The sequence below is a fragment of the Legionella gresilensis genome (assembly GCF_900639865.1).
In the GTDB taxonomy this organism is placed as follows: Bacteria; Pseudomonadota; Gammaproteobacteria; order Legionellales; family Legionellaceae; genus Legionella_C; species Legionella_C gresilensis.
Genome location: NZ_CAAAHX010000005.1, coordinates 1 through 230,686, shown reverse-complemented (window position 1 = coordinate 230,686; position 230,686 = coordinate 1). Strand labels below are relative to the sequence as shown.

Here is a 230,686-nt window from a genome sequence, read left to right as displayed (position 1 = left end):
AAATGCTTAATGGCTTTACATAATAATTCCGTTTTACCTTCTTCGCTTATATAGGTACGCAAGGTCAGTCCGGCATCTTGCATAAGAAAACAATGTAAATCAGAATGGTTGGCAATAATAGTAGGCACGCTTGCTTTACATCGATGAGCCAGACACTTAATAATGTTAGCTTCATTAGCTAGTAATGGCGCTGGTTGTTTTAAATATACATCACCATGCGAGGTAGGTAAGCGAATAACATTAGACCAAGGCGTTTCTTGAATTATTTCAGGTTGCGCTACCAAAAAATAACCGTTAGAAGTTAAATAATCAGTTGCCCAATTGATAATATCTAAATGATTTGTCATTTCAACATAAACACTAATTAATAGTATTAATCATATATAGAGAATAGGCTATTCATCAATATTATGAGATTATTGAACATTGAAAGCTGTAATTTTTAGACATAATCAAGTAATACGAAAGTGTAGCCCGGGTGCAACGAAGTGAAACCTACGTGATGGTCCTACAGACTTTCATCGAGACTACGCTTGTTTAGGAATTAATTTAATGAAACAAGAACGATTGATATCTCATATTATTTCTCCTATGACAATTAAAAGCACTACTCAAAAAATTAAAGAGAGAATTAAGAAGCAAGGAGATAAACCTTATATAAGCGTTCTCGCTCAAATTGAGATCCTTGACCAGTTAAATCAATTTGATTTTGGACAGTATTTATTACAAAACCAAGGTATTAATGGTTACTGGACACATTATATGTTAACTCATCCATGGTGGGGACGAAAAACAGGAAAAAATAACCGTGGCGAACCTCTAACAAAACTAGAAGATTTCTTGCTAAATCGTGCACCAACAATACTTGCGACACAACAACGCTTCGAAATCTTTTTAAGAGAAAATCAAAAAAGAGTAAAAAACCATGCGAAATTAGCCTGTATTCCTTCTGGGATGATGGGAGAACTTCTTTATCTAGATTATAAGAGTATAGATGACATCCTTTTAACAGGCGTTGATTATGATTCAAATACTTTAAATGATGCGAAAGTCCTTGCAGAGAAACAAGGGCTAGCCAATTTTATCCAATTGGTTCAACAAGATGCTTGGAATCTTAGTTTTCAAGGTGAGTTCGATTTGATTTCAAGTAATGGATTAAATATTTATGAACCTGACGATGAAAAAGTAACTGAGTTATATCGCCAATTTTACAAAGCTTTAAAACCTGATGGTCAACTAGTAGCAAGTTTCTTAACGTATCCACCAACTTTAACAAAAAACTGTGAATGGGATTTATCTAAAGTTAATCAAAGTGATTTACTAACTCAAAAAATTATTTTTGCTGATATTATCGAAGCAAAATTTCAATGCTATCGATCATCAGAGCAAACGAAAGAGCAGTTAATTACTGCAGGCTTTAAAAATGCAGAGTTTATATATGATGAGGCAAAAATGTTTCCAACGGTTGTTGCATATAAATAATAAAATAAAAAATTTATACAAAAGACAAAGTGAATATTGTATTGCTTCTAAGCCTATTATAAAGTCACCAAAGCTTTATAAATGACAATTAAAGGAGTTAGGAATGCGAGCTAATAAAGAAAGTGGTTTCTTTGCTGCTGTTACAGAAGGGTTTGCCGCACTTTCTGAAAAAAATGCAATTAAAGCATTTTGCAATAATTCAAAAACGTTTAAAACCATGCAAAAAGATTCATTATCAAGCGGAGATTCTAGACGTAACCAAGCGTTTATTAAAGCAATAAGAGAGGCCGACACGTTTTCTGATATGCTTCCACTTATTGATAACTTTCATCCAAGTATTGAAAAAGAATCTATGGCTATGCAAGCAGTCATCAAAACAGTCATGTTTTTTGGTGGTTATGTTAATAGTGATATCGATTTTATGTATCACTTATCGACTTTGAGAAAGGAAATTATTAATTATGCAGTTGAGAATGGTTATGCTATAAATTACCATCAAGATAGCTCTTGTACGGTTTAACTTAAGTTATAAGTCTCTAAATCAGAATAATAATCAAAATTCGTCACATAATAATCTTCATGCGATGAGATAATCACCTCATCGTATAATTAGTAATGGTTATAAGGTAAAAATAAGCCATCGTAGCCCTGATGCAGCGTAGCGCAATCAAGACTTCATTCTCCAATATAACATACAGAACTCAGACTATGTTTACTGAATATATGTTTTTTCTCTAATGCATGTCCATTAAAAATTTAATCTTTATTGTTAAAAGTTAGATTGATTTTTCAAAACTTTTTGCTTGTTAGCAGTATGGCGTAATAGAGCATTCCTATTGATGCTATTAAATCATTCGATTTTTAATCACCGTCTTTCTTTGTTATCGTCGATTAATGTTTTTACTTTTGGCACAAAACTTGATGAAAAATCAAGTTTAATAATATTGTTAATTTTTTCATTAAGCACCGTTAATAACGCCAAAATTAGCTCTGTAAAGAATAAAAAAGAAGGGATTCGTTTATTTAAATATTAAACAGGGGTAAAAATTAAATGAGGACAACAATTAAATCTGTTTTAGAAGGAGTTGGATCCGGCAACGGAGCTTGGCCTATATTCGGTATTTTAAGTGCTGTCTTTAATTTAGCGATTGGTGGAACAACAGCGTTTATATTAGGTAGTATTTGTGGTAGTGCATTTTTACTTATCAGTATTCCAATAGCGTATAAAAGCTATCAAAACATGAAAATGCAGCAGCAAGAGTTAGAAAGAAAAAGAGAAAGGTATGAAAACCTACTATTAGATAATTTAACTGCGCTTCTAATTACAATGCAGCAATCTAAAATGTTAAATACAGAAACTGCTTTTACTAATTTACTAGAAGAGAAGGCAATTGAACTAGAACACTTAGATAGGGATAAATTATTTACACGTTTCTTGCAATCTCTAAGTTCTACCACGATCTGTAACACATCTAATCAATTAGATCCTAGATTATTTAATCAGTTATTACGAAAATATATTAATCAATTTTTAATTAATGAGATAAATATAAAATCTTATTCTTCTCAAGAAATAAAAAAAATAAATGAAGCTGCATTTCAAAGTTTTATCGGTACATTTGGCACCTTAGTTGGAGGGTCTGCAGGTGTGGTGGGAATGTTAGTAGGTTTAGGATTAATGGCAGGCCTTAGTGTTATGCCTTGGGTTGGAATTACAGTTCTAATTATCGCAACAGTAGCTGCTGTTTATATGGCTGATGTAGCAGCACGAAATACGGAATTAAATATTTCTAAAGCAGATTGGTGCAAACAGATAAAAAACTTAAGTAATACAACATATAGATTGAATTGCGAGTTGCGAAAGCGAAGTAAGCCTAGTCAGATGACAGTTCATGAACTCCAAACGGCTAAAGATTTAATGCCTAATACAACTATGATTAATGAAAACAAGCAAAAAATATATACACAAGCTATTTTAACTAAAAAACTAACTACTTTAAATCAAAGTACTACTAAAGCAAGTAGGTATTCTACCTATCCACAGACCATTTTTAGTGGTAATAGTGCTCTTAAAGAAGAGGATTTCGAAATAGAACTTCTTTCCCAAAAGACCTTTTTGCATTAGAGTAAATTGTCGCATTGAGGTATTCAATGAGTCATTTTTCATTTAATCTTAATTAGTCGAAACAGTATTAAAAGTAGAATAACAATTAATTTACTTGGACGTTGATGGCAAGACCAACTAGTTTTATATATTACGTAATTATAGGATTTTTATTCTTATCTAAACCATTGCATGCTTCTTTTATTGAGCAAACACTTGGAACAGCTGTCGTTAAAGATGCCACAGCTGTCTATTTTAACCCAGCTGCATTAACTATTATACCTAAGCCACAATTTATTGCTCTAGGCACATTGGCAAGGGCGCAGTTTCATTTTACAGGAAGCGCGCAGAAACTACCTACCGGGATTAGCGAAAACGGGGAAACCACAACAAAGTCCAATTTTTACTTACCCGCTATTTACGTTAGCATCCCTATAAGTAAAAAATTTGCTACCGGTGTTGCTATTGTTGCTAATGATTTTAATCGTGACTTAGATGGTCATTCTATTCTTCGCTATTTTCAAGCTCGTAATCAAACGAATAATTTAGATTTAGTTCCAGCAATGGGCATTAAAATAAATGAATACCTCGCTATAGGAGGCAACCTTAATTTCTCTTATGCACATTTTATTCAAGAGCCTCTTTCATCAGGTTTAACCCGCTTAAATATTCCTGAAAGCCGTAGTCTAAACGATAGTACAGGACGAAGTGTAGGTGGTGATTTCGGGATTTTAATTAAGCCTGACAAAAAAACAGCCTTGGGATTTAATTATCGTAGCGCTATTACTTATCATTTACATGGGATGAGTACAATTACGGGTTTACCTAGTATTTCTTCGAATAATTATCATTTTAAGTACTGGACACCCGCTAGAAATGTATTGTCACTTAGTCATTTTCTAAACGAAAAATTGGGTTTCATAGGGACTGTTCAATATCTGCAGTGGGATATTTTTAAAAAGGCTTATATTTACAATTTTGCCACCCAGTCAGAGTCGCGAATCTTTATCAATCCGCAAGCCCGTATCAATTATAACTTTCATAATAGTTGGCTTTTGACTTTAGGAACTATTTATAATATTTCAACTAAATGGATAGTTAGGGTGGCGACTACCTATAATCAATCACCTTCTAATGGAAAGTATCAAATAAGCACAGGTGATAGTTTAGTTGTCGGTTCTTCTATTGGGTATCAGCTAATGAAAAATCTTGCATTAGATGGTAGTTATGGTCATGCCTTTTTCAAGAAGCAGAATATTGATATCAAGACAACGCAAAATATTTTAACCGGTATAAATAAAGGCACACATGATGCTTTTTCACTTAAATTAACTTTAACAGCTTAAGAGATAGTAAGCATCTTATTTGATTTTCAACTTAAGTTAATTAAGTAGGTCTTGCTAAAAGTTAGTCCTATCCAATTAAATATCTAGTTACCAAGCGATCACATCGCCCTCATAAGTAAGTAGTTTTTCTGCGTGACTATGAGCAAATTCTTTTTCTGCTTGTTTAAGAATTTTTGCCACACTAGTTTTTACATCAATTGGCGCATCTGGCCCACCCATTGCTGTTCTTACCCACCCTGGATGAATTAGCATGACATGAATGCCTTTATTTTGAACATCTATAGCAAAACTACGCATGACACAATTTAGAGCTGCTTTACTGGCACGATAAGCATAAGATTTACCGCGCTCATTTTCAGCAATACTTCCCATAGCTGAACTAATCACTAAAATATTTTTTTCGTCACTCATCTCTATATTTGTTAACAAGGCATCACTTAATTTCACAACGCCGATACAATTTACATTGATAACTTCAAGAAAGTTTTTTCTATCAATATTGCCTATAGTTACGCCTTGCTCACCACTTGTACCGGCATTATTTACAAGCAAATCAATAGGTCTGTTATTTAAAGTCTTTTTTAAAGAGGCTATATCTTTGTCGCTGGTTACATCTAATTGAATCAATTCATCAGCCAACGTCTCTAGTTCACTTGCCTTTGATGGGTTACGGCAACATCCTATAATATAATACTCTTTTTCTTTAAGCTGACGAGCAAATTCCAAACCCAGTCCTTTATTGGCACCAGTAATAAGTGCAGTTTTCATATAAATCTCCTTAAAATTTGCTTAAGACTAAAAAACTAAATTTTATAATGCTTTTGATGTTAAATATAATAGTATATGGCTTTGTCTTATGAAACTTTTCTATCATTTATACAATAGGAGTCTCTTATAAAGACTATGGTTGAGCAAAAAATCAAAGCAGTTTCAGCGGGATGGGAAGTACTCAAACAGTGGGGCGAAGATGTAGTTCGTATCGAACCACTTTCTGGTGGAGTCGCCAATGATGTATGGAGTGTGCGACTTCATGGGCGCCTCGCAGTCGCTCGTCTCGGCACTCGAAGCGATGCTGATCTTAAGTGGGAAACGGAGCTTCTTCAATACCTTAACCGTAAGGGTATGGCTGTGCCAGAGCCAATTCCAACGACTGATGGACGATTGTTCGCAAACGGTCTGGTCGTAATGACATATATGGAGGGTGAAGTGCCTAAGACAGAATTTGACTGGCGTTGCGTGGCCGATACACTTAGCCAATTGCATCGGTTGACACAAGGATGGCCACAACGTCCGGGTTGGCGCTCATCGACTGACTTCCTATACTCTAATACCGGAACAAGAATCGATCTTGGTGCGATGCCGCCTGAAGGCGTTGCGCGCTGCCGAGCAGCGTGGGCGCGACTCGTCGGACGGGAGACTTGTGTTGTCCACGGCGACCCCAATCCAAGCAATATCCGCATGACCGCAAATCGAGTTGCCCTAATTGATTGGGATGAGTCCCATGTCGATGTTCCTGATCTAGACTTAGTGTTACCCTATAACGCTGCTGATCTTGACGACAATAGATACGATATTGCCGCGCAGGCATCAGCTGCATGGGAAGCTGCGGTCTGCTGGGACGACGAATTCGCAGTCAAACGACTTAGCCAAGTTCGAGCAGTTTGAATAATATCTACATGAAAATAGTTTAAAAGAAAAAGAATAATATGAAAAACGGCAAAGTTAAAACTACAAGTAATAGTGGAGCAAGTATAAGTTCTCTATCAGTAATATCAAATATATACCATATGAGCCAATTAATGAGTTTATTCGGCTCATATGCATACTGAAGTAGCGATAAGATATAGGGAGGTTTGTTTACATCCACACCATAATTAAATAGCAATTAAGCTTAATTGGATATATTAATATGGTATGAAAAATTTATAGAGTATGAAAAGTTTATAGACAAGTTAAACGACTTTCTTAAATTTGATACTTAATCTAATTAGACAGCAAAAGCTCCATCAGAATAAACTGACAGAGCTTTGAATATTTGGTAATTAATCTTACTTGTTAGCTGCAGCTTTCTTTTCTTTCTCTTTAGCAATGACTGCTTCAGCTACATTGGCTGGGCATGGAGCATAATGGGAGAATTCCATTGAGAATTGACCACGGCCAGAGGTAAGGGTACGCAATGTACTGATGTAACCAAACATTTCTGAAAGAGGGACATCAGCTTTAATACGGACACCAGCTGCACTAGGCTCTTGAGCAGAGATCATGCCGCGACGACGGTTTAGATCACCAATCACGTTACCTACATCTTCTTCTGTACTGTATACATCAACTTTCATGATGGGTTCAAGTAATTGTGGAGCAGCTTTTGGTATAGATTGACGAAAAGCGCCTTTTGCAGCAATTTCAAAGGCAATTGCCGAAGAGTCAACAGGGTGGTAACCACCATCAGTGAGGTTAATTGCCACATCTAATACAGGGAAACCTGCCAAAGTTCCACTATCCATCATCGAACGAAAACCTTTTTCGATTGCTGGGAAGAATTCTTTAGGAACGTTACCACCAACAACAGTTGATGTGAAAGTAAATCCACTGTTTGGCTCACCAGGTGAAATCGTATAGTCAATTTTACCGTATTGACCAGAACCACCCGATTGTTTCTTATGCGTATAACTGTCTTGAACTTCTCTAGTTATAGTTTCTCGATAAGCTACCTGTGGTTGACCAACTATTAATTCAACATCATAAGTACGCTTTAAAATATCTACTTTAATATCAAGATGTAATTCACCCATACCACGAAGAATTGTTTCACCTGAGTCTGGATCTGTTTCAACTCTAAACGTTGGATCTTCTGCGACCATTTTACCAATGGCGATACCCATTTTTTCAGTTGAGCTTTTATCTTTAGGTGCAACAGCAATAGAGATAACTGGTTCAGGGAAAATCATCGCCTCAAGTGTACATTCATGATCAGGATCACAAAGCGTGTGACCAGTTCTTACGTTTTTCATACCTACGATAGCGATAATGTCGCCTGCTTCAGCACTTTGCAATTCATTACGCTCGTTCGCTTGCATCTCAACCATACGACCGACGCGTTCAGTTTTACCAGTAAAAGAATTAAGAATGGTGTCACCCTTATTTAATTTTCCTGAGTAGATACGTACGAATGTTAGAGCACCGAAACGGTCATCCATAATTTTAAAGGCCAAAGCACGGAATGGTTCATCGCGAGACACAATAGCAAATTGACCGTTTGGCTCACCTTCAGCATTTGTCAAAGGTTGTGGATTCACTTCATGAGGGGCAGGTAAGTAGTCAACTACTGCATCTAGTAATAGTTGCATTCCTTTATTTTTAAAGGCAGAACCACAATATGTGGGGAAGAAGGCTAATTCAAGTGTACCTTTGCGAATGCAACGCTTAATGTCTTCGATAGAAGGTTCTTCGCCCTCTAAGTAAGCCATTAGTAGCTCATCATCCATTTCAAGTGCTGTTTCAATAAGTTGACTACGATACATTTCAACGTCATCAACCATATCGGCTGGCACATCTTTAATAACATAATTTTCAGGCTGGCCAGTTTCATCCCAAACGTAAGCTTTACGGCTTAATAAGTCGACAACACCGACAAAGTCATCTTCGATACCAATAGGCAACGTCATAATTAATGGATTTGCGCCTAATATTTTTTTGATTTGTTCAGTAACTCTCAAAAAGTCTGCACCAACACGGTCAAGTTTATTTACAAAAATTAAACGAGAGACTTTTGAATTGTTTGCATAGCGCCAGTTAGTTTCTGATTGAGGCTCAACACCGCCAGAACCACAAAATACACCGATGCCGCCATCGAGTACTTTTAGTGAACGGTAAACCTCTACAGTGAAGTCGACGTGTCCCGGGGTGTCAATAACGTTGAAACGAGTACCTTTCCAGAAACAGCTTACTGCCGCTGACTGAATAGTAATACCACGTTCTGCTTCTTGCTCCATGAAATCGGTTGTTGATTCACCTTCGTGAACTTCACCCATCTTATGAATTTTGCCCGTAAGTTTAAGAATACGTTCCGTTGTGGTAGTTTTGCCTGCATCTACGTGAGCGAAAATACCAATGTTTCTATAAAGGTTTAAGTCAGCCATAGCACTCTTATAATGTTAAATAAAATAGATTAAAAAAATAGTCACATATTATACAGGATCTTATTTAAGTTTGCAGCAAATCTTTGCTTTAAACGCGAATTTTGGATAGAGATAGCTTAAAAACCTTTGCTATAGCTACAAATTCACGCCAAATTCATTGTTATAGAATTAAAAGCAGATTGCGATAATCAAAACTAACAAGCCAAGTGCGCGGCGAAAATAATTTACTCCGCTCGTTATCTCTAGCCATGCCCAAGTAAAGATAAAACCAAAACTGAGCATGTGTAAAAGATAATGAATCCTTGGTTGATTATTGCTCCAAATAAAATCGAGTATCGCGAATATAAACCAAAGGATCAGCGGCCAGTTAGGTGTCTGGAATAATACGATTCGGTTTTGCTTGTCTTTAAAAAAATCAAGGAATTTATACATGTCTAACTTTCTTATTAAATAAAATATGTGAGCTGGTCAACTTTGAATGTTTTAAATAGGGTCTGTGAAACTGTTTTTCCTCATATTAATATAAATTATTCTCTTACTACAGAGATGGCAAAGGCAATTTCTGCTTGTACGAGATCAGAACTTGACTCAACAAAAATGAATAGTATTAAGTGATTAACTATTAGACCTCTTGCATAACCTGTTTATTTGGTGTGAGTGCAGACGCAAGGGTTTCGAGGAGCGGCGTTTAAAGGGTGTAGGAGCACCGCAGAAACGTTTACAACGCTGCAATAAAGTAAAAGACGCAGGTTATGCAAGAACTCTAATATTTCTTTGCGGATTCAACCCGCTAATGCAACCGCGCTTTCTTCATCGTTTGTCTGCGCCAAAAATAACATAGTTAGTGTTTGAAAGCTTAATGTACATTTAATGTACATAATGTATAATTTTTTTTGATGTTATTTATTTCAGGATATATTGTGCTTACTTCGCAAGAATATTGTACTTTATCACTAAAATTAAACTGCTTGGAACAGGTAATTTTAAAGCTTGATGCAGCTATTCAAGCTGAGGCTCAGGAGACTTTAATTACTGCAAGGTCAGAATTAGATCGGTTATCGCAGGCCTTAAGTCAAAATGATGGGAAAAAAGCCGAGTTATTAGCCAAAAAGGTAGAAAGCGAATTAAGGAAGCTATTTGCTATTATGCAAAAGGGAGATAATGCTATTCTTTTAGAGCTTTTACTCACAGAGATTCATGCCCAATTACATTGCCTTATTGCAAAGGGTGATGTAGAAGGTTTTACCAATTTATTGGAAATGGGCAAAAAGTTGCTCCATGTACTTTTTAATTTGGATAGAGAGGATCCGCAATATAAAACCCTCTTATGCCATGCGATTGAGAGGGGTCAGTTGGAGATAGCAACATTATTATTAGAAAATAAGGCTTCACTTGGAAATAAATCGCCTCTAATAATACCTATCAAAAGTCAGAAAATTGAGTTTATTGACCTATTAATGCGTTCTGGTGCCAATGTAAACGGCACTTCTTGGGATGAGGATCTCTTAAAACAAGCTATTAAGTCTGAGAGATCCGATGTGGTTAAATTTTTATGTGATTATGGCGCAGAAGTAGATATTTATGAAATGGTCCTTGCCTTTAAAAGCAAGAATTCTGCTATTATTCAAACATTATTTAATGTGATAAAAAGGAATGCCAATTTATTTCAAGTGTTAATAGACGATCTCCTAAGATGTAGCTCTTTGGAGTTTTTCCAGATCTTTTTAGAAATAAGTCACTCACGATTGAACAAAAGTTCATGATTCCTATCATGGTATCCCAATCGGGTATAGGAGATCAGGATAAGACTAAGGAAAATAGTGTAGCTATTTTATTAAATTCTTTGCTGCGAAAGGTAGAATACCCCCAAAAGCGATTAGAGTTAATTAAACAAGTAGTCCAGCAACTTATGAACCTTGACTATGCCGCACCGATAGTAGAAAAAGAACCCTGTTACGCTGAAAAAGCCTTATTTGAAAAGCTCGCTGAAGATCCTATTGCAAGCCCTATAAAAGACTTAGTTAGCTGTTTAATAGAATCAATAAACTTATACTCCGAGCAAGGGCGTGTTGCAGTAGGTAAACGGCTTCTCTTAGAAATATGTCCCTTTGCAGTAAAAAAACCGATTCATATTTTTACTAAAGGTATCGATTTCATACGTGATGTTATTATGGAGATAAATAAATTTTATAATGAACATAAAGGCTGGCCTGATGAACAAACGGTTAATAGTTTAATTGAAGCGTCTTTCCAAGCAGCTAATAATAGCAGTGAAGAAAAAGGCCCCTCCTCTAATAGCGAAGAAGCGCACCGATTTAGAGCTATGGCAGGTAGCGCTATTTTTGCTAATTTAAATGCTGGCCTGTCTTTTGGAGGCTACGCAAAAGATGCTGCTCATTGGTACTTAGAAACATTATTTATTGCTTTTGATAGTCTACAACAAATAGGTATGCTGGACGACTATTGGGATAAGACCGCTTTGCAACGACTTTTAGAAGAAGTTAGTGAGTATCAGCCCAATGTTGCCAAGCGTATTAGTGCACTTAATGATAAAAATAGCCGATTTATTGGTTTTAGGATTGATATGCCGAGACATTTTATTCTGAGCCTTTTATATAAGAGAGGTGAAGAATGGATCTATCTCGTAATGTGTCGCGCATTTTTGCAGACTTTTAGTCAGCAAAATTATCAGGGAGCAGTTGAGTTTATAATTCCAGAAGAACATATTGCTAAACTTGAGCCAATCTTAGCTAATGCTACTAAAGAAAAGAGATTTATAAAAACATCCGACGCTTCTGGATGTCGCGAAATAAAATATAGGCTATTAAATCACTTTTTAGCTATTGAAAAATTGACCGGTGTAGCTGCTACCTACTCTTCAATTGCATCCCAAAGTAGTTATAAGGGGCCTACTTGTTTTGCTAGTAATATTAAGCTGCTTCTACCAATCTTACTTAGGAGTATGATAAAGCCTACTGCAACGCTACAGCAGTGGAAAGAGTTTAATGATGACCTTACAAATCGTATTCTTGCAGAAATGATAAAAGCACACGTTGCAACTGATGAGTTTAAGGAAGAAATGCAAGCTCTTCCCAAACAAAATAGCCAACCGGAACAAATAGCTTACAAACTTATAACGACGCTAATACGTTGGCGAGAAATCAATCAATTTAAGCCAGTAACTGACAGTGAAGTCGCAGGAAAGGAAGCAACTATTGCACATGTGCTAACACATACTAAGCAAAGATTCATGTTAGCAAACGGCTTTTTCAAAAGTATGTCAGAACTAGAAGAAGGCAGCTATCAGGGTAAGTTACAGTCCGAGGTAAAAAGGTAAGCTATATTTAGAGAGGAGAAAACACCCGAAATTTCAAAGATCATAGGCCTTTAATTTATTAATATAGCAAGATAAAGCCTTAACAAAAATAATATAGTTGGTGTTTGAAAACTTAATGCTTGCTTAGTTTGTCATTGAGTTTATCCCTAATAATTTTTAGTATTCTTCCATTTTGGATTCAAAGCTTACGCCTTTTTTAAATATTGGTATACCAGTTCATTAGTATTTTCAACGAGTCCACATTTCCAGAATGAGTAAGGATAAGCAAAGAAACCCCCGGTTTTTAATTGCTCGGCTATTTTTTCATGTTTGGCAAATTTGCTACCAACTATTTTATTGAAGATTTAAGACGCAAGTTTGTCTAAGCAAACCATGATGCAATCTGGGCATTTATGTGAAAGTAAATTAAAGATGTAAAGATAATCTTAAATGCATAAAAATGAATAAATAATAGATAATTTCATTTTAATATTAGAAACAAATATTATCATACGGGTATAATAAAATTTATTTATCCGACTAATAGAGTCAGTTTACAACTAAAATCGTATTAATCTTGCTTCAATTAGTGAGCCTAATATTTTGTCTTTATTAAGATCTAACTTAATTAATTTCACATCACCATTAGGTTGTTCTTGCTTAATGAAGTGCTCGGATTTTTCGATAAACAAACGATTTAATATTATTTTATTGTGTTTAAAGGAATTGACAATAATGAACTCTCGGTCCTTTGGCTGTTGTATAAAATCAAATATTAAAATAGAACCTTCTGGGAAGAAGGGATCAGTGATTGCATTTTTCATAACTAAAGCAAAGGAGTATTCGCTCATGTCTCTAGTAAGTACTACTTCGCCTAGCTGGCCTGCTTCTTTATAATTATTAGGCCACTCTTTTAACATATCCCAATTTATAATAGGCACGGTTTTAATTTTAAAGCTTTTCTTTATTTCTTCTGAAATAGGCTCGTATAAAGGCTCTTCTCCCATAAGCTGAGCAATTGAAATATTAAAATAACTAGCTAAGCTCTCCAAAACTTTTTTTCTGGGTTTTTTAGTAATGCCATTTAATAGGTGATGCAAAGTCGGTTGAGGAATCTTGGTTTGTCTTGCTAACTCACTTAAGGACAGCTCGCTATGTAATTTCATTAGCTTGCGTAAATTTTCACAAATAGAGTAATTATTCATAAGCCTCCATAAAAAAAAGAATAAATTATTCATTATTGCTTGACTAAACAGCAATAGTACGTTTTAATGAATAAAAACGAATAAATATTAATAGTTTTCAAAAAAATGAATAAATTATAATAACATGGTAAAGGCGTTAAATTAAAGAAGAATATTTATAAATAAAAGATTAAATGTTCTTCTCTAATTTGATGGAACACATAACAAAACCAACCTTGCATTAGGAGAAAATATGGAAAGTAGTAAAGAAAGAGCCTTAGCTTATCAATTAGCAAAGGAAATCGATCATAATGATTTAGAGCAGGTTTCAGGAGGCAGCGGTTATAAAATGACCTCAAGAGCAACATGCAGTCCAACAGGGAGTACTGGGCAATGGGATACTGTTATAGATGTCTCAGTAGATTGGTAATCATATAAAAATTTAAAATAAATGATGTTAAGTATGCTTCTGTCTCGTAGTTTTAAGCTAAGCGAAATGCAAATATAAGGAATAAAGAGCATTAAAATCACTAAGCTAAAGTAGTCAGAAGCAACTTTATGAAGTTAATAGGATAAAATCGGATTTTACAATGAAGTATTTAATTTTAACTGAACCCGATGATACACACGCTGTATTAGTTAAATTAGCTCTAGAGTCAATAGGACATTATGTAAGATTATTATTTACAGCAGATCATCCAACAAAACAAAAGAACTCTGTTTTAATTGATAAAGATTTTTATCTGTGGAAAAGTTCAGATAAATCTAAATCCTATACGAGTCAAGAATATGACGTAGTTTGGTGGCGCAGAGTGCGAAAGCCTTTTTTACCTGAGCAGGCTGTTCACCCAGATGATTTTTCCTTCATAAAAAGAGAAAATATTGTATTTTACGAGTCTCTAACCCAAAATATTGCGCCCAATGCTTGGTGGATAAATCCTAAAGAGGCTGCTATAAGAGCAAATTGGAAACTGTTGCAATTAAGATTAGCAGATCAATGTGGATTTATTATTCCAAAAACTTTGTGCTCAAATGATCCTCAAGAAGTACGTAATTTTCTAGCAGAATATGAAAAAGATGGTGTTATTTATAAGCCTTTATACTCTAGTTTCTGGTTTGAAGAGAAACATGTTAAAGTTTCCTACACAGCTAAGTTAAATTCAGCAAACCTCCCGTCAAATCAAGTATTACAGTTAACACCAGGAATTTTTCAGAAACATATTAAAAAGAAATATGAGTTACGAATAACATGTTTTGGTGACTATATTGTTGCTGCAAAATTAGATTCGCAAAGACATAATGAAGGTAGCGTCGATTGGCGAGCTATCTATCCTGATAAAATGGGTATTGAGCCCTACCGTTTACCTATTTCTATTGAACAGCGTCTAAGAAAATTCATGCGTAAGCTTGGAATTATTTTTGGTGCATTTGATTTTATTGTTACACCTAATGATGAATATATTTTTCTTGAAGTAAATGAGCAAGGTCAATTTTTATGGATAGAAGAATATAATCCAAATTTTAAAATGCTTGATATTTTCGTTAATTTTCTTATTGAGCGTACAGTAAACTTTCAGTGGAATGAAAAAAGTGTAACTCATTCTATTGATAAATATCGCAACAGAATGCAAAGCTTAATTAGCAAAAATTTAATAAATCATGTGAATCTAAATAAATTTAAAACTATCAATAGGGGAGAGGCATGTTAAAAAGCGCTTTATTTACTTCGTGTTTATTTCTTTCAGGACAGATAAGTGCTGATACATTTATAGATTTATATGGTGATAATTCTAATCATGCTAATCAGGTATTAAAAAAATATTCATCCGAGGTAAAAAAATTAATTAATAACACTAATGAAATTATTTTGATGAATGATGCTAAAAAACAAGAAAGAGAATTACTTAATCTAGCAATGAAAAAAAAATATTTAGTCGAAAGAATTAAAAAAAATGAACATTACGCCTTTGTAGATTTTCAAACAATCTATTATCCAGCAGAAAGAAATTATTATACAACTATTGAAGTAGTGCGCCATGATGAAAAGCATAGATTACATTATATTCAACAAAAAATTAATGTAAGTACAAATAAAACCAATCAAAATGATTTAATTGAGCAACGGATTAAGTTTGATAAATTAGAAATGCATTTATTAAATGAAAATAAACTTGGCCCAACTGATGCTATTTGTCCGGTCTATCATTGTGTTTCAGGTTTTAATAATCCTGCTTTACAACCTTATCTAAAGGTATTTAATGAAGGTGCAATTAAACAAAAAAAGCTAATTAAAAAAACCTTAAGCGATGATCCTAATCCAGAAAGACGGGCTGCTGCTGCATTTTTAGTTGGCCATTTTAAAGATCCTAAAGAAATTATTGCAACTTTGACTTCTAGTATTAATGATAGGAGTGAAGCAGTACGTAATAATGTAATGCGAGTAATGGGGCAGACGATAGAAAAGTCACATCTTTTTGATATTGATGCTAATAAGGTTCTCCCCTTAATAGATTCTCCTTATACTACGGATAGAAATAAAGCATTATTTATACTTTCTTCAGCTGTTAAATCTGAGAAAAATAAAAAAATTATTTTAGAAAAAGGTAAGAAAAGAATAGTTGATATTTTACGATTAAAACAGCCCAATAATCATGAGTTTGCTTATTTAATTCTAAAGGAAATTAGTGGAAAAAATTACAGTGATACAGATATACAGTCTTGGCAAAATTGGTTAAATACTGTGAAAGTTTAAAATAAAATTGCATTATAAAAAACTTGTTTTTTCTGCTTCAGGAAGATTACAGAAGTCCAACCCACTTATTTAATAAAATGGAAGGTATTAAATAAGTATTTATAGGAATAAAAAATGGAAATTAATTCAACTGATAATCGCGTTTTAGCATATAGCCTAGCCACAGAGATTAGTAAGGCCGAGCTAGAAAAGGTAGCAGGGGGCTCAGCAAAAGTTACCTATCAGACTACAGATTATTATACGAACAGACATGGTGTGTCCGATACAGATTTAGACATGGATTGGGATTAATAAATATAGCGTCTTCCACTAAGCTTGATACTGTGTTGCAAGTTCGTTCGGCGAAGTACAGTACTTGTTTGTACACTCCTTCGCCTCAATCCCTTGCGCCTTTTTGAAACTTACTGGGAAAAGCCATAACTTATTTTCAAAGGGTTTTGGTAAGTAATAACACTGCAAACTAAAACCCTATGATTTGAAAATAGAAAATTAAGGAAAATGTAGTGAATATTTTAATCTCAACAGAGCCAGATGATGTACATGCTATTATAGTAAAATTAGCTTTAGAGAGTAAATCTCATCAATGTTTGTTATGGTTTACTGCAGATATGCCTACTAAGCAAACCAATAGCATCTATTTCTCTAATGAACAACAATGGTGGCTTTTAGAAAATGAATCGCAACATCCAGTTACGAATTATACAGAAATTGATGTGGTTTGGTGGCGTCGAGCTAGACGTCCTTTTATTGGTGAAAACTTTGTTAAATCTGACCTCGACTTTATTAAAAAAGAAAACACATTATTTCATAATGGTATTCCTTTTATACTTGCTAAAGATGCTTTTTGGATCAATCCATATGAGTCCATTAATCAGGCTAATTCTAAATTATTACAATTAAAGCTTGCATTACAATGTGGATTTAAAATTCCGCCAACCTTAATAACGAATTCACCAATAAAAATAAAAGAATTTTTGCAAGCTTATAAAAATGATAAGGTTATTTATAAACCTTTATCATCGCATTACTGGTATGAAAAAGGAGTTTTAAAGTTATTTTATACAAAGACAATCTATAATGAACAATTACCTCCCGATCATATACTGCAATTAACACCTGGTATTTTTCAAAAATATATTAAGAAAAAGTACGAACTTCGGGTGACTTGCTTTGGCGAATATATCGTAGCTGCTAAGATTTTTTCTCAAGAACATTCTAAAGGACTCACAGATTGGCGATCAATTCCACCAATGGAATTAAGAATTGAGCCTTATTGCCTGCCTTACAATATAGAAAAGAAAATACGCAATTTTATGGAGGCTTTAGGTATCGTATTTGGCTGCTTTGATTTTATTGTAACACCTGATAATGAATATTTTTTTCTGGAGGTTAATCAGCAAGGTCAATTTCTTTGGATTGAAGATCGTTGCCCAACAATAAAAATGTTAGATAAATTTGTTAAATTTATTTTAAATAAAAATACTCATTACAAATGGAGTGAGAAAAACAGTATTAGCTTAGCAGACTTTGAAAAACAAGCATCTCTCATGTTAAAAGAAAATCTACAAAAGCACATTATGCGCAATGCTTTAAAATCAGAGCAAGCAGCATAATTTTTTCAATCTGACTTTGTAGATTATAACTATTAATCTACAGAGTTAATATTTAATTTTTATGAAAAAAGAACTATTTAGACAAGAAGTATTTAATCAAAAAAAAATAAGTCATTTAGGTGTGATATCAATTAATACGCCTTTGTCATTTAAATTTTTTACTTATAGTAGCGTAGTTATTTTATTGATAATTATTTTATTTATAATATTTGGTGAATTTTCAGATAAATTTTTAGTAATTGGTTATTTAAATGATTCAAAAGGAGTGGTCAGTCTATATCCAAGTAAAAACGGCGTAATTATTAAAAATTATAAAAAGCAGGGTGAATTAGTTAAGCGAGGAGAGGCTATCCTATTAATTAATTCTTTAGTAGATAACCAGCTTCTTAATAGAAATAATATTTTAGAAAATTTAATAAAAAGAAAGCAATCAATTAATAATGATATTTCTAATAAATCTATTCAACTGAAAAAGTTGAAAATGCTACTTACCAAAAAATATATTTCTTTAGATCTTTATAATGCCAAAAAACAAGAATTAGTTGAGCTTAATCGTATTCTTAATACTGTAGAGTTAGATATTATTAAATATAAACAAGAACAATTTTACAGTATTTATTCTCCTATCGATGGTGTTATTGCAGCTGATATTTTTAAAGAAGGGCAGTATGTAAATTTAGCTAAGCCTTTAGTAAAAATTTTACCTATAAAATCTGAGCTAATTGCTAATTTATTTATTCCTACTAATCAAATTGGATTTATCAATAAAGCAAGTAAAATTACTATCCGTTATGACGCTTTTCCCTATAAGCGATTTGGCAGTTATTCAGCGGTTATTGATACAATAGATGAAACAATTTTAACAGATAATGAAGACGAAAAACCCATCCAAATAGGATATCCATATTATAAAGTTCATGCTAGGTTAAAAAGCCAGTATGTCATGGTATATGGACAGCCAAAAAGATTACAACAAGGATTAACTATAACTGCAATTATTAATGGTCCAAAGCGAAAAATATGGCAATGGGTATTAGATCCTATCTTTAGTATGTATGGAGAGCTTAAATTATGAAAAGTACATTAAATTTTAGTCTAAAGAAAGGTCAGCAGTTACCTATTATATTTCAAAATGAAATTGCAGAATGCGGCCACGCTTGCATCGTTATGATTAGTAATTATTGGGGGCATGATCTTAGCTTATCGTCGGTCAGAACTATAAGTAAGCCTTCTTTAAAAGGTATTAGTATGCTTGACCTCACCCATGTATTGCAAAGTTTAAATTTTAAAACTAGAGCAATACGTGTTGATTTAAAAGATCTTAAATTTATTCGTTGTCCTGCCATTTTACATTGGAATATGAATCATTTCGTTGTTTTAAAAAAGGTAAAAAAAAATCATGTTATTATTCATGATCCAGCTATAGGAATTAGACATTGTACGCTTGCAGAAGTATCTAAATTTTTTACGGGTATCGTTTTAGAAGCTGAAAAAGAAGAAAATTTTCAAAAAATTATTGCGAATAATAAATTAACCCTTCTTCATTTTATGAGGATGATTGCTGGAATTAATAAATTTATTATTTTTTTAATTCTTTTATCACTCACGATTGAAGTATTAGCTTTAATAAATCCATTACTTCTTCAATACGTAATGGATGATGTTATTAATACTAATAATTTAAATAATCTTTATTTAATTATTGGGACTTTTATAATTTTTGTATTATTACAGAGTATTATAGAATATAGTCGAAGTTATTCTGTCACCTATTTAACGACTTATCTTACCGAACGATTTTCAGCAAATCTAATTAAACATCTTTTAAAACTACCATTGGATTTTTTCTTTCATCGCTATAAAGGAGATATTCAGGCAAAATTTCAAACGATTGATCAAGTGCAAAGAAAAATAAGTACAGAGTTTATTAATACTATACTTGATGGTTTAATGATTGTGATTAACTTAGTAGTGATGGCCATATATAGCTTAAAGTTAACATTCATTATCTGCTGCAGTCTTTTGATGTATTTAATAATTCGTTATTTATCTTATCAAAGTCTAAAAAATCAAACAGAAAATTCAGTAGTTCAACATGCAAAAGCAGCGTCAATATTTTTAGAGACATTACAAGGTATTATGCCGATTAAAACGTTTGCTAAAGAACATGTACGTTTTAATATTTGGTACAATAGCTATATTCAAGCTTTAAATGCTGATATTACTATCTCTAGGTTAAATAATTTTTACAATATAATTAATCAATTATTATTTCAAATTGATCATATCGTTATCCTTTGTGTTGGTATAATGCTAATTCTGGAAAATCGATTTTCTATGGGGATGTTAATTGCTTTTCTCGCTTATCGTCTTCTTCTAATTAACAAAGCTTCTTCTTTTATTCGCTATGCTTTCGATTATAAACTCATTTCTATTCAATTAAATCGCTTAGGTGATTTAATTTTTCAGCAACCTGAAGTAGTTTCAGAGGGGCTTGGAAGATATGAAATGATGCAAGGAAAATTAGAAATTCGAAATATAAGTTTTCGCTATCATACAAGCGATCCCTGTATTTTAAAAAAAATTAATTTAACGGTTGGTGCTGGCGAAAAAATAGCAATTATAGGACCTTCTGGTTGTGGTAAATCAACTCTGCTGAAGGTCATGATGGGTTTGCTAGCGCCTGAATTAGGTGAAATATATCTTGATGATATTAACCTTAATCAATTTGGCTTAAAAAATTATCGGCAGTTAACTGCCTCAGTCATGCAGGAAGACTGTCTCCTAACCGGCTCCATACTAGAAAACATTACTTTTTTTAATGACGAAATTGATATTAATTACGTTTATGAAGTAGCAAAGCTTGCTTGTATTCATGAGACTATTTTAAAGCTTCCTATGCAATACGAAACGCAAGTAGGGGAGATGGGTTCTATATTTTCAGGGGGTCAAAAGCAGCGGATTTTATTAGCACGGGCACTTTATAAAAGGCCGAAAATATTATTCTTAGATGAAGCAACCAGTCATTTGGATGTGCCAAATGAATTGGCAATTAATCAATCTCTCAAAGCATTAGAAATAACCCAAATTATTATTGCTCATCGCCAAGAAACGATTGCCATGGCAGATAGAGTCGTTGATTTGAGTGAATTAAATAAAGAATAGCGTGTATAGGCTAGTCTAAGCATCGTGCAGCCGGGAATCCGTTTTATATTAACCTCGGTGTTATTTGATAGATAAATCTCCGCCTGCACGGAATGACGGTAGCTATTTATCAGATAACATTTTGATCTTTATTAACTATATTTCCATTTGTTATTTCTATTTAGTGTTTAGCGTAATGATTCGTACTTAATCTTTTGAAATTAATAGCTAAATTATTTTAACTTGAATCATTTGTTTTTGATTGAAAATTGAAAATTTATAAACAAAACTGTAGTAGTTTTTAATATTTAACTATCTGAATAATACACTAAAAAATTTTGCATGCTTATGAGCAAAGAGCTAATAAGAATAACTCTAATAGTAATAACGTGGATGAAATTATTAGTGTAGGTCATAAAATTTTGATAAGTAAAACTGAGAAACTAGATGCTAGCAAGAGTACAATTTTTCAGACTAATAATACTAGTAAAAGAAAGAAATCAGACTTAAATGAAGATAATGATGATTCTAATGACAAAAATGAGTCGGTTAAAAAAATAAATACATCAAGTTCTACATCTAGTTAAAGCATACAAGATCAATATTTATTTAGAAAATAAATTCTAAATAATGTTCATCCCCAATATCTATTGTCGCTGGGTGGCCAAATAAAAGAGGATTATTAATTGCGCCATGCCCAATATTACTTATCTGCAGTACCGGCAACGCACATTGAGTTGCAAATTCCTGAATGACTTCTTTAACAAGAAAGCGGCCATCAGGTTCGCCTTTATCAATCATATCGCCAAACAAGATTGCTTTCGCATTCTTAAATATACCTGCTTGCTCCAAATGGGCTAATATTCTATCGATACGGTAAGCTCGCTCATTAAACTCTTCAATAAATAATATTTTGTCAGTTGCATCAATTTGCCAGAATGTACCAAGGCTTGCCTGAATTAAATGTAAATTGCCCCCAATAATTGGCGCTGTTATTGTTTGTTGTTTATTAGCTAACTGGTTTAAAGTCGTAATATCATAGATAAGAGACTGCGCTTTTCCAAAGAGGATAGTTTGTAATAGTTCAACAGATGTTTTAGCAACTCGACTTAACGACACTTGATAACCGGAAGGACCACCTAAGGTAGTCCAACCCCATTGGCCCTGCAAGAAAATATGTAATGCTGTAATATCACTAAATCCAATGAGTAATTTAGGATGAGATGGTGGTTTAATTTGCTTTAACTTAGGTATCAATTTAGTTGAACCATATCCACCTAGTAAACACCAAACGGCTTTAGAATCAGGATTTAAAAGTGCATTTTGTAAGTGAATAAAGCGTTTCTCATCACTATTTGCATAAAGCAGATTATCACCAAATAAATCACTTGGAATATGACAATGAAGGCCCCAAGAGTGAATTACCTCTCTAAATTTTTCTACTACACTTGGATGACACTTAGATGAAGGCGCTATTATATCAATTGTGTCTCCAGGTTCTAAATAAGATAACTTTGTTTGTGGCAATAACACGATGGGTTACTCACTTTAGAGAGATTTACTTAAATTAACTTAATTTAAAAGTGCCAAATAGTATTTAGCAGAGCAATTAAAGTCAATTTTATAATTTACTATATAAATTTACTTATTAAATTAGCTATTTATTTAGAATCAATTACAAATCTTTGTATAATAACCGCTCTATATGATTTTTTAATTTATATAAAAAATTTCAAATTATTTCTCAAAAAAGGGATAGAATGTTTAAAAGCCAGGTAAATACACTTTTTAAAACCGAAGACGAATATTTTCAAGATTTTCTAAAAAAAGTAGAAAAAAAAGCTTATTCTCGTTTTGATTTAACCTCATTTTTTTTAACCAAAGAAAAAGAGATTTATGTTAGAGGTCATAATAAATGGGGTGAATTAGGTTTGAGTGACAATAAATCACGTCGCTATGTAGATGGCTATAAAATGCCGACAAAAATTCCAGGTCTCCCGCCTATTAAGGATTTCGCTATTGGCCACGGTATTTCTTTTCTGATTGATGATCATAATCAAATTTATGCATTTGGCCACAATGATTATGGTCAACTTGGCTTAGGGCACTGCCAGGATGTTTCTTCACCAACGGTCATAAAGAGTTTAAAATATAAGCGAATTACCAAAATAGCATGCTGGACTAATACTTATTTTCTTAGTGAACAAGGGGATGTTTATTTTAGTGGTAAGTATGATTTCCAAAAGACGTGTACGAGCTCGCCGCAAAAAATGCACAGCTTACCGCCTATTTGTAAAATAGTCACCGGCCATAACTATGATCTTTTTCTAAGTACTGCAGGCGAAGTCTATCGTCGGGGTAATAACCTAACAACGGGAACTATCTATCCTACTACGGATCTTACTAAATTACCTTATACTGGCGTTAAGGATATTCATCGGACTTGGAATAAGGGGCCTGCCATATTAACTGAGTATGGCGAGATTTATCTTGGGGAATCTACGAAACCTTTAGATATGCCGCCTGTTGAGCGAGTGATATATGGTTATGGGCATGGTGATTATGATATTTTTGAATTAAAAAATGGCGACATTATAGTAGAAAAAAGTCGTTTAGGTAGCAGTATTGGTGTCCAAAATGAGCGGTATGGCATAGATGCGTCCAATTTATATTTTGAAAATAGACCTTATGAGGCTCAAACTGAAACTGCTAAACAATGTAAGCAAATATTAGATCTGTATGTTCAAGAAGAAGGTCCTATTTATATTGAAGAGAAAGTTGATTTTTTTCCTAAATATATTGGAATAATGTAAGTTAGTTAATTAAATATTAAAGCTGAAGCAAATTATCGATTGTTCTAATTACGATCTTTAATGAAATTATTAAGATTGTTTGAAACTAATTAGTCAGTAAATTTTTTCTTTAAATTAAGCAGATAAAATCATCGATGTATGAGCTAAATAATAAAAATTTAACTAAAATTATTATAATAAAGGGAATGTAGTCAAAGTTAAGAAGATTATAAACACTGCTAGATTAAACATGGAATTAGCATGCATAATGAAAAGGTTGATTTTGATTTAACAGGCGTACCTCAAACACTCTTACTGCCCTTAATTGCTCGGGCTAAGTTTAGCCAATTACCAAATCCGCCTTTATACGATGCGCAAGCTATTAAATTTATTCAAGAAATTAATTACGATTTTGATAAACTATTTGCACATATTGGTTATTCCACCGCAGTCTGGATGCTTGCCCGCGCTTATCAATTTGATGAGGCAATTAATATTTATTTACGAAATGATCCTAAGGCTACTATCGTAAATTTAGGTGCAGGTTTAGATACAACATTTTATCGAGTTGATAATAACCAACTAACATGGGTTGATATCGATTTGCCAACTGTTATTAAACTTCGTGAACAATTATTGCCCCCACCGAATCAACGCGTTCATTACCTTGCTGCCTCAGTTCTTGATTTAGATTGGATAAATAGAGTTAAGGAAATAAGTGAGCCTGTATTTTTCCTTGCTGGTGGATTATTTATGTATTTTCAAAAAGAACAGGTACAAACGCTTCTAAACAACATGGCTATAGAGTTTCCTGATAGTGAACTAATTTTTGACGCTATTCCCAAAATAAGTCTTAATCATGTTAATGAAATTTTGAACGAAGCCGATATGCGAGATGCTAAGTTACAGTGGGGGCTTGATTATGGCCAGGAGCTTGAGTATTGGTCAAGTAATATAAAGCTGATTTCACAAAAGACTTATTTTCAACCAATAAAATTTAAATCCTCCTTTCCATTTTATATTCGTTTAAGAATGCTATTTTTTGATTTATTTAAGCGCGGCGGTATTATTCATATTAAATTTTTAAAATAAAGTAACTTTAAATTAACTCAACTGCTGTATCTTCTTGAAAAATAATCTTAATTTGTTTACGTAACTCATCTCCTAATAATTTTAAAGTAGAGGCATCATAGGAGGTGCTCTCAGTTGCCTGCCATACTGAGTGAGGCCACAATTTATCACCTTTTTTACGACCGATGATATGAATATGTAATTGCGAAACAATATTGCCTAAAGAGCCAATATTAACTTTATCTACTTTAAAATAAGTACGTACTAACTGAGAAAGATGGCAAATTTCATCAATTAATAAATATCTTAATTTAGTAGGTAATTGATCAATTTCCTCAATATTCTCTACTTTGGGAACAAGAATTAGCCAAGGATAATCCGCATTATTTTTAAGTAAAATCTTAGAAACAGGTCCATCACCTAATGCAAAGCAAGTTAAACGAATTTGATCATTTATAATAAAAGACATGTTTGCAATCCAAAAATTTTTAATTATTTATCTATAAGGTTAACTCATTTTGAGCTGGTTCTGCTCAAAAATCCCAAGTTTAAGGCATAAGATTAATCTAGCATTATAAAAACAACTTAGTCTTTTTTGGCAAATTCACGCTAGTAACTGTCTATAATAAATTAAAGGTGAATGAAACTAAGTAAATTAAACGATGCAGTCGACTATGCAGAAAATTATTAATTTAGTCAATTAAGTATATTGAGAATTACTTGCAAGGTTATAGAAAATTTACCTCCTTTTTCTTCTTAAGTGAGACGCATATGAGAGAAAGACTACAACCTATACAGATTTTGTTGATAGAAGATAGTATTGGAGATATTCGGTTAACTGAGGAAGTATTTAAAGAAAGCAGCTTAAAAATCAATTTAAGTGTTGTAATGGACGGTATAGAGGCAATGGGTTTTTTAAAGCAAGAAGGACAGTATATTAAAGCGATAAGACCTGATTTTATTCTACTTGATCTAAATTTGCCTAAAAAAGATGGAAGACAAGTATTAAAAGAAATTAAAGAGGATCCTAACCTTGCTACAATTCCCATAGCTGTTTTATCTCTTTTGAGCGCTGAAGAAGATATTTTGGAAGCTTATAAGATGTATGCAAATTGTTACATCACGAAGCCACTAGATATAGAGCAATATATTGAGGTCATCAAAACCATAGAAAATTTTTGGTTTAAAATTGTGACATTGCCACCTAGAGTTGAGTAATTAATGAGTAAATAAATGACTATTGTTAAGAAAACTAAATTATTAATTATTGAAACTAAGAAAGGGAGCTCAATTTTAATCCAAGGTTTCTTATCGTCACTTGAAAAGTTCGAATACGATGTAATTATTCTTTCTAAGCTTAATAAAATGATAAAAAATTTCGATGAATTTGATGTCATTATTATTGATTTAGGTCGTAATAATAAGGCTACTTTTAATGCTTTTAAAAAGTTGATACCCTTAGCAGCAGACATCCCCATTATTATTATTAGTGATTTAGAAAATGAGGAACTCGCCTTAAGTGCTGTTAAGGAAGGGGTACAGGATTACCTTCTTAAAGCTGAAGTTACCTCTAATTCTTTAGCTCGTGCTATTCATTATGCTATTGAGCGTGAAAAAGTTAAACAGTCTACCTGCGAATTGGCAGCTATTGTTGAGAACGCTTTTGATGCCATTTTAAGCGTTACTAAACAAGGTATTATTCTTAGCTGGAATAATGCTGCAGAGAAGATATACCATTACTCTGCTGAAGAAATAATAGGCCAATCATTTCAATTACTTTTTCCCGAAGACCACCATATTGAATTTAAAAAAATAATTCAACAAATTGAGTCAGGCGCAAAAATTACCCATTATGAAACTATTTTAAAAAGTAAAAAGGGTAATTTATTAAATGTGACGCTTACTATTTCACCCTTAGAAGTAAAATTTAATAAGGTGATAAGTGCAGCGATTATCATTCACAATATTACTAAAGCCAAATTACATGAAAAGCAATTAGCTATTCAATATCGGATAACCTCTGCTTTAGCTGAAGCACCTAATTTAGATTATGCTGCGCATAATATTTTAAAAACTATTTGTGAGATATTTGATTGGCAAGTGGGGGAGTTATGGGTACGTGATCCACAAAAAGAAGCGCTTTACTCTGTTTCATTTTGGTATGCAAAAGAGACTTATCGTGAATTAGGTAAAATAAGTCATGGTAAACAATGTAGTATTGGTGAAAACTTACCAGGGCTTATTTGGCAACTGAACAAGCCGCATTGGACGATTGACTTAGAAACTCATGAGGTTAAGAATGAAGTTAAGCCTTTTATTGCGAAAGGTTTGAGAAGTTTTTTTGGCTTACCAATTACATACAACCGCGAAGTCATCGGGGTTATTATTTTCTTTAGCAAATTCTTAAGTGTCCCTAATATTAATCTACTTTCTATTTTCACTAATATTGGTAGTCATGTAGGCATGTTTATAAAGAGAAAGCGCGCAGAAAATGAGCTTCTTTATTTGGCTAAGCATGATGTATTAACAGGCTTAAGAAATCGTGCTTCATTAGAAAATGATTTAAATCGAGCTATTTTAAATTCGAAAGTTCAACAGACAATGTTAGGGCTATGTTATTTAGATTTAGATAATTTTAAGAAGATAAATGATTCAATGGGTCATGACTATGGCGATATGTTATTACAAGAAGTTGCTAATCGAATCCGGCATAATGTTCGTAGCTTAGATTTTATTTTCCGCTTTGGGGGTGATGAATTTATCATTATTTTGCCAGAAATAAAAAAGAGAGAGGATATTGCCTTTGTAGCCCAAAATCTCTTAAATGTGCTAGCAAAACCTTTTAATTTACGTAAGAAAAAATTTTATATCACGGCAAGTATAGGAATTGCCATTTATCCTGATGATGGAGAGGGTTATAATACGCTTATTAAAAATGCAGACATGGCCATGTATTATGCAAAAATACATGGTCGTAGTCGTTATCAATTTTATTTACCCGCAATTGAAGCATTTACCCAGCACAAATTAACCCTGGAAAGTAATTTACATAAAGCTTTAGAAAAACAAGAATTTATTCTTTATTATCAGCCTCAAGTTGAAGTTAAAACTGGCCAAATAAGTGGTTTAGAGGCCTTGATTCGCTGGAACAGTGGTCCTAATAAAGTGCTTTATCCTAAGCAATTTATTTCACTAGCTGAAGAGAGCAGCCTCATGATCCCAATAGGTGAGTGGGTTTTACGCACTGCATGCTATCAAATTAAGGCTTGGCAAAATGAGGGATTGGGTAGAGATATCAATATTGCTGTTAATATTTCTGTTCAACAACTTAATTTTCGCTTTATTGAACGTTTAAGCGCTATTCTTGAGTCAACACAAATTGAGCCTTCACATTTAGAAATAGAAATTACTGAAACAGCACTCGTAGGGCTTAAAGATTCGCATATAGTTATCCTTAAAAAATTAAAAGAAATAGGTGTTAAGCTTTCAATTGATGATTTTGGTATAGGTTATTCTTCATTTATTCATATAAAAGATTTTATGGTTGATGTAATTAAAATTGATCAATATTTTATTGCCCAATTAACCACCGATAAAAATTGTCAAACAATCGTTAAGGCGATTATTGCTATGGCTAATTCATTAAATGTAAAAGCGATAGCAGAGGGGGTTGAAACCAAAGAACAATTAAAACTTTTGAAAAAATTTGGCTGTAATTATTATCAGGGTTATTTATTCAGTAAGCCTATGCCATTTGATGAAGTTTATGAAATGTTAAATAAAGAATGCAAGTAAAGTTGAGCATAAATTTTTCACTATACTTAAAAGTAAGCACATGAATAGTATTTCTAGGGATAATCAGTGGCAACTAGGAAGCTAAATAAGCCCTTTAATCTTTGCGGTGAAACCATTGCACCTGGAAAAATGCATACAATTCTTTGTGATTTCTCAAATTTTTATACCAGCCGGCGTATTAAAGTACCTATTCATGTTTTCCATTTAAGGAAAATCCACTACTTGCTGAGCTAATCGATCCTTTTGATTTAGATTCAGCTCAGCAAGTAAATGCGCCGTGTGCGGGTACTATTATTGCTAAATCAACCGCGTCTTTGGTTAATGAGGGCGATCCATTATTTCATTTTGCGCCAGACAGTAAAAAACCTAGCTAACTACTTAAAAAACGGGTAGGGGTATCGATCCTATATTATTAGAACTAGGTACATGGTCAATTTGATGAGGTCCTTTACAGTTAGTAAGCTTTATCTGCACTGGCAACGAATATTTTTCATGAAGCCGACTAGAAGCAGCTTGTGTTCTATTGAAAAACAAAGATTTATTGTTTGCCATAGAGTTAGTATGAACAGGCCTTGCGAAATGAGCATGTACATCGTTTATCATCGTGAAAAGATTAGTCAGTGATTGCATAATATCTTTGTAATTTGCACAGTGAATCTGAAATTTGGTTATTTTTCTTAAAATTTCTTTTAGATAATTATCCAATTTATTATCAAAAATATCACAGTCACTTTTTTGTAATTTAGTTAGTTTTAATTTAATTTTTTGGCTTAAATCGTTTAATTTAGTAGCTTCCTTAGGTTTACCTTGTAAATTCAAATTTTGACCATATAAATCTAATTGCTCAAGATTTACTATAATTTTGGCAAGTTGTCCTTTAGCTGAGTTAACCTTTGCTTCTAATTTAAGCCGTGCTGGTTCGGGGGGTAGAAGATATTTATTATATATAGGTGTAAATAGATTAAGAGCTGCTGTAATTGAAATACGGTTATGACTTTGTGCTTCCAGCATATATTTTAACATATCATGAATAATGATTTGACTACTTCTATCTAAGCCATGAATACCCTGATACAAACTACTAAGGTCAGCATGTTTCGATTGTTCATATATTTCATACATATCGGCTACGGGTGACTCAGTAAAAAGACCTGTATTTGCATGCCAAAGCAAAGCAATCACTTGACCCATAGAGAAAATATCAAGCGCTGGCGTTTGTTCCCCACGCTCAAAGATTTCTGGTGGTATATAACCTGGTGTACCTACAAGCTTATGATCATTGTAATTAGTGAATGTGCTTAAACCGTAATCAAAAATAGTGACTTTAATCGGTCGATTAAGATCAACAAAAATATTTTCGGGTTTAATATCTCGATGGATAATATTTTTATCAGTAACCTGTGATTTGAGAGCCTTTAAAAGCGCATAAGTTAATTCAACCCGCTCATTTAATGCTAATATACGTCTTCTTTTTAAATCATCATCAATAACATCAAAAAGCTCACAACCTTTAAGTTTTTCCATAATCGTATAACTTGTGTTTGTATCATCAAAAACGGGTTCTTTCATGGCTAGATGATTAGCTTGCTTGGTCAATCGGTATTCTTTTATAGCTGAGAGAGGCGGATTTTTGTCATTGTGATGCTGTATTTTAACAACGCGACTTTTACCATTGTAATCGTATTGTTTAAAATGGATTTTATCCTTTTTAATAGCTAGCGTAGCTTGAACATCAAATACGCTACCCATACTGCCTGAATTAAGGAGTTGAGGACTAATAAATTCATAGCGTACATCTTGTCCATTTTTACATTTGCGACGAACTACATCATAGTTAAATAAAATAGAAGTATGATCAGCAAGTGTATAAATCTGGTTTTTTTTCCAAACATTAGTTTGTGTTTGACTAGCAAAAAAGTTGATTAAATTTTTTGTTTGTAATTTTGATAAATTTTTCATTTTTTCACCTCGCTAGTCTTTTTATGCTCTTAATGATTAACCTTACCAATAAAAGCATTAAATAGAGAAGCAAAAATTTTAAAAATTTATAGAAAAACTAAAAATTTATATAAATTAAAGAAGAGAGGAAAATATTACGTATTGCTTGGCTGATAAATTAGTTAATCAGCCGGACCTAAAGAAGAGATTAGAAGTGTATTATTAGCCTTCAGGAGGAAAAGTATCATGACCGTGACTATCTTTTAATTCAATTTTTCCATCTTTATCATGAATGAAAAGCTCTGTGTTTTGATTACGACTGATTTCTCTGGCTGCTTTGACTGCTTCACTTTTGGTTGCAAAACGACGAAATGCTCGTTTTGAACTTGACCTTTTAACAAGCCAGCCACCATCTTTACTAGGTACGACATGGTGAGAACCGTTATAATTTCCCATGGTTTATCCTTATAATGATGTTTTCCTATCGCTAAGTGTAGTACATAAATAACTGTTGTCCTCAATTTGTAAGTTGGGCTAAACGAAGTGCAGCCTAATAAATGATGGAGATGCTACACACTTCATGTCTTAAATTGTTGGGCTGCGCAATCCTTAGCCCAACCAACTTAGCAAAGATAACCTTTCTTTCGTGTCGAATGAACGTTACTTGTTGATTTTGATTTTCTATTTCATACTGGAGGTCCGGTAGTTAGCTATTGATAGCAAAGATAACAACTAAGGAGTTGAACAAATGATAAGTTATAAGAAAACACTGATAGGATTAGCCTTGCTGTCGATTGGGCAATCAGCAGCTGCAGCAGATCCAGAAGAGGTTGTGAGAATAATTATTAAGTATAAAAATACAGATTCAGTGCGCCTCGCGACAAAAGAATCAGCTAGTAAACTTCTTAATATGCCTATCAATTCGCTAACTCCTATTGCTGGTGGTGCCTATACACTCACAATAAAACGTAATGCTATAGCGTCGTTAACAACTGGTGACTCTATTGATGATTTTATTATGACACTGCGGCGTAATCCTGCTGTTTTATATGCAGTTAAAGATCGCATTGGTTATTTTAAACCGCTACCGGTTATGAACAAATCTGCAGGCAGTGACAGTTTATCGCATGAACTACAATGGGACGAATTTAAAGCACCAGGTGGTATCATGCTAGAGTCAGCTGCAGGACTTCGAGATGGTGCATGGTCTTTGACTACTGGTAAAGCATCTTCACCTATTGTTGTTGCTGTTTTAGATACCGGAATAGCTCTTAATCCGCACCTTAGTAAGAGTTTAATTAAGGATAAAAAAGGAAAAGTTTGGGGTTGGAATTTCGCGGGCAATAATCAAAATTTAGTAGATGAAACTAAATCCTATCATGGCACGCATGTAGCAGGAACAATTGCTGGGTCGGGAAATGTCATGTTAGGGGTTGGCGAGCACCTTAAAATATTACCTGTAAAAATTCCTGATGGTTCTGGGATGTTTTATGAAAGTCAGGTGATTAATGCGATTTATTGGGCAGTAGGTGGTGAGGTACCTGGCGCACCTAATAATCCTTATCCAGCCAAAGTTTTGAACATGAGTTTTGGCGTTGATGAAAGGCCTGGTAAAGAAATTGATCATTGTGATGAAGCGTTACAAGAAGCTTTAACTTTTGCGCGAAAAAAAGGAGCGGTGCTTACAGTAGCAGCAGGCAACGATAATCAATGGGAGCATTATAACGCTCCGGCGGTATGTAATAGCGCTATCAAAGTAGCCTCTGTTGGTCCCGAAGGATTAAGAGCTTACTATTCAAATTATGGTCCAGGTATTAGTTTCGCAGCCCCAGGTGGTGATGTACGTTATGGAAAAATGAATGGTGGTATTTTATCCACAGTAAACCCTGGTGGTGGTTACTACGGTTCTGGTTTTGACTTTTATCAAGGGACAAGTATGGCCGCCCCACATGCTGCAGGTGTGGCAGGATTAATTTATGCTGTTAATAATAATATTACGCCTGAAAAGTTAGAAACGATCCTTTATGCCACAACGCATGGTTTTGGCCAATCAAGTGATGCTAATAAGTCGTGTGTAGATACTAAACCATGTGGTCATGGAATATTAGATGCGTTTAATGCAGTAAAGGCAGCTATGGCTAATTATGATTTTATTTTTACAGCGCCTTCGAGTAAAGAGTTATCTTTAAAGACTTGTCAAAATGGGTATCAATTTACTAATACAATATTGCAGTCGTCCCTGGCTCATTGGCAATTAACTAAAGCAGCTTGTCAGGATAAAGATAAATATCTACAAGTTAATTTGGAGAAGAAGGACACTGAAATTGTTGCTCATTATGGTCATGCTGAATTAAGTTTAGATACTTCGAACTTTAGACAGTGCGATATTATTGGCGCTGCTGGTATTGGTTGCTATCAATAACTTAGATGTAAGATAAAAGCAAGGTAGGTTGGGCTAAACGAAGTGCAGCCCAACAAATTTCGAATATTTACATACTTTATAACTTAAACTGTTGGGCTGCGCTATGCTTAGCCCAACCTACATTTAATTCTCCACCTGATTTACTGCAAATACATCGATTTTTCTTGAGCCATTTTTTTTATAACCTTCGCTTTAAAAGGCTGTTCTTTTCTAGAGGTGCGTTTAGATAATTTTAAATAGGCATAAGGGACGACATAAAGTGAAAATAGGGTGCCAATTAACATACCGCCTAAAATAACAATGCCTAATTGTTTTCTACTTTCAGCGCCAGCACCCGTTGCTAAAGCTAAAGGAAGGGCGCCTAAAAGCATAGCTAAAGTTGTCATTAAAATTGGGCGTAAACGAATACGTGCACTGTTTAGCAGTGCTGTTGTTTTATCGATACCTTGTGTTATCTGCTGATTGGCAAACTCGGTAATCATAATACCATGCTTAGTCACTAAACCAATTAAGGTAATAATGCCAATGTGACTGTAAAGAGAAAGACTTTGTTTTGTTAAGTAAAGTGCAAAAAGGGCGCCAACTAAACATAAGGGTACGCTAAGTAAAACAATTAAAGGATCAGTAAAGCTTTCAAATTGCGCTGCCAAAACAAGGTAAATAAATAATAAGGCTAACAAGAAAGCATATAAGCTATCATTAGTTGATTCGAGATAATCTCTAACTTTTCCCGTAAAGCGAAATTGAATATCTTCAGGTAATTTTTCTTGAAGTATTTTTTGAGTTGCATTAATAACCTTTTGCAAATGAGCATTGGGTGATAATTCCGCGCTAATAGTTGATGCACGGAAACGATTTAAATGGGGAAGGCTATCGGGGCCAATTGTATTTTTTATTTTTACTAAACTAGACAGTGGAATCATCTTACCGCGCCCGCTCTGAACATAAAGTTTGTTAATAATAGAAATATCACTTAAGGCCGCTTGCTTTAACTGTAAAATAACCTGATGTGTTTGCCCATCATAATTAAAATTAGCTGCGTTATTGCCGCCTAACATCGTTGATAGTAATTCAGCAATATCAGCAAGGTTTACATCCAGATCAGCAGCCAATTGACGATCAATCTCAATATTAATTTGCTCGCTATCTAAGGCTAAGCTATTTTTAATTTGTCTTAATTCTGGTAATTCAGTTAATAATTTAACAATATCATTACTGACTTCATTTAAGCGTAAGTAAGTAGTATTGCTAAGGAGAGTAACGTTAAATTGACTATTGTTACCGCTATGGTTTCCAAAAGGATTAGGACTAATAGGAAAAACATTTACACCGGTAATTTGTTGCATCTTCTCCTGAAGCTCTTCGGTGATGTCTTTTTGCGAGCGCTTACGTTTATCCCAGGGTGTTAACTGTAATAGATTAAAAGCAGAAGCAGGCTTAATGGATGATAAGTAAACAGTTCCTTCCGGTATTGATTCATAAATTGCTTCTAATTCACGCGTGTAGTGATCAGTATAAGCTGTGCTTGCATTAGTTGGAGAAGCCAGTGGGGCAATAATATAAGATTGATCCTCTGTAGGTGCCAATTCGGTTGGTAGGTAATGATAGCAAAATACCCCAAGTAGACTACTTAAAAAAACACTGATAAGTAAGAAGCGCGGTCTATTAATTATGTTCTCAAGACTTGAAATATAGCGTTTACTTACGGTTGTAAAAAAGGTATTTAGCCACTGGCTATAAGCATTTTCCTGATGCTGCATTAACTGTGAACACATCATAGGAGACAAAGTTAAGGCAATGAGACCTGATAAAATAACACATATAGCTAATGTCGCGCCGAATTGAAAAAATAGTTTTCCGGTAAATCCTGTAACAAAGCCACTAGGCGCATAAACAGCGGCTAACGTGATAGTCATAGCAATAATAGCAAAGACAATTTCTTTGCTGCCTATAATAGCAGCGCTAAAAGGGGATAAACCTGACTTTAAATGACGATGACAATTTTCTACAACAACAATTGCATCATCAACGACTAAGCCAATGGCTAATACCATCGCTAATAAGGTTAGCGTATTTATTTCGAAACCTAACCATGCCATAGGCCAAAAGGCGCTTATTAAACAAATTGGTATGGTGATAATTGGAATCAAAGCAGCCCTGACATTACCAAGAAATAAGAAAACTACTAAGCCGACAAACAAAGCTGCTTCAAAAAATGTACGATACACTTTGTGAATGGATTGCTGAATAAATTGTGTGGTATCAAATACAATATTAGCCTTTAAGGTAGGCGGAAAAGAAATTTCAAGTTCCTTTAATGATCTTTTTAATGCCTGAGCAACTTCTAAGGGATTTGCCGTTGATTGGGATAAAATAGCAAGCCCTACAGCTGGCTTACTATTAATGCGTAGTAAATTATCATCGTTTTGACTACCAACAGAGATTTTAGCAATATCTGAAAGACGAATTAAATTATGCTCTCGTTCAGCAATAACTAATTCACCAAAATTTTGAGCAGTTTTTAATTTGGCATGGGTAACAACTGTATAATAGCGGTTTTTGCTTTTAATTTGTCCACTTGGTATATCAATATTTTGCTGATTAAGTGCCTTTTTTATTTGGGCAACAGTGATATATCGTGCAGCCATCTTCACCGGATCAAGTTCTATTTTTACTGCGTAATTTCTACCACCATGAAAAATAACTTCACCAACGCCTTGAATTTCTTGTAGGGCAGGTTTTACATGACGATCTAAATAATCAGTGATCTCTAGTGCATTTTTTTCTTTATCATGAAAGCCAATAATCATGAGCGGTGTTGCATCTGCATCATTTTTGGTGACAGTTGGTGCTTGACTACCTAGTGGTAACTTATTTTGCAGGGCAGACATTTTGTTACGAATATCATTGATTGCTTCGTTGATATCTACCCCTAACTGAAACTCAATGTTGATACGACTGCGACTTAGCAAACTCACAGAGCGAATACTATCAACGCCCGGGATGCTTGCTAAAGTATTCTCAATAGGAATGGTAATTTCTTTTTCTATTAAGTCAGGACTGGCGCCGTCAAAATTAGTTGTAATAGTTATAGTGAGTTTATCAATATTAGGCAGGTGGCGTATGGGTAACTTATGGAAATAAATGAGGCCTGTAATAATTAACATGGTTAATAAAACAATCGTAAAAACTGGCCGCCTTATACAAAATTCTGACAAATTCACTCAAGTTTCCCTTCGTTTTTAGCAAGGACAGCAACACCTTCTTTTAACTTATGTTGTCCTCGTATAATGACAATATCAGTTGGTTTTAGACCACGACGTACTTCGATCATAGCGCCGTAGTGAGCGCCAACTTTAACTTGTTTAGCAATAGCTCTGCCATTATCTAAAATAAAAACTTTTTGGCCACTAATGGTTGGGATAACACTTTCTTCTGGGATTAAAAACCGTTTTTTAGGCTCGCCCATTTGATGTTTAACACGTACAAAGAGGCCAGCTGATAATAAATTTTGCTTATTATTAATTAAAGCTTCAACAGCAATGGTTCGTGTTTCTTTATCAACGTTAGGGGCAATATAATCGACCACGCCTTGATAAACTTGCCTTGGAAAGGCATCAGAAATAACTTGGACTTTTTGATCTTTTTTAACATGAGAAATTAAATGTTCAGGTAAGGTATATTCAACTTTGAGTTTTTGATTAGCAATTAAACTAACTAAAGGTTGACCCACTTTAACATATTGTCCAACGCTAACTTTTCTTGAACCTAAAGTGCCTGTGAAAGGGGCTCGTAGACTTAGCTTAAGTAACTGTGCTTCTTTAACTTTAACAATATTTTGTTTTTCTTTTAAATCTGCAAAGGCTGTCTCTAGCGCTTGTTCGGAAGCAAGCTTTCGCTTGGCAAGTTCTTGGTTACGTTGGTAAATTGATTCACTTAATAACAGATTAGCTTTCGCACTCGCTAATTCACTTTTTAAAACAGTATCATCTAATTGAATTAATAAAGTTCCCTTGTGCACTACCGTGCCTGGTTTAAAATGAATAAACGCGATCTGTCCAGCTAACTCCGAACTAATTTGAATATTATCTAAACTACTTAAGCTGCCGATAGTTTCAAATTCATTAGCGAATACTGCTTCTTTTAGTGGAGCGGTTTCAACAAAAATGGGTTGAATATTATGACTTACTTGCTTGGTTTTATGATTAGGAAATAAATAATAAGCCAATGCTATTAATAAACTTAAAAAGAATATTAAGCTAATCACGCGACCTTTCAATTAAGCGCCTCCTTTGGTGAAGACAAGATTATAACTTTAAATTGCTAAGCAAAATAAGGGGAAAGCTAATATATTTTGGCTAAAAAATTAAACTTTAAAAGTTGAAAAGTGTTACATAATTCATGATCGCATAACCAAGCAAAAATAAAAAAGATTAATTAGGTTGTTTATATAATGACCTTCCTGCATAATCGGTAACATTTTTTAAAAAGTAGTAAAATGAATATCAAAGCCTATATTTTTTCCGTATCTTGCGTGTTTTCTGCTTTTACTTTTGCAGCAGAGCCTAGTAAAGAGACTACCGCTGATGATAAGACAGTTTTAGAACAAGAAATTCAAGCTCAAAATAGGGCTGAGAAATATCCTAATCTTATCAATTTATATAGACCTACTTACATATTGCCTTTTTATCAAACCAATCACCCTTATCAAGACATTTATTTAAATGAAACACCCGATAGCCAAAGAGTAAAAAATGAAGAGTTAAAAGCTTATTTTAGTGTTTTAATTCCTGTTGTTCGTCATCTCTATCGAGATAAACCAGTTGCCTTGAACTTTGCCTATAGTCAACTTATGTACTGGCAAGTATATGCAAAATCTCCTTATTTTAGGGAAACAAATTATGAGCCTGAATTGTTTATTGAAAACTATTTTTCACGTTATATGTCAGGGCAGATAGGGGTAAATCATCAATCCAATGGTCGAGGCGGCTATTTAGAACGTAGCTGGAACCGGGCTTATGCGCAAGTAAAGTTTAGTGGTCAGAATTGGTTAGTACAATTACGAGGTTGGAGCTTGCTCGCGGAAAGTGAGTCAAGCGATTTACATAATCCTGATATTGCCCATTACCTAGGTTATGAGAATATCTTATTTTCTTATTCCTGGAATAACTTAAAAGCCAGTATTGAAGCACAAAATATTGAAAGTGGCTTTAAAAGAGGGTATGTCTTGGCTAGTCTTTCTTACCCTATTTTAAAATCCATCTCACTCTATGGCCAGTTTTTTAATGGATATGGACAAAGCTTGATTGAATATAATCATAAAAATACAGGGTTTGGAATTGGTATTGCAGTTAATGATTGGATCAATTAAAAAAAGACTAAATGCCATCAGCCATCAAATTACCAGGCTAGCTAGAGTGAGTAACTCAAAACCTAAAGAACTTACTAAGATGAATACTAAGTAAAGTAGTATTCATCTTTTATGTTTGAACGGATACTATAGTTTTTAGGTAAGCGAAATAAAACAAACTAGGGGTATGCTTAACGATATTAATTTTTTTATCTTAATTATTTTCTTCTTGCTTAAGCCAGTTACTTAAAATCTCAATTATCTTACGTGCTTGCTCATCACTAGAAATATTAAATTTAGATTTCATCCAATATTGATTATTGCGTTTTTGGTAACGCCTAATTGAATATTTTACAGGGCCATAACTTTGCTTTACCTTTTCCCATTCTTGATAGCGAAATAAAATAGTGGTCCAAGCGCCTTTGGATAAAACATATTTATCTAATTCACGAACTGTTTCAATGCCATCTTCGGAAAAAGAAATAGTTAAATCATCTATTGTTTCGCTCATGAATATCCTTAATTAGAATTAATCGATGGATTGTAGTTTGCCATCAACAAATGTCAAGCTCATAGGTTTTTGATATTGATCAGCCTGATAAACCCAGATTTCAGGTTTTGATGAGCTAGGCACTGCTTGGTTTATATAGGTATGGTTAACTAAAGAGGGGGTGCCGCAAGCATTATAAACTATACTGACTGGATCACCCACTTCAACACTTCTACCACCACAAATACTAAATGCATTTGTGCTTGAGCCATTCATAGTTATAGAGCTAACTTTATTATTCATAATATTAACTTGTAATTGGGCACCGCCACCACTATTACCACCAAAAGGTTGTGCACCACCGTAATTCGTATTACCAATAGGCAGAGCCCAAACACCATAAAAAGCAGTTCGGTCGCCTTCATTATTGTATATAAGTTGCTGTACAGGGACTTTTTGCGTAAAAGGTTGATTGGATTGCTGCTTACTTAGAGGTTGACCACAGGCAGCCATAACTTGTATTTGGGACATCCCAATATTAATAAACCCATGATTTTGTGGGCAATATACCGATTGTTGTTGACTAAATGCTACCAGTGGAAATAGAAAACCGATTAAAATCCCATGTCGTCTGTACATAGCATTGCCCTCACTTTAGACCTCTTTCCAAACTCGAGAGTTTAGAAAGAGGTTTATTATCATTTTCCTTCAATTATAGTGCGTTTATCACTTTTTAACCTGAAATTAAAGGTGAATAGGTAAGGATGCGCTAATAAAAAGAGTAATTATTTTAATAATTACCATCACGATAAAAGGTGCAAAATCAAACCCTGAAATGTTAGGTATAATTTTGTGGCCAATTTTAATTAGTGGATCAGTAATTAAATTAAGAATCATGGCAGCAGGATGCATTTGCCATTGAGGATTAATCCAACTCATAATGACCCTTAATAAAAGTGCATAAAATAGCAAATCACCTAATTGAATGATTAAATCTGCAGCCACCAACAAGAATAAATAGGTAATAGGTAATAGTCTTTGATAAGCAATTAAACTTAGTAGCATAAATTTAACTATTTCAAGTACAATAATACAAGCAAAGCTAATGGCATCAAAACGTTGCGGATGTTTTTTATTACGAAAAACGATTGATTCTAAGGGAAGCGCGATACGATCAGTTAAGCGATAAATTAGCTGACCCATAGGATGCAAGGGACTAACACGATAGTAGCGCAATAAAATGCGTAACCAAAAAATAAAAATAATTAAATTAAAAAATATACTAATTAAAAAATAACTTACCGCAATAAGTCCAGCCATAACATTCTCACTTTATAATGATGAGTTAATAAAGAATTTCCTGGTCGTTAGGCTAAAGGAATTTCTCTTTTCTGACAAATTCTCTCTACCCAGAAATCTTACATCCCGCCGAATCCTCTGTCTTCTCCGCGTAGGTGGTGGATCCATTCAGTCAATTAGCACAGAGATAAATTCCCCATAGATTCCCGCCTACATGAGAATGACATAAGTTCCTGCGAAAGCAAGTGTAGGTTGGGCTAAACGAAGTGCAGCCCAACAATTTCAGTTATAAGGCGAGTAGCATATTCATAATTTGTTGGGCTGCGTTATGCTTAGCCCAACCTATACTTACTTTGCTTACGTTCCGCGGCTTGTCCGTGGAATCTAGATAAATACTTCTATTGCATTTCCTCTATCTCTTTCGCCCTATTATAAGCAGCTTTTAATGCTTGAAAAATGACTTCTGAAAAATCACCTTTCTCTAAAACTGCAAGTGCTGCTGCAGTCGTGCCTCCTTTAGAGGTTACATCTTGACGTAATTGTTGCAAAGGCAAGGTGCTATTTTCTATTAAACTTAACGCCCCTATAGCAGTTTGTTTGGCAAACGACTGGGCTATTGAACTTGATAAGCCTAATTTTTCACCTGCATTAATGAGTGCTTCTAGAAATAAAAATATATAAGCAGGCCCGCTGCCTGATAGCGCTGTAATTGCGTTTATTTCATCCTCTTTATTAAGCCATGCGGTGATACTTAGTGACTTAAATAAACTCTCAACAAGTATTTTTTGTTTATCCTGAACGTAATTGTTAGCAATAAAGGCACTAGCGCCTTTGCCAACTGCAATGGGTGTATTGGGCATACAGCGAACGATAGCTTGTTTAGGTTTGCAAAAGGAAGCCAACTTATCTAAGTTTATTCCTGCAGCAAGCGAAATAAGAAGACTATTTTGCGGAAGGTGCTTACCGATTTCTGTTAAAACAGAGGTAATTTGTGCTGGTTTAACTGCAAGTATAATGACATCAGCAAAGTCGATAAAGGCAGTATTAGAGGAATGCGTTTTAACGCCAACTTCATTAACTCTAATTGGCAAGGAAGGAGATGTTGCAAACAATTCTAAATTTTTATTTTGGCTTAAGCCTGCAATTAATGCTTTTGCCAAATTACCATACCCTATAAAACAGATTTTCATACTTTATTACGCTCGCCAAAAATAGCTCTACCAATACGAACAAAGGTGCTCCCTGCGCGTATAGCTGCTTTTAAATCATCACTCATACCCATAGATAAGGTATCCATTTTTAAATTTAACTGTTGGTTTGTTTGGTCTAGTAAGTTTGTTAGGCGTTGTAAACTAGCATATTGTTCTTCTGCCGTTAAGCGAGGCTTTGGAATTGCCATAAGTCCACGTAAACGCAGTTTAGGTAGCTGATTAATATATTTAATTAATAGTGGCAATTCATCAGGAAGCCGGCCTGCTTTAGTCGATTCATGATCTAAATTAATTTGAATACATATATTTAATGCTGGTAAATAATCAGGCCGATGTTGTGAAAGGCGTTTCGCAATTTTTTCTCGATCAACACTATGTACCCAATTAAAATTTTCTGCAATTTCTTTGGCTTTATTACTTTGAATAGCACCAATGAAATGCCAATTAATAGGTAATTGCTTTAATTGTAAAATTTTATTATGAGCTTCTTGCCAATAATTTTCGCCAAAATCCTGTAGACCTGCTTCATACACTTCTTTTATTGCTGCAACCGGTTGGCCTTTACTAACCGCAAGAATACTCACGCTATTTTGAGGCTTATGAGTATCATTTAGTGTGGTCTTAATAATTTGTTTGATCGATTGTATATTTTCTGCAATGCTCATAACTTAATTTTAGTGTCTTATCTATAAGCTTAAAGCTTACAGAAATATGCTGTTTAAAAAGTTTTCTTCTATTTTAGTAAGCGATGTTTCTATTTTTGATAATAAATTTTAAAACAGATAAACAACTTCTAAAGTTAAGGAATTGTATCATATACTTATTTATAACTTAGCTAAATTTGAAATGGATTTCTATGAATATTACTGAGTTATTAGCCTTTTCAGTAAAAAATAAATCATCAGACCTACATCTATCTGCAGGACTTCCTCCTTTAATTCGCGTGGATGGTGACTTACGCCGTATTAATATACCGCCTTTAGAACATAAAGAGGTGATTAGAATTATTTACGATATTATGAATGATAAACAGCGTAAGGATTATGAGGAGCATTGGGAAACTGATTTTTCTTTTGAAATCCCTAACCTTGCTCGTTTTAGGGTTAACGCATTTAATCAAGTGCGTGGTGCTGGCGCAGTGTTTAGAACCATTCCAAGTACTGTTCTTGGTATTGAGGAATTAGGTTTACCTGACATTTTTAAAGCGATTGCTTCCTATCCGCAAGGTTTGGTTTTAATTACAGGTCCAACAGGATCGGGAAAAAGTACTACGTTGGCTGCTTTAATTGATTATATCAATTCAAATCGCTATGAGCATATTTTAACGATTGAAGACCCAGTTGAGTTTTTACATGAAAGCAAGAAATGCCTGGTTAATCAACGGGAAGTGCATCGTAATACAGAAAGCTTTAGCGCGGCTCTTCGTTCAGCACTTCGGGAAGATCCAGATATTATTTTAGTAGGTGAGCTACGGGATTTAGAAACGATTCGGCTTGCTTTAACAGCAGCAGAAACAGGACACTTAGTGTTTGGTACGCTGCATACCAATTCTGCGACAAAAACGATAAACCGGATTATAGACGTATTTCCAGGTGAAGAAAAAGCGATGGTACGTTCAATGCTTTCTGAATCTTTGCAAGCTGTGGTTGCACAGGGATTACTTAAACGATATGGCGGTGGCCGCGTAGCAGCGTTAGAAATTATGATTTGTAACTCAGCCATTCGTAATTTAATACGCGAAGATAAAATTGCCTAAATGTATTCAACCATTCAAACAGGTCAATCGCAAGGGATGCAAACTTTAGATCAGCATTTAACGCAACTTGTGGAAAATAAAATAATTGCTAAAAGTACGGCGCAAGAGGTGGCATTGAATAAAAGTGTATTTAATTAAATCTTTTAATGTAATAGCGTTGATTTTTAACTTAAGTTTTTGGTTTAATTATATTTTCAATATCCTCAATCTCTTTAGTGGATGTCGTTTTTTTATCAAAAAAACTAAAACGTTGTAGTTGTAATAATTCTTTTAAAGGAACGAAATTGGTACGAGATTTATCTTCTTGATAATATAAACCTTCTTCAAACTGCTCCTCTAATAAAGAGGTGTTCTGGTTAAGGGAGTTTTCCTGTTCTTTTAATCGGTCTCGAAGGGCGGTTAAGGCAGAAATTTTTCTAGATGTTAATTCAGCTCGACCTGTTAAAACTGCAAATGCTTTTTCAAAAATATTAGTTCTTTCGAGGCGATCAATCATATCTTCTAAGCGTCTAATAACAGCACTGGCATTTCCTATTGGGCTATTGCTCATTCTAGCGGCTGCTGAATCATTTTCCATTTTACTTTGAAAATCGAGGAGTCCAACTTTTATTTCTTCTATTCTACCGCCTTTCGTTAAAATATCGGGAAGATCGTGTTTGAAAAAATTTTCATATGCTTTATTTGATCCATAGTTGGATATAAGTTGCTGAACTTCAGCAAAAGTATTTTCTTGAACTACAGTTTGTAAAATCTGAATTTTCTTATTTAGACTAACTAGGCTAAGTAAAATAGAGTTTGAAGGCTGTTTTTTTAGCATATCTTGAATATAGCCATGTATAAAATGCTCGATTACTCTACAAGAAGTATGTAGATTTCTTAAAGACTGCTGATCAGCTGCTTGTAAAAATATAATTAACTGCCTAGCAAATTCCGTATTACTAACCTTAGAAGCAGAACCCCATAAGAAAGCATTTACCATATCAATGGACATTCCCTTCTTCCCAATTGGCTTAAAGAAGGCATTAAATATATTTTCTTTAGGCATAAACAAACCAGTTAATAGATATAAATGTATAAAATATTGTCTAATATTATATTAGATACAACATTAAGTATAACATTTTATCATTAAGTTAATATTATTAACAAACTAGCCTGGGCTTTGGCTCGATAAGAGTTGTTTATTATTTCTCAAGAATAATTACTAATTGATACTAGCAGCTTAAGTGTTTACTCCGGTCCTAAAAATTAGAACCGGTTCAGAATTAATTTGAGCATCCAAGGCATTTATAAAATCAGTTACTGTCTGGACTTCTTTATTAACTAATACATCTGCCTGACCGCTTTTAACAAATTTTTTTAGCTCTTTACCTAAATTGCTGTCGCCTAAAGTTGATAAATGTTTTTTAAGATCAATGGGATTTCCTGCGAGTGCTTCTTTTAGTGCTTCAATTGCCTCTACTTTTTGTAGATAGCTCTTTTGAAAAAAAGGAAGGTAGGTATTTTTATAATCTTTGACTTTATTATTCTGAATAAGTTTTTTTCTATCTATTAGGTAACTATCTAAAATACCTACAAGTATCTGGGTTTTTTTATAAATATCATTAAGTAAGGTCTGATTTTCTATAGTGGCTTTTTTTATCCGTTCTAATTGAATTATTAAATTCTGTTTGTCGCTAAATTCTTGTTCTGTATCCTTTGTGCTTAATAAGAGATTAACTAATTCAATAGGAGTCTTTGCTTGGTTATCTTCATCTTTAAGCCATTCTAAAGTAGCTTGTTTAATTAGTGCTAAATTAACGTAATTACCCTGAGATGAGGTTTTCCGTCCTTGCTCAGTGATAATAGCTATAAGCTCGCTCGTAAGCCTTTCTAGAGTAATATTTGTTTGATGCGAAGCATTAATTAGTTCGATACAAAGATCAAATAAGAGGTTATCACCATCAATTTGAGGGTAGGTTATGATAATTTTCCTTATCTGATTACGATAAGGCTTATGAATTAATCCTATATTCATTAGCTTTTCTATTAAGTGACTGTATGATCTGTTTTAGAGGAATAATAAATTTTTGCTTGTTAGCTAGTCCTTGTTATGTGTTTTCTTGTTTGGATGTTTTATCTTTATGTCATTCTAAAGGAATAATAGATTTCTGCGAAGTACTTATTAGTTTAATAAGCAAAGATGAAATTAGGTGTGTTTTAAGATTTTGTTGGGCCGGGCGGCCCAACCTACGTTAAATTGGAAAGTAGTCTATGTTGCTTTTTGTATTTCCATTAGTTCGCTAATTCCTTTTTCTGCTAAATCGAGTAATGTATTTAATTGGTTACGGCTAAAGCTTTGGTCTTCTGCTGTACCTTGCAATTCAATAAATTCACCAGCTTCATTCATGACTACGTTCATGTCTGTTTCAGCTAAAACATCTTCAGCATAATCTAGATCAAGAACCGGTTGGCCTCGATAAATTCCGACAGAAACAGCAGCCACATAATTAAAAGTAGGTGCTTTACGTAATTTTTCTCGTTGAACCATCCAGTTAAGTGCGTCTTTCATAGCTACACAAGCACCGGTAATAGCTGCAGTGCGAGTGCCGCCATCGGCTTGAATAACATCGCAATCTATCATAATCGTGTTTTCACCGATGGTTTTTAAATCAATACAAGCACGAATTGATCGACCAATTAAACGTTGAATTTCTAAGGTTCTACCACCTTGCTTTCCTTTACTTGCTTCACGATCACAGCGACTGTGAGTTGCACGCGGCAACATACCATATTCTGCAGTAATCCAGCCTTGATTTTTGCCTTTTAAAAATCGAGGCACACCTTCAATAACAGACGCGTTACATAAAACACGAGTCTCGCCAAACTCGACTAAGACCGAACCTTCGGCATGATTAGTGTATTGACGAGTTATCTTAATTGCACGAAGTTGATTTGGTTCACGATTGCTGGGACGCATGGTTATTCCTCACAGAAAAAGAGAAGGGAAATTATAACGTCTAAATTTCAAACGTGCACCATGTATAAAATTTAAACTTTAACTTGCATTTGCAGCAATTTCGGTTATAGTCACCCAACCTTAAACAAACGACTATCAATTATGACTCATAGCATGACGGCATTTGCCAGAACCCAGACTCAGCTTGATGAGATAGGATTTTGTTGGGAAATAAAGTCCGTTAATCATCGTTATCTTGATGTTTCATTTCGTCTTCCCGAAGCTTGGCGCTTTTTAGAAGCAGATCTGAGAACCATTATTCGAGATTACGTAAGCCGCGGTAAGTTAGAGTGTCAATTAAAAATGAGCAATTCAGCTTTGGCAGAACCTGCTTTAGTGGTGAATGAAAACCTATTAACTAAGCTAATTAATATTACGCAAAATTTAGAAGCAGCTAAATTATTGCCTAATGATCTTACCCTATCAACCTTTTTAACTTGGCCTGGGGTTATCCAAGCATCAGAACTTAATATTGAGCAATTTAAAGAGATAGTACTACAATTATTTCATGATAGTTTAACTAAACTGCAGCAACAAAGAGCGCAAGAAGGGGCAACACTCAATCGACATATACAAGACCGCTTAACGCGTTTACAAGAAGAAATCAAAAAAGCAAAAGTGTATGCTAAAGAAAATACCCAGCAAGCTCGCGATAAATTATTAACCAGGCTTCATTCATTGCAATTAGAGGTTGAAAGCTCACGAATTGAACAAGAACTAGCTATTATTTTAACGAAGCTAGATGTCAGTGAAGAGCTCGACAGGTTAGCATTACATTGTCAAGAAGTAGGCAGTGTTTTAAATAAAAATGAAGCATTAGGACGTCGTTTAGATTTTTTAATGCAAGAGTTAAATCGTGAAGCTAATACTTTAAGTGCGAAATCGGATACCATTAATTTGACAAAAAGTGCTGTAGAAATGAAAGTATTAATTGAGCAGATGCGCGAACAAATTCAAAATATCGAGTAAAACATGATTGACTCATTTACCGGAAATGTGTTTATTGTGGCAGCTCCATCCGGAGGGTGGAAAGACAAGTTTAGTCAAACATTTAATAACGCATCTACCCAATATTGTTGTGTCTATTTCTCATACTACACGTAAGCCAAGGCCACGTGAGCAAGAAGGTGTTGATTATTTTTTTATTAATGACACCGAGTTTCTTGATATGATTAATCGGAATGCTTTTATTGAATATGCAGAAGTCTTTAATCATCATTATGGAACTTCTGTCGAACAAATCGCAGTACGGCTTAAAGAAGGCATTGATGTTGTGCTCGATATTGATTGGCAAGGCGCACAGCAAATTAAAAAATTATTTCCCGAAGCGATTAGTGTATTTATTATTCCACCTTCTCTAGAGGTTTTAGAGCAACGGCTAAAAGCCAGACAGCAAGATAATAAGGAAGTTATTCAAACTCGAATGCAACAAGCTAGAGAGGAAATGAGTCACTATAAAGAATTTGATTATCTCATTGTTAATGATGATTTTGAGCAGGCGGCACTTGAATTGCAAGCAATTGTCGTTGCTAATCGGGTAAGCTTTACTCGACAAGCAGAAAAAATCAGAAAATTGCTATCATTATTAATGTTAGAGCAGTAAAATAATAGGATTTCGATAAAAAGAGAAAAAGTCTTTTTTTGGCGCTAAACGAATGTTAAATATATAGCATGATAGTAAATGCCAGTCATTCTAGCGCCGGCGGTAATCTATGGCGAATTTAGCTTTGTGCTAATTGATTGAATGGATCCCCGCCTACGCGGGGATGACAGATATACAAGTATGATAGAGAATTCGTGAGAGTTTACCTGTCATTCCCGCGCAAGCGGGAATCCATGGGGAATTTACCTCAGTACTAATTGATTGAATGAATCCTGCTTACGTGAGGGTGACATTTTATTGAATTACTGAAATGTTATTATGTTGAATGTGGATTGGGTGAAACAAGATTTTATCCAAGCCACTGTTAATTAGGCATTTTCTTTTAAAATAGCCTATAAGAAAATAGTGGAGGTTAAATTTATGGCACGTGTGACGGTAGAAGATTGTTTAGAGCACGTTAAAAATCGTTTTGAACTAGTTATGGTTGCAACGAAACGTGCACGTGAGATTGCTGTACGCGGTGAACAACCCTTGGTTGAGTGGGAAAATGACAAACCAACGGTAGTTGCTCTGCGTGAAATTGCTGAAGGATTAGTTAAAGCAGATATTTTAGATAAAGATTAATAGTGCAAATAATCCGAAAGCCACGTTAAACATATTTTAAGGTGGCACCGAGTGCGGTTGGATTAACTCTTATAAGGATGTAACATTGCCAGATTTTTACTGAAATAATGGCTTAAGAATGCCTCCGCCACGATAAAAGCTATTTAAAAGTTAATTATTTAAATAGTTGGCATTATGAGGTTTAACATGGGTTTGTTATTAGAGATTTATCTAAAAGGGACTCCTAAATGCTTATTGAACCAAGCTTATGGAGTATTGCATGAGTCATTTTGATGATTTGCACACAGAGCTTAAAAGCTATCTTGAACAGTCTCAAGTTGAAAAATGCTATCAGGCTTATTTAGTCGCTGAGCGAGCACATCAAGGCCAAATGCGTCGATCAGGTGAGGATTATATTACTCATCCGGTTGCTGCTGCCCTCATTTTAGCTAAAATGCGCCTTGATTACCAAACTATCATGGCAACTCTACTCCATGATGTCGTTGAAGATACCTCCATTAGTAAAGAAGATTTAACCCAGCAATTTGGTGAAGATGTTACCGCCTTAGTTGATGGGGTCACTAAATTAACCAAAATTAAATTTGAATCGCGCGCAGAAGCGCAAGCAGAAAATTTTCGTAAAATGGTTTTAGCCATGGTGAAAGACATTCGAGTCATCATTGTTAAACTGGCTGACCGTTTTCATAATATGCATACTCTTGGCGCTATGCCATCAGCCAAAAGACGTCGCATCGCTATTGAAACATTAGAAATATATGCGCCTATTGCTAATAGGCTAGGTATGCACGCTATCTATACAGGTCTTGAAGATTTAGGATTTAAAGCGCTCTATCCTATGCGTTATCGCGCCATACGCTCTGCTGTAGAAAAATCACGAGGTAATCGCCGCGAATTAACGCAAAAAATTGAACATGATTTAGAAAATGCCCTACAGCAACTTAACATCCCTTATGAGCATGTTTTTGGTAGGCAAAAGCATTTATACAGCATTTATCGTAAAATGAAGCATAAAAAAGCCTCTTTTACTGAAATTACTGATGTTTTTGCGTTTCGTGTTATTACTGAAGATATTGATTCGTGTTATCGTGTTTTAGGCGCACTTCATCGAACTTATAAACCCGTGCCTCAACGCTTTAAAGATTATATTGGCATTCCTAAGGCCAACGGTTATCAATCACTACATACGACTCTTTTTGGGCCTTATGGTGTACCTCTTGAAGTTCAAATTCGCACACGTGAAATGGACAAAGTTGCAGACAATGGGGTGGCAGCTCATTGGATTTATAAATCCAGTGGATTAGAGGTTAATGAAGCGCAGTTACGTGCTCGTGAATGGGTGCAAGGGCTTCTTGAAATGCAGCGTAGTACAGGTAGCTCACTTGAATTTATTGAAAATGTAAAAATTGATCTATTTCCTGATGAAGTTTATGTTTTTACGCCGAAAGGTCATATTATGGAGCTGCCCAAAGGGGCAACACCAGTTGATTTTGCGTATACCGTTCACTCAGATGTAGGGAATAGTTGTGTTGCTGCTAAGGTTAACCGCCGTTTAGTACCCTTAAGTATCCCCTTAACTAATGGCCAAACAGTCGAAATTATCACAGCCCCAGGCGCACGCCCTAATCCTGCTTGGCTTAATTTTGTAGTAACAGGTAAAGCACGTAGTAATATTCGCCATTTCTTAAAAAGCCAACAGCATATTGAATCGATTAATTTAGGTAAACGTCTATTAGAACAGGCATTAGCAAGCTTAGCCAGCGACTATGCTAAGGTGCCACCAGAGTCACTTCAAGCTTTATTACACGATTTAAATTATAAGTCAGCCGATGAATTACTGTACGCTATTGGTGTAGGTCATCAAATGCCTATGGTAATTGCTAAGCGCTTGGTTGTTAGCCAAGAAAGTGTAGAGCTTGATAAGACTGCAAAAAGCGGCCCTTTAGCGATTAAAGGGACTGAAGGAATGGTTGTTAATTTTGCTGATTGTTGTCAGCCTATTCCAGGTGATAAAATTGTTGGCCGCTTTGAGCAAGGTCGCGGCATATTGGTGCACGCCAGTGATTGTATCCAAATAAAACATGTACGAAGTCCTGAGCAATTCATCGCCTTGCGCTGGGATGAACAAGTGCAAGGAGAATTTTGGGTTGATATTACCGTAGATGTAGCTAATCAACGCGGTGTATTAGCGGCACTTGCAACAGCTATTTCCGAAGCTGAAGCAAATATTGGTAACATTACTGTTGATCCACGTGACGGGCGGCATAATGCGGTGACTTTTTCTATTAGTGTTCGTAATAGAAATCACTTAGCTCGAGTTATGCGCCGTTTACGTGCTAATAAAGTTGTTTTACGTCTTTACCGTAAAAGGCAGGGAGAATAATAAGATGCAACCTATTCATACAACATTAGCACCTGCTGCCATTGGCACTTATAGTCAAGCAGTTAGTTGTGGTAATACTGTTTATTTATCAGGCCAAATTCCATTAGATCCAGAAACGATGGAATTATGCAGTGATGATATACGCGCCCAGATTAAACAGGTTTTTGACAATTTATCGGCTGTTTGCCAAGCCGCTGGTGGTAGTCTTGCAGATCTTGTCAAGGTTAATGTGTACTTAACGGATTTAAGTCATTTTTCTTTAGTCAATGAAGCAATGACGCAGTATTTTAGTAAACCTTTTCCAGCGCGAGCAGCAATTGGGGTTGCAGCACTGCCCAGAGGTGCACAAGTTGAAGTCGATGGTATACTTATTTTAGAGCATCGAAAATAAGGATACTTAGTGGATAATAATCAATACGCCCAAAGTGGGCGTATCATGTTTATTATAACGTGGATTTTTTTCTTCTTTTTACTTTTTGTTTTTTTCCATTATTCTGATTCATCAACTAAAAGCACCTATCAGATTCAAAATGGTATTTTAACAATTAAAGCAGATAGCAGCGGCCATTACCGTATAAAAGGAAGCATTAATAATGAGAACGTTGAATTTATCATAGATACTGGTGCAACATTAGTCGCCATTCCTAAATCTCTTGCAAATCGTCTTGGTTTAAAGAGCGGTTATCCGATTCTTTTACAAACAGCAAATGGTGATATTTCAGGCTCATTGACGCGTATTAAACAACTCACCTTTGCTAATTTTAAGTTATATGACGTAAAGGCCGTGATTATGCCTGGAAGTAACGATAATATGATCCTACTGGGTATGAATGTGCTATCTAAATTTAATCTATCTCAGCAAAATAATCGACTAATTATCAAAAAGTAAATTGTAGGTTGGGCTAAACGAAGTACAGCCCAACGAGTTATGAAGAGAATTCACCATATTACTGAAGCTGTTGGGCTGTTCTACCCTTAGCCCAACTTACAATTACTTAATCTGTAACGCGTACTTACCTCTTTTTTTAAAGAAATGATTTTGTCATCTCTACCTAAAAAATGACATAATGTTAATTAATCACCTTGTAAAATTGATTATAATCAAAAAACTAAAATAGGCTGTTTGGCAATGAGTCTTATCACTTTAAATCAAGTTACATTAAATGTTGCTGGTAATAAATTACTAGATGCAGTGGATTGGCAAATTCAACCCAAAGAACGTATTGCCTTAGTAGGCCGTAATGGCGCTGGTAAATCGTCTTTATTAAAACTATTACAAGGCGAGCTTACACCTGATTCAGGACAGCTACATCGTTTAAGCGGAATTAAAGTTGCTGGCTTAACGCAAGAAGTACCACATGCGGACGAAGAAACTGTTTATCATTTTTTAGTTAAAAGTTTAGGGGCAATAGGTGAGGTATTAGATGAATTTAGACGCTTGTCTTCAGCCAATGATCCCACCAAATTAGCAGCCTGCCAATTAGAAATGGACCGCCTCCATGCTTGGGATAGTTTGCCACGCGTGGATATGATGGCAACTCGACTTAGCTTAGATCCTAATGCCCGTATGAGTGACTTATCAGGTGGTATGAAACGCCGTGCACTTCTAGCAGCAGCTTTAATTGCAGCACCTGATTTATTACTATTAGATGAGCCAACTAACCATTTAGATATTAATTCCATTGAATGGCTAGAATCTTACTTAAAAACCTATAACGGTAGCTTATTAGTTGTCACCCACGATAGAGAGTTTTTAAGTCAAGTTGCCAATCAAATTGTTGAAATTGACAGGGGCAAGATTTATACGCATCAGTGTGATTATGAAACTTATCTTAACAGACGTGAAGCGATGCGCGTTACTGAAGCACGCCATAATGACTTATTTGATAAACGTTTGCAGGAAGAAGAAGCCTGGATTAGAACAGGAATTAAAGCACGACGCACTCGCAATGAAGGACGGGTACGGGCTTTAAAAGCCATGCGTGAAGAATACAAAGCACGCCGTGAACAATTAGGCAAAGTTAAATCAATGGCTTTAGAAGTGTCACGCTCAGGCAATCTAGTTATCGAAGCAGAGCATGTCAATTATGCTATTGACGATAAACCCTTAGTAAACGATTTTTCACTCTTATTAACCCGCGGGGACAAATTAGGTATTTTAGGCCCTAATGGTTGCGGTAAAACAACCTTAGTGCGGCTATTATTAGGTGAACTTACTCCCCAGTCAGGTAAAATTTGTCGCGGTACTAATTTAGAAATTGCCTATTTTGATCAGCTTCGAGCGCAATTAGACGAAAATCAGACAGTCATGGCTAATGTAAGTGATGGATCAGATTATGTCACTATTAATGGTAAACAAAAGCATGTAGCTACTTATCTTCGGGAGTTTTTATTTCCCTCAGAACGCTTTAATCAAGTAGTTCATACACTCTCAGGTGGTGAACGAAACCGTTTGCTTCTAGCTAAACTTTTTGCCAAACCCGTTAACTTACTAGTTTTAGACGAACCTACTAATGATTTAGATATTGAAACGCTAGAATTGCTAGAGCAACTTCTTATTGATTACAAAGGGACATTAATTCTAATAAGCCACGATAGAGAATTTATTAATCAAGTTGTAACCAGTGTATTAGTCTATGAAGGCAATGGACAATTTAATGAATACATAGGTGGTTATGAGGATTATCGCCGTGTGCAGAAAAAACCTCAACGCCCACCACAGCCTGCTGCGCCTAAACCAGAAGTAAAAGAAACCCTTAAAGCTAAAAAACTAAGTTTTAATGAGCAGCGAGAACTAGCGCAATTACCGCAACAAATTGAAAAATTAGAAGCAAAAATTGCGGCTTTACAAGAACAAATGGCCTCGCCTGATTTCTATCAGCAAGACACCCAAACCATAACCGACCATAGTCAGCAACTAAAAACGGATGAAGACCTATTAAAACAATTTTATGAACGTTGGGAAAGCTTAGAGAGTCGAGGATAGCGACATGGATTTATTAATAGTAACGGTCATTATTCTTGGATCCGCTATCCTTGTGTTTTTCTCAGCTGAATTTGGCAACATGATAAAAAAAATCATGGCCATTCCCGGCGTTAAACTTCTTTTACCTTTAACATTGGTATCTTGGTTTATTATTAGCTCTGAAGCTTGGATATTATGGGGTTTATTATTTGTAAAAATAGGCTTACATACCGCAGTATCATGGCTGGCAAAAATAATGCCTTTTCCAGGATGGAAAGAACGCCTAGCGACATTTTTTGTTATTTATTTGATTACCTTAATTCCTCTAAGCATCATCTACTGGCGTAAAAAAAAGAGACCTTTTTTTTATAAATCTAGTTATTGGATTATTACCGCGCTAATTTGGGTATTTTTATTAATTACGTTAACTGTGGGATTTTATTAGCCCCCTTTCCAAACTCTACTGCAAAGGCCAATTGCCGGGCTTCGGCAGTGCTCGAATCCTCATTTACTCTGGGTACATTGCGGTTCGGCGTGCTGACGCAACCCGACACTTGCCTCTCTGCAGCGAGTTTGCAGAGGTCTATTAAAAAAAGCTCGCAAATTGAACAATTTAAACTATAGTTATAGAATAAATTGAGCAAATTGATAAACAATAAGTTAGAATGACTTCTTGATAGTTAACGAGTTAATTTAGTAATAAAAATATCGATAGCTGTACTATCAATACGATTAGTCAAAATAAATATTAAATTAGCTATTAAAACAATGGCTTAATGTTATTTAGTCAGAATAAATAGCAAATAACAGCAGAATAACTAGGGAGCCAAGCTCTTACCGTTAAGGACAACTTAAGGTTTTAGGTTTAAAATATATATAATTAGTTGGTGGAGTATGAGTTATGCCTGTACAAAATACGGCAATTAAAAGATTACTTAGGGAAGAAAGTTTTTTAAGTAATCCCGATAGTAAAGCAGCTTTAGATGCTCTTCTTCGAACAGATCTAAGTGTGAGGGAATTAAGAAAAGCTTTTGCTGCAAATAAAGCTTTTTGGTTGAAAGCTATAAATGATCTAAGTGTAACAGATATACCTGATGATCCTAACGATGTCACTTTTTTTGATTCGACTGATCTACCTCAAATCTTGCAAAGAATTGGGCGCGCTCGTACTTTAATGAGTTTACGTTCACAGGCAGTAGGTGGACATGAAGACCTCTTGAAAGAAATTATTTTGGCTCCAGATGAGAATAAACTTAGAGACATAATTGCTGCTGGAAGGGGTGCTATAAATCTATTTGACGTACCTTTAACTAGTAAAGTAAGTGCAAATCGAAATACAGAAATGATAATTGCAGATAGGCACAAATCAGAAATTCAAACGGAAGCTCAATATCAACTTCTTATTCCAAAGATTAGAGCTGCTATTGCACCTGCTCCAGGCCGTGATCAAACAGCTGTTCTGACGAATTTAACTAATCTATTAAATGAAATAAAAACCCCTACAAACGATGTTAATTTTAGAAGTTTGGTAAGCGCTTTAATTGCTCCAGCAACCTTAGAACGGCGTATTTTGGATCAAATGACCTCAGCTGACGTAGGGGCTCGTATTAGAAATGAAATTGCCTTAGAAATTTTTAAGAGAAATATTAAGACAGTTTATACAAGTTTAGGAGTAGGTAAACGTACGCTTCTAGAATCTGGCACAACTAATTTTCAGAATAATTTACCGGTTCTTTATCAAGGCTTAAATTTAAATGATGAAGAAGCAAATAAATTTAAAGCAGTTTTAGGTGAGTATCATTTAAAAAACAACCATATTCCTAATGTATCAACAAATACTTTATTAGCCATTGCTAATGAAACAAGCCTTAATCAAATTAAACCTCTTCTGTATAAAACGCCTCCTACTAAAGATACTTACTTAGACCATGCTGTTACACAAAATAATATGCAGGATTACCGTGAAACAGCGGCGATTGAATTTTTAAATCGCCGTATTAGTCAAATTACCGATGAAGCTACTTTAAAAGCGCTTGCAGAAACACGAAGTTTGTCTGGTTTAAAAGCAATCTTAGAAAATCAGAAGCTTTTAGGAATGGATGGAACAAATAATGCTGCTGCTCGAGAAGCTTTACATTCACCTGAGGCATTAACAGATTTAATAACTGCTGCCCATGTGCGTTTAGCTCTGACAAGTAAATCCCAAGATTTTGATAATCTAAAAGCTCTGGCAATTGCTCCGGCAGATAATACATTTGCACAAAATTTTTTGACTAGTTTTCCTTTTCAAGGCCCTGTACTCAATAGGAATATAGATAAATTAGATCTTTTAACCAAGCATTTTAGTAGAGGAAATAACCTTTTAGAAGCAAAAAAACAAGCACTACTTAGTGCTGCCCAAATGCAATTTGATAAACTTTCAGAGAGGGAGCTTTTGCAGTTTAAAGCGTCTAAAAGTCCGGATGATATTAAGATATCCATTGCAAGGTTTTTAGGAATAAATCCAGCAACTTTACTTAATCCATTATTTGCGGGACTAGCTAATGAGACTAATCATACTAACAAAATTAATGGAATTAGTCGTAAATTAGCTGCATATGCTCATGTAGCGCATACGATTGCATTTGCAAAAACAGAAGCTTTAGATACAAATAATTGTAAAAAAATAGTTGCCTATATTAATCGGCAAGATCCTAGCGGTGCTAGTAGAGACTTACAGCAAGAACTAGCAAGACATTTAGCAACATTAACTGGATTAGAAAAACAGGAGTTTAGTGCACGGCTTGCTGAAATATTAGTTAGTAGACAACCGGGGGCAGATTATATCCCTGGTAAAAATACACGTGATACTATAGCTGCACTAAGCCAAGCAAATACAATAGATGAATTTAAGGTTCATCTTAGAGATTTAGGTATCACCGAGCATGATTGGGTTAATGAAAAAACCATGGAGTCAGTGCAAAAAGCAGCGCTTCAAGGTTCAATTGCTCATCGTCTAACCCAGTTAACTGGAGCGCCTGAAACAGCTTACCCTGCCTTAATGGGAGTCGTGAAAAACCTCTCTTTAGAACATCAAAAGCAAATGCTAAAGCCAGGCTTTCTAGAGCAGCTTGTAGATAGACTAAATAGTAATAGAAGTAAAGCAGAGCTCGCAGCAGATATCAAAGACAGGCTTCGTTGTACGCAAAATCAAGCAACAAAAATTGCTGAAGAGTTTACACAGATAAATTTAATTAAAAGCATTTCTAATGCTGAAATTGCTAAACAGCTTCTCAATATGTCTCCGCTTCCTAAAATAGAAGAAGCTCAAATTAAGGAAATAAATAATAGGCTTAACGTAGTTGCTCCTAGGACTCATCAATATACTTTCACTGTTCCTCCTAATAATGATCTTAATACTCTCAAGGCATAATTATAAACCCCTCTTATATCCCTTATGTTCAAAGGGTGCTTGTACCTGCTCGAGCAGATATTCACAGTCAACATAATTTTAATGCTAATTTACGGTTATATAATGTTAATCCGGGTCCTGGTAACGCATCTGCTAAAGTACAAGAAGCTAGACGCTCAGCAATAAATTTTTTGCTAACTTTAGAGAAAAGGACAGTACTAACAGGAAATCCAGGTAATATCAAAGGTATATTAGACAAGCTTGAGGCTTTAGATTCAAACACCTCAAGAGATGCTTTTATTAATAACATTAAAGGAATACCAGCATTTAATCCACCCAATCAACACCAGGTATTCCTTGATGCTTTGGAAAGAGAACTCACGCCGAGCCGCTTTGAAGATCTAAAAAGTAAAGTTATTCAAGCTAAAGTTTTAACTGGAGCAATAGACCTTATTAATGATTCTAACCGTGATGACTTAAAAAAAGTTAAAGAGTTTCATAAAACAATTTCTAGCGGAACCGATAGTATCTTGTGGGGAACGATGGACGATTTGGAACAGATGGCTAAGGTTCCAGGGTTACATTGGCTAAGTCCAGCTTTCCAAGCTGCTGCAGCGAAAGATGCTCATAATATGTCAAAAAAAATGGGCGTTATTGCCCAAGGTTGTAATACTTTAATTGAGCAATTGGAAAAGCAACAAAAGATTATCACCAGAGAGCTTGGTCGTTTGCCTCCTAAGGAAGCTATGGGTAATCCTGCTGATAATGTGGAAAAGAAAAGGTTCAAAGAAATAAATAAGCAACGTCAAGATTTAGAAGCTTTAAGGGAAGATATTAATGAAAGGCTGGCCACATTAAGACGCGTCCATGCAGTACTTTATGGTGATCCAGATCAAGCTCATCCAACTTTGAAAAAAGGCGTTTTAAAAGTCTTACAAGAGGCAAAAGAGGCAAAAGGTGCAGTCAAATTCTCATCTTATAAGTATGATTATCATGATTACCCAATGGCTGAATTAAAAGATCACAGGAAACCAAGGCAGGGGGGTAATAATGCAGCCGCTCCTTCTGGTGCTACCATAAGTCAGCCAACTAATAATGCTGCAACTTATTCATCAGTGCCTAAAGTTGCTCCGGGGCATTTCCGTAAATATGAAATGACCATAGATGATGGCACAAATCCAAATAGCTCATTTTCATTTATTGAAACACGTGGCCCAAAAGATATGGAGGCCTATAGAAATTCCGATGGATCATATACGGCTGATCCTAGTGTATCTTTTGAGATGCTAGACTTTCCTGGTGGGGAAATTGAGGTAGACTCGCCTGCCGAAACTCCAGAGATCCAAAAAGCACGTATGGAGTATGCTTTTGCAGTAGCAACTCAAATGCTATCTACGCTAAGCGGCCCCCCAACAAAAGAAAATCGTATTTTATTAGAAGGCAGAGGAAAACTTGGAGCTGCTCAGGTCCCTTATCTTTGGACTGCATTAATGATTTTAGGTAAAAATGACCCAAATATGAAGTTTGATCACACTGCAATCAATGTCGACTGTGCTTCGTTTTCACCGGAAGGGCAATTTAGATTTTCGAAACCTCGACTTGGTTTTTCGGGTAGTTCTGTTTACACGATATTTGAGAAACATAAAACAGTTCGTGATAACTTCTTGAAGCAGCATATTGATTATGATAAAGACAAGTTTAAAATTCCTAAATTTAATAAAGAAAAATTTGACGACCATACTACTAGAGTTGCTGAAGATTTCCAGGCAAAGAAAGAAGAAAACGGGTTGCTAACAAAAGCATATAGAGCCGTCATGAGAAAACCTTTTATGAGTGACTCATTAGAAGAAATGAAAAAAGATAATGAGCAAACTGCTCAAGCTGAACCTGAACATAAGTTAGGCCTTGGCCAATAGTAAATTATGCTAAATTAAGGACAATACGTGAACAATAACAACAAACCAATCGGTGTTTTTGATTCCGGCATGGGTGGTTTAACAGTGCTTAGAGCACTTAAACAAAAACTACCCAATGAATCCTTTATTTATCTAGGTGATACAGCCCGTCTTCCTTATGGCACCAAAAGTCCTGATACTGTTCAACAATACGCGCTGCAAATGGCGCATATTTTAGTTGAACGTGAAATTAAAGCGCTGGTAATTGCTTGTAATACCGCCACCACGGCAGCCTTATCCCATTTACAACACTTACTACCAGAAATACCTGTGATTGGGGTGGTTAAACCAGGTGCTACTGCGGTAGTGGCTGCAACTAAAAATCAAGCAGTGGCGGTATTTGCCACAGAAACAACGATTGCTTCTAATGCGTATCAACGTTTAATCACTGAGCACCTACCCAATGCAACTATTAGTGCACGCGCTTGTAGTGTTTTAGTTGCTTTAGCAGAAGAAGGCATGATTGCCAATGGTGTGGCGCGTGAAGCCTTACGTCATTATTTATCTGAATTCCAACAAGAAGATACCTTATTACTAGGTTGTACCCATTTTCCTGTGTTTAAACCTTTACTAGCTACTATGTTACCTGAAACAGTAAATATCGTAGATTCTGCTGATGCAACTGCTTCCGCTGTATATGAAGCATTAGCGCAAGAACAATTGTTCTCAATCCCTGAAGAAAAAACTCCTGCAGTTCAATATTTAGTCACAGATTCGGTGGGTCGCTTTCAACGGGTAGGTGAAATCTTTTTGGGTGAAGCTCTAGCTGCGGACCAAATTGAATTAGTGGATGTTTATACCTACGCCAGCATATAGTAGGTTGGGCCAATCGGCCCAACAAAAGGTGTAAATAGAAGGCTAAGCCGACCTACATTAAGTTTCTGATTCCGTATGCTTAATAATTTTCTTATTCCGTGCTGATTGATGACGTTCTCGCATCTCAACATCAATATAACGATCAGTTGTGGCACTGGTACTGTGACCGGCATCATCCCGCACATGTTCGCGTGGGCGAAATTTTACATCTTCTGAAATACCTGTATGTCTTAACCAGTGAACGGTGGCTGCATTCAGATTATCCGCTTCTTCAATATGGCCTTTTTGTCGTAACGTATCAGCTGCTAAATCAAAACAACGTTGCACAAGCCTTCTAATAGGTGCTGTATCACTCATAGGTCCTGAACCACGTAATTTGGGTAAAAGAAGGGAGGTATCGCCAGGCGAGGGCAAGGGTGTTAACCCTAAAAATAAACGCCAACGTGTTAAACTGGTCAGCATATCATCACTAACGGCCACCTGGCGCTCCTTATTACCCTTACCAACTGTAGTAAACCACCAAGCGCCACTACTGTCTTTAGAAAAATTATTCATGGTAGGGGTCCAACGCTCATGCGCCACTAATTCTGAAATACGCAAATACATGCCAAATAACATACTTAAAATAAAGCGCGTACGCTCATGCATCATCGGATCATGTTCAGCTAAGGTCTCAGCAGCCTGTAAAACAGCTTCCCATTGTAAAATGCTTAAACGGCGCACCGGCGGACTCATTTGGCGTTTGCGAATAAATTTACTTTTCTGCCGAATTAAGGCAACGGGGTTAGTAAAGAGATATTCTTCAGCAATTAAAAAATTAAAGTAAGTACTTAAAATTGCAAAAATTTCCTGGATAGCCCCTTGTGATAGATTAAATTGCTCAAGCGTTGGGGTATTGCCTTGTTTTCGTGATGATTTGCTAATAGTCACTACAAAAGGGCGCCATTGCTCATTAGGAATGCGAAGTCCCTCTTTTTCAATGTAACGCGGTACTTTTTTTAGGCTAATCCAATGCTCAGGCGGGTTTTGACAAAAGCGAATAAATTGTTCAATATCATCCCGCCTTAATTCACTTAAAGTGGTTTTCTTAATAAGCCAGCACCACTGCAAAAGCCTTTCTACTTCACGCCGATAGCTATTAAAAGTCCCTAAGCTACCTGAGTAACTTTTCAAAAAGTCCAATGTACGTAAAAAATCATCCTGAAATTTCTTATCAGGCAAAACAGCATTCTGCTGATTTTTATGTAAATGATTGAGATTATCAAATAAAGGTAGCAACTGGGTTTTCATTATTATTTATTATTAATTTGATGTAGCCATTTTAAATCATTAATACTGTAAACTAAACGTTTTGTCGATACTAGGAAAAGCTTGATAATCAGATTGTCTATTTAATAATAACCCTGAAATTATTATTATATGCCTCATTTGAGCTCCTGCATAAATCTTTAAAATCACCTCTATCTACTCCCTCTCCCACGCAAGAAATTTGAGTAATTATGATGGACTTCGCGGGATAGGGAAATATCACGTATAATTCTAGATGATCTGCTTTGGGAACGTTTAGAAAAATTATAACCTACGCATCCCTGTCATCCCCGCGTAAGCAGGGATCTATTCAATCAATTAGTACGGCAGTACCTTGCAAGATGGATTCCCGCCTACGCGGGAAAGACAGGTTTTCTGCTGCTCCTTATTTCTTGTCATCCCCGCGTAGGCGGGGATCCATTCAATCCATTAGCACGGCCGTACCTTGCAAGTAGGGTTCCCGTCTACACGAGAAAGACACGTTAGATAGATTTTAATTATATTTTTTAGTACATCATTAATAATTTTTCCGATCGTCTAACCCCTTTATTAAAAATTAATTTTCAGAAGTTATTGACCTGCATGAGCGCACCGAGTATTATTTGCGCTCTGTCCTAGGACGGGTCGTCGGGGTGTAGCGCAGTCTGGTAGCGCGCCTGGTTTGGGACCAGGATGTCGGGGGTTCGAATCCCTCCACCCCGACCAATATTTGCGCCCGTAGCTCATTTGGATAGAGCATCGGCCTTCTAAGCCGAGGGTAGCAGGTTCGAGTCCTGCCGGGCGTGCCAGCCTTTGTGCAGTACTCTTTTAGATTATACTAGTTAAGTTATAGTTATGGTGGGCGTAGCTCAGTTGGTAGAGCCCCGGGTTGTGATCCCGGTTGTCGTGGGTTCGAGTCCCATCGTTCACCCCATGTTTCAAATTATCAATCGATGCTATGTATTTTGCGGAAACCTTTACAAAGCTACTATACTGTTTGATAATTCCACCCTGCTTGCGAAAGTGGCGGAACTGGTAGACGCGCTGGATTTAGGTTCCAGTGGGGTAACCCGTGAGAGTTCGAGTCTCTCCTTTCGCACCATTCATGACAATTTCCAAGAGGTGACTAGATGCAAGTTTCTGTTGAGACCTTGAAAGGTTTGGAACGTAAGGTAACAGTTTCGGTACCTACCGAGAAAGTTGAAGAGGAAGTTAAGCTTCGCCTTCGCTCATTAGCCCGCAAAGTTAAAGTAGCTGGCTTTCGGCCTGGTAAAGTCCCTATGAATATTGTACAAAGTCGCTATTCTGAGAGTGTCCGAGAAGAAGTTGCCAAAGAAATGGTTCAATCAACCTTATATGAAGCACTAAAAGATAAAGAATTAGTGCCTGCTGGGGCGCCTTTTGTAGAGCCTGAGCAATTAGAATCGGGCAAAGATTTTCGTTACAGCGCGACATTTGAAGTCCTTCCTGTTATTGAAATTAAAGAATTAGATAAACCTGACATTGAATTAGTTCGTGCAGAAGTTAAAGATGCAGACGTTCAAGAAATGTTAGAAAAGCTACGTGAACAAAATAAAGAGTGGGAAGAAGTGACAAGAGCTGCCAAAGAAGGCGATAAAGTTATTATTGACTTTGAAGGTTTCTTAGATGGTCAGCCATTTGAAGGTGGTAGTGCAGAATACTATGAGTTAGTTCTTGGCTCTAATGCAATGATACCAGGTTTTGAAGAGCAAATTGTTGGTGGTAAGCCAAATAAGCCTTTTGATATTAAGGTTAACTTTCCTGAAAGCTATGGTCATAAGGACTTAGCGGGTAAAGAAGCGACATTTAAAATTACAATTAAAAGTGTCATGGAAGGGAAATTACCTGAATTAAATGATGAATTTGCTGAAAAATTCAATATTAAAGAAGGTGGCCTTGAGGCACTGAAGAAAGATATTAAAGAAAATATGACCCGTGAGCTTGAGCGCCGTGTCAGTGCGACAAATCGTGAGCGTATTTTTGATAAATTATTAGAAGCCAATGAATTTGATTTACCAAAATCATTAATTGATCAAGAAATTGAGCATTTAAAACACGATATGTATCATCGTGTCTTCGGGCATGAACACTCTGATGATGAAAAGATTCCTGATTTTCCAAGAAATCTTTTCGAAAAACAAGCAACTCGTCGAGTACATCTTGGTTTATTATTATCTGAATACATCAAGCAACATAAGTTAACAGCCAGTAAAGAGCGTGTTGATGCTATGATTGATAAATTAGCAAAAGCTTATGAAAAGCCTGAAGAATTACGCAGTTGGTACTACAGTAAAAAAGAGAATTTAGCTGAAATTGAAGCTTTAGTTACGGAAGAAATGGTTGCTGAAAAGATTAGCGAACATGCTAAAGTTGTAGAAAAAGAGCAAAGTTACGACGAAATAATGAACCCTAAAGCTAAGCAAGAAGAAGAGCCTGTTAAACAAGAAGAGACTGAGGGCGAATAAATATGGATAATTTTAATACACCAATTAAAAATGCCAGTGGCCTTGTGCCAATGGTTATTGAACAAACTTCGCGCGGTGAGCGTTCTTATGATATTTATTCTCGCCTGCTAAAAGAAAGAATTATTTTTCTTTTAGGTGAAGTAGAAGATCACATGGCAAACTTAGTTGTTGCTCAATTATTGTTCTTAGAATCTGAAAACCCTGAAAAGGATATATTTTTATATATCAATTCACCAGGGGGCGTTGTTACAGCAGGGCTTGCTATCTACGATACGATGCAATTTATCAAGCCTGACGTAAGTACTCTATGTATAGGCCAAGCTGCAAGTGCTGCTGCATTACTGCTTTGTGCAGGCGCAGAGGGCAAGCGTTTTTGCCTACCTAATTCACGCGTTATGATTCACCAACCTTTAGGTGGTTATCGCGGTCAGGCAACGGATATTGAAATCCATGCTCGAGAAACATTAGCTATAAGAGAGCGGTTAAACAGTATTATGGCTAAGCATTGCAAAAAGACTCCCGATCAAATTATGCGCGATACCGAACGGGATAATTTTATGAATGCCAATCAAGCAGAAGAATATGGCTTGATTGATAAAGTTCTTTATGATCGTGAAAATTTAGCCTAAATGGTCTAATTATTGCTATAATGATATTTGCCAGAACACATCTGACTTTTTACCAAACCTTAACGTTTTGAGCTTTAAAAGTAAAAGACTTAGGTTTAAAAGAAGTTTATAATGGTTTCTGGCTTATTTTATTTGTCTAAATTTATAATACAAAGTGTGATATTAATATTTTGGTTAGAGGTTGGATTTTCGTGCATGATGTGCCAAATGCAGCCGTTCGATGGTAGGGACAGAGCACTAAAATAACAGCCTATCCGTTAGGCCATAATTGAAGTAAACTATTATCAATAAAGTTTAATCGTATAATTCAAAAGCTTACATTTAAGATTTAATTGAAATAAATCATCTTTATAGTTTAGTTTATAAGCAACACATTAAAATTAGTGTTATGCTAAAGCTAAAAGTAGTTGTATTAAATGTTAACACTTGGAAATAGGAAAATAATAAATAAGGGAAGGAAGTAAAAGGGAAAATAATTATTTAACTAAATTAAAAGCAATTTTTACTATACTTAAATGAATGTAAATTAAGTAGAATATTAATTATTAAACAGGCTACTTATTTAAAGTTATACTTAGCAAGAAAGATTACATTTATTCTTTACAATGCTTGCTTATGTGGCAGTAAGAAAGGGGTTAATAAATGAGTAAAACAGGCAGAGGCGATGGTGACAAAGTCTTGTATTGTTCGTTCTGTGGTAAGAGTCAGCATGAAGTAAAGAAACTTATTGCTGGCCCTTCCGTATTTGTTTGTGACGAATGTGTTGAGCTTTGTAATGACATTATTCGCGAAGAAAATCAAGAAACAACCGAAAATACTCAAACTCGTTTACCTACACCTCGAGAAATAGCAAGTTTTCTCGATGAATATGTGATTGGTCAACCACATGCTAAAAAAGTATTATCCGTTGCCGTTTATAATCACTATAAACGCCTACAGCATAAAACAGAAGATGGTGTTGAATTAGGGAAAAGTAATATTTTACTTATTGGACCAACAGGTAGTGGTAAAACATTACTCGCCCAAACATTGGCACGTTTATTAAATGTTCCTTTCACCATGGCAGATGCAACAACCTTAACAGAGGCTGGCTACGTGGGTGAAGACGTAGAAAATATTATTCAAAAATTGTTGCAAAAATGTGATTATGATGTCGATCGAGCGCAACAAGGTATTGTTTATATTGACGAAATAGATAAAATTTCTCGTAAATCAGATAACCCGTCCATCACACGCGATGTTTCGGGAGAAGGTGTTCAGCAAGCGCTATTAAAATTAATAGAAGGCACCATTGCATCTGTTCCTCCTCAAGGTGGAAGAAAGCATCCTCAACAAGAATTTTTACAAGTTGATACCTCAAATATATTATTTATTTGTGGTGGTGCGTTTGCAGGCTTGGAAAAAATTATTCGGGAGCGCAGTGACAAATCAGGTATTGGTTTTGCAGCACAACTGAAGAATCAAAAAGACACAAAAGAAAATGAAAAAGTCTTAGAGATGTTAGAGTCAGACGATTTAGTTAAATATGGCTTAATTCCTGAGTTTGTAGGCCGATTACCAGTGGTCACAACGTTAAAAGAACTTGATGAAGAAGCCTTAATCGATATTTTAATGAGGCCTAAAAATGCACTTACTAAGCAGTTTCATGCCTTATTTAAAATGGAAGGCGTTGAGCTTGAATTTCGTGAAGATGCTCTACGACAAATTGCCCAAAAAGCTCTCAAAAGAAAAATGGGCGCGCGTGGATTGCGTGCAATACTTGAAAATATTCTTTTAGACACCATGTATGATTTGCCCTCTCTAGAAGGTATTAAGAAAGTGGTAATAGATGAAAATGTAATTACTAGTTCTGGAAAGCCTTTGTTGATTTTTGATGGTGATGAAACAAAGCAATCTGCTGCTGGTGGTGAATAGCATATAAGATGAGGAAGCGATTAAAAATTGTTTCCTCTATTTACTACCTGGTTTTCCAAATTAATCCAATTTTAAGCTGTAGTTAGAAGTGTCAGCATTCTAGGTAGGCATCTTATAGAGCTCTAATTTTTAAATACGTCCTGCTCTGTGGTATGACATGACCTACTAAGCTTTATATAGGTGCAACAAAATGTGCCCGAAGAATTATAATTAGTACATGACTGAAACCAAACGAATTTGTAATATAGTGTTAAGCTTAGTGAATAGTGCTATTTAAAATAGATCACCCCGAAGCTAACTATGCCTAGTGGGATTATCTTATGTGATTAAGGACTTATTATGTCTAACAAAAATGAATTAATAACGAATGAAGGTGTACAATCACCTTTACCGGTTTTACCTTTAAGAGATGTTGTTGTTTACCCACATATGGTTATCCCTCTTTTTGTTGGCCGTGAAAAATCTATTAAGGCCTTAGAGGCCTCCATGGTGGAAAATAAGCAAATCTTTTTAGTTGCACAGCGCAAGTCATCAAATGATGATCCGTCAGCTAATGACGTTTATACCATTGGAACTGTTTCCAGTGTCTTGCAATTATTAAAACTGCCAGATGGGACTGTTAAAGTATTAGTAGAGGGTGAAAGAAGAGCCTATGCGACGCAATATTCGCAAGAAAAAGGCTATCTAGAAGCTTATTTAGAGCCTGTTGAAGATGTTAATACCGCATTAACGCAGCAAGAAATTGAAATAATAATGCGTTCTCTAATGTCTCAGTTTGAGCAGTATATTAAATTAAATAAAAAAATACCGCCTGAAGTATTAGGATCACTTGCAAGTATTGAAGAGCCAGGACGATTAGCGGATAACATTGCTGCGCACTTAAGCTTAAAAGTAGAAGATAAACAAGAAGTTTTAGAAATTACCGACGTAGGCTCGCGCCTTGAGCGTTTAATGGCGGCTTTAGAAGGCGAAATTGATTTATTGCATGTTGAAAAACGCGTACGTGGTCGTGTTAAAAGGCAGATGGAAAAAAGCCAACGGGAGTATTACCTTAATGAGCAAATGAAAGCCATTCAAAAAGAATTAGGCGAACTTGGTGGTGAAGAAGGTAATGAAGTTGAGCAGATGGAAAACGCTATTAACAAAGCGGGCATGCCTAAAGAAGCCAAAGAAAAAGCATTATCAGAATTGCAAAAATTAAAAATGATGTCGCCTATGTCAGCGGAAGCCACCGTTATCCGTAATTATCTGGACTGGATGTTATGCGTTCCTTGGCGTAAAAAAAATAAAATTCAATTTGACTTAGAAAAAGCTGAGAAATTGCTTGATAAAGAACATTATGGCCTTGAGAAAGTTAAAGAGAGGATTACTGAATATTTAGCTGTCCAGCAGCGGGTTAAACGTATTAAGGGGCCTATTTTATGTCTAGTTGGTCCGCCAGGTGTGGGTAAAACATCTTTAGGTCAATCTATTGCCAATGCCACGGGTAGAACGTTTATTCGTATTGCGCTTGGAGGCGTACGTGATGAAGCTGAAATACGGGGCCATCGCCGTACTTATATTGGCTCTATGCCAGGTAAGATTATTCAAAAGCTCTGTAAAGCTGGGGTAAAAAATCCCTTAATTATGCTTGACGAAGTCGATAAAATGGCCATGGATTTCAGAGGGGATCCAGCTTCTGCTTTATTAGAAGTTCTAGACCCGGAACAAAACCATACATTTAGTGATCATTATTTAGAGGTAGATTACGACCTAAGTGATGTCATGTTTATTGCGACTGCTAATTCTTTAGAAATCCCGGCACCGCTATTAGATAGAATGGAAGTCATTCGACTGCCAGGTTATACCGAGGATGAAAAAGTAAATATTGCTGTCACTTACCTAGTACCGAAACAAATCATGTTAAACGGGTTAAAGAGTGATGAAATTACGATTAGCGAAGGGGCAATTCACGAAATTATTCGTCATTATACGCGGGAAGCAGGGGTTCGTAACCTTGAACGTGAAGTTGCCAGTATCTGTCGGAAAGTAGTTAAGGAAATTTTAACCAATAAACGCACAAAAAAAGTAGTTGTTAATCGAAACAATATAGAAAAATATCTTGGTATTAAAAAATTCCGCTACGGTCTTGCTGAGCAATTTGATCAAGTTGGGCAGGTAACTGGCTTAGCATGGACCAGTGTTGGTGGGGAATTATTAATCATTGAAGCCTCTATGATGACAGGTAAGGGTAAAGTGACTCATACCGGTCAATTAGGCGAGGTCATGCAAGAATCTATTCAGGCAGCGATGACCGTTGTGCGTAGTCGTTCAAATTCCTTGCATATTACCGATGATTTTTATGATAAAAAAGATTTTCATATCCATGTACCAGAAGGTGCTACACCAAAAGATGGCCCTAGTGCTGGTATAGGTATGTGTACTGCTTTAGTCTCTGTCTTGACACAAATCCCAGTGCGCGCTGATGTAGCGATGACAGGAGAAATTACGTTGCGTGGACAGGTATTACCCATTGGTGGGTTAAAGGAAAAATTATTAGCTGCGCACCGTGGTGGTATCAAGCATGTCATTATCCCGGAAGAGAATAAAAAAGACCTTGATGAGATTCCGGATAATGTTCTTCGCAAACTGAAAGTACATCCCGTAAAAACGATTGATCAGGTCCTAGAAATCGCTTTGAGCGCGAATCCTTTCCAAAGAGAGGGTGGTTTGGATGAAAATAGCACAGATGAAGTAAAAACTCGCGAAAAAAGTGAAAATAATGATTTACAGGCTCATTAATACGGGGTATATTTCACACCGTTGCCACTGATATGACTAGCATAACAGTGGAGTTCCAAGGATGTGACTGCTTGACTGAAGGTGTCGATTTTGATTAAATCAATCCTTCAAGAAAAGGATGAATAACTGGATAGGGGAAACGATGAATAAGAGTGAATTGGTAGATGCAATTGCAAGCGGTACAGGCTTAACAAAAGCTGATACAAGTCGAGTTCTTGAAATGTTTATGGAAACTGTTACTGATGCTCTAAAGAGCGGTGACCAAGTTGTTTTACCAGGATTTGGCTCTTTCTCAACTGGTAATCGTTCCGAAAGAGAAGGTAGAAACCCACAAACGGGTGAAAAGATTAAGATTAAAGCATCTCGAGTAGCCAGGTTTAAAGCTGGTAAATCTCTCAAAGAAGCTGTACAGGAAGCGTGATTTACCGGGTGCTTAGCTCAGCTGGGAGAGCATCGCCCTTACAAGGCGAGGGTCGTAGGTTCGATCCCTACAGCACCCACCAAGAATTGGAGTGGTAGTTCAGTTGGTTAGAATACCGGCCTGTCACGCCGGGGGTCGCGGGTTCGAGCCCCGTCCACTCCGCCAAATAAACGCGCCCAAGGGCGCGTTTTTTTTACCTGCTACGCTTACTTTAATTTTCTTAATAATTTATTATTTTTTGAGTTTTAACATTGTATTTTAACTCAATTACAAGTACTAATAAGGTAGAAAAGGAATTCATCAAAATAATATAGCGTTAACCACTAATTTTTAGACAAGGCGCAAGTGATTAAGGCGAAGGAATGTATAAATAATACATGGCTGAAGCCGCCTGAACTTGCAACGCAGTATAAAGCTTAAAGGTAATGATATAGATTATTTAATGAATTATTTCAATAATTAAAGGTGAGCACAAAGGCAGACACCTAATGTTTGTATCAATTATGGAATTCTAGAATATGTTGCAGAAGCTAAATGAACGCATACAAGGTGTTATAGCTTGGGTAGTTATTATTCTGATAGCAGTAACCTTCACTCTTTTTGGACTCGATTATTATATGCAGTCGCGCCATGTTTCTGATGCAGAGGTGACTGTAAATGGTGAGCCTATCAGTAAACAAGCTTTTGAAATTAATTACCGTAGAGCACGTCAGCAACGTGATCCTGCTCAAATAACTGCAGCTAGCGAAGCGGCTCTAAAAAAACAAGTTTTAGATAACATGGTTACCAACGAGGTTAGTTTACAAGCAGCAAAAACAAACGGCTTTGATGTAAGCTTGGCTCAAGCAGATGCTGCCATTGTAAGTATCCCTCAATTTCAACAAGATGGCCGTTTCTCTGCTGAACGTTATCAACTTGCTTTAAATGGTGCTATGTTTACACCTGCGTCTTTTCAAAAAGAAGTTAGACAAGGCATGCTATTAAATCAACAGCGCTTTGCGTTCATAGGTAGTGCTTTTGCCATTCCTGCAGAAATTAAGCGATTTGTTAAATTGTATATGCAAACGAGAGATTATGATTATCTCCAAATTCCTGCTTCATCATTTATTGATAAAAAGGATATCACCGACGAGCAAATTGCTAGTTACTATGACAAGCATCCACAACAATTTATAGCACCTGAAAAAGTGACGGTTGATTATATACGTCTATCAGCTCAAAAATTGCGTGAGAGCATTGCAGTAAGCGAAGAAGATATTACACGTTACTACAATGAGAATAAAAATAATTTCTTAAATCCAGCCCAGTGGCGAGTAGCTCATATTCTTTTTGCCTTTCCTAAGGATGCTGATGAGGAAACCCAAACAGAAGTTAAGCAAAAAGCACAAGATGCTTATCAAGCATTACAAAATAATCCCACTCAGTTTTCACAGTGGGTTAAGACAATGTCGTCTGATAAGTTATCTGCAATGAATAATGGTGAATTACCTTGGATAGTTGCAGGGAAGACTGAGTTTGATAAAGCGTTATCTAATTTAACTCAGCCAGGTCAAATATCTGAGCCTTTTAAAACTTCGCATGGCTATGAAATCTTTAAATTAGTCGCTTATAAACCAGCTAAACTTAAACCGCTAGCAAGTGTTAGTAATGAGATTGCTGAGCAGCTTAAAACTGAAATGGCACAAACAAAATTTGCGCAGCTGATGGAACAATTGACTGATTTAAGCTATCAAACGCCAGAGTCTTTAACATCAGTCGCTGAAGAGCTTAAATTACCTATAGAGAAAACAATGCCTTTTTCTCGTGAAGGGGGGCAAACTGAGTTAACCAAAAATAAAAATATTATTAATGCTGCTTTTAGCCATGATGTTTTAGTTCTAGGTAATAATAGTGAGCCAATCCAATTAGATAATGATAGCGTAGTTGTATTACGTGTAGATAAGCATATTCCAGCTACAAAAAAACCACTTGCGGAAGTAAAAGAAGCTATTATCAATAAACTTGCTTTAAAGAGAGCAGAGAAAAAAGCGCAAGAGTTAGGTTCTAGTTTATTAGTCGAAAATAAGAACAACAACACTAGCCCACAACCGCTTGATACTAAGCAATTTGTGTGGCATGAAGTTGCTCAAGCAACCCGTGATACTGATAAAGCAGATACTATGATTAATGATTTAGCTTTTAGTCTTCCTAAGCCTGATAGTAAAGAGGGCCGACGTTTAATTAATGGCGATTATGTTATTGTTAGATTAAAGAAAATTAATGACGGCCAATATAACTCGCTTGATAAAGAACAGCGCTCAAGTTTAGCTCAGCAAATTGAAGCTAGTTATGGTCTAATGGAATACGATTTATATATTAATAATCTAGTAAAACGAGCTAAAATTGAAAAAAATCACTAGTCATACCATGATTACCTGTTAAGTTTAACAGCTTTTCTATCTTGAATTTTGGATATCAATGTTTATCGGCGATATCCAAATTGAGCTATTTACCTTTACTCTTTCCAAGTAACCTTTAATAGTAAATTTTTATTTAAATATTTCAAAAATTAATCAATTATATAAATTTATCAGCGCATTGTTCTTACTTACGTTGACGTGTGAATAATGCGCTGGTATAAAGGGTGCTCAAATTTTATTGCTTATTGACTGAAATAAAGCAAAGGAGCAAAGAATGACAAAAAGATTTACTGAAAACCAATTAGGTCAAGTCTATTTAGGAATGTATGAAGATTACGATTTCTACCTAAAAAAAGGCTATGCAGCTCAGCAAATTCATGAATCTATTTCTGCTAAATTATTCTACTCTTTAAATGATCCCACTAGTTCTTTGTATGGTTTACCAGAAACTGAAAAGCAGCGTGTTTGGGCTGTTTATTATGCTTTTATCAATAGTACACCTAGCTTCCAACAACAGTATCCAAATGGAACACAACAACAGCAGTTTTGGCGTAATTTTAATGTATCAAAACCACCAGTAGTTGTTATTGACAATACAAGACGACATTACTGTGCTCATAATAGCTTACTTGATTGGTTATTGTTGGACTCATTCATAAATTCTTTTAATCGTCCACATGCTCATTACAGCCGTAGAAATCATCATCGCCATAAGGAAGAAAAAAACAATGGTGAATTAATATGTTATTTAATAGTACTAGCACTGATGACTTTTGCTGTAGCTGCTTCGTTAATAGCCTTGTATTATCTCTTAAAAGAATGTTTAGATAGTGTAGAACGTTTTATTTTTAATGAAGGTCAATTAAAAGCTGCCATTTCGTTAGCTTCTATTGTTGGTGGTGCTGCTGCTGGTGCACTTTTTGGAACCTTTATTGCTTCTATGCCGATTATCATGTTAGGTATAGCAGCAGGAATTAGTAATCCGGTTGGCCTTGCTATTACAGGAATCGTTTGTATAACGATTATTAGTGCAGCTATCTCTTGTGGTTTAACGAATTGGATTCAAAATAAAGCGATTCAACATCAAAATAAAGATGCCTTAGATGCTAGAGATCCTGATCGCTATGCTTTATCTGAAAAAGAAGAGGCTAATTTAATTAAGAAGGGATACGATATTTATACTGTTAAAATAGCCATTGTTGCTTTACGCAAAGAAATAGGTGAAAAGGGTGTGCCTTCATTACTGAATCGCCTGTTTACGACTAAAGGTGGAGAAAAGCAGGAATGCCTTGATTCTATACGTAAGATTAAGCGCGGGGAGTTGGGTTCTATAAAAGTAGAAAATATGGAATTTAATTTCCGTAAACCTAATTTATATGCTCCCTTAAATAACTTTTACAGTAATTGGCAGCAAGATAAGGCGCCTGTTTATGCAGCTAACCCTACAAAGCAGTCAGAAAGATTCTTTACCCAAGAACAAACAACGCCACCACCTACTTTTGTGCCTAATCAATACGTGGATCTTAATCCATCTCTAAACGCTAAACCTACCGCGCCTCCTACAGAAGATAATATTACCTATCCTTCATTACACGAGTATGGTTTTAATTTTTAATATTTGGGCCTTAGGTTTAAGGCCCATTTTTAAGTTCGAATAAATTGCTTAAGCTTCTAGCACACTAAATCTGTAACGAGGTGTGTTATTAAGGAATATGAAGTCATCGTCTTTCCCTCGAGGCATTGTTACGTAAATAATGGATTGTCTTTTCTATCTAAAACCAATGTCATTCCCGCGCAGGCGGGAATCCATCAATAAGGTTGGCATATAGGTTAATTTTTAGATGGATTCCCGCCTGCGCGGGAAAGACAATTTAAATAAGTAGGCCTCGCAGAAAATTTGCGTATTTTTAAACAGTTACCTAAATCTAGACTATTCTTCAGAGAATTTGCTATATAAGTCGTGACTAAACTTTCATTTTTTGTATAACAATTACTTACTCCAAATTAGACATGGCAACAGCATGATAACCTGCATCAACATGGATAACTTCTGCCGTAATGCCTGAAGCTAAATCAGAACATAAGAAGGCGGCAGTATTACCAACTTCATCCGCTGTAACATTACGCTTTAAAGGCGTTGTTTCTGCATATGCACTTTGCATTTTACGAAAATCCTTAATTCCTGCAGCCGCTAGGGTTTTAATGGGACCTGCTGAAATAGCATTTACGCGAAGACCTCGCGGTCCTAAGCTTGCAGCCAAATAACGTACTGAGGCTTCTAGACTCGCTTTAGCTATTCCCATTACGTTATAATTGGGTACAGCTTTTTCAGCGCCATAGTAACTTAACGTTAATATTGAGCCATTGGTATCTTGCATTAAAGGAAAAGCTGCTTTAGCTAAGGCAACTAAGCTATAAGCGCTAATATCATGTGCAATGTGAAAACCTTCGCGGTTTACGCATTCAATAAAATCACCACTAATTTGATCGGCTGGGGCAAAAGCAACCGAATGAATTAGAATATCTAACTGTGACCATTGGCTTTTTAACTGTTCCATTAAATCAGCAATTTCATGATCATGGGCAACATCACAGGGAAAGGTTAAGCTTGAATTAAATTCTGCCGCCATATTTTCAACGCGTGATTTTAGCTTTTCATTTTGATAAGTAAAAGCAAGTTCAGCACCTTGTGCATGAAACGCTTTAGCAATACCGTAAGCAATAGAGCGGTTACTGGCTAAGCCAATAATAAGTGCTCTCTTTCCACTTAAAAAACCCATAGAATAATCTCCTTAGTATTTATTAAAGTTCTTTTCTAAAAATTGCTATAAGTCGCAATTTTAGCTAAAGGCTTTTATGTCTTTTATTGAGCTTATCGCTCCTACGCAAGTGTTTTAGAATAACATTTATATTTAAATTTAATCAGTCTGATGTGCTGCAAGTAACTCACGCATTTTTGCTTGAATCATATCAATAGCGATACGATTTTCGCCTCCCCGAGGAACAATGATATCAGCATAACGGCTTGAAGGTTCGATAAATTGAAGATACATAGGTCGAACAGTCGTTTCATATTGATGAACAACGGATTCAAAAGAACGCTGCCTCTCAACTACATCCCGTTTTAATCGACGAGTTAAACAAATATCTAGAGGGGTAGACATAAAAATACGAATATCCATCGTTTCTCGTAGATCTTTATCGGTAAATAGTAAAATCCCTTCTAAAACAATAATAGCATGTCGGCCTATGCGCCGAGTTTCCTGTAAGCGGATATGTTTAGAGTGAGAATAAATAGGTATCTCTATAGGTTCACCCTTTTGCAATCGCTTAAGATGTTCACACAATAAAGCGTGATCAAAAGCATTTGGGTGATCATAATTAATTTTTTCGCGCTCTGCTAAGGGCAAGTGACTATTATCTTTATAATAAGCATCTTCAGAGATAACAACTACTTGATCTGAACCGAGCTCATTTACAATAGTGTTGGCCAAAAGACTTTTACCAGAAGCCGAAGGACCAGAAATGCCAATAATAATAGGTAGTTTGCTCATACTAAATAGATTCAAAAATTTGACCAGATGGTAAACTTTTATGATTTAAAATTCAATCTATACGAGGACTTTTAAATAAAAATTCAATATGTTAATAAGACAAAATGAGTTGATTAAAGCGCAATAATAAAATGGATGATAAATTTAACTAGGTAACATCCCTAACATTTTTTCTAGGCTCCGTAGCCTTATATAAGGTAGCTCATATTTATTGAGTTTATCGAGCAGAAAGCCCCCTTTCCCGCGCAAGGAACTTGAGTAGTATGATGATTGGTTTCGCGGGAGAGGGTTGGAGAGAGGGAATTGCACCAAGCTATATTAAGACAACACGCAAAAACATTACGAAGGCAAAGCAATGATTCATAAAAACGTCTTTGGTATTATCTTAGAGCAAACCGACTTAGCTTTAAATTCAAACGACAAGTTCCTCTAGGAGTATATATAGTTGATTTTGTTTGTCTCGAAAAACGCTTCGGCCTGTTGCAAAAGGTAGTTTACATTTAAGCAAGATTAGGACATTAATAAAAAATAAAAACCCTAACCGTTTAATATTGATAGCAATCGCTGCCATATAAGCTTGTATTTGCACGTTATGAATACCATGGAAACGTGCTTTTGCAAGACAATGATAGTTTTTTTCATATCTCATTTCCATTTAATTATACGCTACCTTTTGCAACAGGCCGGGTCGTTTCTTGAGAATTATAATGGATATTACTATAACTATATTATAAATAAGTACTTTACTTGGAGATCTATACAAGTGCCACCTTTAGAAAAGCTATTAAATGATATTCTTAAGAAAATTAAGTCTGACCTTGTGATAGGTTCAGCGAATAAAGAATCGGATCTTGAACGTACTTTTTTGTGGTCATCAACGGCAGTTGATCATACTAGATTTATAGTTAATTACGAGAAAAATAAAAACAGTTACGAAGCAAATTTTTTTAAATTAAGAGTTTGTAAGCAAAAAAATATTTTACAATATGTAACAGAAGGAGCTAATGCAAAATTTTCATTTGCAGGTAATTGTCAAGAACATGTTGGCTGAGCACTTTATTATTTATTCCAGCAAAGTAAATTATGGAAAAGAATTGATGTGGTCACCCTTGATGATTGTTTTGAGCACGTTTTTTTAAAAGTTACTGGGCAAGATAAGAAAATATACTATTTTGACCCATGGTCAGAACAAATTTTTACTAACCAAATTCAAAAACATATTAAAGAAATTGCTAACCTTGTAATTAACGGTTTTGACGCAATGATAATCCATGCGGATTCTAAAGATGAAGCTAAAGAATTTCAATCTTTAAAAGATGACTGTATTGAATTATTGGATTCGGGTAAAATTTCGATTATTAAAGAACTAGCCTATATGCCAGAGGATAGCAAACAGTTTATTAAGCAGTTTGATGATTATTATCGCACCCTGTTAACTTCGTATGAACCAGATTTAAGCTCTCGAACTAAAATTGACTTTACCTAAATTAGGTATTAACTGGTGCTGTTGCAAAAACTATAAAAGTCGCATAAACATAAATTCCGAATAGTTTTCAGCTGTAAATGTGAAATAACTGATTGATAAATGAAACTTCATTTTGCTTGCCAACCATCTTCCTATTAAATTGTCCTTTTCTTATGCTTGATAGTATTTGCAACGCGGCTGATAAAATCATGAGCTTCTTTAAAAAAAAAGAAGTCGCTTATGCAGCAGTATAGTTATTGTTATAATTTAGTGCCAAGGTAAAATAGAATTTGCGTTCATATTACATAGGCTAGGTTTTCTTATTGCAATACAATCTTAATACATGGTTTTATAATTCATTTAAAAGATGGTAACAACACCACCTTTTTTATATTTAGTCGATGAAAAAAATTGTATGAAGTCTTTTGTTTTTTGTAAATTCACTTGCGCTGCGATTAAATTTAATTCTATTTGTGCTGTCGCTTGTTCACGTTGATTAATTAAAAAAAGCGTACTGTCACCAGCATAAAATTTTTTAATCTCGCCAGATTGAACTTGTTTAGCTAATTCTAACTCCTTGTAAAGTAAACGAACTTGTTGGTAATAAATTTTAGTCGCTATAAAAAAATTTTGTAACTGACTATTTAATTGTTCATAAATAAATTTTTTTTCTGCAGCAATCTGTTTTAATTCACTAGTGGTACTAATCAACCGTCCTTTTGCTTCACGCTGATAAAGAGGGAACCAAAATTGTAGACCAACATATCCTGCTTGCGGAATAAGCCTAGGATAACCGCCACTACCATATTGTTTTGAAGTATAGAATGTAGCATCCAGTTCAGGCAAAAGATCATTTTTGGCTAAATTTTGTTTAAATTTAATAATACGATAATAACTTCTAAGTTTATTAAGTGCAGGGTGACAACGGAGTTGCGCTTTAATAGACGCAGTTGATTGAGTTACCTTTTTTACAGGCGATAAAACGGCTTTTATTAATTGACCTTCATGAGGTACCTTGGGCTGCCCATGTTTATCACGGTAGTAAATGGAAAGGTTAATAGCAGCCTGCTGAAATAGCATTCGACTTTGATTTGCTAGCTGCTCTCGTTGCAATATAAGCTGTCTATTTTCAGCAATCGATAACCGAGGTAAATCGCCTTGATTAGCCTGTTTTACAATGGCTTTTTGTCTTTCTTTAGCAAGCGATAACAAGTTATTTAATGCTTTTAATTGCAGTCCTGCTTCCACCCATTGCCAATAAGCCTGTATAGCATCACGATAAATTTCAATTTTTTTTGCAGCAACATCTTGAGTATTCATCACAATACGCTCACCTTGCGTTAATAACAGGGTTCTTTCCTTATCAATTTGATGCCCTTTTAGTAAAGCCAATGAAAATCCGACTCGATATTCACCACCAGAATTGGTGAGATAATTTTGGTAATAAATGGGCCAATCTCCTCGCCCCAAACGATAGCCACCAAATAATTTAATTCCATTTACCAAGGTAGGTACAACAAGTTCATTATCTACGTAACCATTGACATAACCACCAAACGGTTGTGAGCGTGAGTAAATTTTCAATGCTGGATCAAATTTTCCTAGCGCATTAACAAAATTGCCTTGTGCTTTAGCAACTTCTAATCGGGCTATGATAATTTGAGGGTAAAAACGATTAACTGATGTAAGCAATGTATTGACATCTAGGGGTTTAATTCGCTCTTGTGCTAAACATGTAATTGAAATGAGTGATGAGAAAATTACACAAGTTATCCTTTTTAAATAAGTAATATTGATGATCATGATGTAGGCTTCTCGTAATTACTCTCAGGAGGGAAGCCATTATATTGACGCCAAAGCTCATACCATAAAGGTACACGTCCTAATTGAATCCAACCATGAACACGGACACCTTGTCTTAAAAACCGTCCTTCAGGCCACTTCTCTTTTGGAACAATAACAACTCTAAATAAACCTTGACCATTGTCAGTTGGATCTATGAACGATACAGTTCCGCTAAATGTTCCTACGGCAATTTCTGGCCAACCACGAAATTGAATGGCAGGCCATCCTTCAAACTGAAGTTGTGCTTTTTGATTTAAACGAACGAAAGGAATATCATTACCATCAATCCATAGCTCAACCGCACGTGATTTTGTTTCCGGAATAATCTCTGCTAACACTTCACCCGCGTTAACAACGACACTTTCTTGCCCGGTTAAACGTTTAAAAACAATCCCAGCAACATGTGCTTTAATTTGCTGCGTTTTCTGTCTAGCAATACGAGTTTCAACATTTACTTTGTCGATATTTGCTTGAGCAAGCTCATTTTGATATTTTGCATATTCAACCTGCGCAAGCTCATACTGACGCTTTGATGTAATGCCTTGCTCATACAAGTTCTTTTGCCTTACAACATTATTCTTCCCAGCAGTAATGGCTTGTTCAGCCGCTTTTATACGAAGCATAATCGCTTTTTTTTCTGTTTCTAATCTCGATAAAAGCAATGGATCATTATCACTAATATCGACAATTGAATCACCTGGCTTTACACGCATTCCTTCATCAACGTACCACTTCTTGATACGGCCTGTAATAGGTGAATTAACCGTATGTTGTCTTTCAGTGGGCGAAAATGCAATAACTCGCCCACTACCCAATGCAAATTGTTGCCAGGGTATAAAAATTAAAAAGATTAAAATAGGAATTAAAACAGCTAACGTAATCCACATAATTTTATGCGGATTAGGTAACTTTCTAATCATGGTATGGGCATAGAGTTTCATGTAATAACCAGTTGATTAGTTAATTGGTTTAAGTCTGTTCTTTGTGTCGTTATAATTACTAAAGTTTCTTCTAAATTTATTAATAGCGATATTATTAAATTAAGCTCATCAAAATCTAAATTATCGAGTGCCCTATCAATAATAAGTAGTTGAGGCTTAGCAATAAGGCCTCTTAAAACTAAGAATTTAGTGAGGTCATAGTCGTTAAAAATAGATTGCCATTCATGGACAATTGTATGCAAACCTTGGGGTAGATTCATGATTTTATCAGCAAGTTCTAACTGCTTTAATTTTTCAACTATGAACTCATTAGCAATATGACGATGATTCAAAACTAAATTGTCATAAATACTTCCAGAAAACCATTGTGGTTCACTAATTAGCAAACTATAACGACGCAGAATAATAAGTCCAGCTTGCTTAATTGGGATATCATTAATCTTTAGAGAAAAAAGAATCAGTTCTTTAAACCCCAATAACTGTTCTACAACATCCTTACTAAAATTTTTACTTATAATACATAAAGGTTTCTTATAAGCAACTGTCCCTTTTTTATTATAAGAAGGGAAAATGAGTTCAATGTTGTTGAGTGGGTGAACCATAGAGTCAAGGTGAGTTTCGGATTGCTCGGTGGGTAAATTAAGCACCATATTTAACTTATCTGCTGAAGCCATTAGATCGTAATAATTTTCTATTAATGCACCAAAACGCTTAAAAGCATAAATAAAGATACCTAAGACAATTTCAGAGGCAACTAATTGACCAAGACTCAGTTGATTTTTGATAACTAAATAACCGCCCAGTCCTAGAAGAAGACTACTAGCAATTGCCGATAAGCTATAAAAGCCAACTTGATGTTTGATTAACTGCTTAAAATGACTTTTCCTTGCTTGTAAAAATTCAACAAGTCTCTTATCTGTTTGAGTAATTGCATATCGATGGTATTGATCAAACTTAAATAAATAACGATTCATGAGTATTTCTTCAAGCCAAGCGCCAATATTATGTTTTTGCGTACACTCTTCTTTAGCAGTTTTTAAAGCCGTCTTGTAAGGTATAAACACGATAAGCAGAATACTAATTACAATAAAGAGATCAAAAAATAAAAAAGCGGGATGATAGAAAAGTAGTAAAATAAGGCCAAAAAATAATTGTAGACCTAAAGTAATTCCATATAGCAATAAGCTGGCCAATGATTTTTTAACCGTTGATATCTCGAAGTAGCGATTTACAAGTTCAGGACCATAATGTGAAGAGAAATTATCGATGGAAAGATGGGTAAACTGTTTGGTGAGATCTAGACTTACTTTGACCATCATTTTTTGCTGAATAATCTCAGTTACAATAACCTGCCATATACTTAATGCGCCTAAACTCGCCATTAAAATTAAAACAATTAAACTTAAGGTAATGACAGGCCGTAACAACTTTCCAAAAGCAATTAAATTTACTAACGTTTGTGCTGCAATTGGGACGACTAGTGATAATGAGCTAGTAAATAATGCCAGGAGCAAAATTGAAAAAATAGTTGAGTAATCTAATATTTCTAAGATTGAATAACGCGGCTCTCTTATCATTAATCGTTATATCCATATAATTAAATTATTTTCTAAATTTTTAATTTTTAAGCAGAAAAATTCTAAAACCTACTACCATTATGCCGTTTTAATAAAGATACATGAAGACGGTAAAAAGTTAAAATCGAGTTGTTTTAAATAGTTAGGATTTATCGTTGGCTAAATAGCGGTGACAGTGTTGCGAAAAAATTCTGTATTCCCTATGATCTTTAAGATCTATTAGATTTAAGAAGATGTTAATTTTACAGCGGAGTCATTCAGATATTCGTTGGTATTACAAAACGACCCGGGCTGTTGCAAAAAGTGAAGAAACTTTACACAACAAGCCTAACATGATCTAATCGACGGCTTTTGACTCAGTTGTAATAATTCATGCAAGGTGTATTTAGGAATGAATTCATTCGAATAACTCAATAATAGGCAGCTTGATTGCACCCACTCATTTATTAAAGAAAGTTAAACAGTGTGTTGATTTTTCCTTTGTTAATGACTTAACTGAACCTTGTTATAGCCCCAATAATGGTAGGCCATCTATATCACCGGAGCTGTGTTTTCGTATGTTACTTATTAGTTATTTATTTTCAATACCTTCAAATCGGTGCCTTATAGAAGACGTAAAATACAATTGTCTTGCAAAAGCACGTTTCCGTAGTATTCATAACGTGCAAATACAAGCTTATATGGCAGCGATTGCTATCAATATTAAACGATTAATTTTTTTCATATCTCATTTCCAGTTAATTAGGCGCTACCTTTTGCAACAGGCCGGCTTAGTTATTGAACTTGATGGTGGTCAGCATCTTAATAACCAAAGTTACGATATGGCTCGAACTGCTTGGTTAAATACGCATGGATTTAAAGTACTGCGTTTTTGGAATAATGATGTACTACAACAAACAGCTCCAGTCATCGAGGTTATCTTGGGTGCATTAACAGATAGTACTTTAAGGCTAGCAATAGACTTACAGATATCACACGAGTAAGATATATTTTATATTATCCACTAAGCTTTATACTATGGTGCAAGTAACTTTGTAAGCGCTCCAAAACATATTATCTATAATTATTCGTGAAATTTTCCTCCCCAACCCTCTCCCGCGAAAAGACATTATTATACTATTCAAATTCCTTGCGCAGGGTAGAGAGTTTTCTGATAGGTATGAGCTACGTAATTTAAATCTCCGTAGCTTGGAAAAAATTTTAGAGTGTTGCTTAATTAATCAACCTATTGCGCTTTATAGTATCTAATGATCTAGAAAAAGCCAGCTGCGTTAGCGCACTCGATTCTTCTTTAATAAAACATATAAAGCACCAGTTCCCCCATCCTGGGGAAGAGCACTATGGAATGCAATAACTGCAGGAATCTGTTTTAACCAATGATTAACTAAATTTTTAAGCACAGGTAGTTCTCCATGTGGGCTACCTTTACCATGAATGATAAGTAGGCAACGATGCTCTAAGGTAATTGCTTGCTGAATAAAGTCAATTAAAATTTGTTGGGCAAGCTCAGATTTAAAACCATGTAAATCTAATTTAGCCTGCCTGGGTATTTTCCCTAATTTTAATTCACGTAAACGTTTAGCAGGTAGGTTGTCTCGACAAAAAGATAGAAGTGTTTGTGCCTGAACTTCTTGAATGTAATAATTAGATAAGTAAATAGGTGTTTTTTCAGGTTTAATGCTCTTAGTGGCTTTTTGTAGTTTGACTTGCGAGTTAAGTGGTTTATTAATTTTAGTCGGAGAGTAAGGCTCAATTACATTGCTCTTTTTTAGAGGCTTTGCTGTTTTTACAGCTTCACGAAACAAAGCTTTATCTTCATCTGATATTTTTTTAGACATGAGCAAATTTGTAAAAAATTAAACTATAAAGATTATATCGTATTTAAAATTTTCTTCTTGAAAGATAGTTAAATAATTGCAACAGGACTTACGAAAAAAGCCAACCTCTTTGTTGAAAAATAATTTTTGCCTCGATCGTGGTTTTTTTCGTAAGTTCAATATAAAAAACCTGTGATAAAAATTATAAATATCTTACAATTTGAGGTAAATATGTTCATACAAGGAACCAGAGAAAAGATGTCCACAATTTTTAATGAAGTAATGCAATTAGACACCATCGCAGATTTTTTAAGGTTTGGCCTAACACAAGCTCATAATTATGAACTTTATTATGGACATGGAACTGATAATGCCTGGGATGATATTCGCTCTTTAATTTTAGGAAGCTTATCACTCCCTTTCGATATTGATAATTTTTTATTACAAACACGTTTAACGCCAAGCGAAAAACAATTTTTAGCTAATCAATTAGAAAAGCGAATAAAAGATAGAATTCCTGTTCCATATCTCACGAAGCAAGCATTTTTTTGTGGACTACCTTTTTATGTAGATGAAAGGGTATTAATTCCTCGCTCACCTATTGCTGAATTAATTGAACGACAGTTTTCTCCTTGGATCGATCCTAATCGGGTAGAGCGAATCCTAGATTTGTGCACCGGAAGTGGCTGTATTGCTATTGCGTGTAGTTATGCTTTTCCAGACGCCCTTGTTGATGCCACAGATTTATCGCATGAGGCATTAGAAGTAGCAAGGATTAATTGTCAGCGTCATCAATTAGAAGATGTTGTAAATTTAATAAAGTCTGATTGCTGGCAGAATTTGGGAGAGAAGCGTTATGACATTATTGTCTCTAATCCGCCTTATGTAGGGGATGCAGAAATGCTTACACTGCCACGAGAGTATTTGCATGAACCTGATATGGCTTTACGTACAGAGCAAAATGGGTTAGCGATTGTGCATGAAATTTTAGCTAAAGCACATAATTATCTAACTAAAGACGGTGTTTTAATTGTTGAAGTTGGTAATAGCGAAGATGAATTAATTAGTGCTTATCCAGATTTATCATTTACTTGGCTAGATTTTGAACGAGGTGGCCAGGGCATATTTTTGTTAACTGCCCAGCAATTAAAAGATTATTTTAAATCGGATAGATAAACTATGAGCGGAAACATATTTGGCAAATTATTTACGGTAACCACCTTTGGGGAAAGCCATGGCAAAGCATTAGGATGTATTATAGATGGCTGCCCACCGGGGTTTGCTTTATCTGAAGAGACTATCCAGCCTTTTTTAGACAAGCGTAAGCCAGGGCAATCCAAATATACAACGCAACGTCGTGAAGAAGATAGAGTTGAAATATTATCCGGCACTTTTGAAGGTTTAACCACGGGTGCGCCAATTGCACTTATTATCCATAATACTGATCAACGTTCTAAAGATTATGACGAAATTAAAAACCTATTTCGTCCGGGTCATGCAGACTTTACTTATCATGCTAAATATAAACATCGTGATTATCGTGGCGGTGGCCGTTCATCTGCTAGAGAAACAGTTGCACGTGTTGCCGCAGGCGCTATTGCTAGGCTTTACCTACAAGAAACGCTTGGGGTAACAATCACGGGTTATTTAAAACAAATGGGCCCACTTTGCTTAGAGTTTAAGGATGCCCAAGAGATAACTAAGAATCCTTTCTTTTGTCCTAATAACCACCAAATCCAAGATTTAGCAGATTATATTGATCAATTACGCCGACAAGGTGATTCTGTTGGCGCACGTGTTAATATTTATGCCGAAGGGGTGCCGGCCGGATTAGGTGATCCCGTTTTTGATAAACTTGATGCAACACTTGCTCATGCCATGATGTCTATTAATGCCGTAAAAGGTGTAGAAATAGGTACAGGATTTACTTCAGTAACACAATTAGGGAGTGAGCATCGTGATGAAATGAGTAAAGAGGGTTTTCTAAGCAATCATGCAGGTGGTATTTTAGGGGGTATCTCCACTGGTCAATCATTAGAGGTTAGTATTGCTTTAAAGCCTACTTCAAGCATCGTAAAACCCGGTAGAACAATAAATAAGCATGGGGAAGAAGTAACGGTGGTAACGAAGGGCCGCCATGACCCCTGTGTCGGTATCCGTGCTGTTCCCATTGCTGAAGCAATGATGGCTTTAGTATTAATGGACCATTATCTACAGCATAAAGCGCAGGTTATGAACATTCAAACACGTAAATAAAGTGTAAAATAATAATGAGGGTTATTATATTTATTAAGCAGTTAAATAAAATAGATTTTTTTCCAAAGAAGTCTTATCTAAACTCGAGGCTAATATGACAAAATTACTAGATGTTGCAGTAGTTGGCGCGACAGGTGCGGTAGGAGAATGTATATTAACTGTTTTGGAAGAGCGAAATTTTCCAATCAATAATTTATATCCCTTAGCTAGTGAGCGTTCGATTGAGAAAACAGTCACTTTTAAAGGTAATGAATTTGACGTTTTAAATTTAGCAACGTTTGATTTTAGCCAAGTAGATATCGCCTTATTTTCAGCGGGTGCTTCGGTATCTAAAGTCTATGCGCCCATTGCAGTCGATGCTGGTTGTATTGTTATTGATAATACATCTTGTTTCCGTTATGACGAGGATATCCCTTTAATAGTTCCAGAAGTCAACGCGCATCGAATTGCCGATTACTATCAGCGAGGTATTATTGCTAATCCTAACTGTTCAACTATTCAGATGGTCGTTGCCTTAAAACCCATTCATGATGCTGTGGGCATTAGTCGAATTAATGTAGCTACTTATCAATCTGTCTCTGGAACTGGAAAAAAAGCTATTTCTGAACTAATATCACAAGTGGGTGAATTACTTAATGGTCGCCCAGTTAAAGCATCTGTATATCCTCAGCAAATTGCTTTTAATGCACTCCCCCATATCGATGAATTCTTAGAAAATGGCTATAGCAAAGAAGAAATGAAAATGGTATGGGAAACCAAGAAAATCATGGAAGATGATACAATTAGAATAAACCCAACTACGGTTAGGGTTCCTGTATTATATGGGCATTCAGAGGCTGTAAATTTAGAATTAAAAGCGCCCTTAAGTGCCAGTGATGCGCGTAATATTTTGCGTAATGCGCCAGGGATTAAAGTGGTAGATGATCTAGCTAATTTAGAATATCCAACAGTCATTACCCATGCTATTGGGCATGATGAGGTTTTTGTTGGTCGCATTCGAGAAGATATTTCTTTCCCTTGTGGCCTTAATATGTGGATAGTCGCTGACAATATACGCAAAGGTGCGGCAACAAATGCTGTACAAATTGCAGAAATTCTGCAATTTGAGTATTTATAAAGTATAATGTGAGTATGAAAGAAATAGATGAAAAAATTGATTCTTCCTTGGGTTTGAAGCCTAACAAGAGGAAATTGATTAATTCAAAGAAAAACAATAAGATCAAAAATAAATCAGGAGTTAATCAAGCTGGAATATTAAATAAGCTTTCTAAAGGGTTAGCTTTGGGCAAAGCTAAGGTTTCTGCGCTTGTTAGAGAAGTATCAATGGCTGAACGTAAACAAAATTTTAAGCGTATAAGGGTACCTGATGCTGGACGGCTTGAGGTACCTGGCCGTTTTTCTGACGGACAAACGGGTAAGAGAAAATCTATTCTTAGGGATGATACGCCAGATATGGCGCGGAAAAGACGTTTACTTGAGCAAGATGGCCATCGCTATTTAGCGAAGGTTCATGCCAGAGAGCATAATTCAGAGGAAGATAAACCGGCACCAGAAGGTGAATTACAAAACTCAATTAAGCAGCACCCATGGTTGGACGCGCAGCGCTTTGATGGCGTTGACCCTAACTTAAACCCAGAACCGCCTCTCAATACAGCAGCTCGTCGGGAATTTGATAATGAACGGCGCGAGCAAGAAATGGAAAAACAACTTCGTTTAGGCAATATGCCGAAGTTCTCTACAGCGCCTAAACCTGAGTTTAAATAGAGGTTAGCCTTAAATGACCATTGCTAATGATATAATCTTATGTCGCATGCCTGATTTCGATCTTTACATAAGAGAAGGTGAGACGCTTGATGATATCGATGAATATGGTTTTACGCCCTTAATTGAATGTGCAATAACTAGGCAAACTCCTATTGCTAAAGAGTTATTAATGCGCGGTGTAGAAGTCAATAAGCCTGATGTTACGGGCAGAACGCCACTACACTGGGCTGTTGATAATAATGATTTAGAGCTTGCTAAGCTTTTACTGGAACACGGAGCTAATCCCAATGCTTATACAAGCTCAGGTATGGCGGTATTAGTCTATCCAATTTTAAGAGGACAAGATGCTTTAAAGCACTTGCTTTATCAATATGGTGCTAAGCTGGATTTTGCCTTAGATTTTATTAATGCCAAGTTAATAGGCCATCGTTATGAATTACAGGGTGATATCGATATTGTTACGGCTGAAGGAGAATTCATTGAATTAGATTTTGAGGGATTTATTTTAGAATTTACTGTTGCAATGATTAAAGATTCCTTGCGACGTTTTCTTAGTAGTTATTCAACTAGGCACTTACGGGAACACTTTCTCTATATTCAGTATACGATGGATGCTTTTGAGATAGCAGGGGAATTACTTAAATTACAGCATCATTTTAATATGGATCAACAAGGTAGCCATTTAGAACAACTAATTAAATCACCTCTTCTTATCTTACCGGCTGCAAGTCGCGGTCATGCCATGTGTTTTGTAAAGTATGGTGATTGGTGGGCCAAAATTGATAGAGGGGAAAATAGCCTTAAAGAGGGAAGTGTTAACATTTATAAAATTAGTCGGCCTGCAGCATTCAATATTAATTTTTTACAAGAATTTTTATATAAAAAGCAACCACGTCGTTACTTTCATGAAACAATTAATCAACAGTTAGGCTTAGTTCCAACGGCCCAAATCCCTATTAGTTCGCAAATTAGTGGTAACTGTTCATGGGCAAATGTGCAAGCGGTCATTCCCGTTACCTATGCTTTACAATCTTTAGTACATGGTCATGAACTTGCTGTTGAAACAGCCCTTATGGTATACGATAGTTGGGTAGAGTGGGACAAAGATCGCGCGCTTGATGAAGCGGTACAACGTTTTTATCAAGCTAATCGACTAAGACAGGCCAGTATAGCGGCTATGCTTGGCACCGTTTTATTTCAAGCCTGTGATTATGATAATGCCCATCATATGGGAAGAGCGGAAAAAATCTTAACTATCCTTACCTTACCTGAGTATTATTATATTCTCAAAAGCTATTTAGAAATTTACTGTATCAGACAGTTAACCCGTCGCGGCAATAACCTGTTAAAAATCTTAGATGATTGCGGGGTAAATCCTAATATTGGTGTAACTCCTATAGCGACAGGCTTAAAAGATTAGGGGGAGTACTTAGCTCTACCGAAGGGCTATATTTGGCGCATCTTGCACGAAAACAATCTTTCCTGCGAATTATTATCCCCTGTCATCCCCGCGTAGGAGGAATCGATTCATTGATTAGTATTGAGCTAAATTCTCTATAGGTTCCCGTTTGCACGGAAATGACATTGGTTCTACATAGAAAAAGACAACTCTTATTTACGCAGCCTTGCCTCCCGTGCAGGCGGAAGACAATTTAAATAAATAGGTTTCTAAGCAGAAAAATTTGTTTACCCCTGAACAGTTACTAAAACTAAGCTCCTTGACAAGGGCGTGAATGTTTATCATCAAGAAATGGATATAGCCCGATCTAATCTTATATTTATCCTCCTTAAACCCTATTTAAATTTAAGGAGGAATTAAGCAGTTAGTTGTTAGTTTTCTGATTCCTTATTCACCATTGCTTCTTTTTTTTTAATTAAATCTGGCTTAATAGGAATAACTCGATTGTTGTTATTTTGTTGCTGTTGGTTTTGGTTAGAGTTAACCTTTTTTCTTTGTCCGCCTTGTCCGCCAGAATGGCGTTGCTGTTGATTTATATTGCTATGATGGCCACTATTATTAGGGCGACGACGTTTTGAATTCTGGTTACGTTTTTCATGAGTTTTATGATGTTTCGGCTTCGCGCGCTGTTGATTAACCCTATTTTCAGTGGGTACTTTATTAGTTTCTTCAGTATGGCCAAAGAGACTACTCCATAAACGTTTAATAAAGCCTGCTGTAGGTGTTTTAGTAGTTGAAGAGGGTGTAAAAGTTTTTACAGCCGGTTCATCTAATTTAACAGAATCAGTATTAGCACGGGCCATCTCTAGCTCAGGCTGTTGAATTAGAGTATAACTAGGTTTCTTATTCTTACCGACATTATCTTCTTTTAGGCGGGTAATACTGTATTGTGGTCGTTGCATATAAGGATTGGCAACAATTAATATACAAACTTTATGTCTTTTCTCAATATTTAAGATGAAATCACGTTTCTCATTCATGATGAAGGTTGCCATTTCAACCGGCAGTTGGACGTGAACCTCTGCTGTTTTATCTTTTAAAGCTTCTTCTTCAATTAAACGAATAATAGAAAGGCTGTGTGATTGTATATTACGTACCGTACCACGACCTTCACACCTTGGGCAGATCTCTTGAGCCGCTTCTCCTAATGACAAACGTAAGCGTTGGCGAGACATTTCTAATAAGCCAAAGCGAGAAATCCGACCTATTTGAATACGGGCCCTATCAGCTTTCAGGGCTTCTTTAAGCCGATTTTCTACATCTCGTTGATTTTTACCAGAACCCATGTCTATAAAATCAATAACGATTAGCCCGCCTAAATCTCGTAGACGTAATTGACGAGCAATTTCATCAGCTGCTTCAAGATTAGTATTTAAAGCTGTGGCTTCGATATCAGTGCCGCCCGTAGCTTTTGCAGAGTTAATGTCAATCGATACTAGCGCTTCCGTCCTATCAATTACTAATGAGCCACCAGAAGGTAAAAGTACTTCACGCTGATAAGCCGTTTCAATCTGGCTCTCGATTTGATAACAATTAAATAAAGGAACAGGATTATTATATAACTTAACATTAGGCAGAAAATCGGGCTTAACTTGTTCAATATATTGTTTAGCTTTTACGTAAGAAATTTGGTCGTCGATAATAATTTCAGAAACAGATTTACGAAGATTATCACGAATAGAGCGAATAATAACATCGCCTTCTTGATGAATAAGGCAAGGAGCTATCTGGTTTTGATAGGCGTGACGAATAGCTTGCCATTGATTGCATAACATATCTAAATCTGCTTGTAATTCATCCTGCCCTTTACCAACACCTGCAGTACGAATAATAAGGCCCATGCCTTCAGGTAATTGAAGAGCATTTAATGTTTCACGTAATTCATCGCGTTCATCGCCTTCAATTCTTCGTGATATGCCACCGGAGTTAGGATTGTTAGGCATTAAGACTAAATAGCAACCTGCTAGCGTGATAAAGGTGGTTAAGGCGGCACCCTTATTGCCCCGTTCTTCTTTGTCTACTTGAATTAATAACTCTTGACCTTCGCGGATCAGAGCCGTAATTGGCGGCTTATCATCACCAAAATTTTGTGGATCTTTACTTAAATATTCAGGCGCAATTTCCTTAAGAGGTAAAAAACCCTGCCTTTTAGCGCCATATTCGACGAATACCGCATCAAGACTAGGCTCGCGGCGAGTAACAACAGCTTTATAAATATTTCCTTTCTTCTTAACCTCAGAAGGACAGTCAATATCTAAATCATATAAGTGATTGTCTTTAACTAAAGCAACTCTAATTTCCTCCGATTGAGTTGCATTTATTAACATTTTTTCCATTACAAACCCCAATAAGGGCACAACTCTTAAGTAAGACAGTGGAAGGCTATCTATTAGTGTATGCTAGACCTGTTAATTTCTGATGTTTACATTACTTAAGATTTGGCTAAATATGATTTTCGTTTTGATTATCTTATATATTTAAACTTAATCATTTTTATCTAGTGTTTTAAACCCTAATAATGCTCTAGCAGTCTTTCAACTTAACTAATTTGCTTTCTATAGCATAACCAATCAAGTTTAAATGGTAAGGCTAGATAAATAGTTATTATAGCCTGTTATTCTCCATCTTGCTTTAATACTGCTTACAGAAATTTAATTTTGATTCCCTTGTTTTAACAAGACAATAAGTTAAATTAGATTTACTGGAGTAAAAAAGTGTTAATGCAGATGTCAGTTCAAAGCTATTCATTTTTTCACTTAATTAAGTAAGCCTTTTACCATTTAACATGTTTATAAGCATACAAAAAATAATCTTTAAGCAGTCCAATATTATTATTAAAAGACAGACCATACGCATGTCACCACAATTAGTATGGTGCATAAGCTGAGCTTTGAGCTATTTTGCTCAAAATTAAGTAAGTACTTAATTTTACTAATAAAGCTCCGCATTAAATATGTCTAACATGCGTAGGTATCTGAGAGCCATGAGTATCGTTTAATGGGCTCTAAATACTGGTTGCTTCCTTATATCATTTACTCAAGAGAAGCGCGTTTTCTATAGTAGTTTTACCGATTAATTATCGGTAACTAAACATTTTTAATCATTTATGCGTTATAATTCGGACACAAGAATTATTCTTGTGACTCTTTATATTATCAAAAAAAAAAGCAACAGCAAATAGGTTTATCAAGAATGAATGATGTACAATATCAGATTATTAAAGCCACGGATGAGGGTCAACGGCTTGATAATTATCTAATAAAAACCTTAAAAGGTGTTCCGAAAAGTCATATTTATCGTATTATCCGAGGTGGAGAAGTGCGAGTTAATAAAAAACGGGCCCAGCCTTCATTAAAATTGGTGCAAGGTGATTCGATTCGTATTCCGCCAATTCGCACTACAAATCAAAGGACTATATTTGTTGGTAATCAACTTGAGCAACAGCTAAAAGAAGCTATTATCTTTGAAGATAATGGACTTTTAGTGCTTAATAAGCCAGCAGGTATTGCGGTTCATGGTGGGAGTGGTTTGAGTCTTGGCGTCATTGAAGCGTTAAGGAAGTTGCGTAGCGATTTAAGCTACCTTGAGCTTGTACATCGGCTCGATCGTGATACATCTGGTTGTTTGTTAATTGCCAAGAAAAGAAGCGTTTTACGGGCAATTCAAGATGCTTTAACAAAACATGAAGTAACTAAGATCTATTGGGCTTTACTTACTCACCCCTGGGAAGGCAATGATCAACAAGTGGTAAAGGCTAACCTTTGCAAAAATACTCTTAAATCAGGTGAACGTGTTGTTACTGTTGATGAGCAGGGCAAACCTTCACAAACCTCATTTAAATTAATTGAAAATTTTGAGCAAGCCTGTTGGGTAGAAGTAACCCCTAAAACAGGTCGTACCCATCAAATTAGAGTTCATAGTGCTTTTTTAGGTCATCCTATTATCGGCGACGATAAATATGGTAAATCTCTAATAAACCAAAGTATGATTAAAGTTAAATTAAGGCTTTATTTGCATGCTAGAGCAATTCAATTTAATCTAAATGGCAAGTTGCATCGCTTTGAGGCAAAATTAGATGATCGTTTTACGCAAACTATAGAACAATTGCGTGTCGGAGTTTAATAAGTTATGAGTAAGCAATATCGCTTAGTAGTATTTGACTGGGAAGGCACCTTAAGTGATACCTTAGGTCAAGTACTTGATTGTATTGCTAGTGAAGCTAAGCATTTAAATTATGGTGAACTAGACCAAAAACTAGCCCGTCAATTTGCTGAATTAGGTTTGGTAAACGCAATAAGGAAGTTGTTTCCCCAATTAAGTTCAACGGAGCAAGAGCACTTATTAAAAGCCGTACAACATGCTTTAATTAATCGCCCTTATGCTGTTTATTTAATGCCAGGCTCTAAAGGGTTTATAGAAAAGCTCTATCAAAAAGGCATTTATTTAGCAATTGCAAGTAACAAAGGTCAAACTAGCCTTAATCGGGCGCTACAAAGTTCAGGTTTAGATTTATTTTTCAAAGTGGTTCGTTGTGCGGGGCAGTTGCCACCGAAGCCTTGTCCACAAATGCTTGAAGAAATTTTATTAGAATTTGATATAGATGTTAATGAAGCAGTAATGATTGGGGATTCAGTTTGCGATATAGAAATGGCGAAAACAATAGGTATGGATGCAATTGGAGTAAATTTTTATCATCAACAACATTCTAATTTGCTTCTTGGAAAAGGAGCTTTAGCTGTGTTTAGTAACTACTCACAATTAGCTCAATATTTAAATATAATAAACGATTAATATTCGCTATTATTAAGGGCAATAAATTATATGGCTTAATGCCGTTATACCTACGTTGTCATCATCCTATTTACTGAAATAGTTGTTTAGAGTAAAACAGTGTAATTTAAAGTTTAATAGACTTCTTTGGAAACTCGCTACAGAGAGTGCAGTGCAAGAAGACACGGAGAGCGTAGAACTAGAGTGTACACATGAGTACATGAGGATTTGAGCACTGTATCGACGAAGCAATGCGTCTCTGTAGTAGAGCTTCCGAAGAAGTCTAATGATTAAATTATTTTACGCTTTAACAGTAGTCAGCTTATTTGTAATAGTTAATGCTTAAGATCTAAGCGATCTTTAAGAAAGGAGAGGTGCCGTGAACCCGCTAACCAGTTTACCCAATATTTTAACTTTAATACGCATTATTTTAATTCCTATTTTTATTATAGTTTTTTACTTACCTTTTCCTTGGGCCCATGGTTTAGCGGCTATTATATTTGCTTTTGCAAGCTTTACCGATTGGCTTGACGGTTATTTTGCTCGTAAATTAAAGATGATTTCGCCATTTGGCGCTTTTCTTGATCCGGTAGCTGATAAATTGCTAATTGCTAGTACGCTCTTATTGTTAGTAGGTGCTAAAGATATTAATTATATTACCCTTCCCGCAATTATTATTGTTGGCCGCGAAATTGTCATTTCAGCCTTACGTGAGTGGATGGCTGAAATAGGTAGACGAGCCAGTGTGACAGTTAGCTATATAGGTAAAGTAAAAACTACCGTTCAGATGGTTGCTTTAGTGTTATTAGTTGCGTTTGATCCGGCCCTATCTTGGTGGGGTGTTTTAGGTTTTGCTTCACTTTATATAGCCGCAATTTTAACAATTTGGTCAATGGTGATTTACTTGACAATTGCCTGGCCGGAATTAACAAAAAAAAGTGAAGTTACTTATTGACAGTGTTAGAGATTTCGGTAGAATGCAACCCGTAGTGACGCGGGAATAGCTCAGTTGGTAGAGCACAACCTTGCCAAGGTTGGGGTCGCGAGTTCGAGTCTCGTTTCCCGCTCCAAATTTAAGCGACAGCTACGGTCGCTTTTTTTTTAAATCGGCCTTGATATTTGGCTGTGTGGCAGAGTGGTTATGCAGCGGCCTGCAAAGCCGTGTACGCCGGTTCGATTCCGGCCTCAGCCTTCAAACATGCCCAGGTGGCGAAACAGGTAGACGCAAGGGACTTAAAATCCCTCGGAGGTTAAACTCCGTGCCGGTTCGACTCCGGCCCTGGGCACCAATTTATGGCTTTTCGGGCTTCATTACCTCAAAGCGCCATTTTATTTAGTACAAATTTACTAATTACCGTCTTAAAAAATAAAATGTAAATAAATAGAAATTTTCTTATTTATTTGATAAATATTAATACAATTAGTGTTAATATTGTTAAAGTTTTAATATTTATGACCATGTTATACAAAAAAATGTAAGAATTTCGAACATTATAATTACTTTTTATTAAGTTAAAGCCTAATCTTAAAATAAGGGATTTATAGATTTTCATGAATTACTATTAGGATAGCTGAATTAAAGTAATAGAAATTCCCTAAAGAGGAACATTGAGATGGGTAATTACAGAGATGATCCTAAATTTAATAAAATAGAGCGGCTCGTTAAAAGTATGCCCGCTGAGGAAAGTCCTTTAGATTTAGCTCATTTACTTTCTGTATCCAAATACAAGGATTTTACTGAAGATCAAGTCATTAGATTAATTCAGAGTATTCCTTCGCATATAACTTCCTTAGATCTAAGTCATCTATTTTTCAGATATGAATTTAGCTTGCCCCAGACTATGGAAATATTAAGGTACATTCCATCTCAGGTGACTTCGCTAGATTTAAGTTACAATCACATAAGAAAGCTGGTTGGCTCACAACCAAAAAACTTGATGGAGCTCCTTAGAGTTATACCAGAGAATGTTCAATTTATTGATATAAGATATAATAATTTACTTAAAGTAAGCTCACGTAGAGAGTTAATTGGACTTTTAAGTGTCTTAGCTTATTTTAGTAAGAATAAAAGCTTTGAGGTAGCGGATTCTGAATTTCAAAAGAATAATTTAAAAATATTATTACCTGAAGAGGCAATCAATATTGAGCAGAAGAAGGCTATTATTGTAGCCGCGAAAAGGGGTATTCAGGCTTTTTGTGAAGATCAAAAGAAAAAGACAAGTAAAATTTTGACTTTATTTCAAGTTAATACGAAAGTTGAGAGAGCTAAGTTATTAGAATCCTATTTAGATAAAAGTTTAAATTCTATACTTGATCCCCGAATTATAATTAATGAGTTCTTAAATGATCCTGAGACAAAATTTAAATTAAATAGTTTAGCGGCTTTTCTCTTAAAAGAATTACTACCACTTTCCGATTCTACATGGTTAGATAACTTTAGAGATCAATTTCCGATAGAACAGGAAAATAATAATTATCGATTCACAGAACAGGGTAGTTAATTACTCGTTGCGTGCAGAACGATTCATTAAGTTACTTACAGCCTGGGCAGGAGTAACCTCACCTTTAAGTAAAGATTCAACTTGAACACAAATTGGCATTTCAACTTGTAACTGTCGTGCCAAGTTACATACTTGTGTGGCGTTATGTTTTCCTTCAACAACTTGTCCTATCGCTTTCTCTGCTGATTCGACGCTTACACCTTGACCTAGCTGTATACCGAAACGGCGATTGCGTGATTGGTTATCAGTACATGTTAGAACTAAATCGCCCACGCCTGCTAAACCCTGGAAAGTTTCCTCACGAGCCCCTAAATGCTTACCTAACCGACTCATTTCAGCAAGCCCCCGCGTAATAAGTGCAGCTTTTGCATTTGCGCCAAAGCCTAAGCCATCACTTATACCACAGGCAATAGCTAAAACATTTTTCACAGCACCGCAAAGCTGAACGCCAATAATATCTGTACTAAGATAAACACGTAGATTTTGTTGATGAAGTAAGCTTTGTAATTTCTGTTGAAAATCTAAATTGTTACCTGCTAGTGTAACTGCTGTAGGTAGAAAATGAGCAACTTCCTTTGCAAAAGAAGGACCTGAGAGGACTGCAATAGGGTATGATTGGCCCCAACGTTTAGCCACTAAATCACTAAGTAAATAATTAGTAGTGGGATCTAAGCCTTTCGTTAGCCAAGCAAGACCATTCATAGGTTTATCTAGTTTATTTAGTAGTTCACAAAAAGCATGAGAAGGCACCGCAGCAATAACAAACGATGCTTCTTGTAAACAGGTAGCTAAACTAACGGTAGGTGAAATTAAGTCGGAAAAAGAAACACCAGGCAGATAACGGCTATTCTGCCTAGATTGTTGCATTTCTTCTATATGCTCTGGGGAGTGCCCCCATAACATCACTGGATTGCCATAATGAGCTAAGTGAATTGCTATCGCAGTTCCCCATGAGCCAGCTCCCAAAATGGCAATCGTATTTTTTTTCATTTTAAATTTAGGGTTAGTGAGCCGATGTTGTCTCTTGATTGCGCTTCTGTTCTAGTTGTTGCGCATAAAGAGCATCAAAATTAATCGGCGCTAAAACTAATTGCGGGAAGCTACCACGAATCACTTCAGAAGTAATTGCTTCACGTGCATAGGGAAAAAGAATATTAGGACAGAAACTACCTAAGAGATGATCTAATTGAGGACTAACAGCGCCTTGAATAGTAAAGATACCTGCTTGCTTAACCTCGGCTAAAAAAGCAGTAGCACCTTGATTTTTAACAGTCGCTGTTAAAGTCAATATCACTTCGTAAACATCTTTTTCTAAGACATTATTTGCAGTGTTTATATCAAGTGTGAGCTCTGGTTCCCATTTTTGTTGAAAAACACCTGGGGTGCCTGGCGCTTCAAAAGATGAGTCTTTAACATAAACTCGCTGAATCATAAATTGTGCTTCTGCATTTTGTTCAGGTGAACTTACTTGGTCATTCATAATGATATTTCCTAATCTTTTAAAAGTTGATCCAATTGGCCTTTGCTCTCAAGAGCATATAAATCATCACAGCCACCTATAGATTGATCGTTAATGAAAATTTGAGGAACGGTTCGTCTTCCGCTCTTAGCCATCATTTCTTCCCTTTTTTCAGGCTCTTCATCAACACGAATTTCTTGATAAGAAACGCCCTTGCTATCAAGAAGTTGCTTAGCACGCATACAGTACGGACAGTATGAAGTGCTATACATGATTACATTTGCCATTTTATTTTCCTTTTACTAGCGGTAAATCTGCATTTTGCCAGGCATTAATGCCACCAGAGAGTACCATAGGTTGTGTAAAACCTTGCTGACGTAATTTAGCAGCTAGAGTTTTTGACTCTAAGCCCTGGGCACAAACTAAAATAATTGGTTTTGTCTTATATTTATCCATTTGCTTGCTATTGAAACTTTCTGGTGCTGCACGAACAGCATTAACAATATGGCCTTTACGGTAATTTTCTTCATCCCGTAAGTCAATGACTACCGCATCATTTTCATTAATAAGTTTAACTGCCATTTGTGGACTAACGCCTTGTCCTTGCCTTTTCTGTTCTAGTAATTCATTAATAAAAATAGCAATAAGGACTATTAACAAAAGTACCCATAATAACCAGTGATTAATAATAAAATGACCTAACTGTGCCATATTAAACTCAATACAATAAAGATAGTCGCAGATTATGCTAAGAATAGAACCGCAACGCAAGCTTCAAATGTAATGGATTATATTTAAAGTTTGTAACGTTAGCTAATAAACATGGGTTCGACCTGAAAGAGACGAAAACGCTTATAGGTCACTAAGCGAACGTTATCCCGTAAAAAGCGAGGCACTTTTACGGGATCTAGGTTAAACATAAATAAATTTATTTCTTAATATTCTAGCTTTCATTAATCTGAATAATGAGCAGTACCAGTGCGGACCATTTCTTGTAAGCGACGTATCCGTTCGGCAGTGACTGGATGTGTTGAAAATAATTCAGCAATCCGTTCGCCACTTAAGGGATTTACTATAAACATGTGGGCAGTAGTAGGATGTTGCTCAGCTTCAGTAAATTGACCTTGCTGTTTAGCAAGCTCTAATTTCCCTAAGGCACTAGCTAACCAAAGTGGTTGGCCACATAGCTTTGCGCCAGCAGCATCTGCTTCATATTCTCTTGAGCGAGAGACAGCCATCTGAATTAAGCCTGCTGCGAGGGGTGCAAGTATCATCATAGCAAGGGCTGCAATAGGATTAGGACGTTCTTCATTACTTGAATGACTTAGCATAGACGTCCACATAAACATATTCGCAATACTACCGATAGCCCCCGCTAAGGTTGCAGAAACGACATTAATTAGGGTGTCGCGATTAAGGACATGTGATAGTTCATGCGCTAGAACACCGGTTAGCTCCTCAGTTGTCATTCTACTTAATAGCCCTGAGGTAACAGCAATACTAGCATGTTCAGGATTGCGTCCTGTTGCAAAGGCATTCGGTGTAGGATTATCAATATAATAAACTTTAGGCATAGGCGTATTAGCTCTTTGCGCTAAATCAGCAACAATTTTATAAATTGGATGGCTCTCGTCTAAAGGTTCCGCATTAAACATGCGCAAAACAATTTTGTCTGAATACCAATAGGCACTAAAATTCATAATAAGAGCAAAGATAAAGGCAATCATAAGACCACCTTTGCCACCTAATAAGTTACCGATTACTAATAATAATGCTGTTAAGCTTGCTAATAATATAAATGTTCTAACATTATTCATAGTTGTATTTTAGTTGTTAGCTTAGTAATTAAGTATAGGTCTTATTAATAAATTTCAAGCTTAGTCCCCATAAATATGAGTAATCTCAGATAAAGGCTTACCTACTGTTCCTGATGGGAATTTTATTTTTAGAATAGCGGCTAAAGTTGGCGCAATATCTGTTGTGAAAACAGGCCTTGTTACTTGCTGTTTTTTAAACATTGGATTAGCAAATAATAAAGGTACATAGGTATCATATTGCCATGGCGTGCCATGATTAACACGTACTGCACGACTTGCCAGAGATTGGTAAGGTGGTGGTACAATATACACATCACCAGAACGCTTAGGCGATGCCATGTTATCCACTTTTTTACTCAACCAATTTCTCTCAATACCAGCGATGGGTAAAGGGTAAGCTTGAAAGATTCCAGGTTGTTGTCGTAAAACATCAGCAAGCGTCGTACTTATTTGCTGTATAGATAATTTATTTTCGTTAATAATTTCATGATTTAAATACAGGTAGGGTGGTGCAAAGGATTCCAGTGTCTTAGCTGGTAAATTGAAGCGCTCTTTTAAAACTGTTTCAATGACGTTACGTACCTCATTTCTCTTTAACGGTAGGACTTGATCAAAATGACGAGACGTCAGATAAATTGGTGAATCGGAAACACCATGATCAGCTGAAAGAATAATGAGCGTATTGCATAAACCAACCTGTTTATCAATTGCTTTTAGAAATTTAGCTAATGTATGATCAAGACGAAGTAGATTATCTTCTGATTCTAAGCTATTAGGGCCAAATTGATGACCAATAGCATCAGTAGCTGAAAAGCTAATACCAATGTAATCGGTTTGATTATTTAATGCTCCTAATTTCTCTTGCTGAATAAGTTTTAAAGCGAAATCAGCTGTTAATTCATCTGCATAAGGAGTCATGGACAAATATTTGTAATACAGCTTATGATTATCGGAGCCTAGGTGATGAGGGAAAGTTTGACCAAAACCAGTAAAACGATTTTTAAAAAGCGGCGTACTGGCAAAGCGATAATATTGGCGTTGTTTACTTAAGTCCCAGTCTTCAAAGTTATTTCTATAATTTTGGTTCCAATCTTTTACCCAAGTAGGATATTCAGTATAATAATAATTACTTGTAATAAAACCTCCATTTTCTTTGTCAAACCAAAACGCTTTGCCGACATGTCCTGCGAGCGTAATGGAGGCTCTATCTTTTAATGACACAGCAAAAGCCCGTCCTCTTTGGGCAAGGACAATTTCATCACTAATGGTAGACATTTGTAAATTACGAGGCGAGCGTCCAGCTAACGCTACTTTTGTTCTAGTTGTAGGGAGAATAAAAGTTGTTAAATCCTCTACACAATAAGTGTAGGCTTTTGTTTGTCGATCAAACCAATCATTTGCCACAATCCCATGTAAGGAAGGATAGCTACCCGTTGCAATGGTGGCATGGCCAACGCAGGTAACTGTATTAGCATGTGGATGATGAGCATTACTAAAATCAATGCTATTTTTTAAAAGATAATTAAATCCAAGTGACTCAAATTGAGTTTGATATTGATGAAGTAAATCACCCCGTAATTGATCAATTACAATTTGAACAATAAGTTTGGGAGGAGACGTTTGTGCAAGAACTGTATTAAAGCAGACAGTTAAAAATAAAAAAGCCAGTCTCTTCATTATTACCTCAAATTTCACGTTTAGGAAATAGACTTCTTTGGAAACTGGGCAACTTCCAAAGAAGTCTAATGGATGGTTCCTATAATTAACCTGTGTTCACTCTATAATTAGTTTGTTTCAAAGACCGCTATATTATACAAAATTAAGTTATGGCTTAACATGCTAAGGGAGATTATCTCTAAGGTAAATAGTTAAGACTCAAATAAGTAGAATTTAATATGCAAAATGGTTATTTAAAAATCAAATTCAAGTTATTATCATAAATATTTAACATAAAATCAGTAGGTTGCAATTTGGTAAGATAGTATAAACAAAATGCATGACGAAATCTTTTAATTGGTTTACACTGGTTAAGTGAGTTGAGCTCACGTGATATTTTTATGGAGTTTAAGGAGAAAAGGAAATGAGTTTCCATGTAAAGCCTCTTTTGGATATAAAACGGATACTGCTTAATGAGACGGTAAATTTATTAAAGTACCATCAACTTATTGATGCGGATTATACGCACCAATCAGACAAACCAGACGCAAATCTATTTAAAGCAATAAATAAGTTAGATAAACCTCGTAATACTCAAGTTGAATTTTTATGGAAATTACTTGATGATCTTGATGCGTCTACAACGTTAGGATTTTCTAAAGATAGATTAGATGATAATAAAAGAGCGAGATGTTTCACTGGTATAGCGCTTGCTATTCTAGACCAAATTTCTAAAACATATACCTTACGTGATCCAAGTGCTAGTAACTTATATAATGGGTTGCGACGCGCAGTTGGCCTCATGCCGGAAAGTGAAAAAGATACTGAAGTGAAGGTATTGGATAATGCAAGTAAGCTATCACTGGTTGGCTATGCGCATAAGTATCTAATGCCTTATATTTATGAAAATGCTTCTTTAGAATATGTTCAGGAAGAAACGCCATTCTCAAGTATTAAGAAATTAGATTTACATGAATTGTTTAACACAGTCGTTGCTCTTAATCATGAAACTTCACTAGAAGCTCACAAAAATGCGCGAGAAAATACTGACGTAAGAACTGAACAGAAAGTTCAACAAGCTAAAGAGAAAGTTAAGGTAGAGCGCCACTCAAAGGGTATTTTTAGAATGTTTAGTGGGTCTGCACCTGAACATCCATCTACTACTAACCCGTCATCAAAAAAGGATGAAAAGGATGAGGTAGTAGAAACTAAGGTAACTTCAACGATATAATTAATTAACACTACCTTCGGGTAGTGTTTAATTTAATTATTTTACCTTATTTATTGCTGAATAGTAGGATAATTATGTTGTATCCAATCAATAATACCACCATTGACAGAATATACATGTTTATAACCCATTTCTTGCAATTTTTGGGCAGCATCTAATGAACGTATGCCCGCTTTGCAATGTAAATAAATAGGCTGCTCTAAATCAGGTACATGGGTTGCAATGCTATTAATTAGTTCATCTTTAGGCAGATGAATGGCATGTGGAATATGCACTTCCTGCCATTCCTCAGATGTTCTAACATCGATAAGACAAAGCTTTGCATGATGATCAAGTAGACGTTTTAATTCATGCACATCAATAGTTTGTATAGGTTGATTAGTCATAAAAATTCTCTTAAGGAGGGTCGAGTTAATGTCGAGTGATGAATAAACCAATAAATAGCGGCAGTAACAATTCCACCAATTAGAGTTGCAAACGCCCAACTTGGAGCTGAAACTAAAGCTAACCTTTGTCCAGTTTTAGTTAAGCTACCTGCATCTCTAGCTACTGCGCCAGCAAATATGACATGTAATAGAGCATTAATAAGCAATAAAAGGTAGTTGAAATTTATAATTTGGTTACTAAACTGCTGCGCTAAGTCATTTAACATTTTCTTATCCAATTTAAATTCATGAAGGGTAACACGGTTTCTTACCTAAATAGTCTGTTTGCTGTGATTGACGCCATGATAACAGAAGGATAGCAATAATTACGCAGGCAATCGCTATCATTTGAGATTGGTTAGGGATTTCATGAAAAATAATAAATCCCCAAAATAGACCCGTTAAAGCAACTGCGCCACCAGTTAAACTATAAAATACAGGACCTGCAAAATTGATGAGTTTAAAGAAAAGAATATATCCTAACGTAGATAATAGTATCTCTAATAAAATAGCTTGTTTAGGTAATGTCATAGGGGGCATAAGGGAATAAAAGGCATGTTGTTTACAAATTACTGGTATAAGCATGAACGTTGCGGTAATTAACATGCCACAGGCTGCAGAAAGTGCATCAACAGATTTTGGTTGGTAAATGCTTATAAAAATAGAACAGATAGCAAAGGCTACGGGGCTTATTAAGGCAATGACTGTCCAATGTGTTGTAAGTTCTGCGTTTGTCGGTGATAAGATAAGTAAGATACCAAATACACCCAAAAATACCGCAGTAATGCGCCCTAGATCAAATCGTTCTTGTCTAAAAATTAAAGCTAAGGGATAAACAAGAAGAGGCACGATATTAACTAATACTGCTAATAAGCCTGCTTGAATATGAGGAGCAATAAAATACATATTAGTATTAGGAATAGCGATACCTAATAAGCCACACGCATAAAAGTAAGGCCAATAGGAAAATTGAAAAAGCGCTTTTCTTTTTTTAAAAAGGCACAATAAAGTCAGCAAAAAAGCCGGACCAGCCGATTGCCAGAAAGCATAACCCAGGGGAGAGACTTGATTTAACATAGCATAGCGAGCTAAGCTATAACCTGACCCCCAGATAAAACCTAAAAGAATGAGAAGTAATAACGCTTTTCCTGCTTGAAATAAATTTAGTTGTTTATTCAACTTATATAACCTTAAATTTAAACTTGTTAGCCTTTGCTAAGGACTTAAACTCCCTTAAATAATACAAGGAAGTATAAGGAGTTGTCATAAAATAAGCAAAGCTCAAAATTGATTAAAATTAACTATATTAATACCTTTATAAGATTAAATTTCAGTAAACAGGTATAAATCACATATCAAAATTTTGGTAAGCGCCATAGCTTTAAATTATGTAGTTCCTATTTATCAAGAGTCAAAAAGCTCCTTATTCCGTGTAAGAAAGTTGAATAGTATAATGATGTTTTTTTCGCGAGAGAGGGAGTAAATAGAAGTAATCTAAGCTGCGATGTATAAAATAGTTTCATGGATATTTCAGTAAAGAAAGGAAATTATTTATAAATGTTGATTTAATCGACTTACTCTTTTCTAATATCCTTTTCATCGTTATCCTATATCCTTTTAATCAAACGAGCTCTTGTTAACCAATTGTTCTGTCTCAATGACAAGTGAGAGAATCATGCTTTCTGATACTATTCCAGTTCCACATTTAACGACAGTAAATTTTGGGCCTCTTTATCATATAGAAAAAGTTATTTTGGGTCAGGTGGCAACCATCGAATCTTGGTTTAGACAAAAATGGCAAGAAACACCACCGCCGCTTACCTCTTCAGTTGATTTACGCCATGCTGGTTTTAAATTATCACCAGTAGATACTAATTTATTTCCTGCAGGTTTTAATAATCTCAACCCGGATTTTATGCCACTTTGTGTGCAAGCAATGCAATCTGTTTTATTTGATTATTTGCCTAATTGTAAACGTATTCTTTTGCTACCAGAAAGTCACACTCGTAATCAATTTTATTTAAAAAGTCTAAATGTATTAAGAGATATTTTAGTTAAAGCAGGATTTATTGTTCGTATTGGTAGTCTTAATCCCGAAATAACAATGCCGCAAGAAATGACTACTGAAGATGGAGAGTTTTTATTAGTTGAGCCATTAGTTCGTGAGGGTAATAAAGTAAAATTGGAGGATTTTGAACCCTGTATTATTGTGCTTAATAATGATTTATCGACTGGAATACCACCTATCTTACAAGGTATACAGCAACGAATTCGTCCAACTGCTCAATTAGGTTGGTTTAATCGTTTAAAGTCAACTCATTTTAGTTTTTTTGATCAAGTCACAAGCGAGTTTGCCGAATTAGTTAATCTAGATCAATGGCTAATTAATCCTTATTTTAAGGCCGTTGATAATGTCGATTTTATGGCACAAGAAGGGCTTGATGAATTAGCTGAAGAAGCTAGTAAATTATTCTTGTTAGTTAAAGAGAAATATGAATACTATGGTATTAAAGAAGAACCTTTCTTAGCAATTAAAGCGGATAACGGTACTTATGGCATGAGTGTGATGATGATTCACGATGCAGAAGAATTGCGTCAATTAAACCGGAAACAACGAACGCGTATGGCGGCAAGTAAAGGCAGTCAAAAAGTCAGTAGAGTGATTATTCAAGAAGGAATTTATTCTTTTGAAACGATGGCAGATGGTTCTGTTGCTGAACCTGTTGTTTATATGATAGGCCAATTTGTTGTAGGGGGATTTTATCGTGTGCATCAAGGCCGCGGAACCAATGAGAACTTAAATGCACCAGGCATGCATTTTGAACCTTTAGCATTTAAACAACCCTGTAATATGCCTCGCTATGATCGTGATCCGGTTGATTGCCCCAATCGCTTTTATGCCTATGGCGTTATTGCTCGATTAGCGGCACTTGCGGCGGCACGAGAAATTGCTGCTATTGGAGGTGAGTGATGAAATTAGCAGTGTTAATGGATCCACTGCATTTAATTAAGCCTTACAAAGATACAACTATTGCTATGTTAAAAAGCGCCCAACAGTTAGGCTGGACTTGCGCTTATTTTACTCCCATAGATATTAGTTGTCGTGCAGGACAAGCCTATGCACAAATGAATAGTATTGTTATTACTGATGAAAGTAAAACAACATGGGCAGAAACTAAAGCGTTAGGTGAGCTCCCTTTAAGCAATTTTAATATTATTCTAATGCGTAAAGACCCGCCATTTGATTTAGAATATATTTATAATACTTATGCATTAGAATTGGCTGAACGTGAAGGTGTTTTGGTTGCAAATAAGCCTCAAAGTTTGCGCGATGCCAATGAAAAATTTTTTACACTTAACTTTCAGGCATGTTGTCCGCCTACATTAGTATCTAAAAATATAAGCAATTTACGTAAATTTTGGCAAGAGCATCAAAATGTCATTTATAAACCGCTAGAAGGAATGGGTGGGCAAGCTATTTTTCACGTTGATGAGAAGGGTGATAATTTATCAGTTATTTTAGAAGTATTAACTCGCCAGCAAACACTAAGTATTATGGCGCAGCAGTATATTCCTGAGATAAAAACATCAGGTGATAAGAGAATTATTGTTATCAATGGTGAGCCGGTTCCTTATGCTTTAGCACGTATACCAGTAAAAGGTGAGCTACGTGGTAATTTGGCTGCTGGGGGGCAAGGAAAGGTTGTGCCTATTAGTGAGCGCGATCGGTTCATATGCCAACAACTTGCCCCGACGTTACAGAAAATGGGGCTATATTTTGTTGGTATTGACGTTATTGGTGATTATCTTACCGAAATTAATGTTACCAGCCCTACATGCGCTAAAGAGATAATGGCCGAAACAGGTATCGATATTACGGGTAATTATTTAAAATTTTTAGAAACACAACTTTTAAGTAAATCCTAATTGCCGCCATGCTTCAAACAAGATAATTGCTACAGCATTAGACAAATTTAAACTACGGCTATTTTTATGCATAGGAATACGGATTGCTAAGTAGCGCTCAAGTATGGTCTTGGGTAAGCCACGTGTTTCTGGCCCAAACAATAAAAGATCTTCATCTTGATAAGTTATTGTATGATAACCCTGACTGCCTTTGGTAGAGCAAGCCAAAATTCGCCGCTCTTTATTTTGCTCTATAAAAATTTCTTCACTATCATAATGAATTATATTTGCCCACTCATGATAATCTAGGCCTGCCCGGCGCATACGTTTATCATCTAGTGTAAAACCTAAAGGATGAATTAGATGAAGCTTAGCGCCACTGTTGGCACATAGACGAATAATATTACCAGTATTAGGGGGAATCTCTGGTTGATATAAAGCGATATGTAGCATTAAATTACTTCTTTAAAATATATCAGCAGGTCAAGCAGTTTCAGATAGCATATATCGCCACCCACTAAGCTTTATGCTGCGTTGTAGGCTCATTCGGCGAAGTACAGTGCTTCTATGTACACTCCTTCACTTACGCCTTATCTAAACCTAAGTGGGTGACGCTATATTTGCCAACTCAATTACATGACTTACTTAAAAGGCTCATTAAGTGACTTATTTTAGCGTAAATTGACTACAAAAAAATAGGTCAGAGCGCTTTATATAAATGATCACATTATTAAATTTAAAATTTAGCTAATCCTTTATTAGCTTGATGATTTCTTAAGGACACTGTTTTTATCGTTAAAATTAGTTGCCTGCTCAATTGACTGCGTAACAGGGATATCAATAGTATTTCTAGCCGATTTAGCCGCTGCTTGGTTAGCTACATCACCCGATATCTTATCAATTTTTTTATTTTTAATGACTTTTTCTGAGCCTTCATCATCAACGTAGTCAGCACCTACTTCTTGATCCTCATCCTCATCAACATAATCCGCACCTGCCTCTTGCTCATCTTCATCATCACCGTCGACATATAATTCATCGGTATCAGAATCATTTGCGACAAGCTCGCCTGTAATGCGGTAATTGCGATTTTGCAGGTATGCGTCCCTTAAGAAAGTATATTTATCAAGCGCTTCTTCAAGCACACGTTCGTTATCTAAATATTGTGCCCGTAAATCGATATAGCGTAAGCTTAATAGGCTATACAGGATGATATGGTTATCAAAGGTTATATAAGGATATGGCGTTAGAAAATAGTCCCCTAGCATGCCTGCACCATCACGAATAGTACTCGGACCTAAAAAGGGAATAACTAAATAAGCTGATTTTTTATGTCCCCATTTTGCTAAAGTAAGGCCTAAATCATTACTATGAGAAGGTAAGCCAAAATTGTTAGCAACATCAAATAAGCCGCCAATACCAAAAGTGGAATTAATGAAGAAGCGCCATGTATCTTTAAGTGCATAACTAAAATCAACTTGTAAGAGATCATTAGCAACAGTAGGTATCATATTAATATTGCTATAAAAATTATTAACGCTTGCTCGAACTGGGGCAGGAACAACAGCTTTGTAGAACTTAGCAGGTGGTTTTAATATAGTTGCATCAAAAGCCATATTAAAATTATGAACTCTTCGATTAAGTGCTTCATAAGGATCATCTGGGTTGGTCCCCGTATGAATGCAACTAGACAGAAATAAGGAGCTTAGTACAGCGGTTAGCTTTACATTTAAGCGCATGATAAGTTTTTCTTTTTTTAAGAATTAATTTGATGTTACACCACTTTAATAGACTTGCAAACTATAGGAATTAATCTTCTAAAATAAGGCAATTATAGACTTACCCAGCCAAGGTGAGGTTAAAATTCCATGACGAATGTAACAGGGCCATCATTACATAAATGAACTTGCATATTGGCACCAAATTCACCAAAAGCGACTGGGTTATACATTTCTGTCGCTAATTCTTTTAATTGCTCAAATAGTTGCTTACCTTGCAAGGGTGAGGCGGCTTTAGAGAAACTTGGGCGCAAGCCGGAATTAGTTTCAGCGAGCAAAGTAAATTGTGGTACTAATAATAAACCACCTTGCACTTGTGAGATATTTAGATTCATTTTACCTTCAGAGTCATCAAATATACGATACTTTAAGCATTTATTTAGCATCGCATGAAGTGTTTTTTCTGAATCTAAAGGGGCAAAGCCACACAAAATTAATAAGCCATGGTTTATTTTAGCAATAGTAGTTTGATTGACATCAACTTGGGCATGTTTGACACGTTGGATAACAATTAACATAGATCATTATTCTTAAAAGCAATATACTTGGTGGCAGTAATAATAGCATCAATGATACCCATCTCATGATAAGAGTGGCCTGCTTCTCTAACGATACTTAATTCAGATAAGGGCATGGCTTGATGTAACACGCAAGCGTTAGTTAAAGGGCATACCATATCATAACGTCCATGAATTAAGTAAGCTGGAATATGCTTTATTTTATCAATATGATTTAAGATTTGATTATTGTTAAGAAAATAATCATTATTTAAATAATAAGTTTGTAGGGTTGCTAACGCAAGTGCAAAGTGAGGTTCTGTTTGTTCTTCAATAAGACTGGTGTGAACCTGTAAACAACTGCAACGAGCCTGCCAGAGAGCCCAATTTTTAGCGGCAGCCATGCGCGCTACTTCATTATTTCCCTGTAAGCAATTAGCATAATATTGAATAATTGTTTTACACTCATTTGATGAGGCCAATTCACAAAAGTCTTTCCAGTAATCTGGATAAACCTTATTAGCACCATTGCTATAAAACCAGTTCATCTCTTGCTGACTTCCTAGAAACACACATTGTAATATTAAACTAATAACTTGGGAGGAATATTTTTGAGTATATAAAAGTGCGAGCAAGCTGCCCCAGCCAATACCAAAAATTATGATACGGTCTAATTGTAAAAAGTTACGTATAGTTTCGATATCTGAAATTAATTGCTCAGTAGTGTTATTTTCAATAGTAGCGTGAGGCACTGACCGTCCGCAGCCTCGTTGATCAAAAAGTATAATTCGATAAAGTTCAGGGTCAAAAAAGCGTCGTAAGGTGGAATCGCCTCCTGCACCAGGCCCAGGATGTAAGACTATTACTGGAATTCCATAAGGATTACCTACTTCCTCAATATAAAGTATATGTGGTGCACCCACCGGTAATTCGTGATAAGCATAAGGCTTAATAACAGGATAAAGATTTTGCATAATATTCTCTTATATTGAATAAAGGTAGAGACTTCCTTTTATTTGACAAAAAATTTAAAAACTTTTTAATCTCCACCAATTTCCCTAAGTTCACCAAGGTTCCTCATACTTTAATAACTTCTTCAATACACCACTAACATCCCTAATATTCCACCTACGTCCCGCGACTTGTTCGCGGGATCCAGCCATCTATTTCACTGCTCCCATGGGCAAGTAAAGGGTAGAAGAGCGCCTACCTCATAATTCTTCAATTTTTTACTGAAAAATTGTCATTTTAAATTAAATTTTCAAGCTCTTTAAAAACTCATAGTCTATGTTTAATAAATAAACATATAAACTAATATTAGATTAATTTATAATCATCTAACTAATATTGCTGCATAACATTTTAAAATAATCGGCTTAAAGCTTTGTTTTTATCATGTAAATTAAAGATAATGCGCATTTAGTATTAACAATGAGTCAACCCATGGCAGCTTTACTTGATGGATTAAATCAACAGCAACGTCAGGCAGTAACTGCACCGTTAGGGAATATTTTAGTTTTAGCTGGTGCAGGTAGTGGTAAAACCCGGGTTCTAATCAGTCGTATTGCTTGGCTAATAGAACATCATTTGATGTCTCCTCATGCTATTTTGGCTGTAACTTTTACCAATAAAGCTGCAGGTGAAATGAAAGCTCGCCTTAATCATTTATTAAATGTTCCTGTAATGGGCCTATGGGTAGGAACATTTCATAGCCTCTGTCATCGCCTATTACGACGTCATTATCAAGCTGCTAATTTACCTGAGCATTTCCATATATTAGATAGTGAAGATCAAATAAGAATAATCAAACGAGTTATTGCTGCATTAAGATTAGACCCTGATCAGTGGCCATTTAAGCAGGCCCAAGCTTTTATAAATAGTAAAAAAGATGAAGGCTTACGTCCACATCATATCCAACCTTTATCGTATGGTCCAACACGTACACTTATTCAAATTTATAAACACTATGAAGAGGCTTGCGCTCAGGCAGGAGTAATTGACTTTGCAGAATTATTATTACGTACGCATGAATTATTACGTAATAATCCAGATATTTTGTCTCATTACCAACACCGCTTTCAAGCAATTTTGGTAGATGAGTTTCAAGATACGAATGCTATTCAGTATGCTTGGATTCGCCTTCTTGCTGGAGAGCATGCATCCGTAATGGCCGTAGGTGATGATGATCAATCAATTTATAGCTGGCGTGGTGCTAAAGTTGAAAATATTCAGCAGTTTTCCCAAGATTTTAAACAAACCGCAGTCATTCGGTTGGAACAAAATTATCGTTCAACCTCTACTATTCTTAATGCCGCCAATGCATTGATTGAAAATAATAACGCGCGTATGGGTAAAGAATTATGGACACAAGGCACAGCGGGCGAAAAAATTGTCGTCTATAGTGCTTTTAACGAATTGGATGAGGCACGTTTTGTTAGTGAGCGTATTAACATGGCTATCCAAAATGACGTAAATCCTAATGAAATTGCCGTACTATATCGCTCTAATGCCCAGTCACGTGTAATAGAAGAGACGTTACTGCGGGCTGGAATTGCTTATCGGATACATGGTGGCGTACGCTTCTTTGAACGTGCAGAAATTAAAGACACGCTTGCTTATTTAAGATTGCTTGTTAATGTTCATGATGATGCTGCTTTTGAACGTGTTGTCAATTTTCCAGCACGCGGCATTGGTGAAAAGACACTTGATGAAATACGTGAATTAGCAAAATCGCAGCAATCATCATTATGGCAAGCAACCAATAAGATGTTACAAGAAAAAATGTTGCCTTCGCGCGCAGCACTTGCCTTAATGAAATTTATTACTTTAATAGTTAACTTACGTGAGAAAACAAAAACACAAGAATTAGATGAGCAAATTAGTACTGTTATTCAAGAAAGTGGCTTATATGATCACTTTGCTAAAGTGAAAAATGATAAGGCGGAGTCGCGATTAGATAACTTACAAGAATTAATTAATGCCGCTAAGCAATTTCGTTATGAACAAGATATGAATGAGCCTATGTCGCTGTTGACTGCATTTTTATCACATGCATCCTTAGAAGCAGGGGAGATGCAAGCAGCAGCCCATGAACAATATGTGCATTTAATGACTTTGCATGCTGCCAAAGGTTTAGAGTTTCCATTAGTATTTTTAGTTGGTTTAGAAGAGGGATTATTTCCCAGCAAACAATCTGTTGAAGAGCCTGGCCGTTTAGAAGAAGAGCGACGTTTATGTTATGTCGGCATGACACGCGCAATGAAGAGACTTATCATCACTTATGCAGAAATTCGCAGGCAATATGGCCGGGAAGAGTATCATAAGCCTTCCCGGTTTTTAAGAGAAATTCCCGTAGAATTATTAGAAGAAATACGGGTTGGGGCTCGCTTCCAAACGCCAGTTATTAAAGCAGCTGATCAAAGGACTAATTTAATGACGGCTAAAGAAGCAGGCGTAAGAATAGGACAAAATGTCTCCCATGCTAAATTTGGTCCAGGTAAAATTTTATCAGTCGAAGGGAGTGGGGCTCATACTCGTGTACAGATTAGATTTAAACTTCACGGTATAAAATGGTTAGTTTTAGCCTATGCTAATTTAACCTTTTTAGAGGGTTGCTCTTAATACTTTTAGAAAATAAATTTCGTTTATACATGGAATCTTTAAAATAAAAGGACTTGCCTCAACAATCCTTTCAGTTAAACTTAGCTTGAATTTAAACGTAGCCGATGCTACGTTTCGCATTGCAAAATAAAAAAAGGGGAAAGTTGTGAAATTAAAAACATTAGTAACAGCAAGTGCGCTGATGGCAACAATTGTTTCACCAACATTGATGGCTGCTGATAGTAGTAATACTAATTCAACAACCAGTAGCTTCACGGACGCACAAAAGAAAGATATTCAAAAAGTTGTACATGATTATCTAGTGAGTAATCCAGAAGTGCTTATTGAAGCTTCACAAGCGTTGCAGCAAAAACAGCAACAATCAATGCAGCAAGAAGCTCAGCAAGCGATTTCAGCAAATACTCAGCAGTTATTTAATGATCCACTAACTGTAGTAGGTAATCCTAAAGGCGATGTAACATTAGTTGAGTTCTTTGACTATCAATGTATTCATTGTAAAAAAATGGCGCCTGTTATCGCTGATTTAATTAAAAAGAATAATAATCTACGTGTTATTTATAAAGAGTTTCCTATATTTGGTAAAAGTTCAGATAATGCTTCTCGTGCTGCATTAGCTGCTGCTATGCAAGGTAAATACTTGCAAATGCATGAAGCGTTATTTAAACAAGACCAGCGCTTAAATGATCAATTAATTGAAAATGCTGCTAAGTCAATTGGTTTAGATATGAATAAATTTAAAACCGATATGAATAGTAAAACAGTGACTGATGCACTTGATGCTAATCGTCAACTTGCTGAGAAATTACGTTTAATGGGTACGCCTGCATTTGTGATTGCTTCAACACCTGCAGGACAATTTAAGCAAGGCACTCAGCCAACGTTTATTCCTGGTGCAGCAAGTCCTGAAACATTACAAGACTTAATTAGCAAAGCTGGTACTGATAATAGCAACTCTAATAATAACGGTACTCAACAATAATATGTAATTTAATTTTCTGTCATTCCCGCGAAGGCGGGAATCCAATTCATGTTCATAATGCCGCCGTACCAGGTAAGGGGTTTCCCGCCTCTGCGGGAATGACAGAATCTGTCAATATTAAATGGTAGTAGTATTAGTTAAATACTTATATAATTCGTGTACACTCTGATTTTTTCATTATATGGCTTTGTTTCTGGTTATTTGAAGATAACTCTTCTAATTGAGCAATAAAGTCTACTGAATCTATTGCTCCTATTTTTAAAAAACATGGCAAAATTGAGCCATCCTCTTCTGGACGAGGTATTAAGATTAAATGACGCAGATTAAGACTTTTCAAGACATTATTTTGACCTTACAAAATTACTGGGCTAAACAAGGTTGTGTTATTTTACAACCACTCGATATGGAAGTAGGCGCTGGTACTTTCCACCCAGCAACATTTTTACGTGCCATTGGTCCTGAACCTTGGGCGGCTGCTTATGTGCAACCATCTCGTAGGCCGACAGATGGTCGTTATGGCGAAAATCCTAATCGGGTTCAACATTATTATCAGTTTCAAGTTATTTTGAAGCCTTCACCATTAGATATTCAAGAAAAGTATTTAGATTCGTTACGGGCTCTTGGCGTTGACCCCCTAGTCGATGATATTCGTTTTGTAGAAGATAACTGGGAGTCACCAACGTTAGGTGCGTGGGGGCTTGGTTGGGAAGTCTGGCAAAACGGCATGGAAGTATCGCAATTTACTTATTTTCAGCAAATAGGCGGCCTGCCATGTAAGCCTATAACAGGTGAATTAACGTATGGTTTAGAACGTTTAGCGATGTTCATCTTAGGTGTGGATAATTTATTTGAGTTACCATGGAGTATTACTAAACAAGGTATCATTACTTACGGTGATGTTTTTCATCAAAATGAAGTTGAAATGTCAACTTATAACTTTGAACATGCAAATATTGATATTCTTTTTCAGCATTTCGATTACTATGAAAAAGAGGCAGAAAAATTAATTGATCTTAAATTACCCTTACCAGCATATGAAATGGTAATTAAAGCATCGCATGCATTTAACCTTTTGGATGCAAGGCGTGCTATCTCCGTGACAGAAAGACAGCGCTATATCTTAAGAGTAAGACAGCTTTCACGGGCCGTAGCTCAAATTTATTATAATGCGCGTGAAGCGTTAAATTTTCCTATGTTAAAGGTGAAAGATGGTCAATGATTTTCTATTTGAATTAGGTTGTGAAGAGCTCCCCTCTGGTGCTGTTTCAGTACTTAGCGAAGCCTTAATTAACAATGTAACAGCAGCTTTAAACAAACTTCAGCTTGGTTTTAATGCAATCACGGCTTATGCAGCGCCACGTCGTTTGGCTATCTTAGTTACAGATTTAATCAATGAACAGCCAACGCAACGAATCATAAAAAGAGGACCAGCTAAAGTTGCAGCATATAATGCTCAAAATGAGCCAACGCCAGCCCTTTTAGGGTTTGCCAAGTCTTGCGGAGTTAATGTTGAAGCCTTAAGTATGAGCAAGACAGAGAAAGGGGAGTGGATTATTTATGAATCTGATGTTGCAGGCGCTAAAGCAAGTACATTATTGCCTACCCTTATTAAAGAGGCGTTAACTAAGCTGCCTATTGTTAAACCCATGCGTTGGGGTGAGGGTGACGACGAGTTTGCTCGTCCCGTGCATTGGGCCGTTATGCTATTAGGTAAAGATATCTTACCTTGTCAAATTTTAGGTGTGCAAACTGGACGCCATACATATGGTCATCGTTTCCATGCGCCACAAGCAATCCCTATAGATAATCCTCGCCATTATGAAGCACTCTTACACGATGCTTATGTTATGGCTGATTTTGCTAAACGGCGAGAAAGTATTCTCAAACAAATTGAGGAAAAAGCTACTGAGTGTCATGCAGAAGCGGTCATTACAGAAGATTTAATTAACGAGGTCACATCTATTGTTGAATGGCCAGAGGTTTTAGTTGCCCATTTTGATAAAGAATTTTTATCTGTCCCTGCTGAAACGTTAATTGCTGCTATGCAAACACATCAAAAATGTTTTGCGCTTAAGAATAAAAAAGGCCAACTATTATCTAGTTTTTTAACAGTAGCTAATATTCACAGTACTAACCCGGCTCAAGTCATTTCTGGTAATGAAAAAGTTATGCGTGCGCGGTTAAGTGATGCAGCATTCTTTTTTGAACAGGATAAAAAGCAGCCATTAAGTCACCATATTGCTGCAACTGCTAAAGTGATATTCCAAGCAAAGCTAGGCACTCTACTAGATAAGGCGACTCGAATCCAAGTCATAATGAATGACTTAGTAGAAAAGTTAAATTTAAATAAGCAAAATGCATTACGTGCCGCTGAATTAAGTAAATGTGATCTCTTAACTGGAATGGTTGGTGAGTTTCCTGAATTACAAGGCTTAATGGGTTATTATTATGCATTAAATGATGGTGAAGATAAGGAGATTGCTTTAGCTTTGTATGAGCAATATTTACCTCGTTTTGCTAATGATACTTTACCTGAAACTATATTGGGGCTAAGTTTATCGCTTGCTGATCGACTAGATACTTTAGTAGGAATTTTTGCCATTGGCCAGCGCCCAACAGGGGTAAAAGATCCCTTTAAACTACGGCGTCATGCTTTAGCAGTAGTAAGATTATTAATTGCTAGCCCTAATTCATTAAGTCTATCAGAGCTAATTAATAAGGCAATTGACAGCTATGGTAAACAATTTGATAAAGCTTATGCTTTTCTTGCTGAATTAAAACCTTTCATTCTTGAGCGGCAACAATCTTACTATTTAAGTCAAGGCATTGCTAGCGATTTTGTACAGGCCGTTCGTGCCAAGCAAGATGAATATTTAGACGATTTTGATAAGCGTATTAAGGCACTGTCATTTTTTGCCAGCCTACCAGAAGCGTCTAGCTTATCAGGAGCATGTAAACGTGTTAATAACCTGCTACAGCAAGAAGAAGCCATTAATTATGAACTTTGCTTAGTTGATGAAAGCTTGTTACAAGAAGAAGCAGAAAAAGCGCTTTTCTTAAAACTTAACAATGTAAAACAAGAGATTGATCCTTTATACAAAAAAAGAGACTATATAGCTATTTTGACTTTATTAGCTTCGTTACGGCCTGTTGTTGATACATTTTTTGAAAATGTAATGGTCATGGTCGATAATATGAATACGAGGAAGAATCGTTTAGCCTTGTTAGCAAATTTACAAGCTTTGTTACAAGGAGTTGCTGATATATCGCAGTTACAATTTATCTAGGAATACTTAGAAAGAAGGTTAAGATGTCGATAAGCAATAAAATTGTGTTATTAGATCGCGATGGCATCATCAACTATGATTCATTACACTATATCAAATCACCGGATGAATTTATTCCCATAACAGAAAATATTGTAGCGGTTGCTCGTTTAACCGCTGCTGGTTATCGAATTGGTATAGCAACTAATCAATCAGGTATTGCGCGTGGACTTTATACTAAAGATGATTTAGTTAAAATACATACCAAAATGCTTGAAACTATTGAACGAGCAGGTGGAAAAATTTCTGCAGTTGAATACTGTCCACATTTACCGGACACAGGCTGTGAGTGTCGTAAACCTATGCCAGGCATGTTGTATGCACTAGCAAAAAAATTAGGCTGTTCAAACTTAAAGGATATTCCTTTTGTAGGTGATAGAATATCTGATATTCAAGCTGCCCGAGCAGTTGGCGCGCAACCTATTATGATTTTATCTTCAATGACTGATAAAGAAGCTTTATTAAATTACCATGATGTTCCCATTTTTAATTCTCTCACAGAGTGGGTAGACTCCTTAATGGCTAAAGCATGTCATGTCTAATGAATTAGCAGTAGGATATGAAGGGGATGAGCAAAAAAAAGAAGCTATTTTATTAGCTAATGAGTTAAATTTACCACTCAATAATGAAGCTAACAAAAAAATTATAGTCACTTCTGATAGATTAATACTCCATATTGAGCCATTTTTACCCTTATATTGTAATTTCGCGCGTAGTTTCTGGCAAAAAAGGCATCAAGATGGTAAAAAACAAGGGTTATTTCGGGCATGTAAGCCTAGACCGAGCATGCGAATTATTGATGCAACAGCAGGATGGGGGAAAGATGCGGCTATTTTAGCAAGTTTTGGCCCTGACGTAGTTATGTTAGAACGAAATCCTATTATGGGCGCTTTACTCAATGATGCTTTAAGGCGTCAAAAAGATGAGCTAGCTCCACTTAAACTGCATTTAATAAAGCAGGATGCAATTAATTATTTAACTAATTTAGAACCCTCAAATTATCCAGATTTAATTTATATTGATCCCATGCATCCAGCCCGTCAAAAGGCGGCTTTAGTTAAAAAAGAGTTACAAGTCTTACAGCAATTAATTAAACCTGATCTAGATGCACTAGAACTGTTGCACCTAGCTAGAGAGCGGTGCTTGCAAAGGGTAGTTGTTAAGTGGCCTAAACGAATATCTCCTTTATTAGAACCGTCATCTAGTGTTCAGGAAAAAACAGTTCGCTTCGATATTTACCTGCCTTCAATAGTAATGAATTGAAAAATTTGATAAATTAATAAGAAGTTAGCTCTGTAGGACGTCTTACTTAAAATAATCTACACTTAACTATAATTGTTTTTTTAAAAGCAGATTGTTTATTGTTTTTCTCAAAATAGAAGAAAAATTATTTTCTTCCTGAAGATGGGAGAATATAAATTATGATTTTATTGGAAAAGCTGACTTTACTTCGTAAAGTAGATATTTTTAAAAATTTAAGCGATGATTTTTTGATTGAGATTGCTGGTCGTGTAACTGAAGAATACGCAAGAGCAGGTACAACAATTGTTAAGAAAGGCGAATTAGGGGATGTGCTTTATATTATTGTTTCTGGCAGAGTGAATGTTCAAGACGAAAATAGAGTGCTGACCACCCTAGGAGATAAAGAAATTTTTGGCGAGCTAGCTGTTTTATCACCTGAGCCACGTACGGAATCAATCATAGCAGCGGAAAATTGTGTATTATTAAAGCTGAAACGATATCATTTATTTGAATATGTGGATTTAAATTTAACCATAAGTATTATTGATGCGCTGTGTCAACGAATCCGCTCAATGGCTAAACAAATCGACAGATTATCGAAAAAAAATAATCAAATTGCTTAATTCTTAATTATAATTTAATGATATGCTGTTATACTTATTTTAATTAATTTATCTAATGCGGTGGGTGAGTAATGAGTAGTAACTTTAAAAATTTTATTAGCCCAGAAAAAAGAGCTAAGCGTCTACGTGATAATAGTGGCAGCTATAATAAGCTAGATGGGACACTTAAAAGCACAGATTTAGTAAAAAATTATAAAAAAGAACGATTAGTAGGTGTTGCTGGCTTTAAAGACCTAGATGGTAAGCCAATGAGCGACAAATTATCTGCTTCTGATCCTATTACTCAGCAATTTACACAAGAATTAGAAAACGCATTAAAATTAACCGATGATACAGATAAAGCACTAAAAGAATTTGAAACCCAGGTTGCTGAGTTTAATAGCAAAGCACATAATTCAGCTGAAGTTGCTAGTAAAATCCAAGCTTTTCGTACTACCTTAGTGCAGGAAATTGAGAAGCAACAGAGGCAAGAAAAAGACAACCTTATTAGTTTATTAGATGGCAATAATTTCCCCGCTGTAGCAGGTAAAATGGGGGTAGGTGCAGATCGTATTGATCAGCTTAAAGATCAAATGAAAATTGATCTTGCAGCAGCTCAAGAGAAGGAGCTGAAAAAAATTAAGGGCGCCTTAGAAGATCAGGCTTTACGGTTGATGAATGCAATAGCTGCTGAGGAAGCACGTATTACTGCTTTAGCTAGTTTTTACGATAGCCCCGACGCTAAGAGAATGAGGGCTAATATTGATCGATTGGCTGAAAAAAACGCTAATACAAACCGTGCAGTAATATCTATGGATGGTAACACCGGTAGAACTAAATTTAAGGGAATTAATTTTAAGGATATAGAAGATCTTCAGACAGTTACAGGCCTAGATGTAAAACATGCTGATGACGGTGGATTTTCTATGGAATTTCCTAGATTTCGTTTTAATAGTACCGCTGCTCTTTACGATTTAACCAGTATTGCACAAATGGTACGGGCATCTGGCGCAGAAAAAATTACTATGAAGGTAACTCATGATGATCCGGAAAAGGCCATGGAACTAGGTCGTAAAGCATATGAAGGCGCGCTACTAGCAGGCTTTGATCCAAATACAGATAAGGAAAAAAATATCGCTATTGAGGTAAATGGTAAGATAGTAAAGGTAGATGAGCTATTTGCAAAACATCCTCACCGAAGAAAATTAATAGAAGAGAAAGCTGCTGATATGAAAAAACAGACTGAATCTTTTAGTCCCGCACTACAGGAGCAACAGAAATTGAAAAAAGACTTGCAGGCAACTAAAAAAGCTAGTCAAGATAAATCAACTAAACAGCCACAGCCAAGTAATTCCCCAGCGCTATCAAGATAATTATATTAGTTTTATCTTTTATAATATTTTTATAGATAACCGTTGGGTTATTAAGTTTAATACCCCTCTTAATATTAATATTTATTGAGAATCTAATCTTTTTAAAATAAATCTATATATTGCACTAAGAAAAAATGCTGTAATTTGCTTTGAAATTCTGTTATTTTTTGGTATTGGGCCCAACCCAACGCATGGAATCAAATTAACCCAGCAAAGGAGAAGTGCGATGAATAATCGACGTTTTAATGATTTTGAAACAGGGGTTGATGAACTAAACGAGGTTCAAGATAATACGGAAGTTAATTTAAGTAAAAAATTAGAGCGTCGTCGTCGTATTGAAGATTTATTTGAGGAAAAGCGCTTAAGAGAAGAGTTAAGTGAATTTGATATGCTTTGATTCAAGTCTAGTTAAAAACAAATTACCTTTAAAAGATTCCTCACTAGAGAAGATAAGTCTCAGCTCAAGCCTCGTCATTCCCGCGTAGGCGGGATTCCACCAGGCAAGTTATAGCAGGGTTTAATTGTAAAATAGATTCCCGCCTACGCGGGAATGACAAATGAGTAGTGGGACTTGTTTATAAGAAAATTATTAAAAGTAAATGAGTCCATATTTAAGCCTCTGGCTCTTCATTGCTAATTTTTAAGTTATTCCACACCTTATATCATTTCCTTGTTTAATATCCTTCCTACTCCCTTTGTCATTCCTGTATCTAATGTCATTCCCGCGTAGGCGGGAATCCATCCTGCGGGCTGTAGCAGTATCTAGTTGTGAGATAGATTCCCGCTTACGCGGGAATGGCAATGGAGAGGCAGAAACTATAATTTTATGAATCTTTAACCTTAAGGATAAACTTAACTTACCAAGCTGGAATAGCTGCATCACCAAATAATGTTTTAGCTTTTTCCTGCACTTCCTTTGAATTTAGCGCCTTAACAAATTGCTCTAATTGCGCTCTCTTATTACTATCACTACGAATAACAATTAAATTAGCATAAGGCGACTCTTTATTTTCAGTAAATAGAGCATCGCGTGAAGGACTTAAACCAGCAGGAATTGCAAAAGTCGTATTGATTACAGCCGCATCGACATCGGATAGTACGCGTGGCAGTTGAGCTGCATCTAACTCTTTAATTTGTAACTGTTTTGGATTCGTGGCAATATCATCTAAAGAGGCTGTTGTTGTTTTTTTTAAGGTGATTAACTTTGCATTTTGTAATAGTAAAAGGGCGCGGGCCTCATTACTAGGATCATTAGGTATAGCAATAATAGCTTTATTTGGTAAATCATTAAGCGATTTGTATTTTTTAGAATAAATACCTGTTGGATAAATGAAAGTTTTACCAATGACTTCAAATTTATAACCATGCGCTTTCATAGCTGCTTGTAGATAAGGCAGATGTTGATAAACATTAGCGTCTAAACTGCCATCTTGTAAGGCTTCATTAGGTAAATTGTAATCATTAAATTCTACTATTTTAATTGTTAAGCCATAATTTTTTAAGGCAACATCACGAGCGGCTTCTACTAAATCAGTTTCAGGTCCGGCGATTGTGCCAATCACTAACGTATTAGGAGATGGCTTGTTACAAGCAACAAGACTAACTATAAGCAACAATAAAGCAACAATACGCACGAAATTCTCCTCTTATATAAAACGTTTAAATAAATCATGTATGTAAATATCGTTTCGCAAGGCGATCACCGCCAACTTGGATTAATTGCACAATAAAAACTAAGATGAGTACAGTAGCAATCATAATAGATACATTAAAGCGCTGATAACCATAGCGAATTGCTAAATCCCCTAGACCACCGCCCCCGACTGTTCCTGCCATAGCAGAATAATTAACTAAAGTAATTGCTGTGACTGTAACTGATTGAATAAGTGCTGGTAAGGCCTCTGGCAACAAAATAAATCGAATCATCTGCCAAGTATTCGCCCCCATTGAGAAACCTGTTTCAATTAAACCAGGAGGTAGATTATGATAGACATTGTCAACAAGACGCGCGAAAAAAGGGGTTGCGCCTAAGGTTAATGGAACAATAGCTGCGTTAATACCAATAGAAGTTCCTACTAAAAAACGGGTTATAGGAATTAAAGCAACTAATAAGATAATAAAGGGAATTGAGCGACTAAAATTGATTAATCCTGAAATGAAGCGATTTAACATAGGATGTGGTTTTATTTTAGTACTGCTAAAAAGCAATGTACCCAAGGGTAGCCCTAAAATGGTAGCAAATAAGGTACTCAAGAAGACCATATAAAGTGTTTGCCCGCTGGCAAAGATTAAATCATAAAATAACGTCAGCGACATACCCTAAAATCTCCACAGTTAAATTTGCCTGTTCACAGCGTTCAATAAAATTATTTAATAAGGACCTATTTGCATTTAACTCGACAACTAAAACACCACAAGTGATAGTATCAATACGGTCTATATTAGCAAGTAAGATATTAATATCGATATTAAGTTCTCGGCTTGTTTGACTAATAAAAGGAACTGTTGCTGTCTCGCCTTGGAAGAATAAACGTAATATAGGCTTGTCAGTAGGTTCCGTAAGTAAATGGTCTATAAGTGAGGGAGGTAACTTTGGACTTAATTGGGCATACAGCATGTCTCGAGCCTGGCTGTCAACTTCGTTAAAAATATTACTTAACCCAACCACCTCAATAATTTCACCATTTTCCATGACTGCTAAACGATGACAAATTTGTTTTACTACTTCCATTTCATGAGTAATTAGGACAATAGTAATGCCGTACACTTGATTAATTTTTTTTAATAATTGTAAGATTGATTCCGTTGTTCTGGGGTCAAGCGCTGAGGTTGCTTCATCGCATAACAAAATAGTTGGCGAGAAACTAAGTGCTCGCGCTATTGCTACTCGTTGTTTTTGACCTCCACTAAGCTGAGCAGGATAGGCATCTTTTTTTTCATGCAGTTCAACTAAAGGTAAGAGTTCTTCTATCTTTTCGTTAATGATCTCTTCATCATAACCTTGAATACGCAATGGTAGCGCAATATTTTCATAAACAGTTTTTGAATTTAATAAATTAAACTGTTGAAAAATCATTGCCATTTTATGACGAGCGAGACGTAATTCTTTTTGACTTAAATTAGAAATGACTTGATTATTAACAGCCACTTCACCTGAATCCGGTTTCTCTAATAAATTAATTGTGCGTAATAAAGTAGATTTTCCAGCCCCACTTTTACCGATAATACCGAAAATCTCGCCCTCTTGAATAAATAAATTGATATCCTTTAAGGCAATAACATGGTCATAGGATTTATTTAAACCACTTAATTCAATCATTTTAAATACCTAACCGGTCATTAGTCTAACTAATAGAACTCTAAATTAATGAGTGAATAATAGTGCGGAAGCTAAGGAAGGAAAAACCTGCTTTAGCCGAATTTACAAGAAAATTAATCTTGAGCGCCCGCAAGCTAAGTATTCAAATCAGCGCATGTTATATCATACAATAATTATGCATTAAAAAAAACCAATGCGAATACTATTTCTTAATATTTATGCTTGTAAAAATTGACTCTTGCTTCTTTTATATTAAAGCCTATATCAAGAATTGACTTTAATATTAAATTTATAACTTATTGATAAATTGTAAAAATATCTAAATTATCATTGACAAAACTAATTTATTTTGGCAGGCTCACTTTTTTTCGTAAGGAGATGTGGAAATGAAAAAATTAGTACTTGCTACTACAATGGGTTTAGTATTATCAACTAGTTATGCAGCTGAACTAAAAAGTTTTGATCAAGTAAGCAAGGCTGTAAGTGGTGGTAAAGGGTTAACTTATGTATTAAATCTTAATGAGTGCCAATCTAATTTACCAGCTCAAGATATTATTACTTCTGTTAAACCAGATGCTTTCATGGTTATTAATAAACAACGTATTACTGCCGCTTTTCAACATTTTTCTTTAAACCAACCTGGTGCTGTGGGCTTGCCTACCTTTACTAATGCTAAATATGATATTTCTGCTGATGGTAAAGCTAATATTAAAATCACGATTATGAAAGCTGCAGATTATAGCGCTATCATGGAATATAGTTTGCAATGTGAACTAGGACAAGGTTTAACAGTATTTGATAATCCTAGTGCTTAACCCAGGTTTCATTGCTGGATACTGCGAAAAAGTCGCGGTACGTAGGCTAGGGTGATAAGTAGCCTGGGTGCAGGCTCTTAAGAGCTGGAACCTGTTTTCACTGCGTTGCATCCATGCTACTTGTTAGTACCAGATCTATTTGGATACTCAGTATTGTTGCTTACATGAGCCAATATTCAGATTCCACCTACATGCGTTGACATCGATATTCTACCTACATACCGCGACTTGTTCGCGGTATCCCACTTAAATGTAGGTTGGGCTAAGCATAGCGCAGCCCAACAGTTTCAGACAAAACAAGTAGTCTATTTATAATTTGTTGGGCTGCACTTCGTTTAGCCCAACCTACCTTGATTTCTCTTTTACCCGGATAAAAGGCGTTATTGCTGCGTTAACAATGCCAATTTATCTTTGAAGAGTAATAAAAATTGCTTCAATATTCCTTTAACTCAGGCCTATCTTTATAATAATTAAGTGCTTCAGGATTCGCTAGAGATTGAACATTATTAATCTCTTGGCCATGAACCACTTGCCGTACAGCAACTTCAACAATTTTGCCGCTCATGGTACGAGGAATATCTGGCACTTGTAATATTTTAGCTGGTACATGGCGGGGGGACGCATTTTTTCTTATTGTTAGTTTAATTAAATCTTCTAAATCTTTATCTAACTTTAAGCCTTCTTGTAGTTTAACAAAGAGAATAATTCGAATGTCATCTTGCCAATTTTGGCCAATAACAATACTGTCAACAACCTGCGGAATTTTCTCAACTTGACGATAGATTTCTGCGGTGCCTATTCTAACGCCACCTGGATTTAAAATAGCATCAGAGCGGCCATAAATAATTAAGCCATTATGTTTGGTAATCTCTGCAAAATCACCGTGTGCCCAAACATCTTCATAACGTTCGAAATAAGCATGACGATAAGCTTTTTTATCCTCATCGTTCCAAAAGTAAATTGGCATAGACGGGAAAGGCTTAGTACACACTAATTCACCTTGCTTTTCGCAAATGGGATTACCTTGTTCATCAAAAACATTAACCGCCATACCTAAACCAAAGCATTGTAATTCACCTTTATAAATAGGAAGAATAGGATTGCCAAGTGCAAAGCAGGAGACAATATCTGTGCCGCCGGAGATAGAGCTTAATTGCACATCAGGTTTTATATCTTGATAAACAAAATCGTAATTCTTAGGTAATAAAGGAGAACCTGTTGAAAGAATCGCTCGCAGGGATTGTAGTTCATAGCGGCTATTAGGTTTTGCTAAGGCTTTATCAACAGCTAAAATAAATTTAGCGCTGGTGCCAAACACAGTCACTTTTTCTTCTTCAATTAATTGGAAAAGTCGATAAGCATCAGGATAAGTGGGCGAGCCATCATAAAGTGTTAAAGTTGTGCCTAATGCTAAAACAGAGACCATCCAATTCCACATCATCCAACCACAAGTGGTATAAAAAAATAAGTTATCGTGTGCGGTAAGATCGGTATGTAAGCCTAATTCCTTGATATGTTGCAATAGGGTTCCACCTGCACCATGGACAATACATTTTGGTTTTCCAGTTGTTCCTGAAGAAAATAAAATGTAAAGAGGATGGGCAAAAGGTAGATAGTGAAAATCACAATCTTTTGCAGGTTTAACAAAAGCTTCCCACAAACACGCTTTTGGAATATCAGGCTCAGTATTTAGACTTAAGTTAGAACAAATGACAATTGTTTGTATAGAAGGGATAGCTGTGCTTATTTCTTTAATTTTTTCAAAATCAAGATGCTCTTTACCTGAGTATTGATGACCATTACAAGTAAAAAATAGCTTAGGTTCAATTTGACTAAAGCGATCAATGGCGGCTTGAGCACCAAAGTCAGGCGAACACGAAGACCAAATTGCACCAATTGAGGTGGTAGCTAGCATAGCAATGATTGTTTGCGCAATATTTGGCATCATGGCTGCAACACGATCGCCTTCTTTAATACCTGCTTGTTTTAAACCTTCAGCACACATCGCAACTTGCTGATAAAGTTCAGCATAACTTAATACATGACGTTCGCCATTTTCTTTAATACTGATAATGGCTGGATGAGCATCACGTCTTTTCAATAGTTTTTCAGCAAAATTAAACGTCGCTCCATCAAACCAAGTGGCATCGAGCATTTGTCCTTGATGATTTAATATATTGTGTGGTTTGGTTTTAAAATCAATTGCAAAAAAATCACATAAGAGTTCCCAAAAACGAGCACTATTATCAGTAGACCATTGATAAAGTGCTTGATAATCAGCAAAAGAAGTTTGTTCTTTTTGGGCAACAAATTGCATAAATTGCCACATTTGTGATTTTTCAGGATGTTTAGGCCGCCAAACGATGCTCATAGTTAATCCCTGCTTTATTAAAATTTAAACTATTGTACATTTATAATTACTCTACATAGCTAACATAAATGTAAGTAATTACTTGTATGTTAAGTTTGCCATTAAAGTTAGAGAAGATATTACCTTAATCGACTAGTCTAGTTTCTTACTTAATGGCTGTTGCTGAGTAATGCAGTGAATGCCACCGCCACCAGCAAATATATCTAAGGCCTTAACCTGCTTAATTCTATAATTAGGAAAACAATTTTTAATAATAGCATGGGCAGTTTGATCATATTCTTTGTGACCAAACGCTGGCATCACAATGCCTTGATTAGCTAAGTAAAAATTAATATAAGATAGGGTTAAGCGCTCGCCAGCTAAATAAGTTGCGGGGGGCTGCTCAATCGTTATAACTTCTAAAGAGCGCCCGGCTGCATCAGTTGCAGATTTTAAAATCTCGTAATTTTCTTGGAAACGTTCGTAATTTTCATCTTGTTTGTCAGAGGTAATTAAACAAAGCACTTTTGCTGGTGCAATAAAGCAAGCGATTTCATCAATATGGCCATCTGTCTCATCACCAATAATTCCTTTATTTAACCAAATAACTTTATTTGTTCCTAAGAAATTGTGTAGATAGTTTTCGATTTCTGTTTGAGTTAAGGTTGGGTTGCGATTGGGATTTAATAGGCATTCTCTAGTTGTAAGTACAGTTCCATCACCATCAACATGAAACGATCCGCCTTCCATAATAATTGAGGCTTCAAAATGTTTAGCATGCGTTGCTTTAATAATGGCAGCAGCAATTTGATTATCTAGTGCATAATCAATATAGTTGCCTCCCCAGGCATTATGAATCCAATCAACACCGGCTAATTCGCCTTCTTTATTGAGTAGGAAAGTAGGGCCGGTATCACGAGTCCAAGAATCATTGATAGAAAGTTTATGGATGGTGATATTATTACCATTTAAATAGTCTTTTGCACTTTTTTCATCATCAGGATCAACCAGCACAATCACAGGTTCAAACTCCGCGATTGCTTTTGCTATCTGACTATAAGCAAGCCTTGCTTTATCAAGACCAATATTAGCCCATGTGTCTAGATGACAGGGCCAGGCCATCCAGCAAGCTGCATGCGGATGCCACTCAGGTGGCATTGCGAAACCTAATTGTTTGGGAGTGAGCATATTTATCCTTATCCAGAATTCGCGTTTTAAAACTTAATTTAGGAATTTATTAGCAATTAATCTAGGCGCCGAAATTTATTACCATTAAGGTAAGTTAATTGAGAAAAAATGCTGCGAAGTTCGTCTAAATACTCTTGAATGATTTCTTGCGATAGTTCTGAGCTAATGAGTTGTTTCTCGTAAGAAAGCAATAATTTTTTAGTATCATAATGAGCATAATTTAAAACATTAGTAACGGTATCACCACTTACTAAATCATTAATTTCAAATTGTCCATCATCTTTTAAATGAACGTCAAGAGAGTTTGTATCACCGAATAAATTATGTAAATTACCGAGGATCTCTTGATAGGCACCAACAAGAAAAAATGCAATCGCATAGGGTTTATCAGGATTAAAAGGCGGGAGCATAAGCGTTGTTTCAACTCTGGATTGGCCTGGATAATGTTTAATAGTGCCATCAGAGTCACAGGTTAAATCTTGTAATATACTTGGTATTTTTTCCTTAGTATTTAATTGAGAAATAGGTGTAACTGGAAAAATTTGATCAATGGCCCAGGCATCTGGTAAAGATTGGAAAAAAGAGAGATTGCAGAAAATTTTAGCTGCTAATCTTTCATTAATAATATCCATTAATTCAGAATCACCGGGTGTTTTGTCATCAAGTTTGCGTTGTACTTCACAACAAATTGCTGTAAAGAGTTGCTCAACTTTTGCTTTTTCTTCTAAAGTAATAACACCGTGCTTAAACATAGAATGAGCTTCTTCTAAAGAATGAAGAGCATAATGATAGATTTCACGTGGCGCATGATCATAAATAGATTGATAGGTATCCCAAATATCACGAATCACATGTGAATCATCTGAGTCAATCTTAGGTATCTCATGGGTGTTTTTAATAACTTCTGAATCGGTAATATTAGTGACTAATACGGCATGATGTGCTGTTAAAGCTCGCCCTGATTCAGAAATTAAATTAGGCTCAGGTATGTTTGCTTCTTCGCAAACATGCCGAATGGCTAGAATAATATTTGTTGCATATTCATTTAAGCTGTAATTCATCGAGCAATCAGTACTGGTTCGTGTTCCTTCATAATCAATTCCTAGTCCACCACCTACATCGATTGTTTGAATTGGCGCTTGCAGACGCCTTAACTCAACATAATAGCGCGCTACTTCTTGCATGCAAAAACGGATGTCATGGATGTTTGCTACTTGTGAACCCAAATGACAATGCATTAATTTTAAGCAATCAAGAGCGTTGCCTTCCTTAAGTCTTAAGACTAAATCAAGTATTTGTTCTGCATTCAAGCCAAATTTTGACTTAGCTCCGCCCGTGTTTTCCCATTTGCCAGCACTTTTAGTAACCAAGCGAATACGCACACCCAAATTAGGCCTTATATTTAAACGGGTAGATTCTTTAAGAATAGTATCTAATTCTGAGCGCTTTTCAATAACAATAAAGACTTGATGACCCATCTGTTGAGCAATCAAAGCGGTGCGCACATAAGAACTATCTTTGTAACCATTACAAATAATGGTGGAAGTCTGTTTACCTAACATACCAATAACTGCCATAAGTTCTGGTTTGCTACCCGCTTCAAGACCAATGATATGAGCAGGCGCTTTTAATAATTCTCTGACAACACATTGTTCTTGATTAACTTTGATGGGATAAACTAATTGATAACTGCCTTGATAATTATTATCTGTTATTACCTGTTTAAAGGCATCATAAATTTTTAAAACTCTGTCATGAAGAATGTCAGTAAAACGAATAAGGAGTGGTAATTGCAAACCGGCACAATTAGCTGCTTTGACAATGGTTTGTAGTTCAATTCCTGGAATGTCTGGATTCTTATGAATCGCAATATTACCATTGGAGTTAACCGAAAAATAACCCTCTCCCCAATGAGCAATGTTATAAGCATTAAATTCAGTTGAAGTCGTCATTAGCTATCCTTGCCTTTTAATAGTTCTTGATAGGTTTGCGGTTGGCGCTGACTTGCAAAAGGAAATAACCTGCTCCAAAGTGCTCGTACATTAAAATCTAATTCAGCGACTAATACAGCTGGTTCATGTCTTGGAGCTTGCGCTAAAATTTCACCTAAAGGATTACTAATAAAGCTACTACCATAAAATTCTAGTCCATCTTCTTCACCTATTCGATTAACGGCTACCATAAAACAATTTGCCATAATACCTTGTGCTACTATAACTTTTTGCCACATGGGTTGACTATCGAATCCAGGTGCTGTCGGCTCAGCACCAATCGCTGTAGGGTAGACTAAAATTTCCGTGTCTTTTAAACCATAAATACGAGATAGTTCAGGAAACCATTGATCATAACAAGTAGGTAATCCAAAGTTATGCCCTGCGAGTTGATGCACAGGATAATTGGAGTCGCCTGGCTTAAAATAATAATCTTCATGATATTTTTCACCACAAGGAATATGCTGTTTACGTGTAATTGCAGTAATTTGCCCTTGTTGATTAAAAGCAACGGCCGTATTGAATCCACCTTTTTCAAAAAGAGAAGCGGTAATCACTACATTTGCTGATTTTGCCATGTTGCCCACAAATTGAGCTGTTGGCCCGGTATGAATATCTTCCATAAAGGGACTACAATCAATATCTGGCTGAGTACAAAAATAAGGGGAAAGCGTTAATTCTTGTAGACAAACAACTTTTGCACCTTGTTTTGCCGCAGCCAGAATACCTGCTGCTAACTTTTCTTTATGAGTGTCAGGGTTAGGGTACCAGCGCTCTTGTACTATACCGATAGTTAATTGATTACTCATGGGCAATTACTTCTCATATAAGTTAATTTAAAAATTATTTTCAGGAAATTATTCATTTCTTTGGTGCCGAATAAAAATCACTTTTTAACTCTTCACTATATCTTTTAAAATAGGTTCCGCCTGTACGGGCAGGTATTGTTACGTAAATAAGTTCGAGATCTAATTATAATTAAAGTGTGTCTGTGTCATCCTCTACAAATTCTTTGTCATCCCCACGTAGGCGGGGATCTATTCCTCAATTAGCACTGAAGCTAATTTCGACATGGATTCCCGCCTACGCGGGAATGACAAACACTCTTTCCTAGTCATTCTATCCCTTTTTGTCATCTTCGCGTAGAGGGGGATCTATCCATCAATTAGCACTGAGGCTAATTTCACCATGGATTCCCGCCTACGCGGGAAAGACATTTATTCATGCAACAAAGCCGTGGGAATAACAAACACTCTTTCCCAGTCATTCCACCTCTTATTGTCATCCCCGCGTAGGCGGGGATCTATTTCTCAATTAGCACTGAAGCTAATTTCGACATGGATTCCCGCCTACGCGGGAAAGACATTTAATATCTACGTAATAATACAGCGGGAACGACAAACACTCTTTCCTAGTCATTCCACCTCTTATTGTCATCCCCGCGTAGGCGGGAATATTTCTCAATTGGACTCCGTTGGTTTACATAGACAAGTCGGGAATGTATACGTAGCAAAAAGAGTCTATTTTAAACTTCGCAATTTTAAAGTTGATTTGCTAAAAGTGCATTAGCTACTTTAGACTGATTTTTTCGATTCAGTGCTTTACAAATCATATCGCCAGCAGCAACAACTTTAAAAATATCTATACCCGTATCAATTCCTAGACCATGCATTAAGTAAAGTACATCTTCTGTAGCCACATTGCCCGTAGCGCCACGAGCATAAGGACAGCCTCCTAAACCGGCAACAGAGCTATCAAAGCGATAAATACCACAATCTAAAGAAGCTGTAATATTAGCAATAGCTTGTCCGTAAGTATCATGAAAATGCATAGCTAATTGGCTATTAGGTATAAATTCAAGCAATGTAGAAATGGCGGCTTTCGTCTGTTTAGGTGTACCAACGCCAATTGTATCACCAAGGCAGACTTCATTTGCACCAAGTTTAAGCAATTGCAAAGCTACTTCAGCAACTTGAGCTGGCTTAATTTCTCCCTCATAAGGACAACCCAATGCACAAGAAATATAGGCTCGAACATATATATTGTTTACTTTTGCAAGATCAAATACCGGTTTAAACCGGGCAATGCTCTCCGTAATCGTGCAATTAATATTGCGCAGATTAAAGGTTTCACTAGCAGCTGTAAAAACTGCTATTTCTTTGACACCTAAACTAAGTGCTTTCAGCATGCCTCGTTCGTTAGGAACAAGTGCAGAAAAATGCACCCCATTAGGTTTATTAATGGAGTTAAAAACCATTTCACTATCAACAAATTGTGGAATAGCTTTTGCTGAGACAAAACTTGTTGCTTCGATATATTGTAGGCCAGTTTGACTTAATTGATTGATCAAAGCAATTTTAGTTTCTGTTGTAACAAACGATAGTTCATTTTGTAATCCATCGCGTGGACCTACTTCAACGATTGTGACTTGTTGAGGGTAGTTCATATTTATTCCCTAATTACTATCGCCAATAGTCAGTAATTCTGCTCCTTCACTAACTTGTGAGCCTACTTCATAAAATAACTCAAAGACAATCCCGTCTTTGGGTGCTTGGATGGTATGTTCCATTTTCATTGCTTCAAGTACTATTAATTGCTCGCCTTTCTTAATTATATCGCCTTGTTTCTTTAAAATAGCAACAACTGTGGCTGGCATTGGTGCTGTTAAATGACTTGCTTGCTCATTTTGATTACTTGTTTGTTGCCAACTAAAACGTTCGAAAGATACAGGGCCTTCTTTTAAATATATAATTAAATTGTTATTAGCGCTCTCTACCCAAGCCCATTGTCTCTTGTCGCTATATTCAATAAAAAGTTGGTTATCAATTAATTTAAAAACAAGTTTAATAGGTTCTCCATCACTTAATTCAATTAAAAATGATTCTTGGTTAATTGGCTTTATAAGTAACTCAATTTGCTGTCCTTCTAATAAATAATGCCAACGCCAGTAGCTAATTAAATGCATTTGCCAAGCAAAAGTTTGCTGCCCTAATGCATCTTGTTTCTGATTAACTAGCATTGCATAATCAAAGCAGGCCGCTATCAAGGTTGCTAAATGATCATTGGGCTTCGTAAGATTAATTGTCTCTTTAGTTAAAAAATTTGTATTAATGTCGCCAGCAATAAATTTAGGATGTTTACAAATAGCTTGTAAGAAAGGAATATTAGACTTAACACCACCAATTGCAAAATGGTCTAAAGCATATTGAGTACGTGCAAGTGCTTGATTACGATCCATACCCCAAACAATTAATTTAGCAATCATTGGATCATAGAATTGACTAATTGTTGATTGGCTATTAACGCCGCTATCAATGCGTATGCCCTCACCAACTGGTTCTTTTAAAAAATGCAATTGCCCAATAGATGGAATAAAATTCTCATAAGGATCTTCGGCATAGATACGACATTCAATCGCATGACCTTTTGTCACGATATCTTCTTGCTTGCAGGGTAAGGGCTCGTTGGCAGCAACTTTAAGTTGCCAGGCAACTAAATCAATACCGGTAATCATCTCAGTTACTGGATGTTCAACCTGTAATCTCGTATTCATTTCCATAAAATAGAAATGCTCATCGTTATCAACGAGAAACTCAATAGTACCAGCGCCGCGATACTGAATTGACTTGGCAACCTGACAGGCTGCAAAAGCTAATTTCTGACGTAACTCTTGACTTAAGTTTAAAGCTGGCGCCTCTTCAATAATTTTTTGATGGCGACGTTGAATTGAGCAATCTCTTTCAAAAAGGTGGATAACTTGACCGTGATTATCAGCGATGATTTGGATTTCAATATGGCGAGGATTAACAATTAATTTTTCAATAATAATTGTATCATCGGCAAAGCTTGCTTGTGATTCGCGTCTTGCTCCGGCTAGAGCATGTGCAAATTCATTTTCCATGTATACAGCGCGCATTCCTTTTCCACCACCACCATTTGCCGCTTTAAGTAAAACAGGAAAACCAATTTTTTTCGCCTCATTTAATAAGACTTCATCATTTTGTTCATGGCCATGATAACCTGGTGTAAGAGGAACATCTGTTTTTTCAAGTAATTGTTTTGCTAGTTGTTTAGAACCCATTGCATCAATAGCTTCAATAGTCGGGCCAATAAACACTATATTGGCATTTGCACAGGCTTTAGCGAATAAAGAATTTTCAGATAAAAAACCATAGCCTGGATGAATTGCTTCGGCTTTACTTGTAAGGCAGGCTTTAATAATAGCATCAATATTTAAATAACTATCTTTGGCAATGGCTTCACCGATACAGTAAGCTTCATCAGCTTGTGCGACATGAGGACTATTTCTGTCAATCGTTGAATAAACAGCAACAGTTTTGATTCCCATTTGCTTAGCTGTTTTAATAATGCGGCAAGCAATCTCGCCCCGATTTGCTATTAGAATTTTTTTGAACATGAAAATCCTAAGTATGTTAATTAAATTATATAAATTTTCCTGTCGCAATTTTTATCTATTAAATGCTAATTAGCTCCATTGTGGCTGCTCTTTTTTAAGGAAGGCTTGTAACCCCTTTTGGCCTTCCGTTGAGACCCTTTTTTTAGCAATTAACACAGCGGTTTCATGCACAAGTTCATCAGTGACAGGTTTATCGCATACTTTGTTAATGAGCGTCTTACAATCTGCTACTGCTTGTGGGGCAAGTTCAGCAATTTGCCTTGCATAAGTCAGAGCAAAGTTAGCAAGTGCACCGCTCTTAACACAAAATTGAATCAAATTAAGTTGTTTTGCTTGCTCAGCGTCAAAAGGTTGTGCACTCATGAATAACCACTTGGCAGCACGTTCGCCGATTGCTTTAACAACATAAGGGCTAATAACCGCTGGAATCAAACCTAGTTTAACTTCAGGAAAACAAAATTTAGCTTCAGTGGAGGCAATTGCAATATCACAGGCTGCAACTAAGCCTGCACCACCGCCAAAAGCGCCGCCTTGAACGGCAGCAATAGTTGGTTTTGGACACTGATAAAGGGTTTTCATGACTTGGGCTAGAATAAGCGCGTCAACTAAATTTTCTTCTTCATTAAATTGCGCCATACGTTGCATCCAACTTAAATCAGCGCCAGCTGAAAAATGAGGGCCATTTGCTTTTAAAAGAATAACTCTCACTTGCGGATTTGCTATAGCTTCATTTAATTTTTCTTGGAATTGACTTAAGAGTTTATCGTCAAAAGCATTATGCTTGTTGATACGATTTAAAGTAAGAATAAAAACCTTATCCTGTAGTTCCGTTAGTAATTCACTCATGTTTAGTTCCTTACATTCTAAAAACACCAAAGCGTGTAGGTTTAAGAGGTGCATTTAAAGTAGCTGATAAACTTAAACCCAAAACTCTACGCGTATCTTCTGGTGCAATTACTCCATCATCCCACAACCTTGCACTTGCATGGTAGGGGTTCCCTTGCTTTTCATATTGATTACGTAATTTTTCTTTGAACGCTTCTTCCTCTTCCTCAGGCCAGAGTGTGCCTGCTTTCTTATGTTTATCTCGGTTAATTTGCGCTAAAACATTAGCAGCTTGTTCGCCGCCCATAACGGAAATACGTGCATTAGGCCAAGACCATAAAAAACGTGGGTCATAAGCACGTCCGCACATAGCATAATTTCCTGCACCATAGCTCCCTCCTATAATGACAGTAAATTTTGGTACATTAGCATTAGCAACAGCAGTTACCATTTTAGCACCATGTTTAGCAATACCGGAGGCTTCGTATTTACTGCCAACCATAAAACCCGTAATATTTTGAAGAAAAAGAAGCGGAATTTGGCGTTGCACACATAATTCAATAAAGTGAGTTCCCTTTAAAGCGCTCTCTCCAAAAAGAATTCCATTGTTAGCAATAATACCAATTGGATAGCCAAATAAATGAGCGAAGCCGCACACTAAAGTAGTGCCAAATAAAGCTTTAAACTCATCAAATTCGGAACCATCTACAAGACGAGCGATGACCTCGCGCACGTCAAAGGGTTTGCGTGGGTCAGCTGGAATAATACCATTTAATTCTTTTGGGTCATAAAGAGGTTCTTGACTTGTTATACGAGTTAACCAATCAGTTTTTTTACGATTTAAATGTTTAATAGTAGTACGTGCTAAATGCAGCGCATGTGCCTCATCTTCTGCATAATGATCAGCCACACCAGATTGACGGCAGTGGACGTCAGCGCCACCTAGTTCTTCTGCACTAATTACCTCTCCTGTAGCTGCCTTTACAAGCGGCGGCCCCCCTAAGAATATCGTTGCCTGTTTACGAACCATAATCGATTCATCAGCCATCGCAGGTACATAAGCGCCTCCTGCTGTACAAGATCCCATAACAACAGCAATTTGTGGAATATTATTTGCTGATAAATTGGCTTGATTAAAGAAAATTCGTCCAAAATGATCTCTATCGGGGAAAACTTCATCCTGCATAGGTAAATAAGCGCCACCTGAATCGACTAAATAAATACAGGGTAGGTGATTTGCTTTAGCAATTTCTTGAGCGCGTAGGTGTTTTTTTACGGTCAAAGGATAATAAGTGCCACCTTTAACGGTTGCATCATTAATAACTATCATGCATTCCGTATTCATCACTTGACCAATACCCGTAATTAAGCCAGCAGCTGGAATATTGTCTTCATAAACTTGATAAGCGGCTAACTGGGATAATTCAAGAAAGGGGCTGCCTGGATCTAATAAACGCTGTAATCGTTCTCGGGGTAAAAGCTTCCCATGCTTTAAGTGTCGTTGTCTAGCTTTTTCATCCCCACCTTGGGCAATATCTTTTATAGTAGTTTGCAGTGTTGTTACTAAGTCATTCATGGCAGCTGCATTTTGTTTAAACTCATTGCTTGCAGGATTAATTTGACTGATAAGCTTAGGCATAAATGTTCTCAATGAATAAAAATATTACAAAGCATAAGGACTAACCAAAGCAACCAGGTTAGCTCAATAATATAAGGCATTTTTTTTCCGGTTATTAATTTGTAGAGCAATGCAATGATCCCTACAATAACAACAGGAATTAATACTAAAAAAATAACTTTACTAATAATAATATCTAAAGAGTTTGGCTTAAAGAATAAAAAGAATTTGCCATATAAATGGGTATATAAAATATCAGTGTAAACAATAAAGGCATGAATATAGCGAGTACAAAGGACACCGAAGATACTTAATACTAAATAAATTAAACTTTGTCTAACCATTACATTCTCAATTTATTATTATTTAATTGAAAGAAATTAGAGCCTGCAATTCATTTTAAAAATGCTTAAAACATCTACATTGCGGGTTATCCCCGAAATCTAGGACTTCCTGGATGGCGCGGTAAGCCGCGCCACGTAGGGCTTATATAGTGATTTTCAGCAGATTCTAAAGAATGCAGAATCTATTTAACCAAACTTATTTTAAATACCCACCTATTTAATTTATGAATCGGGACTAGTTAGACTTAAGATTCCGCTTGCGCGGAATCAATTAATCAATCAATTATTTCTATGGCCATTGCAGTGGCTTCACCACCACCTATACATAATGCAGCTACCCCACGTTTTTTAGCTTTTTGTTTTAGCGCATGAATTAAGGTAACTAATATACGCGCGCCAGAAGCACCAATAGGATGACCTAATGCACAAGCACCACCATGAATATTAACTATATCAGCACTAAGCTCTAATTCTTGCATAGCGGCCATAGCAACAACGGCAAAGGCTTCATTGATTTCATACAAATCAACATCGTTTTGATTCCAGCCTGCTCTATTCATAACTTTACGAATGGCTTCAACAGGTGCAGTTGTAAACCACTGCGGGGCTTGAGCATGGCTTGCATGCGCGACAATCCGAGCAAGTGGTTTTAAACCTAATTTACTTGCTTTTGCATAAGACATGACAATTAAACTTGCTGCGCCATCTGAAATTGAGCTTGAGTTGGCAGCAGTCACTGTTCCATCGGCTTGAAAAGCAGGTTTTAGCTGAGCAATTTTAGCAAGCTTATTAGGATCAGGGCTTTCATCCTTTTCAATCGTTACATCGCCTTTCTTAGTGGCAATTGTAATGGGCACAATTTCTTCAGCGAAGCTACGATCGTTATTAGCTTGAATAGCACGTTCCATTGAGCGTATTGCAAATTCATCTTGCGCATTGCGACTAAATTGATAATGCTTAGCGGTGGCTTCAGCAAAATAACCCATTAACTTGCCCCGATCATAAGCGTCTTCTAAGCCATCAAGGAACATATGATCTTTAATCTCGCCGTGACCTAAACGATAGCCAGGACGAGCTTTATTTAATAAATAGGGCGCATTACTCATACTTTCCATACCACTCGCAAGAATAGTATTTGCAGAACCACATTTAATTAAATCGTGTGCTAACATGACAGCTTTCATTCCTGAGCCACACATTTTATTAATAGTGGTTGCACCAATTGCTTCAGGTACACCTGCTTTAATTGCTGCTTGTCTTGCGGGTGCCTGTCCAATACCAGCTTGTAGTACACAGCCTGAAATGACTTCATCAATGTCATTGGGAGAAATCTGGGCAAAATCAATAACAGCACGATGAGCCTCAGCGCCTAGATCTGGTGCTGATAAACTCGATAAGGCACCCAACATATTTCCCATTGGGGTTCGTTTTGCCGCAACAATAACTACATCGTTCTGTTCCATTGTGGTATTCCTTATAGTGTTTCTTTAAAAAGTTCACGCCCAATTAACATACGTCTAATTTCTGAAGTTCCTGCACCAATTTCATAAAGTTTAGCGTCACGTAATAAACGTCCAGTAGGGTACTCATTAATATAGCCATTTCCACCTAATATCTGAATAGCTTGAAGTGCCATTTGTGTTGCTTTCTCAGCCGTATATAAAATGACACTTGCTGCATCTTTTCTACTTACCATGCCAGAATCACAGGCACGAGCTACTGCATATAAATAAGCTCTTGCAGCATTTAGCTCAGTATACATATCAGCAAGTTTTCCCTGAATAAACTGAAACTCACCTATAGGTTGATTAAATTGCTTACGTTCATGAATATAAGGAAGAACTATATCTAAACAAGCTTGCATAATACCTATAGGGCCCGCAGCAAGAATTGTTCGCTCATAATCTAGCCCACTCATTAATACTCGTACGCCTTGATTAATTTCACCTAATACATTTTCAGTTGGTACTTCGCAGTCCTCAAAAACTAGCTCACAAGTATTTGACCCTCGCATACCTAATTTATCTAGCTTCTGAGCAGTACTAAATCCTTTAAAACCCTTTTCAATAATAAAGGCAGTAATGCCTTTACCTGCTGCTTGTTTATCTGTTTTAGCATAAACTACTAACACATCAGCATCCGGGCCATTTGTGATCCACATTTTAGTGCCATTAAGGATAAATTTATTATCAGCAGCTTCGGCGTGTAATTGCATACTAACAACATCAGAGCCTGAGTTTGATTCACTCATGGCTAAAGCACCTATATAATCCCCACTAATAAGTTTAGGCAAATATCGGCTTTTTTGCTCATTATTACCGTTAAGATAGATCTGATTAACACATAAATTTGAATGTGCACCATAGCTTAACCCGACGGAGGCAGAAGCACGCGAAATTTCTTCCATAGCTATAACATGGGCTAAATAACCCATATTAGCACCACCGTATTCCTCGCTTACGGTAACGCCTAATAATCCCATCTCACCAAGCTTGCGCCATAAATGATTAGGAAAGGCATTATCAGTATCAATTTTAGCGGCTAAGGGAGCAATTTCTTGGCTAGCAAATTGATAGACGCTTTCTCTTAGAAGATCAAGCGTCTCACCTAACTGATAATTTAAACCAATATGCATGGTATCTTCCTGTTACTTAGTATAAAAGTACGTATAAAAATAGAATTATTGTTATACCGAACTTGTTATAGCTTTGCCGAAAATTTACGGGGCAAAGCTATAAAGCTTACTCTAATTAGTTTACCCATTATCTTTATAAAATAGCGCATGTTTAGTGATAAGAGCTATTACTATGTATACCGAACCCACGCTATTTATGCAAATAAAGGCTAGACTATACTTAATTAGATTTAAGTTGCCTAGCTTTAAATTTAAACCTTTTTAAGATAGGGTTTGCTGTTATTTATGCCGCTAAAGAGCGTTAACCTATTAATGCACATCATTTACATGGATCCATATTTAAATAAACATGCTTTAATTAATATATGTTGCCACAAAAAATATTTAAAGTTTAGCTAGAGAGGGTCTGCTGACAATTCATTTTCTTAGGTTGCCTATAATCTCTAGTAATGGAGAATAATACATGAGCAATTTAGTTTTATGGGGCCATCATGTTGATGAATATAAGGAAATGTTTGATTTATCAGACAAAGATTTAGCGGGTAAATTACTTGAATTTGGTAGTGGCCCTAGTGCCTTTAATACAGAAATGACACAAGATAAAAAATACTGCATTAGCTGTGATCCTTTATTTGTTTTAGATAAAGCAACTTTAATAACAAAAACAACGCTTGTCTTTTCTGATATGCGTGAAAAACTCACTCGTGATCAAGATAAATTTAATTTTATTGCTTATGGAAATTTAGAAGGGTTAATACGAAAAAGACGCGCAGGCATGCAATCATTTTTTAATGACTATGTGCAAGGTAAAAAAGAAAAGCGTTACCTGCCTTTAAAGGATATTACCCTTCCTTTTTCTGATTTCTCATTTGACTTAGCGTTAAGCTCACATTATTTGTTTGCTAATATCGAAGAGCAAGATGTTGGCTTCCATGTTGCGGTAATCAGAGAGCTTGCCCGGGTTGCCAAAGAAGTACGCATCTTTCCTTTGGTCAATCGTTTCAATGAAACATCATCCCAGTTGGGACCCGTCATGTTACAATTACAACAGGAAAATTATGGCCTTGAAGTACGCAGCGTTGACTATAATCTGCAACCAAAAGGTAACGCAATGCTACGTGTTTGGGCTCAACAATGCGAATTGAATTAGCATCTTTAATACTTCTCAATTAGGCTCCAAAGAGTAGCAACTGTCTTGAATTAAAATTTAAGACAGTTGCTACTCTTGATTTTTTAATAATTTAAGATAAATTGTGCCTAACTTTAATAGCGAGCTTTTCTATGTATTCGCTGATTCGTCCATTTCTTTTTAGGCTCGAAGCTGAAAAAGCGCATCTTTTTACTTTAAAAGCACTTCATTATTTGCCGGCAGTCTTATTTGCACAGCTACCAGATACAAAACCCATTAAAGCAATGGGTTTAACTTTTAAACATCCCATTGGACTTGCTGCCGGATTAGATAAAAATGGCGCGCATCTAGATGCATTAAGTAAATTAGGTTTTTCATTTATTGAAGTAGGTACGGTCACGCCTAGGCCCCAATTAGGTAATCCTAAACCACGTTTATTTAGATTACCAACACATGAAGCAATTATTAATCGCATGGGTTTTAATAATGAAGGGGTGGATGCTTTAATAAGGAATGTGCAGGAAAGCCAATATCATGGCATATTAGGGATTAATATTGGTAAAAATAAAGATACTTCTTTAAATGAGGCTGTTAATGACTATTTAGTTTGCCTACAAAAAGTATATCGTTATGCCTCTTATGTAACGATTAATATTTCTTCGCCTAATACGCCAGATTTACGGCAATTACAGCAACATGAATATTTATCTGACTTATTAAAGCAATTGGCTGAGAAGCAAAAAGAACTTGCAGATACTCATCAGCGTTATGTACCACTCGTTATCAAAATCTCTCCTGATGAAGAGGATGAAACCTTAAAACAAATTGCTAACACCGTTATTGCTAATAAAATAGACGGTATTATTGCTACGAATACTACATGCTCACGATTAGGCATTGAAAATGCCGCTTTAAGTCAAGAACAAGGTGGTTTAAGTGGTAAGCCTTTATTAAATCGTTCGACAGCTTGTATTAAATTACTAAAAGAAATCGTTGGTTCAGAGGTAACTTTAATTGGGGCTGGGGGCATCTCTGATACAGAATCCGCCCAGGAAAAATTGGCTGCGGGCGCTAATTTATTGCAAGTGTATACAGGCTTAATTTATCGAGGGCCTTATTTAATTCCAAATTTACTCAAAAGTTTAACTTAAAATTTTTAACTATTATTGTCTTTTACAATTTAATTGTACTCTTTTTATTAGCTACCTTACTTTTCAATTTGTTTCACAATTAAAATTAAAAATTAATTATTATTCATATTGAGTTAATAATTTTCTAGTAAAATAATAGGTATAAACGTTATTACCTTCGTTAAAGCTATGTTTACGATTTTTAGAGGTTACTACAAAAGGGCGGTAGAGGCCGTAAAAAATTTGATTCCAGAAGAAATGTTTGTCTCTGATGATCCTGGTAAAGGCAAAGCAACTATTGAAGTCGATATTCCTCGTGCTGGTTTTTTAGATTTTTCAGGTCAAAGAACTTATGATGATTTAACAGATGCATGGAAAAAAGACGATGTAGTTACTGAAGATTATATTCAAGGCCGTATGAATGCCGGAGTTTTTTGTGAGTTAATGTATAAAACAGGCGTGATGACTGGCCAAATCATACCTACAAGTATAAAAGATGAGGGTGATTTTTTTAGTCACTTAAAAGGAGAGAACCAAGTTTCTTTATCTTTTGCATATTTTAGTGATAGTGGTAAGCCGTGTGGATTTTCCCTTATAAGTTCTAAGTCAGACCCTGATTATTGGATAATTTCCATCATTAGGGATGCTACAACTGACGCTGAGCATAGAGAAGTAAGTATTTGGGTCAATTTAGGCAAAGATAAAATTCCTGAAGATTTTTTAGTTAAAAATTCGGAGTTAGATAGTTCACTGCAATTACAAAAGGACTTAAATGAGGATATTTATTCCTTATTATTGCAGGAGTTACAAAGTCAAAAACTAGCTGATTTACTTCAAGCAATAATTAGATCAAATAACACCTTAGATTTACAGATGTTAAATTTGTTGCAAAAACAAGTTCGCGGTCCAAGTGAGTTTGCTAGTAATGAAAAAGCAACCATCTCCCCATTTTGGAAAACGAAGTTAAAAGAATTAGGTGCTACATTAGGCTCAGCAGGAATAGGTGCACTCATAGGCGCTGGTATAGGGGCGCTGTTAGGTACGCTCGTTTTTCCGGGTATAGGTACTAAACTTGGCGCGTTGATTGGTGCAGCTTTAGGTGGTTGCGCAGGTGGAACCGTTGGTTTGTCTGGTGTTGGACTTTATGAGTTATGGAAAAATAATCCTAAAACGAGTGCTGCTATAACCATCTTAGGTAATGCTGGTCTGGGTGCTGCTGCGGGTGCCATTATAGGAACCTTTATCTTCCCCGTTATAGGAACAGGTGCTGGCGCTCTCATTGGCGCTGGCATTGGTGCATCCTTAGGTTTCGCTATAAATGGGATAGGCAACTTCATTAGAAAAAACTTTAAAATTGGAACAGGTTTAACTACCTTGGGTAGCGCAGGTATAGGCGCTGGTATAGGCGCGCTGTTAGGTACGCTTGTCTTTCCGGTCTTAGGAACCAAGATTGGCGCAGTAGTTGGGGCTTTAATAGGCGCTGCTATTCCCTTGATAGGGGCAGGCATTAAATTAGCTTATGAAAAGTATAAAGACTTTTCAAGCAGGCTGCAAAGAAGGTCTAGCTCTGGCAGTGGTGAGGAAAAAGAGGATTTAGGCACAATGGGTCGACATTCGCCCAATGTGATGGTTAGCGGCCTTAAAGTGACTAAGGTTGTCGAGCCGCAACAGTCTTTAGATAGTGGTTTAGAGGTAGTGAAACAAGGAAGTAAAAAAGAATCTGTTTCTAATACAACCTTAGAAGGTGACAGAAGGGATTACATTTCTCCTTAGTTAGGTGTGGCTTTGAGCCAGGCTAGATTTGTTTAATAATTTAACCTATTTAATATTATTTTAACAATTATGTAATATAATTAATCAATGGCGATTGAGGTATATTATTGTGGAAGAGTTAATTAAGCAGTTACAAAGTCTCTATATAGAAAGGTTTTTATACTATTCTTCAAATTTAGATCGGTTAAATCTTGGCTATGAATTGCGATTTTATGGAAAAGAAAGCCGACCTTTAGAAGCTAATATTACTGATTTTCTCCAAGCAAATTTTACACCAGATGGTGCTTTTAAGGAAGGTGTATTAAAAGTTGAAAGGGAGCGATTGAAGCAGATTATTGGTAATGAATTTAATCCTGATGTACGAGATGACTTCCTTACAGATCGCGATAGGTTTTTATTAGATTTGATTAATTTCCAAGTTAGTTATGATTTACAAGGAATAAGTCAGATATATACTAGAAAGATATTCGCTCCATTTGACCATTTAGATACACCAGGAAAAAATGCTGCAAAAAACGATATTATCGCGAAATGGGGAAAGCTAATAATTAATTACTGTTTAGGAACAACAGAGAAAGACTTAAAAAATAATTTTGGATTAAACAACTTAGAAGCAATGTTTGGGACGGCTGTAGTAAGTTTAATACGAGAAAAAATAGGAGAGTTTTTCTTTAATGAATTAATTATTACAGAGCCAATAACTTTATTTAATATAGAAGAATCTGGCAAAGTAGATCTAAATAAGCAAGCCTTTGCAAAATGGTTTACTATGGATGTTAAATTATGGCAAAGGCAAATGGATATATGGCTTACTATTATTAATGAAAAGTTAGATTTTGATAAGTTACCTAGTCCTGAAGAAGTGTTGGTTTTGCTAAAATCGTGGCCTGATTTTTTAAAAATGACAGAGTTAGTTCTGGATAGAAAATTAAAGATCTCTCCCGAATATTATGATAAAGCAGCTGAATTTCTAGGGAAAAAACAGGCTAAAACAGATATATATAAATTTTTTCGAAGTGGCCTACCTTTACCAGAAGCGCTGGCAACTACATTAAGAATGATTTCTCCAGAATTATCCCCTTCAGTGAAAAAAGCATTAGAACTAAATGAAGCATCTTCTTATGTTGAAGAGCTAGTCAATAATCTTCCTTTTTTCAAAAGAGTCAAAGATCTAGATTTATCTAAAGAATTAGGGGTTCATGTACAGACTCAGATTTCTCAGTTAATTGAAGCTGCTAAAGACGCATGGAGAATTAGTTATAAACAATCTTTAGGTGGCGCTATAGCTGACTGTAAGGAGATACAAGAAAAATGTGAGCAGGACATATTAACTATTATTATCGGTACCGACAAAGTACTCAATGATGAGCAAATGGGAAAACTTGAAAATAATAAAATTACGGCGTTAATTAAATTTTTCATAGGGAATAGGAATTCTGAAGCTGAAGAGGCAACGCTTAAACAAATCGAATTTGGCAACCTGTCAATCGATAACAAAATTAAGTTTTTAACTGAATTTTATAAGCAGACTGATAAGTATAAAGGCCACGAACATAATCAAGCTATTAAAAGAGTAGGCATGCTTGAAGCAGCCAAAACTAGAGAAGAATTTCTCAAAACAGCTGACCTGCAAAGTAGTGTCAAAGTTGAATCTTTGATCCAAACTTATAAACTAAATGAGGTTCATCAGAACAGAGAAAATGAACAAGCTATTAGAAGAGTGGTAGAGTGGGAAGCAGAAAAATTTGCTGCAGAATTGGTGGACAATGAGCCTTTCTTCCGCAGTGTCACTGATTTAAATTTAAATGAATATCTTTACGTACAAGAGTCAACGAATGGTTTATTGCCTCAGCCTGAAACTTATGCAGCTCTACAAGAGCAAATAAATAATTTAATTACTCAAGCTAAAAAGGATTGTAGAGGTACTTATTTAGAAAACAGTCCTGCGAACTTTATGGATCCAAGTAAAAAAGAAGAAAATCGCCAAAAAATACAAAACGAGTGCAAGGAGAAAATAGCAGATATTATCGAAAAGAGCGAATTATTACTACTTACTACCAGAATTCAAACATTAATTTATTTTTATAAGAACAATGGCTATAAAGGTAATGAGTATAATGAAGCTATTAAAAGAATGGCGAAATATAAACGTGAGATTGAAGCTAGCGGCATATTGAGTACTATGAAAGTTGATATTTTAACTGAACTTTATAAGCTTGAGAATCCAAAGAATGAGGGGGCAAATAAAGAAGCTATTAGGAGAGTAGCAGCGCTTGAGGCACCTAAATATGCAGCAGCATTGGTCGACAGGTTTCCTTTTTTCGAAAGCGTCACCCTTTTAAAGTTAGATGAATATCTTAACTTACAAGATCAAAAGAATGGTTTAAATACTGAATTTGATACTTATTTAGACTTACAAAAACAAATAACCAAATCAATTACTGAGGCTAAAGAAAAGTGCGTAGAAATTTATAGAAAGGACGGTAATGAAAGTTTTATACTTCTAAGACCTACTAGCGAGGAAAAGCTTGTTGGTATACAAAACGAATGTAAGGAAAATATAGAAAAGCTTATTAAGAATAGCCCCTTATCAAGCCTTACCAAAATAGCTGCGTTAACGCATTTTTATCAGCAAATTAAAAGTCATAAAGGCCAAGAAAGAGAACAAGTTGCCGTGATAGCTCAGCCGGGAGAGAAGGTGTTAGATCCAGGGAGAAAAGAAGCTATTGAAGTGATAACTGCGCATGAAAGGATGAAATTAGAGCAAGAACTAGCAACAAAATTGGGGGATGAACCATTTTTTAGGCAAGCCTCAAATTTATTGTTTGATAGAGAAATACCATCTAAAACATATGATAAGATTTATAAATTAATTAAGATTGCTGAAAGTGGATACAAAGAGACTTACCTTAATGCATCTAATTCTAAAGACGAGGATAACACGCTAGCTAGGAAAGAAATAAAGAAAGTATGCAATAAGGAAATTATAAAAGCTATAGAAGATAGTAATATCTCAATGAGCAAAAAAATTAGGGTCTTAAACCAGTATAAAAAATCAGTCGCAGCTAATTTAGATGAAGAGGAGAAAGATCATTTCTTTATAGAATTAAATATCATTGCGAGAATGATTGAACTAGAAAAAGAAAGAATTCAGCAGAAGAAAGACAATGTACATACGAAAAACAGAATTGGCCCGCTTGAGATAACTTTAGATACTATTAAGAAAAAGATAAAAGAGACTAGAGAGGCTTGTCAGCCCTCTGCTGATCCAAATAACCACGTAGATTCAATAAAGCTAAAACAAGCATGTAAAAGAACAATACAAAATACCATCAAAACTCAGTTGCTTGATAACAGTACTTTAGACTTATCTTGGAGAGAGAAATTTGTTCGAAAGTTATTAAATATTGTTGTTGCTATAAGTTTTGGTAAATATGCTGCGCCTGAGTCAGCAAGATCTTCCACAAACCCAAGATTTTTTAAAACTCAAACACAAGTACATGAAAATATGGAGACTATACAAAATACTTTAGCAAAGATAAATATATAAATAGCTATTTAATAGTCAAAATACGCCAGGCCTTGGCCCGACATTTTAATCTTATAGTAGAAACAGAAAGCTTTACATTTAATGTTTTTGATTTGTTGAGTTGGTTAACTCACATTTCTATCTTTCTCCTATTTGGGTAAAAAAGTTTATAAAATATACTCTTTGTTCATGTTTAGTTAACAATTTCCCACTAAACTATAAGAAGTAATGATTATAAGGCTAATTTATATGGGTGGTAAAAAATTTCATGGGACGTATTCTCAAGCTATAGAGGCTATATCACCGATAGTAGACCCAGTGCTTTTTCAACCTAAAGAGCTTAATCCAGTAAAAGCTATTGAAACAGATTTACCACGAGACCATTTTGTTGTTTCTTCTAGGAAAAAACGTATAGATTTTGAAAGCGCTTGGAGAGAAGGAGCTCTCAATAGAAAGGACTATGTTCAAGGCGATATGACTGCCGATAGTATAGGACTTTTTAGAGAACTTTTATTCCAGGAAGCTGTAGCAGTTATAAATAGTAAACAAAGGAAGCTGAAACTCTCAAGAATGGAGGACGAGCCAGAGAAGTATACACAAGATAGCGGATTTAAAGTCAATTTTTCTTTTGCATATTGTGATGACGAGGGTAATTATTGCGGATTCAGATTAACTACATCTGAGGTAGATCCTAACTATTGGGAAGTTACTGTTATAAGAAAGGCTACAGAGCCTAGAGAAAGTCGCGATGTAACTATTTTGCTAAATTTAGGTGAGCAAGATGTAAATGAGAATATATTAAAAACTCAAGGAGAAATGGGACCAATTCAAGAAGAATTAAAAACAGCATTAAATTCAGTTCAAGTGTATCAATTATTGAGTCCTCTTTTTAAAGAAGATGGTTTTATAAATACAGAAGCTTGCAGGCGATTAAAGGAACAAGTTTATGTTAAAAACTATCTTGATATGCGCTTAAATAAATTATTAAAGATACTTCAAGAGGCTCAAAGAAAAGTTAATAATTTAAATGGTGAATTGATTAGTGAATTAGCTAATGAAATTGAAACTGAGCAAAATACCGCAGAACAGGATCTTTCTTATTTTCTGGCAAGTTTAAATGAGACTGCTGTTAATTTAAAGTTAGAAAGTTTTTATAACCGGGTTCAAGGATTGAGAAATGTAGAAAGCATAGTAGAGAGGAACACTCCGGTATATCTCAACGATGAAGATTTTTTATCAGAGCGAGAAATAGAATTTCGAAACAGCCCCTTTTTTGAAGTCATCCTTAATCTCTCATTTACAGACAAGAATATTGCATCAATGAGGGTAGAGTCTAGTTCTTTAAGGGGTCAACTTATTCAAATTACACAGACTAATGCAGAAAATAGTCGAAAGAAAATATTGGCTCAACTTACTTTTGATTTACATCAACTGGATCTATTGGATTCATCCTATGAAATTTTCTGTAATGAAAGTGATGAATTTTTAAAATTCTTTCATCGTATATTATCTACTAATTCTAATAGCGAAGAATTACTAAAAGAATGGCTATCCCCTACAAATTCCTCACAGCTTGGAGTACTGCGTTTAATAAGTGAAGTTAAGAATAGTGATAAATTATTTACAGATATTCTTAACAGTGGAAAGTTAGACCAAATACGTATTATATTTAGCCATTATTTTGATCATCCAGATCGCCTTAAGATCAATAAGAGCCATATAGCGCCTCTCATAAATGTTATATTAAAACGGCCAGATATTCATTTTCCTAAATTAATACCATGTTTTGAATTTTTACATAAGATATCAGGCACTAGCGTTAATACGGATAAACTAACAGACTTTTTGTTAGCTAACTTAGAGGATAAAAAGACGCTTGAAGAGACTGCATATGCATTAATCAGGATTAATGAGAGTAATATAGGAGCTGCAAAAAATGAAGCAATGGCTTTAATTTTAGCAGAAGCTGGAAATGATCTTAGAGCAATTCTTAACCAGGCAAATTGTGAATTAATTATAAGGGATGATGTTCCAGCTGAACAGACATTGAGAAAGGGCGCTACTTACAAATATATTCTTACTAGGGATAAATTATTTTATTTTGATTCAAGCAAAGATGAAAATAAACTGCAGGAAATCGTTCTACAATGTGCACAGCTAGAGAAGCTAAGAACACAATTTATCGACCGAGGTAATTTGGTACCTTTAAGTCGCAAAGATTTGGAAAAAATAACCGAAATTGCAGGCCATCCCCATCAAGGTTATCTTGCTTATTTCACTGAGCTTGCGATTTATTTAAAGGAGATTGGACGTTTAGATTTATATGAAACGTTGAAAGAAGAACCTAAATTAGTGGTGGCATTTAATCAATTGTACAAAGATCCTAGTAATCAAGTTAGTCATGAATCAGTGCGACATTTTCTCAAGGGTTTTTTGCAAAATGTAACGCTAGACCAGGTAGTGAATCAATGTAAATCAGTGGTTGAAAATAAACGCTTAAAGGCTCTTTTAGCTTGTAGGATTGTGCCTCCTACAGATGATAAAATTTATCAATTATTAAGTGATACAAGTTATAGCTCTAAGGCGATGGATTATTTGTTATCGCTTAATTTACAAAATCCAAAAGCTCGAGAGCTAGCTTATAAGTTGGCCTCTCTAGATAATTCATCGGAAGCGACTAATTTTAGGTTAATGCTAGAAGATTTGGAAAAAAATAAGGATAAATTTAAAGAATCTGTACAGAAAAATATTATTGAAACACTTTGTTTAACTCAAATTGCTTTAAAAGAGCGGTCAGGAGAAGATAATACAAAAGATATCTTTGCGCTTTTCAATTCAAAAGAAGCTAAAAATGGTCGATTTCAAGAGGCTATTTATCTAATAGAAAACAAATGTCACGACATAAGAACTCGCTTAAATACAAAAGATACTAAAAAGCAAAAAATTACGAGTTTTATAGGGCAGGAACAGAAGTATCGCCAAAATTTATATACTCTAGCATTTGATGCCGTTACGAAAAAAATGCGACCAAGTAAGTTTGCAGAGAGAATAAAAGAAAGTTCAAAAGAAATGTTGAAAGTTGTTGATGAAGATAGGCATCCTTGGTGTAGAAATGCTTTATTTGCTTTGGCAAATCTACTGGGTTCTTGTTTATTAATGATTCCTAATATAGTTAAAGGCGTAACATCAAAAATAAGCGGTGCAAAAGCGCTTTTCTTTTATTCAACAACCCAATCTGGTAAAGATATTCGTGAATTACATAACGATCTTACAGATACGCTTTCAAAAAAGGTTATTAGATAAATTTAAGTTTTGATTTAACTAACATAGGTTGAGCTCTGGCCCAACATTTCTATCTTAGGAAAAAATCACTATTTAATATTTTTGATTGATTTGTTGTGTTGGGCCAAGGCCCAACTTACATTCTCCTCCTACGTTCCGCGGCTTGGCTGCGGAATCTAGAATCGAGATTTGGAATGGATTCCGCGGGCAAGCCGCGGGACGGAGGCATCATTGCCAGATTTGTATTAAAATTTCTATAGGTTAGAGATTACTTCTTTATTAACGCCCCAGTTTGGCAATTAGCATTAATTGGTGAGTTAAATGGATCATAGCTGCCATAGTTTGGTCCAAAGAATGCCATGTAGCCAGGGTTTGTTTTAGTTACCCAAGCTGGTTTGCTGCCAATATATAGCTTGTCTTTGTCTAATACTCTTACATCAGTAAACACACCTTTATCGACAATAATTTTAGTTAAGTCAATTCCTGTGGCACTAAAATCTAAAACGATAGGTGTAGTGTCTGCAAAAATATCATAACCTAACCAATAGCTACCAGAGCCTTGTTTGCGCTGCGAAGTACAAGGTTGGGTAGGATCAGTCGTTTTATTAACTTGAATATAACCATTAACAATCGTGCTGTTAACAGGTACATAAATCATATTGTCGGTTGCTGATCTGATAGGCTCAATGGTTTTGTTATCAGAACTTAACACGCCAATTTTTGCTGAGAATTGATTAGCTGGGTTAACCGCTTGCGCTAACATATAGGCCCAATTTTCTGGTCTTGCTGTGTCAGTTGTTAACTCAATAGGTGTGGTAGGAAAGAAGTAATCTTTTCCAGCGTTATCAATAAGACGTAATTGAATTTTATCACCAGCCTGTAAGGTTGAATCAAGTGTTGCTCTACCAACCATTTTCCAGGTCGCAGTCACTGCGGGAAGATGAGTAAATTGGCTGCTAACTCGATTGGTAGTTTGACCTTGCTGAACAGTTAAATTAACTCTTACAATTTGCTGAGCATTGATATTAGCTATTAATAATCGCGCTTTTGCACTTTGGCTGTTTTGCAGCTGATAAGGCGTTTGGTTCTCTGCATCAATAGACCAATTATAAGTTAAGTTAGTCCCAACAGATTGACTACCATCTAACTGTAATTCTGTTGGGCCTGTCACAGTAGTAGGTAAAGCTCTGATAACTGCTTTAACAGTAGGAGGAGGATTGGTGTCTGAAAATACAACATCAATACAAGAATGGAAACGCTCATAAGTATAACTGTTTCGTCCCCATTCACCATAAATCACAGCGCGATTAGCACGTGCAGGTACATTACACGTTGTGATAAATCGATTATTTGCTTTATCAGGTACTACATTGGGATTTGCATTTGGCGATTGATCGTTATATTTAAGATGACAGAAAGGTGTGGTTTCAAAATCATTCCAAGTTAATTCTTTAGTAGGGTCAAATTGGAAATCAGGTTTGGTAATCCAGTAAACAAATTCTTCTGTATCACCAAAATGATTACCCCAGGAAATATTCCAAGTAAATTTTTGTTGACCGCCTGCAATTTGAGTCGTTGGCCAATCATTTGCTCTATCCCAAGGTGTTTTACCGCCGCTCCACATCTCAGAGGCAAAGCCGCAGACATATTTAGGTAATTGATCAATAGGTTTGGTAGAACGGCCAATAGTATGGGTTAAAACAGCCATAAAATTATAAATACTATTGTCTAGAGTTCCGTCTTCCTTAGTCATAATCGGCCGACATTTCTCATGTGTCATTTTATCTTTAAAAATTTCATCAGGTTTGCTCTCTACGCCACAAAATTGCTCACGAGAAGGCGGGCTTTCTATCACGCCATGAGCAAAAGTTGCAGAAGAAAATTGTAAAATAAATAAATAGGTAAAAAAGGTAAGAGATATGCGTTTGAGATGTTTCATATTCTTAAGTCCATATAAAAAAAGGAATTTTCTTTATAAACCAAATTTATCTTTAGTTCAAATGTGGTTAAAATAAAGTCATGTTTATGGAAAAAAAGAATACAATATTTTCATTTTTATCAGGTTATAGCATGATAAAAAATGACTACTAATGAAAATTATAGTTTGATTTAATTTATTTTTAGTCTATTTTGAATATCGGAAAGTAGTTTTTATAAATTTATATTTTTCTAAATTAGTACGCATTTTTTTAACTCAATTCATAAGGAAAATGATTATGAGATATCTTCTGCGCGGCTTAGGCTCGCTAATTTTATTAACTCAAAGCATACTTGCTTCAGCGTCTCCACCTAAAGATGTACCAACGGTTGCTCCTCAACCGACTACCTGTATCAGTTCCCAATTTGTGGTAACGGGTGATCAGTATTGGAAAAACGTGACACTAAAATTAACCAATAATTGCAGTACACCGGTTGATTTTGAAAATACGAGTGTAACATTTACCAATAAAGCACCTCTAAATACGACGTTCTGGGGTGATTTCGCACCACTACCTTATCCTGATGCACCACTAAATATTAGTTCACAACCGCAAGCAGATGGGACTTATTTAGCAACTCTTAATATGCATTTTAAAGGTTATCCTGGTACAAGTACTAGTTTGCCAGTAGGTCGATCAATTCAAATTAAATATGGTGTGAGCGCGGATACTCATATCGATGGTACAGTTAATGTTTATGTTGGTGGAACGCCGAGTGAGACAGGTAGTCTCCAATTAAGAAATGCAACGACAAAGCCAAGTAATGTTACGCAGACCTATGCCTTAGTTCATCTGACGATGAATGGTCAGAAAATTAGTGAGGTTCAGTTACCTTGGAATACAACTGTAACAGTGCCTAACTTAGCGCCAGGTGCCTATACTATATCACCTCAAGCTGTAACTGATAGTGCTGGTGGTACTTATCAGGGTAGTGCGGTGCCAAGTTCCGTCACTATTAATGCGAATCAACAAGCCTCTTCTACTATAACCTATAGCTTAACGCAACAGACAGGTAAAATAGCAATTAATGTGCAAAATCTACCTACTGAGTTAACAGGTTATACAACTAGACCAGTGGTATTAATTCGGGAAAATCAATCAGGTAGTTCAGTAGCTCAAACGGTAGCTTGGAATACTACAACCACAGTAAGCCAATTAAAAGCAGGTAGTGTATATACGTTTTCAACGGATACAATTAGCTACAACGGTTATAACTGTACACCTACCTTTAATCCAGCAAGTTTAACTGCAGCTTCTACAGCACCTACTACTAACTTGACTTATAAATGTGTACAGGTAGCGCAAGATTCAGTGACTTTAAATGTGACTGGTGCACCAACTACTTTGAATTCATTACAAGTCACGTTAACGCCAAATAACAATACCGCACCGGTAACGACAACTATTAGTTTAACGAATGGTAGTGGTTCAAAAACGGTAATGTTAACAGATGGGGTGATTTATACGTTATCAGCAGCACCTGTAAGTGGTTATTCTATTAAATTTACGCCACAACCTCTTACAGCAACACCTAATGCAACTGTGGCGATTACTTTAACTCAACAAGGTACTGGAACACCTGTTGCAGTCAATGGCCAATTAACGGTATGTGGTACTAAGTTATGTAATGAGCATGGCGATGCCATTCAATTAAAAGGTATGAGTTCACATGGCTTACAGTGGTTTAGTCAATGTATGACGCCTGCTGCTTTAGATGTTTTAGTTAATGGCTTTAAATCTAATGTAATTCGTATTGCTCTTTATGTACAAGAAGGTGGCTATGAAACTAACCCTGCGCAATTTACGCAACAAGTTAGTAGTTTAATTGATCAAATAACTGCTCGTGGTGTCTATGTTATTGTTGATTGGCATATCTTAAATCCTGGCGATCCTAACTATAATTTAGAGCGTGCTAAGAAATTCTTTACAGATATTGCTACCGTGCATAAAGGTAAAAACAATATTCTGTATGAAATAGCGAATGAACCTAATGGTGTTAGTTGGGCTACGATCAGAAATTATGCTAATCAAATAATTCCTGTGATTAGAGCAATTGATTCTAAAGCACCTATTATCGTTGGCACACGTGGATGGAGCTCTTTGGGGGTTTCTGATGGCAGCAGCTATCAAGAAATTGTAAGTAATCCAGTGAATTTCCCCAATATCATGTATGCTTTCCACTTCTATGCTGCCTCACATAGGGACAATTATTTAAATGCATTAGATAGTGCTTCTAATGTTTTACCAATCTTTGTTACCGAATTTGGTACGCAAACATTTAGTGGCGATGGCGAAAACGATTTTGCTATGTCAGATAGATACATGCAGCTTATGGCAGCTAAAAAAATAAGCTGGGCAAATTGGAATCACTCCGACGATTTTCGTTCAGGTGCTATTTGGGTAACTGGCACTTGCGACAGAAATGTCTGGACTGATGATCGCTTAAAGCCAGCAGGTGTTTATATTAAAAATAAAATTCAAACCCCTTAACTTAGGCTAATAAATAGCGCAGTCGAAAGTGTTTTATTAATCGATTGCGCTATTTACTGTTTTTCTTCTTACAATTATTCAATCTGTTATATTTATTTAGTAGCGTAACAATTGTCTTGAATTAAATATTCAAGCTAGTTGCTATACTTGCTCTATGCCTACGTTCCGCGACTTGTTCGCGGAATCTAGGAATTAGCTATATCACTGGATCTTGCGGACAAGCCGCAGGACGTAGGCTGGGTAAAGGGGGCTGCATACCTAAAAGTCCCATAGCATGATATAAACCCTGTTATAACCAGTCACGTTGGCATAACAAGATAGGCTAGATAGGCATTATAAGCATGTTATCTAATTATCTTTGCCAATAAACTTGGCACTCAGAAAGTTTTACGGCTACAATTTCACTTTTCCGCATAGTTAATTTCAAATGACTCAAACATTGTCGAGTAAAACACGTTTTCTTTATTGGCGGTTGCTTCGTTATGTTAAACCTTTCTGGTTGATTTTACTGTTAGGAATTTTCGCCAATATTATCTATTCTTTAATTGACGCATCATTTACCTATATGATGCGGCCTTTTTTAGATAAAAGTTTTATAAATATTGATTTGGAGTTTGTTAAAAAAATTCCCTTTATTGTTTTAATAGGAATCACCTTTCGTGGCTTAGTAAGCTTTCTGGGTAGCTATTGTATGACCTGGGTCGCTCGATCTGTTGTTAAAATATTAAGACAACAAGTTTTTGCTCATATCATTAAATTACCGTCTAGTTATTATGATCAAGCAACTTCAGGCCAATTATTATCTAAAATTCTTTATGATGTTGAGCAAGTAGCACAGGTGAGTGCAGATGCATTAACTGATTTTGTTCAAAATACATGCCTAGTAATTGGTCTATTAACCGTCATGATGGTTATTAGTTGGCAATTATCATTAATGTTTCTATTAACCATTCCCTTTGTAGGTATTTTAGTTAATTTTACTAATAAACGAGTAAGACGTATTAGCCATAAAGTACAAAAAACAATGGGAGAAGTCACTGAGATTGCCGCTGAAGCGATTGAAGGATACCGAGTTGTTCGTATTTTTGGTGGCGAAAATTATGAAATTCAAAAATTTAATCAAGCAACGGAGACCTCAAGAATTAATGATATGAAGGTTGCCATAAGTAAAGGCATCAATGTAACTGGTGTACAATTTATTATTGCTTTAGGTATTGCCTTAATTATTTTTGCTGCAATTAAGCTAACGACAGTGATGCCAATTACAGCAGGCTCTTTTTTAGCCATTATTGCTGCTATGTTGCAGTTGATTAAACCTATTAAAACGCTTACAACGCTAAATGCTACAATTCAAAAGGGACTAGCTGGCGCAGAAAGTGTGTTTACTTTACTCGATAGTCCTATTGAAGAAAATAGAGGTAAACAACTTGATAAGCGTATAAAAGGCGCTATTGAATTTAACAATGTAACTTATGCATATCGAGAGGGATTACCTATTTTACATAACGTTAGTTTCTCTATAAAGCCAGGCGAAACAGTAGCCTTAGTAGGGCACTCAGGTAGTGGTAAAACGACAATTGCAAGTTTGCTGCCACGTTTTTATGAATTACATGAAGGTCAAATTCTTTTAGATAATATTCCTATTAACGAGATTTCCTTAACTAGCTTAAGGCAGCAGATTGCTTTAGTCAGTCAGCACGTTACCTTATTTAATGATACTTTAGCTAATAATATTGCCTATGGACGTTTTGATGTAAGTCGAGCAGAGATTATAGCGGCCGCTAAGCTTGCTTATGCTGATGAATTTATTGCGCGTTTGCCGGAAGGTTATGATACAAAAATTGGTGAAAATGGTATTTTACTTTCAGGCGGGCAAAGGCAGCGAATAGCTATTGCGCGGGCCATTTTAAAAAATGCGCCTATTCTAATACTTGATGAGGCAACGTCTGCTCTCGATAGTGAATCAGAGCATTATATTCAGTCAGCTTTACAAGAAGTCATGCAAAATAGAACAACTTTGGTTATCGCTCATCGCTTATCAACAGTAAAAAATGCACATACAATTGTTGTTATGAATCAAGGACGTATTGTTGAGCAAGGTAGACACCAGCAATTAGTTGCGAAAAATGGTCATTATGCTCAGCTTTATCGAACTCAGAGTTTATTAACCGAAATAAAAAAGGAAATTGTGGTTGATGCAACGTAGTTTAGAGAATTTATGGTATAGCCAGCATCCCGGCCGCTGGCTGCTTTGGCCTTTGTCTTACTGTTATCAAAAAATCACAGATTGGCGTCGAGCCTATTTACAATCTTTTAAACAACAACATTCTTCCGTCCCAATTATTGTAGTAGGTAATTTAACGGTAGGTGGCGTTGGTAAGACACCTTTAGTTATCGCCTTAACTCAAGCTTTAAAAGATAAAGGTTTAAAAGTAGGTGTTGTCAGTCGTGGCTATGGTGCAACAATAAAAAAATTTCCCTATAGAGTACAGCTTACTGATCAAGCAAATTTAGTGGGGGATGAACCTCTGCTTATAGCTAAAAAGACGGGTTGTCCAGTTGTGATAGCGCCTAATCGTAGTGAGGCAGTACGTTATTTAATTACGCATCATCAAAGTCAAATCATTATTAGTGATGACGGATTGCAGCATTATAAGATGGCACGTCATATGGAAATTATAGTTATTGATGGTACTCGTGGCCTTGGTAATGGTTTATGTTTACCTGCAGGTCCTTTGCGTGAGCATCCCAAGCGTTTAGATAAGGCTGATTTTTTAATTGTTAATGAAGGCAGCTGGACTGATGCTTATCAGATGATCATGCAACCCGGAGAGTTAGTTAATTTAGTAACTGGTAAGGCAGTTAAGGTTGAAGAATTAGGCGGCTCAATTGCTGCAGTAGCTGCAATTGGAAACCCGCAACGATTTTATAACACGCTCGCTAACATGGGTATCAAGTTTAAAGGCTATCCTTTTCCAGATCATCATAGATTTTCTAAAAGAGAGTTAAATAGTTTAGAAGATATTGTCATTATGACAGAAAAAGATGCAGTAAAATGTCAGCCCTTTGCAAGTCATGATTGGTACTTTTTACCAGTAGAGGCTAAATTAAGTAATACTTTTTGGGATGCTTTCTGGTCACATGACCAAGTTAACAGGTTATTGCCAACATGAAACGAATTCAAACTTATACTTTTTTATTTTTTTTCGGGTTACTACTTAATCATTCTTTTGCGCGTGCTGAAATAGTAGAGTCTGCTGAGAGTGCCGAACCTACAATCTTACAAAAAATTTCATCTTTACATGTACCGCAAGCAAACTGGACTTTTTCAGGAATAGCCGCTAATGAAAGTGGTGAACGATATATCTATTTTTTTGAAATCGAGCGTAACTATAATAATTTTCATGGTTTAGCTACGGTTATAGATGCGCAGTCAAAACAAATTGTAGTCTATGAGCAAAGTAATACCTTAATTGATAATCCTGAGCTTACTCATTGGCAAGTCGGGAATCTATTTTTGCGCTTTAATCCAATCAATAATAGCTGGGTTTTTGGTGCAAAAAATAAAAAGAAAAAGGGATTTAATTTTAAAGTTGATATGTTAGGCTCAACACAAGCTCTTCCTAAGCAGCAGGAATTAAGAATAGGTATAGAGTTTTTTATTAATCAAACTGGCCGTTTAAATGGTCATATTTTATCTAATGATAATAAAGAGCAATTTGTTACAGCTAAAAAGGCTTGGTTTAAACAAATTTGGGTTAATAAACCGCAGCCATTCAGGCACTTAGTAAAGTCTATTTTATGTGATTTTAATAACGGTAGTGGATTGTATTCAGTAAGCTTGCAAGAATCAGATGCAAGCCATGGCTCTATTTCTGGCTGGCGTAATGAACAAGGTATGCCTGTGGCAATATCTCAATTTATCATGACAGAAGGGAAAGGAAATAGTTGGGATATACAAATTTCATCACCCAAAGTAAAACTTACATTTGAGAATTTGCTTGATAAAATTAATGAAAATCAGCAACTCGTTATGGGTTTAACTGATACGACAATGCCGGGATTTTGTGCTATTCATTATAATGATATTAATGAACATATTATTGAACAGGCGATTAGCGCTAAAGAAAAAGGTAATGGATGAACTTACGTGATCTACACTATTTCGTCGTCTTAGCGAGGGTAAAACATTTTGGCGAGGCTGCTAAATTGTGTTTTGTTAGTCAGCCAACCCTTAGTATGCAGATTAAAAAATTAGAAGAAGAGTTAAATCTAATTTTATTTGAACGCAACAATAAGCAAGTGATGTTAACAGAGCAAGGGCAAATCCTTGTCAAACATGCGCAAGCAATTTTACAGCAAGTTGCAGAAATGAAAGAATTAGCTCAAGTGAGTTCTGATCCTCTTTCTGGTGAAATTCGCTTAGGTGTAATACCAACCTTAGCGCCTTATCTTTTGCCATTAGTGATGCCTCATATTCAAAAAAAATTTCCTAAACTGCGTATTTGGTTAGTTGAAGAAAAAACAGATGTATTAACAACGATGCTTAGTCAGGGGCAATTAGACGCCGCCTTAATGGCGACACCTGTGCAAAGTGATTTAGTGCAACATAATTTGTTTGATGAGCCTTTTTACTTTATCTGTTCTGCTTTATCACCTTTATATCAACGTTCATCCATTCAATTAGAAGAATTAAAAGGGCAGTCTGTGCTTTTATTGGCTGAAGGTCATTGTTTAAGAGAGCAAGCAATGGCGTTATGTCAAACAGCTCAAGCAGAAACAAAAATAGATTTTACAGCAACAAGCTTGGAAACCTTACGACTTATGGTCCAGGCAGGAGCTGGTGTTACATTAATACCAGCCTTAGCAACGCAGATGCAAACATCTCATCATTCTTTATCTATTATTCCATTTGCTAAACCTGCACCTGTACGTACCGTTGCCTTGTATTGGCGTTCTACGTCAATTAAAGTTATTTGCCTACAAAAGTTAGCAGCATTAATCGCGAAAAGAGCGAAGAGTCATCTAGAGCAGATAGAGAATAAATTTAGGTTAAATTAAATTATCATGGACAAACTAGCTAACGTCGCAGAGCTTACAGTAGCTTTTGAAACGGACCAAGGCATTATTATAACAGTTGATGAGATTAACTTTGCTTTAAAACCTGGTGAAACATTAGCACTCTTAGGAGAATCAGGTTCTGGTAAATCGTTAACTGCATTAGCTATGATGCGTCTTCTACCTAATAATGCTGCTTATAGCGAGAAAAGCGCGATTACTATTGCTAAGCAAGATATACTTGCTATCTCAGAACGTCAGATGCGCCATTTACGCGGGCAAGATATTGCTATCATTTTTCAAGAGCCAATGACTGCTTTAAATCCTGTTTTACCTATTAAAGAACAGTTGGCAGAAGCTTTGCTAGAACATCAAAAACTTTCTGCTAATGAACTTAAGCAGCAAATGATTGACTTATTACATAAAGTAGAAATATCGGAACCAGAGCTACGTTTACAACAATATCCTCATCAACTTTCCGGCGGACAAAAGCAAAGAATTGTTATTGCTATGGCTTTAGCTAATAATCCAAAAATACTTATCGCTGATGAACCTACTACTGCATTAGATGTCGTTATACAGACGCAAATTTTAACATTGCTGAAAAAATTGCAACAGGAAACTAATATGAGTATTTTACTCATTACCCATGATTTAGCTGTCGTTAAGGCGATGGCAGATAGGGTATGTGTTATGTATGCTGGACAAATCGTTGAGGAGGCAGTGGTTGCTGAATTTTTTAAGCAAGTTAAGCATCCTTATTCACAGCAGCTTTTGGCTTCTTTACCGCATTATCAAAAGAGGAAGCAGTTTTTATCAAGTATTACTGGTAGTGTGCCAACCATGGAAGATTTACCGACAGGCTGCCGCTTTCATCCACGCTGCGCTCATGTATTTTCACTTTGTGCTCATCAAATGCCAATGTTACAACCAATCAATAACCAATTGGTGCGGTGTCACCTTTATCCAGAGACACAAGCGTTACCTCCTTTGCCCCAGGTTAGCGAGGAAGAGTTTTTAGATAAAAGTAATCATGAATTATTACTTGAAGTAAAAAACCTTAAAGTCTACTACCATTTAGGTAAGGGATTCTTGCAACGAAAAAGAAAACTGATTAAGGCAGTCGATGATTTATCATTTAAGTTATATAAAGGTAAAACGCTTGCTTTAGTTGGCGAATCAGGTTGTGGTAAAACGACCGTGAGTCGAGCATTACTTCATTTATTACCTATTACAGATGGTGAGATTAATTACCGTGGCCAATCAGTGTCAGACTTGCAGAGCAGTGCTCTAAAGAATTATCGCAAAAAGGTACAAATTATTTTTCAAGATCCTTATTCATCAATGAATCCACGTTTAACTGTAAATGAAATTTTAGCTGAAGGAATGGTAGCACAGGGTTTAAAAAAAGCTGATATTAAACGTAGACAATTACAATTGCTAGATTATGTGAATTTACCTCAAAATAGCCTTGAACGTTATCCACATCAATTTTCTGGTGGGCAACGGCAACGTATTTGTATTGCACGAGCGTTAGCTATTGAACCTGAAATTTTAGTTTGCGATGAACCTACAAGTGCGCTTGATGTATCAGTACAAGCACAATTATTAAACTTATTAAAGCGGCTGCAAGTTGAATTAGGAATAGCCTATTTATTTATTACCCATAATATGGGCGTAGTATCTTATTTTGCTGATGATGTGATGGTTATGAAAGCAGGAAAAATTATTGAGCAGGGGCCTTGTGAAGTAGTTTTCTCAAATCCTCAGCAAGAGTACACTCGGCAATTACTTACTAGCGTTTTGTCAGTATAATAAGCTCATTGCTCGAGAAATAGAAGTTTATCTATCAATAGCTGCTATGAGCGTTTTTCGTTAATTCTCTTCTAGAAATTTATAAATTTTAAATTAAATTTAGTTCTATTAGGTTAATTTCATAGATTCAGCTGTCTCTTGTAATGATGAGTCTCTTTTATCTTGTATACCATCAGAATTGGAAGAAATAACTGGCGAAAAATTTAAGGGTAATAATTCTATCTCTTCTGTTTTTTTTGATGAGGTTGAAAAGGAAAGCCCATCTTGATGCATGGTTTGATATGAATCATAGATAGTATTATTAGTCTCATGTGATAGGCCTAAAGTCGACGAAGTAGAAATAGTCTCCCTTTGTTTATTTCTATTAATTGGCCAATTTATAAACTTTTAAATAGCGTTATCTATAAATTTTTTATATTGGTTAAGAAAAGCAGGCAGGAGTGCACCAAAGACACCACCCAAGCCTGCGCCAAGGAAAGTCCCTACGCCAGGAAAAATTAAACTACCGAGGGCAGTACCTATGGCAGTAAAAACTATTATAGAGGAGACCATAAGAGCTATCGGTATTTCATCTTTATCACTATCCTTCTTTAAAATAGGATTAAGCGATGCAGTTGAATTGCTAGTATTAAAATCGTGCTCTTTTTCTTCCCAAGTGTTCTCGGCATTTTTAAATATAATTCTATTAATAGGCATAATATTTTTACATTACTTTTCAAAGGTTAGCCCATAATAGAATCAAACTATTAGGGAAATCTTAAGTATATAATGATAATTATTAGACTAAATTAAAAAATTTTATTCAATTAGTTAATTTTATAAATTTTTTGGCAGTTAATATTCCTTAGTTGCTTGATAAGATTGATTATAATGCTTATGTGATTCTAATTTTAATTAAAAGCATAAGCATTATTATATATTTTTTAATTACCAATTATTTGCTTAAAGAAACTAGATAAGCTATCTAGATTTATCATTTCGACTTCTTCTCTATTTCGCGCTTTATACTCAACAGCTTGCTGTTGCAAATGGCGCTCACTTATAACAAGGCGGTGGGGTATACCAATTAGATCGCAGTCAGCAAATAAAACACCTGGTCGCTCATTGCGATCATCTAAAAGTGTTTCAACCCCTAAATTTATCAATTCCTGATAAAGCTTCTCAGTCATTTCTGCTACTGCAGGGGAACGATGGCCATTAATAGGAATAAGTACTACCTGAAAAGGAGCAAGTGGCTCAGGCCAAATGATTCCACGGGCATCATGATGTTGTTCAATTGCGGCGGCTACCACACGGCTAATACCAAGCCCATAACAGCCCATTGATAATGTCTGTAATTCACCTACCTCATTAAGAACAGCCGCATTCATCGCTTTAGCATATTTATCGCCCAATTGAAAAACATGGCCTACTTCGATACCACGGCAAGCATGTAATTTACCTTGGCCATCAGGACTTGGATCGCCTTCTTTAACCTGTCTTAAGTCATAAGCAACCTGATAAGAGGCATCGCGATTCCAAGCTACATTAATGAAATGTTTATCAGCTTGATTTGCACCACAAACAAAGGATGTAAGCGCAAGCGCATTGTAATCTACAATAGCTGGAATAGAGAGATTAACAGGGCCTAAAGAGCCAACAGGTGCGCCTAAAGTTGATTCGATGATTTTTTCATCTGCAAAGGTTAGAGGTGATTTAATAATTGGATGTTTACTGGCTTTAATTTCATTTAGTTCATCATCCCCACGTAAAACTAAGGCAATTAGAGGATGAGTGGTGCCTTCTACTATCAATGTTTTAACAGTTTGATCAGGCGTCACATTTAGATAGTCAGAGACATCTTTAATGGTTTTTTTACCCGTTGTATCAACAAGCTCTATTTCTTGAGTTGGCGACGTTGTAGCAGGGGACGGTGCTAAACTTGTTGCTTGCTCTATATTAGCGGCATAATTACTGCCATCACTATAGAAAATAATATCTTCACCCGAATCAGCTAATACCTGAAATTCATGTGATGCAGATCCGCCAATAGCGCCAGTATCTGCTTCTACAGCTCGATATTTTAAACCTAGTCGATCAAAAATACGGCAGTAAGTTGCATACATTGCGTCATAAGTTTCTTGTAAAGACTCAGAGGTTAAATGAAAAGAATAAGAATCTTTCATAATAAATTCTCTAGCACGCATAACACCGAAACGGGGTCGAATTTCATCACGGAATTTGGTTTGAATTTGATAAAGATTAATAGGTAATTGCTTATATGATCGTAACTCATTGCGCATTAAGTCAGTAATAACTTCTTCATGTGTGGGTCCAAAACAGTAATCTCTATCGCTGTTATCTTTCATGGTTAGCAGCTGCCCACCAAAGGTATCCCAGCGCCCAGTTTCTTGCCACAATTCAGCAGGTTGTATTGCTGGCATTAACACCTCAATGGCGTTAGCGCGGTTCATTTCTTCTCTAACAATTTGTTCTACTTTTTGTAAAACTCTGAGCCCAAGCGGTAGCCAAGTGTATAATCCTGATCCTAACTTGCGAATCATTCCTGCTCGCAGCATAAGCTGATGTGATATAATTTCAGCGTCACTGGGCGTTTCTCGTAGCGTAGCTAAAAACCATTGAGATGTGCGCATATTAGTTCCTAATTACAATCAAATTGCTCATTATATATGTATTATTTCTAATTTGCGATTTATCATTTTTATTCTTCTTTAAGGACGCGGTAAAATAAAAGTGAACCTATTAACTAGAGACAAAGTGAATACATTCGGTTTAATTCAAACATTCTGTAAAGTTGCGCAATCTTGCAATTTTACCCTAGCAGCTAAGGCTTTAAATATTTCAGCTGCTGCGGTAAGTAAACAAATTTCTTTACTAGAGAAAGAATTAGGCGCTGCTTTGTTTGAACGAACTACTCGTAAAGTTACTTTAACTGCATTAGGTGAAATGTATTATCAAGAAGTACAAAGCGTATTAATTTCACTTGAGCGGGCAACGAATATGGTTACTAAATTTAAAACAGAGCCTTCAGGATTAATACGGGTTAAAAGTGCTCGTTTTTTTGCTGAGCATATAATAATACCGCGTATGGTAGGCTTTAAGGAAAAGTACCCTAACATAATTCTAGATTTACAAATTGCTGAACAAGTACCTCATTTACCTGCTGAAGATTTAGACGTAGTTTTTGGCATGTCCATGGCAGTTGCTTCTAACTCTATCCAAAAGAAAATTGGCACCACCCGTTACGTTTTTTGTGCAGCAAAAAGTTACCTTAGACAAGCAGCAGCGCTTAAAAAGCCAGCTGATTTAACAAAGCATGCTTATATTACCCATAGCATGCGAGTTCCAAATGACTCTTGGACCTTTGCTAATGGCGAGACAATTTTTTTAAAACCAAGTTTATTTTTAAATGATGCAACAGCTATGGTTGATTGTGCGTGTCGTGGATTAGGTATTATTGCCTTACATGCTTATCAGGTTAAAAACGCGCTAGAAAAAGGAGAGTTAGTAGAAGTATTAACGGACTATCCAATGCCAACCATCCCTGTGTTTATTTTTTATCATCCAGCACGATTTATGCAGCCTAAAGTTAAAGTTTGGGTTGAAGCTATGATTAAAGATATTTCTTTTTAAAATTTTAATTTATAATCTAGCTGATAACTAAGTACCGCAATAAATCTCTTTTTAATTGTGTACTTGCTTTAAATCATTTAATTTTTTCTTTCTATATAATATTGGCTTAATATATTTTTTGTGTAACCAATAAATATACAAATTGGTTATTTGTTATGCACCCTTTTCCGAAATTAAAAAACTATATTGCAGAACAGGTTAAAGGCTATAACCTAAATGTAGATGAAAGGTTAGCTATGAAGATCATTAAGGCTATTGATCCACAGATTAATGGCGTTGATCCCATAATTTCGTGCAATATAAAGAATTTTCAAGGTAAAGAACATGAAGCATTAGTTTTCTGTGTACAAAAGACTGTTGATCGAATTTTAGGTAATAATAAAAGTTATTTTGAAAAAATTATTTTAGCTGCGAAAGAAGTGCTTTTATTGCGTGCTGGTAATTGCCAATATAAATCTTATTTAGGATTTAAATTAGCCTTGGATTTTTGTAAAAAAATGGCTTTAGCTACTTTTCATTACGTGCCTCCTTTAGAAATCCAATATTGTGATAACAAACCTGGCCATTTCTTTTTAATAATTGTATGGTGTATGACCCTTGGGCTCGTCTATATTTTCCTGTTGGTCAAATGGAAGAGATCCTTGAATTCGATAGTAAAAATGATATTGTTTTTGATGGAGAGGTTAAAAATTATTTTATGTTAAGCGCTGATTGGAATTGTTATGTTGCAGATAGGGGTAATAAATATGTATATTGTAAATTATCCACAAATGCAACTTTCGAATATGCACCAGCACCAATAAAGATTGGGATATTATCGGATGTCCAAAATTTATCTAATGAAGCTAACAGTCCTAACCCTCGTCCTAAAAAACGGATTAGTATGAACATTAAAGAATTTAAAGAGCAAAATAATGATAGTAACGAAACTGAAAATATAGATTGCCTTGATAAGTTTGATAAAGACAGTGCCTCAGGTCGCAATATTCAGTTCTAACTAACATACATCATAAAATAAAGGCAAAATTTAGTTTTCGATTGTAACTTGTCTTTGCTGTAAAAGTTAGGGTAGTAAAAAATTAATTAATAAAATATATGTTGATAAAGCTATTTCAACATTAATTTTCATAGAGCTGGTTTTACAAATGCTAAGCTTAAATACTGCAGTAGTTAGCTATAGTATTTAAGCTTAGGAGATAATCATTTTATTTTAAATTAGTTGCTTTTAATTCCTTTGCTTTTTCAATAATAGGACGAGTCTTATGAACTAATGTTTTGTCATTCGATTTTCCTAAACGAGTAATATAATTGGAGTAATCATCAAAGCTAACACGCCCACTTTCAACATCATAAATTGCACCTACAATAGCAATTTTTTCTTGATCAATTAATAATTTAAGGATTTCGCTGTCTTGATAGACTTGATGCATAGTGTTAGCAATATTTAAGGCAGTCACATTAGCAATAAATTTTTTATTTTGGCCCGTTCTATCTTCTGTCGTTTCTACTTCAGCATTAATGGCAGGCTTAATTTTCGCTAAGAGCTGCGTAATATGTCCTTTCTCAACATGCTCACAAGCAGCTTGAATAGCGCCACAACGAGTATGTCCTAATATAACGATTAGTTTTGCACCGACAACGTGGCAGGCATATTCCATACTTGCTAAAACATCCTCATTGACGACATTACCAGCCACACGTATACAAAATAAATCACCGAAACTCATATCAAAAATAGTTTCAACGGGGACACGTGAATCGATACAACCTAAAACAACAGCCATAGGATGTTGATTTTGTGCCGTATGTTCAATATCAAGTTTGGAAATTCGATGAATACGTGTATCATTTAAAAAGCGCTGATTACCTTCCTTTAAAATAGTTAGTACTTCAACAGGAGTTAAGTTTGCTTGTACATCATAGGTAGTTACCGTAATAAAATCGATATAATTATGGATATCATAATAGTTTTTAAAACCGACTAAGTTTAAAGAAATATTTTTAACAGGTGCCTGTTCATGTTGAAATTCTTTAATAAGCTCAATAATTTCTTTATCAATGTAATGTGCGTAACGTGCATCAATAATCAGCTGAGAATCATCTGGTATTGAGTTAAGTTCAGCAACTAATGAAGCTTTGTTTAAAAAAGTTATCTGTTGAGGCAGAACAAGTCTATTGGTAATTCCATTTGGGTACACTTCTTTAATGATATCTAAGCGTGCCTGACTATTAGTCTTTAAAATATAAAATAAGCTAATAGCTAAACCAATTAAAATCCCGGCAAGTAAATTAAAAACGACAATACTAATTACGGTTGCTATAAATGGGATAAATCGATCTAAACCTTGATTGTAAATGGACTTATAAATTGCAGGTTTAGTTAATTTATATCCAGTAAATATTAAAATTGCGGCAAGAGAAGATAACGGAATTTTATTAAGCCAGCCTGGAATTAGAAGTACTGCAAAGAATAATAGAAAACCATGTAAAACAGCAGCTATCTTAGTCTTCGCGCCAGCTTGAATATTAACCGATGTGCGTACGATAACCGAGGTAATGGGCAAGCCACCAATTAAACCAGAAATAAAGTTACCGGTGCCTTGTGCAAGTAATTCTTGATCCTTAGACGTTGTTCGCCGTTTTCTATCTAATTTCTCTGAAGCCTTAACATTAAGTAAGCTTTCTAAAGAGGCAACAATCGCTATAATAAAGGCATATAAATAAACTTTTGGGTTGCTCCAAGCTAACCAATTAGGAGTCTGGAATTGGCTAAAAAAATCCAGAAATCCGTCATTCTTAGGTATATTTACTAAATGAGGATTATTTTGAGCTAAGGTTGAGTCCGTAAAGAGAAATAATTCATTAATTAAAATACCTGCAACAACTACAATAATAGGGGCTGGAATACCACGCAAAAATTTCAATTTAGTTTTTTCAAAATAAATTAAAATAGCAAATGAAATTAAAGAAATAATGGCCGCCCCTTCATTTATATGCTGTGAAAACTCATATAGGGGGCTAAAAGTAAGGCCTTCAGTAGTTTCTAATAGATGACTTTGTAGCTCTTTAAGATCTTTTGATAGGGTAAAGGCTAATGGAATTTGCTTGATAATTAACAAAATACCAATAGCGCATAAGAGGCCTTGAACCACATTGGATGGTACGTATTCAATAATAAAACCTGCGCGTAATGCACCTATAAGGCCTTGAATAAGACCTGCCAACACTAAAGCTAAAAGAAAGGTTTGAAAATCACCTAACTGTGTGATTGCAGTTAAAACGACTGCAGCCATGCCTGCTGCAGGGCCACTTACACTTACATGCGAGCCACTAAGTAAACCTACAACAACTCCTCCTACGATACCACTTACAATGCCCGAAAAAAGAGGAGCGCCTGAGGCAAGTGCAATCCCTAAACATAAGGGGACAGCTACTAGGAAAACTACAATTGCAGCAACAAAATCAAATTTAAAATGTCTTTGTTGATAAATCTTTGCTTTACGATAAGTTGTCATTACAGCATCGTTCATAGTTTTTTTGTCAAGTAATTACCCTACTGTGGATACTAGCTTAAATTGATCAATTTGTGAATCTTTACAAGAGAGAAATATTTCTTAACTTTATCGATAAAATGAAAAGGTAAATTTTTTTAGCAACCGTTTTTAAATAAGACAATAAGTTAAAATACGTGCTAAGACTTAGTTTACACTGCTTGTTATGCTCGAGAGGGGATATAGGTAGGTTGGGCTAAGCGAAGTGCAGCCCAACAAATTGTGAATAGATTTGATCCTTAATATTTACACTATTAGGCTGCGCGATGCTTAGCCTAACCTGCCTTCAATTATTCTATTTCTAACGTCTCAAGTTCTTCTTCAAGAAAAACGAGATTTTCTTCTAGTTCTTTTTTATTTAACAACTGGCTTTCTAAATTTTTAAATTGCCATAATGATTGATCCATTAATTGACTTGGTTTAACGCTTTGTAAGGCATGTAAAATATTACTAGGTATTTTAGGATTGTCTTTTGCAAGTTCATCAATTAACTTACCAATACGTTTGCGTGCTAAATTTTCTTGTGAGCCGCATAATGTACAAGGAATAATAGGGTAGTTTTGTTCATTAGCATAAGTAATGATATCGCGCTCTTGTGCATAACATAAAGGCCGAATAACAATATGTTTTTTGTTATCACTTAACAATTTGGGAGGCATAGACCGGATATCACCATTATAAAGAATAGACATCATTAACGTGCGGATTAAATCATCTCGATGGTGACCTAAAGCAATTTTGTTAAACCCATTTTCTTCAGCATAGCGGTAAATAATGCCTCGTCGTAATCGTGAGCATAAGGAACAATAGGTTTTGCCTTCAGGAATTTTTTCTTTAACGATACTATAAGTATCACGAGTTAAAATTTCATAAGGAATTTTTTTCTCTTTAAGCCAGGCATGAACTTTACTATCATCCCAACCGGGCTGTGCCTGGTCAAGTGTAAAAGAAAATAGTTCAAATTTATGATTTGAGCGTTGCTTTAATAAATGTAGTAATGTTAATAAAGTAAATGAATCTTTGCCACCTGACAGGCAAACCATAACTCGATCGCCTCGCTGAATCATATTAAAATCAGCAATAGCTTTGCCAGTATAGTGCAGTAATTTTTTTTCCACAGCTGTTGGATTAAATACCATATTAACAACCTAACTTAATGAAAAACTTTAATTGAGTACTGATTAGAAAAATTTTAGCTAGATTTTATCAAAGTAGATGATCTAAATTTGCCTTGGAAAGATAAATTGAAACCTATATATTATAAATAATAATTATAGTAATAGTTATCTTAGGGCGTTCTTTCTAAAACAGGGTTAAGCTCTCTTGATAAGTAAAAAGAAAAGTGATTATAAATAGTTTTGATTTAAATTGCATTAACTTACCGATTTTAAACAAGATAAGTGCTGTACTAAAGAGATAATCTATCCCTTATGGCGCACTTGCATTATTAGATAAAAGGTCATTTATAGGACATATGTAGCTTTTGAGTTTCTTTGTTCCTTGTTTCTTTGTCCTTTGTTTCTTTGTTCCTTTTAATTTCACGTGTATAATTTTTTTGACAGTGTGCTTGCTTTCCAGTTTGCCTTTGCGAGGTAATGGTGGAGGAAATCGACTAACGCGCGTAGTGGCTAACCATGAATTGACTTCTTCTAAATCATTCACATTTAAAGTGCCTGCTAAATACTTAAGATTTAAGGTTGCAATAATTAAATTATATTGATCCTCGGCCAATTGGCGCTGTGCCTCAAATAGTCGTTGTTGAGCATTAACCACATCAACCATAGTACGTGTCCCAACTTGAAACTGAGCTTCTGTACTTTGCAATGTATTCTGTTGAGAAATGACTGTTTGTCTATCGGCTTGAACCTTGCTAATTCCATCAATAATTGTATTAAAAGCAATTCGACTATTAACAACAACATTACGATACACTCTTTCTAAGCGTTCACTGGCTGCTTGAAAATCAAACTGCGCTTGCCTTGTTTGTGCAACAACAAGCCCACCTTGAAATACCGGAAAGTTCAGTGCCAAGGCAATACTAGAATTTGTTTGTTTTGAAGGGGCAAAAAAACTGGCTCCCCCGCCCCCATGTACATCGTTATGGGTTTGCGAGCTATTAGCTTGAATCCCTAAAGTAGGCCAACCATTTGCAGCTTGAACACGGATATTTTCTCTTGCAGCTTGTAAGCTGTATTTAGCAGCATATAGATTATAATTTTGTTTAAGGCCTACGTCGACCCATTCATTAATATCATTGGGCTCAGGCCGAATAAGAGGAATGCGGCTATTTCTCAATGGTACAAGATAAGCATATATATGATTCGTTAATTTACGTAAATTTTCACTTTGATTTTCCAAATTATTGCGTGCCGTGATAACTTGAGCAACTGATTGATCATAAGCCGAACGAGCTTCATAAACAGAAGTAATAGCATCTAAGCCTACTCGAAAACGCTCTTCCGCTTGTTCTAGTTGGCGTCTATTAGCACGTCTTTTTGCCTCTGCAAAGCTTAATGTATCTCTAGCCAGTAAAACATCAAAATAAGCTCTAGCAGTACGTAACATAAGATCTTGCGCTGCGTCATTAAAAGTTGCTTGGGCTGCTTTAACAGTTGCTTTGGCCTGTTGTACTAGAGCCCAAGCTTGAAAATTAAATACAGCTTGAGAAGCATTAATTTGCCATTGATTACTATTATAAGTTTGTTCAAAGTTAATACTAGCTGTTTTTGTTTCTATAACGTTTCTGCTAACTTGCGCATTTACGCCAAGTTGTGGGTAAAGTGCTGAGCGTGCAATGGGTATAGATTCACTTGTGGACATATAATTACTATAAGCTTCTTTAAAGGTGGGGTCATTTTCTAAAGCTTGTTGATAGATGTCCATTAAGTCTGTTGCATGCGATTGACCAGCAAAGCAGATAGTAAATAGCAGAAACAGCATTTTTTTCATGCGAATGCGTCCTAGAAAATAAATTCTTTAGGCTTTAATCTGTTAATCAAAGGTGGAATACAAGTTTCAAAAATTAACTCTTGAGTCCAGATACCATCTAATTCTAAAGTAAAAAGTATCGCTTGCATAACCGGCTCTTTACCAGTAATGGCAAAAATTCTACCACCAGGTAATACTTGCAAACGCAATGTATCGGTCATAGTAGAAATAGCACCAGTCATAATAATGACATCATAAGGCGCTTTATCAAGCCATCCGTTATAACCGTCACCCTTAATTAGCTCAATATTATTACATTGATGATGTTTTAAATTAACAGCAGCCGTATCTATAAAATCCTGAAAGTAATCCACACTGATTACGTTCTTACATAAATTACTTAATAATGCTGTAAAATAGCCCGTTCCTGTACCAATTTCTAGCACAGTTTCCTCTTTTTTAAGCTGCAATGCCTGTAAAATTTTTCCTTCTTCTAAAGGACTCATCATCCGTTGCTCATGGGCCAAAGGAATTTGCATATCAGAATAAGCAAACTGCTGCATCGCTCTCGGAACAAATTCATCGCGAGGAAATTTATCATACAGTGCTAAAATATTCTCATCAAGAACATCACCTGTTCTAAGCTGCTGCTTAATCATATTAATACGTGCATTTTGACTAATCATTTGTGAAATACCATTACAGGAGTTAGATAGGTTAAAAGGTTGTGGCCATTTTAGCAAGAATTGATTAAAGGTGCGATTGATTCATAAAAGATTTATAAACCGTTTATCATTTAATAGTGCAGCTGTGTAAAATTTGTTATCATTACGCCAATTTTTGATCTAATTAGGAGCAAGCGATGCAAGAACGATTTCTGGACCACTTGCAAGGTGAGTTAAATATACTTAAAAAAGAAGGCTTATATAAGGCTGAACGGGTTATTACTAGCCAACAGCAAGCGAAAGTCCAAGTACAAGATGAAATAGTAATTAATTTATGTGCTAACAATTATTTAGGATTAGCCAATAATTTAAGTTTGATTCACAAAGGGCAGGAAGCATTGCAAAAATATGGCTATGGCATGGCCTCTGTTCGATTTATTTGTGGAACTCAAACACCTCATAAAGAGCTAGAAAATAAGATAAGCCATTTCTTAAATAAAGAAGATGCTATTCTTTACTCATCGTGTTTTGATGCTAATACGGGTTTATTTGAAACAATATTAGGCGCTGAGGATGCTATCATTAGTGATGCTTTAAATCATGCCAGTATTATTGATGGTGTTCGGTTATGTAAAGCAGCTCGCTTTCGGTATGCTAATAATGACATGCGTGACTTAGAAGCTCAATTAATTGCTGCTAAAGATGCCCGTTTTCGCTTAATTGCTACTGATGGTGTGTTCTCAATGGACGGTATCATTGCCAATTTACCTGATATTTGTGAATTAGCTGATAAATATGATGCCATGGTTATGGTCGATGACTCGCATGCTGTAGGATTTATGGGAGAAACAGGTCGAGGTACACCAGAATATTGTGGTGTTGCAGACAGAGTAGATATTATTACAGGTACATTAGGAAAGGCTTTGGGCGGCGCATCAGGTGGCTATACAGCAGGTCCTTCTCTTGTGATTGATTGGTTACGTCAGCGTTCTCGTCCCTATTTATTTTCTAATACACTAGCGCCTGTCATTGCCGAGACATCTATCGCTGTTCTTGATTTATTAGAAAATTCTAATGAATTACTATTAAAATTAAAACGTAATAGTCAATATTTCCGTAAAGGCATGACTGAACTTGGGTTTGATTTAGTGCCAGGCGAACATCCAATTATTCCGGTTATGCTTGGTGATGCAAGCCTGGCAACAAAGATGGCTGAGCTTTTATTACATGAAGGTGTTTACGTCATTGGGTTTTCTTATCCAGTTGTTCCTAAAGGAAAAGCGCGTATTCGAACTCAAATGTCAGCAGCTCATGAATTAGATCATTTAGATCAAGCGTTAGCAGCATTCTCCAAGGTAGGAAAATTACTTCATGTAATTAAATAAAGGATATAAACGCTCATTTGTTATAAAAATAAAGAACAAGCGATTTATAAATTCCCCAAAAAAATTTTGATAATACTTAGGAGGCTCATGAAATCATTAGTAAAAGCTAAACGTGAACCTGGAATTTGGATGCAGGATGTGCCGGTTCCTGAGTATGGCGTAAATGATGTTTTAATTAAAATTCATAAAACTGCCATTTGTGGTACTGATATCCATATTTATACATGGGATGATTGGGCACAGGCAACTATTCCTGTACCTATGACTGTCGGTCATGAATTTTATGGTGAAATTGTTGCGCTTGGTCGTGAAGTAAAGGGGTTAGAACTAGGGCAGCGTGTTTCTGGTGAAGGTCATATTACCTGTGGTATGTGCAGAAATTGTCGTGCTGGTAAGCGCCATCTTTGTCGCAATACAGAAGGGGTAGGAGTCAATCGCCCAGGTTGCTTTGGCGAATATTTAGCGCTTCCTGCAACGAATGTGTTGGCGCTTCCTGATAATATTACTGATGAACAAGCCTCTATTCTTGATCCCTTCGGTAATGCTACGCACTGTGCACTAGCATTTGATGTAGTAGGTGAAGATGTTTTGATTACTGGGGCAGGTCCCATTGGTATTATGGCTGTTGCGATTGTTAAACATATTGGTGCTCGTCATGTTGTAATTACTGATGTCAATGACCATCGCTTAGAACTAGCTCGTAAGATGGGTGCGACTCGGGCTATTAATATAAAGTATCAGTCAATTACGGATGTAGCAAAAGAATTAGGGATGTTAGAGGGATTTGATGTAGGTCTTGAAATGTCAGGTAATCCTATGGCATTAAACGATATGGTTAAAGCAATGAATCATGGTGGCCATATTGCCATGTTAGGTATTCCACCTCAAGAAACACCTATTGATTGGAATCAAGTTATATTTAAAGGGTTAACTGTTAAAGGTATTTATGGTCGAGAAATGTTTGAAACATGGTATAAAATGATTGCTATGTTGCAAAGTGGCTTAGACATATCACCTGTTATTACCCACCGTTTTCATGTTGATGATTATCAAGATGCTTTCCAAATTATGGCTTCAGGTCAATCTGGTAAAGTTATACTAGATTGGTCTTAATCCTTATTAGACTTCTTCTGACCTTGTTTTCTCACCAGCAGTTTCTGAAGAAGTCTATAGATCATTATCAAGCATCATTTTTAAATTTATTAAAAAGACAGTAAGGATGAGGTTAAAAGATTTACTTACTCAGTTGTATTTTCTAAGTAGATATAAAAAATTTATGCTTGTTCTAACTGATCAGTCGCGAGGTGCACAATAGGTCTTGTATAGCAATATACTTTGGTTTATGTTCTGCACCAATTTCTTTAAAGAGTGGAGTATTCATGTCGCAATATATTTACACAATGAATCGAGTAAGTAAGGTAGTAGATAATCAGCGAGTAATTCTTAAAGATATTTCTTTAAGTTTTTATCCCGGGGCAAAAATTGGTGTTTTAGGTTTAAACGGCTCAGGAAAATCGACTTTATTAAAAATAATGGCAGGTATTGATCAGCAATTTAATGGTGAGGCAAGACCACAACCAGGTATTAAGATAGGTTACTTAGCTCAAGAACCTAAATTAGATGCAACTAAAACTGTTCGTGAAGTTGTGGAAGAAGGCGTTGCTGACATAAAGAATAAATTAAGAGAATTTGACGAAATTAGTATGCGCTTCGCTGAACCAATGAGTGATGAAGAAATGACTGCATTATTTGAAAAACAAGGGCAGTTACAAACTGATATTGAAGCTTGTGGTGGTTGGGGTTTAGAACGCAGACTTAATATTGCTGCTGATGCACTGCGTCTACCTGATTGGGATGCTAAAATAAGTCATTTATCCGGAGGGGAATTGCGACGCGTGGCACTTTGCCGATTACTTTTGTCCAATCCAGATATGTTATTACTTGACGAGCCTACCAACCATCTTGATGCTGAAAGTGTTGCTTGGCTTGAGCGCTATCTGGAAGAATTTCCCGGTACCGTTGTTGCTGTAACGCATGATCGATACTTTCTTGATAATGCTGCAGAATGGATTCTTGAATTAGATAGAGGTGAAGGAATTCCTTATAAAGGTAATTATACTTCTTGGCTTGAGCAAAAAGAAACACGACTTGCTATGGAAGAAAAGCAACAGGCTGCTCATCAACGTGCAATTAAAGCTGAATTAGAATGGGTTCGTACATCACCTAAAGGTCGCCATGCTAAGAATAAAGCGCGCCTTGCCCGCTTTGAAGAAATGAATTCGAAAGAATTTCAAAAACGAAATGAAACTAATGAACTCTATATTCCACCAGGGGAACGCTTAGGTGATTTAGTGATTGAAGCTAGTCATGTTCGTAAGGCATTTAGTGATCGTTTACTCATTGAAGATTTAAGTTTTCAACTACCTAAGGGTGGCGTATTGGGAATTATTGGCCCAAATGGCGCCGGCAAATCAACTTTTCTTAAAATGGTAACAGGTCAGGAAAAGCCTGATAGTGGAGAAATTCGTATTGGCGACACTGTTGATTTAGCTTATGTTAATCAAACACGTGATCATTTAGATGATAATAAAACTGTTTGGCAAGAAATATCAGATGGCCAAGATATTATTCAGGTAGGTTCATTTCAAATGCCATCTCGAGCTTATGTAAGTCGTTTTAATTTTAAAGGGGCTGATCAACAAAAGAAAATGTCACAGTTATCAGGTGGTGAGCGTAACCGGGTACATTTAGCTAAATTGTTAAGGCGCGGTGCTAATGTTATCTTACTTGACGAACCAAGTAATGATTTGGATGTTGAAACATTACGTTCCTTAGAAGAAGCTATATTAAACTTCCCTGGCTGTGTTATTGTCGTTTCTCACGACAGATGGTTCCTAGATCGAATTTGCACTCATCTTATGGCTTTTGAAGGTGACTCGCAAGTAACCTTTATAGAAGGCAATTACAGTGATTATGAAGTAGATAGAAAAAGACGACTAGGAGATGATGCTAACCGACCAGCGAGAATTAAATATCGTCGATTAAGTGCTTAATTAATCTTAGATCATAATTAGGTAGCGGTTGTAGGACAATGTTTAGTCTTTTAACTTAATTAATGTCAATTTGGCATAAAAGAGATATTATATTTCTTACTTTGAACGAGCTTACTAAATTTTGTTGCCGTACATATGCTCTGCATTTCACGGGGTAACGTTCATTTAGCGGCCTATAAAGAGCTTTCGTCTCTTTGTATGTCGAACTCACGTTAATTAAGTTGTCTTAATAATTTATCCTGTAGCGGAGATTATCATGAATAAGTTGTTTTGGGTGGGCTTAGCTGCCTGTGCTGGACTTTCAAGTTGCGGTGAGTATTATGATGAATCAACCTTAGTTACGGATGATAATGGTTATGTACATAGGACAACACATTATTTGCGTGATAAGCGCGGACGTGAGCATTTTCCTTTACAAATACCCGCTATAGGCAGGAAGCAGTTTATTTTTGATCCCCAAGCTTATTCCTGGGCAGCGTACGATGCTGAAGGTCATCGCGTCATGACAGGTAGTGCTTCTGGTGGTAAAGATTTTTGTGAAGATGTAGGGCAATCTTGTCGTACTGTGACCGGTACTTTTCGGGTTTACAATAAACGAGGCGCTGATTGTCTATCTGGAGAATATCCTGTAGAAACTACCGGTGGCGCTAAAATGCCATATTGTATGTATTTCCATCAAGGATATACTATTCATGCAGCTTACGAAGTCCCTTATGCAAATTCCAGTCATGGATGTGTTCGTGTCTTACCCAGTGCTGCAAAATGGTTAAATGAGGAGTTTATGACCTTAGGCACTCAGGTAACGGTTTTACCATATGCTGAGGAAAAAAGCTAATTTATCAAACTGTAAAATGCGAAAGTATTTAACAGCAACTGTTCAGAGGTATGCAAATTTTTCTGCTTAGAAGCCTATTTAACATAAATTGTCTTTCCCGCGTAGGCGGGAATTTATGTCGAATTTACGTTAATTAATGAATGGATCCCCGCCCGCGGGAATGACAGAGGATAATTTGGTTGTAACTAGCTCTGCAATTTATTCACGCAACAATACTGCGCGGGAAAGATGAAGACTTCATATTCGTTAACTACATACCCCGTGAACAGTTACTTTCAACAGGTTTTAAATCGAAGAGAGTTATTAAAAGTTTCTAAATACTTTTAAACTTGCACCGATAGTCTTAAATCAAACACATCCGCATTAATTTGGACTCTGCCTGTAGTGAAGGGTAAAGTTCGTCCTTCATTGTTAAATTTATTGGCAATAAGAGTATTAGAAATAACATGGCCATATAAAAGTTGTAGTGTGGTCGTGGATGTTGCTTTGTAATCTATAACAAAGCCAAATAAATATTGTTTATCGGATGGAAAATTAATAGGCCGGAATTCTTCTTGTTCTGGGCCATCATCGTATACGCCTATTACACCAAAGCCTGTTTTTTCACTGATTTGATGACGGAGAAAACCTACAAAAGCCCAAGATTCGTCGTATTTCATAGTAAACGTGAAATCCTTTGGTGAAGGAGGCTGCGCTGCTGTATTGCGTACACGTGCATATTGATTAGCATTCCATTCACTACGAAAGGCTTGTAAATTGATTAACCACTCTTTAGAAAATAAATGGGTGTAGGATAAAATAGTGGTTGCCGGCATGCGGAAGTAAAATTTATGATTAGTGTTAACAAAATTTCCAAATAAACTTTCACCCTTTGCTTTTTGTTTAATTGATGAATAATAAGCAGCGCCAAAAAAATTAGTTTGATTAAACATATAATACAGGCCAATGTCGGCACCTAAACCGAAACTAGATGTACGGTTAATTAATGTATCATAGGTTGTTGGGCCAGATGGGAGTGCAAAATTTGCCTCATTATTTTTTAAAAAATTGAAATTTAATCCGCCACCAAGATAGAGGCTTTGACTTAAACTATAGGAAGCTCGCGGACTTACATCTACATCAGTCATGAGTGTTTCTGTGGATGCATAACGCGTAACCGCATTAGCGCCCCATTTTAAATTAGAATGAAACGGCTCTGTAACGTCAACTCCGAAAACAAGTTTATCATTAAGCCTTGTAGCAATACGGCCATAAGGTAGTAAGCTGGTTTGTCTGCTATCACTCGTGCCAGGGTCTTCTTTAAAAGTATTTAAGTTTAATTGTCGCCCTTTGAATGTGATATCAGCATACATGACTGTGCCGCCGATAATAAGGTCATTTTTTTTAACTTTAAATAGCTCAGCAGGGTTACTATAGCTAAGCCCGGTAAAATATTGTAGTACGTTGGCACTGACGTTAAAGCTAGCTAAACATAAAATAGGTAAAATCGAATAACGCATAATCATCCTGAAATTAAATAACCGCAGGTTTTCCCGCGGTAAATGGTGGGGCTTTTAATAAAAAATAATGTCAAATTTAAAATTAAGGATTTCCACTCGCAGGCTGTTTTATAATAACTGTGGTTGGTTTCTTAATTGTTGTCGTCGTTGTTGTTGCAGGGGTTGTAGTAACAGCTTGTCTAGGTGAAGCAATCATCTGCATAATACCAAGATCGCCTGTGACTTTTCTTCCGATAATTAAATCCACGGTTAGTAGCTGCGTTAATTTTTGTTTTTCATTTTGGTAGGTAACTTGTAAAGGCACACTAGCACGCCATTGATTTTCTTTAAGGTCAGTTACGGCAATATTGCCATCAACCGTACTTGCTACCATCAGTTTTTGTGTTCTTATAGCACTTAAATTACCTGATTTATTAAGCGCTTCATTAAAACTTTGCCAACCTTGTTCAGTATAACAAGGTCTTAAATTTGTTAATTGTTGCGCAATGTTAACGTGATCAAAATCAAAAGATTGTCTTGTAGCATTATTTGCCCATTCCATAATAATTGCATGCTCAATATGAGTTGTTTCAGGAGGGATATGATAAGTACAGTTCATGGGCTGTGCCATGGATGTTGTACCTGTTGAGGATGCAGGTACTGTAGTTGTGGTTGTAGTAGGTGCAGGCTTGGTAATTACTGTAGTGGTGGTGGCAGGTGTAGTGACTGTAGCTGGTTGTGTTATTACAGTAGTTGGCTGCGTAGTCACAGTAGCAGGTTGTGTGGTTACAGTAGCAGGTTGTGTCGTTACTGTGGCGGGTTGTGTCGTGGTTGTTGGTACAACAACTTCTTGTGTAGTGGTTGTAGTCGTTGAGCTAGGCGCTGTAGTAGTGGCAGCTGTTACTTTGAAAGTATCAGCCTTAGCTAGTTGAATTTGCTGGGATACAGAGCTTGATGCAGCTTTTGTATAATTATCTACGGTGGTGTTAACTAAGGAGTCTGATTTTTCAGCATAAATAGAGCCACTTAAGACAGTTAATAGGCTGCTAAACAACATAGTTTTTTTCATTCGAGATGCTCCTTGCAAGAATTTTTGAGACTAATATAAACGTCATTATACTTTTAATAAATACTTTTAATTTATTAACCGTTCAGTCTTATTTGCCAAACAGCTGTACTTGACGCAAATCTGACTGCTCACCAAAATTAAATATTTCCCTGAACAATTACCTAATTTATTAAAGTTTATTCTAAATTGCTACCTATGTCTTAAAGCAATTATGATTCTAATAGCTCTGCTATCAGTATTGCTGCCAAATGGGCCGTTTTTTGCTCCTGATCTAATTGGGGTGAAAGCTCAGCAATATCCATACTGACTACTTTGCCAGTTTGTATGATGTATTTCAACAGGGGTAGCGCTTGCCAAGGTAATAAACCTAATGCTTGAGGCGCACTGACGCCAGGCGCATAAGCCTCTGCAAAAACATCTAGACAAATACTTAGATAAATAAAATCTTGTTTGCTAATAAATTGATGCAAAAATTTAATTTGCTGCTTGATTGATTGCTCAAGCATTTGCTCTGCTGTTAAAAAGGAAACATGATAATCACTGGCTAGTTGAAATAAACTAGCTGTGTTTGCATGGGGTTGAATACCTAAACAGCAATAGCTAAAAGGTAAATTTTTAGATTGGCATAGTTGACTAATTTGATAAAATGGCGTGCCAGAAGTACTTTGATTTTGAGTATTGACGGGACGAAGATCGAAGTGAGCGTCGAAATTAATAATGCCTAGTTTATGGTATTTTTCACTTAGACCTAAAAAGTGTCCCCAAGCAATTTCATGGCCGCCCCCGAAAGCAACAGTTTTACATTGATGTTGATGACATAGGCTAATTATTTTTGCAAATTCATCTTGAGTTTCTTCTAATTTTCCATCGTTGCAAACAATATTGCCTAAATCATAAAGAGGCTTCTTAGTATGCCAGGGAAGTTTTCCCAGTTGTTCTCTTATAATGTTTGGCCCTGCTTTAGCACCCACGCGGCCCTCATTGCGTTTTATCCCTTCATCACTACTAAAACCTAGAAAAACAATCTGGCTACGAATATCCGCAAGCGAATGGATACGAATATCAAAAGGTTTGACTGCTTGAAAAAAACGCTCATTAGGCAAGCTATCTTTACGCCCTTGCCAAATTGCTGCTATTGGGGGTTCATAGTGATTAATCTCCAGTAACATCTAATTCTCCCTTTTTAGAAATTGCTAAAGTCGCTTTAGATAAGTTGCTTATTTCTTGAGTATTTTACGGGATAACGTGTAGCTTTGTTAAATGATTTCGGTAAAATAGGGCCCTTTTAATTAAATATAGAGCGGGTAAGGAAGAGAGCGTGTTTATTATTACAGGTGGAGGTAGCGGGATTGGGCGTGCGTTAGCGCACTTATTAGCAGAGCAAGGCCAGGAAGTGCTTATTGTGGGCCGCCGTGAGTTGGTATTAAAAGAAGCAGCTTCTTATTCTCCTTTAATTTCTATATGTTGTGCCGATGTGTCAACCACAGAAGGGCAGCAAGCTATTTTAACTGCATTAACTAATAAACCAACTATTAAAGGCTTGGTTCATAATGCTGGTATCATTGAGCCTATTGCACCGATTACCCAAATTACCGAGCAAGCTTGGCAACAAACTTTAGCCACGAATTTGAATACTCCTTTATTTCTTACCCAATTATTAATTAATAAACTTAACGGTGGGCGTGTTCTTAATATTGGTTCTGGCGCCGCTTATTTTCCTGTGGTAGGTTGGACAGCTTACTGCGTTTCAAAGGCAGCTTTAGCTATGTTAACTCGTTGTTGGCAGTTAGAATGCAAGTCAGTCGCTTTTGCAAGTGTCATGCCTGGGATTATTGATACAGATATGCAAACTTTAATTCGTCAAAGTTCTTTTATGGATAATGAAAAGCTTGAGTTTTTTAAAACGCTTAAGAAACAAAATCGTTTAGTTTCAACAGAAACAGCTGCACTTTTCTTAAGTTGGTTGTTGTTAGAGGTTGATCGAAGTGATTACGATGCTGAAGAATGGGATATCTATGCTACCCACCATCATCGCTATTGGCTAAAAAAGCCTCATATAGTGCCACATTGGGAATAGCTTATGCTTATATGCGATAGAATTCTCCTTAATGCAACAACGCTTACAGCCGATGGCTATTTAAATAAGCAGCAAGCTATTGGCATTAAAGGTAATAAGATTATTTGGTGTGATGAAGAAAAAAATTTACCGCCTATTTCGGCACCTATTAAAGAAGATTGCCAGGGTAAGCTTATTACACCAGGATTAATAGATTGTCATACTCACTTGGTTTACGCAGGTAATCGAGCTAATGAATTTAAACAGCGTCTTGAAGGGGCCACTTATAGCGATATTGCCAAAGCAGGTGGCGGTATTTTATCTACAGTTAGACTAGTTCGTGCAGCAACTAAAGATGAATTAATTGAGCAATCACTGCCTCGCTTACTAGCTTTACGTGCAGAAGGGGTTACCACAGTTGAGATTAAATCAGGTTATGGCTTAGATATAGCAAATGAGATTAAAATGCTTACAGTGGCGCGTGAAATTGCTAAGTTAAGTGGTATGCGTGTGCAAACAACCTTTTTAGGTGCACATGCCGTACCGCCTGAATTTGCCAATAAAACCCAAGCGTATGTCGATCATCTTTGTCAAGACATGTTGCCTATGATTGCCGAGTTGGGTCTAGCTGATGCAGTGGATGTATTTTGTGAGACTATTGCTTTTTCCTATAAACAAACAGAACAAATATTTTTGGTAGCCAATAATTTAAAACTGCCTATTAAATGTCACGCCGAACAATTATCTAATCTCGGTGCAAGTAAATTAGCTGCCTCTTTGGGCGCTTTATCTTGCGATCATTTAGAGTACTTAGATGAAGAGGGCGCTAGAGCAATGGCAGAGATGGGTAGCGTCGCTGTGCTTCTTCCAGGTGCTTTCTATTTTTTACGTGCTACCAAATTACCCCCTATTGCCTTATTGCGTCAGCTAAAAATAGATATAGCCATTGCGACAGATTGTAATCCTGGTTCATCTCCTACAGCGTCTTTACTTTTGATGATGAATATGGCTTGCCAATATTTTGGCTTAACAGTAGAAGAGGTTTTAACAAGTGTTACTACCAATGCAGCAAAAGCACTTGGTATTGCAGATATAGGCGCTATTAAGCCAGGCTGCGTTGCTGATCTTATACGCTGGTCGCTCAAAGATAAAGCTGAATTGTGTTATCATTTTGGCTACCCGCTTGATCATGAAACAATGATTGCTGGAAATTGGATTAATCATTAGTAAAGCACAGGAGAAATAAGTATGTATTTATTGCGCATTGTCATCTTAAGTTTCATGGTTGGTTTTACTAATAATATTTTCGCACAACCTACAACAGTTACTGTAAAGAAAGAAACTAAAACATTTATTTTAAATCTTAAATATCCCCAAGGATTTAAAGAAAACCAAATAAATCAGGTTATAAAAACCTTTATAACAAAAACTAAAAGTTCACAAGATATGTCAGGCTCTAGTCCCTTCACTACTAATTTGCCTGGCAAAGACAGTCTGTATATCGATTATAAGATAGCGTATCAAAATACACATGTTGTCAGTTTGCTATTTAATATTTCAACTTATTCTCGCGGCGCGGCTCATCCAAATAATAGTGTAAGAACATTTAATTTTATTGATGGTGAAGAAATTAACTTGCAGGATATTTTTAAAGCTAATAGTCCTTATCTAGAAGAAATAGCCAACTATTGTCGAAATCAGTTACTTAAAAATAAAGATTTTGATGAAAAATGGGTCAATGAAGGTACGCAAGCAATAAATAAAAATTATACAAATTGGAATTTTAGTAAGGAAGGGTTAGCTATCGTATTTGACACTTACCAAATTGCTGCTTATGTTTACGGCCCACAAACAATTATTATTCCCACATCTTCATTAGCCTCATTGCGTCCTGAAATAAAAAAATTAGTTTGGGGCAATGCATGACAAATTCTGCCTTAGGTGTTTATGACGAAAAAAAAGTAGCAGAATTAACTGTACGTAGTGTTGTATTGGCTATTATTTTGACTGTTTTGCTTGCCATGTCAAATTCATATCTTGCTTTAAAATTAGGTATTTTGACATCGGCATCAATTCCTGCAGCCATTATTTCAATGGGTATCTTACGGTTATTTAAAGATTCAACTATTTTAGAAAATAACGCTGTACAAACAGCTGCCTCTGCAGGGGAGGCTGTTGCTGGAGGAATAGTTTATACTATTCCTGCTCTAATCATTATTCATTACTGGCAAAGTTTTGACTATTTAACCAATTTCTTTATTGCAGCAATTGGCGGCATTCTTGGTGTTCTATTTTCTATTCCACTTCGTCGTATATTAGTTCATGAGCCCGCATTACGTTTTCCAGAAGGAAGAGCTATTGCTGAGGTTTTAAAATCGTCTAGTGAGAGAGTAGGCGTAAAAGAAATTTTTTTAGGCGGTGCTGTTGGTGGATTAATTGAACTTTTGCAAATGGGGTTTAAAGTTATCGCTAGTAACTTTAATTTTTGGTTTGTTATTAAGCGCTCTATTTTTGGTTTTGGCGCTGGCTTCTCAGCGACTATGATTGGAGCAGGTTATTTGATAGGCCATGAGATGGCCATTAGTATTTTTCTAGGTGCCATTATCTCTTGGCTAATTGCTTTACCTATTGTAAGTCAGTTTTATCCAGATTTTTTAGCCCATTATCAATTAAATCAGGCAGCAACATTACTTTGGGATAGTGAAATGCGCTATTTAGGTATAGGCGCTATGTTATTTGCAGGAACTTGGACCTTTCTATTACTTGTTAAGCCGTTAGTCAAGAGCATTACTCAATCTATAACTGCCTTTACTTCTAAACGTAATTGGGCGGCTCAAGTACCACGAACAGATAGAGATATTCCAATACCTTTTATTTTAAGCGGTATCGCTTTCATGGCAGCTTTATTGTTTTTATTTTTCCAATATATTTTTCCCATTGAAGCAACGGGTCTTGATGGCGATTTTGCCCCTACTTTAGTTTTTACTGCTGTTATTTATGTATTAGTTATTGGGTTTTTATTTTCAGTCATAACAGGCTATCTATCTGGTATGGTAGGTGTGACCGCAAGTCCAGGTAGTTCGGTAGTGATTGCTGGAATGTTATTTGCAGCCTGGATGTTATTAACCATTATTAATAAATTTCTGCCGCTACCTTTGACTAATAATCAGATTAAAGCAGCTGAGGCGATTACCATTATTATTGGATCAGTTGTTACAGGAATTGCAGCCATTGCTAATGATAACACGCAAGATCTTAAAGTAGGCCAATTAGTTGGCGCGACCCCGTGGCGACAACAGGTGATGCTTTTACTTGGGGTTGTCGTTTCATCTTTGGTGATTCCGCCAGTTATGCAACTACTCTTTAATGTCTATGGTATTGCTGGCGTTATGCCACATGAGGGAATGGATATAAGTCAAACACTTCCAGCGCCAACTGCGGCTTTAATGGCTGCTATCACTGAAGCTGTTTTTCGTAATACATTGCCTTGGACGATGATGTTTGTTGGTGCAGCAATTATCGTTTTGTTGTTAATCTCTATTAAGTTATTTAAGTTAAATCGTTTTATAAGATTATCTATTTTGGGTGTGGCAATTGGGATGTATTTACCAATTTCTTCCTCATTTCCTTTGTTTTTAGGTGGGATGATCGCCATGTATGTACAAGCCCGCCTTGATAAAAAGAAATCTCTTAGTAATGATCAAAAGACTGAACGAAGGCAAAAAGGCACTTTAATTGCTTGCGGATTAGTAGCTGGTTCAGCCATTATTGATGTTTTATTAGCGATTCCTTTTTCTATCTTCCACTCGCCTGATGCTTTAAAAATAGTAGGTGAAAATTGGTATATGTATGGTGTCTTATTAGGTGTTGTATCTACTCTTATCTTAACCCTATGGATTGAAAGAAGGGTGTGTGGGTTAAAAAAAATCTAGTGTATTCAGTTTTTTGATTTAATTAAAGGTTAGTATCGAACTAAGGCCATAGCCCTTACTTTACCTACGTTCCGCGGGCAAGCCGCGGAACGTTAAGTAATAGAAGAAAAAGCTTAGCTTGACGGCTACAGGCAAAGGCCCGACTCACGCCTGCTAAAACATACCATTACTATTAGCTGATTCTTCAGGAATCGTCTGGATTACATCCCAATGTTCGACAATTTTATGATTCTCTAAGCGAAAAATATCAACGATGGCTTGTCCTTTTGTACCTGGTTCTTTTATAGAGTGGACGTGTAAAATAACATAATCGCCTTCTGCCATGATCCGTTTAATTTCACTGTGCGATTGAGGGTAGGTTTGTTTCAGATAATCAATATATTGTTTAAAACCTTCTATACCATCTTTAGCTAAAGGATTATGTTGTATGTACCATGGCCCCATATAAACTTCGGCTGCCAAAAAATCTTTTTCATTAATTGCTTTCTGATAAAATTGGGTAACGACCTCCTTATTTATTTCTTGTGGGCTAAGCTCTGCAAAACTTGCTTTGGCATTAATAGCAAAACCTATTAATAAAAAAATAGCAGCTACTTTTTTCATTTTACCTCCTTATTAGATTTCTTCGGAAACTCTACTACAGAAGAAAATTGCTTCGTCAATACGGTGCTCGCATCCTCATGTACTTGTATGTACACTGCTGTTCTGCGCTCCGTGTCTCCTTGCTCTTCTCTCGCTGTAGCGAGTTTCCGAAGAAATCTGTTTAATTAACAAATCTGATTATAAATGGTATAAAGCAATAAAAAAGCGCAAAATTTAGCTTTAATTAATCAGTTTTTTAGATATATCTGGAATAGAAATGGCCAAAGTAACACTTGAACAATGGCGGGTATTACAAACCATCGTAGAAGAAAAAAGTTTTGCTAAAGCAGCCGAAAAGCTACACAAAAGTCAATCTAGCATTAGTTATTCATTAATGAAATTACAAGAATCCTTGGGCGTACAAGTGATGAATATACAAGGACGCAAAGCATTTTTAACCGAGCAAGGTATGCAGATTTTAAATATGTCTAAGCAACTAACACGATTAGCTAAAAATATTGAAAATACTGCCCATAATTTTAAATCTAATTATGAAAAAATTTTGCGTTTAGCTGTTGATGAAATATTTCCTCCTCAAATATTATTGCAAATATTGCATCAATTCAGCTTAATCAATACTCAAACTCGAATTATTTTAAAGCATGGCATTCTATCAGGGCCAAGTGACTTATTAACTAATGGTGAAGCTGAGATCGCTATTATTTCAAAAATTCCAGAAGGGTATGTAGGTGATAAGCTTATGGATATTGAATCTATTCCATATGCCCACATTAACAGCCCCTTACATCAAAAGGAACTAACGTTAGATGATCTTTATCAAGAGCGTTATATCATTGCGCAAGATTCAGGTATAAAAAATCAAAGAAATGAAGGTTGGTTAGGCTCAGAGTTTCATTGGAAAGTAAGTTCAATGGAGATGAAAATTCAGTGTGTAGCTCAAGGTATAGGTTTTTCATGGTTACCAAAACAATTAGTAGAAAATAGGAACTTACCTATTAAACCACTTTGTTTGCAGCAAGATAATATTAGAACTTATCCTCTGTATTTAGTTCATCATAATCCACAAGAAATGGGTCCTTCAGCACAACAAATAATATCTTTTTTCCGAGAATATTCAAATGCCAAAATTTAAATATATTTAGCCTATAGTAGCCGTGATTCCGCTGCGCTGCATCTAAGGCTACTTTAATAGCATAATTTTTATTGTTCATTACATAACTAATATCATGATAATATGAACCTTCAAATATCTTGTAGGAAATATGATGCAGCAAATTGTGTTTAGGGTAAGTATGCTTCTTTTAACCATGATTTGGAGTTATGCGGAGGCTTCAGAAAATAAGATTGCAGTGGCTGTTCCTCAGTGTAAGGATATTCAGGTGCCTGATACTAAAAATATTCAGATTGCTAATCAAGGCAATCTTTATACTTTTAAATTCACGTTACCTAGTTGCGGGCATTCTTCATACCAAGTTAATTATCCAACTGCTTATATCGTGCAAGAGCTTATTGATGATTTTTATAAAGATGGCTTATTAAATCTAACTTTAAATCAAGATCTTCCTTCAACACCATTGGCAAAAGATTATTTTTTACTTGAAGTACAACAGTCACTTTTTAACGATCGATTTGTTTTTAAAGAAGATGTTCAACTTGCTTATGAGCGAAATTATATCCACATGATTAATCAATCTCACATAATACCTGGTAGTGTGAGCAAAGCATTAGAACCATTTAAATCGTTACGTGATATTCAATGGAAAAATGATTGCCAACAAGAATCGGCAGGTTGGTGTTTTACATGGAATGGCTATTTTTCAATAACTTGGGATTGGAATGGCCAGGGAAGTGTTGAGGAAATGAAAAATCATGTCATAAAAGTAATTCTACCCCAGGTTTTTCGAGAAAGTTATATCCGATATGAACAGTATATCTATAAAGTAGCTAATTCATAATTAACGTGAGTTCGATATATAAGAGATAAAGGCTCTTTTATGTTGCTAAACGAACGTTATCCCGTAAAATGCGAAGCATTTATACGGGATCCAGATTAAATATAACTAAATTCGACATAAAATATAGCAAATATACTTTATGTCGAATTCACGTTAATCAATAGATTTACTGCAATATAAACTATTAAGGTAATTAATTTTTAAAAAGTATATAAAAATAATCTTGCCGCAAAGAATATTCCTGTATTAGTTCACTTTAAGAGATTACATGTCAGTCAGGATCATTAGGCATATTCATCAAAAATGTTTCATGAGGATCTTATTAAAGCAGGACTATAATTTAGTTAGAGCGGTGAAAATGAGGGGAGTAATTTGTCTAGATATTTTTACGGAAGACAATTAGATAAATCTAACGTTATCTATCCTTATGATAAGGTGGAAGAATATCCTTTGGCACAAGATTACTCATTGATAAAAGGGTTTGAAGAAGCTGCAGACATAATAATTCAAAAATTGACAGTAGATACGCAGGTTAATTCCACAAATGATAATTTAGTTTATCCGCTTCTTAATATATATATTTGTATTATTGAATTTTCCCTAAAGCTGATCATAAAACATCTTCTTAATCATATCAGCACTGGCTGTGAATATCTTGAATGTCCGAAGTCTAGTAAATTAGAGAAATTACTAAATCATAGTCATGATTTAAAAGAGTTATTTAAAAATCTTAAAGATATTTTAAAGTATAAGGAAAAAAAACACCCACATAGCAACCTAGACTTAAAATTCATAGCTATAGTAATTCAAGCATTTAAAGATAATGCGGTTAGCTTAATTAGTTCACCTCATACAAATATAAAAAAACTATATCCTTCTTATCAAAGGCAAATAAATAGCGAAATTTTTAGATTTCATGAAGATATTAAAAAAATTATTCATATGTTTTTAGATTATCCAAAAAATGAAAATTTCAGATTATGTGAACTCCAATTTTTTACAACTTGGGGCCTTGAAAAACTTAGAGAAACAGAGCGGTTAGGTAGTGAGAGTGCTGGACTTTTCAAAAATTTATTCCCCAAAAAAAGCTATCAAGATTCTATTTCAGCTATTATTCCGGATTTAAAACTTACTGATGAAGAATTTAAATTTCTTGAGGAAGTTAAACATTTTTCTATACAGAAAAAACAAGCATTATTAACTTGTCTATACCTTGCTCATCGTACACTTAGTCAAGTCAATGTTGAAAATGTATCAGAGACTGAAGCAAGTGAAAAAATATATGAGTATAAATATTTATATCAACGAGGAATTGATAATCTAAGGGTGTATATTTCTTATATTGAGCAATATTTGTAGTAACCGTTTTTATTGATCAAGTTTTAAAACTTCCCCGAACACTTATATTTATAAGTGTATAGCTTAAACTATTTTACCAATGGCCAATGTTAGGTGCAGACATCCAAGGCTCTTGTTGGGGTAGGGCGTTGCCTTTTTGTAATAATTCAATAGAAATATTATCAGGCGAGCGTATAAAAGCCATATAACCATCACGAGGAGGTCTATTAATTACCACGCCTGCTTCTTGTAAACGTTCACAAGTTTCATAAATATTATCTACACAATAAGCGAGATGTCCAAAGTTACGACCTTCAGAGTAAGTTTGATTGTCCCAATTATAAGTTAACTCAAGCATAGGGCCTTTAGATTGCTCAGCCTGGTTCAGATCGCCCGGGGCGGCTAAGAATACTAAAGTAAATTGGCCTTGTTGATTCTCTATTCGTTTTACTTCAACGAGCCCTAGTTTATTACAATAAAAATCGAGGGAGGCATCTAAATTAGTCACCCTAACCATGGTATGTAGATACTTAATCATGTTCGCTCCTAAATTTGTTAACTAGATTTTAGAATAAAATTCTTAAAAAGAGCTACTGAATATAACTAAACTTTATTAGATTATTTTAGGTTGAATAAGTTGTTCCGCAAGGTCTGCATATTTTTGTGCTTTTTGCTGGTGTGTTAGGCAGCGAGGTTTAAATAATTTTGGGGTGTAATGAACCTCTAGCGTTGGTGATGTTTGCTTAAACGTTTCTTTTTTAGGAATTTTGGGTAGTTTAGGATCTAATGTTTTCTCTAAATCATTGACCGTTGTCTCAACAGTTGCATTAATTTCACTGAGCTCTTGATTGAATGTCACTTTTAATGCTTCATATTCTTTCTTACTTTCATTTCTCAGTCGTTTAAAAATGATATCAGGCGTAGCTGTGTAACTTAACTCGTTATTACTGTGGATATCATACCACTCTAAATATAAGAGATTTAACTGAGCAGCATTGTCTTTTTGTGCCACAATTTGTTCAGTAGTTAAAATTCCTTTCTCTTTATGAGATTGATAAAATTTATCTAACTCAATACATGTTTTAATGGCTTCTATATAATAATCTCTGACAAGTTTGGCTTTATCAAAATTGTCAAATGCCGCTAACATACGCTCATTAATCTGGAATTCAGGTATTTCATAAGCGCCACCATAGTAAGCTTCTCGTAGCCCATTATATACTTTATCTTTTACTTGTACGTATTTAGTAGCTAATGCCACGCCAATAAATAAAGCAGGTATAAAAACGGCAGCAAAAGCGAGTTCAGGTAATCCTAAAGGAGATAATAAAGCAGCAATAACAACAATGAAACTAACCGCAATAATAACCGGCATGACAGTACGATATAGCTTCCAGAAAATACTTTTTTCATGCAGGGCAATGTCCTTATACTCAGTGTAAAGAGGTAAAAAAGGACTAAAGAGGCTGGTTAATATTGATTTTGCTTCGGCGACCTGATTGGCAGCGCGATTATAATTATAGAAATCAAAAATAGCTAAAAATGAACTTTCATTTTGAGTAGCAAAACCTGTTGCTTGAATAAAGGCATGCGCATCGGAGAGACGACGTAGAAATTCATTAGCTTGATTAACGAAAGGATGAGAAAGTAAATAAGATAAAGAATTTGAGGCTGATCTAGAATCAATCTTATCTTCTTGTATCCAATGGTTATTAATTAATAATAGTTGTTCTTCAACGTAGTGTTTTAGTTTTTGATGATAAAGTTGTAAAAGTTCATGTATCGATAGTTCTGTATGATTATTAAATGCTTGTAAAATAGCATTTGCAATTAAATCAGCTTGGTTTAGATTAAATTGTTTGAGATTAATAAATTGCAAGTCGTGTAAGCTAATTTGGTCCATACAATAATAAATAAGAGAACTTAATTGCTCTTTTTCTAATTTATTTATTTCTTCTGGCGTTTTATTAGATAAATTAATGGCTGCTAATAATTTTTCAATTTCTGTCTGTGAGTTAGCTGCATTAATTCGATAATTTAATAAATGAAAATACTTAATTAAATGAAAGAGATTTTCCTTGATTTCAACTAAATTGAAATTGTTTCGTAATTCAGCTAATTCTAAATCATTATCAAAGTTTGCAAGCCAGGTTTGTTGAGCATCTTTATATTTCTGTTCTAGTTCTTTGAGCTTAGATTGATTTTGCCAGTTAGAGATTTTACTGAACTCTCCTCTGGCTTCTTCTAGTTGTTTTTTTAAATCAATTTTATGATGCAGATAAGCTTGTGAATAAACTTGATTAATAATGTGTTGATGTCTTGCTTCTTCAACTCGATTTAACTTAGGGAAGTCTTCTACTAACAAAAGGAAATCGCATTTATCTTTTATTAATTGGAATGCTTTATCTTCTTTCGCTTTTACTTTATATGATTTAATCTGTTCTTTAACGGTATTTGCTAGTTGTTCTTTTTCTTTTTCTATAGATGAAAAAAGCAAATTAAATAGATTTAGAGAATGCTGAAGATGACTTATATCTTTCTTAATTTTCTTTATTAAGGTAACAAAATCTTGTCCCGTAGCACTTACTTGAAAAGTGAGCCGTTCATCGAGGGATAAAAGAGAATAACCAGGAATTATCTTTTCAGCAATATCTAAAAATTCCATGACTTTCTTTATTATTTTTTAAACTGCCAATTTTTTAACATAGAATTCTTAAGGAAATCTTAAAAGCAACGTCTTAAATTAGGTAATATAGACAATACTAGTGTCTTACTTTATGGTAATCGCTTATAACTGGCGTACTATAATATTTTATTGGTATTAAAATTTAAGACAAAAATAATTTTACTTTCAGGTTAAAAAATTGAAATCGTTTACCAACTAAGTTCAGTTTTATTCTGCACGCTAGCAAAATTTGTTTTCTGTTAAATTTGATTTATAAAACTAAGTGCTTGTTAAGAAAGTTCAAACAAGGCATATTTATATTTTTATGTCGTAATATTAGGGAGAGTAATGAAAATCATAGGGCGATGTTATTCAATTGCAATAGCTGTAACTTTATTAACACCAAGCTCTTTTATATTAGCTGCCCCTATAGCTATCGGTGATGGCGCTACTGCTACTGGCGCTGATGCGGTGGCCATAGGTACAGATGCTAATGCTTCAGGCGATCAAGCAACGGCTACAGGCAACAGTGCGCAAGCGACTAATACTGATGCAACAGCGACAGGTAATGCTGCAAATGCTAGCGGTGAAGGGTCTACAGCCACAGGCTCTAACTCCAATGCTGCAGGTCCTCAATCTACAGCCACGGGTTTTGAAGCAAATGCTTCAGGGGAAAATGCAACGGCTACAGGCAATGGTGCGCAAGCGACTCAGACTGATGCAACAGCGACAGGTAATGCTGCAAATGCTAGCGGTGAAGGGTCTACAGCCACAGGCTCTAACTCCAATGCTGCAGGTCCTCAATCTACAGCCACGGGTTTTGAAGCGAATGCTTCAGGAGTGCAAGCAACTGCTACAGGTACTGGCGCACAGGCCACGGCTGGTAGTTCAACAGCTAGCGGGGCTAATGCGCAGGCCCTAGCAGAAGAAGCCACCGCTACTGGCGTTAATTCACAAGCGACAGGTATCGGTTCAACTGCTTCAGGTGTCTCATCTAATGCTTCAGGCGTTTTCTCCACAGCTACTGGTGCCCGTGCAGAGGCCTCAGGTGTTTTTTCAACCGCTACTGGGGCTGATGCGCAAGCTCTAGCTGAAGATGCCACTGCTATTGGATCTGATGCACAAGCTGCCGGCGTAAGCTCAACAGCTGTGGGAACGGAGTCAAATGCGGCTGGCTTTCAAGCTACGGCAACCGGCGCTAATGCTCAAGCTCTAGGTGATAATTCAACAGCTTCTGGAGCAGCTGCGAATGCAGCTGGTGTTCAAGCTACGGCGACTGGTGCTGGTGCCCAAGCTTTAGCTGATAATGCAACAGCTAATGGGGCTAATGCGCAAGCAGCTGGTATAGGCTCGACAGCCTCAGGCTTTTTGGCTAATGCTTCAGGTAATCTAGCTACAGCTAGTGGTGCTGGTGCGCAGGCTAGTGGCGACGGTTCAACAGCAAGCGGTACTAATGCTCAAGCAACTGCAACTAATGCTTCTGCAATTGGTGCTGGTGCACAAGCCATAGGGGTAAATTCAACTGCGATAGGTGTTGGTGCGCAGGCCAGTGGTGTCGGCTCAACTGCCTCAGGTATTTTGTCTAACGCTGCAGGTAATCTAAGCACGGTTACTGGTGCTGGTGCTCAAGCTATAAATGACAATGCAACAGCGACTGGCGCGAATGCTCAGGCGGTTGGAATTAATAGTTTAGCCAGCGGAGTAGGTGCGCAAGCATTAGGAAGTAATTCTACTGCTTTAGGTGCGAATTCTCAGGCCTTAGCATTAAACTCGGTAGCAATTGGTGAAGGTTCGGTAGCAACTAGAGCTAATACAGTTTCCATAGGTAATGATCTACAACCAAGACAGTTAGTGAATGTTGCAGCAGGTGTTGAGGATACAGATGCTGTAAACGTATTTCAATTAAATCAAGTTGCACAGCGTGTCGAATCAAGTGCAAATAAAATAAATGAATTAGAAAATAAAATTTTTAATTTAAGAGGAATAGTAAGAAAATTAGACAGAAGAATTGACAGAGGCCTTGCTTCTGCTTCTGCTCTTTCTGGATTATTTCAACCATATGGTGTTGGTAAAATCAACCTTTCAATTGGTGTTGGAGGTTATCGTGGTGAGAATGCTGTTGCTGTTGGCATGGGTTATAGAAGGTCAGAAAATTTTGCTCTCAAAGCCGGCCTTGCCAGTACTGGTAATAACTCAATTGCTTATAGCGCCGCAGTGAATTTTGAATGGTAGAGTCTATAAAAACAGATATGCCCGAAAGGGCGTATCTACAATCTAGTTAATAAAGTTAATCTCAATGTTTATACTAATTTAATATTAATAATAAATGTATATTTCGTAACCTATTATAAAGATAATTTTATAGCTTGAAGTTAATACAACTAATTTAATGTACTATTTATATGCTTTAAAATTTGGCATGGAAAACAATTTAAATTTTCAGGATGAAAAAAATGAAATCATTTATTGAACAAGCTCAGTTTTACTCTGAATATCACCAAAAGCCGGTTACCTTTTATACGCATCTTATAGGTATACCACTTATTATTTTTTCACTTATGATCTTTTTTGGTTTTTTTCATATCGTGGTTCCTATGGTGATGGATATTCGAGTTTCTGATATTCTGACCGTTCTTATTCTTATTTATTATATAATTTTAAATTGGCGTTTAGGACTTGTATTAGTACCAATTTTTACTTTTATGGTATGGGTCGCTGATTTAGTTAGTTGGGCAGGGCCTACCAGAGGCGCTTTATGGATGTTTATTATTCTTTTTATTTTTGGTTGGGTATTACAGTTAGTTGGCCATTTTATGGAAGGCAAGCGTCCAGCATTGGTTGATAATTTTTGGCAAGCGCTTATTGCGCCTTTATATTTAACTGCTGAAATATTTTTTAAAATGGGACGTATGCAAGATCTTAAAAATCAAATTCATCATGATCTGTCTTTTGAAAATGAGCCTAGTACTAATACGAAAAGGAATCAGCCGGATGTTTTGCCTTAGGAATTTTAATTTAATCAGGCTTCCTAGAGTCATTTATCTATATGCTAATATTTTATAAGGTAAGTTTTGTTCATTTTGGAATCCTTAACATTAAATACACAAAGAAAAGCTCTGCAATCAGAGCTTTTCGATTGTAATTTTATGTTGTAATAATTTTTCTTTAATAAGCTCTGCTTGCGCCAATTTTTCCTTCTCTTTACTAATGATTTCAGCAGGCGCTTTATCCGTGAATTTAGAATTATTAAGCTTACCTTGTGCTAAAGAGATATCTTTATCCAGTTTGGCGAGCTCTTTATTTAAACGAGCTAATTCTGCATCTTTATTAATAAGTCCTGCCATGGGAATTAATAATTCAAGTTCTCCAACTACTGCTGAAGCCGATACAGGTGCTTCTTCCCCATCTTCTAAAAAGTGAATATTGGCTAATTTACTTAGTGCCATAAGGATGACTTGATAATTCTTAAAGCGCTCCTTTTCTAGGGAAGTTGCATTTTTAATCTGCAGCATAATTAACTTGGCTGGAGAAATACTCATCTCACTACGAATAGTACGTATAGATTGAATAATATCTTTAATCCAACTCATTTCGTTTTCTAAATTTTTATTAACGAGCTGTTCATTAACTTGGGGATAAGCACTTAACATAATACTTTCGCTATTTTGACTAGTAAGCTTACTAGTCCGTTGCCATATTTCTTCCGTAATAAAAGGCATAAGAGGGTGTAGAAGTTTTAAGATTTGATCCAACACATGAATTAATGTTCTACGTGTGCCACGTTTCATAGCACCTAATGCTTGTGAATCATAGAGAATAGGCTTAGACAATTCTAAATACCAGTCACAGTATTCATGCCAAACAAACTCATATAAGGTATGTGCTAATAAATCAAAACGATAAGTGGCTAGGTAATGGTGACAACTGGCTATAGTATGTTGTAAAGAAGATAAAATCCATTGATCAGGAAGACTATATTGAAAGGCGCCATCTTCTAAATCAATTTGTTCTTCTGTTTGCAGTAAAACATAACGAGCGGCGTTCCATAATTTATTACAAAAATTACGATAGCCTTCAACCCGATTTAAATCAAAGCGTACATTGCGACCAAACGAGGCAAGAGAACAAAAAGTAAAGCGTAATGCGTCAGTTCCAAAAGCAGGAATTCCTTCAGGAAATTCCTTGCGCGTCGCTTTAGCAATTTTATCTTTTAAAGAAGGTAACATCATATTAGAGGTGCGTTTAGCAACCAAACTATCAAGATCAATACCATCAACGATATCCAGAGGATCTAATACATTTCCTTTTGATTTAGACATCTTATGCCCTTCGCTATCGCGAATTAAGCCTGTAATTAATACTTCTTTAAAAGGGATTTTGCCTGTAAATTTCAAACCCATCATAATCATGCGAGCGACCCAGAAGAAAATAATATCAAACCCGGTTACCAGAACGGAGGTAGGATAAAATTGCTCAAGCTCAGGTGTTCGTGCAGGCCATCCTAAAGTTGAAAAAGGCCACAGGGCTGAGGAAAACCAAGTGTCTAAAACATCTTCATCTTGTTTTAAGGGTAAAGCATCATCTAGAGAGTATTTAAAACGGACATCTTTCTCACTATAACCAACATAAATATGGCCATGATTATCATACCAAGCTGGAATTCGATGTCCCCACCAAAGTTGACGACTAATGCACCAATCTTCAATGTTTTCCATCCATTGAAAATAAGTTTTAGTCCAAGTTTCTGGAATAAAGCGAATTTCCCCTTTTTTAACGGCTTCTATAGCGGGCACTGCTAATGGTTTTGTTTTTACATACCATTGGTCTGTTAATAATGGCTCAATAACAACATTTGATTTTTCCCCGCGCGGAACCTTCAATTTATGTGGTTCAGTTTTAACTAGGAACTTAAGCTCGGTTAAATCTTTAATAATTTGTTCACGCGCAATAAACCTATCCATACCTTGATATTTAATCGGCGCATTTTTATTAATAGCCCCTTTTTTAGTAAGAATATTAATCGCGGTGAGATTGTGGCGTTTACCAACTTCATGATCATTAAAATCATGAGCCGGGGTAATTTTTACGCAACCTGTTCCGAATTCTTTATCAACATAGGTATCAGCGATAATGGGTATTTGTCGATCACAAAGAGGAAGATTAACATGCTTGCCAATTAAATTTTTATAACGCTCATCTTCTGGATGCACTGCAATGGCTACGTCCCCTAACATGGTTTCAGGCCGGGTCGTAGCGATAACTATAAAATGATCTGAATCAACAATGGGATACCGAATGTGCCATAAAAATCCATCTTCTTCCTGTGAGATAACCTCTAAGTCTGAAACAGCAGTACCTAATTTAGGATCCCAATTAACTAAGCGTGTGCCTCGATAAATTAAACCTTCATCATATAATTGAACAAAGACTTTCTGCACAGCAGCTGAAAGACCTTCATCCATAGTAAACCGTTCACGTTGCCAATCTACTGAAGAACCAATACGCCGCATTTGTGACGTTATCTGGTTGCCTGACTCTTCTTTCCAATGCCAGACATACTCTAGAAATTGCTCTCTAGTCATATCTTTACGCAATAGTCCTTTACTTTCTAATTGACGTTCTACTACAAGCTGCGTAGAAATACCAGCATGGTCTGTACCAGGTTGCCACAGTGTTTTATGACCTAACATACGATGATAACGAGTTAAAATATCCATTAGCGTATGTTGAAAACCATGGCCCATGTGTAAGCTGCCCGTTACGTTAGGCGGTGGCAACATAATACAGTACGCTGCGCCTTCACCTTGGGGCTGGAAAAAGTGCTGGTTTTCCCATTCTTGGTAACGAAATTTCTCTATTGCTTGAGGAGAATAAGTCTTATCCATGGTATAGCCTGTAATCAATTAATAATGCATAAGGCTGGTGATTTTAACACGTATTGATTGTTATTGACGACAGAAGTTTCATAGACTTTTTCGGAAACCGCCATTGAAGGCAGCCTTAACTGAAAAAGTGCTTCAAAGCCTGTCCCCATGTAGATGGGGATTCTTATGTACTTTCTCTACAATGCGTTTTTTCAACTTAGCACTAACTGTTCCCAAAGAAGTCTAGTTAAGAATACATTAGGTATTTAAGAAACCCGCGGGGTTTTCATCTAGGTCTACTTTTTTTGCTTCCTCATGCCTATGGTCAGCCGCAAGATAAGTATACATGGCTGGTACAACAAATAAGGTAAACAACGTGCCAATTAATAGACCTGAAGAAATGACAAGTCCTATATCAAATCGGCTCACTGCTCCTGCGCCTTTAGCAATTAATAAAGGAAAAACACCAAAAACCATCGCTGCCGTGGTCATTAAAATTGGCCTTAAACGAATTGCTGCTGCTTCTTCTACTGCCATGCGTTTATCTAGTTTCTTTTCTCGTTGCAGTTGATTAGCAAAATCGACAATTAAAATACCATGTTTGCTAATTAAGCCAATGAGGGTAATTAAACCAACTTGAGTATAAATATTAATAGAAGCAGCACCTACATTAAGAGGTATTAATGCACCACAAATGGACATGGGTACGCTTATTAAAATAATTAAAGGATCACGAAAGCTTTCATATTGAGCTGCTAAGACTAAAAAGATAATAATAATAGAGAAGAAAAAAGCAAGAATTAAGGCTGTTCCTTCCTGAATATATTGCCGTGACTGACCACCAAAATCATAAGTATAGCCTTGCGGTAAAGTAGCCTTTGCTTCATTTTCTAAAAACTCTAATGCTTGACCTAGCGTAATACCTGGTACAGTGACCCCTTGAATAGTCGCTGAGTTTAGTTGTTGAAAATGGGTGACTGAATTGGGTTGAGTCTTTTCTATAGGTGTAACTACAGTTGATAAAGGAACCATCGTTCCACTTTTAGAACGTACATAGATTTTTTCTAATTGTTGAGGGGAAAGTCGATATCGTCTATCGAGTTGAGGTATGACTTGATAGCTTCGACCTTGTAAATTGAAGTAATTTACATAGTTTCCAGATAAAGCACTAGTTAAGGTACTTCCTATATCTTGCATATCTAGACCTAAGTCCGCTGCTTTTGAGCGATTAATCTGCAATATAATTTCTGGTCGGTTAAACTTAAGACTATTATCAAGAAAAATAAAATAACCACTCTTTTGAGCCTTATCCATTAGTTGATTAGAAATTTCAAATAATGTTTGAAAATCATTGGTTGTTTTAATGACGAATTGAATAGGTGTCCCACCGCCACCGCCTGGTAAGGGTGGAGGAATAATGGCAAAGGCTTTTAAACCAGTTACTTGATCTAATTTATCTTGCAGAGGTCGCTCTAGGGCAAATTGAGTACGCTTGCGCTGATCCCACGGTTTTAAAACCATCCCGGAAACCGGATTACTTGAATTAATATTAAAATAATACGCAGCTTCTGGAAAACTCTTGTAAATTTTATCAAATAATTTTGTAAAAGCTGCAACATAATTAACTGTAGCGTACTGAGGTGCTGTAGCAACAACAAAAAAGAAACCTTGATCCTCTTCAGGAGCCATTTTTTTAGGGGTTGTGGAATACAAATAAGGTAGCATTAATAAAATAGCTACAGCGAGAACTAATATAATCGCGCGGGTGTCTAGGAGGCTATGTAACTTACGTTGATAATAATTTTTAGCAGAATTAAATTTTCTATCAAGGAATTGAACAAATCGTCCGGTATTAATTTCATTAGAAAATAGTTTAGAACACATCATTGGCGTTAAGGTGAGTGCAATAACGCCTGAAATAATAACAGCACTAGCTAATGTAAATGCAAATTCTTTAAAAAGAGCGCCGGTTAAGCCACCCATAAAACCAATAGGTGCATAAACAGCAGCTAAAGTAATAGTCATGGCAATGACTGGCGTTGCAATTTCTCGTGCACCAATCATTGCTGCCTGAAAAGGTGTTTTTCCTTCTTCTAAATGTCGATGAACATTTTCGACAACTACAATCGCATCATCGACAACTAAACCAATGGCTAAAACAAAAGCAAGGAGGGTAAGTAAATTTATTGAGTACCCGAGAAAAAGCATCAAAGTGCATACCCCAACTAACGATAGAGGAATAGTGACAACGGGAATAATGACTGAACGAATAGATCCTAAAAAGAGAAAAATAACAACAATGACTATCAGAGCCGCTTCTATAATTGTTATGACCACTTCTTTAATGGATGCTCTAATAAAATCAGTGGCATCATAAACAATAGTCCCTCCTAATGTTGGAGGAAAATTTGCAACAATAGATGGAAAATTTTTTCTAACTTGGCTAATTACCGTTAATGGGTTAGCGGTTGGAGTAGGGGTAATTGCAATAAAGACGGCTTGCTTACCGTTAAACGTAACGATAGTGTTATAATCTTGTGATCCTAATTCTACTTTAGCGATATCTCTTAAACGAATAAGTGCTGATTTATCTTCTCTAACAATTAATTTACTAAATTCTTCTGTATTGTTTAAATCAGTATTAGCATTAACGTTAATAGCAACATATTCTCCTTTAGTATTTCCTGCTGCAGTTAAGAAGCTATTACGAGCCAGCACATTTGTCACATCTGCAGGTGTAACATGTAGGGCCGCCATTTTCATCGGATTAAGAAAAATCCGCATAGAATAAGTTGCTCCCCCGAGGAGCTGAGCTTGAGCAACGCCATCAACTGTCTGTAACTGTGGTTGGACTACACGTACAGCATAATCAGTAATTTGCTGAGGTGTCATCTGAGTACTATCTAAGCTAATATACATTAAAGGTGTTGATGTATCAGAACTTTTGATAATGATGGGTTGTTGTGCCTGCGGAGGTAATTGATTTAAGGTCTGCTGAACCTTACTCATTACATCGGTAAAGGCAACTTGAGGATTAAAATTTAATTTAATTGTAAGGGTGATTGTGCTTAGACCTTGGACACTAGTAGAAGTCATATAATCAATTCCTTCAGCACTTGCAACAGCAGCTTCTAAAGGTGTAGTAATAAAGCCAGCAATGAGACTAGCATCAGCACCCGGGTAACTAGTGGTAATAGTAATCACGGTATTATCCATACGAGGATACTGACGAATTTGCATAGTAAATAATGAATTTAAACCGAATAAGAAAATTAACAAACTAACCACGGTCGCTAACACGGGGCGTTTAATAAAAATATCGGTAAAATTCATCCGTTTCCCTAAAAAATTCTAATAATTTAATTTCATTACTGACCTAATAAGTCAGGATTAACAACGTTATCTAGTTTAATATCGTTATTAATTATAACTCGTGCTCTGTCTTGTAATTTAAGTTCGCCAGAACCTACTACCAATTGGCCTGGTTTTAGGCCATTTTTAATGATGGTATAATTACCTTCTTGCTCACCTGTTTCCACAAAAACACGTTTCGCCTGGAAAATATCTTTTCCAGCTTTATCTTTTTCGCCGGTTTTTTCAATAAGAAAGACTGAATTGCCATATAAACTATAAGAAATTGCTGTTGAAGGTAGAACTAATACATTGGGAATGGAAGGTTGCTCAACATAAATTGCAGCAAACATACCTGGAATAAAAACAAACTGATTAATATGATTCTTGGTATTTATATCTGTGTTGCATTGTATAATCTTTTTGTTGCCATTTTCTTCATTTTTTACAGTCAATAGTTTTGTTTTATTAATTGTTTGTAATGCTTGAGCTGGGCAATTAGGAACAGTCGCTTGAACTAAAATATTATGAGTGTTGGGATCAACCTTGGCGTTAATGGCAGAAATTTCACCCTGGAAAAGTAAGTTAGGAAATTCCTCTAGGCTTAATAGAACTTTTTGTCTTAAATGTAACTTTTTAAAAAATTGTTCTGGTAAATTAAATTCAAGGAAAAGGGGATCCATTGACTGTAATGTAACAATGGCAGTTTGGCCAGGTGTAACATATTGACCAAGATTAATTTGCCGGATGCCAAGTTTGCCAGAAAAAGGGGCGATAATATGTTTGTTTCTGATTTGCGCTTCAATTTTTTCAACATTAGCCTGAGCTTGTTCTAAGTTGGCTTTAGCTTCATCGACACTCGTAATAGGTGTAGCTCCGCGCCCAGATAGTGTAACTTGGCGTTTATAACTGACCTCTCTTAATTCTTTATTTGCTCGTTCAAATTTCAATTGCGCTTGTTCAACAGTATCATTTAGATCAACTAAAGGCATGCCTTTTTCAACATACTGTCCTGATTCAAAATGGATTGCAACAACTTGACCTGCTTGTTCTGAGTTTATCTCTACACCATTTACAGCAACAAAATTACCTACAGCAGAAATACTGGGTTGCCAATTTTTTTGCATGACTTTAACAGAAGAAACCGTAACTGGAACAGCCTGGAATTGACGAACAAAACGCTGAATCATTATTCCTTTAATAAAATTAAATGCAATGATACCGCCAAAGACAACTAGCAATGCTATTATCATAATAGTCATGCGCTTTTTCATTTTTATTCCTTTCAGTTTTATCTAAGCATGTAGTCAGGAGGTTTTAATTCTCTAGTGCTACCTGTAAAGCTCTACATTGCATCGTAGGGTAATCTCACTTAAAGTTAATTAACTATTATACATTTTGTTGCTTCAATCATTTTGTGTCTGTCTAAAACTTAAAATAGGCTTCTTTGGAAATCGCCATTGACGGGCAATCTTAGCCGAAAAAAGTGCATTTAAAAAATGCTCATATATTTATATATGCTGCGTATACATACAGCGCTTTTCAACACTTCTTTCAATCGACCTTGTCTTATCACTAGTAGTTTTAGAAGAAGTTTAATGTAACTTTTTACTTTAAATGGAATAAAATAAAGCTGATTTGAATACTTGACCTACGAATGCATTAATATATCACAATTCGGTAAGAGTTGAAGTAGAAAGAAATTAGATGTGATCGGAAAAAAAACCTATTGACTAAATGGTATCCTTTGTTACCATGCCTTTTGTTTTTAACACAAAAGGGGTAATTATGAAAGTAAAATCTTTATTGCTTGCCTGTTGTTTAGGTTTATTATCAACTGCTTATGCAGAGAATCGCCATGTGCATCCAAAAGTTGAAGCGCTTAAAACAGAAGCTGTAAGTGCTGCTAAAAAGGCAATGGCTCCTGGTTTTTGCGAAATTGAAATTATTAATAACAGTTATGATAATGTTACAGTGTATGGTCGTTTTGATGATGGTAGCACTTTAGCACCTTTTAATGTTTATAGTTTTGAAGCGCCACATTACATTGATTTATACTACTATGGTTACTGTCACCGTGATATGTACTTAGATATTGTTACCTTTAGCGGTTACCATATTTATTCCGGTTACACACGTTCTGAAACAACTGTAAGAATAGTTCCTTATCTTCAAAATCAAGTAAAAGCGGAAGTTCGAGCTAAATAATTAACTTGATTCTAAGGACACAGTGTAAGTTGCATTGTGTCCTTTTAATGGCCTGGAGGTATTATGAAACGTTATTTTCTAATTTTACTGCTGTTGCCATCATTAGGATTTTGTTCAACCGTATATCATCATGCATCACTAGGATATAACTTTAGACATGCAGTTAATATGCATGGTCATAATGAAACTACTGTAGTCATTGAAAGACCTTATCGAACCTATAGAGTACCTGCACCTTCTTATTATCGTTATTATCATCGATATCGTAGTCATCCCCGTTACTACTATCGAGGACGCTCTTATAACCATTATCAAGAACGAATTGATGATTATGGTTATAATGGCCATATACATGGACATCGATAAGTTTTTTTTAGAGATTAAACTAAAAAATTTTTAAAACTGCCTGGAAAATGATTAATTAAATAAATCAATTTTTACAGGCAAAATAAATTAGCAGTTAAACGATAAGCCATTAAGTAATTAACTTATATACCAAATCAGTTAGCGCTAAATATCCTTTATGCAAGTTGTGCCGTTTGCTTTTTATATAGAAATTTAAGTAAGCTTTTAATTTAAGTATCTAAGCTTATCTATCTTGTCTACAATCAAGCTAAAAAAGAAACTATAATTACTTTATTTCTTATGTTAAAGAGGACTACGAATGTTTGATAAAAACTGCACAATTGCCAACTTTGATGATCAACTTTGGCAGGCAATAGAAGCTGAAAAAAAACGACAAGAAGAACATATTGAGCTTATTGCCTCGGAAAATTATGCAAGTCCTCGTGTAATGGAAGCGCAAGGTTCTGTTTTAACGAATAAATACGCTGAAGGTTATCCTAGTAAGCGCTATTACGGTGGTTGTGAATATGTTGATATTGCTGAGTCTTTGGCTATTGAGCGAGCAAAAAAATTATTTAAAGCTGATTATGTAAACGTACAGCCACATTCAGGTTCGCAAGCAAATGCCGCAGTTATGATGGCTCTCTTAAAACCAGGTGATTTAGTAATGGGAATGGCTTTACCTCATGGTGGTCACTTAACACACGGTTCAAAAGTTAATTTCTCCGGTAAATTATATCAAGCCATCGAATATGGCCTGGATGTTAAAACAGGTTTAATTGATTACGATGCCTTAGAGCAAGCAGCAAAGGCGCACAAACCTAAATTGATTATAGCTGGGTTTTCAGCCTACTCCCAACATTTAGATTGGGTAAGATTTCGCTCAATTGCTGATTCAGTGGGTGCTTATCTATTAGCCGATATGGCCCATGTAGCAGGCTTAGTAGCGGCAGAATTATATCCCTCCCCACTTCCTTATGCAGATGTTGTTACAACCACCACACACAAGACATTGCGTGGCCCGCGTGGAGGTTTAATTTTAGCCCGCTCTAATGAAGTAATTGAGAAAAAATTAAACTCAGCTGTCTTTCCAGGGATGCAGGGTGGGCCATTGATGCATGTTATTGCAGCTAAAGCCGTTGCTTTGGCTGAAGCTCTTCAACCTGAGTTTAAAGTTTATCAACAGCAAGTGTTAGCCAATGCCAAAGAAATGGCAAACGTTTTAATTAACAGAGGTTATTCAATTGTATCTGGCGGAACACAAAATCATTTATTATTGGTTGATTTAATTGAAAAAAACCTAACAGGTAAAGAAGCAGATGCAGCTTTAGGTAAAGCAAATATTACCGTAAATAAAAACTCTGTACCCAATGATCCAAAATCTCCCTTTGTAACAAGTGGTTTGCGTTTAGGCACGCCAGCTGTCACCACGAGAGGCTTTAAGGAAAAAGAAATAAGAATGATTAGTGATTGGATTTGTGATATTCTTGATGATCCTAACAATGGAGAGATTCTTCAACAAGTTAAGAATCAAGTTTTACAATTATGTCATGACTTCCCAGTTTACTCTAGCTAACTGATTATTATGTATTGTCCCTTTTGCCATGCACAAGAAACTAAGGTGATTGATTCTCGCTTAGTTGCAGAAGGCGCGCAAGTGCGACGCCGAAGGCAATGCTTGCTATGTCATGAACGTTTTACGACGTTTGAGACAGCTGAGTTAATTATGCCAGCAATTATTAAGCGTGATGGTCGCAGAGAATCTTTTAATATAGATAATTTACGTTCTGGTATGCAAAGAGCGCTAGAAAAAAGACCAGTTAGTGTCGATTTAAGAGAGGCTGCTATTGCGAATATCTTACAAGATATTCGCCGGCGGGGCGAACGTGAAATAGAGGCTAGTTTAGTGGGAGAGCTAGTCATGAAACAATTATATAATCTTGATCATGTTGCTTATGTGCGCTTTGCATCGGTTTATAAGCGATTTAAAGACATAAGTGACTTTAGACAAGCAATTGATGAAATGAAAGATGATGATTAAGAGGTAATGGTGGAGAAACACGCTATCCGTGGTAAACGTCGTGCAAGAAGGCTTGTATTACAAGCTTTATATCAATGGTTAATGTCAGGACATGAGCTTTCAGAAATTGAAACGCAATTTCGCATTATAAATAACATGGATAAAGTTGATTCTGAATATTTTTGTCGTCTTTTATATGGTATTCCTAAATCTTTACAAGTGATTGAAGAAAATTTTTCGCCTTTCTTGGATATTCCGATTAGCCATTTAAATCCAATAGAATTAACTATTTTACGACTAAGCACTTATGAGTTAATTTTTTGCCCTGAAATTCCTTATCGTGTTGTCCTTGATGAGGCAGTGTCGTTAGCTAAAGAGTATGGTGCTCAAGATGGGCACCGATTTGTAAATGGGGTACTTAATAAATTAGCTAAGCAGGTGCGTAGCGCTGAAATTAATTTAAAATCATGAACGAGTTTGAATTAATTGACTCATTTTTTAAAAAGGGCGCTGCTAATCGCCACGATGTTATCTTTGGAATTGGTGATGACGCTGCTTGTCTAGAAGTCCCAGTTGGATATCACTTGCTAGTTAGCACTGATACGTTAGTTGCGGAAGTTCATTTTTTAAGTAGCTGGGATCCTTATGCCATTGCCTGGAAAGCTGTGATGGTCAATGTCAGTGATATGGCTGCCATGGCTGCAGAGCCATGTTGGATGTCACTTGCACTAACTTTGCCTAATTTAGATTTAAAATGGTTGGAGCGTTTTGCTGAAGGATTACATGCTGCTTTAAAGCAATATAATATTGCGTTAATAGGCGGTGATACCACTCGGGGTCCATTAAGCATGACATTAACAATCCATGGCTTAACGCCTTTAGGCAACGCAGTTAGACGCTCAGGTGCAAAACCAGGTGACGAGATTTGGGTCTCGGGTGAATTAGGTGCGGCAGCGCAAGCTGTTAAATTTTTAGATCATCAAAATCAACTAGAAGCTTTAGATTTTTCACAATTATTAAATAAATTACAATATCCTAAACCTAGGATAGATTTAATTCCTTTACTGCGAACTTATGCTACATCAGCAATTGATATTTCAGATGGTTTAAGTGGGGATCTTAATCATATTTGTGCAGAAAGTAATGTCGGCGCATGCTTAAACTTGTCCTCTATTCCTATTCATCCTTTAGTAAAAAAATATCAGGGAAAAAAAGCGATTCCGACGGCCTTACGAGGCGGGGATGATTATGAACTATGCTTCACTATACCCGCGAATCGACATCATGATTTTCTGCAAGCCTTAAAGAAATATGAATTAAATTGTTACCAAATTGGTATGATAGAAAATGAAAAGGGGCTGCGAGGTTGTTATAACGGACAAATCGACCCAATAAGCTCTCACGGTTACAGTCACTTTTAGGAATAAAATATGAGTGCAAACAGATTTTCATTGCGAGTATGGCAGGATCCCGTTTATTTTGTTGCCTTTGGGTTTGGAAGTGGTTTACTGCCTATTGCCCCTGGCACTTGGGGAACGCTTGCTGCTTTTCCATTATATTTGCTAATTAATAATTATTCTCTTCCCATTTATTTATTTATTATTTTTTTATTTTTTATACTTGGTATTTATGTCAGTGATAAAGTGGTGAAGGATTTGGGTGTAGATGATTATGGTGGTATTGTTTGGGATGAAGTTGTAGGTTATCTTTTAACCATGGCTGGTGCGCCCATAGGCTTTTTTTGGATGCTATCAGGTTTTATTCTGTTTCGTTTATTTGATATATGGAAGCCATTTCCTATTTCATTTATTGAACAACGCGTAAAAGGCGGATTAGGTGTGATGCTTGATGACATATTAGCAGCAGTGCCAGCATGTCTTATTCTAAAAAGTTTAGCTTGGACTTTTGGCCTATGAATGAAAATCATAAAGAACTTATTAATATTGGCTTAACTTTAGGTATTATCTGTTTAAGCTTATTTATTATTCATCGTTTTATACCCTCTATTATTTGGGCAGGCATTATTGTAATAGCCACTTATCCGTTATACCAACGTTGGCGTACTTTTTTCGGTAATCATGACAATTTATCTGCATTATTGTTTACAACAATATTAAGCTTGTTATTTTTACTACCTTTAAGTTGGTTAATTGGCTTACTTGTCAAGGAATTACAATTTTTTATTAATTATTTACAAATGCTCAATCGGGATGGCGGCGAGGCTCCTAATTTTATCAGACAATTTCCTATCATAAACAATGAATTAGTCAACTATTGGAATAATCATGTAGGGCAGCCAGGCAATGTACGAAGTCTCTTATCTAACATGCATTTGTCATTGACACCTGCAAGTTATTATATAAAACAAATTGGCGTAAATTTAGCTCATCGTGGTTTTCAAGTTGGTTTTACTATGCTTACCTTATTTTTCTTTTACCGAGATGGTGAAAAGTTACATGCACAAATTAATGAAGTAGGAAAATTTTGTTTAGGTAATCGCTGGTATCGTTACGCAGATCGTCTTCCTTCTGCTTTACGCTCAGTTGTGAATGGGACAGTCGTTGTTGGTTTAGGCGTGGGTGTATTAATGGGATTTTGTTACATGCTTGTCGGTTTGCCCGCACCAACCTTAATTGGCTTTATTACAGCCTTTGCAGCCATGATCCCCTTTGTCGTCCCTATTGTATTTATTATTGTTGCATTGGTTTTATTGTCTTCTGGTGGGTTGATTGCAGCCATTGTAGTGGTGATTTGGGGTACTATTGTTATGTTCGTTGCTGATCATTTTATCAAACCCGTTTTAATTGGCGGCGCTATTAAGCTGCCATTTTTAGCCGTATTATTTGGTATTTTAGGTGGCGTTGAGACCCTCGGTTTATTAGGCCTATTTTTAGGTCCCATTATAATGGTTTTATTAGTTACCCTTTGGCAGGAACCTACTCTTGGTAAACCTAAATATGAGTTAAGGGTAAAGCGCTCGTTAGAACAACCATAAATTAATAATTTCTTATTTAAAAATTTGCTAATAAATTTTACCCACTTGTAATTTAACTATTTGCCCCCATCTAAATAACGTTTAGAATAAAATGGCCTACAGAATAGAGAGAGGGGGGGTTATGAATAAGAATTGGCCAACCAAGGAAAAAGATATTTATGTAGCAGAGCAAATTATGGAGGAATATGCCAGCCAAAATAATAGTGAATCATTGGGTTTATTTGAGCTGTTTGTTAACCCTGAAGAAAAACGAATGAATTTTAGGCTGTCTAATTGGGTAATTATGTTAGCTGAGCACTTTAAAACCGCTTATGGTGAAGCGCAAGGTGATTTTGTCACTAGAAAGGTCATTACTCGGTGTTTGGTAAATGGACAAACTCTACATTAAAATATAAATTAATTTCATTTGCTTTTAGAAATAGCTGTTTGGTGCTGTAAATGGTTTAACTGGGAAGTTAATAAATATTTCAGCACTAAAAAGTTATTGTAGGTATCAAAAATAACTTAAATATTTATCATGGTTTTTCTTATATTCTGGTCCTTTTAAGTATTTTTCTAATGCTCCATTGATTTCACTAAGTAACTCTGTCTTATTACGATTAATTGCAATTGCTATCCCGTAACCATAGTTAAAAGGCTGGCCTAGTGCTATTAATACATTTGATGACTGTTGCTGCCAATTCATCGCACTTGCATTATCCATAACTGCGATATCGATTTCTTCATCACCTAAAGAATCAATCATAAAATCAAATCTATCATATAAGGTAATTTGGGAATCTGGAACGCCCAGTGAATTAAGTAATTGAGGAAAAACGGTTCCTCTAACTGCGCCAATATTATACTCTTTTAAGGCGGCCAGATTAAAGGAAGCAGGTTTAACATTTCTATTGCTTAAAAATCGAGCTTGACTAGTTAAATAGGGTATCGAAAAGGATATATGTGTTGCTCGCTCAGGCGTTATAGTAATTGCACCAATTGCAGCATCTAACTCACCCTGTTCAACTTTACTTAATAAGTTTGTAAAAGGCATTGGATAATAGATGCACTTTCTATTCATTAACTGACAAACACCATCCATCATGGATATATCAAAGCCAAAAACTTGATTATTACCAGCTCGCATCACATACGGAGGATAAAAGTTATCAACGCCTACCCGTAAAGGTGGGGATTCTTCTGCAAAAGTAAAAACATTAACACATAATAGGAGCGTAAAAAGTAAAATCCTTTTCATAATAATTACCCTTATTACTTTTTATCAGTATAGCTTTAATCAGCTATCGGTACTAAGTACTAAAATTAGAGTTTAGCAAAATCTTAAGGTGTACTTTAATTTCTGCTGAAAGTATGACTATGATTAGTTAAAATTAACAAGCCCTCTTTTCAAAATGCCACTGATAGCTAATCTCGGCCGAAAAAAGGTCTTCAAAGCCTACCCCCATGTAGATGGGGATGCTCATGTACTTCATGACACGGTACTTTTCCAGACTTGTTTCGACCGACCTTGTCTCATTAATGCCAGTTTGGAAAAAGGTCTATTATTAAAATTGAAAGGTTAAGTGTGTTAATTATTCCTAAAATATTACAATCTAATTGTAGCTTATTTGATAAATATTTTTCTAATTTAGAGCATCCATTGCGTGATGCTGTAAAAACTTTGCTAGCAGTAAGTAATTATGCTGGTAAGCAAATTGAAATTTTAAAGTATTTACTTACTGAAGACGACTGGCAAAAACAACTTAATTTTATTGATTATAAGAATTCTTTGCAGCAACTACATACTAAAACAACCCAGCCTATTAATAAATTTATTCGTAATTTTAGACATTATCATTTCCTAAGACATCTCTTACGCGAGTTAAGCGGCTTAGCAACGGTTGAAGAAACAATGGCATCTTGGTCAGATTGTGCGGATGCTTTAATCTTGTTTACCTTAAATTATTGTATGCAGGAAATGACGCTCCGTTATGGCCATCCAGAAGATGAAGCAAGAAACCCGGTTGAACTTTATATTTTAGCAATGGGTAAACTGGGGGGACAAGAATTAAATTACTCCTCTGATATTGATTTAATTATGGCCTTTTCTGCATCTGGTTATACTACTGGAGTACAGCAAGTTGATAATCAGTATTTCTTTACTAAAGTAGTCCAGTTATTTATCCAATTAATGCAGAATGTAACTGAAGATGGTTTTGTTTTTCGAGTAGATTTACGACTGAGACCTAATGGTGAAAGCGGAGCACTTGTGTCTTCCTTAGCAGCCATGGAGACCTATTATCAAGAGCAAGGGCGGGACTGGGAGCGTTATGCCATGGTAAAAGCGCGCTTAATAAGTGCATCTCCAGCTTTACGTGCTCAATGGTTTCAAAGATTAATTACGCCTTTTGTTTATAGACGTTATATTGATTTTAGTGTCATAGAATCCCTGCGCAGTATGAAAGCTATGATTGAACGTGAAGTGCAATTAAATCCTACGTTAGATGATATAAAAAGAGGATTTGGTGGCATTCGAGAAGTTGAATTTATTGTTCAGAGTATTCAATTAATTCGAGGCGGACGTATACCTAGATTACAACAACCTAATCTGGTAAAAGCACTTTCAGTCTTAAAAGAAGAGCAACTTCTTTCCCGATCAGATGTGTTAACACAAGCCTATTTATTTTTAAGAAAACTCGAAAATTGCTTACAAAGTGAAAATGATCAGCAAATACATGCGCTACCTACAGAACCTATCAAGCAAGCTAAAATAGCCTTAGCTATGGGTTTTGTAAGCTGGGATTCTTTACTACAAATAGTACAGCGCTTTAGAAAAATTATACGCAATCTCTTTCTTTCTGTGTTAAAGCAAGCAATTGATTACGATGACAGTGACAAGCTATTAGATTCCCAGTTAAACAATGTTTGGCAAGGTCATGCTGAAAGTACCATGGCTATTAATCTGCTAACTAGTTTAGGCTATCAAGATGCAGAACGTTGTTATCAATTATTATCGAACTTTCGACATGGCCCTCGTTGTCGGCGTCTTAATCAAGCCGCTCGGTTAAGACTTGATCGTTTCATGACTCTACTTTTAAGAGAGCTTGCGAATGTTGCAAATACTAGCGAAGTATTACTTAATGTGATTCATTTATTGGAAAATATTGTAACTCGCAGTGCTTATATAACGTTATTTACTGAAAATCCACAAGCATTAAGAGAGTTATTTATCTGGTTTAATAATAGTGCTTTTATCAGAGGGTTATTAGTTAACCATCCATTTTTGTTAGAAATTTTATTAGATCAAGGACAAGAATGGCAGCCAGTTTCACGTACACAACTACAAGAGCAATTACAAAAGCAATTGTTAGAAAGTAATGATCTTGAGCTGCAAGAAGAAATATTACGGCAATTTAAATTAACTAATTGGCTGTTAATTGCACGGGCTGAACAGCAGGGTAATGTTAGTGCGTTGCAAAGTGCTTATTTCCTTTCCATGGTAGCTGAAGTTATTGTTGAACAAGTTGTTAAACTAGCCCTCATAGACTTAGGTAAACGTTATCCACAAATCCCAGAGATTAAATCAAATTTTGCTATTATTGCTTATGGTAAATTAGGTAGTCAGGAAATGAATTATAATTCTGACCTAGATTTGGTATTCATTTATGATAATCAATTACAAGAAGAAAGTTTGGTCACACGCCTTACCCAGAAAATTTTGCATATGTTAACAACTCGTTCGCAATCAGGACTTCTTTATAAAGTAGATACTCGTTTAAGACCTTCAGGTGAAGCAGGATTGTTAGTAAGTGCCATAAAATCATTTATCGACTATCAAAAAAATCAGGCTTGGCTTTGGGAGCATCAAGCATTAATTCGGGCGCGCGTTATTTTTGGCAATACAACTATTCATTCTCAATTTAAAAATTTAAAACAAAGTATATTATTGATTGAACGGCCTAAGGAATGGGTTTTTAATGAGATAAAAGCCATGCGTCAAAAAATAAATCGCCATCTTAAAGGCGAAGATGAGATTAAATATACGCCCGGTGGCTTAATCGATCTGGAATTTTTTGTCCAATTTCTTATTCTTACAAATCCGACTCACGAATTAAGTAGGGAGACTAATACATTGAGTTTAATTAAAAAACTAGCTGAATGTAGAGTGATTGAAGCAGATGTATTTAAAATACTTACTAGTGCTTATAAGCTTTACCATAAAGTATTACATCAAAATATTTTAGCTTCCTCTAAAGTTATAAATTACCAAGATAAATGTAAGGAGATTTTAGCAATTGTTAATTTTCATTAAACTATCTACCTAGTTTTTCATAGAAGATTATACAAACTCGCCATATAAATCATAATCATCGCTATCGACAATATTAATATCCACAAAGTTCCCAACTGCTAAATTATCATTAGGGGGTAAATACACTAAACCGTCAATTTCAGGTGCATCACTTTTACTGCGGGCAATAATATGTTCGGGTGTAATTTCATCAATCAAAACGGTTTGTCGCGAACCAATTTTTTCTCTTAATTTTTGATAGCTAATTTCAGCCTGAACTTGCATAAAACGATGATAGCGCTCTTCTTTTATATCTTCTGAAATAGGAAAGGCTAATTCATTTGCTTGGGCACCTTCAACAGGTGAGTATTTAAAGCAGCCAACTCTATCAAGTTTTGCCTCTATAAGAAAATCGAGTAATTCCTCAAATTCTGCTTCAGTTTCACCTGGGAAACCCACAATAAAGGTTGAACGTAATGTAATGTCGGGGCAGATTTCACGCCAATGGTTAATTCGTGATAGTGTATTTTCTCGATTAGCAGGGCGCTTCATTGCTTTTAATACGCGTGCATTAGCATGCTGAAGGGGAATATCTAAATAAGGTAGAATCAAACCATCACGCATTAGAGGAATAATTTCATCCACATGCGGATAAGGGTAAACATAATGTAGACGAATCCAAATACCAAGTTCACCGAGTTGTTGGCACAAATCATAAAAGCGGGTAGTTAATTTTTTACCTTGCCATTCTATCGATTGATAACGGGTATCTATACCGTAAGCACTCGTATCTTGCGATATAATTAAAATTTCTTTTACGCCTGCTTCTTTGAGTCGCTGTGCTTCAGTAAGTACTTGAGTTAAGGAATAACTTTGCAGTTTCCCTCGCATAGTAGGAATAATACAAAAAGTACACTTTTGATTGCAGCCTTCGGAAATTTTTAAATAAGCATAATGCCTTGGGGTAAGTTTAATTCCTTGAGGTGGTATAAGCTGTGTGAAGGGATTTTTAGGCGGCGGTAAATGTTGATGTACAGCACTAACTACTTCTTCATAAGCATGAGCGCCACTAATATGAAGTACCTCAGGACAAGCTTCTCGGATTACATCCGCTTTAGCGCCTAAGCAGCCAGTTACAATAACGCGGCCATTTTCAACCATTGCTTCTTTAATAGTCTCAAGGGACTCTGTAACTGCAGCGTCAATAAATCCACAGGTATTAATAACAACGACACCAGCATTTTGATAAGTGGAAACCAACTCATATCCTTGCGCGCGTAGTTGGGTAATAATTCTTTCAGAATCAACTAATGCTTTAGGACAACCTAGACTAACAAAACCTACTTTATGATTCATCTAACTTAATAGCTCTATAAACGCCTATATTAAATGGGCTTCTTGTAAAAAAAGTGGATAATTATATCTTTTTTAGTCTAAAGATGTCTATTTTGCAAAACTATTTTTCTCTCATATTTATATAGGCACTGAAAGTAGGTTGGGCTAAACGAAGTGCAGCCCAACAAATTATGATTAGGTTAAACCTTATAACTGAAGATGTTGGGCTGCGCGATGATTAGCCCAGCCTACTCCTGCTAAAATTTGGCAGATAGATACCTGCCTTCGCGGGTATGACAAAAAACTTAGTAGCCAATACTGTCATACCCGCGAAGGCGGGTATCCATTTTTAGGCTAGCACGAAGTAAGTTAAGCTGGCAGCAACCTACATTTGTTTATTAAATTGTTAATCATTTGCCTATATAACAATGTAAAAAAACAAAATTGAGCCCATACTTAATAAGATTTAGTAAAAAAATTAATCAACATCACTTTATTTTAAAAAAAGAAATTATTTAAAATAAACAATAGCTTAAGACATTAAGTTTTGTTTTTAAGATTTTAATATAAGGATCTGGTTTATGAAAAGAGGGCCATTTTTATATTTTCTTTTTATTTTAATAGCCATGTTTATAACTAACATTACTTTCGCTGATCCACCTGATCGTGTTGCTCGTATTAGTTTTATGGATAATGTAGTAAGTTTTCTTCCTGCTGGTGCAAATCGTTGGGTAAAAGCTAAATTAAATAGGCCTCTTATTGTAGGGGATAGTCTTTGGATAGATTTAGACTCTAAGGTTGAGCTTCAACTTGGTTTAAGTGCGCTTAGGCAAGGTCCCCAAACTTACATGAAGATATTAAATCTTAATAGTACCGTTGGTCAATTTAAACTTACCCAAGGTACTCTAATCTTAAGCATACGTTATATTAAGCCTCAACAATTTTATGAAATTGACACGCCAAATCTAGCCTTTGTCATTCGTCAGCCTGGCTATTATCGAATTGATGTAACTAAACAGGCAACTACGGTTACTGTGCGTAAGGGAAGTGCAATCGTTTATGGCCGCAAGAACGCCTATAAGATGACTTTAGGACGTATTTGTAAATTTTGGGGCACGAATTTAGGACGTTTTCAATGTGCTGCCATTGGTCCAACGGATAGTTTTGATAAATGGAGCTTAGCTCGTGATCAACGCCTTATAGAGGTCAAAACATATGTTTCTACATCTATGATAGGTTATGAAGATCTTACTTATTATGGTAAATGGATAGTTACTAAGAAATATGGCCGGGCTTGGGTCCCAAATCGCATAAGTTCTGACTGGGTGCCTTATCGAGTAGGTCAATGGACTTGGGTTCGTTCTTGGGGATGGACGTGGGTAGATGACCAACCTTGGGGATTTGCTCCTTTCCATTATGGCCGCTGGGCTTTTGCGGAAAGACGCTGGATTTGGGTCCCAGGCCCTGCCAATATTGAGCCTATTTATGCACCTGCGCTCGTTGCTTTTGTGGGTGGTCGCAATTATCCACTCAATCTTGCCGCTGGAAGACGAGGCATAGCCTGGTTCCCTTTAGGTCCTGGGGATGTGTATATTCCACCTTATCCAGTCAGCCAGGCCTACTTTACTCAGCTTAATTTGGGCAATACCTATATTAATCAGAATTACTTGACAACTATTTACAATAATCCTAATACAGTCATTAACTATCAGAATATAAATATTAATAACGGTATAACAGCTGTACCTGTTCAGGCATTTGTATCTTCAAGGCCTGTAAGTCAAGCGTTAGTTGATGTTCCTGCTGCACAAATTATGCAAGCGCCCAAAACCCCGATTGCAGCTATTGCTCCTGAATCTGAAAGCTTATTGGGGAGCGCAGATGCAAAAACAGCACAACCTGCATCTGCTATTGAAAATCAGCCAGCTGTTGCTATAACGCCACCACCTGCGCCACCAGCTCCCTTTACCCAAGAGCAAAAATTATTAAATAAAGATCCAGGCAAGCCGTTGGCAACAGAAGATTTGCAAAACTTGCAACCCGCAAAAGAAGCAACACCACAAATAGATAATAGCGAGATAAACGTCATTAAGCCAGAAGAAAAACCAAAATTAATAAATGAAGACAATATGAAATCGGAAGATGGCGATATTAAAGATGATAAAACTGACGTTCAGCAAAAAGATAATATTGTTCAACCAGCAGAGGTAACTGATAAGCCTGCTCAACAGCCTGAGGAAGTCCCTACACCTACTGATGTTAAACCAACTGAGCAGCCTGATACAGTAACACAACCTGAAGTAATAACAGCACCTGATAGTCAGCAGCCAGGCGATATAAAATCGCAAGATAGTATTCAGGAGCAAGAATCCCAACCTGTTGTAACAGAACCTACTGAGCAAGCCCCTGCGCAAACTGAAGAGGCTGGGTCTACAGGAGGAGATGTTGTTGACCCTAATATCGAACGGAATAATACCGCGCCTTCTACAGAAGAAACGATTCAGCCTGAAGAAATTCATCAACCTCAGGAAGTTATCCAACCCGGTGTTAGCCAGGATAATGCAAATCCGGCTGAGGAATCTATACAGCCAGAGCAAGTAACTCAACCACAAGTTAATCAAATGGATACAACTGCTCCAGTAGAAACGACAACAACGCCAGAGGCTACTCAACCTGGTTTTGTTGAGCCTCAGGGAGTAATCAATCAGCCCGGTTCAGTACAAACTAATCCAGCCGCACCTGGAGAAATGACTATACAGCCTGATATGCCGATTGAAAATCAGCCTACAGAGATAACTACTCCTACTAATAGTATGCCTGGCGAACCTCAACAAATTCAACAACAAGAAGTTATTCAGCCTGCTCAGCCCGTAGATAATTTACAAATGCCAGTTACCACTCCGCCGGAAACAACTATTCAACCTGGTACAATAATGGAGCCTGGTGTGCCGCAGCCGCAGCAAGCTCCTCCACCTTAAACTTTTAGGTAGTCTTTTTTACCTAATTTTGATGAGCTTCTATAAACTAATTTTCTAGGCTCACTTGTGCTTGTACACTTTGTAAGCGTTTAATAAAGGTCTGACTATTTATTTCGCCTACTAAGCGGGAATGTTCTAGCTCATCACCCTCTTTATTAAAAAATAAGAAGGTAGGTGGAGCAACAACATTATATTTACGCATTAGCGCCTGATTAGCTGTATTGTTGGCAGTAATGTCAGCTCTTAAAACAACAAAGTTTTTTAGAAGGGCTTTAACCTCTGGACTTTGTAGGACGTTAGCCTCAATAAATTGGCAAGTTACGCACCAATCAGCGTAAAAATCCAGGATAACTGGTTTGCCTTGGGCATTTGCAATGGCTTGCTCAATTTCTCCAATTGATTTAACTGGTTGATAGCCAATCTCGTTATTTTCTTTTGCTTGAGACCAGGATGCTAAAGGTTGTAAGGGGTTAGTTCCTCCCATACTTGCACCAACTAAAATCAATAATCCATAAACGAGAAGGATGAGGCCTAACCCTTGGCAGAATTTTGTATAATTAGTAGTTGCACGGACTAAAGCACCTAGGTAAATACCAGAAAAAATAAATAAAGCTGCCCATAAGATCATACTGAGGATGCCAGGTAAAATCCTACTTAAAAGGTAAATAGCAACGCCAAGCAATAAAACACCAAAAAAAGATTTAACCGTGTTCATCCAAAGACCTGCTTTTGGTAATAAGCGGCCAGCAGAAGTTCCAATTAAAATGAGTGGTGCTCCCATGCCGAGGCTTAAGAAAAATAAACTTAAGCTGCCGAAAATAACATTGCCTGTGTTAGCAATATAGCCAAGCACACCAATGAGAGGCGCTGTTACACAAGGCGATAATATTAAAGTCGATAAACACCCCATAATCGCTGCACTTAAATAATGCCCACTTGTTTGACGGCGGTTTAATTGTGCTAATTTACTTTGCCAAATAACGGGTAACTTTAGTTCAAAAAAGCCAAACATAGACAGGGACAATAAGACAAAAAGAAGACTAAAAAAACCAACGGCCCAGGGTGATTGCATAACGATTTGTAAGTTACTGCCTAATAAAGAAACAAGTGCACCTACTATGGCATAGGTTACTGACATGCTTAATACATAACTTAACGATAAACGAAATGCTTTACCTGTTGTTATTGTTTTACTATGGCCTACAATAATTCCAGAGAGAACTGGAATCATAGGTAAAATACAGGGTGTAAAGGATAATAATAATCCAAAACCAAAAAAAATAAGAAGAGTCATCCCAAGATTGTGATTATAAAAAATGGAATCATAATTAGTATTATTTTCTTCGGTAAGCGTAGGGCTATCTTCAGAGCTCGTATCTTGGAATAATTCAGCACTACTTAAAGATAAATCATTGGCAATCGTTAATTTTATTTGCTTATTTTGCGGTGGATAGCAAAAACCGTCATCTGCACAACCTTGGTAATGTAGGTTAATCAGTGTTTCACCTGGTTCTTTGCCTAAAACACCAATAGGGAGATCTAATTGATTGCGGTAAACGGTATAAGTTCTACCTTGTAAATCAGTTTTAGTTAAGGTAGGTGGAAAGGGGATATCACCTAATTGAACATTACTGTTATCTGGTACATTGATACTGATTCGATCGCTGTATAAAAAATATCCGGGTTTAATATCCCATTTAATTAAAAACTGGTTAGGATTAAGGCGACTCACGTGCACTTGAAAGATATCTTTCACTGGTAAAGGTTCTGCAAAGCAAAGAATAGAAAATAGGTAGCTTAAGGTAAATAAAAGCCATTTTTTCATGAATACCTCTGAAAGATTGCTATACAGTTTTCCATTGTAGTGCGAGCAGTAAAAAAACCAAAATTTTTTTATCTCTCCCCCTTGAAATAAATATACTTGCCCCCATATGGCTGTCATCGGTAATTCATACCTTAAGTGGATTACTAAAAGGTCAGAGTAATCTGAAAATTATAGGTGATTAACCAATCAGGAGAGAGAAGTATGAAAATTCGTCCTTTGAACGATCGAGTCGTTGTTCGTCGTCTGGAAGAAGAACGTACCACAGCTGGTGGTATTGTCATTCCCGATAGTGCTACAGAAAAACCTATGCGTGGAAAAGTTATTGCAGTTGGCGCAGGTAAATACTTAGACAATGGTGATGTTCGAGCATTAGCTGTTAAAGTTGATGATATTGTTCTGTTTGGTAAATACTCTGGTACAGAAGTAAAAGTTGATGGTGAAGAATTAGTCGTTATGCGTGAAGAGGATATCTTCGGCGTAATTGAAAAGTAAGCAAACGAATTATAGGAGACTTAAATGGCTAAAGAATTACGTTTTGGTGACTCAGCACGTCAGAAAATTCTTGCTGGTGCAAATGGTTTAGCTGACGCTGTACGTGTAACTATGGGTCCACGCGGTCGAAATGTTGTTATCGAACGCTCTTTTGGTGCACCTACTATTACTAAAGACGGTGTGTCAGTTGCAAAAGAAATTGAATTTGAAGAACGCTTTGAAAACATGGGCGCTCAAATGTTAAAAGAAGTTGCTTCTAAAACATCTGATGCTGCTGGTGATGGTACAACGACTGCTACGGTACTTGCTTGTTCAATTATGGTTGAAGGCCATAAAGCTGTTGCTGCTGGTATGAATCCAATGGATTTAAAACGTGGTATTGATAAAGCAGTAACTGCTATTACTAAGCAATTACAATCAATGTCAAAACCATGTAAAGATAGCAAAGCAATTGCACAAGTAGGAACTATTTCTGCAAACTCTGATGAAGCAATTGGTGCAATTATCGCTGAAGCGATGGAAAAAGTTGGCAAAGAAGGTGTCATCACTGTTGAAGATGGTAACGGTCTTGAAAATGAATTATCTGTTGTTGAAGGTATGCAGTTTGATCGTGGCTATATCTCTCCATACTTTATTAACAACCAACAAAATATGAGTGCTGAGCTTGAGCATCCATTCATTTTATTAGTTGATAAGAAAATTTCTACTATTCGCGATATGTTATCTGTTTTAGAAAGCGTTGCGAAATCTGGTCGTCCTTTATTAATTATCGCTGAAGATGTTGAAGGCGAAGCATTAGCAACATTAGTTGTTAACAACATGCGCGGTATCGTTAAAGTATGTGCTGTAAAAGCGCCTGGCTTTGGTGATCGTCGTAAAGCAATGTTACAAGATATTGCTATTCTAACGAATGCTCAAGTTATTTCTGAAGAAATTGGTAAGAGCTTAGAAGCAGCTACTTTAGAAGATTTAGGTACTGCAAAACGAGTTGTAGTGACTAAAGAGAATACAACCATCATTGATGGTGAAGGCCAAGCTGCAGACATCAATGCGCGTATTACTCAAATTCGTGCTCAAATGGAAGAAACAACTTCTGATTATGATCGCGAAAAATTACAAGAGCGCGTTGCTAAACTAGCTGGTGGTGTTGCGGTAATTAAAGTTGGTGCTGCAACTGAAGTTGAAATGAAAGAGAAGAAAGCACGTGTTGAAGACGCTCTTCATGCAACTAGAGCAGCTGTTGAAGAAGGTATCGTTGCTGGTGGAGGCGTTGCCTTAATTCGTGCTCAAAAAGCTTTAGAAGGCTTAAAAGGTGATAACACTGACCAAGACATGGGTATTAATATCCTTCGTCGTGCTATTGAATCACCTCTACGTCAAATCGTTTCTAACGCTGGTTATGAAGCGTCTGTAGTTGTTAATAAAGTCGGTGAGAGCAAAGATAATTTTGGCTTTAATGCAGCAACTGGTGAATATGGTGATATGATTGAGTTTGGTATCTTAGATCCAACTAAAGTAACCCGTACTGCATTACAAAATGCTGCATCTATTGCTAGCTTAATGCTTACTACAGAGTGCATGATCGCCGATTTACCTAAGAAAGGTGATGCTGGTGCTATGGACGCTGGTGCTATGGGCGGCATGGGCGGCATGGGTGGCATGGGCGGTATGATGTAAGCCTTCCCAACCCTAATAAAAACCCGCCTTTGGCGGGTTTTTTTTTTTTTTTTTAAAGTTAACTAGATTATATTGTTATAGCAATATAATTTAATTTAGTTAGGAATTAAGAAAGACTACAGTCGGGTAAGCTCTCTTTGTCCTCTTCTTTCTCTTCCTTACCCGTATTTTTAGTACCCTTAAGCTCCTCATTAAAGAACCCTAATTTATTTAATTTTTGCGTAAAGTTGGCTAGTTCAGTCTCTAAGCCTTGTACTTGTAGTAAGCTTTGTAATAAGTTATCTTCCACAAAAGATAAATCCAATTCTCTCAGTACATTTAAGGGTAGCTGTTTTGTAATGAGTTCTATTCTACTTTCGACTTCCTCTTTGCTTTTAATGAGTTGATGAACATGTTTATTTCTCTTACCTACAAACATCCCTTTAGAACGTAACTCTAGTGTAATATCAATTAGTGTATCAATTTCATCAAATAGCTCTGAAAGCAGCTGAAAATTCTCAAGCGCTGCTTCTTTTAGTTCATCGTAATCACAATCAACCTGCTCAATACTTAATAAAGTTTCTTGAATTTTTTTAAAATCTGCCTCGACAATCGAATTTAGAGAGAGACCCTTATATGCACGTCGATTTTTCTTTAATTTTTGCAATAATGCTTGAATTTTTCTCTCGGCCCTTTGTCTTGAATTGACAATATCGTGATCAACTTGTAGCTGAGCTATTAAGGATGGTGATGTAATTTTAGAAACAATTTGCGACAAATCTCTAAATGTTTTTCTAGTTGAGCGATTAAAAAGCTGTTTAGCAATGCCAATTTCGCCGAGCATTTGTTGATAAACTAAAATAGCATTATCAATTTTAGTAAGTTCCTTTTGATCTATAACTTGTTTTTTATAAGCTTGCATAGCGGTGATAAGTTGCTGGTAAAAGGCTTTATTATCGAGCGTTAAATCTGCAGTTTTTTCTAAGGCAGAGTAAAAAGGGTGCACTGGTTGACTGGACAAAACAATATGGGCTAAAGGTGCCTTGCCTGTAGAAATCGGTAACATTAAGTTACCTCCTCCTTTAATAAGCTCAGCAAAGCAGTTTATCAAATTATCGTCTTTGTTGCGTTCCTGCATACAGTAAATCAAAGCATTAGGATAGTTTATGTTACCTACAGTAAATTCATAGTTATTAACTGGAATATGAAGATTCTTAATAAGAAAATCTAACAACTTAGAATTACGATGCTTTAAACTAAAGGCATAAATATTTGAATTTAGAAGATAATAAAAAGCCTGTAATGATTGCGCTTTTTCAAATTGGTTAGTAATAAGGGCAGTTTGTAATAAGGGGTAAGCTGCTTTTTCAATATCAGTTTCAATTTTTTTTAATTTTTCAATTTCTGCAAAAGATAAATTCCAATTATTTAAATCAAATAAGTAAATTTTATGAATAATATTATTCATAAAATTAATTTTATCTTCATCTTGTTTGCACTTTTGAAAACGTTCATAGATGACGAGAATTTCGTTAAGAAGTAGGGTAGATTCGGAAAGTTTTTGGTTATTTGATGATTTTTGTGAATTAGAAGAATTTTGAGTTGAACTTTTGGGGTTAGATTCAGGATCTAAAAAATCTTCTCGTTCATCAGTAGATGAAGCTGTCTTTATAGTAGATTGATGAATAAGTGCTTTTGAGAATTTATCAAAGTAAGTTTGTAATCGAGACCACTTGATATGATCTGTAATTTGATACAAATAATTAAGAATAGGTTTAATTTCTGCAGTCTTTTCTAAATATAATTTTTGATTTTGCAGTAGGTTTGATGATGTTTGCTGAAGTGTTTTTTCAATTTTAGAGTATTTTACTTCTAATGATTGAACAATAATACCTTGTTCTTTGCGTAGTTGCTGAAGGTATGGCAAACCAAGCTGGAGAATAGTTTGTACTAAACTTTCTAATTCAGCAGGCATCTTTGCTTTAGTAAATTGACCTGATTCTTCTATATAATCCCAAGTTGGCTAACATGCTAAAACATCGTTATTATTTAAAAAGATATGGAGGCGGTAAGTCGCACCTACTTTGTTTTGCCAGATTGCCGTAAAGTGGCTTGGCCCTAAGGCAGGGTTTTTAGAATCCAATTCTTCATAAATACTAAGATGAGCTTCATTAAGTAGCCAATTATCATTTAATGCAAATTGTTCAATAGGTAGAGCGAGACGATAATAATTTTTACTATCTAATGTGATATCTTTAAAAGGTACAATTTTATTTTTTAATTTAAAATCAGGCTGTTGAACTAATTTATATTGTAAGGTGCTGTATAAACTATTGACCTTCATATCTTTCGCCTCAAATAAATTCGCAATGAATCGGAAATATAAATTAAGAATTAGATTTAAACAATATAAATTATCTTGATATAAAGGGGAGATTTAAAAGCAATACCTATTATTGTAAAATTAATTAAAAAATTTTAATAAAAATAACTATTTTTTTCTCCTTTTTTCTAACTAGCAATTATAATTAATTATAGGTTTAACTAATTTATAATTTTTTATGAAAGAAAAAGCACTTAAGGAAACCATTGAAGAAGACCAGGTACATTTAGAACGTTTAAAATCTATAGAGGAGTTGATCAAAATAACCCCATTTAAAGTTGAGGATTATAGCTTTATATCTAACGGCGGTGGCGCAAATATATGTTTTGAAGATGGAACCGAAAAATTAGTTCCAAAGGGTGTAGCAATAATCTATAACTTATTAAAAAGTAAAGATAAATCGGCCAAAGAGCAGCTAAGTTTGATAAAAACCGTGGCGGAAAATGTGCATACTGCAGCACCTAGCAATCAGCAATTTTATCAAACTATTATTGAGAAAAAGTATTCTTAAATATAGCTTTGGAAGGAATCATTATAAAGTCGCCAACTGAGCTGATTTTTCACGCTCCCAATATTTAAGGGGAGATAAATCAGGCTTAGCCATAGCTGCGACGGGTAAATAGAATGTTTGCTCTAATAGAAATTGGCCACTTAATGCTGCATGAGAAACGTGATCGGTAAATACCAGCCATGTACTTTGAGCAGCAAAATCAAAAGATGTCTTTTTCACAGTTTGCTGATAACTTTCATCTAATTTCATGCGATCATGCAATTGTAATTGATAATGATCATAAGCTGATCGTAGTGTTTTGGTTACTTTAATAAGCTTTAATAATTTTGCTGTTGAGGCTCGATAATTTGGAATTTGTTTGGCAAAGCGTTGCATTACCTGTTCAAAAGGTTCTCCTAAATGCCAAACACGAGGTTCCCCAAAAGGATTAATATTACAAAAAACACGTAAAATTCTTAAGCCATTAACTGGCGTGGCTGCAAAAGAATCCACATGTAATCTTGTATCATCCTTCCGTTTAGACGTAGAACGGCCTAAAATTTGCGCTGGCCTGTAGCTAGTTCTGCCCCACTGTAGGTGAGATCGGTATTGCGGTAATAATGTATTAACTAATACTCTGGCGAAATTAGCATATTGTTGCATAAATTCTGTTAGTTCAATTTTTAATTTAAATGAATTAGGTCCTTGCTTTTTAACACCACTTAAATCTTTTGTACGATAATCAAAGCTAATATTTTTCCGCTTGCCATCCAAAATAGCTTCGGTTAATAAATTATTGACACTTGGAAAATTAAAGAAATAAGCAGGAAAATAAACAACTTTTCCAGCCTCAAGTGATTGTAAGCTTATTTGTTGGGTAGCATTATTAATCTGGTTTAAATCCATAACTGGTACAGTATAAAGTTGCTCATCCATTATCTAGCTCTTTCTAAAAAGATGAAAAAATCTATTATACTTGATATTTATTATTTAGGGTGATAGTAACAATAGAATTAAGCTGTATAGTTACCATTTCTATAGGAAAGTTATTAGAAATAGAGAAAAGAATTAACTACTTCTATCTCAAGAAGAGGCATTAAATTTAAGATAATCTCTTGCCTATGGCTATATCATTGTAGTGATTTCTTATAGCCTTCTTGTATTAAAGGCACAACAAAAAACATGATCATTGCTGCAAATATCAGATAGAAACTTGGGGCTAGAGGATTATTAGTTTTTTCAATAAGATAAGTTGCAACGAGCGGTGCTGTACCACCAAAGACTGCATTAGAAAGATTATAAGGAAAAGACATTGCAGTATAACGAATATTCGTTCCTACTAGTTCTACTAGCGTGGCAGGAATAGCTGCATAAGCAAAGCTAACTAATATAGCAAACATCACTTGAGCTAATAATACAGATATAAAGGTCGTATGCTGGATTAATAGAAATAAAGGATAGGAAAGAAGGCCAAATCCTATAGCACCTGTTAATAAAACAGGCTTGCGTCCAATTATATCAGATAATAAGCCTATCAAAGGAATTACAAGAATGATTACTAACATACTGATAGTATTAATCGTAAGGCTTCGGTGTAATGACATACCTAAGATTTCAGTCATATAAGAAGGTAAATAAACAAATAGGAGATAAAAGCTCATTGCAGGTAAAAATACCAGTGCAGTTGAAATGACCATGGGTTGTGCTGCAACTTTAAAGGCTTGATTAACTGGGTTAATTAAGATTTGCTGTCTGTTTTTGATAGTAACAAAATTGGGTGTTTCTGGCATACGTAGCCTAAAATACAGCCCTACAGCACCTAACAATAGCCCGGCAATAAATGGAATACGCCAGCCCCAGCTAATAAGATCTTGTTGAGAAAGGAGAGCGTTAAATAATGCCGTTACCCCTGAGCCTAATAATAACCCTGCAAAGGCACTAAACATAGCCCAACTGCCAAACATGCCACGGCGATTGGCTGGAGAATGTTCAGTAATATAAACAATAGATCCACAAAATTCACCGCCAACAGCTAATCCTTGTAATAAGCGACAGATAAGTAGTAATATTCCTGCAAAAATACCCATCTGTTGATAGGTAGGTAATAAGCCAATCAGGGTGGTAGGTATAGCCATCAAAATGATAGATGCTGCTAATGTTTTCTTTCTACCATTGCGATCACCAAAATAACCAAATAATAATGCTCCTATTGGACGCATTATAAACCCAGTTGCAAATACACCAAACGTTGCTAATAAGGATAACAATTTATCAGAAGTAGGGAAAAAAAGTTTAGCAATAATAGGGGCGAAATAACCATATAGTGAAAAGTCATACCATTCAAGAATATTACCTAGGATGCCAGGTAAAATTAATTTAGAAAGACTTGCACGCTCATCTTTGGGAATCATCCTACCCATATTTTTAAATTAGTCCATTAATTATAAATTGAATATAGCATTCTCATTTATTAAAGAAAATCTGCTTTTAAAGTGGGAGGAGAGAGTAATTGGATTATTAGCTTTCAATCTTTATTATAAATAACCCTAATGATAACAATATAAATAATTGATTTTTAAATATCATTTATTTGTTCTATGCTTAAACTCATCATTATCGTTTATTATTAAGGAGATTGACATGAAAGAAGTTATTAGTCAGCTTTCTATATTATTAGCAGATACTTATGCCTTATATTTAAAGACTCAAAATTATCATTGGCATGTGCGAGGGCCTCAGTTTAAAGCATTACATGAACTTTTTGAAAATCAGTATCAAGAACTTGCTGAAGCAGTAGATGAAGTTGCTGAACGTATCCTAATATTAGGACATAAAGCGCCTGCTACATTTAATGAATTTAATCGTTTAAAGCGGGTAAAAGATGGCGATTCAAGCCTTTCAGCAAATGAAATGGTGAAGGAATTAGCCCAAGATAACGGAACTTTAATTAAAGATTTAAATCAATCCTTAAAGATAGCACAAGATCAAGCAGATGAAGGGACCGTAACTTTACTAAGCGATCGTATTGCTGCTCATGAAAAAGCTCGATGGATGTTGGCTGCTTCTGCCGATGCATAATCATTTCTCATTATTTAACGCCCCCTGTGCAAGCAGGGGGATGAATCACTAATAGTTATTTTAGTTGAATTATTATCTAGGTTATAATAGCCCCAAAGTTGTTTAATTAGTTTAGTTAATATAGTGCACGCCAATCGTAGGCTGTAGTAATGTAATATTGGGGTGTTTTTTTTGTATTTCTTGCTTTATTTCTTAAAAAGAAGATGTTCAAAAATTAATTGATGTTGCCTTATATTTTGGTAAGTAAAAAATGCAGTTAAGCACTGATAGTAAAACAATCTTACGAGTAAGCAAGGATGATATTACTTCTGATGGCATTTTTCACCTTCCTGCAGGAGTCACCTTCATTGATGATAGCGCATTTGAAAATTGCATCGATTTACGCAAATTAGTAATTTCTAATGGTGTAATCTCTATTGGTCATTGGGCGTTCTATGGTTGTAATAAATTACAAACATTGGAAATACCTATTAGTATAGCGTCAATAGGTAAGGATGTATTTGCTGGCTGTATGGACTTAGCTTATATTATTATTGCTAGTAATAATTCAGCTGAGGTAGATCGTATTACTGCATTACTCCCCGAATGGTTCAAAAAGAAAGTTATTACTCAAGAGCTATTTAATAAATTCATTTGCTTTCGTGATAAACAATTAGCTCGATTAACTTAAACCCCTCAAATTAATCAACTTTATCGTTTTTTTAATGAAGGGACTAGGTTTGTATCTAGAAGCATCATAAAAACTAAGAAAAACAACTTATTGAAAAAGATTGTAGTAAGTTGTCAAATGATATATTTCGGCACCTAAATAAAATATTAAGAAATAATAATTCTTATTACTGCAAAGCTGAAGCATTAATTGAGCGTCAACCTTGGCCTAAATCCAAAAAGGAATTGAAGGAGTATAAAAAGAAAGTAAAGGATATAGTTGATGATTGTATTGATCATGCATTTAAAGCAACTCAGCCTATATTAACTTGAATATAACAGAGATATTTTTCATTTGGAAAACAGGATAGTGTGTTTATCAAGTTAACTTTTTTAATAAAAATTGATATGTGAAGGACGACATAGGTTGTGATTGTAATTTCTGAAGGAATTACAATCACCCCCATTGATTTAAATATATTTTATTGACTTCCTATTTCTAAATTATCTTGCCCCTGAAGTATATTAACTTCATCTACAGTCTGTGTATCTGTTTCTTGCCAAAAAGTAGCAAAATTGTTGCTCATAATTTTAGCAGGCGTAGCAATTGTAGCCGGCGTGGCAATTTTAGCAGGCGTAGCAGGTATCTGCGTTGTTTCAGAACCTTCGATTATATTTAGAACTTGGTTATTATTAGTTTGGATATTTGTGTTTACTTCATCATTGTAATTATTGTTATTGCCTGTTTTGTGCTCATTGCTTGATGGCTTATCTATACTTATGTTTAATTCTGTTTTCTTAAGCTTCGGTATACCTGGTTGTAGGTCTTTTTGGATATTTTTTTTATTCTCATAGGTTTGGGCCGCCCAATAAAAAAATGAAATAACTTTAAGCTAACTTCTATTTCTCCTATATTGCCTATATGAGCAGCATCGGGCGGTAAACCATGTATGGTAACTTTAGGATGAAATTGCGTTCCAATTATGGGAGCTCCATATTCTGCTTCAAGTGCTTCAATTAATTCACTGTCACTAGACCAAGCTGTTACAATTAAAAACATACCTAACTGGTTAACAACTTGTTTATGAGCTCCAAAAAAATTTCTCTCCAAGGTTTTGGAATTAGAAAAGGAATTTTTTTCATTAAATTTAAAAATTTAACCTAAAAGGGATTGGATGTTGAAAATGATTTTGTCATACGAACGAAATCCCTGTCTTCCTAGTTCGTTCTCGCTTAAAGGCCTAACAGTACAGCCGCTATAAACAGCAAGTGCTTGATGTCCACCACAAACTCCCAAGATAGGCATACCTCTCTGGGTAGCTACATGTATTAAGGCTAATTCCGCAATTGTTCGCGAAAAGTCATACAGTTCATTTGTATTGCGTGCTTCATTAAATAGATGCGGATCAATCATGGCCGTGTTTCCTGACAATGCTAAACACGATACATTATTTAGAAGTTCACTAGCCATATATTTAGTATGTGCAAAAAGCTTATTACGACCTTCAGGAGTAGTATACGCTGCGGTAAATTTCTCCATGGGTATGGCTCTCATTATTTCTCTATAATCAGCCTCAATAACTTCAAAATTTGCTGAAGTAAACAATTTCATCAAAGAAAAAACACTAACTCCACCAACTTCGGGACTAAACGTTACAGCAACTTTAATTTTAGTCATGTTAGAAATAAATTTAAATTGGAAGGTTTGCGATTATAATGATTGATAATTAATCTAATATTAAGAGTTGATAGTGTAAAAAGATCATTTTTGTACTTAATTAGCTTTAAAACTTAATTAAGGCTGATTTCATTGGCTTTAGGATGAGTAAAAATGCTAGACAAAGTTAAAGCCTAAGCTAAGGTTACTTGAATTATTTTTATTGATTTAAGAATTACTCCTAAGTTACTAAGATATCTTTTGAGAATAAATTTTTTAAAATAGGGTAGAGTACTTCTAAGTAAAGTTAGTCGGTGTCGCGAAATGATCTAGACGAGCAGGTCGAAAGGCGTAAGGGTTAATTATTGATTTTAATTTTGCAGACTATATCATGCAGGCTTAAAAAACAAAGCTCTTTATTGCATTTATTGTAACGAGTTTTATAAAAAGAAGAAGCATGAGTTTAGATGTAGCTGGGTTTGATAAAGAAGTAAGCGGAGGCGAGGTTGTTATTAAGGTCGCTGATGATCATCGGCTTGTACGG

General features: G+C 35.8%; 182 protein-coding genes, 9 tRNA genes and 5 pseudogenes (1 of these 196 cut by a window edge). 117 read left to right on the top strand and 79 right to left on the bottom strand.

What is annotated here, in order from left to right; genetic code table 11:
• Positions 1 to 347: the start of a hypothetical protein gene (locus E1P04_RS07995; RefSeq protein WP_131782390.1), read on the bottom strand. It extends 622 nt beyond the left edge of the window; only the first 347 of its 969 coding nucleotides appear in the window; the start codon lies at positions 345 to 347; its stop codon lies off the left edge, out of view.
• A gap of 205 nt (positions 348 to 552) precedes the next feature.
• Between E1P04_RS07995 and E1P04_RS07990 the strand changes: the two genes are divergently transcribed.
• The 4 genes from E1P04_RS07990 to E1P04_RS07975 all read left to right on the top strand — a co-directional run bounded on the left by E1P04_RS07990 (position 553) and on the right by E1P04_RS07975 (position 4,932).
• The gene (locus tag E1P04_RS07990; RefSeq protein ID WP_131782389.1) at positions 553 to 1,482 is read left to right on the top strand and encodes a class I SAM-dependent methyltransferase; all 930 of its coding nucleotides are present in this window, start codon (positions 553 to 555) and stop codon (positions 1,480 to 1,482) included.
• 103 nt (positions 1,483 to 1,585) lie between these two features.
• The gene (locus tag E1P04_RS07985) at positions 1,586 to 2,002 is read left to right on the top strand and encodes a hypothetical protein (protein WP_131782388.1); all 417 of its coding nucleotides are present in this window, start codon (positions 1,586 to 1,588) and stop codon (positions 2,000 to 2,002) included.
• A gap of 531 nt (positions 2,003 to 2,533) precedes the next feature.
• Positions 2,534 to 3,607: a hypothetical protein gene (locus E1P04_RS07980; RefSeq protein ID WP_131782387.1), complete on the top strand. Its 1,074-nt coding sequence runs from the start codon at positions 2,534 to 2,536 to the stop codon at positions 3,605 to 3,607.
• Between the two features lie 104 nt (positions 3,608 to 3,711).
• On the top strand, positions 3,712 to 4,932 hold the full coding sequence (locus tag E1P04_RS07975) for an OmpP1/FadL family transporter (RefSeq protein WP_131782386.1): 1,221 nt from the start codon (positions 3,712 to 3,714) through the stop codon (positions 4,930 to 4,932).
• Between the two features lie 87 nt (positions 4,933 to 5,019).
• On the opposite strand, the gene E1P04_RS07970 is transcribed toward E1P04_RS07975, so the two are convergent.
• The gene (locus E1P04_RS07970; protein ID WP_131782385.1) at positions 5,020 to 5,700 is read right to left on the bottom strand and encodes an SDR family oxidoreductase; all 681 of its coding nucleotides are present in this window, start codon (positions 5,698 to 5,700) and stop codon (positions 5,020 to 5,022) included.
• Positions 5,701 to 5,835: 135 nt separating this feature from the next.
• Between E1P04_RS07970 and E1P04_RS07965 the strand changes: the two genes are divergently transcribed.
• A complete protein-coding gene (locus E1P04_RS07965; RefSeq protein ID WP_131782384.1) occupies positions 5,836 to 6,597 on the top strand; it encodes a phosphotransferase in 762 nt (253 codons plus the stop codon).
• A 383-nt stretch (positions 6,598 to 6,980) separates the two neighbouring features.
• Here E1P04_RS07965 and fusA read toward each other — a convergent pair whose 3' ends face one another.
• Entirely contained in the window at positions 6,981 to 9,071 is a 2,091-nt protein-coding gene (gene fusA, locus E1P04_RS07960) for an elongation factor G (protein WP_131782383.1), read from the bottom strand.
• Between the two features lie 920 nt (positions 9,072 to 9,991).
• On the opposite strand from fusA, the gene E1P04_RS07950 reads away from it, so the two are divergent.
• Both E1P04_RS07950 and E1P04_RS07945 read left to right on the top strand, forming a co-directional pair.
• Positions 9,992 to 10,834: an ankyrin repeat domain-containing protein gene (locus E1P04_RS07950; RefSeq protein ID WP_165482710.1), complete on the top strand. Its 843-nt coding sequence runs from the start codon at positions 9,992 to 9,994 to the stop codon at positions 10,832 to 10,834.
• A complete protein-coding gene (locus E1P04_RS07945; RefSeq protein ID WP_131782380.1) occupies positions 10,831 to 12,408 on the top strand; it encodes a hypothetical protein in 1,578 nt (525 codons plus the stop codon). Before E1P04_RS07950 ends, E1P04_RS07945 begins: the two co-directional genes overlap by 4 nt.
• Positions 12,409 to 12,947: 539 nt before the next feature.
• On the opposite strand, the gene E1P04_RS07940 is transcribed toward E1P04_RS07945, so the two are convergent.
• Positions 12,948 to 13,592 carry a helix-turn-helix domain-containing protein gene (locus tag E1P04_RS07940; RefSeq protein ID WP_165482709.1) on the bottom strand — a complete coding sequence of 215 codons (645 nt, stop codon included), beginning with the start codon at positions 13,590 to 13,592 and terminating at the stop codon, positions 12,948 to 12,950.
• A 232-nt stretch (positions 13,593 to 13,824) separates the two neighbouring features.
• Here E1P04_RS07940 and E1P04_RS17615 point away from each other — a divergent pair, with 232 nt between their 5' ends.
• The 7 genes from E1P04_RS17615 to E1P04_RS07915 all read left to right on the top strand — a co-directional run bounded on the left by E1P04_RS17615 (position 13,825) and on the right by E1P04_RS07915 (position 21,101).
• Positions 13,825 to 14,001 (top strand): hypothetical protein, encoded by a 177-nt coding sequence (locus E1P04_RS17615; protein WP_165482708.1) that lies wholly within the window; start codon positions 13,825 to 13,827, stop codon positions 13,999 to 14,001.
• Between the two features lie 160 nt (positions 14,002 to 14,161).
• Positions 14,162 to 15,280 carry an MvdC/MvdD family ATP grasp protein gene (locus tag E1P04_RS07935; RefSeq protein WP_131782378.1) on the top strand — a complete coding sequence of 373 codons (1,119 nt, stop codon included), beginning with the start codon at positions 14,162 to 14,164 and terminating at the stop codon, positions 15,278 to 15,280.
• Positions 15,274 to 16,323 carry a HEAT repeat domain-containing protein gene (locus tag E1P04_RS07930; RefSeq protein WP_131782377.1) on the top strand — a complete coding sequence of 350 codons (1,050 nt, stop codon included), beginning with the start codon at positions 15,274 to 15,276 and terminating at the stop codon, positions 16,321 to 16,323. Before E1P04_RS07935 ends, E1P04_RS07930 begins: the two co-directional genes overlap by 7 nt.
• A 114-nt stretch (positions 16,324 to 16,437) precedes the next feature.
• Positions 16,438 to 16,614 (top strand): hypothetical protein, encoded by a 177-nt coding sequence (locus tag E1P04_RS17610; RefSeq protein WP_165482707.1) that lies wholly within the window; start codon positions 16,438 to 16,440, stop codon positions 16,612 to 16,614.
• Between the two features lie 212 nt (positions 16,615 to 16,826).
• Positions 16,827 to 17,936, top strand: coding sequence for an MvdC/MvdD family ATP grasp protein (locus E1P04_RS07925; protein WP_131782376.1), 1,110 nt, complete (start codon positions 16,827 to 16,829; stop codon positions 17,934 to 17,936).
• A gap of 61 nt (positions 17,937 to 17,997) precedes the next feature.
• Positions 17,998 to 19,011, top strand: coding sequence for an HlyD family secretion protein (locus E1P04_RS07920; protein WP_131782375.1), 1,014 nt, complete (start codon positions 17,998 to 18,000; stop codon positions 19,009 to 19,011).
• Positions 19,008 to 21,101, top strand: coding sequence for a peptidase domain-containing ABC transporter (locus tag E1P04_RS07915; RefSeq protein ID WP_131782374.1), 2,094 nt, complete (start codon positions 19,008 to 19,010; stop codon positions 21,099 to 21,101). Before E1P04_RS07920 ends, E1P04_RS07915 begins: the two co-directional genes overlap by 4 nt.
• A 588-nt stretch (positions 21,102 to 21,689) precedes the next feature.
• Here the strand turns inward: E1P04_RS07915 and E1P04_RS07905 are convergent.
• A complete protein-coding gene (locus E1P04_RS07905; protein WP_165482706.1) occupies positions 21,690 to 22,613 on the bottom strand; it encodes a S66 peptidase family protein in 924 nt (307 codons plus the stop codon).
• A 227-nt stretch (positions 22,614 to 22,840) separates the two neighbouring features.
• Between E1P04_RS07905 and E1P04_RS07900 the strand changes: the two genes are divergently transcribed.
• Together E1P04_RS07900 and E1P04_RS07895 are read left to right on the top strand one after the other, a co-directional pair.
• Positions 22,841 to 23,893 (top strand): RCC1 domain-containing protein, encoded by a 1,053-nt coding sequence (locus E1P04_RS07900; protein WP_131782371.1) that lies wholly within the window; start codon positions 22,841 to 22,843, stop codon positions 23,891 to 23,893.
• 240 nt (positions 23,894 to 24,133) lie between these two features.
• Positions 24,134 to 24,964, top strand: coding sequence for a class I SAM-dependent methyltransferase (locus tag E1P04_RS07895; protein WP_131782370.1), 831 nt, complete (start codon positions 24,134 to 24,136; stop codon positions 24,962 to 24,964).
• Positions 24,965 to 24,971: 7 nt separating this feature from the next.
• Here the strand turns inward: E1P04_RS07895 and E1P04_RS07890 are convergent, their stop codons facing one another.
• A complete protein-coding gene (locus tag E1P04_RS07890; RefSeq protein WP_131782369.1) occupies positions 24,972 to 25,412 on the bottom strand; it encodes an HIT domain-containing protein in 441 nt (146 codons plus the stop codon).
• Positions 25,413 to 25,714: 302 nt separating this feature from the next.
• Here E1P04_RS07890 and E1P04_RS07885 point away from each other — a divergent pair, with 302 nt between their 5' ends.
• Together E1P04_RS07885 and E1P04_RS07880 are read left to right on the top strand one after the other, a co-directional pair.
• Complete coding sequence (locus tag E1P04_RS07885; protein WP_131782368.1) at positions 25,715 to 26,161, top strand: response regulator; 447 nt, start codon at positions 25,715 to 25,717, stop codon at positions 26,159 to 26,161.
• A 15-nt stretch (positions 26,162 to 26,176) separates the two neighbouring features.
• Entirely contained in the window at positions 26,177 to 28,738 is a 2,562-nt protein-coding gene (locus tag E1P04_RS07880) for an EAL domain-containing protein (protein WP_131782367.1), read from the top strand.
• 378 nt (positions 28,739 to 29,116) lie between these two features.
• Here the strand turns inward: E1P04_RS07880 and E1P04_RS07875 are convergent, their stop codons facing one another.
• Together E1P04_RS07875 and E1P04_RS07870 are read right to left on the bottom strand one after the other, a co-directional pair.
• The gene (locus tag E1P04_RS07875; RefSeq protein ID WP_131782366.1) at positions 29,117 to 30,697 is read right to left on the bottom strand and encodes a protein kinase domain-containing protein; all 1,581 of its coding nucleotides are present in this window, start codon (positions 30,695 to 30,697) and stop codon (positions 29,117 to 29,119) included.
• A 201-nt stretch (positions 30,698 to 30,898) separates the two neighbouring features.
• Positions 30,899 to 31,132, bottom strand: a complete 234-nt coding sequence (locus E1P04_RS07870) for a DUF2188 domain-containing protein (protein WP_131782365.1) — start codon at positions 31,130 to 31,132, stop codon at positions 30,899 to 30,901.
• 295 nt (positions 31,133 to 31,427) lie between these two features.
• Here E1P04_RS07870 and E1P04_RS07865 point away from each other — a divergent pair, with 295 nt between their 5' ends.
• Positions 31,428 to 33,098, top strand: a complete 1,671-nt coding sequence (locus E1P04_RS07865) for a S8 family serine peptidase (RefSeq protein WP_427853180.1) — start codon at positions 31,428 to 31,430, stop codon at positions 33,096 to 33,098.
• Between the two features lie 140 nt (positions 33,099 to 33,238).
• Here E1P04_RS07865 and E1P04_RS07860 read toward each other — a convergent pair whose 3' ends face one another.
• Positions 33,239 to 36,322: an efflux RND transporter permease subunit gene (locus E1P04_RS07860; protein ID WP_131782363.1), complete on the bottom strand. Its 3,084-nt coding sequence runs from the start codon at positions 36,320 to 36,322 to the stop codon at positions 33,239 to 33,241.
• Positions 36,319 to 37,377, bottom strand: coding sequence for an efflux RND transporter periplasmic adaptor subunit (locus E1P04_RS07855; RefSeq protein ID WP_131782362.1), 1,059 nt, complete (start codon positions 37,375 to 37,377; stop codon positions 36,319 to 36,321). The genes E1P04_RS07860 and E1P04_RS07855 overlap by 4 nt, the downstream gene beginning before the upstream one ends.
• Before the next feature lie 219 nt (positions 37,378 to 37,596).
• On the opposite strand from E1P04_RS07855, the gene E1P04_RS07850 reads away from it, so the two are divergent.
• The gene (locus tag E1P04_RS07850; RefSeq protein ID WP_131782361.1) at positions 37,597 to 38,469 is read left to right on the top strand and encodes a phospholipase A; all 873 of its coding nucleotides are present in this window, start codon (positions 37,597 to 37,599) and stop codon (positions 38,467 to 38,469) included.
• A gap of 193 nt (positions 38,470 to 38,662) precedes the next feature.
• On the opposite strand, the gene E1P04_RS07845 is transcribed toward E1P04_RS07850, so the two are convergent.
• The 5 genes from E1P04_RS07845 to E1P04_RS07825 all read right to left on the bottom strand — a co-directional run bounded on the left by E1P04_RS07845 (position 38,663) and on the right by E1P04_RS07825 (position 42,113).
• On the bottom strand, positions 38,663 to 38,959 hold the full coding sequence (locus E1P04_RS07845; protein ID WP_131782360.1) for a hypothetical protein: 297 nt from the start codon (positions 38,957 to 38,959) through the stop codon (positions 38,663 to 38,665).
• Between the two features lie 18 nt (positions 38,960 to 38,977).
• Entirely contained in the window at positions 38,978 to 39,577 is a 600-nt protein-coding gene (locus E1P04_RS07840) for a DUF2845 domain-containing protein (protein ID WP_131782359.1), read from the bottom strand.
• Positions 39,578 to 39,682: 105 nt separating this feature from the next.
• Entirely contained in the window at positions 39,683 to 40,258 is a 576-nt protein-coding gene (locus E1P04_RS07835) for a YggT family protein (protein WP_131782358.1), read from the bottom strand.
• 377 nt (positions 40,259 to 40,635) lie between these two features.
• A complete protein-coding gene (gene proC, locus E1P04_RS07830; RefSeq protein WP_131782357.1) occupies positions 40,636 to 41,427 on the bottom strand; it encodes a pyrroline-5-carboxylate reductase in 792 nt (263 codons plus the stop codon).
• Positions 41,424 to 42,113: a YggS family pyridoxal phosphate-dependent enzyme gene (locus E1P04_RS07825; protein WP_131782356.1), complete on the bottom strand. Its 690-nt coding sequence runs from the start codon at positions 42,111 to 42,113 to the stop codon at positions 41,424 to 41,426. Before E1P04_RS07825 ends, proC begins: the two co-directional genes overlap by 4 nt.
• Positions 42,114 to 42,304: 191 nt before the next feature.
• Between E1P04_RS07825 and E1P04_RS07820 the strand changes: the two are divergent.
• A pseudogene (locus E1P04_RS07820) lies at positions 42,305 to 43,342 on the top strand (type IV pilus twitching motility protein PilT).
• Positions 43,343 to 43,373: 31 nt separating this feature from the next.
• Here the strand turns inward: E1P04_RS07820 and E1P04_RS07815 are convergent.
• The 3 genes from E1P04_RS07815 to rph form a co-directional block, all read right to left on the bottom strand.
• A complete protein-coding gene (locus E1P04_RS07815) occupies positions 43,374 to 44,195 on the bottom strand; it encodes a hypothetical protein (protein WP_165482705.1) in 822 nt (273 codons plus the stop codon).
• 231 nt (positions 44,196 to 44,426) lie between these two features.
• Complete coding sequence (locus tag E1P04_RS07810; RefSeq protein ID WP_131782354.1) at positions 44,427 to 45,221, bottom strand: hypothetical protein; 795 nt, start codon at positions 45,219 to 45,221, stop codon at positions 44,427 to 44,429.
• A 234-nt stretch (positions 45,222 to 45,455) separates the two neighbouring features.
• Positions 45,456 to 46,163, bottom strand: coding sequence for a ribonuclease PH (rph, locus tag E1P04_RS07805; RefSeq protein ID WP_131782353.1), 708 nt, complete (start codon positions 46,161 to 46,163; stop codon positions 45,456 to 45,458).
• 141 nt (positions 46,164 to 46,304) lie between these two features.
• On the opposite strand from rph, the gene E1P04_RS07800 reads away from it, so the two are divergent.
• The 11 genes and pseudogenes from E1P04_RS07800 to murI all read left to right on the top strand — a co-directional run bounded on the left by E1P04_RS07800 (position 46,305) and on the right by murI (position 59,936).
• Positions 46,305 to 47,171 carry a YicC/YloC family endoribonuclease gene (locus E1P04_RS07800; RefSeq protein ID WP_131782352.1) on the top strand — a complete coding sequence of 289 codons (867 nt, stop codon included), beginning with the start codon at positions 46,305 to 46,307 and terminating at the stop codon, positions 47,169 to 47,171.
• Between the two features lie 3 nt (positions 47,172 to 47,174).
• A pseudogene (gene gmk, locus E1P04_RS07795) lies at positions 47,175 to 47,805 on the top strand (guanylate kinase).
• A 420-nt stretch (positions 47,806 to 48,225) separates the two neighbouring features.
• A complete protein-coding gene (gene rpoZ / locus E1P04_RS07790) occupies positions 48,226 to 48,429 on the top strand; it encodes a DNA-directed RNA polymerase subunit omega (RefSeq protein WP_131782351.1) in 204 nt (67 codons plus the stop codon).
• 259 nt (positions 48,430 to 48,688) lie between these two features.
• Positions 48,689 to 50,809 carry a bifunctional GTP diphosphokinase/guanosine-3',5'-bis pyrophosphate 3'-pyrophosphohydrolase gene (gene spoT / locus E1P04_RS07785; protein WP_131782350.1) on the top strand — a complete coding sequence of 707 codons (2,121 nt, stop codon included), beginning with the start codon at positions 48,689 to 48,691 and terminating at the stop codon, positions 50,807 to 50,809.
• A gap of 4 nt (positions 50,810 to 50,813) precedes the next feature.
• On the top strand, positions 50,814 to 51,200 hold the full coding sequence (locus E1P04_RS07780) for a RidA family protein (protein ID WP_131782349.1): 387 nt from the start codon (positions 50,814 to 50,816) through the stop codon (positions 51,198 to 51,200).
• Positions 51,201 to 51,209: 9 nt separating this feature from the next.
• Positions 51,210 to 51,698: a retropepsin-like aspartic protease family protein gene (locus E1P04_RS07775; protein ID WP_242604409.1), complete on the top strand. Its 489-nt coding sequence runs from the start codon at positions 51,210 to 51,212 to the stop codon at positions 51,696 to 51,698.
• Positions 51,699 to 51,938: 240 nt separating this feature from the next.
• Positions 51,939 to 53,795, top strand: a complete 1,857-nt coding sequence (locus E1P04_RS07770) for an ATP-binding cassette domain-containing protein (protein ID WP_131782348.1) — start codon at positions 51,939 to 51,941, stop codon at positions 53,793 to 53,795.
• Between the two features lie 4 nt (positions 53,796 to 53,799).
• Complete coding sequence (locus E1P04_RS07765; RefSeq protein WP_131782347.1) at positions 53,800 to 54,219, top strand: hypothetical protein; 420 nt, start codon at positions 53,800 to 53,802, stop codon at positions 54,217 to 54,219.
• Positions 54,220 to 54,675: 456 nt separating this feature from the next.
• Entirely contained in the window at positions 54,676 to 57,186 is a 2,511-nt protein-coding gene (locus E1P04_RS07760) for a hypothetical protein (RefSeq protein ID WP_131782346.1), read from the top strand.
• A gap of 35 nt (positions 57,187 to 57,221) precedes the next feature.
• Positions 57,222 to 59,081, top strand: a complete 1,860-nt coding sequence (locus tag E1P04_RS07755; protein ID WP_131782345.1) for a hypothetical protein — start codon at positions 57,222 to 57,224, stop codon at positions 59,079 to 59,081.
• A 27-nt stretch (positions 59,082 to 59,108) separates the two neighbouring features.
• Complete coding sequence (murI, locus tag E1P04_RS07750) at positions 59,109 to 59,936, top strand: glutamate racemase (RefSeq protein ID WP_131782344.1); 828 nt, start codon at positions 59,109 to 59,111, stop codon at positions 59,934 to 59,936.
• A 57-nt stretch (positions 59,937 to 59,993) separates the two neighbouring features.
• Here murI and E1P04_RS07745 read toward each other — a convergent pair whose 3' ends face one another.
• Entirely contained in the window at positions 59,994 to 61,232 is a 1,239-nt protein-coding gene (locus E1P04_RS07745; RefSeq protein ID WP_131782343.1) for a tyrosine-type recombinase/integrase, read from the bottom strand.
• A 640-nt stretch (positions 61,233 to 61,872) separates the two neighbouring features.
• On the opposite strand from E1P04_RS07745, the gene E1P04_RS07740 reads away from it, so the two are divergent.
• The 13 genes from E1P04_RS07740 to E1P04_RS07680 all read left to right on the top strand — a co-directional run bounded on the left by E1P04_RS07740 (position 61,873) and on the right by E1P04_RS07680 (position 73,468).
• Positions 61,873 to 61,949: transfer RNA gene (locus E1P04_RS07740), tRNA-Pro, on the top strand.
• Between the two features lie 6 nt (positions 61,950 to 61,955).
• Positions 61,956 to 62,032, top strand: a tRNA-Arg gene (locus E1P04_RS07735).
• A gap of 49 nt (positions 62,033 to 62,081) precedes the next feature.
• Positions 62,082 to 62,157 (top strand) — tRNA-His (locus tag E1P04_RS07730).
• Between the two features lie 83 nt (positions 62,158 to 62,240).
• A tRNA-Leu gene (locus tag E1P04_RS07725) sits at positions 62,241 to 62,325 on the top strand.
• Positions 62,326 to 62,353: 28 nt separating this feature from the next.
• On the top strand, positions 62,354 to 63,709 hold the full coding sequence (gene tig, locus E1P04_RS07720; protein ID WP_131782342.1) for a trigger factor: 1,356 nt from the start codon (positions 62,354 to 62,356) through the stop codon (positions 63,707 to 63,709).
• A 2-nt stretch (positions 63,710 to 63,711) separates the two neighbouring features.
• Positions 63,712 to 64,338, top strand: coding sequence for an ATP-dependent Clp endopeptidase proteolytic subunit ClpP (gene clpP, locus E1P04_RS07715; protein ID WP_131782341.1), 627 nt, complete (start codon positions 63,712 to 63,714; stop codon positions 64,336 to 64,338).
• A gap of 642 nt (positions 64,339 to 64,980) precedes the next feature.
• Positions 64,981 to 66,252 carry an ATP-dependent Clp protease ATP-binding subunit ClpX gene (gene clpX / locus E1P04_RS07710; RefSeq protein ID WP_131782340.1) on the top strand — a complete coding sequence of 424 codons (1,272 nt, stop codon included), beginning with the start codon at positions 64,981 to 64,983 and terminating at the stop codon, positions 66,250 to 66,252.
• A 339-nt stretch (positions 66,253 to 66,591) separates the two neighbouring features.
• Complete coding sequence (lon, locus tag E1P04_RS07705) at positions 66,592 to 69,033, top strand: endopeptidase La (RefSeq protein WP_131782339.1); 2,442 nt, start codon at positions 66,592 to 66,594, stop codon at positions 69,031 to 69,033.
• A 142-nt stretch (positions 69,034 to 69,175) separates the two neighbouring features.
• Positions 69,176 to 69,454 carry an HU family DNA-binding protein gene (locus tag E1P04_RS07700; protein ID WP_115332572.1) on the top strand — a complete coding sequence of 93 codons (279 nt, stop codon included), beginning with the start codon at positions 69,176 to 69,178 and terminating at the stop codon, positions 69,452 to 69,454.
• A gap of 6 nt (positions 69,455 to 69,460) precedes the next feature.
• Positions 69,461 to 69,536, top strand: a tRNA-Val gene (locus E1P04_RS07695).
• 6 nt (positions 69,537 to 69,542) lie between these two features.
• Positions 69,543 to 69,619 (top strand) — tRNA-Asp (locus tag E1P04_RS07690).
• 353 nt (positions 69,620 to 69,972) lie between these two features.
• A complete protein-coding gene (locus E1P04_RS07685) occupies positions 69,973 to 71,853 on the top strand; it encodes a SurA N-terminal domain-containing protein (RefSeq protein ID WP_131782338.1) in 1,881 nt (626 codons plus the stop codon).
• Positions 71,854 to 72,127: 274 nt separating this feature from the next.
• Positions 72,128 to 73,468 carry a hypothetical protein gene (locus E1P04_RS07680; RefSeq protein WP_131782337.1) on the top strand — a complete coding sequence of 447 codons (1,341 nt, stop codon included), beginning with the start codon at positions 72,128 to 72,130 and terminating at the stop codon, positions 73,466 to 73,468.
• A 379-nt stretch (positions 73,469 to 73,847) separates the two neighbouring features.
• On the opposite strand, the gene E1P04_RS07675 is transcribed toward E1P04_RS07680, so the two are convergent.
• Positions 73,848 to 74,633: an enoyl-ACP reductase FabI gene (locus E1P04_RS07675; protein ID WP_131782336.1), complete on the bottom strand. Its 786-nt coding sequence runs from the start codon at positions 74,631 to 74,633 to the stop codon at positions 73,848 to 73,850.
• A gap of 138 nt (positions 74,634 to 74,771) precedes the next feature.
• Positions 74,772 to 75,407 carry a uridine kinase gene (gene udk, locus E1P04_RS07670; protein ID WP_131782335.1) on the bottom strand — a complete coding sequence of 212 codons (636 nt, stop codon included), beginning with the start codon at positions 75,405 to 75,407 and terminating at the stop codon, positions 74,772 to 74,774.
• 414 nt (positions 75,408 to 75,821) lie between these two features.
• Here udk and E1P04_RS18030 point away from each other — a divergent pair.
• The 3 genes and pseudogenes from E1P04_RS18030 to E1P04_RS07655 all read left to right on the top strand — a co-directional run.
• Positions 75,822 to 75,911: pseudogene (locus E1P04_RS18030) on the top strand (DUF559 domain-containing protein); the annotation flags it as partial.
• A gap of 259 nt (positions 75,912 to 76,170) precedes the next feature.
• The gene (locus tag E1P04_RS07660; protein WP_131782334.1) at positions 76,171 to 76,458 is read left to right on the top strand and encodes a hypothetical protein; all 288 of its coding nucleotides are present in this window, start codon (positions 76,171 to 76,173) and stop codon (positions 76,456 to 76,458) included.
• Positions 76,459 to 76,506: 48 nt separating this feature from the next.
• Complete coding sequence (locus tag E1P04_RS07655; protein ID WP_131782333.1) at positions 76,507 to 76,893, top strand: hypothetical protein; 387 nt, start codon at positions 76,507 to 76,509, stop codon at positions 76,891 to 76,893.
• Between the two features lie 339 nt (positions 76,894 to 77,232).
• On the opposite strand, the gene E1P04_RS07650 is transcribed toward E1P04_RS07655, so the two are convergent.
• The 3 genes from E1P04_RS07650 to E1P04_RS07640 are packed head-to-tail and all read right to left on the bottom strand — an operon-like array spanning position 77,233 to position 81,235.
• Positions 77,233 to 78,675 (bottom strand): TolC family protein, encoded by a 1,443-nt coding sequence (locus tag E1P04_RS07650; protein ID WP_131782332.1) that lies wholly within the window; start codon positions 78,673 to 78,675, stop codon positions 77,233 to 77,235.
• Positions 78,672 to 79,658: an HlyD family secretion protein gene (locus E1P04_RS07645; protein ID WP_131782331.1), complete on the bottom strand. Its 987-nt coding sequence runs from the start codon at positions 79,656 to 79,658 to the stop codon at positions 78,672 to 78,674. Before E1P04_RS07645 ends, E1P04_RS07650 begins: the two co-directional genes overlap by 4 nt.
• The gene (locus E1P04_RS07640; RefSeq protein WP_131782330.1) at positions 79,655 to 81,235 is read right to left on the bottom strand and encodes an ABC transporter transmembrane domain-containing protein; all 1,581 of its coding nucleotides are present in this window, start codon (positions 81,233 to 81,235) and stop codon (positions 79,655 to 79,657) included. The genes E1P04_RS07645 and E1P04_RS07640 overlap by 4 nt, the downstream gene beginning before the upstream one ends.
• Positions 81,236 to 81,660: 425 nt before the next feature.
• Between E1P04_RS07640 and E1P04_RS07635 the strand changes: the two genes are divergently transcribed.
• The gene (locus E1P04_RS07635) at positions 81,661 to 82,218 is read left to right on the top strand and encodes a DUF559 domain-containing protein (protein WP_131782329.1); all 558 of its coding nucleotides are present in this window, start codon (positions 81,661 to 81,663) and stop codon (positions 82,216 to 82,218) included.
• 288 nt (positions 82,219 to 82,506) lie between these two features.
• Here the strand turns inward: E1P04_RS07635 and E1P04_RS07630 are convergent, their stop codons facing one another.
• Complete coding sequence (locus E1P04_RS07630; RefSeq protein WP_131782328.1) at positions 82,507 to 83,073, bottom strand: Smr/MutS family protein; 567 nt, start codon at positions 83,071 to 83,073, stop codon at positions 82,507 to 82,509.
• A gap of 237 nt (positions 83,074 to 83,310) precedes the next feature.
• Here E1P04_RS07630 and prmB point away from each other — a divergent pair, with 237 nt between their 5' ends.
• The 5 genes from prmB (at position 83,311) to ankH (ending at position 88,492) form a co-directional block, all read left to right on the top strand.
• The gene (gene prmB, locus E1P04_RS07625; protein ID WP_131782327.1) at positions 83,311 to 84,228 is read left to right on the top strand and encodes a 50S ribosomal protein L3 N(5)-glutamine methyltransferase; all 918 of its coding nucleotides are present in this window, start codon (positions 83,311 to 83,313) and stop codon (positions 84,226 to 84,228) included.
• A 3-nt stretch (positions 84,229 to 84,231) separates the two neighbouring features.
• Positions 84,232 to 85,308, top strand: coding sequence for a chorismate synthase (gene aroC / locus E1P04_RS07620; protein WP_131782326.1), 1,077 nt, complete (start codon positions 84,232 to 84,234; stop codon positions 85,306 to 85,308).
• 94 nt (positions 85,309 to 85,402) lie between these two features.
• Positions 85,403 to 86,425 (top strand): aspartate-semialdehyde dehydrogenase, encoded by a 1,023-nt coding sequence (locus E1P04_RS07615; protein ID WP_131782325.1) that lies wholly within the window; start codon positions 85,403 to 85,405, stop codon positions 86,423 to 86,425.
• Positions 86,426 to 86,439: 14 nt separating this feature from the next.
• Positions 86,440 to 87,072 (top strand): hypothetical protein, encoded by a 633-nt coding sequence (locus E1P04_RS18025; RefSeq protein ID WP_242604408.1) that lies wholly within the window; start codon positions 86,440 to 86,442, stop codon positions 87,070 to 87,072.
• A gap of 13 nt (positions 87,073 to 87,085) precedes the next feature.
• Entirely contained in the window at positions 87,086 to 88,492 is a 1,407-nt protein-coding gene (gene ankH, locus E1P04_RS07605; protein WP_131782324.1) for a Dot/Icm T4SS effector AnkH/LegA3, read from the top strand.
• A 410-nt stretch (positions 88,493 to 88,902) separates the two neighbouring features.
• Here the strand turns inward: ankH and E1P04_RS07600 are convergent, their stop codons facing one another.
• Complete coding sequence (locus tag E1P04_RS07600; RefSeq protein ID WP_165482703.1) at positions 88,903 to 90,867, bottom strand: Rne/Rng family ribonuclease; 1,965 nt, start codon at positions 90,865 to 90,867, stop codon at positions 88,903 to 88,905.
• 856 nt (positions 90,868 to 91,723) lie between these two features.
• On the opposite strand from E1P04_RS07600, the pseudogene E1P04_RS07595 reads away from it, so the two are divergent.
• The 7 genes and pseudogenes from E1P04_RS07595 to E1P04_RS07565 all read left to right on the top strand — a co-directional run bounded on the left by E1P04_RS07595 (position 91,724) and on the right by E1P04_RS07565 (position 95,802).
• Positions 91,724 to 92,667 (top strand): annotated as a pseudogene (locus tag E1P04_RS07595) (RluA family pseudouridine synthase).
• Positions 92,660 to 93,322, top strand: coding sequence for an HAD family hydrolase (locus tag E1P04_RS07590; RefSeq protein WP_131782321.1), 663 nt, complete (start codon positions 92,660 to 92,662; stop codon positions 93,320 to 93,322). The pseudogene E1P04_RS07595 and the gene E1P04_RS07590 overlap by 8 nt, the downstream one beginning before the upstream one ends.
• Before the next feature lie 358 nt (positions 93,323 to 93,680).
• On the top strand, positions 93,681 to 94,256 hold the full coding sequence (pgsA, locus tag E1P04_RS07585; protein ID WP_131782320.1) for a CDP-diacylglycerol--glycerol-3-phosphate 3-phosphatidyltransferase: 576 nt from the start codon (positions 93,681 to 93,683) through the stop codon (positions 94,254 to 94,256).
• 39 nt (positions 94,257 to 94,295) lie between these two features.
• Positions 94,296 to 94,371: transfer RNA gene (locus tag E1P04_RS07580), tRNA-Gly, on the top strand.
• Positions 94,372 to 94,422: 51 nt separating this feature from the next.
• Positions 94,423 to 94,493 (top strand) — tRNA-Cys (locus E1P04_RS07575).
• 8 nt (positions 94,494 to 94,501) lie between these two features.
• Positions 94,502 to 94,590 (top strand) — tRNA-Leu (locus tag E1P04_RS07570).
• A 324-nt stretch (positions 94,591 to 94,914) separates the two neighbouring features.
• Complete coding sequence (locus E1P04_RS07565) at positions 94,915 to 95,802, top strand: hypothetical protein (protein ID WP_131782319.1); 888 nt, start codon at positions 94,915 to 94,917, stop codon at positions 95,800 to 95,802.
• Here the strand turns inward: E1P04_RS07565 and E1P04_RS07560 are convergent, their stop codons facing one another.
• From E1P04_RS07560 to E1P04_RS07535, 6 genes are all read right to left on the bottom strand, one after another.
• Positions 95,803 to 96,792: an NAD(P)H-dependent glycerol-3-phosphate dehydrogenase gene (locus E1P04_RS07560; RefSeq protein ID WP_131782318.1), complete on the bottom strand. Its 990-nt coding sequence runs from the start codon at positions 96,790 to 96,792 to the stop codon at positions 95,803 to 95,805. It abuts the gene before it with no gap.
• A gap of 13 nt (positions 96,793 to 96,805) precedes the next feature.
• Complete coding sequence (gene secB, locus E1P04_RS07555) at positions 96,806 to 97,282, bottom strand: protein-export chaperone SecB (protein ID WP_131782317.1); 477 nt, start codon at positions 97,280 to 97,282, stop codon at positions 96,806 to 96,808.
• Between the two features lie 11 nt (positions 97,283 to 97,293).
• Positions 97,294 to 97,548: a glutaredoxin 3 gene (grxC, locus tag E1P04_RS07550; RefSeq protein ID WP_115331835.1), complete on the bottom strand. Its 255-nt coding sequence runs from the start codon at positions 97,546 to 97,548 to the stop codon at positions 97,294 to 97,296.
• Position 97,549: 1 nt separating this feature from the next.
• Positions 97,550 to 97,972 (bottom strand): rhodanese-like domain-containing protein, encoded by a 423-nt coding sequence (locus E1P04_RS07545; RefSeq protein ID WP_131782316.1) that lies wholly within the window; start codon positions 97,970 to 97,972, stop codon positions 97,550 to 97,552.
• A 242-nt stretch (positions 97,973 to 98,214) separates the two neighbouring features.
• Entirely contained in the window at positions 98,215 to 99,078 is an 864-nt protein-coding gene (htpX, locus tag E1P04_RS07540; RefSeq protein ID WP_131782315.1) for a zinc metalloprotease HtpX, read from the bottom strand.
• 60 nt (positions 99,079 to 99,138) lie between these two features.
• A complete protein-coding gene (locus E1P04_RS07535) occupies positions 99,139 to 100,755 on the bottom strand; it encodes an alkaline phosphatase family protein (protein WP_131782314.1) in 1,617 nt (538 codons plus the stop codon).
• Between the two features lie 403 nt (positions 100,756 to 101,158).
• Between E1P04_RS07535 and E1P04_RS07530 the strand changes: the two genes are divergently transcribed.
• Positions 101,159 to 101,965, top strand: coding sequence for a hypothetical protein (locus tag E1P04_RS07530; RefSeq protein ID WP_131782313.1), 807 nt, complete (start codon positions 101,159 to 101,161; stop codon positions 101,963 to 101,965).
• Between the two features lie 50 nt (positions 101,966 to 102,015).
• Here E1P04_RS07530 and E1P04_RS07525 read toward each other — a convergent pair whose 3' ends face one another.
• From E1P04_RS07525 to E1P04_RS07515, 3 genes are read right to left on the bottom strand one after another with little or no spacing between them, the layout of a single operon-like run.
• The gene (locus E1P04_RS07525) at positions 102,016 to 102,351 is read right to left on the bottom strand and encodes a rhodanese-like domain-containing protein (RefSeq protein WP_131782312.1); all 336 of its coding nucleotides are present in this window, start codon (positions 102,349 to 102,351) and stop codon (positions 102,016 to 102,018) included.
• Positions 102,348 to 102,617 carry a hypothetical protein gene (locus E1P04_RS07520; RefSeq protein WP_131782311.1) on the bottom strand — a complete coding sequence of 90 codons (270 nt, stop codon included), beginning with the start codon at positions 102,615 to 102,617 and terminating at the stop codon, positions 102,348 to 102,350. The genes E1P04_RS07525 and E1P04_RS07520 overlap by 4 nt, the downstream gene beginning before the upstream one ends.
• 19 nt (positions 102,618 to 102,636) lie before the next feature.
• Positions 102,637 to 103,569 carry a DMT family transporter gene (locus tag E1P04_RS07515; RefSeq protein ID WP_131782310.1) on the bottom strand — a complete coding sequence of 311 codons (933 nt, stop codon included), beginning with the start codon at positions 103,567 to 103,569 and terminating at the stop codon, positions 102,637 to 102,639.
• A 496-nt stretch (positions 103,570 to 104,065) separates the two neighbouring features.
• On the opposite strand from E1P04_RS07515, the gene gshA reads away from it, so the two are divergent.
• Positions 104,066 to 105,361, top strand: a complete 1,296-nt coding sequence (gene gshA, locus E1P04_RS07510) for a glutamate--cysteine ligase (RefSeq protein ID WP_131782495.1) — start codon at positions 104,066 to 104,068, stop codon at positions 105,359 to 105,361.
• Complete coding sequence (gene gshB / locus E1P04_RS07505) at positions 105,361 to 106,317, top strand: glutathione synthase (protein WP_131782309.1); 957 nt, start codon at positions 105,361 to 105,363, stop codon at positions 106,315 to 106,317. Before gshA ends, gshB begins: the two co-directional genes overlap by 1 nt.
• Here gshB and trmL read toward each other — a convergent pair.
• The 4 genes and pseudogenes from trmL to pip form a co-directional block, all read right to left on the bottom strand.
• Complete coding sequence (gene trmL / locus E1P04_RS07500; RefSeq protein WP_131782308.1) at positions 106,303 to 106,749, bottom strand: tRNA (uridine(34)/cytosine(34)/5-carboxymethylaminomethyluridine(34)-2'-O)-methyltransferase TrmL; 447 nt, start codon at positions 106,747 to 106,749, stop codon at positions 106,303 to 106,305. The two genes, gshB and trmL, sit on opposite strands and share 15 nt — an antisense overlap.
• Positions 106,750 to 107,270: 521 nt before the next feature.
• A pseudogene (locus E1P04_RS07495) lies at positions 107,271 to 108,035 on the bottom strand (MlaA family lipoprotein); the annotation flags it as partial.
• A gap of 119 nt (positions 108,036 to 108,154) precedes the next feature.
• Entirely contained in the window at positions 108,155 to 108,592 is a 438-nt protein-coding gene (gene dtd / locus E1P04_RS07490) for a D-aminoacyl-tRNA deacylase (RefSeq protein WP_131782306.1), read from the bottom strand.
• Positions 108,586 to 109,545 (bottom strand): prolyl aminopeptidase, encoded by a 960-nt coding sequence (pip, locus tag E1P04_RS07485; protein WP_131782305.1) that lies wholly within the window; start codon positions 109,543 to 109,545, stop codon positions 108,586 to 108,588. The genes dtd and pip overlap by 7 nt, the downstream gene beginning before the upstream one ends.
• Positions 109,546 to 110,002: 457 nt before the next feature.
• Here pip and uvrD point away from each other — a divergent pair, with 457 nt between their 5' ends.
• The 9 genes from uvrD to E1P04_RS17600 all read left to right on the top strand — a co-directional run bounded on the left by uvrD (position 110,003) and on the right by E1P04_RS17600 (position 120,111).
• Positions 110,003 to 112,192 carry a DNA helicase II gene (uvrD, locus tag E1P04_RS07480; RefSeq protein ID WP_131782304.1) on the top strand — a complete coding sequence of 730 codons (2,190 nt, stop codon included), beginning with the start codon at positions 110,003 to 110,005 and terminating at the stop codon, positions 112,190 to 112,192.
• 145 nt (positions 112,193 to 112,337) lie between these two features.
• The gene (locus E1P04_RS07475) at positions 112,338 to 113,171 is read left to right on the top strand and encodes a DsbA family protein (RefSeq protein WP_131782303.1); all 834 of its coding nucleotides are present in this window, start codon (positions 112,338 to 112,340) and stop codon (positions 113,169 to 113,171) included.
• A 313-nt stretch (positions 113,172 to 113,484) separates the two neighbouring features.
• On the top strand, positions 113,485 to 114,390 hold the full coding sequence (glyQ, locus tag E1P04_RS07470) for a glycine--tRNA ligase subunit alpha (RefSeq protein ID WP_131782302.1): 906 nt from the start codon (positions 113,485 to 113,487) through the stop codon (positions 114,388 to 114,390).
• Positions 114,380 to 116,458 carry a glycine--tRNA ligase subunit beta gene (glyS, locus tag E1P04_RS07465; RefSeq protein ID WP_131782301.1) on the top strand — a complete coding sequence of 693 codons (2,079 nt, stop codon included), beginning with the start codon at positions 114,380 to 114,382 and terminating at the stop codon, positions 116,456 to 116,458. The genes glyQ and glyS overlap by 11 nt, the downstream gene beginning before the upstream one ends.
• Positions 116,459 to 116,481: 23 nt before the next feature.
• Positions 116,482 to 117,039, top strand: coding sequence for a D-glycero-beta-D-manno-heptose 1,7-bisphosphate 7-phosphatase (gmhB, locus tag E1P04_RS07460; RefSeq protein WP_131782300.1), 558 nt, complete (start codon positions 116,482 to 116,484; stop codon positions 117,037 to 117,039).
• Positions 117,032 to 117,760 carry a class I SAM-dependent methyltransferase gene (locus E1P04_RS07455; protein ID WP_131782299.1) on the top strand — a complete coding sequence of 243 codons (729 nt, stop codon included), beginning with the start codon at positions 117,032 to 117,034 and terminating at the stop codon, positions 117,758 to 117,760. The genes gmhB and E1P04_RS07455 overlap by 8 nt, the downstream gene beginning before the upstream one ends.
• Before the next feature lie 158 nt (positions 117,761 to 117,918).
• Entirely contained in the window at positions 117,919 to 118,362 is a 444-nt protein-coding gene (locus tag E1P04_RS07450) for a cyclic nucleotide-binding domain-containing protein (RefSeq protein WP_131782298.1), read from the top strand.
• Positions 118,363 to 118,433: 71 nt separating this feature from the next.
• Positions 118,434 to 119,714 (top strand): hypothetical protein, encoded by a 1,281-nt coding sequence (locus E1P04_RS07445; RefSeq protein WP_131782297.1) that lies wholly within the window; start codon positions 118,434 to 118,436, stop codon positions 119,712 to 119,714.
• A gap of 226 nt (positions 119,715 to 119,940) precedes the next feature.
• On the top strand, positions 119,941 to 120,111 hold the full coding sequence (locus E1P04_RS17600; protein ID WP_165482702.1) for a PA3496 family putative envelope integrity protein: 171 nt from the start codon (positions 119,941 to 119,943) through the stop codon (positions 120,109 to 120,111).
• 460 nt (positions 120,112 to 120,571) lie between these two features.
• Here the strand turns inward: E1P04_RS17600 and E1P04_RS07440 are convergent, their stop codons facing one another.
• From E1P04_RS07440 to E1P04_RS07430, 3 genes are read right to left on the bottom strand one after another with little or no spacing between them, the layout of a single operon-like run.
• The gene (locus E1P04_RS07440) at positions 120,572 to 121,348 is read right to left on the bottom strand and encodes a MetQ/NlpA family ABC transporter substrate-binding protein (RefSeq protein ID WP_131782296.1); all 777 of its coding nucleotides are present in this window, start codon (positions 121,346 to 121,348) and stop codon (positions 120,572 to 120,574) included.
• Positions 121,349 to 121,382: 34 nt separating this feature from the next.
• Entirely contained in the window at positions 121,383 to 122,030 is a 648-nt protein-coding gene (locus tag E1P04_RS07435; protein ID WP_131782295.1) for a methionine ABC transporter permease, read from the bottom strand.
• Positions 122,008 to 123,033 carry a methionine ABC transporter ATP-binding protein gene (locus tag E1P04_RS07430; protein ID WP_131782294.1) on the bottom strand — a complete coding sequence of 342 codons (1,026 nt, stop codon included), beginning with the start codon at positions 123,031 to 123,033 and terminating at the stop codon, positions 122,008 to 122,010. Before E1P04_RS07430 ends, E1P04_RS07435 begins: the two co-directional genes overlap by 23 nt.
• A 386-nt stretch (positions 123,034 to 123,419) precedes the next feature.
• Between E1P04_RS07430 and E1P04_RS07425 the strand changes: the two genes are divergently transcribed.
• Positions 123,420 to 123,848 carry a VirK family protein gene (locus tag E1P04_RS07425; RefSeq protein ID WP_131782293.1) on the top strand — a complete coding sequence of 143 codons (429 nt, stop codon included), beginning with the start codon at positions 123,420 to 123,422 and terminating at the stop codon, positions 123,846 to 123,848.
• A 433-nt stretch (positions 123,849 to 124,281) separates the two neighbouring features.
• Here the strand turns inward: E1P04_RS07425 and E1P04_RS07420 are convergent, their stop codons facing one another.
• The 11 genes from E1P04_RS07420 to E1P04_RS07370 all read right to left on the bottom strand — a co-directional run bounded on the left by E1P04_RS07420 (position 124,282) and on the right by E1P04_RS07370 (position 139,216).
• Positions 124,282 to 126,219 (bottom strand): acetoacetate--CoA ligase, encoded by a 1,938-nt coding sequence (locus E1P04_RS07420; protein ID WP_131782292.1) that lies wholly within the window; start codon positions 126,217 to 126,219, stop codon positions 124,282 to 124,284.
• A 132-nt stretch (positions 126,220 to 126,351) separates the two neighbouring features.
• Positions 126,352 to 127,392 (bottom strand): agmatine deiminase family protein, encoded by a 1,041-nt coding sequence (locus E1P04_RS07415; RefSeq protein ID WP_427853179.1) that lies wholly within the window; start codon positions 127,390 to 127,392, stop codon positions 126,352 to 126,354.
• A gap of 50 nt (positions 127,393 to 127,442) precedes the next feature.
• A complete protein-coding gene (gene speA, locus E1P04_RS07410; RefSeq protein WP_131782290.1) occupies positions 127,443 to 129,338 on the bottom strand; it encodes a biosynthetic arginine decarboxylase in 1,896 nt (631 codons plus the stop codon).
• Complete coding sequence (locus E1P04_RS07405; protein WP_131782289.1) at positions 129,338 to 130,186, bottom strand: nitrilase-related carbon-nitrogen hydrolase; 849 nt, start codon at positions 130,184 to 130,186, stop codon at positions 129,338 to 129,340. The genes speA and E1P04_RS07405 overlap by 1 nt, the downstream gene beginning before the upstream one ends.
• Before the next feature lie 731 nt (positions 130,187 to 130,917).
• On the bottom strand, positions 130,918 to 131,823 hold the full coding sequence (locus E1P04_RS07400; RefSeq protein ID WP_131782288.1) for a hydroxymethylglutaryl-CoA lyase: 906 nt from the start codon (positions 131,821 to 131,823) through the stop codon (positions 130,918 to 130,920).
• Positions 131,824 to 131,832: 9 nt separating this feature from the next.
• Positions 131,833 to 133,794: an acetyl/propionyl/methylcrotonyl-CoA carboxylase subunit alpha gene (locus E1P04_RS07395; protein ID WP_131782287.1), complete on the bottom strand. Its 1,962-nt coding sequence runs from the start codon at positions 133,792 to 133,794 to the stop codon at positions 131,833 to 131,835.
• Positions 133,795 to 133,863: 69 nt separating this feature from the next.
• Complete coding sequence (locus E1P04_RS07390) at positions 133,864 to 134,640, bottom strand: enoyl-CoA hydratase-related protein (RefSeq protein WP_131782286.1); 777 nt, start codon at positions 134,638 to 134,640, stop codon at positions 133,864 to 133,866.
• Positions 134,641 to 134,650: 10 nt separating this feature from the next.
• Complete coding sequence (locus E1P04_RS07385) at positions 134,651 to 136,258, bottom strand: carboxyl transferase domain-containing protein (protein WP_131782285.1); 1,608 nt, start codon at positions 136,256 to 136,258, stop codon at positions 134,651 to 134,653.
• An 8-nt stretch (positions 136,259 to 136,266) separates the two neighbouring features.
• Positions 136,267 to 136,581 carry a hypothetical protein gene (locus tag E1P04_RS07380; protein WP_131782284.1) on the bottom strand — a complete coding sequence of 105 codons (315 nt, stop codon included), beginning with the start codon at positions 136,579 to 136,581 and terminating at the stop codon, positions 136,267 to 136,269.
• Between the two features lie 275 nt (positions 136,582 to 136,856).
• Positions 136,857 to 138,044: an acetyl-CoA C-acyltransferase gene (locus E1P04_RS07375; RefSeq protein ID WP_131782283.1), complete on the bottom strand. Its 1,188-nt coding sequence runs from the start codon at positions 138,042 to 138,044 to the stop codon at positions 136,857 to 136,859.
• An 11-nt stretch (positions 138,045 to 138,055) separates the two neighbouring features.
• Complete coding sequence (locus tag E1P04_RS07370; protein WP_131782282.1) at positions 138,056 to 139,216, bottom strand: isovaleryl-CoA dehydrogenase; 1,161 nt, start codon at positions 139,214 to 139,216, stop codon at positions 138,056 to 138,058.
• A gap of 463 nt (positions 139,217 to 139,679) precedes the next feature.
• Between E1P04_RS07370 and E1P04_RS07365 the strand changes: the two genes are divergently transcribed.
• The 5 genes from E1P04_RS07365 (at position 139,680) to E1P04_RS07345 (ending at position 150,080) form a co-directional block, all read left to right on the top strand.
• Positions 139,680 to 140,366, top strand: a complete 687-nt coding sequence (locus E1P04_RS07365) for a class I SAM-dependent methyltransferase (protein ID WP_131782281.1) — start codon at positions 139,680 to 139,682, stop codon at positions 140,364 to 140,366.
• 131 nt (positions 140,367 to 140,497) lie between these two features.
• On the top strand, positions 140,498 to 141,496 hold the full coding sequence (locus tag E1P04_RS07360) for a quinone-dependent dihydroorotate dehydrogenase (RefSeq protein ID WP_131782280.1): 999 nt from the start codon (positions 140,498 to 140,500) through the stop codon (positions 141,494 to 141,496).
• A 168-nt stretch (positions 141,497 to 141,664) separates the two neighbouring features.
• On the top strand, positions 141,665 to 143,248 hold the full coding sequence (locus E1P04_RS07355; RefSeq protein WP_131782279.1) for a glycine zipper family protein: 1,584 nt from the start codon (positions 141,665 to 141,667) through the stop codon (positions 143,246 to 143,248).
• A gap of 109 nt (positions 143,249 to 143,357) precedes the next feature.
• Complete coding sequence (locus E1P04_RS07350) at positions 143,358 to 146,798, top strand: hypothetical protein (RefSeq protein WP_131782278.1); 3,441 nt, start codon at positions 143,358 to 143,360, stop codon at positions 146,796 to 146,798.
• A gap of 228 nt (positions 146,799 to 147,026) precedes the next feature.
• Positions 147,027 to 150,080, top strand: a complete 3,054-nt coding sequence (locus E1P04_RS07345; RefSeq protein ID WP_131782277.1) for a hypothetical protein — start codon at positions 147,027 to 147,029, stop codon at positions 150,078 to 150,080.
• Positions 150,081 to 150,327: 247 nt separating this feature from the next.
• Here the strand turns inward: E1P04_RS07345 and E1P04_RS07340 are convergent, their stop codons facing one another.
• Positions 150,328 to 151,998 carry a lytic polysaccharide monooxygenase gene (locus E1P04_RS07340; RefSeq protein WP_131782276.1) on the bottom strand — a complete coding sequence of 557 codons (1,671 nt, stop codon included), beginning with the start codon at positions 151,996 to 151,998 and terminating at the stop codon, positions 150,328 to 150,330.
• Between the two features lie 277 nt (positions 151,999 to 152,275).
• Here E1P04_RS07340 and E1P04_RS17865 point away from each other — a divergent pair, with 277 nt between their 5' ends.
• The 6 genes from E1P04_RS17865 to E1P04_RS07310 all read left to right on the top strand — a co-directional run bounded on the left by E1P04_RS17865 (position 152,276) and on the right by E1P04_RS07310 (position 161,401).
• Positions 152,276 to 154,528 (top strand): cellulase family glycosylhydrolase, encoded by a 2,253-nt coding sequence (locus E1P04_RS17865; protein ID WP_207385997.1) that lies wholly within the window; start codon positions 152,276 to 152,278, stop codon positions 154,526 to 154,528.
• A 427-nt stretch (positions 154,529 to 154,955) separates the two neighbouring features.
• Positions 154,956 to 156,734: a lipid A export permease/ATP-binding protein MsbA gene (msbA, locus tag E1P04_RS07330; protein ID WP_131782275.1), complete on the top strand. Its 1,779-nt coding sequence runs from the start codon at positions 154,956 to 154,958 to the stop codon at positions 156,732 to 156,734.
• The gene (gene lpxK, locus E1P04_RS07325) at positions 156,724 to 157,701 is read left to right on the top strand and encodes a tetraacyldisaccharide 4'-kinase (protein WP_131782274.1); all 978 of its coding nucleotides are present in this window, start codon (positions 156,724 to 156,726) and stop codon (positions 157,699 to 157,701) included. The genes msbA and lpxK overlap by 11 nt, the downstream gene beginning before the upstream one ends.
• Complete coding sequence (locus tag E1P04_RS07320) at positions 157,698 to 158,672, top strand: hypothetical protein (RefSeq protein WP_131782273.1); 975 nt, start codon at positions 157,698 to 157,700, stop codon at positions 158,670 to 158,672. The genes lpxK and E1P04_RS07320 overlap by 4 nt, the downstream gene beginning before the upstream one ends.
• Positions 158,669 to 159,589: a LysR substrate-binding domain-containing protein gene (locus E1P04_RS07315; protein ID WP_131782272.1), complete on the top strand. Its 921-nt coding sequence runs from the start codon at positions 158,669 to 158,671 to the stop codon at positions 159,587 to 159,589. The genes E1P04_RS07320 and E1P04_RS07315 overlap by 4 nt, the downstream gene beginning before the upstream one ends.
• A 6-nt stretch (positions 159,590 to 159,595) precedes the next feature.
• Positions 159,596 to 161,401, top strand: a complete 1,806-nt coding sequence (locus tag E1P04_RS07310) for an ABC transporter ATP-binding protein (RefSeq protein ID WP_131782271.1) — start codon at positions 159,596 to 159,598, stop codon at positions 161,399 to 161,401.
• Between the two features lie 108 nt (positions 161,402 to 161,509).
• Here E1P04_RS07310 and E1P04_RS17595 read toward each other — a convergent pair whose 3' ends face one another.
• The 3 genes from E1P04_RS17595 to E1P04_RS07300 form a co-directional block, all read right to left on the bottom strand.
• Positions 161,510 to 161,674, bottom strand: coding sequence for a hypothetical protein (locus E1P04_RS17595; protein ID WP_165482701.1), 165 nt, complete (start codon positions 161,672 to 161,674; stop codon positions 161,510 to 161,512).
• A gap of 114 nt (positions 161,675 to 161,788) precedes the next feature.
• Positions 161,789 to 162,097, bottom strand: coding sequence for a hypothetical protein (locus E1P04_RS07305; protein ID WP_131782270.1), 309 nt, complete (start codon positions 162,095 to 162,097; stop codon positions 161,789 to 161,791).
• A gap of 227 nt (positions 162,098 to 162,324) precedes the next feature.
• A complete protein-coding gene (locus E1P04_RS07300; RefSeq protein ID WP_131782269.1) occupies positions 162,325 to 164,034 on the bottom strand; it encodes a proline--tRNA ligase in 1,710 nt (569 codons plus the stop codon).
• A gap of 124 nt (positions 164,035 to 164,158) precedes the next feature.
• Here E1P04_RS07300 and E1P04_RS07295 point away from each other — a divergent pair, with 124 nt between their 5' ends.
• The 3 genes from E1P04_RS07295 (at position 164,159) to E1P04_RS07285 (ending at position 166,031) form a co-directional block, all read left to right on the top strand.
• Entirely contained in the window at positions 164,159 to 165,034 is an 876-nt protein-coding gene (locus E1P04_RS07295; RefSeq protein ID WP_131782268.1) for a LysR family transcriptional regulator, read from the top strand.
• Positions 165,035 to 165,189: 155 nt separating this feature from the next.
• The gene (locus E1P04_RS07290) at positions 165,190 to 165,738 is read left to right on the top strand and encodes a hypothetical protein (protein WP_131782267.1); all 549 of its coding nucleotides are present in this window, start codon (positions 165,190 to 165,192) and stop codon (positions 165,736 to 165,738) included.
• Positions 165,732 to 166,031 carry a hypothetical protein gene (locus E1P04_RS07285; RefSeq protein ID WP_165482700.1) on the top strand — a complete coding sequence of 100 codons (300 nt, stop codon included), beginning with the start codon at positions 165,732 to 165,734 and terminating at the stop codon, positions 166,029 to 166,031. The genes E1P04_RS07290 and E1P04_RS07285 overlap by 7 nt, the downstream gene beginning before the upstream one ends.
• A gap of 208 nt (positions 166,032 to 166,239) precedes the next feature.
• On the opposite strand, the gene E1P04_RS07280 is transcribed toward E1P04_RS07285, so the two are convergent.
• From E1P04_RS07280 to E1P04_RS07265, 4 genes are all read right to left on the bottom strand, one after another.
• Entirely contained in the window at positions 166,240 to 168,549 is a 2,310-nt protein-coding gene (locus tag E1P04_RS07280; protein ID WP_242604407.1) for a bifunctional SulP family inorganic anion transporter/carbonic anhydrase, read from the bottom strand.
• A gap of 326 nt (positions 168,550 to 168,875) precedes the next feature.
• Entirely contained in the window at positions 168,876 to 169,724 is an 849-nt protein-coding gene (ttcA, locus tag E1P04_RS07275; RefSeq protein WP_131782264.1) for a tRNA 2-thiocytidine(32) synthetase TtcA, read from the bottom strand.
• A gap of 289 nt (positions 169,725 to 170,013) precedes the next feature.
• Entirely contained in the window at positions 170,014 to 171,534 is a 1,521-nt protein-coding gene (locus tag E1P04_RS07270; protein WP_131782263.1) for a TolC family outer membrane protein, read from the bottom strand.
• Positions 171,535 to 171,545: 11 nt separating this feature from the next.
• Positions 171,546 to 172,199 carry a protein-L-isoaspartate O-methyltransferase family protein gene (locus E1P04_RS07265; RefSeq protein WP_131782262.1) on the bottom strand — a complete coding sequence of 218 codons (654 nt, stop codon included), beginning with the start codon at positions 172,197 to 172,199 and terminating at the stop codon, positions 171,546 to 171,548.
• A gap of 176 nt (positions 172,200 to 172,375) precedes the next feature.
• Between E1P04_RS07265 and E1P04_RS07260 the strand changes: the two genes are divergently transcribed.
• From E1P04_RS07260 to E1P04_RS07245, 4 genes are all read left to right on the top strand, one after another.
• Positions 172,376 to 173,563 carry a glycine C-acetyltransferase gene (locus E1P04_RS07260; RefSeq protein WP_131782261.1) on the top strand — a complete coding sequence of 396 codons (1,188 nt, stop codon included), beginning with the start codon at positions 172,376 to 172,378 and terminating at the stop codon, positions 173,561 to 173,563.
• A gap of 87 nt (positions 173,564 to 173,650) precedes the next feature.
• Positions 173,651 to 174,676, top strand: a complete 1,026-nt coding sequence (gene tdh / locus E1P04_RS07255) for an L-threonine 3-dehydrogenase (RefSeq protein ID WP_115331779.1) — start codon at positions 173,651 to 173,653, stop codon at positions 174,674 to 174,676.
• Positions 174,677 to 174,942: 266 nt separating this feature from the next.
• Complete coding sequence (ettA, locus tag E1P04_RS07250) at positions 174,943 to 176,616, top strand: energy-dependent translational throttle protein EttA (protein WP_131782260.1); 1,674 nt, start codon at positions 174,943 to 174,945, stop codon at positions 176,614 to 176,616.
• Positions 176,617 to 176,872: 256 nt separating this feature from the next.
• Complete coding sequence (locus E1P04_RS07245; protein WP_131782259.1) at positions 176,873 to 177,451, top strand: L,D-transpeptidase; 579 nt, start codon at positions 176,873 to 176,875, stop codon at positions 177,449 to 177,451.
• Between the two features lie 323 nt (positions 177,452 to 177,774).
• On the opposite strand, the gene E1P04_RS07240 is transcribed toward E1P04_RS07245, so the two are convergent.
• From E1P04_RS07240 to hutG, 3 genes are all read right to left on the bottom strand, one after another.
• Complete coding sequence (locus E1P04_RS07240; protein ID WP_131782258.1) at positions 177,775 to 178,950, bottom strand: OmpP1/FadL family transporter; 1,176 nt, start codon at positions 178,948 to 178,950, stop codon at positions 177,775 to 177,777.
• An 82-nt stretch (positions 178,951 to 179,032) separates the two neighbouring features.
• The gene (locus E1P04_RS18020) at positions 179,033 to 179,998 is read right to left on the bottom strand and encodes a DotI/IcmL family type IV secretion protein (protein WP_242604406.1); all 966 of its coding nucleotides are present in this window, start codon (positions 179,996 to 179,998) and stop codon (positions 179,033 to 179,035) included.
• 209 nt (positions 179,999 to 180,207) lie between these two features.
• Complete coding sequence (gene hutG / locus E1P04_RS07230) at positions 180,208 to 181,167, bottom strand: formimidoylglutamase (RefSeq protein WP_131782257.1); 960 nt, start codon at positions 181,165 to 181,167, stop codon at positions 180,208 to 180,210.
• Between the two features lie 149 nt (positions 181,168 to 181,316).
• Here hutG and E1P04_RS07225 point away from each other — a divergent pair, with 149 nt between their 5' ends.
• The 4 genes from E1P04_RS07225 to E1P04_RS07210 are packed head-to-tail and all read left to right on the top strand — an operon-like array spanning position 181,317 to position 185,986.
• Positions 181,317 to 182,075 carry an SDR family NAD(P)-dependent oxidoreductase gene (locus E1P04_RS07225; RefSeq protein WP_131782256.1) on the top strand — a complete coding sequence of 253 codons (759 nt, stop codon included), beginning with the start codon at positions 181,317 to 181,319 and terminating at the stop codon, positions 182,073 to 182,075.
• A 3-nt stretch (positions 182,076 to 182,078) separates the two neighbouring features.
• A complete protein-coding gene (hutI, locus tag E1P04_RS07220) occupies positions 182,079 to 183,281 on the top strand; it encodes an imidazolonepropionase (RefSeq protein WP_131782255.1) in 1,203 nt (400 codons plus the stop codon).
• A 21-nt stretch (positions 183,282 to 183,302) separates the two neighbouring features.
• Complete coding sequence (locus E1P04_RS07215; RefSeq protein ID WP_131782254.1) at positions 183,303 to 183,980, top strand: DUF3298 and DUF4163 domain-containing protein; 678 nt, start codon at positions 183,303 to 183,305, stop codon at positions 183,978 to 183,980.
• Positions 183,977 to 185,986, top strand: a complete 2,010-nt coding sequence (locus E1P04_RS07210) for an OPT family oligopeptide transporter (protein ID WP_131782253.1) — start codon at positions 183,977 to 183,979, stop codon at positions 185,984 to 185,986. Before E1P04_RS07215 ends, E1P04_RS07210 begins: the two co-directional genes overlap by 4 nt.
• A 153-nt stretch (positions 185,987 to 186,139) precedes the next feature.
• Here the strand turns inward: E1P04_RS07210 and E1P04_RS07205 are convergent, their stop codons facing one another.
• Positions 186,140 to 186,589 (bottom strand): nuclear transport factor 2 family protein, encoded by a 450-nt coding sequence (locus E1P04_RS07205; protein ID WP_131782252.1) that lies wholly within the window; start codon positions 186,587 to 186,589, stop codon positions 186,140 to 186,142.
• A gap of 256 nt (positions 186,590 to 186,845) precedes the next feature.
• On the opposite strand from E1P04_RS07205, the gene E1P04_RS07195 reads away from it, so the two are divergent.
• The 3 genes from E1P04_RS07195 (at position 186,846) to E1P04_RS07185 (ending at position 189,903) form a co-directional block, all read left to right on the top strand.
• Positions 186,846 to 187,721, top strand: a complete 876-nt coding sequence (locus E1P04_RS07195; RefSeq protein WP_131782251.1) for a LysR family transcriptional regulator — start codon at positions 186,846 to 186,848, stop codon at positions 187,719 to 187,721.
• A 130-nt stretch (positions 187,722 to 187,851) separates the two neighbouring features.
• A complete protein-coding gene (locus tag E1P04_RS07190; protein ID WP_242604405.1) occupies positions 187,852 to 188,544 on the top strand; it encodes a hypothetical protein in 693 nt (230 codons plus the stop codon).
• Positions 188,545 to 188,916: 372 nt separating this feature from the next.
• Positions 188,917 to 189,903, top strand: coding sequence for a hypothetical protein (locus E1P04_RS07185; RefSeq protein ID WP_131782250.1), 987 nt, complete (start codon positions 188,917 to 188,919; stop codon positions 189,901 to 189,903).
• A gap of 73 nt (positions 189,904 to 189,976) precedes the next feature.
• Here E1P04_RS07185 and E1P04_RS07180 read toward each other — a convergent pair whose 3' ends face one another.
• Complete coding sequence (locus E1P04_RS07180) at positions 189,977 to 190,417, bottom strand: VOC family protein (RefSeq protein WP_131782491.1); 441 nt, start codon at positions 190,415 to 190,417, stop codon at positions 189,977 to 189,979.
• A gap of 78 nt (positions 190,418 to 190,495) precedes the next feature.
• Positions 190,496 to 192,547, bottom strand: a complete 2,052-nt coding sequence (locus tag E1P04_RS07175) for a hypothetical protein (protein WP_131782249.1) — start codon at positions 192,545 to 192,547, stop codon at positions 190,496 to 190,498.
• A gap of 348 nt (positions 192,548 to 192,895) precedes the next feature.
• On the opposite strand from E1P04_RS07175, the gene E1P04_RS07170 reads away from it, so the two are divergent.
• Positions 192,896 to 194,779: a YadA family autotransporter adhesin gene (locus tag E1P04_RS07170; protein ID WP_131782248.1), complete on the top strand. Its 1,884-nt coding sequence runs from the start codon at positions 192,896 to 192,898 to the stop codon at positions 194,777 to 194,779.
• A gap of 221 nt (positions 194,780 to 195,000) precedes the next feature.
• Positions 195,001 to 195,552: an Mpo1 family 2-hydroxy fatty acid dioxygenase gene (locus tag E1P04_RS07165; RefSeq protein WP_131782247.1), complete on the top strand. Its 552-nt coding sequence runs from the start codon at positions 195,001 to 195,003 to the stop codon at positions 195,550 to 195,552.
• A gap of 117 nt (positions 195,553 to 195,669) precedes the next feature.
• Here the strand turns inward: E1P04_RS07165 and E1P04_RS07160 are convergent, their stop codons facing one another.
• From E1P04_RS07160 to E1P04_RS07150, 3 genes are all read right to left on the bottom strand, one after another.
• Positions 195,670 to 198,432 carry a valine--tRNA ligase gene (locus E1P04_RS07160; protein WP_131782246.1) on the bottom strand — a complete coding sequence of 921 codons (2,763 nt, stop codon included), beginning with the start codon at positions 198,430 to 198,432 and terminating at the stop codon, positions 195,670 to 195,672.
• A 237-nt stretch (positions 198,433 to 198,669) separates the two neighbouring features.
• Positions 198,670 to 201,744 carry an efflux RND transporter permease subunit gene (locus E1P04_RS07155; protein ID WP_131782245.1) on the bottom strand — a complete coding sequence of 1,025 codons (3,075 nt, stop codon included), beginning with the start codon at positions 201,742 to 201,744 and terminating at the stop codon, positions 198,670 to 198,672.
• Between the two features lie 35 nt (positions 201,745 to 201,779).
• The gene (locus E1P04_RS07150) at positions 201,780 to 203,036 is read right to left on the bottom strand and encodes an efflux RND transporter periplasmic adaptor subunit (protein WP_131782244.1); all 1,257 of its coding nucleotides are present in this window, start codon (positions 203,034 to 203,036) and stop codon (positions 201,780 to 201,782) included.
• 514 nt (positions 203,037 to 203,550) lie between these two features.
• Here E1P04_RS07150 and E1P04_RS07145 point away from each other — a divergent pair.
• From E1P04_RS07145 to E1P04_RS07105, 9 genes are all read left to right on the top strand, one after another.
• The gene (locus tag E1P04_RS07145) at positions 203,551 to 203,970 is read left to right on the top strand and encodes a hypothetical protein (protein WP_131782243.1); all 420 of its coding nucleotides are present in this window, start codon (positions 203,551 to 203,553) and stop codon (positions 203,968 to 203,970) included.
• Between the two features lie 63 nt (positions 203,971 to 204,033).
• Positions 204,034 to 204,336 (top strand): hypothetical protein, encoded by a 303-nt coding sequence (locus tag E1P04_RS07140; RefSeq protein WP_131782242.1) that lies wholly within the window; start codon positions 204,034 to 204,036, stop codon positions 204,334 to 204,336.
• A gap of 298 nt (positions 204,337 to 204,634) precedes the next feature.
• Complete coding sequence (gene glyA, locus E1P04_RS07135) at positions 204,635 to 205,891, top strand: serine hydroxymethyltransferase (RefSeq protein ID WP_131782241.1); 1,257 nt, start codon at positions 204,635 to 204,637, stop codon at positions 205,889 to 205,891.
• Positions 205,892 to 205,900: 9 nt separating this feature from the next.
• Positions 205,901 to 206,356 (top strand): transcriptional regulator NrdR, encoded by a 456-nt coding sequence (gene nrdR / locus E1P04_RS07130; RefSeq protein WP_131782240.1) that lies wholly within the window; start codon positions 205,901 to 205,903, stop codon positions 206,354 to 206,356.
• Positions 206,357 to 206,365: 9 nt separating this feature from the next.
• Positions 206,366 to 206,806, top strand: coding sequence for a transcription antitermination factor NusB (nusB, locus tag E1P04_RS07125; RefSeq protein WP_131782490.1), 441 nt, complete (start codon positions 206,366 to 206,368; stop codon positions 206,804 to 206,806).
• Complete coding sequence (gene thiL, locus E1P04_RS07120; protein ID WP_131782239.1) at positions 206,803 to 207,756, top strand: thiamine-phosphate kinase; 954 nt, start codon at positions 206,803 to 206,805, stop codon at positions 207,754 to 207,756. Before nusB ends, thiL begins: the two co-directional genes overlap by 4 nt.
• A gap of 9 nt (positions 207,757 to 207,765) precedes the next feature.
• A complete protein-coding gene (locus E1P04_RS07115) occupies positions 207,766 to 208,251 on the top strand; it encodes a phosphatidylglycerophosphatase A family protein (RefSeq protein WP_131782238.1) in 486 nt (161 codons plus the stop codon).
• Positions 208,248 to 209,330: an AI-2E family transporter gene (locus E1P04_RS07110; protein WP_131782237.1), complete on the top strand. Its 1,083-nt coding sequence runs from the start codon at positions 208,248 to 208,250 to the stop codon at positions 209,328 to 209,330. Before E1P04_RS07115 ends, E1P04_RS07110 begins: the two co-directional genes overlap by 4 nt.
• A 121-nt stretch (positions 209,331 to 209,451) precedes the next feature.
• A complete protein-coding gene (locus E1P04_RS07105) occupies positions 209,452 to 209,718 on the top strand; it encodes a hypothetical protein (protein WP_131782236.1) in 267 nt (88 codons plus the stop codon).
• Between the two features lie 105 nt (positions 209,719 to 209,823).
• Here E1P04_RS07105 and E1P04_RS07100 read toward each other — a convergent pair whose 3' ends face one another.
• Positions 209,824 to 210,567, bottom strand: a complete 744-nt coding sequence (locus E1P04_RS07100; RefSeq protein WP_131782235.1) for a transporter substrate-binding domain-containing protein — start codon at positions 210,565 to 210,567, stop codon at positions 209,824 to 209,826.
• Between the two features lie 327 nt (positions 210,568 to 210,894).
• Between E1P04_RS07100 and glnE the strand changes: the two genes are divergently transcribed.
• Positions 210,895 to 213,621 (top strand): bifunctional [glutamate--ammonia ligase]-adenylyl-L-tyrosine phosphorylase/[glutamate--ammonia-ligase] adenylyltransferase, encoded by a 2,727-nt coding sequence (gene glnE, locus E1P04_RS07095; protein WP_207385996.1) that lies wholly within the window; start codon positions 210,895 to 210,897, stop codon positions 213,619 to 213,621.
• A gap of 27 nt (positions 213,622 to 213,648) precedes the next feature.
• Here glnE and rimO read toward each other — a convergent pair whose 3' ends face one another.
• Complete coding sequence (gene rimO, locus E1P04_RS07090; protein ID WP_131782233.1) at positions 213,649 to 214,956, bottom strand: 30S ribosomal protein S12 methylthiotransferase RimO; 1,308 nt, start codon at positions 214,954 to 214,956, stop codon at positions 213,649 to 213,651.
• 560 nt (positions 214,957 to 215,516) lie between these two features.
• On the opposite strand from rimO, the gene E1P04_RS07085 reads away from it, so the two are divergent.
• A complete protein-coding gene (locus E1P04_RS07085; protein WP_131782232.1) occupies positions 215,517 to 217,913 on the top strand; it encodes a DUF6600 domain-containing protein in 2,397 nt (798 codons plus the stop codon).
• 46 nt (positions 217,914 to 217,959) lie between these two features.
• Here the strand turns inward: E1P04_RS07085 and dsbD are convergent, their stop codons facing one another.
• Entirely contained in the window at positions 217,960 to 219,738 is a 1,779-nt protein-coding gene (gene dsbD / locus E1P04_RS07080) for a protein-disulfide reductase DsbD (RefSeq protein WP_131782231.1), read from the bottom strand.
• 201 nt (positions 219,739 to 219,939) lie between these two features.
• On the opposite strand from dsbD, the gene groES reads away from it, so the two are divergent.
• Entirely contained in the window at positions 219,940 to 220,230 is a 291-nt protein-coding gene (gene groES / locus E1P04_RS07075) for a co-chaperone GroES (protein WP_131782230.1), read from the top strand.
• Positions 220,231 to 220,254: 24 nt separating this feature from the next.
• Complete coding sequence (groL, locus tag E1P04_RS07070) at positions 220,255 to 221,907, top strand: chaperonin GroEL (RefSeq protein ID WP_131782229.1); 1,653 nt, start codon at positions 220,255 to 220,257, stop codon at positions 221,905 to 221,907.
• Between the two features lie 106 nt (positions 221,908 to 222,013).
• Here the strand turns inward: groL and E1P04_RS07065 are convergent, their stop codons facing one another.
• Both E1P04_RS07065 and E1P04_RS07060 read right to left on the bottom strand, forming a co-directional pair.
• A complete protein-coding gene (locus tag E1P04_RS07065; RefSeq protein WP_131782228.1) occupies positions 222,014 to 223,861 on the bottom strand; it encodes a hypothetical protein in 1,848 nt (615 codons plus the stop codon).
• A gap of 48 nt (positions 223,862 to 223,909) precedes the next feature.
• A complete protein-coding gene (locus tag E1P04_RS07060; RefSeq protein ID WP_131782227.1) occupies positions 223,910 to 224,230 on the bottom strand; it encodes a hypothetical protein in 321 nt (106 codons plus the stop codon).
• Positions 224,231 to 224,447: 217 nt separating this feature from the next.
• Here E1P04_RS07060 and E1P04_RS07055 point away from each other — a divergent pair, with 217 nt between their 5' ends.
• Positions 224,448 to 224,780, top strand: coding sequence for a hypothetical protein (locus tag E1P04_RS07055; RefSeq protein ID WP_131782226.1), 333 nt, complete (start codon positions 224,448 to 224,450; stop codon positions 224,778 to 224,780).
• Positions 224,781 to 224,801: 21 nt separating this feature from the next.
• Here the strand turns inward: E1P04_RS07055 and kdoO are convergent, their stop codons facing one another.
• Positions 224,802 to 225,695 (bottom strand): Kdo hydroxylase KdoO, encoded by an 894-nt coding sequence (gene kdoO, locus E1P04_RS07050; protein WP_131782225.1) that lies wholly within the window; start codon positions 225,693 to 225,695, stop codon positions 224,802 to 224,804.
• Between the two features lie 194 nt (positions 225,696 to 225,889).
• Positions 225,890 to 227,179, bottom strand: coding sequence for an MFS transporter (locus tag E1P04_RS07045; RefSeq protein ID WP_131782224.1), 1,290 nt, complete (start codon positions 227,177 to 227,179; stop codon positions 225,890 to 225,892).
• A 220-nt stretch (positions 227,180 to 227,399) separates the two neighbouring features.
• On the opposite strand from E1P04_RS07045, the gene E1P04_RS07040 reads away from it, so the two are divergent.
• Positions 227,400 to 227,837, top strand: coding sequence for a Dps family protein (locus E1P04_RS07040; RefSeq protein WP_131782223.1), 438 nt, complete (start codon positions 227,400 to 227,402; stop codon positions 227,835 to 227,837).
• Positions 227,838 to 228,087: 250 nt separating this feature from the next.
• Entirely contained in the window at positions 228,088 to 228,507 is a 420-nt protein-coding gene (locus tag E1P04_RS07035; RefSeq protein WP_131782222.1) for a leucine-rich repeat domain-containing protein, read from the top strand.
• Between the two features lie 762 nt (positions 228,508 to 229,269).
• Here the strand turns inward: E1P04_RS07035 and E1P04_RS18375 are convergent.
• Positions 229,270 to 229,596 (bottom strand): gamma-glutamyl-gamma-aminobutyrate hydrolase family protein, encoded by a 327-nt coding sequence (locus E1P04_RS18375; RefSeq protein WP_131782221.1) that lies wholly within the window; start codon positions 229,594 to 229,596, stop codon positions 229,270 to 229,272.
• A 45-nt stretch (positions 229,597 to 229,641) separates the two neighbouring features.
• Positions 229,642 to 230,163, bottom strand: coding sequence for a gamma-glutamyl-gamma-aminobutyrate hydrolase family protein (locus tag E1P04_RS18370; protein ID WP_131782220.1), 522 nt, complete (start codon positions 230,161 to 230,163; stop codon positions 229,642 to 229,644).
• Positions 230,164 to 230,686: the final 523 nt, after the last annotated feature.

What these genes read in the sequence shown, in the direction of transcription:
- E1P04_RS07560 (WP_131782318.1), bottom strand. Translation starts at nt 96,792, where the DNA reads ATGAAAAAAAATACGATTGCCATTTTGGGAGCTGGCTCATGGGGAACT.
- E1P04_RS07100 (WP_131782235.1), bottom strand. Translation starts at nt 210,567, where the DNA reads ATGAAAAGGATTTTACTTTTTACGCTCCTATTATGTGTTAATGTTTTT.
- E1P04_RS07245 (WP_131782259.1), top strand. Translation starts at nt 176,873, where the DNA reads ATGAATAAGTTGTTTTGGGTGGGCTTAGCTGCCTGTGCTGGACTTTCA.
- E1P04_RS07365 (WP_131782281.1), top strand. Translation starts at nt 139,680, where the DNA reads ATGAGCAATTTAGTTTTATGGGGCCATCATGTTGATGAATATAAGGAA.
- E1P04_RS07160 (WP_131782246.1), bottom strand. Translation starts at nt 198,432, where the DNA reads ATGGATAAGACTTATTCTCCTCAAGCAATAGAGAAATTTCGTTACCAA.
- E1P04_RS07175 (WP_131782249.1), bottom strand. Translation starts at nt 192,547, where the DNA reads ATGGAATTTTTAGATATTGCTGAAAAGATAATTCCTGGTTATTCTCTT.
- E1P04_RS07885 (WP_131782368.1), top strand. Translation starts at nt 25,715, where the DNA reads ATGAGAGAAAGACTACAACCTATACAGATTTTGTTGATAGAAGATAGT.
- E1P04_RS18025 (WP_242604408.1), top strand. Translation starts at nt 86,440, where the DNA reads ATGAAAGAAATAGATGAAAAAATTGATTCTTCCTTGGGTTTGAAGCCT.
- E1P04_RS07565 (WP_131782319.1), top strand. Translation starts at nt 94,915, where the DNA reads ATGGGTAATTACAGAGATGATCCTAAATTTAATAAAATAGAGCGGCTC.
- E1P04_RS07840 (WP_131782359.1), bottom strand. Translation starts at nt 39,577, where the DNA reads ATGTACAGACGACATGGGATTTTAATCGGTTTTCTATTTCCACTGGTA.
- kdoO (WP_131782225.1), bottom strand. Translation starts at nt 225,695, where the DNA reads ATGGATGAGCAACTTTATACTGTACCAGTTATGGATTTAAACCAGATT.
- ttcA (WP_131782264.1), bottom strand. Translation starts at nt 169,724, where the DNA reads ATGGTATTTAATCCAACAGCTGTGGAAAAAAAATTACTGCACTATACT.
- dtd (WP_131782306.1), bottom strand. Translation starts at nt 108,592, where the DNA reads ATGTTAATTGTTATCCAACGTGTCAAACATGCCCAAGTTGATGTCAAT.
- E1P04_RS07915 (WP_131782374.1), top strand. Translation starts at nt 19,008, where the DNA reads ATGAAAAGTACATTAAATTTTAGTCTAAAGAAAGGTCAGCAGTTACCT.
- E1P04_RS07890 (WP_131782369.1), bottom strand. Translation starts at nt 25,412, where the DNA reads ATGTCTTTTATTATAAATGATCAAATTCGTTTAACTTGCTTTGCATTA.
- E1P04_RS07640 (WP_131782330.1), bottom strand. Translation starts at nt 81,235, where the DNA reads ATGATAAGAGAGCCGCGTTATTCAATCTTAGAAATATTAGATTACTCA.
- E1P04_RS07770 (WP_131782348.1), top strand. Translation starts at nt 51,939, where the DNA reads ATGAGTCTTATCACTTTAAATCAAGTTACATTAAATGTTGCTGGTAAT.
- E1P04_RS07425 (WP_131782293.1), top strand. Translation starts at nt 123,420, where the DNA reads ATGAAAAAATTAGTACTTGCTACTACAATGGGTTTAGTATTATCAACT.
- E1P04_RS07375 (WP_131782283.1), bottom strand. Translation starts at nt 138,044, where the DNA reads ATGGAACAGAACGATGTAGTTATTGTTGCGGCAAAACGAACCCCAATG.
- clpP (WP_131782341.1), top strand. Translation starts at nt 63,712, where the DNA reads ATGGATAATTTTAATACACCAATTAAAAATGCCAGTGGCCTTGTGCCA.
- E1P04_RS07360 (WP_131782280.1), top strand. Translation starts at nt 140,498, where the DNA reads ATGTATTCGCTGATTCGTCCATTTCTTTTTAGGCTCGAAGCTGAAAAA.
- E1P04_RS07535 (WP_131782314.1), bottom strand. Translation starts at nt 100,755, where the DNA reads ATGAAGAGACTGGCTTTTTTATTTTTAACTGTCTGCTTTAATACAGTT.
- uvrD (WP_131782304.1), top strand. Translation starts at nt 110,003, where the DNA reads ATGAGTCAACCCATGGCAGCTTTACTTGATGGATTAAATCAACAGCAA.
- E1P04_RS17615 (WP_165482708.1), top strand. Translation starts at nt 13,825, where the DNA reads ATGGAAAGTAGTAAAGAAAGAGCCTTAGCTTATCAATTAGCAAAGGAA.
- E1P04_RS07320 (WP_131782273.1), top strand. Translation starts at nt 157,698, where the DNA reads ATGAAACGAATTCAAACTTATACTTTTTTATTTTTTTTCGGGTTACTA.
- E1P04_RS07040 (WP_131782223.1), top strand. Translation starts at nt 227,400, where the DNA reads ATGAAAGAAGTTATTAGTCAGCTTTCTATATTATTAGCAGATACTTAT.
- E1P04_RS07260 (WP_131782261.1), top strand. Translation starts at nt 172,376, where the DNA reads ATGCAAGAACGATTTCTGGACCACTTGCAAGGTGAGTTAAATATACTT.
- E1P04_RS07140 (WP_131782242.1), top strand. Translation starts at nt 204,034, where the DNA reads ATGAAACGTTATTTTCTAATTTTACTGCTGTTGCCATCATTAGGATTT.
- E1P04_RS07170 (WP_131782248.1), top strand. Translation starts at nt 192,896, where the DNA reads ATGAAAATCATAGGGCGATGTTATTCAATTGCAATAGCTGTAACTTTA.
- E1P04_RS07985 (WP_131782388.1), top strand. Translation starts at nt 1,586, where the DNA reads ATGCGAGCTAATAAAGAAAGTGGTTTCTTTGCTGCTGTTACAGAAGGG.
- E1P04_RS07645 (WP_131782331.1), bottom strand. Translation starts at nt 79,658, where the DNA reads ATGAAACTCTATGCCCATACCATGATTAGAAAGTTACCTAATCCGCAT.
- E1P04_RS07615 (WP_131782325.1), top strand. Translation starts at nt 85,403, where the DNA reads ATGACAAAATTACTAGATGTTGCAGTAGTTGGCGCGACAGGTGCGGTA.
- E1P04_RS07700 (WP_115332572.1), top strand. Translation starts at nt 69,176, where the DNA reads ATGAATAAGAGTGAATTGGTAGATGCAATTGCAAGCGGTACAGGCTTA.
- tig (WP_131782342.1), top strand. Translation starts at nt 62,354, where the DNA reads ATGCAAGTTTCTGTTGAGACCTTGAAAGGTTTGGAACGTAAGGTAACA.
- E1P04_RS07285 (WP_165482700.1), top strand. Translation starts at nt 165,732, where the DNA reads ATGTTAAGCGCTGATTGGAATTGTTATGTTGCAGATAGGGGTAATAAA.
- E1P04_RS07875 (WP_131782366.1), bottom strand. Translation starts at nt 30,697, where the DNA reads ATGAAAAATTTATCAAAATTACAAACAAAAAATTTAATCAACTTTTTT.
- groES (WP_131782230.1), top strand. Translation starts at nt 219,940, where the DNA reads ATGAAAATTCGTCCTTTGAACGATCGAGTCGTTGTTCGTCGTCTGGAA.
- E1P04_RS07970 (WP_131782385.1), bottom strand. Translation starts at nt 5,700, where the DNA reads ATGAAAACTGCACTTATTACTGGTGCCAATAAAGGACTGGGTTTGGAA.
- E1P04_RS07780 (WP_131782349.1), top strand. Translation starts at nt 50,814, where the DNA reads ATGCAACCTATTCATACAACATTAGCACCTGCTGCCATTGGCACTTAT.
- E1P04_RS07265 (WP_131782262.1), bottom strand. Translation starts at nt 172,199, where the DNA reads ATGATTAGTCAAAATGCACGTATTAATATGATTAAGCAGCAGCTTAGA.
- E1P04_RS07895 (WP_131782370.1), top strand. Translation starts at nt 24,134, where the DNA reads ATGCATAATGAAAAGGTTGATTTTGATTTAACAGGCGTACCTCAAACA.
- msbA (WP_131782275.1), top strand. Translation starts at nt 154,956, where the DNA reads ATGACTCAAACATTGTCGAGTAAAACACGTTTTCTTTATTGGCGGTTG.
- E1P04_RS07270 (WP_131782263.1), bottom strand. Translation starts at nt 171,534, where the DNA reads ATGAAAAAAATGCTGTTTCTGCTATTTACTATCTGCTTTGCTGGTCAA.
- E1P04_RS17610 (WP_165482707.1), top strand. Translation starts at nt 16,438, where the DNA reads ATGGAAATTAATTCAACTGATAATCGCGTTTTAGCATATAGCCTAGCC.
- E1P04_RS07430 (WP_131782294.1), bottom strand. Translation starts at nt 123,033, where the DNA reads ATGATTGAATTAAGTGGTTTAAATAAATCCTATGACCATGTTATTGCC.
- E1P04_RS07385 (WP_131782285.1), bottom strand. Translation starts at nt 136,258, where the DNA reads ATGCCTAAGCTTATCAGTCAAATTAATCCTGCAAGCAATGAGTTTAAA.
- E1P04_RS07815 (WP_165482705.1), bottom strand. Translation starts at nt 44,195, where the DNA reads ATGTCCATTGATATGGTAAATGCTTTCTTATGGGGTTCTGCTTCTAAG.
- htpX (WP_131782315.1), bottom strand. Translation starts at nt 99,078, where the DNA reads ATGAATAATGTTAGAACATTTATATTATTAGCAAGCTTAACAGCATTA.
- ankH (WP_131782324.1), top strand. Translation starts at nt 87,086, where the DNA reads ATGACCATTGCTAATGATATAATCTTATGTCGCATGCCTGATTTCGAT.
- E1P04_RS07035 (WP_131782222.1), top strand. Translation starts at nt 228,088, where the DNA reads ATGCAGTTAAGCACTGATAGTAAAACAATCTTACGAGTAAGCAAGGAT.
- E1P04_RS07930 (WP_131782377.1), top strand. Translation starts at nt 15,274, where the DNA reads ATGTTAAAAAGCGCTTTATTTACTTCGTGTTTATTTCTTTCAGGACAG.
- E1P04_RS17595 (WP_165482701.1), bottom strand. Translation starts at nt 161,674, where the DNA reads ATGCATCAAGATGGGCTTTCCTTTTCAACCTCATCAAAAAAAACAGAA.
- E1P04_RS17600 (WP_165482702.1), top strand. Translation starts at nt 119,941, where the DNA reads ATGAATAATCGACGTTTTAATGATTTTGAAACAGGGGTTGATGAACTA.
- rpoZ (WP_131782351.1), top strand. Translation starts at nt 48,226, where the DNA reads ATGGCACGTGTGACGGTAGAAGATTGTTTAGAGCACGTTAAAAATCGT.
- trmL (WP_131782308.1), bottom strand. Translation starts at nt 106,749, where the DNA reads ATGCTACATATCGCTTTATATCAACCAGAGATTCCCCCTAATACTGGT.
- E1P04_RS07145 (WP_131782243.1), top strand. Translation starts at nt 203,551, where the DNA reads ATGAAAGTAAAATCTTTATTGCTTGCCTGTTGTTTAGGTTTATTATCA.
- E1P04_RS18370 (WP_131782220.1), bottom strand. Translation starts at nt 230,163, where the DNA reads ATGACTAAAATTAAAGTTGCTGTAACGTTTAGTCCCGAAGTTGGTGGA.
- E1P04_RS07825 (WP_131782356.1), bottom strand. Translation starts at nt 42,113, where the DNA reads ATGAGCATTGCAGAAAATATACAATCGATCAAACAAATTATTAAGACC.
- E1P04_RS07340 (WP_131782276.1), bottom strand. Translation starts at nt 151,998, where the DNA reads ATGAAACATCTCAAACGCATATCTCTTACCTTTTTTACCTATTTATTT.
- E1P04_RS07835 (WP_131782358.1), bottom strand. Translation starts at nt 40,258, where the DNA reads ATGGCTGGACTTATTGCGGTAAGTTATTTTTTAATTAGTATATTTTTT.
- E1P04_RS07590 (WP_131782321.1), top strand. Translation starts at nt 92,660, where the DNA reads ATGAGTAAGCAATATCGCTTAGTAGTATTTGACTGGGAAGGCACCTTA.
- E1P04_RS07975 (WP_131782386.1), top strand. Translation starts at nt 3,712, where the DNA reads ATGGCAAGACCAACTAGTTTTATATATTACGTAATTATAGGATTTTTA.
- E1P04_RS07420 (WP_131782292.1), bottom strand. Translation starts at nt 126,219, where the DNA reads ATGAGCATCGTTTGGCGGCCTAAACATCCTGAAAAATCACAAATGTGG.
- speA (WP_131782290.1), bottom strand. Translation starts at nt 129,338, where the DNA reads ATGACGACTTCAACTGAATTTAATGCTTATAACATTGCTCATTGGGGA.
- nrdR (WP_131782240.1), top strand. Translation starts at nt 205,901, where the DNA reads ATGTATTGTCCCTTTTGCCATGCACAAGAAACTAAGGTGATTGATTCT.
- E1P04_RS07525 (WP_131782312.1), bottom strand. Translation starts at nt 102,351, where the DNA reads ATGACTAATCAACCTATACAAACTATTGATGTGCATGAATTAAAACGT.
- E1P04_RS07980 (WP_131782387.1), top strand. Translation starts at nt 2,534, where the DNA reads ATGAGGACAACAATTAAATCTGTTTTAGAAGGAGTTGGATCCGGCAAC.
- E1P04_RS07650 (WP_131782332.1), bottom strand. Translation starts at nt 78,675, where the DNA reads ATGATCATCAATATTACTTATTTAAAAAGGATAACTTGTGTAATTTTC.
- gshA (WP_131782495.1), top strand. Translation starts at nt 104,066, where the DNA reads ATGCTTTCTGATACTATTCCAGTTCCACATTTAACGACAGTAAATTTT.
- lpxK (WP_131782274.1), top strand. Translation starts at nt 156,724, where the DNA reads ATGCAACGTAGTTTAGAGAATTTATGGTATAGCCAGCATCCCGGCCGC.
- E1P04_RS07370 (WP_131782282.1), bottom strand. Translation starts at nt 139,216, where the DNA reads ATGCATATTGGTTTAAATTATCAGTTAGGTGAGACGCTTGATCTTCTA.
- rimO (WP_131782233.1), bottom strand. Translation starts at nt 214,956, where the DNA reads ATGAATCATAAAGTAGGTTTTGTTAGTCTAGGTTGTCCTAAAGCATTA.
- E1P04_RS07315 (WP_131782272.1), top strand. Translation starts at nt 158,669, where the DNA reads ATGAACTTACGTGATCTACACTATTTCGTCGTCTTAGCGAGGGTAAAA.
- E1P04_RS07045 (WP_131782224.1), bottom strand. Translation starts at nt 227,179, where the DNA reads ATGGGTAGGATGATTCCCAAAGATGAGCGTGCAAGTCTTTCTAAATTA.
- E1P04_RS07920 (WP_131782375.1), top strand. Translation starts at nt 17,998, where the DNA reads ATGAAAAAAGAACTATTTAGACAAGAAGTATTTAATCAAAAAAAAATA.
- udk (WP_131782335.1), bottom strand. Translation starts at nt 75,407, where the DNA reads ATGAGCAAACTACCTATTATTATTGGCATTTCTGGTCCTTCGGCTTCT.
- E1P04_RS07115 (WP_131782238.1), top strand. Translation starts at nt 207,766, where the DNA reads ATGAGTGCAAACAGATTTTCATTGCGAGTATGGCAGGATCCCGTTTAT.
- E1P04_RS07545 (WP_131782316.1), bottom strand. Translation starts at nt 97,972, where the DNA reads ATGGCACAGTTAGGTCATTTTATTATTAATCACTGGTTATTATGGGTA.
- E1P04_RS07205 (WP_131782252.1), bottom strand. Translation starts at nt 186,589, where the DNA reads ATGAAAAAAGTAGCTGCTATTTTTTTATTAATAGGTTTTGCTATTAAT.
- E1P04_RS07765 (WP_131782347.1), top strand. Translation starts at nt 53,800, where the DNA reads ATGGATTTATTAATAGTAACGGTCATTATTCTTGGATCCGCTATCCTT.
- prmB (WP_131782327.1), top strand. Translation starts at nt 83,311, where the DNA reads ATGTCCACAATTTTTAATGAAGTAATGCAATTAGACACCATCGCAGAT.
- gshB (WP_131782309.1), top strand. Translation starts at nt 105,361, where the DNA reads ATGAAATTAGCAGTGTTAATGGATCCACTGCATTTAATTAAGCCTTAC.
- E1P04_RS07520 (WP_131782311.1), bottom strand. Translation starts at nt 102,617, where the DNA reads ATGTTAAATGACTTAGCGCAGCAGTTTAGTAACCAAATTATAAATTTC.
- E1P04_RS07935 (WP_131782378.1), top strand. Translation starts at nt 14,162, where the DNA reads ATGAAGTATTTAATTTTAACTGAACCCGATGATACACACGCTGTATTA.
- E1P04_RS07390 (WP_131782286.1), bottom strand. Translation starts at nt 134,640, where the DNA reads ATGAGTGAATTACTAACGGAACTACAGGATAAGGTTTTTATTCTTACT.
- E1P04_RS07155 (WP_131782245.1), bottom strand. Translation starts at nt 201,744, where the DNA reads ATGAATTTTACCGATATTTTTATTAAACGCCCCGTGTTAGCGACCGTG.
- E1P04_RS07310 (WP_131782271.1), top strand. Translation starts at nt 159,596, where the DNA reads ATGGACAAACTAGCTAACGTCGCAGAGCTTACAGTAGCTTTTGAAACG.
- E1P04_RS07900 (WP_131782371.1), top strand. Translation starts at nt 22,841, where the DNA reads ATGTTTAAAAGCCAGGTAAATACACTTTTTAAAACCGAAGACGAATAT.
- E1P04_RS07190 (WP_242604405.1), top strand. Translation starts at nt 187,852, where the DNA reads ATGATGCAGCAAATTGTGTTTAGGGTAAGTATGCTTCTTTTAACCATG.
- E1P04_RS07630 (WP_131782328.1), bottom strand. Translation starts at nt 83,073, where the DNA reads ATGTCTAAAAAAATATCAGATGAAGATAAAGCTTTGTTTCGTGAAGCT.
- E1P04_RS07945 (WP_131782380.1), top strand. Translation starts at nt 10,831, where the DNA reads ATGATTCCTATCATGGTATCCCAATCGGGTATAGGAGATCAGGATAAG.
- E1P04_RS07870 (WP_131782365.1), bottom strand. Translation starts at nt 31,132, where the DNA reads ATGGGAAATTATAACGGTTCTCACCATGTCGTACCTAGTAAAGATGGT.
- E1P04_RS07300 (WP_131782269.1), bottom strand. Translation starts at nt 164,034, where the DNA reads ATGCGCACATCTCAATGGTTTTTAGCTACGCTACGAGAAACGCCCAGT.
- ettA (WP_131782260.1), top strand. Translation starts at nt 174,943, where the DNA reads ATGTCGCAATATATTTACACAATGAATCGAGTAAGTAAGGTAGTAGAT.
- E1P04_RS07850 (WP_131782361.1), top strand. Translation starts at nt 37,597, where the DNA reads ATGAATATCAAAGCCTATATTTTTTCCGTATCTTGCGTGTTTTCTGCT.
- E1P04_RS07280 (WP_242604407.1), bottom strand. Translation starts at nt 168,549, where the DNA reads ATGACAACTTATCGTAAAGCAAAGATTTATCAACAAAGACATTTTAAA.
- glyQ (WP_131782302.1), top strand. Translation starts at nt 113,485, where the DNA reads ATGACGCAGATTAAGACTTTTCAAGACATTATTTTGACCTTACAAAAT.
- E1P04_RS07685 (WP_131782338.1), top strand. Translation starts at nt 69,973, where the DNA reads ATGTTGCAGAAGCTAAATGAACGCATACAAGGTGTTATAGCTTGGGTA.
- thiL (WP_131782239.1), top strand. Translation starts at nt 206,803, where the DNA reads ATGAACGAGTTTGAATTAATTGACTCATTTTTTAAAAAGGGCGCTGCT.
- E1P04_RS07165 (WP_131782247.1), top strand. Translation starts at nt 195,001, where the DNA reads ATGAAATCATTTATTGAACAAGCTCAGTTTTACTCTGAATATCACCAA.
- groL (WP_131782229.1), top strand. Translation starts at nt 220,255, where the DNA reads ATGGCTAAAGAATTACGTTTTGGTGACTCAGCACGTCAGAAAATTCTT.
- E1P04_RS07345 (WP_131782277.1), top strand. Translation starts at nt 147,027, where the DNA reads ATGGGTGGTAAAAAATTTCATGGGACGTATTCTCAAGCTATAGAGGCT.
- fusA (WP_131782383.1), bottom strand. Translation starts at nt 9,071, where the DNA reads ATGGCTGACTTAAACCTTTATAGAAACATTGGTATTTTCGCTCACGTA.
- E1P04_RS07845 (WP_131782360.1), bottom strand. Translation starts at nt 38,959, where the DNA reads ATGAGCGAAACAATAGATGATTTAACTATTTCTTTTTCCGAAGATGGC.
- E1P04_RS07305 (WP_131782270.1), bottom strand. Translation starts at nt 162,097, where the DNA reads ATGCCTATTAATAGAATTATATTTAAAAATGCCGAGAACACTTGGGAA.
- E1P04_RS07675 (WP_131782336.1), bottom strand. Translation starts at nt 74,633, where the DNA reads ATGGGTTTTTTAAGTGGAAAGAGAGCACTTATTATTGGCTTAGCCAGT.
- E1P04_RS07395 (WP_131782287.1), bottom strand. Translation starts at nt 133,794, where the DNA reads ATGTTCAAAAAAATTCTAATAGCAAATCGGGGCGAGATTGCTTGCCGC.
- lon (WP_131782339.1), top strand. Translation starts at nt 66,592, where the DNA reads ATGTCTAACAAAAATGAATTAATAACGAATGAAGGTGTACAATCACCT.
- E1P04_RS07530 (WP_131782313.1), top strand. Translation starts at nt 101,159, where the DNA reads ATGAGTTTCCATGTAAAGCCTCTTTTGGATATAAAACGGATACTGCTT.
- E1P04_RS07195 (WP_131782251.1), top strand. Translation starts at nt 186,846, where the DNA reads ATGGCCAAAGTAACACTTGAACAATGGCGGGTATTACAAACCATCGTA.
- E1P04_RS07290 (WP_131782267.1), top strand. Translation starts at nt 165,190, where the DNA reads ATGCACCCTTTTCCGAAATTAAAAAACTATATTGCAGAACAGGTTAAA.
- E1P04_RS07400 (WP_131782288.1), bottom strand. Translation starts at nt 131,823, where the DNA reads ATGAACTACCCTCAACAAGTCACAATCGTTGAAGTAGGTCCACGCGAT.
- E1P04_RS07105 (WP_131782236.1), top strand. Translation starts at nt 209,452, where the DNA reads ATGAATAAGAATTGGCCAACCAAGGAAAAAGATATTTATGTAGCAGAG.
- E1P04_RS07355 (WP_131782279.1), top strand. Translation starts at nt 141,665, where the DNA reads ATGTTTACGATTTTTAGAGGTTACTACAAAAGGGCGGTAGAGGCCGTA.
- E1P04_RS07760 (WP_131782346.1), top strand. Translation starts at nt 54,676, where the DNA reads ATGCCTGTACAAAATACGGCAATTAAAAGATTACTTAGGGAAGAAAGT.
- hutI (WP_131782255.1), top strand. Translation starts at nt 182,079, where the DNA reads ATGCTTATATGCGATAGAATTCTCCTTAATGCAACAACGCTTACAGCC.
- glyA (WP_131782241.1), top strand. Translation starts at nt 204,635, where the DNA reads ATGTTTGATAAAAACTGCACAATTGCCAACTTTGATGATCAACTTTGG.
- spoT (WP_131782350.1), top strand. Translation starts at nt 48,689, where the DNA reads ATGAGTCATTTTGATGATTTGCACACAGAGCTTAAAAGCTATCTTGAA.
- rph (WP_131782353.1), bottom strand. Translation starts at nt 46,163, where the DNA reads ATGCGTCCCAGCAATCGTGAACCAAATCAACTTCGTGCAATTAAGATA.
- E1P04_RS07435 (WP_131782295.1), bottom strand. Translation starts at nt 122,030, where the DNA reads ATGTCGCTGACGTTATTTTATGATTTAATCTTTGCCAGCGGGCAAACA.
- E1P04_RS07055 (WP_131782226.1), top strand. Translation starts at nt 224,448, where the DNA reads ATGAAAGAAAAAGCACTTAAGGAAACCATTGAAGAAGACCAGGTACAT.
- E1P04_RS18020 (WP_242604406.1), bottom strand. Translation starts at nt 179,998, where the DNA reads ATGAAAAAAACTATGTTGTTTAGCAGCCTATTAACTGTCTTAAGTGGC.
- E1P04_RS07215 (WP_131782254.1), top strand. Translation starts at nt 183,303, where the DNA reads ATGTATTTATTGCGCATTGTCATCTTAAGTTTCATGGTTGGTTTTACT.
- tdh (WP_115331779.1), top strand. Translation starts at nt 173,651, where the DNA reads ATGAAATCATTAGTAAAAGCTAAACGTGAACCTGGAATTTGGATGCAG.
- pip (WP_131782305.1), bottom strand. Translation starts at nt 109,545, where the DNA reads ATGCAAAATCTTTATCCTGTTATTAAGCCTTATGCTTATCACGAATTA.
- E1P04_RS07450 (WP_131782298.1), top strand. Translation starts at nt 117,919, where the DNA reads ATGATTTTATTGGAAAAGCTGACTTTACTTCGTAAAGTAGATATTTTT.
- E1P04_RS07680 (WP_131782337.1), top strand. Translation starts at nt 72,128, where the DNA reads ATGACAAAAAGATTTACTGAAAACCAATTAGGTCAAGTCTATTTAGGA.
- grxC (WP_115331835.1), bottom strand. Translation starts at nt 97,548, where the DNA reads ATGGCAAATGTAATCATGTATAGCACTTCATACTGTCCGTACTGTATG.
- E1P04_RS07965 (WP_131782384.1), top strand. Translation starts at nt 5,836, where the DNA reads ATGGTTGAGCAAAAAATCAAAGCAGTTTCAGCGGGATGGGAAGTACTC.
- E1P04_RS07065 (WP_131782228.1), bottom strand. Translation starts at nt 223,861, where the DNA reads ATGCCTGCTGAATTAGAAAGTTTAGTACAAACTATTCTCCAGCTTGGT.
- E1P04_RS17865 (WP_207385997.1), top strand. Translation starts at nt 152,276, where the DNA reads ATGAGATATCTTCTGCGCGGCTTAGGCTCGCTAATTTTATTAACTCAA.
- hutG (WP_131782257.1), bottom strand. Translation starts at nt 181,167, where the DNA reads ATGTTACTGGAGATTAATCACTATGAACCCCCAATAGCAGCAATTTGG.
- E1P04_RS07110 (WP_131782237.1), top strand. Translation starts at nt 208,248, where the DNA reads ATGAATGAAAATCATAAAGAACTTATTAATATTGGCTTAACTTTAGGT.
- E1P04_RS07455 (WP_131782299.1), top strand. Translation starts at nt 117,032, where the DNA reads ATGTCTAATGAATTAGCAGTAGGATATGAAGGGGATGAGCAAAAAAAA.
- E1P04_RS07240 (WP_131782258.1), bottom strand. Translation starts at nt 178,950, where the DNA reads ATGCGTTATTCGATTTTACCTATTTTATGTTTAGCTAGCTTTAACGTC.
- E1P04_RS07085 (WP_131782232.1), top strand. Translation starts at nt 215,517, where the DNA reads ATGAAAAGAGGGCCATTTTTATATTTTCTTTTTATTTTAATAGCCATG.
- E1P04_RS07600 (WP_165482703.1), bottom strand. Translation starts at nt 90,867, where the DNA reads ATGGAAAAAATGTTAATAAATGCAACTCAATCGGAGGAAATTAGAGTT.
- E1P04_RS07800 (WP_131782352.1), top strand. Translation starts at nt 46,305, where the DNA reads ATGACTCATAGCATGACGGCATTTGCCAGAACCCAGACTCAGCTTGAT.
- aroC (WP_131782326.1), top strand. Translation starts at nt 84,232, where the DNA reads ATGAGCGGAAACATATTTGGCAAATTATTTACGGTAACCACCTTTGGG.
- dsbD (WP_131782231.1), bottom strand. Translation starts at nt 219,738, where the DNA reads ATGAAAAAATGGCTTTTATTTACCTTAAGCTACCTATTTTCTATTCTT.
- E1P04_RS07940 (WP_165482709.1), bottom strand. Translation starts at nt 13,592, where the DNA reads ATGAATAATTACTCTATTTGTGAAAATTTACGCAAGCTAATGAAATTA.
- E1P04_RS07150 (WP_131782244.1), bottom strand. Translation starts at nt 203,036, where the DNA reads ATGAAAAAGCGCATGACTATTATGATAATAGCATTGCTAGTTGTCTTT.
- glyS (WP_131782301.1), top strand. Translation starts at nt 114,380, where the DNA reads ATGGTCAATGATTTTCTATTTGAATTAGGTTGTGAAGAGCTCCCCTCT.
- E1P04_RS07060 (WP_131782227.1), bottom strand. Translation starts at nt 224,230, where the DNA reads ATGAAGGTCAATAGTTTATACAGCACCTTACAATATAAATTAGTTCAA.
- E1P04_RS07210 (WP_131782253.1), top strand. Translation starts at nt 183,977, where the DNA reads ATGACAAATTCTGCCTTAGGTGTTTATGACGAAAAAAAAGTAGCAGAA.
- E1P04_RS07990 (WP_131782389.1), top strand. Translation starts at nt 553, where the DNA reads ATGAAACAAGAACGATTGATATCTCATATTATTTCTCCTATGACAATT.
- proC (WP_131782357.1), bottom strand. Translation starts at nt 41,427, where the DNA reads ATGAAAATCTGTTTTATAGGGTATGGTAATTTGGCAAAAGCATTAATT.
- E1P04_RS07380 (WP_131782284.1), bottom strand. Translation starts at nt 136,581, where the DNA reads ATGGTTAGACAAAGTTTAATTTATTTAGTATTAAGTATCTTCGGTGTC.
- gmhB (WP_131782300.1), top strand. Translation starts at nt 116,482, where the DNA reads ATGTCGATAAGCAATAAAATTGTGTTATTAGATCGCGATGGCATCATC.
- E1P04_RS07810 (WP_131782354.1), bottom strand. Translation starts at nt 45,221, where the DNA reads ATGAATATAGGATTAATTCATAAGCCTTATCGTAATCAGATAAGGAAA.
- clpX (WP_131782340.1), top strand. Translation starts at nt 64,981, where the DNA reads ATGAGTAAAACAGGCAGAGGCGATGGTGACAAAGTCTTGTATTGTTCG.
- E1P04_RS07445 (WP_131782297.1), top strand. Translation starts at nt 118,434, where the DNA reads ATGAGTAGTAACTTTAAAAATTTTATTAGCCCAGAAAAAAGAGCTAAG.
- E1P04_RS07405 (WP_131782289.1), bottom strand. Translation starts at nt 130,186, where the DNA reads ATGAGTAATCAATTAACTATCGGTATAGTACAAGAGCGCTGGTACCCT.
- secB (WP_131782317.1), bottom strand. Translation starts at nt 97,282, where the DNA reads ATGAATGACCAAGTAAGTTCACCTGAACAAAATGCAGAAGCACAATTT.
- E1P04_RS07880 (WP_131782367.1), top strand. Translation starts at nt 26,177, where the DNA reads ATGACTATTGTTAAGAAAACTAAATTATTAATTATTGAAACTAAGAAA.